At 57.6% G+C, this 194740-nt stretch carries 174 protein-coding genes, 2 tRNA genes, 1 other RNA gene, 1 pseudogene and 1 riboswitch (1 of these 179 running past the window's edge); of the genes and pseudogenes, 56 read left to right on the plus strand and 122 right to left on the minus strand.

The genetic code is table 11. The annotated features are described in order from the left end of the window. The 6 genes from rpoC to rplJ form a co-directional block, all read right to left on the minus strand. Positions 1-2364 carry the 5' portion of a DNA-directed RNA polymerase subunit beta' gene (gene rpoC / locus PJL69_RS14510; protein WP_271310296.1) on the minus strand. It extends 1884 nt beyond the left edge of the window, so 2364 of the gene's 4248 nt are visible here — the first part of the coding sequence; its start codon is at positions 2362-2364; its stop codon lies beyond the left edge, outside the window. A 53-nt stretch (positions 2365-2417) separates the two neighbouring features. Continuing rightward, positions 2418-6554 (minus strand): DNA-directed RNA polymerase subunit beta, encoded by a 4137-nt coding sequence (rpoB, locus tag PJL69_RS14515; protein WP_271310297.1) that lies wholly within the window; start codon positions 6552-6554, stop codon positions 2418-2420. Between the two features lie 482 nt (positions 6555-7036). After that, the gene (locus PJL69_RS14520) at positions 7037-7852 is read right to left on the minus strand and encodes a cyclase family protein (protein ID WP_271310298.1); all 816 of its coding nucleotides are present in this window, start codon (positions 7850-7852) and stop codon (positions 7037-7039) included. A 189-nt stretch (positions 7853-8041) separates the two neighbouring features. Further along, positions 8042-9358, minus strand: coding sequence for an enoyl ACP reductase FabMG family protein (locus PJL69_RS14525; protein WP_271310299.1), 1317 nt, complete (start codon positions 9356-9358; stop codon positions 8042-8044). Between the two features lie 249 nt (positions 9359-9607). Further along, a complete protein-coding gene (rplL, locus tag PJL69_RS14530; RefSeq protein WP_209065891.1) occupies positions 9608-9988 on the minus strand; it encodes a 50S ribosomal protein L7/L12 in 381 nt (126 codons plus the stop codon). Between the two features lie 71 nt (positions 9989-10059). After that, positions 10060-10578, minus strand: coding sequence for a 50S ribosomal protein L10 (rplJ, locus tag PJL69_RS14535; RefSeq protein ID WP_058239829.1), 519 nt, complete (start codon positions 10576-10578; stop codon positions 10060-10062). A 388-nt stretch (positions 10579-10966) separates the two neighbouring features. Between rplJ and PJL69_RS14540 the strand changes: the two genes are divergently transcribed. Then, positions 10967-11836 carry an aldose 1-epimerase family protein gene (locus tag PJL69_RS14540; protein WP_271310300.1) on the plus strand — a complete coding sequence of 290 codons (870 nt, stop codon included), beginning with the start codon at positions 10967-10969 and terminating at the stop codon, positions 11834-11836. Positions 11837-11871: 35 nt separating this feature from the next. On the opposite strand, the gene PJL69_RS14545 is transcribed toward PJL69_RS14540, so the two are convergent. Then, on the minus strand, positions 11872-12105 hold the full coding sequence (locus PJL69_RS14545) for a hypothetical protein (RefSeq protein WP_271310301.1): 234 nt from the start codon (positions 12103-12105) through the stop codon (positions 11872-11874). Between the two features lie 164 nt (positions 12106-12269). On the opposite strand from PJL69_RS14545, the gene PJL69_RS14550 reads away from it, so the two are divergent. Next, positions 12270-12908 carry a hypothetical protein gene (locus tag PJL69_RS14550; protein WP_271310302.1) on the plus strand — a complete coding sequence of 213 codons (639 nt, stop codon included), beginning with the start codon at positions 12270-12272 and terminating at the stop codon, positions 12906-12908. Positions 12909-12912: 4 nt separating this feature from the next. Here the strand turns inward: PJL69_RS14550 and PJL69_RS14555 are convergent, their stop codons facing one another. The 6 genes from PJL69_RS14555 to PJL69_RS14585 form a co-directional block, all read right to left on the minus strand. Then, positions 12913-14124, minus strand: a complete 1212-nt coding sequence (locus PJL69_RS14555; RefSeq protein WP_271310303.1) for a tetratricopeptide repeat protein — start codon at positions 14122-14124, stop codon at positions 12913-12915. Between the two features lie 70 nt (positions 14125-14194). Then, complete coding sequence (locus PJL69_RS14560; protein WP_271310304.1) at positions 14195-15418, minus strand: glycosyltransferase; 1224 nt, start codon at positions 15416-15418, stop codon at positions 14195-14197. Between the two features lie 76 nt (positions 15419-15494). Next, positions 15495-16844 carry an adenylyltransferase/cytidyltransferase family protein gene (locus tag PJL69_RS20290; protein WP_333781884.1) on the minus strand — a complete coding sequence of 450 codons (1350 nt, stop codon included), beginning with the start codon at positions 16842-16844 and terminating at the stop codon, positions 15495-15497. 202 nt (positions 16845-17046) lie between these two features. Next, a complete protein-coding gene (gene rplA / locus PJL69_RS14575; protein WP_209099931.1) occupies positions 17047-17745 on the minus strand; it encodes a 50S ribosomal protein L1 in 699 nt (232 codons plus the stop codon). After that, positions 17745-18170, minus strand: a complete 426-nt coding sequence (rplK, locus tag PJL69_RS14580) for a 50S ribosomal protein L11 (protein WP_058239823.1) — start codon at positions 18168-18170, stop codon at positions 17745-17747. The genes rplA and rplK overlap by 1 nt, the downstream gene beginning before the upstream one ends. A gap of 250 nt (positions 18171-18420) precedes the next feature. Continuing rightward, positions 18421-19053 carry a RipA family octameric membrane protein gene (locus PJL69_RS14585; RefSeq protein WP_271310305.1) on the minus strand — a complete coding sequence of 211 codons (633 nt, stop codon included), beginning with the start codon at positions 19051-19053 and terminating at the stop codon, positions 18421-18423. Positions 19054-19217: 164 nt separating this feature from the next. Here PJL69_RS14585 and rpiB point away from each other — a divergent pair, with 164 nt between their 5' ends. Further along, entirely contained in the window at positions 19218-19658 is a 441-nt protein-coding gene (rpiB, locus tag PJL69_RS14590; protein ID WP_271310306.1) for a ribose 5-phosphate isomerase B, read from the plus strand. Between the two features lie 81 nt (positions 19659-19739). Here rpiB and nusG read toward each other — a convergent pair whose 3' ends face one another. The 4 genes from nusG to PJL69_RS14610 all read right to left on the minus strand — a co-directional run bounded on the left by nusG (position 19740) and on the right by PJL69_RS14610 (position 22180). Beyond that, positions 19740-20273 (minus strand): transcription termination/antitermination protein NusG, encoded by a 534-nt coding sequence (gene nusG, locus PJL69_RS14595; protein ID WP_271310307.1) that lies wholly within the window; start codon positions 20271-20273, stop codon positions 19740-19742. A gap of 215 nt (positions 20274-20488) precedes the next feature. Next, the gene (gene secE / locus PJL69_RS14600; RefSeq protein WP_209065879.1) at positions 20489-20686 is read right to left on the minus strand and encodes a preprotein translocase subunit SecE; all 198 of its coding nucleotides are present in this window, start codon (positions 20684-20686) and stop codon (positions 20489-20491) included. A gap of 97 nt (positions 20687-20783) precedes the next feature. Further along, the gene (locus PJL69_RS14605) at positions 20784-21515 is read right to left on the minus strand and encodes a hypothetical protein (RefSeq protein WP_271310308.1); all 732 of its coding nucleotides are present in this window, start codon (positions 21513-21515) and stop codon (positions 20784-20786) included. Positions 21516-21685: 170 nt separating this feature from the next. Further along, the gene (locus tag PJL69_RS14610) at positions 21686-22180 is read right to left on the minus strand and encodes a hypothetical protein (RefSeq protein ID WP_271310309.1); all 495 of its coding nucleotides are present in this window, start codon (positions 22178-22180) and stop codon (positions 21686-21688) included. A gap of 266 nt (positions 22181-22446) precedes the next feature. Between PJL69_RS14610 and PJL69_RS14615 the strand changes: the two genes are divergently transcribed. Beyond that, positions 22447-24630 (plus strand): thiamine pyrophosphate-dependent enzyme, encoded by a 2184-nt coding sequence (locus tag PJL69_RS14615; protein WP_271310310.1) that lies wholly within the window; start codon positions 22447-22449, stop codon positions 24628-24630. Positions 24631-24708: 78 nt separating this feature from the next. Here the strand turns inward: PJL69_RS14615 and PJL69_RS14620 are convergent, their stop codons facing one another. From PJL69_RS14620 to PJL69_RS14670, 11 genes are all read right to left on the minus strand, one after another. Further along, positions 24709-26289, minus strand: coding sequence for an ABC transporter substrate-binding protein (locus PJL69_RS14620; protein ID WP_271310311.1), 1581 nt, complete (start codon positions 26287-26289; stop codon positions 24709-24711). A 184-nt stretch (positions 26290-26473) separates the two neighbouring features. After that, a complete protein-coding gene (gene comE / locus PJL69_RS14625) occupies positions 26474-27028 on the minus strand; it encodes a sulfopyruvate decarboxylase subunit beta (protein ID WP_271310312.1) in 555 nt (184 codons plus the stop codon). Continuing rightward, positions 27025-27531, minus strand: a complete 507-nt coding sequence (gene comD, locus PJL69_RS14630) for a sulfopyruvate decarboxylase subunit alpha (RefSeq protein WP_271310313.1) — start codon at positions 27529-27531, stop codon at positions 27025-27027. The genes comE and comD overlap by 4 nt, the downstream gene beginning before the upstream one ends. A 21-nt stretch (positions 27532-27552) precedes the next feature. Beyond that, positions 27553-28470, minus strand: coding sequence for a hydroxyacid dehydrogenase (locus tag PJL69_RS14635; RefSeq protein ID WP_271310314.1), 918 nt, complete (start codon positions 28468-28470; stop codon positions 27553-27555). Between the two features lie 24 nt (positions 28471-28494). Further along, the gene (locus tag PJL69_RS14640; protein ID WP_271310315.1) at positions 28495-29943 is read right to left on the minus strand and encodes an NAD-dependent succinate-semialdehyde dehydrogenase; all 1449 of its coding nucleotides are present in this window, start codon (positions 29941-29943) and stop codon (positions 28495-28497) included. After that, positions 29940-30938: an aldose epimerase family protein gene (locus tag PJL69_RS14645; protein WP_271310316.1), complete on the minus strand. Its 999-nt coding sequence runs from the start codon at positions 30936-30938 to the stop codon at positions 29940-29942. The genes PJL69_RS14640 and PJL69_RS14645 overlap by 4 nt, the downstream gene beginning before the upstream one ends. Continuing rightward, on the minus strand, positions 30935-32020 hold the full coding sequence (locus tag PJL69_RS14650) for a Gfo/Idh/MocA family protein (protein WP_271310317.1): 1086 nt from the start codon (positions 32018-32020) through the stop codon (positions 30935-30937). The genes PJL69_RS14645 and PJL69_RS14650 overlap by 4 nt, the downstream gene beginning before the upstream one ends. 1 nt (position 32021) lies before the next feature. Continuing rightward, positions 32022-33404, minus strand: coding sequence for an L-fucose/L-arabinose isomerase family protein (locus PJL69_RS14655; protein ID WP_271310318.1), 1383 nt, complete (start codon positions 33402-33404; stop codon positions 32022-32024). Positions 33405-33416: 12 nt separating this feature from the next. After that, entirely contained in the window at positions 33417-34445 is a 1029-nt protein-coding gene (locus PJL69_RS14660) for a tagatose 1,6-diphosphate aldolase (RefSeq protein WP_271310319.1), read from the minus strand. Then, complete coding sequence (locus tag PJL69_RS14665) at positions 34442-35329, minus strand: PfkB family carbohydrate kinase (protein WP_271310320.1); 888 nt, start codon at positions 35327-35329, stop codon at positions 34442-34444. Before PJL69_RS14665 ends, PJL69_RS14660 begins: the two co-directional genes overlap by 4 nt. Next, a complete protein-coding gene (locus PJL69_RS14670; protein WP_271310321.1) occupies positions 35326-36573 on the minus strand; it encodes a cytochrome-c peroxidase in 1248 nt (415 codons plus the stop codon). Before PJL69_RS14670 ends, PJL69_RS14665 begins: the two co-directional genes overlap by 4 nt. 72 nt (positions 36574-36645) lie before the next feature. Here PJL69_RS14670 and PJL69_RS14675 point away from each other — a divergent pair, with 72 nt between their 5' ends. Further along, positions 36646-37119: a tetratricopeptide repeat protein gene (locus PJL69_RS14675; RefSeq protein ID WP_271310322.1), complete on the plus strand. Its 474-nt coding sequence runs from the start codon at positions 36646-36648 to the stop codon at positions 37117-37119. A 68-nt stretch (positions 37120-37187) separates the two neighbouring features. Here PJL69_RS14675 and PJL69_RS14680 read toward each other — a convergent pair whose 3' ends face one another. The 10 genes from PJL69_RS14680 to PJL69_RS14725 all read right to left on the minus strand — a co-directional run bounded on the left by PJL69_RS14680 (position 37188) and on the right by PJL69_RS14725 (position 46884). Beyond that, the gene (locus PJL69_RS14680) at positions 37188-38246 is read right to left on the minus strand and encodes a TRAP transporter substrate-binding protein (protein ID WP_271310323.1); all 1059 of its coding nucleotides are present in this window, start codon (positions 38244-38246) and stop codon (positions 37188-37190) included. 35 nt (positions 38247-38281) lie between these two features. Next, positions 38282-39778: a TRAP transporter large permease gene (locus PJL69_RS14685; protein WP_271310324.1), complete on the minus strand. Its 1497-nt coding sequence runs from the start codon at positions 39776-39778 to the stop codon at positions 38282-38284. After that, complete coding sequence (locus PJL69_RS14690) at positions 39778-40365, minus strand: TRAP transporter small permease (protein WP_271310325.1); 588 nt, start codon at positions 40363-40365, stop codon at positions 39778-39780. The genes PJL69_RS14685 and PJL69_RS14690 overlap by 1 nt, the downstream gene beginning before the upstream one ends. A 109-nt stretch (positions 40366-40474) precedes the next feature. Continuing rightward, the gene (locus tag PJL69_RS14695) at positions 40475-41251 is read right to left on the minus strand and encodes a DeoR/GlpR family DNA-binding transcription regulator (RefSeq protein ID WP_271310326.1); all 777 of its coding nucleotides are present in this window, start codon (positions 41249-41251) and stop codon (positions 40475-40477) included. Positions 41252-41408: 157 nt separating this feature from the next. Then, a complete protein-coding gene (locus PJL69_RS14700; RefSeq protein ID WP_209099897.1) occupies positions 41409-42059 on the minus strand; it encodes an ABC transporter ATP-binding protein in 651 nt (216 codons plus the stop codon). Between the two features lie 3 nt (positions 42060-42062). Next, entirely contained in the window at positions 42063-42830 is a 768-nt protein-coding gene (locus PJL69_RS14705) for an ABC transporter permease (RefSeq protein ID WP_271310327.1), read from the minus strand. 9 nt (positions 42831-42839) lie between these two features. Continuing rightward, positions 42840-44030: a hypothetical protein gene (locus PJL69_RS14710; protein ID WP_271310328.1), complete on the minus strand. Its 1191-nt coding sequence runs from the start codon at positions 44028-44030 to the stop codon at positions 42840-42842. A 128-nt stretch (positions 44031-44158) separates the two neighbouring features. Next, positions 44159-45433 carry a hypothetical protein gene (locus PJL69_RS14715; protein ID WP_271310329.1) on the minus strand — a complete coding sequence of 425 codons (1275 nt, stop codon included), beginning with the start codon at positions 45431-45433 and terminating at the stop codon, positions 44159-44161. Positions 45434-45443: 10 nt separating this feature from the next. Beyond that, complete coding sequence (locus PJL69_RS14720; protein WP_271310330.1) at positions 45444-46148, minus strand: SDR family NAD(P)-dependent oxidoreductase; 705 nt, start codon at positions 46146-46148, stop codon at positions 45444-45446. Beyond that, positions 46141-46884 (minus strand): IspD/TarI family cytidylyltransferase, encoded by a 744-nt coding sequence (locus tag PJL69_RS14725; protein WP_271310331.1) that lies wholly within the window; start codon positions 46882-46884, stop codon positions 46141-46143. Before PJL69_RS14725 ends, PJL69_RS14720 begins: the two co-directional genes overlap by 8 nt. Positions 46885-47080: 196 nt before the next feature. Between PJL69_RS14725 and PJL69_RS14730 the strand changes: the two genes are divergently transcribed. Further along, positions 47081-47482, plus strand: a complete 402-nt coding sequence (locus PJL69_RS14730) for a hypothetical protein (protein WP_271310332.1) — start codon at positions 47081-47083, stop codon at positions 47480-47482. 172 nt (positions 47483-47654) lie between these two features. On the opposite strand, the gene uxaC is transcribed toward PJL69_RS14730, so the two are convergent. Then, the gene (gene uxaC / locus PJL69_RS14735) at positions 47655-49070 is read right to left on the minus strand and encodes a glucuronate isomerase (protein WP_271310333.1); all 1416 of its coding nucleotides are present in this window, start codon (positions 49068-49070) and stop codon (positions 47655-47657) included. A gap of 397 nt (positions 49071-49467) precedes the next feature. Here uxaC and PJL69_RS14740 point away from each other — a divergent pair, with 397 nt between their 5' ends. Both PJL69_RS14740 and PJL69_RS14745 read left to right on the plus strand, forming a co-directional pair. Then, positions 49468-49908: a hypothetical protein gene (locus PJL69_RS14740; protein WP_271310334.1), complete on the plus strand. Its 441-nt coding sequence runs from the start codon at positions 49468-49470 to the stop codon at positions 49906-49908. Positions 49909-50147: 239 nt separating this feature from the next. Next, the gene (locus PJL69_RS14745) at positions 50148-50519 is read left to right on the plus strand and encodes a hypothetical protein (RefSeq protein ID WP_271310335.1); all 372 of its coding nucleotides are present in this window, start codon (positions 50148-50150) and stop codon (positions 50517-50519) included. Between the two features lie 43 nt (positions 50520-50562). On the opposite strand, the gene PJL69_RS14750 is transcribed toward PJL69_RS14745, so the two are convergent. The 4 genes from PJL69_RS14750 to PJL69_RS14765 all read right to left on the minus strand — a co-directional run bounded on the left by PJL69_RS14750 (position 50563) and on the right by PJL69_RS14765 (position 54377). After that, on the minus strand, positions 50563-51933 hold the full coding sequence (locus tag PJL69_RS14750; RefSeq protein WP_271310336.1) for a glutamate--cysteine ligase: 1371 nt from the start codon (positions 51931-51933) through the stop codon (positions 50563-50565). 63 nt (positions 51934-51996) lie between these two features. Next, positions 51997-52506: a hypothetical protein gene (locus tag PJL69_RS14755; RefSeq protein WP_271310337.1), complete on the minus strand. Its 510-nt coding sequence runs from the start codon at positions 52504-52506 to the stop codon at positions 51997-51999. Positions 52507-52686: 180 nt separating this feature from the next. After that, on the minus strand, positions 52687-53535 hold the full coding sequence (locus tag PJL69_RS14760; protein WP_271310338.1) for a GNAT family N-acetyltransferase: 849 nt from the start codon (positions 53533-53535) through the stop codon (positions 52687-52689). Continuing rightward, entirely contained in the window at positions 53532-54377 is an 846-nt protein-coding gene (locus PJL69_RS14765; protein ID WP_271310339.1) for a 16S rRNA (uracil(1498)-N(3))-methyltransferase, read from the minus strand. Before PJL69_RS14765 ends, PJL69_RS14760 begins: the two co-directional genes overlap by 4 nt. 12 nt (positions 54378-54389) lie before the next feature. Here PJL69_RS14765 and ubiA point away from each other — a divergent pair, with 12 nt between their 5' ends. The 3 genes from ubiA to PJL69_RS14780 are packed head-to-tail and all read left to right on the plus strand — an operon-like array spanning position 54390 to position 57904. Continuing rightward, on the plus strand, positions 54390-55355 hold the full coding sequence (gene ubiA / locus PJL69_RS14770) for a 4-hydroxybenzoate octaprenyltransferase (RefSeq protein WP_271310340.1): 966 nt from the start codon (positions 54390-54392) through the stop codon (positions 55353-55355). Between the two features lie 60 nt (positions 55356-55415). Then, complete coding sequence (locus PJL69_RS14775; RefSeq protein ID WP_271310341.1) at positions 55416-57593, plus strand: OmpA family protein; 2178 nt, start codon at positions 55416-55418, stop codon at positions 57591-57593. Further along, positions 57590-57904 carry a hypothetical protein gene (locus PJL69_RS14780; RefSeq protein WP_271310342.1) on the plus strand — a complete coding sequence of 105 codons (315 nt, stop codon included), beginning with the start codon at positions 57590-57592 and terminating at the stop codon, positions 57902-57904. Before PJL69_RS14775 ends, PJL69_RS14780 begins: the two co-directional genes overlap by 4 nt. Positions 57905-57943: 39 nt before the next feature. Here the strand turns inward: PJL69_RS14780 and PJL69_RS14785 are convergent, their stop codons facing one another. From PJL69_RS14785 to PJL69_RS14840, 12 genes are all read right to left on the minus strand, one after another. Then, positions 57944-58477 (minus strand): AAA family ATPase, encoded by a 534-nt coding sequence (locus PJL69_RS14785; RefSeq protein ID WP_271310343.1) that lies wholly within the window; start codon positions 58475-58477, stop codon positions 57944-57946. Positions 58478-58825: 348 nt separating this feature from the next. Next, complete coding sequence (locus PJL69_RS14790; protein ID WP_271310344.1) at positions 58826-59269, minus strand: molybdenum cofactor biosynthesis protein MoaE; 444 nt, start codon at positions 59267-59269, stop codon at positions 58826-58828. A 12-nt stretch (positions 59270-59281) separates the two neighbouring features. Continuing rightward, positions 59282-59527: a molybdopterin converting factor subunit 1 gene (gene moaD / locus PJL69_RS14795; RefSeq protein WP_271310345.1), complete on the minus strand. Its 246-nt coding sequence runs from the start codon at positions 59525-59527 to the stop codon at positions 59282-59284. 5 nt (positions 59528-59532) lie between these two features. Further along, complete coding sequence (gene pgsA, locus PJL69_RS14800; protein WP_271310346.1) at positions 59533-60192, minus strand: CDP-diacylglycerol--glycerol-3-phosphate 3-phosphatidyltransferase; 660 nt, start codon at positions 60190-60192, stop codon at positions 59533-59535. 90 nt (positions 60193-60282) lie between these two features. Continuing rightward, positions 60283-62157 (minus strand): excinuclease ABC subunit UvrC, encoded by a 1875-nt coding sequence (gene uvrC, locus PJL69_RS14805; RefSeq protein WP_271310347.1) that lies wholly within the window; start codon positions 62155-62157, stop codon positions 60283-60285. A gap of 357 nt (positions 62158-62514) precedes the next feature. Continuing rightward, positions 62515-63291: an SDR family oxidoreductase gene (locus tag PJL69_RS14810; RefSeq protein WP_271310348.1), complete on the minus strand. Its 777-nt coding sequence runs from the start codon at positions 63289-63291 to the stop codon at positions 62515-62517. Positions 63292-63305: 14 nt separating this feature from the next. Next, complete coding sequence (locus tag PJL69_RS14815) at positions 63306-64259, minus strand: calcium/sodium antiporter (protein ID WP_271310349.1); 954 nt, start codon at positions 64257-64259, stop codon at positions 63306-63308. Positions 64260-64262: 3 nt separating this feature from the next. Beyond that, positions 64263-64445, minus strand: a complete 183-nt coding sequence (locus tag PJL69_RS14820) for a hypothetical protein (protein WP_247743564.1) — start codon at positions 64443-64445, stop codon at positions 64263-64265. Between the two features lies 1 nt (position 64446). Then, positions 64447-65244, minus strand: a complete 798-nt coding sequence (locus PJL69_RS14825; RefSeq protein ID WP_271310350.1) for a S49 family peptidase — start codon at positions 65242-65244, stop codon at positions 64447-64449. A gap of 101 nt (positions 65245-65345) precedes the next feature. Beyond that, positions 65346-66107, minus strand: a complete 762-nt coding sequence (locus tag PJL69_RS14830; protein WP_271310351.1) for an ABC transporter permease — start codon at positions 66105-66107, stop codon at positions 65346-65348. Continuing rightward, positions 66104-67027, minus strand: a complete 924-nt coding sequence (locus tag PJL69_RS14835; protein WP_271310352.1) for an ABC transporter ATP-binding protein — start codon at positions 67025-67027, stop codon at positions 66104-66106. Before PJL69_RS14835 ends, PJL69_RS14830 begins: the two co-directional genes overlap by 4 nt. Positions 67028-67165: 138 nt before the next feature. Continuing rightward, the gene (locus tag PJL69_RS14840) at positions 67166-67693 is read right to left on the minus strand and encodes a CoxG family protein (RefSeq protein WP_271310353.1); all 528 of its coding nucleotides are present in this window, start codon (positions 67691-67693) and stop codon (positions 67166-67168) included. 257 nt (positions 67694-67950) lie between these two features. Between PJL69_RS14840 and PJL69_RS14845 the strand changes: the two genes are divergently transcribed. Both PJL69_RS14845 and PJL69_RS14850 read left to right on the plus strand, forming a co-directional pair. Continuing rightward, positions 67951-68433 (plus strand): MaoC family dehydratase, encoded by a 483-nt coding sequence (locus PJL69_RS14845; protein WP_271310354.1) that lies wholly within the window; start codon positions 67951-67953, stop codon positions 68431-68433. Positions 68434-68487: 54 nt separating this feature from the next. After that, a complete protein-coding gene (locus PJL69_RS14850) occupies positions 68488-69690 on the plus strand; it encodes an acetyl-CoA C-acyltransferase (protein WP_271310355.1) in 1203 nt (400 codons plus the stop codon). Between the two features lie 65 nt (positions 69691-69755). Here PJL69_RS14850 and PJL69_RS14855 read toward each other — a convergent pair whose 3' ends face one another. Further along, on the minus strand, positions 69756-70520 hold the full coding sequence (locus tag PJL69_RS14855; protein ID WP_271310356.1) for a substrate-binding periplasmic protein: 765 nt from the start codon (positions 70518-70520) through the stop codon (positions 69756-69758). Between the two features lie 260 nt (positions 70521-70780). On the opposite strand from PJL69_RS14855, the gene PJL69_RS14860 reads away from it, so the two are divergent. Then, positions 70781-71236: a YHS domain-containing (seleno)protein gene (locus PJL69_RS14860; RefSeq protein ID WP_271310357.1), complete on the plus strand. Its 456-nt coding sequence runs from the start codon at positions 70781-70783 to the stop codon at positions 71234-71236. 67 nt (positions 71237-71303) lie between these two features. Here PJL69_RS14860 and PJL69_RS14865 read toward each other — a convergent pair whose 3' ends face one another. From PJL69_RS14865 to PJL69_RS14875, 3 genes are read right to left on the minus strand one after another with little or no spacing between them, the layout of a single operon-like run. Continuing rightward, positions 71304-72374, minus strand: coding sequence for an acyl-CoA dehydrogenase family protein (locus PJL69_RS14865; RefSeq protein ID WP_271310358.1), 1071 nt, complete (start codon positions 72372-72374; stop codon positions 71304-71306). A 3-nt stretch (positions 72375-72377) separates the two neighbouring features. Beyond that, on the minus strand, positions 72378-73565 hold the full coding sequence (locus PJL69_RS14870; protein WP_271310359.1) for an acyl-CoA dehydrogenase family protein: 1188 nt from the start codon (positions 73563-73565) through the stop codon (positions 72378-72380). A gap of 4 nt (positions 73566-73569) precedes the next feature. Beyond that, positions 73570-75654, minus strand: a complete 2085-nt coding sequence (locus PJL69_RS14875) for a 3-hydroxyacyl-CoA dehydrogenase NAD-binding domain-containing protein (protein WP_271310360.1) — start codon at positions 75652-75654, stop codon at positions 73570-73572. 258 nt (positions 75655-75912) lie between these two features. Here PJL69_RS14875 and PJL69_RS14880 point away from each other — a divergent pair, with 258 nt between their 5' ends. From PJL69_RS14880 to PJL69_RS14890, 3 genes are all read left to right on the plus strand, one after another. Then, complete coding sequence (locus PJL69_RS14880) at positions 75913-77565, plus strand: long-chain-fatty-acid--CoA ligase (RefSeq protein ID WP_271310361.1); 1653 nt, start codon at positions 75913-75915, stop codon at positions 77563-77565. A gap of 40 nt (positions 77566-77605) precedes the next feature. Continuing rightward, positions 77606-78433: an IclR family transcriptional regulator gene (locus PJL69_RS14885; RefSeq protein WP_271310362.1), complete on the plus strand. Its 828-nt coding sequence runs from the start codon at positions 77606-77608 to the stop codon at positions 78431-78433. A gap of 62 nt (positions 78434-78495) precedes the next feature. Beyond that, a complete protein-coding gene (locus PJL69_RS14890) occupies positions 78496-79290 on the plus strand; it encodes a phytanoyl-CoA dioxygenase family protein (RefSeq protein WP_271310363.1) in 795 nt (264 codons plus the stop codon). Between the two features lie 33 nt (positions 79291-79323). Here PJL69_RS14890 and PJL69_RS14895 read toward each other — a convergent pair whose 3' ends face one another. After that, positions 79324-79791, minus strand: coding sequence for a GatB/YqeY domain-containing protein (locus PJL69_RS14895; protein WP_209099823.1), 468 nt, complete (start codon positions 79789-79791; stop codon positions 79324-79326). Between the two features lie 184 nt (positions 79792-79975). On the opposite strand from PJL69_RS14895, the gene carA reads away from it, so the two are divergent. Further along, positions 79976-81142, plus strand: a complete 1167-nt coding sequence (gene carA, locus PJL69_RS14900) for a glutamine-hydrolyzing carbamoyl-phosphate synthase small subunit (protein ID WP_271310364.1) — start codon at positions 79976-79978, stop codon at positions 81140-81142. A gap of 151 nt (positions 81143-81293) precedes the next feature. Continuing rightward, a complete protein-coding gene (locus PJL69_RS14905; protein WP_271310365.1) occupies positions 81294-83258 on the plus strand; it encodes a glycosyltransferase family 2 protein in 1965 nt (654 codons plus the stop codon). A 38-nt stretch (positions 83259-83296) separates the two neighbouring features. On the opposite strand, the gene PJL69_RS14910 is transcribed toward PJL69_RS14905, so the two are convergent. Beyond that, positions 83297-83929 (minus strand): GntR family transcriptional regulator, encoded by a 633-nt coding sequence (locus tag PJL69_RS14910; RefSeq protein WP_271310366.1) that lies wholly within the window; start codon positions 83927-83929, stop codon positions 83297-83299. Positions 83930-84054: 125 nt separating this feature from the next. Between PJL69_RS14910 and PJL69_RS14915 the strand changes: the two genes are divergently transcribed. The 3 genes from PJL69_RS14915 (at position 84055) to PJL69_RS14925 (ending at position 86377) form a co-directional block, all read left to right on the plus strand. After that, positions 84055-84699 (plus strand): pyrimidine 5'-nucleotidase, encoded by a 645-nt coding sequence (locus tag PJL69_RS14915; RefSeq protein WP_271310367.1) that lies wholly within the window; start codon positions 84055-84057, stop codon positions 84697-84699. Positions 84700-84895: 196 nt separating this feature from the next. Next, a complete protein-coding gene (locus tag PJL69_RS14920; RefSeq protein ID WP_271310368.1) occupies positions 84896-85114 on the plus strand; it encodes a hypothetical protein in 219 nt (72 codons plus the stop codon). Between the two features lie 60 nt (positions 85115-85174). Further along, the gene (locus tag PJL69_RS14925) at positions 85175-86377 is read left to right on the plus strand and encodes a UbiH/UbiF family hydroxylase (protein ID WP_271310369.1); all 1203 of its coding nucleotides are present in this window, start codon (positions 85175-85177) and stop codon (positions 86375-86377) included. 200 nt (positions 86378-86577) lie between these two features. Here PJL69_RS14925 and PJL69_RS14930 read toward each other — a convergent pair whose 3' ends face one another. Genes PJL69_RS14930 through PJL69_RS14945 form a run of 4 tightly spaced genes read right to left on the minus strand, consistent with a single transcriptional unit; the run spans position 86578 to position 88798 of the window. Beyond that, positions 86578-87699 carry an aminotransferase class V-fold PLP-dependent enzyme gene (locus tag PJL69_RS14930; RefSeq protein WP_271310370.1) on the minus strand — a complete coding sequence of 374 codons (1122 nt, stop codon included), beginning with the start codon at positions 87697-87699 and terminating at the stop codon, positions 86578-86580. A 58-nt stretch (positions 87700-87757) separates the two neighbouring features. Then, positions 87758-88213 carry an Lrp/AsnC family transcriptional regulator gene (locus PJL69_RS14935; protein ID WP_271310371.1) on the minus strand — a complete coding sequence of 152 codons (456 nt, stop codon included), beginning with the start codon at positions 88211-88213 and terminating at the stop codon, positions 87758-87760. Continuing rightward, positions 88210-88665, minus strand: a complete 456-nt coding sequence (locus PJL69_RS14940) for an Lrp/AsnC family transcriptional regulator (protein ID WP_271310372.1) — start codon at positions 88663-88665, stop codon at positions 88210-88212. Before PJL69_RS14940 ends, PJL69_RS14935 begins: the two co-directional genes overlap by 4 nt. After that, on the minus strand, positions 88658-88798 hold the full coding sequence (locus PJL69_RS14945; protein ID WP_271310373.1) for a hypothetical protein: 141 nt from the start codon (positions 88796-88798) through the stop codon (positions 88658-88660). Before PJL69_RS14945 ends, PJL69_RS14940 begins: the two co-directional genes overlap by 8 nt. Between PJL69_RS14945 and ilvC the strand changes: the two genes are divergently transcribed. After that, on the plus strand, positions 88797-89819 hold the full coding sequence (gene ilvC / locus PJL69_RS14950; RefSeq protein ID WP_209065189.1) for a ketol-acid reductoisomerase: 1023 nt from the start codon (positions 88797-88799) through the stop codon (positions 89817-89819). The two genes, PJL69_RS14945 and ilvC, sit on opposite strands and share 2 nt — an antisense overlap. A 69-nt stretch (positions 89820-89888) precedes the next feature. Continuing rightward, complete coding sequence (locus tag PJL69_RS14955) at positions 89889-90815, plus strand: DMT family transporter (RefSeq protein WP_271310374.1); 927 nt, start codon at positions 89889-89891, stop codon at positions 90813-90815. Between the two features lie 3 nt (positions 90816-90818). Here PJL69_RS14955 and glmM read toward each other — a convergent pair whose 3' ends face one another. The 8 genes from glmM to PJL69_RS14995 all read right to left on the minus strand — a co-directional run bounded on the left by glmM (position 90819) and on the right by PJL69_RS14995 (position 101608). After that, complete coding sequence (glmM, locus tag PJL69_RS14960) at positions 90819-92165, minus strand: phosphoglucosamine mutase (RefSeq protein ID WP_271310375.1); 1347 nt, start codon at positions 92163-92165, stop codon at positions 90819-90821. After that, the gene (gene folP / locus PJL69_RS14965) at positions 92155-93174 is read right to left on the minus strand and encodes a dihydropteroate synthase (RefSeq protein WP_271310376.1); all 1020 of its coding nucleotides are present in this window, start codon (positions 93172-93174) and stop codon (positions 92155-92157) included. The genes glmM and folP overlap by 11 nt, the downstream gene beginning before the upstream one ends. A 49-nt stretch (positions 93175-93223) precedes the next feature. Continuing rightward, complete coding sequence (locus tag PJL69_RS14970; RefSeq protein ID WP_271310377.1) at positions 93224-94150, minus strand: dihydroneopterin aldolase; 927 nt, start codon at positions 94148-94150, stop codon at positions 93224-93226. A 126-nt stretch (positions 94151-94276) separates the two neighbouring features. After that, positions 94277-94918, minus strand: coding sequence for a cell wall hydrolase (locus PJL69_RS14975; protein ID WP_271310378.1), 642 nt, complete (start codon positions 94916-94918; stop codon positions 94277-94279). A gap of 146 nt (positions 94919-95064) precedes the next feature. Next, positions 95065-97557 (minus strand): putative PEP-binding protein, encoded by a 2493-nt coding sequence (locus PJL69_RS14980; protein WP_271310451.1) that lies wholly within the window; start codon positions 97555-97557, stop codon positions 95065-95067. Positions 97558-97690: 133 nt separating this feature from the next. After that, positions 97691-99853: a glycine--tRNA ligase subunit beta gene (glyS, locus tag PJL69_RS14985; protein WP_271310379.1), complete on the minus strand. Its 2163-nt coding sequence runs from the start codon at positions 99851-99853 to the stop codon at positions 97691-97693. A gap of 9 nt (positions 99854-99862) precedes the next feature. Beyond that, complete coding sequence (gene gltS / locus PJL69_RS14990) at positions 99863-101074, minus strand: sodium/glutamate symporter (RefSeq protein WP_271310380.1); 1212 nt, start codon at positions 101072-101074, stop codon at positions 99863-99865. Positions 101075-101086: 12 nt separating this feature from the next. After that, entirely contained in the window at positions 101087-101608 is a 522-nt protein-coding gene (locus tag PJL69_RS14995; protein ID WP_271310381.1) for a DUF6446 family protein, read from the minus strand. A 107-nt stretch (positions 101609-101715) separates the two neighbouring features. Between PJL69_RS14995 and PJL69_RS15000 the strand changes: the two genes are divergently transcribed. Then, on the plus strand, positions 101716-102354 hold the full coding sequence (locus PJL69_RS15000) for a MarC family protein (RefSeq protein ID WP_271310382.1): 639 nt from the start codon (positions 101716-101718) through the stop codon (positions 102352-102354). 8 nt (positions 102355-102362) lie between these two features. Here PJL69_RS15000 and PJL69_RS15005 read toward each other — a convergent pair whose 3' ends face one another. Continuing rightward, the gene (locus PJL69_RS15005; RefSeq protein WP_209099794.1) at positions 102363-103292 is read right to left on the minus strand and encodes a glycine--tRNA ligase subunit alpha; all 930 of its coding nucleotides are present in this window, start codon (positions 103290-103292) and stop codon (positions 102363-102365) included. A gap of 153 nt (positions 103293-103445) precedes the next feature. Here PJL69_RS15005 and PJL69_RS15010 point away from each other — a divergent pair, with 153 nt between their 5' ends. After that, the gene (locus PJL69_RS15010; protein ID WP_271310383.1) at positions 103446-105227 is read left to right on the plus strand and encodes a serine protease; all 1782 of its coding nucleotides are present in this window, start codon (positions 103446-103448) and stop codon (positions 105225-105227) included. A 66-nt stretch (positions 105228-105293) separates the two neighbouring features. Here the strand turns inward: PJL69_RS15010 and PJL69_RS15015 are convergent, their stop codons facing one another. The 4 genes from PJL69_RS15015 to metZ form a co-directional block, all read right to left on the minus strand. After that, positions 105294-106934, minus strand: coding sequence for a 5-guanidino-2-oxopentanoate decarboxylase (locus PJL69_RS15015; RefSeq protein ID WP_271310384.1), 1641 nt, complete (start codon positions 106932-106934; stop codon positions 105294-105296). Continuing rightward, complete coding sequence (locus PJL69_RS15020; protein ID WP_271310452.1) at positions 106934-108382, minus strand: TrkH family potassium uptake protein; 1449 nt, start codon at positions 108380-108382, stop codon at positions 106934-106936. The genes PJL69_RS15015 and PJL69_RS15020 overlap by 1 nt, the downstream gene beginning before the upstream one ends. A 129-nt stretch (positions 108383-108511) precedes the next feature. Next, positions 108512-109612, minus strand: a complete 1101-nt coding sequence (gene folE2, locus PJL69_RS15025; protein ID WP_271310385.1) for a GTP cyclohydrolase FolE2 — start codon at positions 109610-109612, stop codon at positions 108512-108514. A 178-nt stretch (positions 109613-109790) separates the two neighbouring features. Then, positions 109791-110978, minus strand: coding sequence for an O-succinylhomoserine sulfhydrylase (metZ, locus tag PJL69_RS15030; protein ID WP_271310386.1), 1188 nt, complete (start codon positions 110976-110978; stop codon positions 109791-109793). A gap of 66 nt (positions 110979-111044) precedes the next feature. Further along, a riboswitch (SAM riboswitch) is annotated at positions 111045-111122 on the minus strand. 146 nt (positions 111123-111268) lie between these two features. Between metZ and PJL69_RS15035 the strand changes: the two genes are divergently transcribed. Continuing rightward, positions 111269-111961, plus strand: coding sequence for a glutathione S-transferase N-terminal domain-containing protein (locus PJL69_RS15035; protein ID WP_271310387.1), 693 nt, complete (start codon positions 111269-111271; stop codon positions 111959-111961). A 6-nt stretch (positions 111962-111967) separates the two neighbouring features. Here PJL69_RS15035 and PJL69_RS15040 read toward each other — a convergent pair whose 3' ends face one another. From PJL69_RS15040 to PJL69_RS15085, 10 genes are all read right to left on the minus strand, one after another. Continuing rightward, on the minus strand, positions 111968-112576 hold the full coding sequence (locus tag PJL69_RS15040) for an inner membrane-spanning protein YciB (protein ID WP_271310388.1): 609 nt from the start codon (positions 112574-112576) through the stop codon (positions 111968-111970). A gap of 25 nt (positions 112577-112601) precedes the next feature. Next, positions 112602-113504 (minus strand): EamA family transporter, encoded by a 903-nt coding sequence (locus tag PJL69_RS15045; RefSeq protein WP_271310389.1) that lies wholly within the window; start codon positions 113502-113504, stop codon positions 112602-112604. Positions 113505-113583: 79 nt separating this feature from the next. Then, positions 113584-114714, minus strand: coding sequence for a signal recognition particle-docking protein FtsY (gene ftsY / locus PJL69_RS15050; RefSeq protein WP_271310390.1), 1131 nt, complete (start codon positions 114712-114714; stop codon positions 113584-113586). 48 nt (positions 114715-114762) lie between these two features. Then, positions 114763-115437, minus strand: a complete 675-nt coding sequence (locus tag PJL69_RS15055) for a lysoplasmalogenase (RefSeq protein WP_271310391.1) — start codon at positions 115435-115437, stop codon at positions 114763-114765. Between the two features lie 100 nt (positions 115438-115537). Next, an RNA gene (gene rnpB, locus PJL69_RS15060) (RNase P RNA component class A) lies at positions 115538-115917 on the minus strand. Between the two features lie 51 nt (positions 115918-115968). Further along, the gene (locus PJL69_RS15065; protein ID WP_271310392.1) at positions 115969-116646 is read right to left on the minus strand and encodes an N-acetylmuramoyl-L-alanine amidase; all 678 of its coding nucleotides are present in this window, start codon (positions 116644-116646) and stop codon (positions 115969-115971) included. Positions 116647-116650: 4 nt separating this feature from the next. Then, the gene (locus tag PJL69_RS15070) at positions 116651-117442 is read right to left on the minus strand and encodes a hypothetical protein (RefSeq protein ID WP_271310393.1); all 792 of its coding nucleotides are present in this window, start codon (positions 117440-117442) and stop codon (positions 116651-116653) included. 34 nt (positions 117443-117476) lie between these two features. Beyond that, positions 117477-118964: an Asp-tRNA(Asn)/Glu-tRNA(Gln) amidotransferase subunit GatA gene (gatA, locus tag PJL69_RS15075; RefSeq protein WP_271310394.1), complete on the minus strand. Its 1488-nt coding sequence runs from the start codon at positions 118962-118964 to the stop codon at positions 117477-117479. Positions 118965-119033: 69 nt separating this feature from the next. Further along, positions 119034-119321: an Asp-tRNA(Asn)/Glu-tRNA(Gln) amidotransferase subunit GatC gene (gene gatC, locus PJL69_RS15080; protein ID WP_058239744.1), complete on the minus strand. Its 288-nt coding sequence runs from the start codon at positions 119319-119321 to the stop codon at positions 119034-119036. 85 nt (positions 119322-119406) lie between these two features. Beyond that, positions 119407-120084: a ceramidase domain-containing protein gene (locus PJL69_RS15085; RefSeq protein ID WP_271310395.1), complete on the minus strand. Its 678-nt coding sequence runs from the start codon at positions 120082-120084 to the stop codon at positions 119407-119409. A gap of 81 nt (positions 120085-120165) precedes the next feature. Here PJL69_RS15085 and PJL69_RS15090 point away from each other — a divergent pair, with 81 nt between their 5' ends. Both PJL69_RS15090 and PJL69_RS15095 read left to right on the plus strand, forming a co-directional pair. Then, entirely contained in the window at positions 120166-120861 is a 696-nt protein-coding gene (locus PJL69_RS15090) for a metal-dependent hydrolase (protein WP_271310396.1), read from the plus strand. Then, the gene (locus tag PJL69_RS15095) at positions 120861-122030 is read left to right on the plus strand and encodes a M24 family metallopeptidase (protein WP_271310397.1); all 1170 of its coding nucleotides are present in this window, start codon (positions 120861-120863) and stop codon (positions 122028-122030) included. The genes PJL69_RS15090 and PJL69_RS15095 overlap by 1 nt, the downstream gene beginning before the upstream one ends. Before the next feature lie 5 nt (positions 122031-122035). Here PJL69_RS15095 and PJL69_RS15100 read toward each other — a convergent pair whose 3' ends face one another. Continuing rightward, entirely contained in the window at positions 122036-122485 is a 450-nt protein-coding gene (locus PJL69_RS15100; RefSeq protein ID WP_271310398.1) for a nucleoside deaminase, read from the minus strand. A gap of 76 nt (positions 122486-122561) precedes the next feature. On the opposite strand from PJL69_RS15100, the gene PJL69_RS15105 reads away from it, so the two are divergent. The 7 genes from PJL69_RS15105 (at position 122562) to PJL69_RS15135 (ending at position 129796) form a co-directional block, all read left to right on the plus strand. Continuing rightward, the gene (locus PJL69_RS15105) at positions 122562-123449 is read left to right on the plus strand and encodes a pseudouridine synthase (RefSeq protein ID WP_271310399.1); all 888 of its coding nucleotides are present in this window, start codon (positions 122562-122564) and stop codon (positions 123447-123449) included. Between the two features lie 216 nt (positions 123450-123665). After that, on the plus strand, positions 123666-124556 hold the full coding sequence (locus PJL69_RS15110; RefSeq protein WP_271310400.1) for a 5-bromo-4-chloroindolyl phosphate hydrolysis family protein: 891 nt from the start codon (positions 123666-123668) through the stop codon (positions 124554-124556). A gap of 29 nt (positions 124557-124585) precedes the next feature. Then, complete coding sequence (locus PJL69_RS15115) at positions 124586-125782, plus strand: toxic anion resistance protein (RefSeq protein ID WP_271310401.1); 1197 nt, start codon at positions 124586-124588, stop codon at positions 125780-125782. Positions 125783-125814: 32 nt separating this feature from the next. Continuing rightward, the gene (locus tag PJL69_RS15120) at positions 125815-126699 is read left to right on the plus strand and encodes a DUF2927 domain-containing protein (RefSeq protein ID WP_333781885.1); all 885 of its coding nucleotides are present in this window, start codon (positions 125815-125817) and stop codon (positions 126697-126699) included. Between the two features lie 24 nt (positions 126700-126723). Further along, positions 126724-127893, plus strand: a complete 1170-nt coding sequence (locus PJL69_RS15125) for an SPFH domain-containing protein (protein WP_271310402.1) — start codon at positions 126724-126726, stop codon at positions 127891-127893. A 107-nt stretch (positions 127894-128000) separates the two neighbouring features. Further along, entirely contained in the window at positions 128001-129107 is a 1107-nt protein-coding gene (locus PJL69_RS15130; protein ID WP_271310403.1) for a TFIIB-type zinc finger domain-containing protein, read from the plus strand. A gap of 17 nt (positions 129108-129124) precedes the next feature. Then, positions 129125-129796 (plus strand): nitroreductase, encoded by a 672-nt coding sequence (locus tag PJL69_RS15135; protein ID WP_271310404.1) that lies wholly within the window; start codon positions 129125-129127, stop codon positions 129794-129796. A 20-nt stretch (positions 129797-129816) separates the two neighbouring features. Here the strand turns inward: PJL69_RS15135 and PJL69_RS15140 are convergent, their stop codons facing one another. The 3 genes from PJL69_RS15140 to PJL69_RS15150 all read right to left on the minus strand — a co-directional run bounded on the left by PJL69_RS15140 (position 129817) and on the right by PJL69_RS15150 (position 134386). Further along, entirely contained in the window at positions 129817-130908 is a 1092-nt protein-coding gene (locus PJL69_RS15140; protein ID WP_271310405.1) for a DUF2235 domain-containing protein, read from the minus strand. Continuing rightward, positions 130883-133180 (minus strand): xanthine dehydrogenase family protein molybdopterin-binding subunit, encoded by a 2298-nt coding sequence (locus PJL69_RS15145; RefSeq protein WP_271310406.1) that lies wholly within the window; start codon positions 133178-133180, stop codon positions 130883-130885. The genes PJL69_RS15140 and PJL69_RS15145 overlap by 26 nt, the downstream gene beginning before the upstream one ends. A 75-nt stretch (positions 133181-133255) precedes the next feature. After that, a complete protein-coding gene (locus PJL69_RS15150; protein ID WP_271310407.1) occupies positions 133256-134386 on the minus strand; it encodes a type III PLP-dependent enzyme in 1131 nt (376 codons plus the stop codon). A 107-nt stretch (positions 134387-134493) separates the two neighbouring features. On the opposite strand from PJL69_RS15150, the gene PJL69_RS15155 reads away from it, so the two are divergent. From PJL69_RS15155 to PJL69_RS15165, 3 genes are all read left to right on the plus strand, one after another. Continuing rightward, on the plus strand, positions 134494-134931 hold the full coding sequence (locus tag PJL69_RS15155; RefSeq protein WP_271310408.1) for an Lrp/AsnC family transcriptional regulator: 438 nt from the start codon (positions 134494-134496) through the stop codon (positions 134929-134931). Between the two features lie 155 nt (positions 134932-135086). Beyond that, positions 135087-137993: a valine--tRNA ligase gene (locus tag PJL69_RS15160; RefSeq protein WP_271310409.1), complete on the plus strand. Its 2907-nt coding sequence runs from the start codon at positions 135087-135089 to the stop codon at positions 137991-137993. Between the two features lie 39 nt (positions 137994-138032). Beyond that, positions 138033-138359 (plus strand): J-domain-containing protein, encoded by a 327-nt coding sequence (locus PJL69_RS15165; protein WP_271310410.1) that lies wholly within the window; start codon positions 138033-138035, stop codon positions 138357-138359. A gap of 134 nt (positions 138360-138493) precedes the next feature. On the opposite strand, the gene PJL69_RS15170 is transcribed toward PJL69_RS15165, so the two are convergent. Next, positions 138494-139285 (minus strand): crotonase/enoyl-CoA hydratase family protein, encoded by a 792-nt coding sequence (locus PJL69_RS15170; RefSeq protein WP_271310411.1) that lies wholly within the window; start codon positions 139283-139285, stop codon positions 138494-138496. A gap of 121 nt (positions 139286-139406) precedes the next feature. On the opposite strand from PJL69_RS15170, the gene PJL69_RS15175 reads away from it, so the two are divergent. After that, on the plus strand, positions 139407-140513 hold the full coding sequence (locus tag PJL69_RS15175) for a pyridoxal phosphate-dependent aminotransferase (RefSeq protein ID WP_271310412.1): 1107 nt from the start codon (positions 139407-139409) through the stop codon (positions 140511-140513). 72 nt (positions 140514-140585) lie between these two features. Then, a complete protein-coding gene (locus tag PJL69_RS15180; protein WP_271310413.1) occupies positions 140586-140780 on the plus strand; it encodes a hypothetical protein in 195 nt (64 codons plus the stop codon). 3 nt (positions 140781-140783) lie between these two features. Here PJL69_RS15180 and PJL69_RS15185 read toward each other — a convergent pair whose 3' ends face one another. Next, on the minus strand, positions 140784-141980 hold the full coding sequence (locus PJL69_RS15185) for a pyridoxal-phosphate-dependent aminotransferase family protein (protein ID WP_271310414.1): 1197 nt from the start codon (positions 141978-141980) through the stop codon (positions 140784-140786). A 200-nt stretch (positions 141981-142180) separates the two neighbouring features. On the opposite strand from PJL69_RS15185, the gene PJL69_RS15190 reads away from it, so the two are divergent. Continuing rightward, positions 142181-144055, plus strand: coding sequence for an ABC transporter ATP-binding protein (locus PJL69_RS15190; protein ID WP_271310415.1), 1875 nt, complete (start codon positions 142181-142183; stop codon positions 144053-144055). On the opposite strand, the gene PJL69_RS15195 is transcribed toward PJL69_RS15190, so the two are convergent. Then, positions 144056-144745: a TIGR04283 family arsenosugar biosynthesis glycosyltransferase gene (locus PJL69_RS15195; protein WP_271310416.1), complete on the minus strand. Its 690-nt coding sequence runs from the start codon at positions 144743-144745 to the stop codon at positions 144056-144058. 79 nt (positions 144746-144824) lie between these two features. Here PJL69_RS15195 and ygfZ point away from each other — a divergent pair, with 79 nt between their 5' ends. Then, positions 144825-145562, plus strand: a complete 738-nt coding sequence (gene ygfZ, locus PJL69_RS15200) for a CAF17-like 4Fe-4S cluster assembly/insertion protein YgfZ (RefSeq protein ID WP_271310454.1) — start codon at positions 144825-144827, stop codon at positions 145560-145562. A 5-nt stretch (positions 145563-145567) separates the two neighbouring features. On the opposite strand, the gene PJL69_RS15205 is transcribed toward ygfZ, so the two are convergent. Together PJL69_RS15205 and efp are read right to left on the minus strand one after the other, a co-directional pair. After that, positions 145568-146041 carry a GNAT family N-acetyltransferase gene (locus PJL69_RS15205; RefSeq protein WP_271310417.1) on the minus strand — a complete coding sequence of 158 codons (474 nt, stop codon included), beginning with the start codon at positions 146039-146041 and terminating at the stop codon, positions 145568-145570. A gap of 81 nt (positions 146042-146122) precedes the next feature. After that, the gene (gene efp, locus PJL69_RS15210) at positions 146123-146686 is read right to left on the minus strand and encodes an elongation factor P (protein ID WP_209099704.1); all 564 of its coding nucleotides are present in this window, start codon (positions 146684-146686) and stop codon (positions 146123-146125) included. Positions 146687-146905: 219 nt separating this feature from the next. On the opposite strand from efp, the gene PJL69_RS15215 reads away from it, so the two are divergent. Beyond that, entirely contained in the window at positions 146906-147226 is a 321-nt protein-coding gene (locus PJL69_RS15215; protein WP_058241212.1) for a DUF6280 family protein, read from the plus strand. Between the two features lie 88 nt (positions 147227-147314). Here the strand turns inward: PJL69_RS15215 and PJL69_RS15220 are convergent, their stop codons facing one another. The 3 genes from PJL69_RS15220 to PJL69_RS15230 all read right to left on the minus strand — a co-directional run bounded on the left by PJL69_RS15220 (position 147315) and on the right by PJL69_RS15230 (position 150471). Further along, a complete protein-coding gene (locus PJL69_RS15220; RefSeq protein WP_271310418.1) occupies positions 147315-148286 on the minus strand; it encodes a hypothetical protein in 972 nt (323 codons plus the stop codon). 72 nt (positions 148287-148358) lie between these two features. Then, positions 148359-149774, minus strand: coding sequence for a TolC family outer membrane protein (locus PJL69_RS15225; RefSeq protein ID WP_271310419.1), 1416 nt, complete (start codon positions 149772-149774; stop codon positions 148359-148361). A gap of 43 nt (positions 149775-149817) precedes the next feature. Continuing rightward, complete coding sequence (locus PJL69_RS15230) at positions 149818-150471, minus strand: protein-L-isoaspartate O-methyltransferase family protein (RefSeq protein ID WP_271310420.1); 654 nt, start codon at positions 150469-150471, stop codon at positions 149818-149820. Between the two features lie 246 nt (positions 150472-150717). On the opposite strand from PJL69_RS15230, the gene PJL69_RS15235 reads away from it, so the two are divergent. Continuing rightward, positions 150718-150791 (plus strand) — tRNA-Cys (locus tag PJL69_RS15235). 128 nt (positions 150792-150919) lie between these two features. Here PJL69_RS15235 and PJL69_RS15240 read toward each other — a convergent pair. The 4 genes from PJL69_RS15240 to PJL69_RS15255 all read right to left on the minus strand — a co-directional run bounded on the left by PJL69_RS15240 (position 150920) and on the right by PJL69_RS15255 (position 155493). After that, on the minus strand, positions 150920-151636 hold the full coding sequence (locus PJL69_RS15240; protein WP_271310421.1) for a sugar transferase: 717 nt from the start codon (positions 151634-151636) through the stop codon (positions 150920-150922). Positions 151637-152364: 728 nt separating this feature from the next. Then, entirely contained in the window at positions 152365-152838 is a 474-nt protein-coding gene (locus PJL69_RS15245) for a hypothetical protein (protein WP_271310422.1), read from the minus strand. Between the two features lie 332 nt (positions 152839-153170). After that, positions 153171-154226, minus strand: coding sequence for an acyltransferase family protein (locus tag PJL69_RS15250; RefSeq protein WP_271310423.1), 1056 nt, complete (start codon positions 154224-154226; stop codon positions 153171-153173). Beyond that, positions 154198-155493, minus strand: a complete 1296-nt coding sequence (locus PJL69_RS15255; protein WP_271310424.1) for a hypothetical protein — start codon at positions 155491-155493, stop codon at positions 154198-154200. Before PJL69_RS15255 ends, PJL69_RS15250 begins: the two co-directional genes overlap by 29 nt. Before the next feature lie 285 nt (positions 155494-155778). Between PJL69_RS15255 and PJL69_RS15260 the strand changes: the two genes are divergently transcribed. After that, a complete protein-coding gene (locus tag PJL69_RS15260) occupies positions 155779-157245 on the plus strand; it encodes an oligosaccharide flippase family protein (protein WP_271310425.1) in 1467 nt (488 codons plus the stop codon). Further along, complete coding sequence (locus PJL69_RS15265) at positions 157229-158149, plus strand: hypothetical protein (protein ID WP_271310426.1); 921 nt, start codon at positions 157229-157231, stop codon at positions 158147-158149. The genes PJL69_RS15260 and PJL69_RS15265 overlap by 17 nt, the downstream gene beginning before the upstream one ends. A gap of 23 nt (positions 158150-158172) precedes the next feature. Here the strand turns inward: PJL69_RS15265 and PJL69_RS15270 are convergent, their stop codons facing one another. Beyond that, positions 158173-159195, minus strand: a complete 1023-nt coding sequence (locus PJL69_RS15270; protein WP_271310427.1) for a sulfotransferase family protein — start codon at positions 159193-159195, stop codon at positions 158173-158175. Between the two features lie 122 nt (positions 159196-159317). Between PJL69_RS15270 and PJL69_RS15275 the strand changes: the two genes are divergently transcribed. Continuing rightward, on the plus strand, positions 159318-160394 hold the full coding sequence (locus tag PJL69_RS15275; RefSeq protein WP_271310428.1) for a glycosyltransferase family 4 protein: 1077 nt from the start codon (positions 159318-159320) through the stop codon (positions 160392-160394). A gap of 62 nt (positions 160395-160456) precedes the next feature. On the opposite strand, the gene PJL69_RS15280 is transcribed toward PJL69_RS15275, so the two are convergent. Beyond that, positions 160457-161137 (minus strand): calcium-binding protein, encoded by a 681-nt coding sequence (locus PJL69_RS15280; RefSeq protein WP_271310429.1) that lies wholly within the window; start codon positions 161135-161137, stop codon positions 160457-160459. 247 nt (positions 161138-161384) lie between these two features. Between PJL69_RS15280 and PJL69_RS15285 the strand changes: the two genes are divergently transcribed. Then, positions 161385-161672 (plus strand): hypothetical protein, encoded by a 288-nt coding sequence (locus tag PJL69_RS15285; protein ID WP_271310430.1) that lies wholly within the window; start codon positions 161385-161387, stop codon positions 161670-161672. 137 nt (positions 161673-161809) lie between these two features. Here the strand turns inward: PJL69_RS15285 and PJL69_RS15290 are convergent, their stop codons facing one another. Then, positions 161810-162712, minus strand: a complete 903-nt coding sequence (locus PJL69_RS15290; protein ID WP_271310431.1) for a glycosyltransferase family 2 protein — start codon at positions 162710-162712, stop codon at positions 161810-161812. Positions 162713-163120: 408 nt separating this feature from the next. Here PJL69_RS15290 and PJL69_RS15295 point away from each other — a divergent pair, with 408 nt between their 5' ends. Next, positions 163121-164620, plus strand: coding sequence for a hypothetical protein (locus tag PJL69_RS15295; RefSeq protein WP_271310432.1), 1500 nt, complete (start codon positions 163121-163123; stop codon positions 164618-164620). A 93-nt stretch (positions 164621-164713) separates the two neighbouring features. Here the strand turns inward: PJL69_RS15295 and PJL69_RS15300 are convergent, their stop codons facing one another. From PJL69_RS15300 to PJL69_RS15360, 13 genes are all read right to left on the minus strand, one after another. Further along, positions 164714-165925 (minus strand): polysaccharide biosynthesis/export family protein, encoded by a 1212-nt coding sequence (locus tag PJL69_RS15300; protein ID WP_271310433.1) that lies wholly within the window; start codon positions 165923-165925, stop codon positions 164714-164716. Between the two features lie 80 nt (positions 165926-166005). Beyond that, positions 166006-167325 carry an FAD-dependent oxidoreductase gene (locus PJL69_RS15305; RefSeq protein ID WP_271310434.1) on the minus strand — a complete coding sequence of 440 codons (1320 nt, stop codon included), beginning with the start codon at positions 167323-167325 and terminating at the stop codon, positions 166006-166008. 186 nt (positions 167326-167511) lie between these two features. Next, positions 167512-168723, minus strand: coding sequence for a glycosyltransferase (locus tag PJL69_RS15310; protein ID WP_271310435.1), 1212 nt, complete (start codon positions 168721-168723; stop codon positions 167512-167514). Positions 168724-168727: 4 nt separating this feature from the next. Continuing rightward, entirely contained in the window at positions 168728-169927 is a 1200-nt protein-coding gene (locus PJL69_RS15315; RefSeq protein ID WP_271310436.1) for a polysaccharide pyruvyl transferase family protein, read from the minus strand. Between the two features lie 145 nt (positions 169928-170072). Then, positions 170073-172310 (minus strand): GumC family protein, encoded by a 2238-nt coding sequence (locus PJL69_RS15320; protein WP_333781887.1) that lies wholly within the window; start codon positions 172308-172310, stop codon positions 170073-170075. A gap of 482 nt (positions 172311-172792) precedes the next feature. Further along, positions 172793-175621: a S8 family serine peptidase gene (locus tag PJL69_RS15325; RefSeq protein WP_271310437.1), complete on the minus strand. Its 2829-nt coding sequence runs from the start codon at positions 175619-175621 to the stop codon at positions 172793-172795. Positions 175622-176198: 577 nt separating this feature from the next. Continuing rightward, positions 176199-177425: a glycosyltransferase family 4 protein gene (locus tag PJL69_RS15330; protein WP_271310438.1), complete on the minus strand. Its 1227-nt coding sequence runs from the start codon at positions 177423-177425 to the stop codon at positions 176199-176201. 130 nt (positions 177426-177555) lie between these two features. Then, positions 177556-178989 (minus strand): mannose-1-phosphate guanylyltransferase/mannose-6-phosphate isomerase, encoded by a 1434-nt coding sequence (locus PJL69_RS15335; RefSeq protein WP_271310439.1) that lies wholly within the window; start codon positions 178987-178989, stop codon positions 177556-177558. Between the two features lie 318 nt (positions 178990-179307). Next, on the minus strand, positions 179308-180039 hold the full coding sequence (locus tag PJL69_RS15340; protein ID WP_271310440.1) for a metallophosphoesterase: 732 nt from the start codon (positions 180037-180039) through the stop codon (positions 179308-179310). A 154-nt stretch (positions 180040-180193) separates the two neighbouring features. Then, positions 180194-182440 carry a hybrid sensor histidine kinase/response regulator gene (locus PJL69_RS15345; RefSeq protein WP_271310441.1) on the minus strand — a complete coding sequence of 749 codons (2247 nt, stop codon included), beginning with the start codon at positions 182438-182440 and terminating at the stop codon, positions 180194-180196. Between the two features lie 509 nt (positions 182441-182949). Then, positions 182950-183025 (minus strand) — tRNA-Trp (locus PJL69_RS15350). Between the two features lie 163 nt (positions 183026-183188). Then, the gene (tuf, locus tag PJL69_RS15355) at positions 183189-184364 is read right to left on the minus strand and encodes an elongation factor Tu (RefSeq protein WP_271310292.1); all 1176 of its coding nucleotides are present in this window, start codon (positions 184362-184364) and stop codon (positions 183189-183191) included. Between the two features lie 101 nt (positions 184365-184465). After that, complete coding sequence (locus PJL69_RS15360) at positions 184466-185089, minus strand: hypothetical protein (RefSeq protein WP_209099660.1); 624 nt, start codon at positions 185087-185089, stop codon at positions 184466-184468. A 124-nt stretch (positions 185090-185213) separates the two neighbouring features. Here PJL69_RS15360 and PJL69_RS15365 point away from each other — a divergent pair, with 124 nt between their 5' ends. Together PJL69_RS15365 and PJL69_RS15370 are read left to right on the plus strand one after the other, a co-directional pair. Then, positions 185214-186617, plus strand: a complete 1404-nt coding sequence (locus PJL69_RS15365; protein ID WP_271310442.1) for a cytochrome P450 — start codon at positions 185214-185216, stop codon at positions 186615-186617. 467 nt (positions 186618-187084) lie between these two features. Then, positions 187085-187588 (plus strand): hypothetical protein, encoded by a 504-nt coding sequence (locus PJL69_RS15370; protein WP_271310443.1) that lies wholly within the window; start codon positions 187085-187087, stop codon positions 187586-187588. Between the two features lie 47 nt (positions 187589-187635). Here PJL69_RS15370 and PJL69_RS15375 read toward each other — a convergent pair. Both PJL69_RS15375 and PJL69_RS15385 read right to left on the minus strand, forming a co-directional pair. Further along, a pseudogene (locus PJL69_RS15375) lies at positions 187636-188868 on the minus strand (IS1182 family transposase). A 372-nt stretch (positions 188869-189240) separates the two neighbouring features. Next, on the minus strand, positions 189241-190152 hold the full coding sequence (locus tag PJL69_RS15385) for a LysR substrate-binding domain-containing protein (RefSeq protein WP_271310444.1): 912 nt from the start codon (positions 190150-190152) through the stop codon (positions 189241-189243). A 121-nt stretch (positions 190153-190273) separates the two neighbouring features. Here PJL69_RS15385 and PJL69_RS15390 point away from each other — a divergent pair, with 121 nt between their 5' ends. The 4 genes from PJL69_RS15390 to argE all read left to right on the plus strand — a co-directional run bounded on the left by PJL69_RS15390 (position 190274) and on the right by argE (position 194508). Then, entirely contained in the window at positions 190274-191245 is a 972-nt protein-coding gene (locus tag PJL69_RS15390) for a Bug family tripartite tricarboxylate transporter substrate binding protein (protein ID WP_271310445.1), read from the plus strand. Between the two features lie 75 nt (positions 191246-191320). Next, positions 191321-191818, plus strand: a complete 498-nt coding sequence (locus tag PJL69_RS15395; protein WP_271310446.1) for a tripartite tricarboxylate transporter TctB family protein — start codon at positions 191321-191323, stop codon at positions 191816-191818. A 12-nt stretch (positions 191819-191830) separates the two neighbouring features. After that, positions 191831-193321, plus strand: coding sequence for a tripartite tricarboxylate transporter permease (locus tag PJL69_RS15400; protein ID WP_271310447.1), 1491 nt, complete (start codon positions 191831-191833; stop codon positions 193319-193321). Beyond that, entirely contained in the window at positions 193318-194508 is a 1191-nt protein-coding gene (argE, locus tag PJL69_RS15405) for an acetylornithine deacetylase (protein WP_271310448.1), read from the plus strand. Before PJL69_RS15400 ends, argE begins: the two co-directional genes overlap by 4 nt. Positions 194509-194740: the final 232 nt, after the last annotated feature.

Here is a 194740-nt window from a genome sequence, read left to right on the forward strand (position 1 = left end):
CGCAGTCTTCAAAGCCGTATCTGACAGGCCCTTACGGGCACCGTGGGTGGAGTTGAAGTACTCCAGAACGGTCAGACCTTCTTTAAAGTTCGAGATAATCGGGGTCTCGATGATGTCGCCATTCGGCTTCGCCATCAGGCCGCGCATCCCGCCCAGCTGCTTCATCTGTGTGACCGAGCCACGCGCACCGGAGTGGGCCATCATGTAAACCGAGTTTGGCTCCGCTTCGGCGCCGCTCTCGTCGGTCTTACCGGCGGAGATGGTGTCCATCATCGCGTCGGTGACCTTGTCGTTACACTTCGACCATGCGTCCACAACTTTGTTGTACTTTTCGCCCTGGGTGATCAGGCCGTCCATGTACTGCTGTTCAAAGTCTTTCACCTGATCGCGGGTCTCGTCCACGATGCCCCATTTGTTGTCTGGGATCACCATGTCGTCTTTACCAAACGAGATGCCAGCCTTGAACGCTTCGCGGAAGCCCATGGTCATGATCTGGTCACAGAAGATCACGGACTCTTTCTGACCACAGTAGCGATAGACGGTGTCAATCACGTTCTGCACGTCTTTCTTCCGCAGGAGCTTGTTCACCAGCTCAAACGGCGCCTTGTTGTTCTGCGGCAGCAGCGCGCCAAGACGAACACGACCCGGGGTGGTTTCAAAACGCTGCACCACTTCCAGACCGTTCTCGTCGATCTGTGGGATACGCGCATGGATCTTGGCGTGCAGATGCACTTCACCTGCGTCCAGAGCGTATTGCACTTCCTCAATAGAGGAGAACACCATGCCCTCACCCTTCATGCCTTCACGCATGATGGTGGTGTAGTAGAGACCCAAGATCATATCCTGCGAAGGCACGATGATCGGCGCACCGTTTGCAGGCGACAGAACGTTGTTCGTGGACATCATCAGAACACGCGCTTCGAGCTGGGCTTCCAGCGAAAGCGGCACGTGCACAGCCATCTGGTCGCCGTCAAAGTCCGCGTTAAACGCAGAACAGACAAGCGGGTGCAGCTGGATCGCTTTACCTTCGATCAGGGTGGGTTCAAACGCCTGAATGCCCAAACGGTGCAGCGTTGGCGCACGGTTCAGCATCACTGGGTGTTCGCGGATCACCTCGTCAAGGATGTCCCAAACTTCGGGACGCTCTTTTTCCACCAGCTTCTTGGCCTGCTTCACAGTGGAGGACAGACCTTTGGCTTCCAGACGGGAGTAGATGAACGGCTTAAACAGCTCCAGCGCCATCTTCTTGGGAAGACCACACTGATGCAGCTTGAGTTCCGGACCGGTCACAATCACCGAACGGCCAGAGAAGTCGACGCGCTTACCCAAAAGGTTCTGACGGAAACGACCCTGCTTACCTTTCAGCATGTCAGACAGCGATTTCAGCGGACGCTTGTTGGCACCGGTGATCACGCGGCCACGGCGGCCGTTGTCAAACAGCGCATCCACAGATTCCTGCAGCATCCGCTTTTCGTTACGCACGATGATATCAGGTGCGCGTAGTTCGATCAGACGCTTCAGACGGTTGTTCCGGTTGATCACACGACGATAGAGATCGTTGAGGTCGGACGTCGCAAAGCGGCCACCGTCCAGCGGCACCAGTGGGCGCAGCTCTGGTGGGATCACTGGGATCACAGTCAGGATCATCCATTCCGGACGGTTGCCGGACTCGATGAAGCTTTCGACCACTTTCAGACGCTTGATGATCTTCTTGGGCTTCAGCTCACCGGTCGCTTCGGCCAGATCAGCGCGCAGCTGGTCTGCTTCGGCTTCCAGATCGATCTGGGCCAGCATCTCACGGATCGCTTCCGCACCGATGTTGGCGGTGAAGGCGTCCATGCCGTACTGGTCTTGGGCGTCCATGTACTCTTCTTCGGTCATCATCTGGCCGTAGGTCAGATCGGTCAGACCGGGCTCGATCACAACGTAGTTTTCAAAGTACAGAACACGTTCCAGATCACGCAGTGTCATGTCCAGCATCAGGCCGATGCGGGATGGCAGCGATTTCAGGAACCAGATGTGTGCCACTGGCGCAGCCAGTTCGATGTGGCCCATGCGCTCACGGCGCACTTTCTGCAGCGTGACTTCCACACCACATTTTTCGCAGACAACGCCGCGATATTTCATGCGCTTATATTTGCCGCAGAGACATTCATAGTCTTTGATCGGGCCAAAGATACGCGCACAGAACAGACCGTCACGCTCTGGTTTGAACGTCCGGTAGTTGATGGTTTCCGGCTTTTTGATCTCACCGTAGGACCACGACAGGATCCGCTCAGGAGATGCGAGAGACACTTTGATCTCGTCAAACGCCTTCTGAGGGGTCAGCGGGTTAAACGGGTTGTTCGTCAGTTCCTGGTTCATTTTGATACCTCAAATTTGGTTGGGAGAGTTGGGGGTGGTGAGGGCTTTCGCCCTCACTCCTCAATCTCCGAGTCCAGGAGTTCCATATTCAGGCCGAGGCCACGGACTTCTTTGACCAGAACGTTGAACGATTCTGGGACGCCCGCTTCAAAGTTGTCCTCGCCCTTGACGATGCTTTCATAGACCTTGGTCCGGCCTGCCACGTCATCCGACTTAACGGTGAGCATTTCCTGCAGGGTGTAGGCGGCGCCGTAAGCTTCCAGAGCCCAGACCTCCATCTCCCCGAAGCGCTGACCACCAAACTGTGCCTTACCACCCAGCGGCTGCTGTGTGACGAGGGAGTATGGGCCAGTGGAACGCGCGTGGATTTTGTCATCCACCAGGTGGTGCAGTTTCAAGAGGTACTTGATGCCCACAGTCACCGGACGTGCAAACTGTTCACCGGTACGACCGTCAAACAGGATGGACTGACCGCTTTCAGAGAAGCCAGCACGCACCAGCGCATCGTTCACGTCACCTTCTTTGGCGCCGTCAAAGACCGGGGTAGCGATTGGAACACCACGGGTCACATTGCCCGCCGCTTCCAGAAGCTGACCTTCGTCCATGCCAGCGATGCCTTCTTCGTAGACATCTTCGCCATACGCCAGACGCATCATTTCGCGCACAGGTGTCAGATCGCCGGAGCGACGGTATTCCTGCACCGCGTCGTCAATTTTCAGACCAAGGCCACGTGCAGCCCAACCCATGTGGGTTTCAAGGATCTGACCAACGTTCATACGCGAAGGCACACCCAGTGGGTTCAGACAGAAGTCAACCGGCGTACCGTCCTGCAGGAATGGCATGTCTTCCATAGGCACAACCTTGGAAATAACGCCTTTGTTCCCGTGACGACCGGCCATCTTATCGCCCGGCTGAAGCTTACGCTTCACCGCGATGAAGACTTTGACCATCTTCATCACACCTGGTGGCAGATCGTCGCCACGACGGACTTTCTCGACCTTGTCCTCAAAGCGGTGCTCAAGCGCACGCTTCTGGATCTCGTACTGCTCGTTGAGAGCCTCAACAACCTGTGCGTCGGCTTCATCTTCCAACGCCAGCTGCCACCATTGGCCACGGCTCAGGCTGGCCAGCAGTTCCTCTGTGATCTCCGAGTTAGATTTCACACCGCGAGGACCTTTCACAGCCACTTTGCCGAGGATCATGCCTTTCAGACGGGCATAGATGTTGCGATCCAGAATGCCGAGTTCGTCGTCACGGTCACGCGCCAGACGCTCGATCTCTTCACGCTCGATCTGCAGCGCACGCTCGTCTTTTTCCACACCATGGCGGTTGAAGACACGCACTTCCACAACAGTACCGAAGTCACCCGGCTTCACGCGCAGCGAGGTGTCACGCACGTCGGAGGCTTTCTCACCGAAGATGGCGCGCAGAAGCTTTTCTTCTGGGGTCATCGGGCTTTCGCCCTTCGGTGTGATCTTACCAACGAGAATGTCGCCCGGCTCAACATCCGCACCGATGTAAACGATACCCGCCTCATCGAGGTTGCGCAGCGCTTCTTCACCGACGTTTGGAATGTCGCGGGTGATCTCTTCTGGGCCAAGCTTCGTGTCACGTGCGGCGACTTCGAATTCTTCGATGTGAACCGAAGTAAACACGTCGTCACGCGCGATGCGCTCGGAGATCAGAATGGAGTCTTCGTAGTTGTAGCCGTTCCAAGGCATAAACGCGACGACCACGTTTTTACCAAGCGCCAGTTCACCGATATCGGTGGACGGACCATCGGCAATCACCTCACCTTTGGACACCGTGTCACCCACTTTCACCAGCGGACGCTGGTTGATGCAGGTGTTTTGGTTGGAACGCTGGAACTTACGCAGACGGTAGATGTCCACGCCCGCGTCGCCCAGCTCCAGATCGGAGGTGGCGCGGATCACGATACGCTGTGCATCCACCTGGTCGATGATGCCCGCACGCTTGGCCTGAATGGCCGCGCCGGAGTCGATCGCCACTTTGCCTTCGATGCCGGTGCCCACCAGAGGCGCCTCAGCGCGCAGCAGTGGAACCGCCTGACGTTGCATGTTCGAGCCCATCAGAGCGCGGTTGGCGTCGTCGTTTTCAAGGAACGGAATGAGCGAGGCCGCCACAGACACCAGCTGTTTCGGGCTCACGTCGATCAGGTCGACGTTTTCCGAAGCGGCCAGCGTATACTCGCCCGCCTGACGGGTGTTGACGAATTCGTTCACGAATTTGCCGTTGTCATCGAGCGCCGCGTTCGCCTGAGCAACGGTGTGACGCTGCTCTTCGGTTGCGGACATGTAGTTGACCTCATCGGAGACCACGCCGTTCTCAACCTTGCGGTACGGTGTTTCGATGAAACCGTATTTGTTCACGCGGGCAAAAGTCGCCAGCGAGTTGATCAGACCAATGTTTGGACCTTCCGGTGTCTCAATCGGGCACATACGACCGTAGTGGGTCGCGTGCACGTCGCGCACCTCAAAGCCTGCACGCTCACGGGTCAGACCGCCTGGGCCCAACGCGGAGAGACGACGCTTGTGCGTCACTTCAGACAGCGGGTTGGTTTGGTCCATGAACTGCGACAGCTGCGAGGAGCCGAAGAATTCACGCACAGCCGCGGCCGCTGGTTTTGCGTTGATCAGGTCTTGCGGCATCACCGTGTCGATCTCAACAGAGCTCATACGCTCTTTGATCGCACGTTCCATGCGCAGCAGGCCAACGCGGTACTGGTTTTCCATCAGCTCGCCAACGGAGCGCACACGACGGTTGCCGAGGTGGTCGATGTCATCGACGTCGCCGCGACCGTCCCGCAGATCCACCAGCGCCTTGATGCAGGAGATGATGTCTTCTTTGCGCAGGGTGCGCTGCGAGTCTTCGGCATCCAGCGCCAAACGCATGTTCATCTTCACACGGCCAACCGCGGAAAGGTCATAACGCTCGCTGTCAAAGAACAGGGTGTCAAACAGCGCGCTTGCCGCTTCAACGGTGGGTGGCTCACCCGGACGCATCACGCGGTAGATGTCCATAAGCGCGGTGTCGCGGCTCATGTTCTTGTCAGCCGCCATGGTGTTGCGCATGTAGGGGCCAACATTGACGTTGTCGATGTCCAGCACAGGAATGTCGGTGAAGCCCGCGTCGATCAGCTCTTTCAGAGAACCGCCGATCAGGTCGCCGTCTTTGTCGTATTCCAGTGTCAGCTCGTCACCGGCTTCCACATAGATCGCACCGGTTTCTTCGTTGATGATGTCTTCTGCAACGAATTTGCCAACGATGTGCTCAAACGGCACCAGCAGCTCGGTGATCTTGCCTTCGTCGATGATCTTCTTAACAGCGCGCGGGGTCACTTTCTTGCCCGCTTCAGCAATGATCTCGCCGGTTGCTGCGTCCACCAGATCCATCACAGGACGGGTGCCGCGCACACGCTCAGGGAAGAACTTGGTGACCCAACCTTTGTTCTTCTCCAGCTTGAAGTTCACCGTGTCATAATAGGCGTCCATGATGCCTTCCTGGTCCAGACCCAGCGCATACAGCAGGGTGGTCACAGGCAGCTTACGGCGGCGGTCGATACGGGCGTAGACGATGTCTTTGGCGTCAAACTCAAAGTCCAGCCAGCTGCCGCGGTAGGGAATGATGCGGCAGGCAAACAGCAGTTTGCCGGAGGAGTGGGTTTTGCCTTTGTCGTGGTCAAAGAACACACCAGGGGAGCGGTGCATCTGAGACACGATCACGCGCTCGGTGCCGTTCACCACAAAGGTGCCGTTCTGTGTCATCAGGGGCATGTCGCCCATGAACACGTCTTGTTCTTTGATGTCTTTCACAGACTTCGCGCCGGTGTCTTCGTCCACATCAAACACGATGAGACGCAGGGTCACCTTCAGCGGCGCGCTGTAGGTCATGTCACGCTGCTGACATTCTTCTACATCGTACTTGGGCTTTTCCAGCTCATAGTTCACGAATTCCAGAATGCTGGTTTCGTTGAAATCTTTGATCGGGAAAACCGACTGAAATACGCCCATGATGCCTTCGCCAGCGGTTGGCTGCGGTGCATCACCGGATTTCAGGAAAAGATCATAAGAGGATTTTTGAACCTCGATCAGGTTCGGCATCTCCAGCACTTCGCGGATCTTGCCGTAATATTTGCGCAAACGTTTCTGGCCAAGAAAGCTTTGAGCCATGACTATCGTCACCTTTCATTTCTCACCGAGCGCAAATGCCGTCGGGTCCCCGGCACCACGCCCATACGAGACGGTCAAAGTCTGGACAATTCCCGGCCCCCGTCCCAAAGGGAGCCTCCCGTTCCAAACCCTGCCTTGGAAAACTTCTCGTGTGCGCTGTTCTCGCACCCCAAGAGGCTTACCAAGCCGGGGTCTTCAATCTATTTTAAGGTCCGTATCGTAAGTTTCGTCAGTCGTCTTCTGATCTTGGGGTTTGCCGCCCCCGTTGCCCCTGCCTTGGCTGTTTCGCCGTTTGTTCGCGCCACTCGGGACAGATCATGTCCGCAAAGGGCAAAAGCGGCCCCGAATCGCTCGAAACCGCAAGAGACTACCGAATATTGAATCGCGCATGCCTTGGCAACCCCTGAGGGCTTGACATTTGCCAAATCACCCATGCGCGCTGACACCCACCTCGTTAAGGAGCCTTTTTAAGGGCCGCAGCTCTACACCATCGCAATGATCCGCGCAGGCCCACCTGTGCCTCCTGCAAACTTTGGCGCACCGATAAACACTGTGGCCCCGGACGCTGGCAGCTTGTCAAGATTTGCGACATTCTCGATGCCAAAACGGTTCGAGGGGAGCCAGGCATAATGCGTCGCAAAATCCGCAGAATTTCCCGGATCAAGCGACAGCGTGTCCACCGCAATACTTGCCGCGCCTGTTTCTTCCATCAACATTTGCGCTGCCTCAACATGAAACCCCGGATAGTGCTGCGCCTGCCCGTCAAACCCACGGAACCGCTCCGTCGCCACATGCGCTCCCCAGCCAGAATGCATGGCCACACAGGCCCCATCTGGAATTTCGCCATTGTCGGCAATCCAGGCCTTCAGATCATCCGGCGTCACCGTTGTGTCCGCATCCTCAGCAGCCCGCGCGGCAATATCCACAACACATATCGGCGCAATCAGATTTTCCACCGGGATCTCGTCAACCGAATGGCCATCCGCAGAAAAATGCAGCGGCGCATCAATATGCGTGCCTGTGTGCTCTGCTATGGTCAGATTCAACAGGTTGAAGCCATCCTTGGCAAACTCAAACACCGCCTCCGTGCCAAATCCGGGCGCACCGCCATACGTCGGGAACTCCGGTGACAGGCTGTAGGTCAGATCCGTGATGCCCCCGTGATTATGCGCCCGCACCGGGGTTGCGCTGGTGGCCCCAACAGCGGCAACCGCCCCTGCTGCCGCGCCCGCGCGGAAGAACTCCCGCCGCGACAGCATTTTGTCTTTGACCGCGTTGATCACACATATATCGCACATTCCGCCGCTCCTTTTTGTGGCTGTACTCTCCGTCTTTCTCGCTTCTCTTTTGGAATTTCCCAGCAGCGTCAGCGAAGTGGCTGCAAAAAACAAGGGACTGACACAATCGTGTTTGCGAGACGGCACCGCCCAAACGCAAAACAGGCGCCCCAAGGGACGCCTGCCAAAAGCTTGTGATAATGCGCTGAATTACCCGTTCGCAGCGATCAAATGCTGCGCAACCAGATCGTGATCCAGCCACAGAACCGGACCATCCGCCTTGCTTGAAGCCGCAAACATCAGCGCGCCGGTTGCGTTCACCACATAGGTGCTCAGCACATCGCTCACCAGTTCTTTGCGGTTCTTGTGCAGCGCCACAATGTCACCAGAGGTGCCAACGGTCATTTCCACCTGCTCCGGGCTGTTCTGCATCGGCCAGGCTTCGAAGTTGTAGAACGACTGCATCACAGGATTCTGCTGGTAGGCGCCAACCGTTGCCAGCACCTCCTCAAGTTTCACCTCGTCTTTCAGCAATGCCTGACAGTCATCCCAGACGCCCTGCGCCCAATCCCCACCGCCCTCGTTGCGGAACGCCTCCAGCAGCGGCAGCAGTGACAGCTCGATGCCGGCAAACACGTCAGAGGAGTTGGTGCGGATTTCCGGGCAGTTGAACACGGTCGCTTTCACGCCCTGCTCCCAAGCCTGCTGCGCAAAGCCTTCCAGCTTCATCTTGGCATAGCCTTGCGTGTAGCTGGTGTAGGTTTGCCACTGATAGGCGCCATCAATCAGAACACGGGTGCCGTGATAGCCATAGGCGGTGTAACGCACCTGCCCGCCACCTGCTTCGATCTTGCCGCGCAGCGCGGCACTTTGTGCCAACAGGTGGCCAAAGCTGTTGGCAGTCACTTCGTCAAAGTTCTGCAGGATCAGTTTACCCAGATCGCTGTCCATCAGCGCTTGAGACGGCATGTGGCGTGCGCCACGGCCTTTGTAGATGCGGTTGGCAATCGCCAAGAAAGCCTTCGCACGTGGAATGCCGCCAGCCATTGTGTGGGCAAAGAACACATTCTTGCCTGCAGGGATGAAGCTTTCAAGCTCTGCCATCACGCGGCCAAGCGCGTCGGTGAAACGCGCGATGCCGATCTCGCGGCAGGTGTCCACGGCAGCCCAGTCAAGCTTGTAGTCCTGCCAGTTGTCCAGCGTCATGTCTGACAGCATGTCGGTTGGGGTGGCCCCACCTTCAGGGGCGTCCATGTCAAACCCCGCCATCAAGGGGATGTTGATGATCTTACCGCCAAGGTTCTCTTCCGCCTGCGCCAGCTCTTCTGCGGTCAAGGCACGCAGCGCGCCATCGTCTTCACGGCGACCAACGGTGATGCCCACAACGCTCATGCCAGCCGCTTTTGCCGCATCAATCAGGCCGGTCGCGTAGCCACGACCAAAGAGTTCACCAAACAGGACGAAAACATCGCCCGCGCCAAAAACAGTATTTTCCGGAAGGGCTGTCAGGGGAATGGAGTGTTTCATAGTTTTCTTCTTATCTATGGCCCCCAGGCGTGAATATGAGGGGAATGCCAAAGGGCCAGGTTATCTGCTTGGGCGCAGGCAAAAGCCGCGCTCTCTGTCTTGTGATTGCCCATTGCGCGCCTATTGGCAACCGCTAGATGGTCAAAGCACGATGTTTAACGCTTTATGACTGCGACAGGCAACATGTCGCCCAAACGAAAACAGGCGCCCCGAGATGGGACGCCTGCAGCAAATCGGTAAAAAACCGAATTACTTAACTTCGACTTCAGCGCCAGCTGCTTCCAGCTTGCCTTTGATGTCTTCGGCTTCGTCCTTGGACACGCCTTCTTTAACTGCTTTGCCGCCAGCTTCGACCAGCTCTTTGGCTTCTTTCAGGCCCAGGCCTGTGATGCCGCGAACTTCTTTGATGACGTTGATTTTCGATGCGCCTGCGGATTTCAGGATCACGTCGAATTCAGTCTTTTCTTCTTCAGCTGCGCCACCGGCGTCGCCGCCAGCTGCTGCCATTACAACCGCGCCACCGGCGGCTGGTTCGATGCCATACTCGTCTTTGAGGATGGTTTTCAGTTCTTGTGCTTCCAGCAGGGTCAGACCCACGATGCTTTCTGCGAGTGCTTTCAGATCAGCCATTTTAGACTCTTTCCGTTATCAGATATGTGTTCCAACGTTGGGCATTCACCCGACGCGGCTCAAAAAGTTGCTTACGCAGCCTCTGCCTTTTCCTCGATGGTAGACAGGATGGATGCGATGTTCGAAGCAGGTGCGCCAATTGCACCGGCGATGCTGGAAGCAGGTGCGCCGAGCATGCCTGCGATCTGAGCGATAAGCTCGTCGCGGGAAGGCATTTTCGACACGGCTTCAACACCGGCACGGTCCAGAGCGTTCTCGCCCATTGCACCGCCAAGGATTTCGAACTTCTTGTTCGTCTTGGCGAAGTCCTCGGCCACTTTGGCAGCTGCCACAGGGTCCTCGGAATAGGTTAGAACGGTCATACCCGACAGAAGGTCACCCATGCTCTCGCATGGTTTGCCTTCCAGGGCGATCTTGGCGAGCCTGTTCTTGGCGACACGTACTGCACCACCCGCGTCACGCGCACGTGCGCGCAGGTCTTGCATGTCAGCAACCGTGAGACCCGCGTAGTGGGCAACCACTACAACGCCAGAGCTTTCAAAGATCTGGCCGAGTTCCTCGACCACCTTCTCTTTTTGTGCTCTATCCACAGTTTTACTCCAAATATGGGGCTTGCGCCCCGGCTCAGTTTTGCACACCGCAAAGCGGCATGCGTTTAGGTCCAAACAAAGGGTTGGGAACCAAGATCGCCGAAGCGCCCGGAAAGGGCCTTCTTAGAATTCTTGTCTCTTACCCCATCTCAGGAAGGAATTATTCAGGCATATGCCGGAACCCTCCGTCTTGGACAGGCCACCTCAAAGAATCGCATAAGCGCTGCCTTGGGGTGGGCAGTGGCCTCTTAACGCCGCTGTAATCACTTTGCAAGCCACCATTTGCGCCCCTAATCAAAGACATCCCCTGCCAATTGCGTCATTTCAATCTGGCGACGCGCGGCTAAAGTGGGCACACCAGCCCACCCTGTCCAACAAAGGCGCCGTTATGACCTCTGATTGCATTCTGTCCAACGACCACCTCAGTCTGTCCGTCGCCGCTGTGGGCGCAGAAATGCAATATCTGCGCACATCCCAAGGGGCGGACCTCCTGTGGCATGGCGACGCCACTTTCTGGACCGGACGTGCGCCAGTTCTGTTTCCCATCGTCGGGCGCGCGCCCGACGATCGTATCGAGATCGGCGCCCACCGCGCAGAGATGGCGCAACATGGGTTTGCCCGCCGACGCCGCTTTGCGCTTGAGGCACACACGCACACCGAGTGTCACCACGTGCTGCGCGCTGATGCCGAAACACGCGCCGTCTATCCGTTCGACTTCGCCCTGCACCTGACACATGCGCTGGACGGCAACACGCTTTCTGTCACAGCACGCGTAGAGAACCAATCTGAGGAGGCGATGCCATTTGGGTTTGGCTTTCATCCGGCATTTAACTGGCCCCTTCCCGGGCACTCTGAGGATCCCCATCATGTCACCCTTGCCTCCGCCACCAATCCCCAACAGCGCCCTCTGCGCGGTGATGGCTTGCTAGCGCCAGCGCTGACCCCTGGCCCCTTTCAGGATGGTGTGCTGCCAATCAACGAAGCGCTGTTCAAGGACGGCGCACTCGTCTTTCCAGATGCGGCGGAGCCGCTGCGCTACGGCACCGAAGATGGGACCGCGCTGGCTTTTGCCTTCCACAACCTGCCTGACATCGCGCTTTGGAAACCGGTCGGCGCGCCGTTCCTTTGCATAGAGCCTTGGCATGGCACAGCGGCGCTTGCCGGTGCCGGTGCTCAGATCGCAGATCGCCCCAACAGCCTGCTCTTGCCGCCCCGCGAGGTGGCAGAGTTCGGCTACAGCGTCACCGTATCCGATTGAGCTGTAAGCGAGGTTGCAAGCAGTGTTGACGCCGCTTAATGCAGGCTCAACAACACCTCAATGTCGCGTTTGTTCAGAGGTTTCATCAGCGCGTGCTCATCGGCGTTGAGCTTCGCCTCTCCCGCCACGTGCCGCAGGATCAGGGCGGCGACTTCGCTGGTCGGCTGATAGTAGAGATCCGGATACAGCCCACTCAGCTCAGACACCAGCCGCTGCAACAGCTTCTTCTGCTTCTCAGAGTCCAAATCTTTGCGCTTCTCTTGGAGCATATCACACCCTCCTGCGATCATGTGTCTGTGTTCTAAATGAGAATACGACGGCGGCGGATCAATAGATGATCACAGATATCGCAATCGCGCGGTTTTGAATGACCCAGCAACGCCGCGCCTGCGTACTCAGTGCTACAAACACACATCGATAAGATGAGAGCCCCATGGCAGTACGCAGCCTTCTGAACAGGATCACCTCAGCCCTCACCGCGCCCGCGGCAAAACCTGCCCCGCAAACGAACGCGCCTGTTACCGTCGCTGCGCTGAAGGATAGCCTGCGGGTGCTCGACAAAGATCCATATCTTTATGTGGTTGACTGGGATTTACAGATCATCTCGGTGTTTGATGACTTGAAGTACGACCGCGCCGATGTGGATGCGCTGGCTGGCCCCATGCGCAATCACGTGCTGCAAAAACTCAAACCTCTGGGGTTCACACAGACCTCAGGTCACGTGATCAGCCACACCACTGCGGACATGCAGATGATCATGCCGAAGTTTCGCGCCCTCGGGGAATCGCCGTTCAATGCCACCCATTTCACCAAACGCAGGCCCCAGGATTTCTACATCCTAACGCCCACCCAAAGCGCCTGCGTTCTGATCGACAGCTACCCGCCGGAGGAGGCTCAGGAACGCATCCTTGCGCTGATCAAACAGCAGCCGATCAACATCTACCGGATCCTTGACTACATGGCCCGTGATGACCATCGTGAAGCCTTCAAACCTGTGCTGGGCCACCTGAAGTTTGTGCAACGCGAGGCCGTCCGCTCAGAGCCGCTCTGCCGCAGGCGCGCGTTGCGTTGATGCTTCAATACCAGATTGCCAGCAAACCCTGCGCGTCTTCATCGCCCTGATCCGCCGCCTGACGCAGCCAGCTTTCCGCCTCATCGGTATTGCCCCAACGGTGCAACAGCCGGCCAAGCTCCCGCTGGCTCGGCGCATGGCCCTGATGCGCCCCGAGACCGAACCAGTTGCGCGCCTTTTCTTCATCCGCCTCGACGCCGCGTCCTTCCAGCATCATGCGCCCTGCACGATAGATCGCCCAATCCTCAGTGACACCTTTCAGCATCACATCAAGATACCAACTGAAGGCTGCGCTTTCATTCTGCGGCTGATCGCCCCGACCTGTTTCATAGATATAGGCAATCTTGTTGCCGCTGGCGTATTCCCCCAGCTCATGGGCAGAGCTGTAGGCATAGATCGCCTTCGAGCTGCTTTGCGGCACAATACCCCCATCCCGATAAAGGTCGCCAATGCGCTCATAGGCAACCCCATAGCCCAACGCGCCGGACGCCTCGTAAGCTTCTATCGCCAGCTCAGCATCGACTGAAACGCCTTTACCATCCCGATAGAGATCCCCGACATTTATATGCCCGAAAGGAGAGTCGTAATCGGCAGCGATGGTGTAATATAGCAGAGCGTCGTCATAGTCCTGCGGCACGCCGCTCCCGTCTTCATAGAGCACGCCCAGATTGTTGGCCCCCAGCCCGCTGCCCAGCATGGCCGCAGCCAGACTCACCTCCGCCGCAGCTATGTAATCTTCATCCTTTATCAGCGCCCGACCATAGGCCGCCATGGCCTCAGGATTCGGGTCCTCCAGCTCCAGAACCGGGGCACAGGCGGCAAGCGCCTCTTCGGTGTCGATGTCATCCCAGGCCGTGCCCGAATACCCTTCAACATGCAAAGGCGCCATAGCGGCCCGCATACAGGCGCTTTCGATTTCAAACACCTCCCAGTCAGAGAGCTGGCCGTCGTCATTTTCGGCCACCGCAGGTTCAGGATCCCTTTCGGGTGCCGACATAGGCGCTGCAGGCTGGACCTTGCCCAAGGTGGCCAGTTTTTCCCGCGCCAGTCCCGAATAAATCGCGCAGTCCCCAAAGATCGAAAGATAGTCTTCAAAAACCTGCGACGAGCCGCTGTCTTTCACATCCCCCCAGATGCTGCGCGCGTCAGAACACTCTGCAGCCGCCAACTCCGCGCTGGCCAGCCACAGGGCCGCCACGGTCAAAATATGTTTCAAAGTACGGCCCCCAAAGCCCCGTCCACCAGCGCTGCCCGCTGGTTGCTCTAATCGGTTGCAACTACAGCGTTTATGAATCCTTCTGTCCAGAAGAAAGCGCCTGCTTCAGGATATCGCTGCGATGGCGAAACACACTGTCCTGATCAAAGGACTGTCCGTCCCGCCGGGCGCCGTCTTGCAGGGCCAACAGCACCTGTGGCTGATGCGCCAGCGCCCTGACCGTCTCTGTCAGCGCCTGCACCTCGCCGCGCGCCACAAAACGCCCTCCGCCATGGGCCGCCACAAGCTCACGCGGATAGGCGCCGTCATAGCCCACAATCGGCGTGCCCGACATCAGCGCCTCGATCAGGCACCGCGGGCTTTCGGGCGTCTTGTGGCAAAACAGAAAAAGATGCGCCTCTCTTAGAGCGGTCATTACCACCTCTCGATCAGCAATGAATCCCGGCAATGCCACCAGATCTTGCAAACCTGCACGGGTGACAGCGCGCCGCATCTCCTCCAGCATCGGGCCATCGCCCAGCCAACGGGCAGAAAACGCCACTCCCGCGTCCCGAAGCTGTTGCAAAACGCTGAGCCACTCCAGCGGCCCTTTCATTGCATCAGCCCGCCCGGCATAAACGATCTGCAACGGCCCCTTCTGCACCGCCTGCTGCTTGGCGTGAAAGCAGGCGCCGTCAATCTGGAAACTGCGATCCAGCAAAATGTCATGCACCACATGCGGATTGCGGCTGAAGGGCGCGTAGGTGTCAAAGGTCTCGCGGCCATGAAACAGCCCCAGATCCGCGCGCCGGATCACCGCTTTTTCCAGCGCCCACATCGGCCCGGCTGTCAGCCGTTTGCGCAGCCGTGTCTTCAACGGTCCCTGCGCGGCGGTCAGGCGGGTCACGTCACTTTCCACCCGATCGGTCCACACAGCAAAGGGACGCTTTGCACGATGCGCGGTCAGACAAGCCACCGCGCCCCAGTCCCCCCAAAGACCGCCAATCGCAAATGACAGGATATCTGCCGCCTCAATCCGCGCCGCGATCTGTTGGCGTGTCGCCACGAAATGTTGCGCAAAGCGCGTGGGCGTATAGGCCGCTGGCAAAGGGTGGAGCGTTACCCGCTCTATGCTGTCAGGCACATAGGCGCACCAGCCTTCAGGCGGGCGCCCCTTGATCACCGGCATCATGGCCGCAACGGCTGCAAAATTATCCGCCCAGAGCCGCAATCCGACCCGCGCCTGATCTTCCAGAAACAACTGCCCATCAGCCTCATACAGCGGCACAGGGGCATAAATCAGAAATCTGAGCATAAGGTCCTAGAGGGTGTCACTTTCGGTGCGTGCCATCATGTCGAAACACCCCTGCAATAGCGACAAAAATATGGATCTATTCACCAATAGCAACGCGCCTTTGAACGTGATCCCTGATCTCCGTTGTAGAGATATCCTCGGTGCGCGGCAGATAAATCACATCACAAATGTCCTTGAGCTCGTCAAACTCACCAGCCCAATCATCCCCAATCGCAAAAGCATCGGCCTGACGATCTAATATGTCCTGACGTTTCTGCGCCCAATCATTTTCTGCAAATACCTCAGTCACATAGGAACAGGACTTGAGCACCTCCACGCGTTGCGCATAGGGCAACACCGATTTCTTGCCCTTGATCGCATTGAATTCATCTGTGGAGCAGCCAACAATCACGTTCTCTGCCAATTCTGACAATCGCTGCAACAGCCGCACATGTCCGATATGGAACAGATCAAAGGTCCCATAGGTAACCAGCGACGTGTATTTCTTTTTGCTGACAGGGCTTGGCGCCCCGTCAAGTCCACTCAGAAAGCTGCGGAACTTCTGCTTTGCATGTCCCCAGGGGAAGCTGAAATACGGATCAGGTTTGCGCCAGTTTGCGCCATAGTTGATCGCCAGCATCTTTTCTGCCGACGCAGGCACCGGCAGCCCCGTGACATCGCAGGCTTGCAATGGATAGACTTCGCTCTCGGCCAGCTCTCCAGTCGTATGCGGAAACACAAACACACGCCCGCCCTCAATCCAGCAAGGGAACAGATCCACCTGGTGCTGGCCATCGGTCTTCAGCTTCAAAATGTCCGCAGGCCCGGCGTCCATTTCGTCGCTCAAAAGCCCCTCGGCCTGAAGGCGGCGACACAAACCATTCCATTCCCGCGCAGCCTCTTCTGCGTTGCCCGCCTTAAGCCTGATCGCAAGATCAATGTCATCATCATGCCCAATCAGCCGCTTGTCGCGGATCACGCCAAGCAACGTCCCGGAATTCAGAAACACCTCACCATAATCGCGCTGTAACCAGCCGATGATCCGCCCCACCTCAGACCAGACGACGCTGTGATCCACATCCGCAAAAAACTTGGTGTCATAGTCATGACCAAAGATGAAATCACGCCCAACAGCCTCCTTAAGCAGGGCTTCAAAGGCGTTGAATTCCGCGATTTCATTCCGTTCAATGCGCAATTCCCGCAGCCGGCTCATCGTGCGTCGGGCGCGCGCTGCGCGGGCCTCCATGCCGATCCAAAGCAACAGCTTGGCTTCCTGGTAGGTGGGCGTTGCCCGCAGATTGGGCGTGGCAATCTCTTCCAGTCTTTTGAGGAGGCGACGCGGGCGAAAATCTGCGCTTTTGTCGGTTAATTGCGCTTTGGCCTGAGCATGAATCTTTTCAATACGCCGGCGTCGCTTCCAACGCGGCAAGTCCACTGCGTTTGCCATTCCCCGCCTCTTCAAAATCAATACGTGTTATAGGCGCGCAGCTTAGGTCCACGCGCGATTTAATGCAGCGACCGTAACCAAATGCGAGACCAAGTCAATTTTCTTTACAAAAAATATACATTTACGTCATGAAACACAAAAAAGAGAGCCCCTGCTGCAACAGGGGCTCTCAAAATTCAACAGTTCGAACAAACGTTCGAAATTACTCAGCGGAAGCTGCGTCCACAGAGATGGTCACGCCTGGGCCCATTGTGGAGGACAGCGCAACTTTTTTCACGTAGGCACCTTTTGCGCCAGCAGGCTTGGCTTTCAGAACCGCGCCCATGAAGGCTTTTACGTTCTCAACCAGCTTGCCTTCGTCAAAAGACACTTTGCCAACGCCTGCGTGTACAACACCGGCTTTTTCCACTTTGAACTGAACTTCGCCGCCCTTGGCGTTTTTGACAGCGTCAGCAACGTCCATGGTCACGGTGCCAACTTTTGGGTTTGGCATCAGGTTACGTGGGCCAAGCACTTTACCCAGACGGCCAACAACAGGCATCATGTCAGGGGTCGCGATGCAGCGATCAAAGTCGATGGTGCCGCCTTGAACGGTTTCCATCAGATCTTCTGCGCCAACGATGTCCGCGCCAGCTGCCTGAGCTTCTTCGGCTTTTGCGCCGCGTGCGAATACCGCAACGCGCACGTCTTTGCCGGTGCCGTTAGGCAGACCAACAACGCCGCGCACCATCTGGTCTGCGTGACGTGGGTCAACACCCAGCTGAACAGCGATTTCAACGGTCTCGTCGAATTTTGCAGAGGCTGCACCTTTGACCAGTGCAACAGCTTCTTCAACGGTCAGGTCGGATTTGCCTGCGAACGCTTCGCGCGCTGCGGCAGTACGTTTACCAAGCTTAGCCATTACTTCACCTCGATGCCCATGGAGCGCGCGGAACCAAGGATGATCTGCATTGCAGCATCGATGTCGTTTGCGTTCAGGTCTTTCATTTTCGCTTCGGCGATTTCTTTCACCTGAGCGGCAGTCACGGAACCTACGGTCTCACGACCTGGCAGGTTTGCACCGGATTTCAGCTTGGCAGCCTTCTTCAGGTAGTAAGACGCAGGTGGCGTCTTGATGTCCATGGTGAAGGACTTGTCCTGATAGTAGGTGATCACGGTTGGGCAAGGCGCACCTGGCTCCATGTCCTGTGTCTTGGCGTTGAAAGCCTTACAGAATTCCATGATGTTGATGCCGCGCTGACCCAGCGCCGGACCGACGGGTGGGGAAGGGTTGGCTTGACCTGCAGGAACCTGCAGCTTCATTGTACCAGCAAGCTTCTTAGCCATTTGGTTTTCCTTTCAACATAGGCAGAACGCGATCTGCCCGGTTTGTGTTGCGTGGTCCGATCTGTGCATCGCGATGCCCAAGACCTCCCACGAGAGAATCTCGCCCGAAGACGATAAAGGCGGCGTTTAGACCTGTTTTGGGGTGTTGGCAAGGGGTTCAAAAAAATAGGCGACACACACTCTGAGTATCTGCTTGCTGCCTAAGACTTCTAATCCAAGAGCTTCAATGAGACATCTTTTTGAAAGAACTTTAGCGAACGATCAACCAAACCCCGATTCCGCAAAACGATGCCCAGAGAAAAAGCGAAAACAAAGGAATCGACTCCACATTGAAAAACGTTCTCTTTGTTTCAAACCGACCGATCTGTGTCGTTTCGCTTTCGCTGCCTATTGGATAAGACTTCCCTAAGTACATAATATCATGGCGCAATTGAAAAGGGCCGATGAGAATTCGGCGGGGTAATTTGAGCTCGGGCTGCAACTCTAAAATATAGCTATCCAGTTCTTTCAACGTGTCTCGATGGATCTTTCTATAGGCGGCGCTGCGCTTATAAGAGCAGTACCAAACGTATGAGTAAAAGACCCCAACTGTGGACAAAATTATCGCCAGAGAAAGTAAGAGTTTAGAGTGTGCGGCAAGCGGACTTATTTCGTAGGCGACCCCCAAAAGAACACCGTAAGCTGCCACGAGAATTGTATTTGTAGTAGCAAATTGAGTAGTGCGCTGCTGCACAAAGTCATCTGAGTGCCGGAACAATTCAAGATGCTTCGCATATATGGTTTCTACATGTAAAAGTAGTCGCTGATTGTTTTCCATTATATAGAAATGGGCCATCAACATAGCATTTTCAATGCCGGTGGGACCATTGTCTAACTGGACCATCAACAACTTCAGGCCCAGCACACCAAGAAAACAAAGACGATCAACCTCTAGGGAATTATGTCCTGTGCGCCCCAGCCAAATTCAGCACAAATTTGACAAACCCCGCCTCACCTGCTTCAAGCGCGCCGCACTCTATCTCCTCCGCAACCTTCAGAGGCTCCCTCATGACATCCTACAAACGCATCGTGCTTTCCAGCGACCACGCCGCCATTGATCTGCGCCGCGCGGTGGCCGATCACATCTCCGCCCAAGGCTATGAGGTGCTCGACATCGGCCCGACCACCACCGAAAGCACCCACTACCCCAAACACGGCCAAGCCGCCGCCGAACGTATCGTCGCCGGCGAGGCCGATCTTGGCATCATCCTGTGTGGCACCGGCCAGGGCATCATGATGGCCGCCAACAAGGTCAAAGGCATCCGCTGCGGTGTCTGCTCTGACACGTTTTCCGCCGCGATGATCCGCGCGCACAACAACGCCAACATTCTGTCGCTTGGCGCCCGTGTGGTCGGCGAAGGCCTCGCGCTTGAAATCGTGGATGCTTTCCTCTCCACCGAGTTTGAAGGCGGCCGCCACGCAACCCGCGTGGACATGATCGAAGCCTGATCTTCACAGGCACACGCCAGACAAACAAAAAGCCCCGCATCGTCTGATGCGGGGCTTTTTTGTCTCTGCAAAGTGCGCAGCTTACATCTGCTTGGTCACCTGCGTGTATTCTAGCTCAACTGGAGTCTCACGGCCAAAGATCGACACGGTCACCTTCAGGCGCTGGTTCTCTTCGTCCACTTCCTCAACCATACCGTCGAAGTCCTCAAACGGCCCTTCGTTGACCTTGACCTTCTCACCCACCTCAAAGCTGATCATCAGCTTCGGTGCAGCTTCGCCTTCTTCAACGCGGCCCAAGATGCCCTGCACTTCAGCGTCGCGCATTGGCATAGGGCGACCTTGCGGACCCAAGAAGCCGGTGACGCGGTTGATGGAGTTGATCAGGTGATAGCCCTGATCGCTCATTTCCATGTGAACAAGCACGTAGCCCGGCATAAAGCGACGCTCGGTGCTCACTTTCTTGCCACGGCGCACTTCGATCACTTCTTCGGTCGGCACCAGCACTTCGTCAATCTGGTCCTCAAGCCCCTGCTCTTCGACCGACGTGCGAATTGTTTCGGCGACCTTCTTTTCGAAGTTCGAAAGCACGCTAACCGAATACCACCGTTTCGCCATCTGTTGTTCTTCCCGTCCTTGCCGGCATCTGGCCGGAGTGTCGTTTATGTTCGCAGTCTCAAATCGGACTGTCAGGAACAAAAAATCGGCGTGCAACTCGAATCGCCACACGCCATGCATCTTATAGACGCAGTCCCTACCGCCCTTGCCCGCTCAATTCAAGGGACAACCGACGGACGCAGGCCGCTGAAAGCCTGCGCAAAGGCCTGTGTGGATTAGCCGAAAAGCGCCAGAATGCCCTGAAGGCCAGAGCGGATCAGAATATCCACCAGCGAAAAGAAGGCCGCCGTCAACGCCGCCATGATAAAGACCATTACGGTGGTCAACAGCACCTCGCGACGGGTCGGCCAGACCACTTTGGAAACTTCCGCGCGGACTTGCTGAATAAAAGTGATCGGATTGGTTTTCGCCATGACGCTTCTTCTTTGCCTTGATCAAAGGCTGACATACTTGGGGCTTGCGGCAATTTCAAGGCCCAAGCGCAGGGAATAGAAAAGCAGCCTGAAATGCTCAGCGTCGGATCCGCGCCAGACGGGCCTCAAAGCTGGGATCGATCAGACCGTCCCAGGCATCCGCTTCGGTCACCGGGCGATATAGGATACCATGCCATCGCGCAGGCAAAATCCGCTGTAACAGCCGCCCAAGCGACGGATCCGCCCAAACAAAGCGCTTGAGCAGATACAGCACAATCCGGGCCATGCGATCCTGCCCAATCAAGGCACCGATCAGCAAAACCGCAGACACCATCATCAAAGCAAGCGCCGGAATAAACCAAGGCTCCCAAATCACGACACCACACAGAAAGCCAACCGCCAGCATTCTCGGCGACATGAGCACCCGCCGCAAGTTTCGCCCAGGCCAGCTCTCGACAACCTCGATCCGACGCCAGCTGCGCCTTGGCGGCAAAGGGCTCTCTTCTGCGGCACATGCGGCACTAGACTGGCCGCCCCCGGGCGCAACCTCCACCTGCCGCGCGCCGTGCCCTTCAGGGCCGTGAACCACAGGCTCAGGCGCTACGGCATACGGATTGCGCTGCGGCGGCACCAAAGGGTCAGTCCGGCCAGCGGATTTGGCCGGCAAGCTGAAAGAGAGGGGTTTGGGCTGCGGTACAGGATCTGACTCTGCCAGAAGCGCCCGAATGGTCAGCAAGGTTGTATCGGTGAATGGCTCTCCAGGGGCCACTATGGCCCGTCCGAACTCACCTGATTGCGCGGAACTTTTTCCCAAAACATCTTGGCTCATCGCTTACACCTACAACCACCACCCAACAGCTGCCCAAATCGGGCGCCTGCGGTTAAGATTCGGCAATCAATGAGGCGCCGGCGCGATAAAAATATGGAAAAAATGTGGCACCCCGACCCGCAGGTCTCAGTCCCGCGCGAGCGACAAGGGCGCCCCTTCTGCAAATCGCCCTATCGGCTCCACAACCTCTGCACAAAGCGGATCTCCCGCCCCCAGACGCGCGCAATATGCTGCCCGGCAAACTGCACAGCATCCCGTGCCCGTTCCGGCCCCAGCATCACAGACGTCAAAAGCAACATGATCACACACCAGATCAGCAACCGCATCGCCACCGACGGTACGATCGCTGCCAAGGTGATGATAACAATCAGAGCAAGCAGTCGCGGACGCGGCCAGCGGGCACGCCAATCTGCCGTCGTATCATCAGCAAAGGCGCGAATTTCCGGCGTCACCAGATCCGGCGCATTGCGCAGCATCGCGCGCTCCACATTGCTCAATTGAACCGGCGGCTTTTCACGCCCTGACAACGTTTTCATGCGCCGCTTGGCCTCACGCATCAGACGTCGATCTTCTTTACCCTGTGACGGTATGCCCACCCGCAGACCCGCTGCCAGATCCTGCGACGCATCCACGTCAAACTCTCCCAAACGAAACCCGTGTCTCATCGGTCTTTACACCTCACACTGCCGCCCCCGTGACTGCGGCGCGCCCAGCAATACCCGGACGCCCCCTCCATGGTTAATGAAGTGTAAATGCGACCATTGCGGGGCCCAGATTGGGGCAAAATCAGGTCCTTTTGAGGCGGGAACCAGACAGGGTTTGATCGGGTCAAAACACACCCTTAAGGAGAGTTTTCGGAAATCTACAAACTTCACATTGGCCTTCCTCCTCCGGGGTGCTACGCAGGCTTCAAGATCTGAGGGAGGAGCATATGGATCGAGCAGATATCGTGGATCAGGCGTTCAGAGAACGCGTGGCACAGGGCGCATTTCCAACCGGCGCCACCGCAGACGGTCCGCTTGAGGCCGCACACGCCAAAGAGATTTTTGCCGCGCAGTGCCTCAGCCGCAATCTGGACCGCCGCTCGCGCAAAATGCAGTCTGAAGGCAATGGTTATTACACCATCGGCTCCTCTGGACATGAGGGCATGGCCGCTGTGGCTGCCGCCCTGCGCCCTGATGACATGGCGTTTCTGCACTATCGCGACGGCGCGTTTCAAACCATGCGTTCAACGCAGGTTGCAGATGTGGATGCGGCTTGGGACATGCTTCTGAGCTTCTGCACCTCGATGGAGGATCCGATCTCTGGCGGGCGTCACAAGGTGCTGGGCTCCAAGGCGCTCAACATCCCACCACAGACCTCCACCATTGCCTCCCATCTGCCAAAAGCCGTGGGGGCCGCCTATTCTATCGGCCTCGCCAAGCGCCGCGCGCCCGAGCATAAACAATTGGCCGATGACAGCATCGTCATCTGCTCCTTTGGCGATGCCTCCGCCAACCACTCCACCGCGCAGGGGGCGATCAACACCGCCTGCTGGACGGCCTATCAATCCGCCCCCATGCCGCTGCTGTTTGTCTGTGAGGACAACGGCATCGGCATCTCCACCCGGACACCCGGCGGCTGGATCAACGCCAACTTTGCCCACAAACCCGGCCTGAAGTACTTCACCGCCAACGGGCTTGATATCTATGACACGTTCCGCGCCGCCCAAGAGGCTGCTGAGTATGTGCGCAAACACCGCAAACCGGCCTTCCTGCACCTGACGCTCGTGCGCCTTTATGGCCATGCCGGCTCTGACATGCAGCAGGCTTACCTGCCCAAAGCCACCTTTGAGGCTTGGGAAGCGGATGATCCGCTGCTGCATTCCGTGCGCCTGCTGTCTGAGGCCGGTGCGCAGACGCCTGAGGCCTCTCTGGCGGTCTATCAGGAGTCTGAGGACCGTTGCGCCGCGCTGGCGGAAAAGGCCGTGAAAACCCCGCGCCTTTCAAATGCCGCCGAGGTCATGGCATCGCTGGTGCCACCGGCCCGCGAGATTGCTGCCAGCAACGGCCCCACACCGGAGGCCCGCGAAAAGGCCTTTGGCGCGGATCTCAAGCAGATGGACAAACCCCAACCCATGTCGCGCCTGCTGAACTGGGCGCTCACCGATCTGATGCTGGAGCACGGCGAGATCGTGATGATGGGCGAGGACATCGGCACCAAAGGCGGCGTCTACGGCGTCACGCAAAAGCTCAAGGACCGCTTTGGCGCGGACCGTATGATCGACACGCTGCTGGATGAGCAATCCATCCTCGGCCTCGCCATCGGCATGGCACACAACGGTTTTGTGCCGATGCCGGAAATCCAGTTCCTCGCCTATCTACACAACGCCGAAGACCAGCTGCGCGGCGAGGCCGCAACACTGTCGTTCTTCTCAAACGGCCAATTCACCAACCCGATGGTGCTGCGCATCGCTGGGCTTGGCTATCAAAAAGGCTTTGGCGGGCACTTCCACAATGACAACTCGCTGGCTGTGCTGCGCGACATCCCCGGCATCATCATCGCCTGCCCCTCGCGCGGCGATGACGCGGCTAAGATGATGCGCGAATGTGTGCGGCTGGCCCATGCGGAAAACCGCGTGGTGGTGATGGTGGAGCCGATCGCGCTCTATCCGATGCGCGACCTGCTCGAGGACAAAGACAGTGGCTGGATGGCCACTTACCCGGCGCCGGATCAATCCATCGCTCTGGGCGAAGTTGGCGTTGAGGGTGACGGCCCGCTGGCCATTCTGACCTATGGCAATGGGCGTTATCTCTCCACACAGGCGACGGCAGACCTCGCCAAGGAGGGCATCCAGACCCGTGTAATCGACATGCGCTGGCTCGCGCCGCTGCCTGCCGAGGGCATCCTTGCCGCGCTAGAGGGGGCCGAGAAGGTTCTGGTGGTGGATGAATGCCGCACCACCGGCAGCCAGTCTGAGGCGCTGATGGCGCTGCTGCATGAACAGACCACCCTGCCCCATGCCCGCATCGCCGCCCATGACAGCTTTATCGCAACCGGTCCGGCCTATGCCGCTACCATGCCGTCACGCGACAGCATAGCAGAGGCTGCCCGCGCGCTCTGGGCCAAATCCTAAGCGCCAATCACAGCCCACAAAAGAAAAACCCCCGCAGCGCAAACTGCGGGGGTTTCTGATTGTTCTAAACCCGCGAGCTTAGTTCATTTCAAAGTACTTGAACTTCGGAGAATCTTCCGGCTCCACGATGGTGCCGACGTTCTCTTTCATGCCCCAGTTCAGCACCTGGTGGTGGATCGGGATATATAGTTGCTGATCCTGAACAACCTGCCAGATCTCATTGATCATGCCGTTGCGCTTCTCCAGATCGGTTTCACCGGCCAGTGCTTCGATCTTCGCATCGAGATCCGCATCCGCAAAGCGGGTTGCGTTCCAGGAGCCATACTTCTCGCCTTTGGAGTGGGCAAGGAAGTTGAAGATATACTCGGAGTCATAGGTCGGAACACCCCAGCCCAGCATGTAGAAATCTGTTTCCAGATTGCTGAGCAGCGGGAAGTGCTGTGCTTTCGGCTTCGCGTCAAGGTTCACCTTCACGCCAATTTTCGCGAGCATGCCCACAGCCGCCTGACAGATCTTCTCATCGTTGACATAGCGGTCATTCGGGCAGTTCAGCGTGATGCCAAAGCCGTCCGCATAACCCGCTTCCGCCATCAGCGCCTTCGCGCCTTCGATATCGGTGGTGGAGGAGCTGTCCATTGCCTCGTTCCAGCCGTTCACAAACGGCGGTGCAATCATGCCCGCAGGCGCAGACTGGCCACGCATCACAACCTTCATGATCGCTTTGCGGTCAATCGCCATGGACATCGCCTTGCGCACACGCACATCAGACATGGGGTTCACACCGTCCACATCATCATTCGCAATATCTTCTGCCGCCTGATTCATACCGAAGAAGATCACGCGGTTCTGTGGCGCGGTGCGCACGTCCAGACCTGCGGTGCTATCCACACGGCCCAGATCCTGCACCGGCACGTCCTGAATGAAGTCCACCTCACTGGACAGAAGCGCCGCCACACGGGTCGCTGCGTTCTGGATCGGAGTATAGATGATCTCTGTCACCTGAAGCGGGAATTCATCTTTGCCCCAGTAGTTCTCGTTGATGGCCAGAACGGTTTTCACGTCCGGCTCGCGGCTGACCAGCTTATAAGGGCCGGTGCCGTTGGCGTTCTTGGCTGCAAAGGTGTCTTCGCCGCCTTCATAGTCCTGCACCTTGGTGGCGTTGTTGGCCTCTGCCCAGTCTTTGTCCATGATGAACATATTGGTCAGGTTGTTGGCCATGATCGGGTTGGGACCGTTGGTCTCAATCTCAATCGTGTAAGCGTCAGTGGCGCGCACCTCTTTCACGGAGGCCAGCAGCTCTTTGTAATCCGAGTCTTCGGTCATCGCGCGGTCAAGCGAAAATTTCACATCTTCGCTGTCAAAACTTGCGCCATCATGGAAGGTCACACCTTCGCGCAGTTTGAACACCCACACATTTGGATTGTCCGCAGACGGACCCCATTCGGTGGCCAGCGATGGCACCATCGCACCCGCATGGTCACGCATCACCAGCGTTTCCATGATCTGGTGCGCCAGCGCCGATGTCGGGCCTTCGTTCTGTGCATGTGGGTCAAGTGTCAGCGCATCACCCGCACGCGCCCAGCGCAGGGTTTCCGCTTGTGCCAGCATTGGCATCGCCACCATCGCAGCGGTCGCCAGCATCATTGTTTTGAACTTCATCAATTTCACTCCCCTGATAAAGTTGGTGGCGCGATGATCCACGCCCGCGCGAGAATTATCAAGCCACAACCGCCTCCTTTTTTCTCCGCACCAAAGCGCAAATCCGTCTGACCCAATAAAAAAAGGGCACTCGGAATGGTGCCCCTTTGGGTTTCGATGAACTTTTGTTCAGTCGGCAAAGCGCTCAGCGCCGCACCTCTTCCATAAAGCGCTCGCGGATCACGATCGGATTGGTCTTGATCACCGGCACCTTCACATTGCCGCTCTCACATTTCGACACGATGATGGTCATCTCGTCACTGGCAATCGCGGCCTGCACCGCCGCAGCCGTGTCCTCCGCCGAAACAGTCTGTACGTTCTGCGCACCGCAGGCACGAGCCACGGCCGCCAGATCGGTGCTCATGCCCGCATAGGTCGGCTGATCCCCGGTGGAGCCATAAGAGCCATTGTCGATGATCAACAGCGTAAAGTTGCCCTGCGCATTGTTGCCAATGGTCGCCAGCGTGCCGAGGTTCGTCAGAACAGAGCCGTCCCCGTCAATTGCGATCACTGGCTTGTCCTGCGCCGCTGCCAGCCCCAGACCGATGGAGGACGCCAGCCCCATGGTGCCCAGCATGTAGAAATTGGACGGCTGATCGTCCATCGCATGCAGCTCCTGGCTCGGCGCGCCAATGTTACAGACCAAAAGATGCTCGCTGATGATCGGTTTCAGCGTCTGAAATACGTCATTGCGGATCATGCCGAGGCCCTCCAGAAAGATGCGTCACAAAGAATGGCGACCGGTTTGGACGACATCTGACAATACTCCAGAATGCCCGGCAGCTCGGCGGCGTCCTCCGGCTTGTGGAAGTGATAGGTCGGAATGTGCAGCTGGTTCAGGATCGCCTTGGTGTGCAGCGCCATCTCCACCTGACAGGCCACCGGCTCACCCACTTCCCCACGATAGGAAATCAGCATCGGCAGCGGGATCTGATAGAATTGGATGAGCGTCGCCAGCGTGTTCACCACCACGCCCAGCGCGGTGTTCTGCATCACGATGCAGGGCTTCATGCCGCCCATATAGGCCCCGGCGCACAGCCCCATGCCTTCGTCTTCCTTGTTGGAGGGCATGTGCATAATCTCTGAGGTCTCATCAAGCACCTCAATCACGCCCGCCAGCTGTTTACACGGCACCGAGGTGACATAGTCGATCCCCGCTGCCTTCAGATCATTGACGATCTGCTGATCCATCTTTGTAGCCATCGTTCCTCCCTTAACTTTGGCTCACGCCAACCGGTCAAGCACCAGATCGGCGATCATTGCACTCACGCGCACATTGCTGTCCTGCGTGACCCCCGCGATATGCGGGGTCAGGATCAAATTGCTGACCCCTTTGAATGTCTCTGCCGCATCTTGCGTCAGAGGTTCGGTTTCAAAAACATCCAGTGCCGCGCCTGCGATGTGGCCAGACCGCATCGCCGCCACCAACGCCGCTTCATCAAGCACACCGCCCCGCGCCGCATTGATCACCACAGCCCCCGGTTTCATCTGGGCAAAAGCCGCAGCATTCATCATATGGCGCGTCTGATCGGTCAACGGCACATGCAGACTCACCACATCTGCCTTGGCCAACACATCCGCAATCTCGCCGCGCTCGGCATGCTGCCACGCCGGGTGATCTTCCGGCAAATACGGATCGTAGGCGATCAGCGTCATCCCCATGGCCCGCGCCAGACGCCCGGTTTCCTGCGCATTGGCGCCAAAACCCAGCAGACCAAGCACACGCCCACCCGCCTCACGGCCAGAACACTGCGCGCGCGGCCAATCACCAGCCAGCATCGCCTCATTGGCCTGATAGGCGTCACGCAGCAGAATGGCGGCATTGGTCACCACATATTCCGCCACTGAGAGCGTATTGGCCCCAAGCGCAGGCATCACCTCCACGCCCCGCGCCTCACAGGCCGCCACGTCGATATTGTCGAGCCCGACACCCAAGCGCCCAACGCATTTCAGCTCTGGCGCCGCATCGAGCAACGCAGCCGTGACCTGCGTCCGGTTGCGCACAATCAGCGCCTGCACTCCGGCCATCTGCGCAGGAATATCCCCCTGCGCATCGGCCAGCTCTGGCGCGTAGGTGGTGGCGTGGGCCGCCTTGAGCCGCCCAACCGCCGCATCGTCCATGAACTCTGTGATCAAAATCATCAGAGGTCTCCTCCCAAATGGGTCTTAGAGCCCGGCCACACAGGTGTATTTGGTGATCATATAATCATCCAAACCTTGGCTGCCGCCCTCTTTGCCCATGCCGCTTTCTTTCACGCCGCCAAAGGGCGCCTCGACAGTTGTGATCAGCCCGGAATTCACGCCCACCATGCCGTACTCCAGATTTTCGTTCATGCGGAACGCACGCGCGAGATCTTTGGTATAGGCATAGGCCGCGAGGCCGTAGTCGGTGGCATTGGCCGCCGCCACTGCGTCGTCTTCGTCCTCAAACTTGTAGATCGCCGCCAGCGGGCCAAAGATCTCGTCAGACGTGAACTGCATCTCCGATGTCGCGCCAGTGATCAGGGTCGGCTCAAAGAAAGTCTGACCCAGCGCATGGCGTCCGCCGCCCAGCACAACCTCGCCGCCTTTGGCCTTGGCGTCGGCAATCATGCCTTCCACCTTTTTGACCGCATTCTCGTCAATCAACGGCCCCTGCACCACGCCATCCTGGGTGCCATCGCCAATCTTCATCGCCGCAATCGCATCTTTCAGCTTGGTCACAAAGGCATCATGAATACCCGCTTGCACATAGAAGCGGTTGGTACAGACACAGGTCTGCCCCATGTTGCGGAACTTCGCAATCATTGCGCCTTCGACAGCGGCATCGAGATCGGCGTCGTCAAACACGATGAACGGCGCATTGCCGCCCAGCTCCATGGAGACCTTCTTCACCTGATCCGCCGCCTGACGCAGCAACAGTTTGCCCACACCCGTGGAGCCGGTGAAGGTCACTTTGCGCACCGCTTTGTCGCTCATGATCGCGCCGCCAATCGCAGGCGCATCGCCGGTCACAATGTTCACAACCCCATCCGGGAAGCCGACGTCTTGGCAAAGCTTGCCCCAGGCCAGACCGCTATAAGGCGTCTGGGGCGCAGGTTTGGCAACCACGGTACAGCCTGCCGCCAGCGCAGGCGCAATCTTGCGCGCCAGCATGGAGCTTGGGAAATTCCACGGGGTGATCATGCCAACCACGCCCACCGGATGGTGGGTCACCAGCAGGCGTTTGTCATTGCTGGGGGCCGGAATGATCTCGCCTTTGGTGCGTCGGATTTCCTCGGCAAACCAGCGCACATAGGCCGCGCCAATCGCGATTTCACCGCGCGCCTCAAACAGCGGCTTGCCCTGCTCTGCGGTCAGCAACTGCGCAAGGTCTTCCTGATTGTCCATCAGCGCATCATGCAGCTTGTGCAGCAGGCCCACGCGCTCTGCCAGCGTGGTTTTGGACCAGCTTTTGAACGCTTGGGACGCGGCGGCAATAGCGCGCTCAGTTTCTGCGCCACCCGCGTCTGGCACCGTGCCAAGCACCGCGCCGGTTGCAGGATTTGTGATCTCTGTGGTCGCGTCATTGTCTGCGCCCACCCACTGGCCACCAATCAGGTTGGCTTCCAGCATCAATCCGTTGAAGTTGCTCATGTTTGCCCTTTCGAAAAGACGAACTGCGTGTGTTGTTGATAAGTCTCACCAGGCCGCAGCACGGCCTGTGGGAATGTCGCGTGATGCGGCGCATCTGGCCAGACTTGCGGTTCCATCGCAAGCCCACTGAAGCCCCCCATGGCGCGCCCATCCAATCCGGGCAGCGCTATATCGATATGGGTGCCATCATAAACCTGTAAACCCGGCTCGGTGGTCAAACAGCGCATTGTCACCCCGGATGCGGCAGATTTAAGCACGGCCACCGGACGCAAGGCTTCGCGTTTGTCCGACAAGCAGAAATTGTGATCCACCGGATGCGCCTGTTTCACGGGCGCGCCTTGGCGGAAATCAAAGCCGGTGCCCGCAACAGGTGTCTGTTCACCGGTTGGGATCAGCTCCGCATCCACCGGCAGATAGGTCTCTGCAGCAATCTGGAGACTGTGATCTGAAATCGTCTCTGCATCATCCAGTTTGAAGTAGCTGTGGTGCGCCAGACTACAGAGCGTGGTCTGATCCGTTTCGGCACTCATGCGAATGTCCAACACCCCACCGGGCAGGAGCGCAAATGTCACCCGCGCGGTCAACGTTCCGGGAAAGCCCATATGGCCATCAGGCAACGTGATCTGCAACGTTGCGCTGTCTTCCGCCTCCGCCGCGATCTCCCAAAGGCGCTTGCCCATGCTGTCCGCCCCACCGTGCAGCGTGTGCTTGCCGATGAAGTTGCGATCGAGCTGATAGCTCTGCCCATCAAGCGCCAGATGCCCGTCCCGAATGCGGTTCGCAAACCGCCCCGCTGTGGCCCCGAAATACGGCGAATGGGTCAGATAGGGCGCAAATTCCGCGAACCCCAGCACCAAAGGCGCGTCATGCCCCACAAGCCGCAAATTCTGCAATACCGCCCCATAGGTCAGCAGATGGGCAGTCAGCCCGCCACCCGTGAGCGTGATCCGATGCACCGCGCTGCCATCGGGCATTTGCCCCCAAACCGCGCTCACAGGATCACCGCCTGCCCGCTGCGTGCACTTTCTTCGGCCGCCTCGCCCACACGCACCGACCACAGCCCATCCTCAAGGCTCACTTCGGGTTCACCCTGCCCGCTTTGCACCAGATCGCGGAAGCGTTCGTGCTGAAAATAGGTCGAGCCATGGTGATCCCCTGCCTGCAGGACCGATTCATCCACCTCGATCTCTTCGCGCACCACCTCTTTGGTCGCGCGGTGGCTGATCTCCACCTCGCTGTGGCGCTCTTTGCCGTCATGAGTGAACCGCGCTGGCCCGGGCACTTTCGCTTCCACCCGCGCCTTTTCTCCAGTCACGGCAATGGTTTCCTGCCAGTAGGAGCCTTCTGCAAACATGCACAGATCCAGCATCCCGCGCGCGCCATTGGCGAATTCCACCGTGACAAAGGCGTTGTCCAGAATATCGGGCACCTGCCCGTCATAAGCCTCGTCCAGATGGTTCACGTCCACACCCGCGCTGGCATAAACCCGCACCGGATCGCTCTGCAGCGTCAGCCGCATCAAATCCCAGAAGTGGCAGCATTTCTCCACCAATGTGCCGCCCGTGCGCGCGTTAAAGCGGTTCCAGTCGCCGACTTTTTCCAGAAACGGAAAGCGGTGCTCGCGGATCGCCATCATGCGCGGCGTGCCCACGGTGCCCTCGCTCAATTCCTTCAGCAGGCGCTGAACCGGCGGCATATAGCGATACTCCATCGCCACCCACACCGGGGCCTCCCGCCCCTCAGCCTTGGCCAGCACCTCGGAACAATGCGCCGATGTGGTGCACAGCGGCTTTTCCACCAATATCGGGTGCGGTGTCTCCAGCACATCCAGCAGGATTTCATGATGCGTGTCATTGGGCGCCGCAATCAACAGCGCATCCACCAGACCGGACCCAAGCATCTCTTTATAGTCGCCAAAGGCCTTGGCCGTTCCGCCCGAGCTGTCCACCGACAGCTGGCGCATCCCCGCATCCGGGTCGCTCACCGCTGTCACCTCACAGCCCTGAAGCAGGGTGAGGTTGCGGATATGCTCCTGCCCCATCATGCCTGACCCGATCAGGCCATATCGTATCGTCATCTTAAATCTCCAAAAGCGGCAGCCCCATGGACCCCGCAGCGCCACGCAGGGCGTCCCGATGATCGCCATAGGCCAGCGCCATATGATGCTCGAGCCCGCTCGCAATGATATCGGTCAGCACATCACCCGCCCCGCGCCCAAAACGCAAGACCCCGGAGGTGCCGGTAAAGGCCATCGGCCGCGTCAGCATCATGGCATGGCTCAAAACCATATGGGGCCGCCCGTGCGCCTGACTGATCCGCATCAGCGTGACCTCCCCCGCCTTCAGCGGAAACTGATAGAGCAGCGGTTGCTTGCGGTTGGTGTGAATGGTGGCCTCAGCCTGCACATCCGCCTCGATCATCGAGATCGGCGCCTGCCCACAGTGCCAGACCACGCCAGTGTCATCCCCCGCGTCCATATCCACCAGATCGGTCAGAAACACCGGCGCATCCGAAGCCGCCGCCAGAACCATCTGTGTCAGCGCGCCGTACACATCCGCCTCACAGGCGCAAGGCACCCGCGCCTCGCCCATCATCGAGGCCGGGCCACAGACCGCGCCGCCATATTCGGTAAACGTCTCCGGCCAGCAGCGAATGGCAAAGGCCCCGTAGCCGCCTTTTGCTTTGAGCGTATCCAGCCCCACTTTCAGGCGCAGTGAGCGGTCCAGCTCTTCCGGGTCCACTTCATCCAGCCCCGACAGTTCCGCATCCGCCTGTTTGCGCACTTCGGCGGCGGCCTCGGGAGACACAGCGCGGGCCAGATCAAACAGATCCTCCAGCGCCAGTTCATCCACCTCAACGCCGGACAGCGCCTTCATATCCGCCTTGTCATAGGCACAGGTGTCAAACCCCGCCGGATGCTCGCCAATCCGCGCAATCCGCTGCCCGTTCACCGCTTCGGCAATCGCGCGCCCCACGTCCGTGGCTTCCGGCACCGCGCCCAGCGCCAGCTTGCCCGAAGGCCGCGCGCCCGCAAGCATCGCCGTCAGATCCGCCGTCACATCGCTTGTGGGGTCCGCATAAAGCCAGCCAAAGGCGCGACCATTCAGACCCAAAGCATGGCTCGCCAGATTGAGCCCACAGAAAGAGTTCAGCCGCAGCCGCCCGCCCAAACGCGGCTCCGGGATCGACCAGATCGACAGCGGCTGTTCAAACGCCGCGCCAATCGCCACGGTCATGGACGCATCGGTGAACGTCACCTGCAGGATCATCACCTGATCCACCTCTCCAGCCTGCAGTGCCGCGATGCCTGCCTTGGTTGCCGCCTCATCAAACAGCAGCGCGCGCGGGCCAACAATCTCATGGCCGGTCGCGTCCAAAGCCGTCAACATCGCGGTTAGGTTTTCCTCTGCAAAGGGCACGTCAAAGGTGGGACGCCCCAATGGAAGAATGCCGAGTTTCATGCGCTTAAGCCCTCAGATATCTGCGTAACTGTTGCGGAAGCCGGCGCCATCGGCTGCCAGACGCGCGCCGCCTGCGCCATAACAGCTGTGCTGCGCCCAATTGGCCGCCTGCGCATCCGCCAGGGCAGAGATGTCTTTCATGTAATCCACCGCGTCACCCTCAAGCCCGGCGCGCACCGCGTCCCAGTCCGGATAGGCGTTGAACGCATCGAGCCAGATCGCCCGCCCCGCCAGAAACCCGCTCGCGCCCGCTTTGAAGGCATGCGCCAGCACATTGCGGAACTCCGCCTTGCCCGCGCCCGCAGACAACATCACCCATGGCCGCCCGGCAAGACGCCCCATCTCGTCAAACACCGCCTGCACTTCGGCAGAGCCATCCGCATCCGCCGCATTCACTGGGCTTTCCAGCTTAAACACATCCACGCCGTAGTCGGCCTTGGCAAATTCCTCGACCGATTTCAGCACGTCATCGGCCTTCTTGCCCTTCATCTCCACGTATTCCTTGGTCTGATGGGCGTCTGCCGCCAGCGGATAAACCAACAGCTCAAACAGGAAAGGAATGTCATATTTCGCACAGGCTTCGCCCACCTGTTTCACGTAATCCTTCTGCGCCTGATTGACCGCGTCTGAGGCATCCGGCCGATACCAGGCCAGCACCTTCACCGCGTCACCACCCATGCGCTTGATCTTGCCCACCGACCAGTTGTCGATGCTGTCAGACAGCCGCCCACCGGGGGTTTCCTTGAACAGGCTGTCCTCCAGCGTGACCACCAGGCCTTTGTGGGGCAAGAGCGTGTCAAAGCTGTAGGGAATGGCATAATGCGGGTCGAGTAGCATCGCAGTAGAATGCGCCTGAAGCGTCTCCACCAACATGCCTTTGAACTTTGCGACCTCCTCCCACGGCGCGGTCTCCACCCCGTGATGTTTCGCAATCGGGCCCTTGATCGGCGGGCGCTGATCCACGGCGGTCATCTTGTAAATGCCGTTCTCATCGGCCATGCGGCGCATGCCGCTCAGCTTGCCGGGTGTCAGGGAAATCATACCTTCGTCTCCTTAAGGAAGTCGTTGAGCTGAGCGCGGCTTGGTGCGCCCGTCCGCCCGCCTTTTGTCAAACATTTCAGGGCCGCCGCGCCGTTTGCGTGACGGATTGCCTCTTCAGCGCCCATGCCCTCTGCAAGCATCAGCGCAAAAATGCCGTGCCAGACGTCGCCCGCACCCAGCGTATCTATTGGCTTGATCGAGAAGGCCGCCACATGGCGCACCACATCCCCGTCTGTGAACCAGACACCCTCCGCGCCATCGGTCACACAAGCCCAACAGCCGTGGTCCTCCGCGATCTGCAAAAGCGCGTCTTCGATACCCGCTGCCGGATAAAGCGCGCGCAGCCCCTGCATCGACAGCGCCACATGGCTCGCAGCCCCCATCAGCGCCGGATTAATCGGCGCTTCCCCATCCAGAATGCCGGGAATGCCGCGCGCACGCGCCAGCGTGAGAGCCGCCAGCGCCGCATCCACCCGCCGCGTGTCCGTCAGAACCGCACCAAGATCGGTGAGGCTGTCAAACCAGTCGGTCGCCAGCACCAGCCCAGCCCCGCGGAAATTCACAATCTGACGCTCGCCCTGCGCATCAATCAGCACCGACGAATAGGAACTCTGCGCGCCTTCCGTGCGCGTGACGTTTGAGACATCCACGCCTTCACGCGCAAGATCCGCCACGATCATGTCGCCAATGCTGTCTTCCCCCAGCCGCGCGCCCAGCACGGCCGCGCCGCCCATCCGCGCAATCGCCACGGCGGCGTTGGCCGCACAGCCGCCCCCCACGATATTCGCCTCTTCGGTGCCATATTTCTCCGCCCTAGTGGGCAAAACTGGCAGGTGGAAAACAAAATCCACCACCGCCGCGCCGACGCACAGGATCCTGCTCATTCCGGCACCTCCAGCCCGCTTGGCACGCTCTCCGGCACACCCAGCCGCCCTTTGAGGCTCTCTGTGCCGGTCAGCGCATGCAAAAACGCCACGATCTGCGCCACCTCCGTGTCATCTAGGTCTATTCGCTCAATATCGGTGCGCGAGGCCAATCGCGCCCGCTCCCGCATGTCCGAAAAGGCCAGAAAATCCACCTTCGCCAGCCAAGGCACTTCGGGCAGCACCGCATTGCCCTTTTCCCACGCCGCAAAGGCGCCGCGCGGGTCCATATGATGGCGCACCATGCCCTCAAGGCTGTCGTAGGCCCCGTTGTGGCCATAAGGCGCCGTCAAGGCCACATTGCGCAGCGCGGGCGTGCGGAAGCGGTAGGCATCCTCCAACCGATCAGACGCCCCCATGCGCCCCACGTCGCGCACAATCGGATCCCATTGGCGCGTTTTACCCGGCCCAAAATGCGGCAGCATCAGCGCGTGAAACTTCTGATCCGTCATCAGCGGCCCCGCATGGCAGCTGCTGCACATCGCCTTGCCGTAAAACAGATCCATTCCAGCCTTTTGTTCGGCATTCAGCGCCGCCGCGTCGCCGTTCAGATAGGCGTCAAACGGGCTGTCGTAGCTTTTGAACTCCGTGCCTTCAAAGGCCGCCAAAGCATTGACAATATGGGTGATATTGATGTCGAGCGCCTGATCCACATCGTCATAGGCGTCAATGAACATCTCCGCATACTCCGGGATGATCCGCACCCGTTTGGCCACAATCGGCCAGACATTGTCGATCCGGTCATAAACCGCCCCTGCAATCTGGTTTTCCTTCGGGTTGCCCGCCATCTCAAACTCGGCGGTCATTGGAAACAGCGCCTGCGCCGCGAGGATGGAATTCAAGCCATCCGGCAGCCATTCCTGCGCCGGGCTGTCAAATCCGGTCTCATAAATATCGCTCACCGACAGGCGGCCGTCGTGAAACAGGATGTCGATCTCTTTCGCAGCCAGGTTCCACAGCGCCGGCGCATTGCGCGGGATGCGTTTCACAATCCGGCTGTCCCCTGTGCCCGGGGTCCGCTCCCGCCCCAGCCCATCGCCACCCTCACCAATCCCAAGGCTCAGCCCGTCGCCGGACCCCAGCTCCGGATGGTGGCAGGTGGCGCAGGCAATGTTGCGGTTGCCCGACAGGATCGGATCAAAAAACAAGAGCTGCCCGATCTTGGCCTGACGCGGATCAAACTGGATGAAATCATCCTCTTGCAACGGCTGCGGAAGCGGGCTCCCATACGCGGGCGCACACGTGAGAGCGCCAAGAACTGCGATGAGGGAGAGAGAATGAAACGCTTTGTTTTTGCTGCACTTTTGGCCAGCACAACGCCCGTTTTTGCGGAGATCGAAACCGGCCGGGATTACATGGATGCCAAAGAGTACACCAAAGCGATGCAGGAGCTTCTGCCAGCCGCCAACAGCGGCAATGCCGAAGCCGAAGAATTGATTGGCGTGATGTACGCGCTTGGGCTGGGTGTCGCGCGCGATGACGTCCGTGCCTTTGAGTGGTACCTGCGCGCCTCGCTCAAGGGCCACGCCGGTGCGCAAAGCGGCATCGGCTGGTACTACGAGGTCGGCCGGGGCATGCCCGCGCCCGATCTCGTGCGCGCCTACATGTGGTACACACTTTCCGCGATCGGAGGCGATCCTGATGCGGCCATTTCCCTTGAGGAAGTGGTGAAAAAGATGACGGACGAGCAAATTCAAAAAGCCCATATTCTGGTGGATGACTACCGGACATGGCTCTATCCATTCCGGTGATTTTTGCGGTGTCGGGCCGCGTGAACGCATCCTCAGCCCGACACCAATCTTCTTTCTAAATCAGCGCCTTAGTTTAGGTCAGACGCCATACCGGCTTCGATGTCCGCTTCAGCGTCCGCCACGGCAGATGCCAGCGCGTCAAAGATCTCTTCGCCACCTTTCACGTTGCCTTTGAACCAGTCATAAACCGGCGCGGCAGCCTCTTTGAACGCAGCCTTTTCCGCAGGTGTTGGCACATAAAGATCCCCGCCACCGGCGACAAAATCCTCATAAGCTTTGATCGACTTACGCTTTGGCGAAGCAAAGGTCGCCTGCTGCAGCGCGGAGAAGCCATCCACAACCACACGGCGCATGTCTTCTGGCATGCCAAGGAACTTCTGGTTGTTCATCCACCACAGCGCGCCCATGTAGGCATGCCCATCCAGCGTCACATACTGCAGACCCGCATCCGGGAATTTCATGCCCATAATGTCGGTGATGCCGTTTTTGGAGCCTTCCACCACACCGGTCTGGAACGAGGTAAACAGCTCTGGCCATGGGATCGGGGTTGGGCTTGCGCCAAGCGCCCGCACCAGCTCCTGCGGCAGGTCGGCCACCACGGTGCGGATCTTCAGCCCTGCCATGTCGGATGGGGACGCCACGCGGCGTTTGGTGTTGGCAAAGTTGCGCCAGCCGCCGGTGTTGCCAATGGTCATCAGACGAATGCTGTCGCCGGAATCCGCCAGCGCCATCTCGCGCATTTTTCGGGTGAAATCCCCCGCCAGAACGGTCTCTGCAATGCGGTCATTGGCCATCAGATAGGGCAGGTCCAGCACCTGCACATAGGGGAAGATCCCCGACGCGCCACCAGAGGTGGAGATGTAGACATCAATCGTGCCATCCGCCACGCCCTGCAAACATTCCGCCCCCTTGGAGCAAAGCTGCGTGCCGATGAACAGCTCAACCGCGATGGCCCCGTTGGACGCGCTTTCCACAAAGTTCTTGAAGACCACGAGGCCGTCATAATCTTCGTCATTTTCATTGGAGTTGGCGGTCGCGCGAATGGTGTAATCCGCCGCCTGCGCGGCGATTGCGCTGCTAGCCACCAGCGCGGCTGTCGCCACTGCCTTAAAGGTTTTGCTGAACATGTCTATCCTCCCTGATGTCGTTCAAGCGATTGATGTCACTGCACAAATCCCGTTAGTCTTGGTATTGTCATGGAAATGGCAGGCACATAGGTGATGAGGAAGATCACAAAGACCTCCACAGCGAGAAACGGCAGGATCGCCTTGGCGATGGTCTCCACCCGTTCCCCGGAAACCGAACTGGCCACAAACAGCACAAGCCCCATCGGCGGCGTCGCCAGACCCACGGTCAGGTTGACGCTCATGATGATGGCGAAATGCACCGGATGCACACCCAGATCGACAAAGATTGGCCCCAGAATTGGCCCCAGAATGATGATCGCCGGCCCCGCATCCAGAAACATGCCCACCGCAAACAGCAACACATTGATCAGGAACAGCAGCACCAGCGGGTTTTCCGACAGGCCAAGAATGAAGCCCGCCATGGTCTCTGGCGCATGGCTCAGTGAGACAACGGTCTTAAAGGCCACCGCCGCCCCCACCAAAAGCAGCACGGTCGCGCTTGCCAGCCCCGCGCGCATCAGAATGCCCGGCAGGTCGCGCACTTTCAGCAGACGCAGAATGAACAGCCCGACAACCAGCGCATAGCCCACGGCGACAGCGGAGGCTTCGGTCGGGGTGAACACACCCACCAGAATGCCGCCCAGAATGATGATCGGCGTCTGCAACGGCACCACCGCCTTTTTGCAGATGATGCGGAAATCCGGGCTCACCGTTCTGCGAATGCGCAGCAGGATCACATGGGCAATCGGCAGAAAGACGAGGAACACCAACCAGCCGTTTACCGCGATCACCGTGCCGGAAGCCGACAGAATGGCGCTGATCGCCGCATAGATCCCAAAGAGCACACCGGCAAAATTAATCCGCAGCAGCACAAAGCTGAATGCCGCTTCGGTCTTGCTGATGCTCTGACCGGCGGTCACGATCCGCTCTGCTTTGGGCAGGTCGTATTTGTCCGCCATCAGGCGCACCATCACCATCAGCCCCACGCCCACCAGCACACCCGGCACAATCCCCGCAAGGAACAGCGCGGCCACACTCTCGCCCATGACATAGGCGTAGATGATCATGATGCCCGAGGGCGGAATGATCGGCCCGATCACCGAGCTTGCCGCCGTGATCGCCGCCGCAAATTTGCGCGAATAGCCGTTCTTTTCCATCGCTGGAATGAGCGTGGACCCCAGCGCCGACGTGTCCGCCACAGCCGATCCCGACAGCCCAGCAAAGAGGATCGAGGACAGGATGTTCACATGCGCCAAACCGCCGCGCAGATGCCCCATCAAAGCTTGGGAAAACTCCACGAGGCGCGTGGTGATCCCGCCCCGGTTCATCAACTCACCTGCGAGCACGAAAAACGGCAACGCCATCAACGGAAAGCTGTCCATCCCATTGTAAACATTGCGATAGAGCAGCGCGATGTCACGCTCCTGCCCATTGAGCCAGAGCAGCAGACCCGGCGACAGCAGCAGCGCAAAAAACACCGGCAGGCCGATCATCAGAAAGATCAGAAAAAGCGGTAGAAAAAACGCCAGCATCAGTCCGCCGCCCCCATGGCCATAGCAAATTCATCGGTGTCAGGAAGCTCGGTATCCGGGCTGATCAGCGCCACAATCGTGCGCAGGATCAGCTCCACCGTGATCACGCTCAGCATCACCACACAAAACAGCAGCGAGCCGTACATATAGCGCAGCTTGATCTTGAAACCCTCGCCGCCAACCCACTCCAGCGGCACGCGCAGCGAAGAGCTGTCAAAGTTGCCACCAAACCCGAAGGTGTGCGCCTGCCCGTGCTGCACCGCGATCATCAGCACCGCAAATGAGAAACACAAAAGCACCAGATTGAGTAGCAGTCCCGGCACCCGCGACAGCATATTGGGCAGCGTATCAATCGCCACAAACCCGCCCCAGCGCATCGCCGATGGCGCCATCAGCCCAACCAGCCACAGCATCAGAAACCGCGCGGCCTCATCCGGCCAGGCCAAGGCGTTGTTCAGCACATAGCGACAGAAAACCTGTGTCAGAATCACGATGACCATCAGCGCCAGTGCCAAGGCACCCAACCGCCTGCAAAGGCGCAAAATGTGGGTGTTCACCCAAGCCAAAGGCCGCAAGACCAACATCATTGCGATATATCCTCCCAAAAATATCGCGCCGAAACCACATTTCTATCGAAAGTAATTTCGTTTTTTTCGATTAGGTCACAAAACGAAGCTACACGTCAACCCATTTGACTCACCCCGCCACCACGAAGCCCACATCATGGGCTGTGGCGAGGGCTTCCATCTCCGGGTCAAACTGCGCATCTGTCACCAACGAATTCACATCCGCCAGCGTGCCAAAGGACACTGGCGCAAAGCTTCCAAACTTGGAGCTGTCCAGCGCCAGGATCACGTTGCGCGCACTGGAAATAATCGCCGCGCTGACCGCGCTTTCCTCAAGATCATAATCCACCAAAACGCCATCGCGCCCCATGGCCGCGGCCCCGACGACGGCGATATCGGCGCGAAACTTGCGAATAAAATCAACCGCCGTGGCACCGAGGATGGCCCCGTCCGCCCCCCGCACGACACCAGCCGGAATCATCACCTGAACGCCCGGAAACTCTCTTAAAATATTGGCAATTTGAACGGAATCCACAACCACGCTTAGCCCGACATGATGGCTCAGGTGGCGGGCCACAGCCATGGTGGTGGTGCCCCCGTTGAGGATCACGCTGGCATGGTTTGGGATTTGAGCAGCGATGGCCGCCCCAATCGTTTCCTTTTCATCCCGCATGATTTCCTTGCGCACATCAAAGCCCGCATATTCCGTGCCCGCCGCCAGAGTCGCCCCACCGTGGAAGCGGATGATCTGATTGTCCTCAGCCAGCATGGTCAGGTCTTTTCGGATGGTTTGCGGCGTGGTGTCGAGCCGCTCCGCCAGCTCCTCAACCATGGCGCGCCCGGCCTGTTTGAGCAGCTTCAGGATCTCTTCCTGACGGGCGCGGGTCTTGGCACGTGCCTTCATCATCTCCCCTCCATTTCTTTCGAGTCCTAATTGAAACCGAAAGAAACGCCAAGGAAGTTTCGCCCACAAACACGAAACTGGCGCGTTTTTCGCACCAAAACGAAATCAAAACCGTCCACAACGCACATGTAGCCAGACCAGATCTCGCATTTTCTTTCGTTTAGCAGAAGCGTTTATAGTCCGCGATCAATGTGTTCAGATCATCATAGTGATAAAGCTTGCCGCCATAAGCGAGCACACCCTCATCACAGAACTCGCGGATCGTGCGCTCGGAATGGGAAATCATCACCACCCGCGAGTCTGTGATCCGCGCGCGCAGCGCCTGCTCGCTTTTCTTGCGAAACCTCTGGTCGCCCACGGCGGTGATTTCATCCACCAGATAACAGTCAAAGCGGATCGCCAATGACAGCCCAAAGGCAAGGCGCGCCTTCATCCCACTGGAATAGGTCTCAATCGGCAGATCCAGCGAGGGCCCGAGTTCGGCAAACTCCTGCACCTCCGCCAGCACCTGCTCTGTGTCACAGCCATAGACCCGCGCGACAAATCGCACATTCTCCACGCCGGTCATCAAGCCGTTGAACCCTTTGGAAAACCCCATAGGCCAGCTGACCTTTTCGCTGCAACGCACCGTGCCAGATGTGGGCGGCTCAATCCCGGCAATCATCCGCATCATGGTGGATTTGCCCACGCCGTTGTGCCCCATCAGCGCGATGTTTTTGCCCTCGGCAAACTGATAACTGGCGTCCTCCAGAATGCGTTTGTGCACCCCTTTGACGTGATAGTCCTTGCTCACATGCTCAAAGGCGATCATCGCTCACGCCCTTTGTTTGCGGGTGATCCGCTCTGCAAACAGCGCGAGGATCACCAGACCGGCGGCCAGCGACAGCGGATAGGCGATGTTGAGCACATCACTGCGATAATTGGTGTAAAACCCCTCCCGCGTCCATTCCACAATGTGCAAAAGCGGGTTCCATTTCAGCACCGCCACCGCCTCCGGCGGCAGGGTTGACGGAATGTAGAACACGCCCGACAGAAAGAACAAGGGCCGCGCGATCAGCTTTTCGACGTGCTGCCACGCCTGGGTGCGCTGATACAGCAGCGCATTGATCGCGCCCACGCCAAAACCTAAAAAGCATGTGGTGCCAAAGGCATAGATCAGCCTTTCAGGATGCGCTGGCAGCTCCGCCCAGCCCATCGCCATCAGCCCGCCATAGACCAGCGCATTGATCACCAGAAACGTCAGCGCAATCAGCGTGAGCCGCGCAAACAGCGTGTCCGGCTCTTTGATCATCGGGTAGTTCAACAGCGATTTGTTGGTGGTAAACGCCCGCATCAGCGACACAGAAAGCTTGTTATACAGGTCGAGCGTCAGCACAGCGGTGGCAAAAAACAGCGCCAGCGACGCCCCAAATGGGGCCTGCCGCCCGATCAGGTAAAACAGCCCAACCATAAAACCGACCGAAATCACCGGCTGCGCAATCGCCCACAGATAACCCACGTGCGACGTGCCAAACGTCATGCGCGTTTCCCGCAGCGTCAGCGACGCCACCACCCGCATTTGCAGCCAGATCGCCTGCAGCATTGCCTGCCCTCACCGCATGTGATCGCGCACGGCATAGCCCACGAGGGCGGCAATCGCCCAAAACGCAAAGGCCGCAGCGGCAATCAGCAGAAAGTCCCGCAAGCGCAGCGGATAGGCCGGCTCACTTGGTGCAAAGGGGCGGGTGAACACGCCAAGGTAACGCTGCTGACGATCTGCATCCAAGCGCGCCGCCTCAAGCGATGTCATGGCAGAGGCATAGGTCTGCTCTGCGAATTGCTTTTCAATCTGCAACGCCTCATAGCCCGCCAGCGTCTCAGCGGTTTTGGCATTGGCGGCCTGCCCAGCGGCCCCAATCAGATTGCGCCGCTCGGCAATCTGCTGGCGATAGGCTCTGGCTTGCCGGTTGAGCTGTTTCAGAATGGGCGAATTTTCCCCCACCGATCCGGCCACCTCATCAATTTGAGATTGCACCTTCACCAGTTTGGTTTCCAGGGAAGACAAAAGCTCCGCGTCCAGCTGTGCATTGGCCATCGGGTCAACCGTGCCGCTTTCGGTGCGAAAGGCGACCAGTTGCAGGCTCACCGCGCGCAGCCGCTCCTCGGCACGGGCCACCTCATCGGCGGCAAACTGCACCGAATCCCGGCGCGCGGTCTCCGAAAGCTCATTCACCAGACGATCGGCCGCCGCCAAGGCACTGCGCGCCACGCGCACCGCCGTGCCCGGATCAAAGGCCTGCACCTCAAAGCTCACGATGCCGGTGGTGCTGTCAAAACTCGTGCTGATGCGCCACTGCCAATAGTCCACCATATCCTCAAAACTGCTCTCCACCCCAAGGCGGGCAATCAGGTCAATATGGTCTTGCGAATAGTGCCCGCGCAGGTTCAGCTCTTCGTCGATTTCTCTCAGAAGGTCCGGACTTTCCAGATAGTTGCGCACCACATAGCTGTCAGAATTGTTGGCACCACTCGCCGGAAACCCAGTGACAGACGCCATCAGATCAGGTGTGCCGCCCCCATCAAGGGATCGGATCACAAAGCTCGCACTGGCCGCGTAACGATCTGTCGCAATGAAGCCGAAATAGCTGCCAGCCAGGGCAACAGGCAAAACAAACAGCGCCAGAAAAGACAGCATGAGCCCCCAGCGGCGACGGCCACGCGGCACAGCCTTTGGCCCCGCCTGCACAACGCCCAGCGGGCCATCAGACACCGGCACAGGTTTCAGCACTTTGATCTCAGCCATTCTGTCCCTTTCTGCCCCCTGTGGCAGCGGAGCCCGTATCAAGCCCCCCGTGATCATCCCCCAGTCTACGCCGCAAGGGTTTACGAATTGTCAGCAGCTCCGCAGCGCGCTTGTCACTGGCCATCACGTCAGCCCATCTGTCCGCGCCAGAACGGATCCTGGCGCACATAGTTCACCAGCCAACCACGCGCGGCGGAGGCTGATCCCTCTGCCAATTCTGGCGCGCTCCAGCCAAAAACATGGGCCCTATGGGCGGCATCCACCTCTGCGGCGTCCGCCAGATACCGGGCCAGCACGCGCCCGACATCGCCCCCCGGCAACAGCGCCTTACGCAGATAAAGCCGGGCAATCTCATGCGGCACCGTCTCTTCGCGCGCCATCACCAGATGTCGGATGCGGTGCTTCAGAAAAATCGCTTCCATGCCGGAGACATCACAAATTCCCAGTGCCACCGGCACGGGCACGGGCACGGGCACCGAGCTCTTGCATGCCACAGTCAGCCGCTGCCCACGCTGAAGCGCGCAGGCCAGTCGCAAAGGCGGGCTGGCCTCCTGCAGCATCACCGAAACCTGCAATCCGGCCTGCTTCAGCAGGCGCACCCCCGCCATGAAGCGCCCGATGATCGCGGGGCGCAAAAGCCCCAGATAGGGATGCGGCTTGATCACAACCCGCTCTAGGCGCAGCGCCTGTGCCGCCTGCACCACCGCGTCAAACCCACGTTGCGCTTCAATCGAGCTGTGATTGTCCGCCTGCCCGCCAAACCCTTCCCAGGTGGGCGCATAGAAAATCGCCGGATCCGCATCTTTGGCACGGGCTGCGCGGATCTCTGGCATGGATTGCACAAATGTGTCCCCCATCATCACCAACCGGCCCCTGTCTACATCATCGGCGGTGAAAATCCCCGCCTTCAGATAGCGATCCCGCGCCAGTGGCCCTGCGATGGACACATAGTCATAAATCCGCGCCGCCGGGCGCATGGATGCGCCCTTGTTGCTTTCTCCGTGCAGGGTCAGCACGTGGCGCACATCTCGCTTTGTCACCGTCTGCAGGTTTGAGCGCGCATTGAAGGGGTAAAACACCACGCCATTTGTGGCGACAGGCAGCGCCGCCGCCCGCCCCTTGATCCAGCGAATGTCCAGCTCTCGGGGCAACCGGCCCAATGCACGCTGTACCTGGTTCATCGGCTTCTGGCGCAGCAGCAAAGGCGTCGACGCCGCCCCAAACGCACCGCTTGCAAAAAACGGGCGGATCTGGCTCACCGCAGACAGCACCGGGCTGTCCAGATACACCGCCTGATCTGGCAATAGGCTGGTGTCATCCGAATGGCGCACAGCACGGACAGCCTGCGCAGACGCCGCCACCCCTGCCGAAACGGTTTTCTGTCGCTCTGAGTTACGCGTCACCAGCATCCAACTACAGACGCACCACCAGGTTTTCGCTCATCAGCATCTTGCCAGCAGGCGAAGACATCATCGCAATCACATCTGCCACATGTTCTGGCTGCATGATCGTGCTCGGATCTTCATCCGGCGCCAGCGTCTTGCGCAGATCGGTCGCACACCGCCCCGGCGACAGGCAGACCACATCAATGCCATAAGGCGCCAGCTCTTCGCGCATCACTTCCGACATATTGATCACCGCAGCCTTGGAGGTGGAATAGCTCATCCAGCCAGAGCGCCCGCCAATCCCGGCGGTCGAGGCGATATTGATCACTTTCTCCAGCGGATGGCTGCGCAGCAGCGCCTCCTGCACAAAGCGGAAGGGCGCATACAGATTGATCTGCATCGTGCGTTCAAAATCTGCCATCCGGGTTTCATTGATCGACGCAGGCTTGGTGAAGCCCGCGTTGTTCACAATGGTGGACACAGCGATGTTTTCCGCCTCAAGCCGGTCAAACACCGCAGAGACGGCCTCCGGGTCGGCCAGATCCACCTCAATGGACACCACCTGCCGGTTGCCCGCCAACGCCCGCACTTCGGCCAGGGCACTGTCAAAATACTCTGAGGCGCGCGCCACCATCACGATGCAATCCACATCATCCATGCCACGGGCAAACCGCCGTGCGGTGGCCAGCCCAATGCCTTTGGATGCGCCAGTGATCAAAACGGACTTAGCCATGCGCAAAGGCCTTTCTGTTGCTATGAAAGCCCTTCATCATCTCTTGGGCGATAACAAAGTCCTCCGGTGTGGTGACCTTGCGATTGCGGCTGAAGCCCTCAAGCGACTGCACGGGCTGGCCGGTCATCTCGACCACCATCACCGTGTCTTCGTTGTAGGCAGCCCCCGCCGCACGCGCCGCAGCATGGGCCTTCCGCAGCGTGCTACGGTCAAATTTCTGCGGCAACTGGATGTCAAACACCTTTTCGCGCGACACGCCGCGCTGCACCAGACGCGTTTCGCTGTCGATGCGACACATGGAAAAGGCGATGGCATGGCAATAGCCCGCGTTCTGCGACTCACAGGTGATCAGCTCTTCCAGCATCTCAGGGTTCAGAAACGGGCGCGCCGCCTCATGCAGCACAATCTGTGCGTGGCGCGCCGCCTCAACCAAGGCAGCGCAACTCTCCTGTCGTGTCTGCCCCGCTGGCACCACCTGAAATGGCACACTACCGCAATAGGCCTCCATGATCTGCCGCGTGCGGGCCTCATAACCTGCAGGCGCGTTGATCAGAATCTCTGCCACATAGGGCGACCGCACGGCCGCGATCAGCGAATGTGCCAGCATGGGGTGACCGGCGAGTTTATAAAATTGTTTGGGTTCGTGGTGTTCTGCCCGCGCACCCACACCACCAGACAGCAACAGAAAGGACACCTGGGGCGTGCGTTGAGGGCGTGTGAGCGGATGCAAATTCATGATGGATGGCCATGTGACGTTTGCGTGGCGAATGAGAGCTGCACACGATCCGCATGCGGTCCCATATTGGCTGGACAAACACCTTTCAGAGCGCGACCCGGTGCCTGTACCCGGGTCCGCCTGAAGTCAGCATTCTCAACGTCTGTATCCATTTTGGTCGTCAACTTTCTGTATCGCGCCCAACGGGCGTAACCCAATGGTACAAATGGACTTTTTCCATTGCCGCCGAATGCACTTCTGTGCGGTGGCGATCCCGAAGCCATTTCTTGGCTCCGTAACCCTATTTTTTGCCAAAGTGGTTACCGAACTGATAACGCCAGCGCGCTTTGTGGGGCACGGCACTGCGGCCGCCGCTCTCCTCTGCACACCCCAAACAGAAAGCGCTCAAGGTGACGCAGGCTTCGGTCCAATCACAAACAGCCCTGCGCGCGCGTCTTCCTGGATCGACTTCGGCGCATTCACAGCAATTTTCTTCTTATTTTTATGGGGTTTTGCCAAAAAACCACTCAAGCCCACGCCTCACGCGCACCTCGGTCAAGCGCGGAAATATACCAGCCTGTTTGCCCCGACACCGCGCCAATTTCCTAACCGCCGGTAACTGAAATGCTGTCAATTTGAGGGAAAAACGCGGCGGGGGCGACATGGTTATTGTGCGCCTCACGCCAGCCGCCCCGGAATCGGGGCAAACACGCGGGATGGTGTGCAGAATCACGCCACTCCGCGCGACACACACTGGCAAAAGAAAGCCGCCTCATGGGGCGGCTTTCACATCACACAACTTTGCCAAGCTTGTAGGCTTCAATCGCCAGATCGCGGCACAGCAGCCGGGCAATTTCATCCGCATCACTGCGCCCAAGCACCCCGCGCGAGCGCTGTTGCGACAGATGCAGGCTCACGCCGCGCCGCCACATGTCATGACGCGCCGGGATCGACATCAGCGCACGTGTGTCATCATTGAACCCTGCAAGGTTCCAATATCCGGCGGTTTCCACCACCTGATCCAAATAGCGTGCGATGCCATTGGCGCTGTCGTGGAACCGCCACGGCGCCCCCAGACGCAATGCCGGCCAGTGCCCCACCATGGGCGCCAACTCTCGGGCATAGGTGCTTTCATCCAGAGTGAACAAAAGAATGTTCATGTCGCGCACATTGCCCACACGGTTGAGCAACGCATCCATACCACGCACCCAATCGACCGGCACCGGCATATCCGCGCCCATGTTGGCGCCATAGGTCGCATAAAGCGATTTATTGGTGTTGCGCAAATTGCCCGCGTGAATCTGCATCACCAGGCCGTCCTCCACAGACATCTGCGCCATTTCCGTCAGCATATGCCCGTAAAACACCTGTGTTTCTTTGGGCGTGATGGTGCCCGCAAGCGCCTTGGCAAACAGAGTGGCTGCGCGCTTTTCTGTCAAATGACACGTCATCAGCTCATCCACCACATGGTCCGTTGCGGTCGCGCCATTGGCCATGAAATAGGCACGGCGTTCTCGCAGCGCCTCCAAATAGCCTGTGAAGCCCTGCGTGTCTTCGCCCGTGATGTCACCCAACGCGGCGACATCGGCTGCAAAATCTGGATGTTTGGGATCCAGCACTGAATCTGGTCGGAAGGTCGGTATGATCTTGCCACGCAGCTTCTGGCGCCGCGCCGCCTTGTGATGCGCCAAATCATCCAATGCGCTGTCTGTGGTCGCCAGCACCTCGATATTGAACGTCTGCAAAAGCGACTGCGGATACATCCGTGCGGATTTCAGCTCCGCATCAATCCGGTCATAGACCTGATCGGCTGTTTCCTCATTCAACGGCATCACCACGCCGAAAACATGGGCCAGCGCGCTGGAAATCCACATGTGGCTGGGGGTGCCGCGGAACTTGTGCCAGTGGCTCGCAAAAACCCGAAAAATCGCGCGGGCATCACGCTGCTCTGGCGGCACTCCAATGCCCATATCCTCGGGGGACACCCCATGGCTGTAAAGCATACGCACCACGAAACTATCGGGAATGATCAGCAGCTCCGCCGGGTCCGCAAACGGGCGATTTTCGGAAAACCACTGCGGTTTGCAATGCCCATGCGGAGAGACAATCGGGAGGCTACGCACACCTTCATAGATGTCCAGCGCTGCCTCAGACAGGTTCAGCGTCGGCACATTGTGAATCGGCAATTGGATCACTGGATCATTCATCAAACTTTGTCTCTCTGCTAATCGGCAGGGCATCTGCCGCATCGCCCGGGGCGGCAGATTGCAATTCGCAACCCAATCACGCGTACACAGGCTCCCCCTAAAAGCGCACATATTGATTGATGATCCGCTAATGCGTCCGGTGCGGTTTGCAGGAAATTCGCTTCGAATTTACCGCAATTTCCTAATAATCTGCCGACTGACCCATACCAACCCAGACCTGTGTTTCAACACGCGCGGCTGAGCGTTTCCGCGTTGTTTTCCGACAGTATGAGTTGACGACATCACAAGGGATGTGGCACGCCCGCGGCACCGCACCGAGGGGTGCCGCCAGAAGGTCGCAGAAACTTAACTTATCCCGCCTATTGAACCGCAGGGCCATGCGTTTCGGAACAAGCTTATGCCAACAACTATCAACATTTTCAAAGAGATCTCGGTCGCCCATGTCACGCACTCAGGCGCGCTCACGATGCCAGAGCTGCGCGACGCCTGGAAAACCCTCTACGAAGATCCCGACTTCAAAGTGGGCATGAATGAAATCGCCGATTTCAGCGCCACCACCGCGTTTGACATCGGATTTGATGAAATGTTGGCCTTCGCAAAAGATTCCCAAGCCATTCATGCTGCGCGCCAAACCAAAATCACACTCATCATCATCGCCCCCAGCAACATGTCCAGCAAAGTTGCCGACATGTTTACAGATCTCGCCGCGGCCGTGGATCATGGCAATGATCTGGTGATTGTTCAGGGCTATCCGGAAGCGTTTGCGCTGTTGGATCTGTCCCCGGAAGACATCGCGCTGTTTCCCGCGTCCTGCCACACAGAATCGCACCTGCTTTAGCGCGGCACCAAAGCGGCACTTGCGACGCCATTCGCGACGCACTTTTCAGCCTTAAACCCCAAGAATCGTTAAAAAATAAGCCTGTCTCATTATCGTGAGTTCACACTCTTTACACCGTCGCGTTACACTATTAGCGACAGCACAAACGCTTATTGAAAACGTCTCAGCCCATGCCAATTCAAGACACCTTTTTGCCCGACGCGTCGCTTGTATATCGTCGTTTCTCAGGGCACGTCACAATGGAAGAGCTCGGCCGTTCCACCGCTGAAGTCCACAAGCATCCAGCCTTTGTGCCCGGAACGCACTCTGTGATCGACATGCTGGATCTGGAGAGTTTTGACATCGGTTTTGATCAGATGCAGGCCTTCTCTCGGCTCACCCGCGAACGTCACGGCGCGCGCGGTGCTGCGTTTTGCATGTTCGCGATCTATGACGCTGATCCGGGCCGCTGGCTGTCAGACATGTTCATCGCGCTCGCCGAAATGGATCCCGGCATGGTCACGGTGGAAGTTGTCAGTGGCTTTCACGAACTGCTCGCGATTCTTGATCTGCCCGAAGACATGATCACGCTGTTCCCCAAGGATCGCCAAGACGACGCGCATCTGGGCTAGATCCGCCAAGAAAAAAGGCCCCCAAGGGGACCTCTTTCAATACTCAGTAGCTGTGTGCGGCGTATATCTTGCTCAGATCGCCATCCCATTCACCATGGTACTGCGCCAGCAATTCATCCGCAGGCACCTGACCGCTCTCGACGCTTTCTTTCAGCGCGTTGAGGAAATGGGTCTCATCCGGCACCAGCCCACCAGCCCCGGCCTGACCGCGCGCCTTCAAGCCCGCTTCTGAAATCGCCAGCACTTCGCGCGCCAGCTCATGCATGTTGATCTTGCCAACCTGCGCCTGCAACGCCTGCTCGCTCGCCGCCACACGCAGCGCCTCACGGGTCTCAGCATCCCAGCCTTTTACCAGATCCCAGGCCGCATCCAGCGCGGATTGATCATACATCAGCCCCACCCAGAATGCAGGCAATGCACAGAGACGCCGCCATGGGCCACCATCGGCCCCGCGCATCTCCATGAATTTCTTGATCCGCGCCTCAGGGAAAGCGGTGGTTAGGTGATCCGCCCAGTCGCTCAGCGTGGGGGTCTCACCAGGCAGCGCAGGCAGCTCGCCCTTGAGGAAATCACGGAAGCTCATGCCCAGCGCATTGATGTATTTGCCATCGCGGTAGACAAAATACATCGGCACATCCAGCGAATATTGCACCCAGCGCTCAAAGCCAAAACCCTCTTCAAACACAAAGGGCAACATGCCCGTGCGCGCGTCATCCAGATTGCGCCAGACAAGACCCCGGGTGGATTTCACCCCATTGGGCTTGCCATCCAGAAACGGCGAATTGGCAAAGAGCGCATTGGCCACCGGCTGCAAGGCCAGCGCCACGCGCAGCTTCTGCACCATGTCCGCTTCGCTTGAGAAGTCGAGGTTCACCTGCACCGTGCAAGTGCGATACATCATGACCTTGCCCATGGTGCCCACACGATCCATGTAATCGGTCATCAGCTTGTAACGCCCTTTGGGCATCACAGGCATCTCTTCATGGCTCCAGATCGGGGCAGAGCCCAACCCGATGAAGCCCACACCAATCTTGTCCGCGATGTCTTTCACATCTTTGAGGTGCTGATTCACCTCATCACAGGTCTGGTGAATGTTCTCCAGCGGCGCACCAGACAACTCCAGCTGCCCACCGGGCTCAAGGCTCACATTGGCCCCGTCTTTTTCCAGACCAATCAGCTTGCCGCCCTCTTCCAGAGGGGTCCAGCCATGGCCATCGCGCAGCCCTTCCAGCACTGCCAGAATAGAGCGTTCGCCCTCATATGGCAGGGGTTTCAGGCTGTCTTTGCAATAACCGAATTTTTCATGCTCGGTGCCAATCCGCCAGTCTTCACGCGGCTTACAGCCGGAGCTGAGGTATTCAGCCAACTGGTCATGATGCTCGATCGGGCCGCCGCCGGACTGTGGAATGGACATGGCGTATGCTCTGCTCCTGAGACTGGTTTCAGGCGTCTGTGGTGGGGTTTTTTGCAGGCCGTGTCAATGCAGCCTGCGATCCTCTTTTGCCCAGATCACAACCGGGTGATCAGGCGCGGCCTTCAACTGCGCCAGCATATGTTCGGTCTTGATGCCGTCTAGGCTGGCAAAGGCGTCAAACAGTGCATCGCTCCCCGCGGCGTTCACAGGGATCTGCAATGGCGCCTGCCCCGGCTGAAACAGCGCCCAGACCGGCGGATGGCTGCGCCCATCCAGCACAACACGACTGAGGCTGCGCAGTGCCACGCTCCCCCCATTGAGCGGGCCGAAATAGGCGACCTCGCCCTCATCCACCTGCACTATGCCAGGGCCACCCTGACCGTTGCGAAACCGCGCCCGCTGAATGCCACTGACAATCAGCACCGCACCAACCGCCACCAACAGGATGCCCAGCCATTTCAGCAGGCCAAAGCCGCTGGCCCACCACAGCCCAAGCAGCAAAACCGCTGCCCCCACAAGCGTTTCGCGCCACCGCGCCACCGCTGCCTGCGCTTCTGGTCGAAAGAAACTCATGCGCAGAACCCATCCGTCTTTGTTGCCCGGCCGAAAGGCCGGGCCGCGCCCCGTTGCCCGATAGGGGCTTTTCGAAGAAAAGCTCCCGAAAGGGGGCCTCCCCACGGAAGGGCGCATTCGCTTCGTCCCAGGCTCGGGCGCGGCCCTTTCAACTCTTTGACGTGTGGATGAAATCTCATGTCACACCATCTCCTCTTCATCCGCAAACAGCATCAATGAAAACGTTCCATCCCGCTGAAACCCAATAGCCTCATAGGCCCGCGCCGCCGCCTCATTGGCTGCAAACAAAATGGCAGTCGTCACACCTTCGTCCCGCGCCTCCTGCAAATGCAGCGCCAAGGCGCGACGCGCTAACCCCTGACCGCGCGCCTCAGAAGGCGTGAACACCCCGCCAATCTGCACCGTATCTGGCAAGGTAGCGTTGAACCCGGTCATCGCCACCGGCACGCCGTCCTTGAGCAAAATCCGGTGGCTGTCCCGTTCGATGCATCCGGCAATATCGCGCGCGGCGATCTCTACACATTTGTGTTCTGGTGTGCCCAAAACCTCGCCGTGATAGACGGCTCGCCACGTGATGGCCAAGGCGCGGTGTGTCTCATCAAGCGGCACCAAGGCAAAGCCGTCGCACTCCGGCATCACCATCAGCGCCAAATCGAGCCTGTAGCCCGGTTCTCTTTCATTCAGAGACATCGGGCGCTCGCCCAAACCCGTCGCCGCAAAAAACGCAGCCACCTGATCGCCTTCGCCAAGACAACCGATCAACGCACGGCCTTTGCAAAGTTCTGCTGCCGCCCGCCAATCATCCTCGGTCGCATCGGGCGCTTGCATCAGGATCATCCCGCCATTGGAGAGCGCAAAAAGCCCTTTGCGCCCATCACCCAGCGCCCAAATGCGCATGGCGCGTACCGCTTGGCTGTTCAGCCCATGTTCCACAAGATTGCTCAGAAAAAACATCGAGCTCTGCATGTGCTCCCGCAGGAACGCCTCCACCCATGCGAGATCACTCTGGTCAATCTCCCGCCAGCTCATCCCCAGTCCCCCAGAGCCTGCTGCCAAAGCGTCATCGCCGCCACCGCCGCTGTATCCGCGCGCAAAATCCGGGGCCCAAGGCTCACCACATGGGCAAACGGCAAGGCGCGCAGCTTTGTACGTTCCGCCGCGCTAAACCCGCCTTCCGGCCCGATCAGAATGGCCCAGGGTTTGCCATCTTTGCCCGAAATCGGATCGCTTGCGATCCGATCAGCGCCCGATCCGCCCCCGTCAAACCGGAGGTTTGCCTCCGGCAAATCGGCGGGCGCTTCGCTTCCGCCCTCGGATCGGCCGCTGTTCGTCGTATCGAGCCAAAGGTTCTCTCCCACCTCAGCCTCATCACAAAACATAAGCTGCCGCCCCTCAGGCCAATCCGCCAAGAGCCGATCCAGCTTCGTCAGCTCGGCCACCTCCGGCACATATGTGCCACCACATTGCTCTGCCGCTTCCACCGCATGGGCTTGCAGGCGATCCTGCCGGATGCGTTCGCTGTTGGTGAAATCCGTGTTCACCGGCACAATCCGCGCTGCCCCCATCTCGGCGGCTTTCTCCACGATGAAATCCGTGCGCGCCTTTTTGATCGGAGCAAAGCACAACCACAAATCGGGGGGCATTTGCAAAGGCTTGGTCTGCGCCTCACACACCAGCTCCCCATTGCGCTTGTTGGCCACGGTCACAACACAGCGCCACTCGCCATCCCGCCCGTTAAACAGCAGCACCGGATCATCCACCGCCATCCGCATCACCCCAAAAAGATAATGCGCCTGCTCTTTGGACAGAGGAATGGTTTGCCCTTCCCCCAGCCCCTGCTCTACATACAATCTGACTTTTGCCTGTTTCATAGGAACCTACATATGGCCGACACGCCCGCGAAGGAAGAACCAAAAGGTCAGGTTGCTGATGCCGTGCGTGGCAACTGGGTCGACAGCCTTGCGCCTGCGTGGACCCGCCCCTACCTGCGCCTGTCGCGCGCTGACCGCCCGATTGGCACATGGCTCTTGCTGCTGCCCTGCTGGATGTCGCTGCTGCTTGCGATGCTCTGGGATGGGCAGGCCTCCTGGCACGATCTCTGGATCGCGCTAGGCTGCGCGCTTGGCGCGTTTCTCATGCGCGGCGCGGGCTGCACATGGAATGACATCACGGATCGCGAGTTTGACGCTCAAGTGGCACGCACCCGTTCCCGCCCGATCCCCTCTGGTCAGGTCAGCGCCAAACAGGCCGCCGTCTGGATGGTGGCACAGGCGGTGATTGCCGCACTGATCCTCTTCAGTTTCAATGTGAATGCCATCCTTCTGGGCATCGCCTCTCTGATCCCCGTGGCCATCTATCCCTTTGCCAAACGCTTCACATGGTGGCCACAGGTGTTTCTGGGCCTCGCCTTCAACTGGGGTGCTTTGCTGGCCTGGACCGCCCACACCGGCACGCTCAATGCGCCCGCGGTGGTGCTCTATCTGGCGGGCATCGCCTGGACGCTGTTTTATGACACCATCTATGCCCACCAAGACACCGAGGATGACGCCCTCATCGGCATCAAATCCACCGCGCGTCTTTTTGGCGAAAACAGCCCGCAGTGGTTGCAAGGCTTCCTGATCGCCACGGTGGCCCTGATGGGGCTTGCAACGCTCATGACCGCCCTGCCGCTCTCTCCCGCTGCACTGGTGGTGGCGCTGATGGGGCCTGTCGCCATGGGCTGGCATATGCAGTGGCAGCTGCGGATGCTGCAAACCGATGATGCCGAACGCCTCGTCATGCTGTTTCGCTCCAACCGCGACGCAGGGCTCCTCCCTCTGCTGTTTTTCGCCACCGCCTTTTTCCTGTGATTGCAAGCGCGCGCGCCGCGTCGTATCACCTTGCCAACCTCTGGCCAACGGCACACTTGAATGCGACTATCTTCCCTACTGATCCTCTTTGTCACCTTTGCCACTGCGGCCCTGCTCAGCCTCGTTGCCGCCAGCCTGTCTGCCGACCTGATTGAGGAAACCTCCAGCACCGCCGTGGAGCGAGAGCTCACCAGCAGCAATATGGACTGGGCCGAGGTCCATGCAGAAGGTCTGCAGATCTTCCTCGCCGGGGTCGCCCCAACCGAGGCAGACCGGTTCCGCGCCGTGTCCGCTGCCAGCCGCATTGTTGATGCCTCCCGCGTGATCGACAACATGCAGGTGCCCGCCACCGCCGCCATCGCGCCACCGCGTTTCTCGGTGGAAATCCTGCGCAATGACGCGGGCATCTCTCTTATCGGCTTGATTCCCAAAAGCGCAGACCGCGCCGCCATCATCCGCGACCTGAAAGACGCCTCCGGCGCGCAGGACGTCGCCGATTTTCTGGAGACCGCCGACTACACCGCGCCCACCGGCTGGCGCCCAGCTGTGCGCTATGCGCTTGGCGCGCTCGAAGAGCTGCCCCGCGCCAAAATCTCGGTTCAGGCCGGGCGCGTTGACGTCACCGCCATGGCAGACAGCGCCGAAGCCCGCACCGCGCTGGAAACCGATCTGATGCGCCGCGCGCCCAAAACGGTCGAGGTCAACCTCGCCATTTCAGCCCCGCGCCCGGTGATCACACCATTCACCCTGCGATTTGTTCTGACCAAAGAAAGCGCCCGCTTTGATGCCTGCTCTGCCGATACAGAGGCCGCACGCAGCCGCATTCTCAGCGCCGCACGCGACGCAGGCCTCACCGGCACCGCAGACTGTGTGATTGGCCTCGGCGTGCCCTCCACCCGCTGGGCGGATGCGGTGGTCGCCTCCATCAAGGGCCTGTCTGAACTTGGCGGCGGTACGCTGACCATCTCGGATGCCGATGTCACCCTCACGGCGCAACAGGGCACGGAGCAGGGCCTGTTTGATAAGGTCGCCGCCGAAACCGAAGCCGCCCTGCCCGACGCCTTCGCCCTGCTCGCAATCCTGCCACCTGCGCCAGAAACCGATGATGACAGCGCATTCGCACAGGACTTCACCGCGACACTCAGCCCAGAGGGCCTGTTGCAACTGCGTGGCCGCCTGCCAAATGAGATCGCACGCGACACCACAGACAGCTACGCCCGCGCCCGCTTCAGCAGCGACACGGTCTACATGGCCACCCGCCTTGATGACACGCTGCCCCCCTCCTGGCCCTTCCGCGTCATGGCCGGGCTTGATGCGCTCTCACTGCTGAACAATGGCGTGCTGCAAGTCACCCCTGACGCCGTGTCCATTTCCGGCAACACCGGCAGCACCGAAGCCAACGCCCGCATTGCGCAGCTTCTCGCGGACAAACTCAGCCAGACGGATCACTTCGCCATCAATGTGACCTATGTCGAGGCGCTTGATCCTCTCGCAGGCATTCCCACCGCCGAGGAATGCATGGCCAACATTCAGGCGCTGCAGGATAGCGCCAAGATTGCCTTTGAACCCGGCAAAGCCACGCTGGATGAAAGCGCTGGCCCCATCATCGCGCAACTCGCCGAACAACTCGAAGCCTGCCCTGACCTGCGCATCGAAATTCAGGGCCACACCGACAGTCAGGGCCGCGAAGCCATGAACGAAGCGCTCAGCCAGACCCGGGCGCAGGCCGTGCTGACCGCATTGCAGGACCGTCGCGTGCTGACCTCCGGCTTCACCGCTGTCGGATATGGCGAAAGCCAGCCGATTGCCGACAACGGCACCGAGGCTGGCCGCGAGGCCAACCGCCGCATCGAATTTGTCCGCATCCTGCCAGAGGGCACAGAAGCGCCAGATACAGAGGCGAGCGACGCGGAAACGGAAGCCCAAGCAAGCACCGAAACCGAGGCAGGCGTCGAAGCCGCTGAACAAGCCACCGACGGCACGGAAGCGCAAACAACAGACGCCCCCACCTCCTCGGATACGCCCTCTGAAGAAGAGGCCGCACCGGCAAACGCAGACACAGCAGACACACCGGCAGACACCGATAGCGCGGACACAGGCTCTGAAACACTTTCAGACACCGCGCTGGAAGCGACCACCGAACAAACCGAAGCAGAGGGCCAGCCAGAGGCAGCAGCAGAGGCCCCATCCACCGAAAACGCCGCAGAGAACGACGGCGAGGAGACAGAAGAGCAATGACCCGTATTGAGTTCATCCTGACCACAGCCGTGATCCTGTTTGTGGCCTTCTGTATGGGCTGGTTTGCCAATTGGCTGGTCCACCGCTTTACCCGTGTGGCCCAATCCGATGTGGACCAACTGGAGCGCATGAGCCAGGAGCTGCATGAGGCCGAAGAGACCCGCGATCAGGCGATCACCTACCTGCAACAGCGCGAGGCAGAGCTGACCAATCAGCTCACCCAGACCGAAGCCGAACTCTCCGCCGCCATGGACGGCCTGCGCGACGCCCGACAGGAAGCCGAAGAGCTGCGGTCACAATTGGGGCGGTAATCCCCCCGCCAGAAACGGGTTTGGTGGAGGGCACGCAACTTATAGGCCGCATTCCCGCAGAATGATTTCGGCCCGCTCCTCAACCGTCACCTTGGGCAGCACATAGCGTTGATAGCCAAGGTCATCTAACGATTGCTCTATGCGCTGGTATTCTTGAACCGCTGCATCAAAACTGTGTTGGCGTTCGGCGTCATTGACAAACAGCGCAGGCCACGGCGGCAGAACGAAGACACGTCTCGCATACGGCATCGTTGCGCCAAATGTGTCGCGCACCTTGGCCCCGCCACAATATTCTAGGGCCACAGCTGCGTCGATCAACCCACGATCAAAAAAGACCGCCCCCTCGCGGTGCCGCGCCGCCTCAAGATCAGCCCTCGCCACCTCCACCGCGCGCCGGGCAAAGGCGCCCATATCGACCCATGGCAACGCGGTGCCACCAAAAGCTATTTCTTCCGAAATGATCCGGCGACCCGGCTCTGGCACCGTTGCAACCCCCTGCGCAGCCAGAGTGTTCAACAGTGTCGATTTGCCACCACCGGAACATCCCGTAAGCAAGATAAATCTCTCTGTCACATCACGCGCCTTTCCGGCCTTCTCAATGTTGCATGCTGCATATCACCCAGTGCATGAGTTCTCGCGCGCCTCACGTCCCTTCTGCAGGTAGCCTTCACATCGTTTTTGGCTTCAAGCAGTGGCACCGGCAAATACGTGACCGTGGCACACGATTGTGTTGCATCACGCCCCGTTGCGCCGCACGGCGGCTTCACACATCCACGTATGATCGCCACCCGATTTTCCACTGCCGCAATACCGTTGGGATACCGACGCAATACCGACGTGCGGTTTTGGCGCATTTCTTTGGTTAACGCTCCGACACACCGCTGCGCCCGATGTCGCGCCTTGTGCCTCGCTCTGTGAGGATCACCAGCGGCTCAGCGCGTCCTCATCCTCGTCTTTCGCAGCCACCCATTCGGCCCCGTCAGCGGTGTATTCTTTTTTCCAGAACGGCGCGCGGGACTTCAGATAATCCATCAGAAACTCTGCCGCTTCAAAGGCATCGACACGATGGCGTGCCGCGGTGGCCACCATCATGATCATATCCCCCTGACGCAGCTCACCATGGCGGTGGATGACCAGAACATCCCCCAGATTCCAACGGCTTACCGCCTGTTCAGCGATTGTTTCCAGCGCCTTCTGGGTCATGCCGGGATAGTGTTCTATCACCATGCGATCCATGCCGCCCTTGTCGGCATCCCGCACCACACCGGTAAAGGTGACAATCGCGCCCATATTGCTGTGGCCCGACGCAAACTCCTGCGCTTCCTTGCCAAAGTCAAACGGCGCTTCCTGCACAACAACCCGCATGGCCTGCTCCTCTTAACCGCCTGTCATTGGTGGAAAAAATGCCACTTCGCGCACTCCGTCCAGTGACGCGTCAAACTCCGTCAGCTCCTGATCCACCGCCACCCGCAGGGCGCTCAGATCAGAGAAGGCAACCGCATAGCGCTCTTCCCGCGCCTTGAGCTCTTCCACCAATTCCGCAACGGTTTTGGCCTCGGTCTCCACTTTTTCCTTGGGGATCCCGATGCGCTCACGCACCCATGCGAAATAGAGAACATCCATAGCGATCAATCCTTTAGATGTGGCTTGGCCTTGTTGAAGTAGTCAATCCCAGTGATAGCGGTCAGCGCGGCCGCAATCCAGAGCAACAAAAGTCCTATCCAGCCAGCCCAGACCATACCGGTGTGTTTCCAACGCAGTCCCTGAAGGTCTTCGACCGCGCCCAGCATGATCTGATCGACCAGCGCCTGATCCATGCCCCAGGCCGACATGCCAAGGTAATGCTCAAACACGCCCTGGCCAAAAAGGAAAGCAATCGCAACCATTTGCGTGGCGGTCTTCCACTTGGCCAGCTTGGTGACTTTGAGCGTCCCAGCCACATCACCAAGGAACTCGCGCAGGCCCGACACGAACACTTCACGGAACAGAATAACCGTCGCAGGCAGCACCAGCCACGGCGACATCGAGGAATACCCCACGATCACCATCAGCGCGATCACCACCATGGCTTTGTCCGCAATCGGATCAATCATCGCCCCCAACCGCGTCTCCTGCCGCCAGAGCCGCGCCAGATAGCCATCAAACCAGTCCGTAATGGAGGCCGTCATAAACAGCATCAGCGCAAACCAATCCGCATAAGGCCGCTCGAAATACAGAAACATCACCGCAATCATAGGCGCGGCAATCAGGCGAAGCACGGAAAGAATATTGGGTATGTTCCAAGTCATAGCCACTTCCTAAGCGCTTTTCCGTGCAATCAAAAGCCCTCTCCGCACCACAAGTGTTGCCTGTCGCCACAAGGCCACCGTACGCAGGGTTCATCCCCCCTCATGGAAAAAGTCATAGATTGTTTCTGCGAGTTTGTCAGAGACGCCATCCACCGCTTTCAAATCCGCCAAATTGGCGCGCGTGACGGCCTTGGCGCTGCCAAAATGCGCCAGCAATGCGCGTTTTCGGGTCGCGCCCACACCCGGCACGTCATCCAATGGCGTTGCGCTCACAGTCTTGGCGCGTTTGGCCCGATGGGTGCCAATCGCAAACCGGTGCGCCTCATCGCGCAGACGTTGGATGAAGTAGAGCACCGGATCATTGCGCCGCAGGGCAAAAGCACGTTGTCCCACACGGTGGAACTCTTCCTTGCCGTGGTCCCGATCCTCACCCTTGGCAACGCCCACCATCGGGATTTCCTGCACCCCATGCTGCACCATGATTTCATGCACCGCACTCACCTGCCCGGCCCCACCATCAATCAGCAACAAATCCGGCCACATGCCCTTTTCGCGATCCGGGTCTTCTTTTTGCAAACGAGAGAAACGGCGGTGTAGCACCTCTTTCATCATGCCAAAGTCATCGCCCGGCGTGATCTCATCCCCCTTGATGTTGAACTTGCGATAGCTGTTTTTCATGAAACCTTCTGGCCCAGCCACAATCATACCGCCCACAGCATGGGCGCCCTGAATGTGGCTGTTGTCATAGACTTCGATCCGCTGTGGTGGCCCGGAGAGGTTAAACGCCTCCGCCACCCCAGCCAGTAGCTTGGCCTGCGTTGCCGTTTCGCTCATCTTACGCGCCAGGCTTTCGCGCGCATTGCGGGCGGCCCCCTCCACCAGCTCCGCTTTCTCGCCGCGCTGAGGCACAACAACCTCGACCTTGCGCCCTGCTTTGGTGCTCAAGGCCTCTGCCATAAGCTCTATGTTTTCAATCGGATGGGACAGGATCAGCTGCCTTGGCGGCTCTTTGCTGTCATAAAACTGGCCAATGAAAGCTTCCAAAACTTCCGCCGCCTCAATCTCACTGCCAACGCGCGGATAAAAATCCCGGTTGCCCCAGTTCTGATTGGCACGGATGAAAAACACCTGCACACAGGCTTGCCCGCTTTCCAGATGCAGCGCGATGACGTCAGCCTCTTTCACGCCCTGCGGATTGATGCCCTGCGCACTCTGCACATGGGTCAACGCCCGAATGCGATCGCGCAAGGCTGCGGCTTTTTCAAACTCCAAGTTCTCTGAGGCCAGCTGCATCTCTTCTGCCAGATCGGATTGCACCTTGGTCGAGCGCCCCCGCAGAAAGTCATCTGCCGCGGCCACAAGCTTGGCATAATCCTCTTTGCTGATCTTGCTGCCACAGGGCCCCGCACAGCGCTTCATATGATAATTCAGGCACGGCCGATCCCCTGCCTCCACCTCACGATCACTGCAGCTGCGCAGCAGGAATACCTTTTGCAATGTGTTGAGCGTGCGATTGACCGCACCCGCACTCGCAAACGGTCCATAGTAGCGCCCCTTACGTGTTTTTGCCCCCCGATGTTTTTCAATACGCGGAAAGTCATGTTCTGAGGAAATGAAGATGTAGGGGAAGCTTTTGTCATCACGCAGCAGCACATTGTACTTGGGCTTCAACTGCTTGATCAGATTCTGCTCCAGCAGCAGCGCTTCCGTTTCCGTCTTGGTGGTCAGAAACATCATCGACGCGGTTTCAGAAATCATCCGCGCAATCCGCCCGGAGTGCCCACTGGGCCGCGCATAGTTTGATACCCGCGCCCGCAAGTTCCGTGCTTTGCCGACATAAAGCACCCGCGCCTGCGCATCGAGCATGCGATACACACCGGGCGAACCATCAAGCGTTTTCAGATAGGCTTGAATACAGGCGTGTCCGGTCGGGCCCGCGGGCGAAGTATCAATGTCAGAAGTCATGACCGACAAATATGATTCTTTTGGTTGGTCTGCAATCTTAAGCGCCCCCGTGCAAGGTGAATTACATCCACGGAAACTGTGGATAAGTCTGGAGATATCTTCCTCAACCTTAGCGAAACTCCTTATTTTAAACGTAGAATGTTAATCAGCCTATTTTTTAGGCATAATCATAAGGCACTGTAATCAAATGACATTTTTTTGCATAAAGCTCAAATTATTGAAAACATTAACAAAAAGTAACATTTAGATGACAGCGCCGTGATCCGTGCACAACTCGGCCGCCCCCATTTTAGAACGGCTCCAAAACAGAGCCCCAAACCTGCATGTCAGATATTGCAAATCAGGCGGCTCAGCGCCCTACTCTGAAACCGCATTATCCGGTGTCTGCCACGCAAGATGCTGCCCGCCGTCGACACAAATCAGCTGTCCTGTGACAGCCTTTGCATCCAGCAGATAGCCGAGAGCGGCGCAAATATCCCCCACATTCGCGCCACGCTCCAGCACAGTCCGAGCGCGTTGCTGAGCAAAGTCTTCTTCAGACTGTCGACTGCCCTGCAAAGTTGGCCCCGGCCCAATGGCATTCACCCGCAAATGGGGTGCTGCGCTCTGCGCAGCGGTCTGCGTCAGCGCCCAGAGCCCCATCTTGGCAATCGTGTAGGACGCAAATTCCGGCGTGAGCTTTCGCACCCGCTGATCAAGCATGTTCACAATCAGCCCTGCGGCCACTGGCTCGCCCGCCGCATCTGGCGTCGCCCTCAGCCCTTGGGACACCATCGCCTGCGACAGAACAAACGGCGCGCGCAGATTGCTCTCGATATGGCGATCCCAGCTTTCGCGCGTTGCGGTCTCCAAGCTGTCGTGCTCAAAAATCGAGGCATTGTTGATCAGACAGGTGATCGGACCTCCCAAAGCCTCTGCGGCTTGTGGCACCAGCGCCTGCGTCTGCCTCTCATCCAGCAGATCGGCCTGCAAGGTCACGCCCCGTCGCCCGGCTTTTACGATGCCTTCAATGGTCTCCAAGGCCCCGGTGTGGGAGCTGGCATAGTGCACAGCCACATCGTAGCCGCGCGTTGCGAGATAGACCGCCATTGCCTGCCCAAGCCGCGCCCCTGCGCCCGTCACCAAAGCCCGCATTGCGCTCTCCTGCCTTACGTCAAAGTCACCGCAATGTAGAGCAGATAGAGCGCGGTAAAGACAACACCCCAAATACGGGTAAGGTCCTGTCGCAGAAACACAAACGGGATCAGCATCAGCGACGCACCCAACATCACCCAGAAATCAAACTCAAAGAAGTCCGGGTCCACACGGATCGGATGGATCAGCGAGGTCACACCAATAATGGCAAGCAGATTAAACAAGTTGGAGCCAATGACATTGCCCAAAGCCACATCTGCCTGACGCCGCAGCGCCGCCATCACCGTGGTGGCCAGCTCGGGCAGCGATGTGCCCAGCGCAATCAGGGTCAAACCAATCACCGTGTCGCTCACCCCATAGCGGCGCGCAATCACTTCGGCATTGTCCACCATCAGATCTGCCCCCAGAGGCAGGCCAATCAGGCCCAGCACGAGAAACACACAGATGCGCCACCATGGCATATCCGGGTCCGCGCCTTCGACCTCTTCTTCTTCCTCCATCGCACATGCAGCCTCAGCCTTGCGATGACAGCGCGCCTGATAAAAGGCGCTGCCCAGTGCGACCATCAGCCCCGCCAGCAGGATCAAGCCGCTGACAAAGGTGAAGAAACCCGCTGTAGCAACACCGATGAACAGCACACTTGCCGCAATCATCAGCACGTAGTTGCGACGAGAATTGCAATGGCTCGTCTGAATAGGCGCCAGCAACGCGGGCACGCCGAGCACCAGCAACACATTGGCGATGTTGGAGCCCACCACATTGCCCAACGCAATGCCGGGCGCGTTTTTCAACGCCGCTTCAATGGAGATCAACAGCTCGGGCGCCGACGTGCCAAACGCCACAATCGTCAGCGAAACGATCAGCGCAGGGATACCGATCCGCAGCGACACGTTTACGGCGCCACGCACCAGCGCATCGCCCGCCAACAGCAGGATCACCAGCCCAAGCCCAACCAGCAGCCATTCCATGTGTTACCCCATGTTTTTGCGGCAGGGGCACGGCCCTTTGCCAATTTGAAAGCGCCCGCATTTTGGGCATTTTTTTGAGTTCAGCCGTGTCTTTCCAAGGAGCTTCTGCCCCGGCAGGCGCAGTTTGCCAAACATGGCCAGAACCGCCATGCCAATCAGGAAAAAGGTAACGACCTTAACCAACATGCTATAATCCGAAGCGCGCAAACTCCGCGCGTTCTTCAATCCCGGCCAGCGCATCCTGCGCCAGCGTCGCCCCAAAGCGCTGTAGCACCGAGCGCTTCACGCCATAGCGGCGGAACCGGACTTTTTCGCCAAACCGCGCCTTCAGCACGGGCGCAAGGTGACCGATTTCATCAATCAAGCCGACCTCTTTGGCTTTGCGGCCAATCCAGATCTCACCGGTGAACAGCTCGGGGTCTTCAGCCAGCTTGCTGCCGCGCCGTGCCTTCACATGATCGATGAAGTTGTCGTGGATCTGCTCCAGCATCTGTTTCAGACGCGCCACATCTTCGGGCTTTTCGGGGCGGAACGGATCCATCATCGACTTGCTTTTGCCCGCCGTATGCACCCGGCGCTCAAACCCCTGCCGTGACAAGAAAACACTGGCACCAAACCCGGCAGAGATCACCCCGATGGAGCCCACAACAGAGCTGTCATCTGCATAGATCTCATCCGCCGCCGCGGCCAGCCAATAGCCACCAGAGGCCGCAACATCCTCAACAAAGGCAATTACGGGGACGCCCTTCTCGTCGGCCAGGCGACGAATGCGGCTCCCGATCAGCGCACTTTGCACCGGGCTCCCACCTGGCGAGTTGATCTCCAGCGCCACAGCGGCAGGCTTGCCTTTGCTAAAGGCTTTTTCGATCACAGGCGCCAAAGTGGCATCATTCAGCTGCCCCCGCGAGCCGGCTGCGATTGCACCTTGAAGGCGCACAATCGCCACGGTGGGCGGTTTCTTGGCGAAAGGATTCAAGCGTTTCATTTGATCGGATGTAGAACGCGCACATGCCTTTCACAAGGCAAGGCCAGAAGGAAAGCACCAATTGGTGCCAAAAAACTTGCCTTGCGCAAAACGCCGTTACGTCAGCTTCGGATCCGCCAACCGGTTTTAAAGATCCACCAGATCGCGGCGAGACAGATCGTCGTAAACCCGCCAATCGCCAACAAACTCAGCCCAATCGGCACATCCGCCGTGCCAAAAAACGACCACCGGAAACCAGAGATCAGATAGACAACGGGGTTAAACAGCGTGATGTTTTGCCAGATCGGCGGCAACATGGAGATCGAATAGAAAGATCCGCCCAAAAACACCAAAGGTGTCACAACCAGCAGCGGGATCAGCTGCAGTTGTTCAAAGTTGCCTGCCCAGATGCCGATGATAAAGCCAAACAGCGAAAAACTCAGGCAGGTCAGCACCAGAAACAGCACCATCGCGCCGGGATGCTGGATCGGCACATCCACAAACATCATCGCTGTGACAAGGATCACCACGCCAATAAACAGCGCCTTGGTGGCCGCCGCCCCCACAAATCCAAGCACAATCTCAAGAAAGTTGATGGGCGCACTCAGCAGCTCATACATGGTGCCGATGAATTTGGGAAAATAGATGCCGAATGAGGCATTGGAGAGCGATTGTGTCATCACCGACAGCATGATCAACCCGGGCACGATAAACGCGCCATAGCTCACGCCTTCGACCTCATCAATGCGGCTGCCGATGGCCGCACCAAACACCACGAAGTACAGCGAGGTCGAAATCACAGGGGAAATGAAGCTTTGCGCAATCGTGCGAAAAAAACGTGCCATTTCTGTTTGATAGATTGCCCAAACCGCAGACCAGTTCATGCCGCGCCCTCCGAAACCAGACCCACAAAAATATCTTCCAGACTGGATTGCTGGGTCTGCAAATCCTTTAGCGACAACCCAGCCGCTGCCAAATCGCGCAGCAATCGGGTGATGCCGGTGCTCTCGCCGCGCGTGTCGTAGCTGTAACGCAATGCTGCGCCACCTTCGACCAATTCCAGCGCATAGGCTGCGAGCGCCTCTGGAATCTCAGACACAGGCTCCTGCAGGTCGATCTGCAGGGTTTTCTGCCCAAGCCGCGCCATCAACGCGTCTTTCTCTTCAACCAACAACAACTCACCGCCGTTGATCACGCCCACCCGATCGGCAATCGCCTCGGCCTCTTCGATGTAGTGGGTGGTCAGAATGATGGTCACGCCCTGCGCCTTCAGCCCGGCAACGATGTCCCACATATCTTTGCGCAATTCCACATCAACGCCCGCCGTGGGCTCATCCAGAAACAGCACATCAGGTTCATGGCTCAGCGCCTTGGCAATCAGCACACGGCGCTTCATACCACCAGACAGTTCAACCACGCGGGAATTGCGCTTGTCCCACAACGACAGCTGCTTCAGGATCGCCTCGATCTTGGCCGGATCACGCGGTTTGCCAAACAGGCCGCGCGTATAGGTCACCGTATCGATCACTTTACTGAACGGCTCCAGGTTGATCTCCTGGGGCACCAGACCAATCATCGAGCGTGCCTGGCGATAGCCGGTCACCACATCATATCCACCAACGCGCACAAGGCCAGAACCCGGCTTGGTGATGCCACAGATCGTGGAAATCAACGTGGTCTTGCCAGCACCATTCGGCCCCAGCAGTGCGAGAATTTCACCTTTTTCGATGGTCAGCGTGATGCCCTTAAGCGCCTCAAAGCCACCCGCATAGGTCTTGCGCAGATTTTCAATCTCTACAATCACAGCTGCGGCTCCTCTTCCTATGAGAGCAGCAACCTATCAGGCGCAGCCACAACGCCAAGGACAATTTCACGAGACTGTGTTGTGCACCTGCGCACAGACATTCTGCGCAGGTGCGGTTGAAATGCGCGCAACGCGCGCCTAGCCGCCGGTCAACCGCTTCAGCAGCCCCTTCTTCTCGCCACCGTCCTCTGACGAAGTCTCTTCTGCGGCGTCCTCAGTCTCAGCAGGGCCCTCAAGTGCGGTTTGAAAGTTCGTAAAAAACTGATCAGCCATCTTTTTGGCAAACCCATCAATCAGGCGGCTGCCGAGCTGGGCCAGCTTGCCGCCCACTTTGGCCTCCACATCATACGTCAGCAGCGTGCCGCTTTCCGTTGCTGCCAGCGTCACATCCGCCCCGCCTTTGGCAAACCCAGCCGCGCCGCCTTTGCCCTCTCCCGTCAGTGTCAGGCTTTGGCCCTCCACCAGATTGGACAAGTCTACTTTGCCTTTGAAGGTGGCTTTCACCGGACCAACCTTCTGCACGACAGTGGCCTCAAACCCTTCATCGGCATTGCCTGTCACCTCTTTGGCGCCAGGCACGCAGGCCAAAAGCGTGTCTGCACTCAACAGCGCGGCCCAAACTTCTGCCACTGGCGCAGCAATCTCTCTCTGGTCACTCATATGCATGGTGGCGTTTCCCTTTGGCTTTGGCGCAGTGGCCCATGTCGCCGACAACCTAGGCAGAGCCAGCGCCCACCGCAAGCACACGAAGGTCGTATTGGGGTCACGCCCTTTGTGTCTTCGCTCATTGTTCCGCTATGCAGAATAACATTCTGCATATTGACAGATCATGGCGAATCCCGTTTTCTAATTAATAAGCGAAATAAATTTCCGCATTGCGAAATTTAGCCAGACCACAGCGCAACGGTTGGGAGGCCGGTCACATGATTTCTCGCATTCTAAAACTCGAAGATGGCGTGGGCTGCGAATATGGCCTGTCCAAATGGGTCTGCATCGATCAGGCGATGATTGACGCCTTTGCAAAGGCCACCGGCGACACACAATCTATTCACACCGATCCTGATGCGGCACGAGATACGCCCTATGGCAGCACAGTTGCCCCCGGTTTCCTGACCCTTTCGCTGCTGTCTCAGATGATCGCCGATGCGGTGCCGCGCACGGAATCTGAAAGCACCGGCATCAACTACGGCTTTGACCGCGTGCGCTTTGTCGCCCCGGTGAAAGCTGGTGCCGAAATCCGGGGCCGCTTCACACTGGCCAAATATGCAGAACCCCAGCCCGGCGTGATCGAAACCCAATGGAATGTGACCGTTGAAATCAAAGGCGAGGAAAAACCTGCGCTCGTGGCCCAATGGAAAAACCTGCGCTTTGAAAAAGAAGCCACCGCCCTCAAGAAAGCTGGCTAACACACCTGCCCTCACGCATCAGCCGCAGTCAGAACACAACGTCAGGACCTTCCCATGCGCGACGCACTCATCGTCTCCACCGCCCGCACCCCAATCGGCAAGGCCTATCGCGGCGCATTCAACAACACGCAGGCGCAGGAACTCATCGGCCATGCGGTTTCCCACGCGGTGTCGCGCGCCGGGCTTGAGGGCCATGAGATCGAGGACTGCATCATCGGCGCCGCGCTGCAACAGGGCTCAACCGGCACCAACATTGGCCGTCAGGCTGTGGTGCGCGCCGGGCTGCCTGTCAGTGTTGCCGGCATGTCGCTGGATCGCCAGTGTGCCTCTGGCATGATGGCGATTGCCACAGCGGCCAAACAGGTGATCCACGACGGCATGGAGGTTGCCATCGGCGGCGGTGTCGAAAGCATTTCGCTTGTGCAAAACGAAAACATCCGCCGCGATCGGCTGGTCGATCCGTGGATCAAAGAACACAAACCCGCGCTTTACATGTCTATGCTGGAAACCGCTGAAATCGTGGCCACCCGGTATGGCGTCAGCCGCGAAGATCAGGATGCCTACGCACTGCAATCGCAGCAACGCACCGCCGCCGCACAGGCTGCGGGCAAGTTTGACGACGAGATCGTACCGCTGCCCTCCACCAAAGGGGTCATGGACAAAGACACCAAAGAGATCTCTTTCCACGACGTGACCTTGGAAAAAGACGAAGGCAACCGCCCGGCCACCACACTTGAAAACCTGCAAGGCCTGAACCCGGTGTTCAAAGACGGCCAGCAAGTGCAGCAGGGCGCACACATCACCGCAGGCAACGCCTCTCAGCTCTCAGATGGCGCTTCTGCCTCCGTGATCATGGACGCAAAGATGGCGGAGAAACAGGGGCTTGAGCCCCTTGGCCGTTATGTGGGTGTGATGGCCGCCGGACTGGAGCCTGATGAAATGGGCATTGGCCCGATCCACGCTGTGCCCAAACTGCTGAAGGCGCACGGGCTCAAGATGGATGACATCGGGCTTTGGGAATTAAACGAAGCTTTTGCCTGTCAGGTGCTGCACTCCGCACGCGTTCTGGGCATCCCAAACGAGATCCTCAATGTGAACGGCGGCGCAATTTCGATTGGTCACCCCTATGGCATGTCCGGGGCTCGCATGGTCGGCCATGCCCTGATCGAAGGCAAACGCCGGGGTGCCAAATACGTTGTCTGCACCATGTGTGTTGGCGGCGGCATGGGCGCTGCGGGTCTTTTTGAGGTGCTTTAACCCAAGCACCCAAAGAAAAAGCGCGGCCTCCCAACCGGAAAGCCGCGCTTTGTCTGTCAATGCGATCAGCTGCCCACAGTGGCAGCCACCAGCGCATCCATGGTGCCATCATCCAACATGGACTGCACCGCCGCATCAAACGCCTCCATGAACGCAGAAGCTTCCGCGCTCTGCCAGTCACCGCGGAAGCCCACATGCGCCGTCTCCGCAGAGGTGTCCAGAACACGCACCACGTTTTTCAGATCATTTTCATTGATGACCATCTCCGCGGCCAGCTGCTCCTGCACGTAACAATCGATGCGACCACGATCGAGTTTCATCAGGTTCTGCTTGGTGGTCTGCGCCTCTTGCAGCGTGATCAGGCCACCCGCAACCATATCAAAGAAGGCATCGCCCGGCGTGCCAAACCCGGCGTTGTTGCCAAAGGTCAGCCCACCAAAGTCATCCGGATAGGTCCAGCCTTCTTGGGCCACACCCTCGCGGCAATAGACCGAGACTTTCTCCGTCATCGGCGAGGTGGAATAAGTGCCGATCCATGGGCGGGAGTCACGGCGCACGTAGGTGCCGATCAGACCATGCGCCTGCCCACTTTCGACAAGGTTCACAGCACGCGACCATGGCACGGCTTCGATCACAACATCATACTCTGCGTCGATCCGTGTCAGAGCTTCGTTGATGACATCCACCCAGATACCCGTCGGCGCCCCGTTTTCGGCCCCCATGTACGGCGCATAAGCCTCATCTTGCACAAGACGAATTGTTTCAGCGGAAGCTGTTGTCGCCAAAGCGGCAGATACCACGGCAGCGGCGCAAAACAGACGATTGATCATTACAGTTTTCTCCAGAAATAGCGTTGGACTTTCATGCCGAAACGCTGCGCGAAACCCGTAAATGAAAGGTTTCCTGCCCCCTTAACTGCAGCTCGAAACCTTTAGAATTTGAGCGACTGAGCACATTTCGAACGCGCCAATCAACTTCAAGGACACGCCACCCACCAGCCAGCACCGTTTCACGAGCGGTCACAGCCCGGTGACCTCACCTCTTTTCAGACAGCAACATGCGTATATTGATTCTGAAAAGGAGACAGATCATGCTGACACGCCGCGCCGCTCTTGGCCTCTTCGCCGCCACCCCCTTGGCTCTGACCTTTGCACCAAACGCAGCACTTGCCGCCAAACCACAAGTGTTTCAAAACCCGCTCGCCATCAACGGCATTGACCCGGTGGCCTATTTCACAATGAAAAAACCGGTGAAAGGCGACGGTGCCAATCGGGTCGATTGGAATGGGGCAACCTGGCATTTCGCAACCGCCCAAAACGCGGCAAAATTTGAGGCCACCCCCACAGCCTATGCGCCCGTTTTTGGCGGCTACTGCGCTTATGCTGCCTCCAAAGGCTATCTGGCCCCAACCATTCCAGAGGCTTGGACAGTCCACGAAGGTAAACTCTACCTGAACGCAAACCTGCGCGCACAAGAGCTCTGGCGTCAGGACATCCCCGGCAACATCAAGGCCGGGCTGGCAAACTGGCCGGGCATTCTGGGGTAAACAGACACCCGGAAAAACGAAAGGCGCACCGCATATGTGGCGCGCCTTTCTGACACTCTCAAACCTTTCAGGCGGCATAGCCTTTCATGACTTGGCTCAGGTGGTAGTCCGTATCGCCAAGCTGCGCGTCCAGCATCACCAGACGTTTGGCATAATGGCTAACCGCATATTCCCAGGTCATCGCAATGCCGCCATGCATCTGAATGCTTTCTTCCGCCACCAGCCGTGCAGCCCGACCAATCATGTTTTTGGCCATGGACGCATATTTGGCGGCATCCTCTCCGCCAAGCTCCGCCGCCGCTTTGATGGTGATTGATCGCGCCTGTTCAATTTCGGTCAACATGTCCACCGCCCGGTGCTGCAGCACCTGAAACTTGCCAATTGGCACGCCAAACTGCTTGCGCTGCTTCAGGTAGTCAACCGTGATGGCATGGGTCACCTCCATCGCGCCCACAGCCTCGGCACAAAGCGCCACAATGCCTGCGTTGACCGCATCCTGCAAAGCCGCCTCCGCGTCTGCCAAAACCAGTATCGCCGGAGTGTCATCCAGCAGCACTTCGGCAGCCCCGCCGCCATCCATCATCCCATAGCCGGTGATATTGGCATCCGCCGCTTTGACGGCAAAAACCCCAAGTCCCCCGCCATGACGTGCCGCCACAAGGATCTCGTCAGCCACCTGCCCGCCATACACGGTCGACTTCCGCCCTGAGAGCACAAATCCCCTGTCCGTTTCGCGGGCCTCTGTGGAAATCTGCTCCAGTGCATAAGGCGCGTCGATCTCTGTGATTGCGACCGCATATTTGGTGCCCCCCGTCAGCAGCGCCTCTTGACCCGCTCCTGCCGCTGTCAAAAGCCGTGATGCCATCAGCGCGCCCAGAACCGGCTCCGGGCACAGCGCTTTGCCAAGCGCCTCAAACACAACAGAAATATCAAACCCTGTGCCCCCCATGCCACCGGCACTATCTGGTGCCAGCGCATAAAGCGCGCCCAGCTCCACAATCTGATCCCACAGCGCGGGGTCAGAAAATGGCGCGTCATAGGCCACTTTGATGCGGTGCTCGACAGGGTATTGATCCGCCAGAAACCGGCTCAGCGTATCCGCCAGCATTTGGCGATCTTCAGTCAGATTGAAATCCATCTCTCAGAGCTCCAGCATGGTTTTGGTCACAATATTGCGCTGGATCTCATTGGATCCGCCAAAGATCGAAGTCTTGCGATTGTTGAAATACCGCGCCGCATTGTGCTCGGTATCGGGCGGGCCAAACATCAGATTGCCCTCACCCACATGACCGGGGAACGGGGCCGCCGCCGGGCCCAGCGCACGGCGGGCCAGATCTCTGAGCTCCTGATTGATCACCGTGCCTTTGATTTTCAACAGCGAGGTTTCCGGCCCCGGCGCCCCCTGCGCCTGTGCTTTGAACAACATGCGCAGATTGGTGATTTTCATCGCCTCCAGATCAATCTCCGCCTGCGCGATCCGCGCCGCAAACAGCGGGTCTTCGATCAAGGGTCGCCCACCCCGCATGGTCTTGCTGGCAATCGCCTTCACCTCCTCAAGCGCCTGTATGGAAAAACCAACCCCCGCGATCCCTGTCCGCTCATGGGTCAGCAGGAACTTGGCAATGGTCCAGCCTTTGTTCTCTTCGCCCACCAGATTACCAATCGGCACCCGCACGTCAGTGAAGAAAATCTCATTCACCTCATGACCGCCCTCAATCAGCTTGATCGGGCGCAGCTCGATGCCGGGCGTCGCCATATCCACAAGGATAAAGCTGATCCCCGCCTGCGGCTTGGCCTCAGGATCGGTGCGACACAGACAGAAAATCCAATCGGCATGCTGGCCCAATGTCGTCCAGGTTTTCTGCCCATTGATCACCCAGTGATCTCCATCCCGCTCCGCACGGGTTTTCAGGCTCGCAAGGTCTGACCCCGCGCCTGGTTCTGAGTAGCCCTGACACCACCAGTCGGTGCCATCCAAAATCCGCGGCAGATAGTGATCCTGCTGCGCTTTGGAGCCAAATTCGATCAGCACCGGCCCCAGCATATTCAGTCCAAACGGCACAATGCGCGGCGCGTAGGCACGACAGCATTCTTCCTCAAAAATGTGTTTCTGCACCGGGCTCCATCCCGGCCCACCAAAGGCTTTGGGCCAGATTGTCGCAAGCCAGCCCCGCGCATTCAGAAGGGCGTGCCACTCCTCCATCATCGCCTTGGTCAGCTCTCCGCCTGCGCGCACAGCATCCGAAATTTCTTTCGGCAGCTTCTCAGCAAGGAACGCGCGCACCTCATCGCGAAACGCCAACTCCTCTTTGGAATAGCTCAGATCCATCGCGTCATTTCCCCTTATTCAGATCCGCAAAGGTCGTGCCATCCGCCGCCATTTGCTTCAGCAACGCAGGCACCTGCCAGTAGTGCGCATCCTCCGCCGCATAGGCTTCAATACGTTTCACCAGTTCCGCCGCGCCAATGGTATCCGCATAATGCAGCGGCCCGCCCCGGAACCTTGGGAAGCCATAGCCCATCAAAAACACCACATCGACATCCACAGGCCGCAGCGCAATGCCATCGGCAACCACCCGCACCGCCTCAGAGATCATCGCCGTCATATAGCGCTCCACGATCTCGGCATCGCTGAAGCTGCGCGGCGTGATCCCAGCCTTGGCGCGCTCTTCCTCAATGATGCTGTTCAGATCCGGGTTCTCCAGCGTCTCGCGGCCCTCATAGACAAAATAGCCCTTGCCCGTCTTGCGTCCGTTCCAGCCGTTTTCGCTCAGACGGTCGGCAATCGCGCCACCATACCGCTCCTCTGCGGGTCGCGTCGCCGCCAGCCGCTTGCGGGTCATATAGCCGATGTCCAGCCCCGCCAGATCGCCCACGCGATGCGGCCCCATGGCAAAGCCAAAGCCTTCCAGCGCCTTATCCACCTGATCGGGATGCGCCCCATCCAGCACCAGATAGCTCGCCGCCTTCAGATAATGCCCCAATATCCGGTTGCCGATGAAACCATCGCACACGCCTGCGCGCACGCCCACTTTGCGCATCCTCTTGGCCAGCGCAAAACCCGTGGCGACAACTTCAGGCGCGGTGTTTTCACCCACCACCACTTCAAGCAGCTTCATAATGTGTGCGGGCGAGAAGAAATGCAGGCCCAGCACATCGCTTGGCCGGCGGGTCTGCGCGGCGATCTCATTGATATCAAGGTAGGAGGTGTTGGAGGCCAAAATCGCCCCCTCTTTGCAGATGTCATCGAGCTTGCCAAAGATCTCTTTCTTGACCTCCATGTTTTCAAACACGGCCTCAATCACCAGATCCACATCCCCAAGGCTCTCAAGCGTGGTGGAGGCGGTCAGCATCGCCAGCGCCGCATCGCGTTTCTCAGCGCTCATCTTGCCGCGCTTCACCGCACCATCCAGATTGGCCGTGATCGTCGCCACGCCTTTGTCGAGTGCTTCCTGCGTGACCTCGACCAAGGTGACCGGCAGCCCCGCCATCAGCGCAGAGGTCGAAATGCCCGACCCCATGGTGCCGCCGCCAATCACGCCAATCGCAGCCACATCCCGCGCCTGCGCTTTCTTTTCGGGAATGTTCGCCACCGCACGCTCCCCAAAGAACGCATGGATCAGCCCTTTGGACTGCGGCGAGGTCACACAGGTCATGAACGCAGCCCGCTCCAGCGCCAGACCTTCCTTGAAATCCCCCGTTGAGGCAGCAACAGCTTCCACGCATTTCTGTGGCGAGATCAGATGTGGATGTTTCTTTGCAACCATCGCCGCGGTGGCTTCAATTGCGGCCTCATCCGGCGTCGTGGTCAGATCACAGGTCCGCCGGGTCGCAAGCTCACCGCGCACCACATCGCGCGCTGCTGTCAGTGCAATCTCGCGCGGTTCTCCTTCCTCAATGCGATCAATCAACCCCATTGCATGCGCTTCCGTCGCAGGCACATGACGACCAGACAGGATCAGATCCAGCGCACTAGGAATGCCCGCCAGTCGCGGCGCTCGTTGCGTGCCGCCCGCGCCCGGCAGAATGCCCAGCAACACCTCGGGCAGACCCACCTTCGCGCTTGGCACCGCCACCCGTGCGTGACAGCCCATCGCGGTTTCCAGCCCCCCGCCCAGCGCGGTGCCGTGAATGGCGGCCACAATCGGTGTCTCGTTGGCTTCCAGAATATCGCAGACCTCAGGCAAACCCGGCGCCATCGGCGGTTTGCCAAATTCGGTGATGTCCGCCCCGGCAACAAAGGTGCGCCCGGCACAATACAGCCCGATTGCCTTGGCGCTTCCTGTTGCATCAATCTCTTTCAACGCATCCACAAGACCCTGGCGCACCGCAATGCCGCTGGCATTCACCGGTGGGTTGTCAATGCAGATCAAAGCCACATCATCCACAAATTCTACGCTGACTTTTTTCTCGCTCATCAGGACCCTCCCTCGATCCGCCAAACCAACAGGCGACACGCCGCCACAGCAAGGCACACCTGCGCATCAAACGCGCACAGCCCGTGCTGCCTTGCAACCAGTGTAGAGCCGCGATTGCACCCGTGAAAATCAGTTTCCCCCAAACCACCGGATTTGCGACGCGACGTGACTTTGGGCAAAATCTTCATGACAGATGCCAAGGTGCCGCTACGCTGCCCTGCAAGAATGCCACCCCAGAGGAGCCAACCGGACACGCACATGCCCCATCCAAATGCCCGCATCCCAGATTTCTGGCCCTCCGGCAAACGCTGGACATTTGATCGCCCAAAGCAGCCGATTGATGTGCATCTGGAAGAAACCGTTGCCAAATGGGGCGACCGGATCGGCGTCACCTACAATGGGGCCGACTACACCTATCATGATATCGCAGCGCGCGTTTCAGCGCTGGCAGGTTACCTTCAAAGCGCGGGGCTGAGCAAAGGGGATCGCGTGCTGCTTTATACACAGAATTGCCCGCAATACATCATCAGCTTCTATGCCATTTTGCGCGCTGGCGGTGCAGTGGTGCCGGTCAATCCCATGAACAAACAGGCGGAAATCGACTATCTGGTGGCAGATACAGGAGCCAAAATTGCCATCTGCGCATTGGAACTGTCAGAACACATTCTACCCGCGCTCAAACGCGGCGCGCTCAGCACCCTGATCGGCACCCGGATGACCGACATGGGAGATCCCGATTTTGACCTGATCCCAGACAATCTCGTGCTAGCCATGTCTGAACAGGAAGCCGAAAGCTTCGGCATCATCGGCTTTCAATCCGCACTGGATGCGGGCCACGCGCCTTTGCCGCGCGCCACAACATCTGATGACCTTGCCGTCATCCCTTACAGCTCTGGCACCACCGGCCAGCCCAAAGGCTGTGTGCACACGCATCGCAGCTTTCTCGCGTCTCTCCATGCCAGCGTGCAATGGAACCCACCGGACGAAAACACCGTGCATCTGGCCGCTCTGCCTTTCTTTCATGTCACTGGCATGGTCGGCGGCATGACAAGCCCCGTGCTCACCGGCGGGCGCAATGTGATCCTGCCGCGCTGGTCGAGCAGGCTCGCCGCCGGGCTGATCGCGCGCTACGGCATTGCGCGCTGGCGCTCCATTGCCACGATGGCCATTGATCTGGTGAACGATCCGGCTTTTGACACCTACGATCTGTCCACGCTGAAAATGATTGGCGGCGGTGGCGCTGCGATGCCCGATGCCATCGCCAAAAGGCTCAAGGATATGACCGGGCTCGACTACATCGAAGGCTACGGTCTCTCGGAAACCATGGCTGCCACCCATGTGAACCCGACGAATGCCCCCAAACGCCAATGCCTTGGCCAGCCGATCTATGAGGTTGACAGCCGCGTGCTGGAAATTGGCGGCACCGCAGAATTGCCGCACGGCGAAGTCGGCGAAATTGTCATGCACGCCCCACAGAATTTCATCGGCTACTGGCAACGCCCAGATGACACCAAAGCCGCATTTGTGGAGATCGACGGCGTGCCCTTCTTCCGCTCCGGCGACATTGGCTATCGTGATGAGGATGGGTATTTCTTCATGGTGGATCGCGTGAAACGCATGGTCAACGCAGCCGGTTTCAAAGTCTGGCCCGCAGAGGTCGAAATGCTCATGCTGCACCATCCCGACATTGCAGAAGCCTGTGTGATTGGTGCCAAAGATGCGCGGCGCGGCGAATGCGTGAAAGCCGTGGTGGTGCCAAAGCCCGAAGCCGCAGACACGCTGACTGAGGACAGCATAATCGCATGGTGCAAAACCCAGATGAGCGCCTACAAATGCCCCACCATAGTGGAATTTGTCGATGCCCTGCCAAAATCCGGCGTTGGGAAAGTCTTGTGGAAAAATCTCACATGACGCATAGAAAATTCCACGATGCGGAAATAGGGTCATTTGCATGAGAAAACGTTCCCTCGCAAACAGCGACGGCAACCCAGCGCCAAAAGCAGACCGTCAGTTTGTAACAGCGCTGTCACGCGGCCTCGAAGTGCTGCGCTGTTTCCGCCCCCGTGACCGCATGGGGCTGTCAAACCGCGAGTTGGCCGAACGCACCGGCCTGCCCAATTCCACCGTCTCGCGGCTGACCTACACACTGCTGCAAACCGGCTATTTGCTCTATGATGAGCAAACCGGCCGCTACCGCATCGGCGTGCCCGCGCTCAGCCTCGGCTTTGCCTGTCTCGGCAGCATGCCGATCCGCGACGCCGCCAAAGAACACATGCAGCGCCTGGCGGATTATGCAGGTGATGGCGTTCAGGTCGCCCTCGGCGCGCGTGATGACCATACCGTCACCTACCTCGCCTGCGCCCGCTCTGAACAGGGTATGATGTCGCTGCAACTGGGCGTCGGCTCCCGTATCTCTCTGGCCCGCTCCGCCATGGGGCGCGCCTATATCGCAGGCTGTCCGCCAGAAGAGCGCGCCGAAATCCTTGAAACGCTCGCCCTGCACCATGGCCCAGAACGCTGGCCCGGCATTCTGGAGGGCATCAAGGATGCCGAACGCCAGATCGCAGAGAAAGGGTTTTACGGCAACTACGGCGACTGGCACGAAGGCGTGCACTCCATTGCCGTGCCCTTCCCCACCCCCGGTGACGCCAACCCCGATCTCGCACTCAATCTCGGCGGACCTGCCCCTTTCCTCACCCGCGAGCGCATGGAAAATGACCTGGCTCCGAAACTTCTTGAAGTTGCAAATGCTCTGCGCCTACACGCCATACAGGTCTAATGCCTCTTGACCCTCCCCGACAGCTGCCCCACCGTGCGCGCTGAACTATGAGGAGGCACACTATGGTGCAGATCACGCAATCCGACATCGACACATATCAAAGCGACGGGGTCGTGCTGATCCGGGGGCTTTTTGCCGATCACGTGGACACCCTGCGCGCAGGCGTGGCCCGCAACATGGAAACACCCGGCCCCTATGCCTCAAACAATGAAAAAGCCGGCGAAACCGGCCGCTTCTTTGATGACTATTGCAACTGGCAGAGCATCCCTGAGTTTCAGCAGGTTATTGAAACCTCAGAGGCCGCGGAAGTGGCCGCGAAACTGATGAAATCGCAAACGGTGCAGATGTTTCACGACCACGTGCTTGTGAAAGAGCCCGGCACGTCCATGGCCACCCCATGGCACACCGACGGCCCTTACTATTTTGTCGAAGGCAGCCAGACCATCAGCTTCTGGTCCCCGCTCGATCCGGTAAAAGACGCCACCCTGCGCATGGTGGCTGGCAGCCACAAATGGGAAAAGCCTGTGCTGCCCACCCGCTGGGTCTCTGAGGAAAGCTTCTTCCCCAATGAGGACGACTACATGCCGATCCCGGACCCGGATGCCGAAGGCATGCGTGTGCTGGAGTGGGAAATGGCGCCGGGCGACGCTGTGGCGTTTAACTACCACATTCTACATGGCGCACGCGGCAACACCGCGACCTCCCGCCGCCGCGCCTTCTCTCTGCGTCTGTTAGGGGATGACGCCCGCTATGTAGAGCGTCCGGGCCACACGTCCCCGCCGTTCCCGGGCCACGACATGCAAGAAGGCCAGAAACTCCGGGAAGACTGGTTCCCGATGCTCTGGCCTCGCAGCTAAGCCAACCTGACTTAGCGAAACACATTACAGGGATCAGCTGTTGCTCAGCTGGTCCTTCACCATTGGGCCCACTTTGCCAAAGTCCATCTGGCCCGTGTATTTTGCCTTGAGCGCGCCCATCACTTTGCCCATGTCGCGGATCGACTCAGCGCCAACCTCGCCCATGGCGGCCGTGATCGCAGCGGTGATTTCATCTTCACTCAGCTGCTTGGGCAAAAACTCTTCGATCACCGGGATTTCACCCAGTTCCCGCTCTGCCAAATCCAGACGCCCACCCTCTTCATAGGTGCGCGCGCTTTCTTGGCGTTGCTTGACCATTTTGGCCAGGATCGACAGGATTTCTCCGTCGCCCACACCGGCGCTGTCTTCGCCTTCGCCCCGCGCTGCGATGTCGCGATCCTTGATCGCGGCCATAATCAGGCGCAATGTCGAAAGCCGGTCAGCGGCTCGGTCACGCATCGCTTGTTTCAATGCGCTATTGATGTCGTCTCTGAGTGCCATTCATCTTGCCAATTGCTGTCAAACACAAGCCTGCGACCTTACAGAAACGTAAACTGACTCGCAACAGCCGGTGTCGCTTGCGCAAACCCCCTAAAAACAAGGGCTCCACCTCACCACAGAATGGCTTGACGCCCGCCCTGCGCCGACATATGCATCGGCCAATTTGCCAGCCGGAGACTCGCCCATGACCGCCTCACAGACCGCACCAACCCCAGATCACCCGACCGCCTGCCTCGCTCTTGCGGATGGCACCCTGTTTTACGGACGTGGCTTTGGGGCCACCGGCGAAACCGTCGCCGAGCTGTGCTTCAACACCGCAATGACCGGCTATCAGGAAATCATGACAGATCCGTCTTATGCGGGCCAAATCGTGACCTTCACCTTCCCCCACATCGGCAACACCGGTGTGACCCCGGAGGATGATGAAACCGGCGATCCGGTGGCCGAAGGCATGGTGGTGAAATGGGACCCCACCGCGCCCTCAAACTGGCGTTCGGTGGACACTCTGTCCAACTGGCTGGCAGCACGTGGGCGCATCGCGATCGGCGGCATCGACACCCGTCGCCTGACCCGTGCCATCCGCCAGCAAGGCGCTCCACACGTCGCACTGGCACATGATCCTGACGGCAACTTCGACACCGAAGAGCTTGTTGCCAAAGCCCGCGCCTTCTCCGGTCTGGAAGGTCTGGACCTGGCCAAAGAAGTGACCTGCGCGCAGAGCTACCGCTGGGACGAAATGCGCTGGGCATGGCCGGACGGCTACCCGACCCAGACCGCACCCAAGCACAAAGTGGTTGCTGTGGACTTTGGCGCAAAACGCAACATCCTACGCTGCCTCGCCTCTGTGGGCTGTGATGTCACCGTCCTGCCCGCCACCGCAACCGCAGAAGAAGTGCTCGCACACAACCCAGACGGCGTGTTCCTCTCCAATGGCCCCGGCGATCCGGCGGCCACAGGCGAATATGCTGTGCCAATGATCCAAGAGGTGCTGAAAGCCGACATCCCTGTCTTTGGCATTTGCTTGGGCCACCAGATGCTTGCCCTGGCGATTGGCGCAAAGACCGTAAAAATGAACCACGGCCACCACGGGGCAAACCACCCTGTGAAAGACCACGACACCGGCAAGGTGGAAATCACCTCCATGAACCACGGCTTTGCAGTGGATGCGCAAACCCTGCCAGAGGGTGTGGTGGAAAGCCATGTATCGCTGTTTGACGGCTCCAACTGTGGGATCCGTTTGGCCGATCGCCCGGTCTTTTCCGTGCAGCACCACCCAGAAGCCAGCCCCGGCCCGCAAGACAGCTTTTACTTGTTTGAGAACTTCGCCGCCGCCATGGCAGCCCGCGCCTAAACGCCTAGGGCAACAAGCAGAAAACACCAAAACCCGGCCTGCCTCACAGGTCGGGTTTTCCTTATTTTCTGAGCCTATCGCAGCAAAATTAACGAAGCGTTAACCATACCGGCGCACCCTAACCAAGACAACCAAAGGTTAAGTGGGCAAGATGGCAGGCGCGAGACTGCACAAACTCCCGGCACCACCACTCACGCGTCACAGCGCGCGCCTGCCGCTTGCAAGAACCCTCCTAGAGAAAGACATCATAACCCCGTGGCAGGTGTTTTACGCTTTGAAATGCGAGGCACAATGGAACGCCACTTTGCCCGAAATTCTCACGGCCCGCGGCTGGATCTCAGAGCCGGATATGCGCGCCTTGCTGGCAGAGCGGCATGACCTGCGTCAGATTGATCTGAACAGAACACCGCCAGCGGGTGCCCTGACCTCGCTGCTCGCGCCTGAATTCTGCCTACAACACTGCGTCTTGCCCTGGGCGCGCCTTGGGGATGTGGTCATTCTGGTGACGGGGCGCCCGCAAGCGCTTGAAAAACTGCGCGCCGCGCTGCCTCCAAACCTCAAATCTGCGCTTTTCGCACTGGCAAAGCGCCACGACATAGAACACCACATCGCCCTCAACCATCGAAAAACTCTGACGCTCAGCGCCGAAACCAGCATCGCCGAGGCCGAAAGCTGCCGACCACTGGGCGCCCGCAGCGCGGCAAATGCCACACTCTTGTTGCTGTCCATTACGCTCATCACCGGTCTGAGCTTTCATGTGCCGTTGCTCATTTGGGATACGGTTCTGTTTTGGACGCTGCTCACGCTGCTCGGGGCGATCTCACTGCGCTTGGCCGGTCTTTATCATGCTCTGACAGAGTTTTTTGCCGCCAAACCCAAAGCCCGGCGCGCCTTGCAACCTGCGCCAGCCCCGCCCACAAACCTACCGGGTTTACGCAGCGTCGCGCGCGCGTCGCCCCAACCAGCCCCGCAGCGTCTGCCCCGCATCTCTGTGCTGGTGCCCTTGTTTCGCGAACCAGAAATTGCAGCCGCTCTGATTCACCGGCTCACCCGCCTGACCTACCCCCGCGCTTTGCTCGAAATCGTGCTTGTGCTGGAAGAATATGACACCGCCACCCGCACGGCCATCGCACGCACTCGCCTGCCCCGCTGGATGCGCGTGGTGGAGGTGCCCGCAGGTTCAGCCATCACCACCAAACCGCGTGCGCTCAATTATGCACTGCCCTTTTGCCGTGGCGACATCATCGGTGTCTGGGATGCCGAAGATGCTCCCGCCAGCGACCAACTGGAAAAGGTCGCAGCGCATTTTGCCCGTGCCGCACCTGATGTCGCCTGCCTTCAAGGCATACTGGACTACTACAACCCTTTCACCAATTGGCTCTCGCGCTGTTTCACCATCGAATATGCCGCTTGGTTTCGCCTGATACTTCCGGGCCTCAACCGCCTGGGCTTCGCCATCCCTCTTGGTGGCACAACTCTGTTCTTTCGCCGCTCCGTGCTTGAAGCGCTGGGCGGGTGGGACAGCCATAATGTCACCGAAGATGCAGATCTCGGCATCCGTTTGGCCCGTCATGGCTACCGCACTGAATTGCTTGACAGCATCACGCAAGAGGAGGCCAATTGCGCCCCCATCGCCTGGATCCGTCAACGGTCGCGTTGGCTAAAGGGGTATGCCGCCACCTATATCGTCCACATGCGCAACCCCGCTGCGCTCCTGCGCAGTCTCGGTCTGCGACAGTTTCTTGGCTTTCAGGTGCTGTTTCTCTGCAGCCTCAGCCAGTTCCTGCTGGCGCCGGTGCTTTGGGCGCTCTGGGGCGCTGCCTTCGGCCTTCCCGCACCCCTAATCGATCACCTGCCCCAAAGCAGCCAGAACGCCATTGTCGCGCTGTTGCTTCTGGCCGCTGTCACCAATGGCGCGGTGTGGCTCTGTGCGGTTGCCAAAACCCAAAGGCCCCAGCTCTACAAATGGGTCTTCGCCATGCTGATCTACTTTCCGCTGGCAACCCTCGCCGCGTTCAAAGCCATGGTGGAAATCACCATCGCCCCATTCTACTGGGACAAAACCAGCCACGGGAAAACCGACGAGGGCATTTCGCACGGCATCGCCCCGCCGTGATAACCCTGACGTCATAACACCGCCAGCGTAGCGCCAGATCAGTTTTCCTGCTTCAGCCGCGTCACAAATGCCGTGGAAATATGCGCCCGCAACGCTTCATCTGCGCCATCTCCATCATGGGCCGCAATCGCATCCACAATCGCCTGATGCTCCACCAGTGTGTCTTCGCCACGCCCTTCCACAGCAATCGAGGTGGTCGCCATGAGCGCCATGGACCGATGCACAAGGTCGAGCTGCTGCACCAGATACCGGTTGTGACTGGCCAGATGGATCTGTTTGTGAAAGCGCCGGTTGGAGCGCGCCAGCGCCGCCGGATCATTCACCCGTGCCTGATCCTCAATCACCATATCCTGCAGCACACGCACCTCTTCGGCGGTGGCATGGCGCGCCGCCAATCGGGCCGCCAGCCCCTCAAGCTCACTGCGCACCACATACAGCTCAGCCATCTGATTGTGGTCGAGCGAATTCACAATCAGGCTGCGGCCATCACGCGCCAGCAAAGACTGGGTCTCCAACCGCTGCAGCGCCTCCCGGATCGGGGTCCGTGACATGCCGAATTTCTCTGCCAGATCACTCTCCACCAAACGGTCACCCGGCTTATAGCCCCCCACATCAATGGCCTCCAGAATAAGTGTGTAGGCATCCTTATTCGGGCGAGCGCTTTGCGACATATCCAGCCGTATCCTTTTCTGAGCGTTGCGCGCCAGCATCGCGCACCCCCAAAGGTGATGCAACCCCGCGAAAGCGAACAATGCGCCCCATTGCACCCACCTGCACCGCCGCGTATCACAGTGCCATGCCAAAGACCTCTTTCTCTCATGTCCGCACCTGGGTGTTTGACCTCGACAACACCCTCTATCCGCCCCGCGCACGTCTCTTCGATCAGATCGAAGTGCGCATGACAAACTACGTCATGACCACGCTGGGCGTGGATCGGCCCACCGCCGATCAGATGCGCAAGGACTATTGGGCGCGCTATGGCACCACCCTCACCGGGCTGATGCGCGAGCATGATCTGGATCCCGCGCCCTATCTTGTGGATGTGCACGATATTTCGCTGGAACATCTGGAAAAAGACACCGCACTGGCAGACCATATCAAAGACCTGCCCGGTCGCCGCATCGTCTACACCAACGGCACGGCACCCTATGCAGAGCGCGTGCTGGCCGCCAGAGGGCTCGACGGCGTGTTTGATGCGATCTACGGCGTGGAGCATGCGGACTTCCTGCCAAAACCGGAGCGCGCGGCCTTTGAAACCATTTTTGGCAAAGATGGGCTGACAACAGAGACCGCCGCCATGTTTGAGGATGACCCCCGCAACCTGCAAGCCCCGCACGACATGGGCATGCGCACCGTGCATGTCGCCCCCGAGGCGCTGGATGAAACCCACATCCACTTCCACACAGATGACCTGACAGCCTTTCTGGGCAAACTGCTCTAGGCGAACCCCTGCGACACTCTGACTGCTTTCCCCCGCTGGCCGGATGCCTATCTCAGCACTGCGCAACAGGACAGAGCCGAAGACACCGCATGCTTCGCGCTACACCGTTTTGCTTGCGCGCCACGTCCAAGGCTGTCTTGGCAGCCTTCCTCCTCCAATCTGATGCCATCACGGCACCCGCGAACAGGACACTTTCATGAGCCTTGCAGACGCTTCCGATCTGAACACCTCCTCCCACACAGCTGATCACGGCACAGAAATCACCGGCGCAGGCTGGGTCTATGCTGGCATTGCACTGGTTGCCGCACTCTGGGCCACCTCCGTTGTCATGTTCGGCATTCCGGGCCTCTACATTCCAGCAGTTGCCGCCGTACCTGTGATCTTTCTGACGCTTGTGCTGATCTCCCGAGGGTGACATCCCGTCCCCTTGGAACCCGTCTTGCGCAAGTCTATGATTCACGATTAGGAGGCCAGCATGACTGACAACACCCAAGTGGACATTCTGATTTCTGGCGGCGGCATCGCCGGGCTGACCGCAGCCGCCGCTTTTGGCACCGCCGGGTTCACCGTGCAATGTGTGGATCCGACACCGCCCATCACAGAACGCGATGCAGCAGGCGCCGACATGCGCAGCACCGCGTTTTTGCAGCCGGCGCGCAGCCTTCTGGAAGAGGCCGGCCTCTGGGACCGGCTGGATTCACATGCCGCACCGCTGCAGGTCATGCGCATTGTTGATGCCGGTGGCGAAGTGGCCGAACCACGCATTGTCAAAAATTTTGACGCCGCTGATCTTTCTGATCTGCCCTTTGGGTGGAACTTGCCAAACTGGCTGCTGCGCCGCGAAATGCTGGCCCGCCTGAAAGAGCTGGACACGGTTGATCTGCGCCTTGGGTGCGGCACCAAAAGCCTGTTCACGCGCACCAATGAAGCCCGCGTTGGCCTAACCGATGGCAGCCAGACCCGCGCCAAGCTCGTGATCGCCGCGGATGGGCGCAACTCCCCCATGCGCAAGGCTGCCGGGATTGAAGTGAAAACCACGCGCTACGGCCAAAAGGCGCTGGCACTAGCGGTCACCCACCCGATCCCACATGGCAATGTCTCCACCGAAATTCACCGCTCTGGCGGCCCCTTCACGCTCGTGCCGCTGCCCGACTATAACGGCATGCCCTCCTCAGCGCTGGTCTGGATGGAGCGCGGCCCGCGTGCCGAAGAGCTGCTGAAAATGGACAAAGCGGCGTTTGAGGCGGAGATGACTGAACGCAGTTGCAGCCTTTACGGGCCGCTCGCGCTGGCCTCCAACCGCACGATCTGGCCCATCATCTCACAATCCGCCGAACGTCTGGATGGCGAGCGTCTGGCGCTTGTGGCCGAGGCCGCCCATGTGGTGCCACCCATTGGCGCGCAGGGGCTGAATATGAGCCTGGGGGACATGCGCGTGCTGCTGGATCTGGCAAAGGCCAATCCGGCAAATCTCGGCAATGCGGCGATGCTGTCGCACTACCATCGCAAGCGACACACAGAGATCAAACTGCGGGTGCAGGGCATCGACCTGCTCAATCGCGCCTCCATGGCAGAGGCACAGCCGCTGCGCGACGCCCGCGCCATGGGGCTGAATGCGCTATACGCGATGGGGCCGGTGCGCAAAACGCTCATGCAAATGGGCCTTGGCGCCAGATAACGCGCCGCCCATCAAAACCGCCGTTAAACTGAAAAAGCCGGGGTCACGCCCCGGCTTTTGCATATTTTTGACCCGCCATTGCGCAACGCGTAGCGCACGCAGAAATCAGGGTCTGGCAACCAGAGTTAACGGGTTTTGCGCCCCGAAAATCGCACCTCCGTGTTACAGACGCGATACCGACGCAATACCGACGTAAATTTTCAGGTTAACACTTTGTCCAAAACGGCTTTGAGCCGCGCAACAGTGCCGTCTACATCGTAAAGTTTGTCGAGCCCGAACAGCCCCAGACGGAAGGTCTTGAACCCCTCTGGTTCATCACAGGCCAGCGGCACGCCCGCCGCAATCTGCATGCCTTCTGCCGCGAACTTGCTGCCGTTCTGGATCGCGCTGTCAGCGGTATAGCTCACAACCACGCCCGGCGCACCAAACCCTTCTGCTGCGACAGACTGAATGCCCTTTTCTTTCAACAGGTTACGTACCGAATTGCCAAGTGCCCACTGCGCATCACGCAGCTTGACAAAGCCATAATCGCGGGTTTCCACCATGGTATCCCGGAACGCGCGCAGCGCATCTGTCGGCATGGTCGCGTGATAGGCGTGGCCGCCGTTTTCATAGGACACCATAATGTCCCGCCATTTTTTCAGATCCAGCGCAAAGCTGTCAGACTGTGTATTTTGCAATCTTTCCAGCGCCTTATCAGACATCATCACCAAGCCTGCAGAGGGCGATGCACTCCATCCCTTCTGTGGTGCCGAGCACAGCACATCCACGCCCAACGCCTTCATATCCACCCAGACACAGCCAGAGGCGATGCAATCCAGCACCATCAGCGCGCCAACCTCATGCGCAGCGGTTGCCATGGCGGCGATGTAGTCATCCGGCAGGATCACACCCGCGCTTGTCTCAACATGCGGCGCAAAGACAACCTGCGGTTTTTCCTCAATAATTTTGGCGACAACGTCTTCGATTGGGGCTGGTGCAAAGGGCGCTGTGGCATCATTTCCAGTCTGCCGCGCCTTCATCACAGTACTCTCCGCGGCAAAACCACCGGCTTCAAAAATCTGGCTCCAACGATAAGAGAACCAGCCATTGCGCACCACCAGCGTCTTTTGACCCGCTGCAAACTGACGCGCCACCGCTTCCATGCCGTAGGTGCCGCCCCCAGGCACAAGCGTCACACCATCCGCGTTGTAAACCTCTTTCAAAAGGCCAGAGATATCTCGCATAACCTGTTGAAAGTTTTGGGACATATGGTTGAGTGAGCGGTCAGTAAAGACCACGGAAAACTCGCTCAGACCACCGGGATCAATGTCATGTGCCATCTGCACTCTCCTCTTTGTGTCCCTTCGCGTTTAGCGCGCATACCGCAAAAAGCAAGACTTACAGCGGCCCGGGCCGACGCTCCTCACTCAGCAAAACATTGGCCTCCACGTTGCCCACGCCCGGCAAGGTCATGATCCGCCGCCGCAGCACCCGTTCAAAATCAGAAATGTCCCGCGCAGTGACCCGCAACCGATAGTCATACATGCCCAACACATGCTCCACTGTCTGCACCTCAGGAATGGCCGTCACAGCCCGCTCGAAATCCTCAAGACTGACACGCCCCTTGGTGGCCAGCTTGATGCCCAGAAAGACCGTCACCCCAAAGCCAAGCCGCTCGCGATCCAAATCCAGTTTGCGGCCCGCAATCGCTCCGCTCTCCTGTAACCTCTTGATTCGACGCCAGGTTGCAGGCTGCGAAAGACCAAATCGACGCCCAAGTGCCCCGGCATTTTGGGTGGCATCCTCTGCCAGCGCTTTCAGCAGCGCGCGGTCAATCTCATCCAGATCAATCATATCGGCAGGCTCTCATCAGACTTGATCCGCGCCACATGCATAAGCGCTTCGATGTCTGCGATATGGGGCAACGTCAGGATGCGGCGGCGATAGATTTCCTGATAGTGAGCCATGTCTTTGGCGATCACCGACAGGCGCACATCCACCTGCCCCAGAAAGGTCTGTATCTCGATGACCTCAGGGATATCGCGCGCGGCCTCCAGAAAGTCATCAAAGGCGCGGGATTGGGTCTTATCAAGCGTCACGCGCAAACTGACCTCCACCGCATAGCCCAAGGCCTGCCAGTCAATCACCGCACGTTGACCACGCAGAATGCCCGCTTCGCGCAGCTTATCGATTTTGCGCGACAAGCGGGAGGTGGTGAGACCCAGGCGGTCAGCAAGCTCTGGCACCGATTGGCTCGGATCGCCCTGAAGGTGGCGCAATATGCGTCTATCGAGATCATCAAGCATGAATGACACGATAAATCACGGAAGAAAGAATAGAAACCTCGAAAATATCGCCCATTTTGCCAATCACAACGCTCTCTTTCTCCAACAGAATGCCTATTGTGGCCGCAACATCAAACAGAGGAGCGTTCATCATGCGCGTTTATTACGATCGCGATTGCGACATCAACCTGATCAAAGACATGAAAGTGGCCATCCTGGGCTACGGTTCCCAAGGCCACGCACACGCGCTGAACCTGCGTGACTCCGGCGCCAAAAACGTTGTTGTGGCGCTGCGCGAAGGCTCCCCTTCTGCGAAGAAAGCCGAAGGCGAAGGCCTGCAGGTGATGGGCATCGCCGAAGCGGCCGCATGGTGTGACGTGATCATGTTCACCATGCCCGATGAGCTTCAGGCAGAAACCTACAAGAAATACGTACATGACAACATCAAGCCAGGTGCCGCAATTGCGTTTGCCCACGGCCTGAACGTGCACTTTGGCCTGATCGAGCCAAAAGAAGGTGTGGACGTGATCATGATGGCGCCTAAAGGCCCAGGTCACACTGTGCGTGGCGAATACACCAAAGGCGGCGGCGTGCCTTGCCTTGTGGCCGTTGACACCGACGCAACCGGCCGCGCGCTGGAAATCGGCCTTTCCTACTGCTCCGCCATCGGTGGCGGCCGCTCCGGCATCATCGAAACCAACTTCCGCGAAGAATGCGAAACCGACCTGTTCGGCGAACAAGCTGTTCTCTGCGGCGGCCTAGTTGAGCTGATCCGCTGTGGTTTTGAAACTCTGGTGGAAGCGGGCTATGCGCCTGAAATGGCTTACTTTGAGTGTCTGCACGAAGTGAAGCTGATCGTGGACCTGATCTACGAAGGCGGCATCGCGAACATGGACTACTCCATCTCCAACACCGCAGAATACGGCCAGTATGTCACCGGCCCACGCATTCTGAAGTACGACGAAACCAAAGCCCGCATGAAAGCTGTTCTGGAAGACATCCAGCAGGGCAAATTCGTGCGCGACTTCATGCTGGAAAATGCTGTTGGTCAGCCAACCATCAAAGCGTCCCGTCGTGCAAACGACGAGCACATGATCGAAGAGACCGGCGCAAAACTGCGTGGCATGATGCCTTGGATCTCTGCTGGCAAAATGGTCGACAAAGAAAAGAACTAATTTCTTTTCAAAGACTTGAAAGGGCGCCGTTGAGGCGCCCTTTTTTATTCTCCTGCTGAAAGCACCCACATGTCAGAGCAGACCAGCCCACAGATCACCGCAACAAGCTGGCTTATGGTCGCCACGCTTGGCCTTGTCTGGGGTGGCACGTTCATGGTGCAAAAACTGGCGCTGGAACACTTGCCTCCGCTTTGGGTCGCGGCCGGGCGCCTTGGGTTTGCCGCCTTGATCACAACAGTCATATGGCAAATGCGCGGCGGGTGGATGTTCCGCTCAGACGAACGCGATTGGCCCCGGCTGATCTGGGTGTCGATGCTGAGCGCGGCGGTGCCGTTTATGCTGCTCGCCTGGGCACAGCAATATGTCACGTCCGCCTTTACCGGCGTTTCCATGGCCGCTGTCGCGCTTATCGTTTTGCCGCTGGCGCATTTTCTGGTGCCAGGGGAGCGCATGACGCTACGGCGAACGCTCGGGTTTCTGATCGGCTTCGCCGGGGTTCTGATACTGATTGGCCCTGCAGCCTTTGCCTCAAGCGGCAGCCCGCTGGAAAGCTTGGGGCAGCTGGCGTGCCTGTCCGCTGCCGCCTGCTATGCGGTTTCCTCGATCCTGATGCGCCGCCTGCCACCGCTGGACCCTATTGGGCTCTCCGCCACGACATTGTTGTTTGGAGCCGCTTTGGTGATCCCTCTCGCAGCACTCCAGAATGGTGCACCCCCTATGCCGTCTGCAGAGGGGCTGGCGATTGTGGCAGTGCTGGGATTGGTGCCGACGGCTGCGGCGGGCCTGCTCCGCATTCTGGTGATCCGCACGGCAGGGCCGGTTTTCATGAGCCTGACCAACTATCAAGTGCCGCTGTGGTCGGTGGTTTTTGGCGCAACCATTATGGGAGAGCCACTGCCCGGCTCTCTGATCTGGGCAGCCTTACTGATCTTATCGGGCGTCGCATTGAGCCAATATGGAGCATTGCAACGCCTGTTTTTTCCAAACCGCGTGTAGCGATCAAGCCACCGCAGACTGCACCGCATCCACGACGCTGTCTACTGTGCGCTCCAGCAATTGCGCATCTTCGCATTCCGCCATCACCCGCACCAAAGGTTCAGTGCCGGACTTACGGATCAATAGACGCCCCTGCCCTGTGAGCGCATGCTCTGCCGCAGAAATTGCAGTTTGCACAGACGCCGCTTCAAGCGGTGTCTGGCCTTCACCATATCGCACGTTTTTCAGAAGTTGCGGCACAGTTTCGAAGACTTGAGACAGTTCACTTGCAGGCGCGTTACTTTCAACCATCGCAGCAAGGAATTGCAAACCTGCCATCAAGCCATCTCCGGTCGTGGCGTAATCAGTCATGACAATATGACCCGATTGCTCGCCGCCAAGATTGTAGCCCCCCTTGCGCATCGCCTCGACCACATAGCGATCCCCAACGGCGGTGCGTTCCAGGCGCAAACCTTCGCCCTCCATGAAGCGCTCCAAGCCGAGGTTGGACATCACTGTGGCGACCAAGGCCCCGCCTTTCAGACGACCAGCCTGCGCCCAGCGGGACGCGAGAAGCCCCATGACCTGATCGCCATCAGCCACTTTGCCGTTTTCATCAATGATCATCACGCGGTCGGCGTCGCCATCCAGACAGATGCCAACATCAGCACCATGGGCCACGACCGCTTCCTGTGCTGTTCGGGTGCTGGTAGAACCACAGTTCTGGTTGATGTTGTGCCCATTGGGCGACACGCCAATCGAGATCACCTCTGCGCCCAGCTCCCAGAGCGCTTCAGGGGCGGCACGATAAGCAGCGCCATTGGCACAATCGATCACAACCTTCACGCCTCGCAGTGGCAAAGTGCTCGGCAAAGAGCTCTTAACCCTCTCAACATAGCGGAAACGACCATCGTCGATCCGCTTGGCTCGGCCAATGTTTTGCGCCTGCGCGGGTTCAACACCAGTTTCAATCAGGTGTTCGATTTCTGCTTCGGCCTGATCAGACAACTTAAAGCCATCAGGGCCAAAAAACTTGATGCCATTGTCCACTGCAGGATTGTGACTGGCTGAAATCATCACACCCAGATCAGCACGCATTGACGTGGTCAACAATCCCACGGCGGGCGTTGGCACCGGACCAAGCAAAAGCACATTCATACCGGTCGACGTGAGACCCGCTGTTAGGGCGTGCTCAAACATATAGCCAGACAGACGTGTGTCTTTTCCGATCACCACCCGGTGCTCTGTGCCACCATCGTTGCGGAAATAGCGGCCAACCGCTGCCCCAATGCGCAATGCCATTTCAGCGGTCATCGGATAGGTGTTGGCTGTGCCACGCACACCGTCGGTTCCAAAAAACTTACGCACCATTTGCGTCTCCTGTCGTCACGGCCTGCCACAATTTGAGGGCCTGATTTGTCTCTTCTACGCCATGGACCCGCATAATCTGTACACCCTGCGCCGCAGCTGCAAGGGCAACCGCTATAGATCCCGGCGCTCGCTGATCAGCGAGCGGAGCGTTGCCGATTATTCCAATAAAGCGCTTGCGGGACGCCCCAAGCAAAACAGCGCAGCCCAAGCTGTGAAACAGGCTCAAACGCGCCAACAATTTAAGGTTATGATCCAGTGTTTTGCCGAACCCAATCCCGGGATCAACCACAATGTTTTTGCGGGAAATCCCGAGGTCTATGAGATGTTCAACTTGTGTTTCAAGGAAGTCATAAACATCCAAAAGCACATCATCATACTGCGGGTCTTGCTGCATGGTGGCAGGGTCGCCTTGGGCATGCATGACGCAAACAGGCTGACCCTGCGCCGCCGCGAGTGGCGCCAGCTTTGCATCAAAGGTAAAGCCTGACACATCATTGATCAGCGCGGCACCTGCGGATACGGCGGCCTGCGCGACATCAGCCTTGCGTGTGTCAATGCTCACAGGAACCGGCATATCAGCCGAGATCGCAGCAATCGCTGGTGCGGTGCGCGCGATCTCTTCTTCTATGGGAACAAAGTCCGCGCCGGGCCGTGTCGACTCTCCCCCCACATCAATCATGTCAGCGCCAGCCGCAACCATACGGCGCGCATGTCTCAATGCGGCCTTGGCACCTTCATGCACGCCACCATCCGAGAAACTGTCAGGCGTGACGTTCAAAATTCCCATCAGGTTGGCGCGCGCCATAGACAGTCCCGCTACCGAATTCCTAGGCATGGTCAGAGGCTGCAAGACCTGCTCAGACACAGCCTCTACAGGCAGAATTTCTGGCGGTGAATTTCGTGAAAGGCGTTCAACATGGGTGAACCAGCACCATCCTCCCGCCAATGTTCTGGCATTGGCAGGGCGAGCGACGTCAGTATGCGGGATTGCACGAAAATAATCAGTCATGTGCGCTGAATGGCCAAAACCCCCTAAAAACGCAAGGACTTCAAAAAAATTAGATGCTCAGCGTTTGATGCCGTACATTCAGATCTGTCGCTTGCGTTTGCGCATTCTCTTGCCCAAGAACCACAAACTCAACCGCCTGCATTTCCTCTGCAAACCAAAGAGCCAGACCAAGCGCATCGCTGGGCGGCGCAGACGGGCCATCCACGGCATCCAGCACGATCTTGGACGGCGCCCAAACACAGGTTTGACCGTTTTTCATCGCCCAATCCAGCTCCGTTCGGGTATCCACAACCACACAGCGGAAGTCGCGCGCGGCAAGCATCCATGCGTTCTGCTCTATCGCTAATAGATCAATCCGACGCTGTGTCATTGCATGCCCTGTCTGCGGTGCAGACATATCGGGCGAACCAACGCACAGTATCAAAGGCACATCAGAAGTCAGCAACTCATCCAGGCAACCAGTCAACTGCTCAGACATGCGTGCTTCGTTGGAGACAAACACCACGCGCGGGTGTGGTGCCTCCTCCTCTACGATTTCTTCAACTGGCGCGAGGTGAGCTTTGCGGCTGCGAACGATCTCGACGCCCAAAGCACCGGGACCACGATCAAGCTTTTCAATACGCACAAAAACGCGGTGGGCTTGTGGCTCCAGAAGAATGCGGTCCGCCACCCTTGCGGCCAGTGTCTCCAGCAGGTTGAGCCGCTCCGCGGACAGTTCAAATGCGATCGCCTCTGTCACCTTGTCATAAGAGAGAATGCGATCGACATCGTCTTCCACAGCAGGCCCGAGCGGCAGCACCTCTACCACGACGTTGAAACAAATGCGTTGGGTCGTGCCGCGCTCCGCCTGAAACGCTCCGATTTCAACTTCGACTGTATGGTCGCGCAGTGAAATGCGATCCATCGGATCGTCAGACGAGGTCGCTTCTGCGCGTTCTGAAGGATGGGCAAACGCCAGTCGGATTTCGTTGCTCATTTTCTGCCTTCCACGCGCTGTTTTAGATGTGCCGCAAATCTGCGGATGTGCCGCCCTTTATCAGGCCTCAGGCCATCCGGCTATAGGGCAAACACGGCACAAAACCACGCGAAACCGAAAGAAACGTCAGTTCTGAGAAAGCCTCGTCGGCATCCGGTAGAAATGATGGACGCCTATGGTTGTGGTGCGCTCGTAAACACGCGCCCAACGCGGATTAACCGCCTTTGTATGATAATGCGTGGCACCGGCGGTGAGTTCCTTGGGCGCGCCATTCAGAAGCAAATCAGCGACCTTGCCGACACGTTCGTAAGCAGAATGCTCGCGAATTTTGTCGGACAAGCCATCACAGTTGTAGGTGAATTGGCATTGATATTTCCGCCCGCTCGCCGTGCCCTGATTGATCACACCGCAAACGCTCTCCGGGAATGCCGAATGCGCCGCGCGATTCAAAATCACTTCGGCCACAGCAAATTGCCCCTTCACACTTTCACCACGCGCTTCAAAGTACAGCGCTTCAGCCATGCATTGCCATTGATCTGTGCGCTTTTCGGTTTTCACCTTCGGCAAGCTATCGATGAAAGCTCGGCTATAGCGAATTTGCGTCGGTTGTGTTTCTTTTGGCGCGAACAGGTCGCGCAAAGTTTTGCCATCAAAAAGAACCAATTGCCGTGGTTTATCTGAGGTAGATTCGGTTGCTGGAGTCGTCTCTGCGTAGCTGTTGCCCACGGTCAGGGCGGCAGCCAAGAAGGATGCAATCAGATAGCGCATGGTGACCTCGTTTGGGGAATATGACCCCGGCAGCTTTAAATCGGAGGCGTTCTTAACGAAAAATAAACCAATCGTCCATACGCCGACATGTCACAGTCGCGAGACCGGATCGATTCGCGCGGAATTTTGTCAAATATTACCTTATTTTACTGGATCTTGTCCTTGATCGCCAGTTGTGCTGCAGCCAGCCGCGCGACGGGCACCCTGAAGGGGGAGCAAGACACATAGTCGAGCCCGATCTCGCGGCAAAAGGCTATCGATTCGGGGCTGCCACCATGTTCGCCGCATACCGACAACGTCAAATCGGGCTGCGCTCGGCGGCCACGTTCGGCCCCCAAACGCAGCAATTCTCCAACACCTTCCTGATCCAGCGTGTGGAACGGATCTTCCGGGAAGACGCCCTGCTGCACATAGGGGCTCATGAAACGCCCGGCGTCATCGCGTGACAATCCGTAGGTCATCTGCGTGAGGTCGTTGGTGCCGAAGCTGAAGAAATTGCAATGTTGCGCAATATCTTCGGCCCGCAGTGCGGCACGCGGGGTCTCCACCATGACACCAAGACGATAATCAAAATCGCGCGCGCGCTCGGTGCGCACGGCGGCGGCCACCGCATCAATACGGGTTTTCACCAGCTCCACTTCGCGCTTGGCCGAGACCAGCGGGATCATGATTTCCGGCACAAAAGGCTCTTTGTCGCCGCAGGCATCCAATGTCGCCTCAAAAATCGCGCGCGCCTGCATATCGAGAATTTCCGGCACCGTGATGCCCAGGCGCACACCCCGCATGCCCAACATCGGGTTGTATTCCCCAAGCGCCTCCACGCGGCGGGTCACATCGGACAGCGGCAAATTGAGCGATTCGGCCAGATCGCGCAGGCCAGCACGGTCAGTGGGCAGGAATTCATGCAGCGGCGGGTCAAACAGACGGATGCAGACCGGACGTTTGCCCATGATGTTGAACAGCTCGACAAACATCTCTCGCTGCATCGGCAGCAGAGCCTGCAAGGCCACAGCGCGGTCGGCGGGGGCGTTGGCAAAGATCACCTCGCGCATCGCAATCAGCTGGTCCGCCTCAAAGAACATATGTTCGGTGCGACAGAGGCCAATGCCTTCAGCCTCAAACATCAGCGCGGTTGTCGCGTCTGCCGGGGTATCCGCGTTGGCGCGCACGCCGATGTCACGGCTGAGATCGGCCCAGCTCATGAGCGTTTGGAAGGCATCATCTAGTGCGGCTTCCATCATTTTTGGTTCACCGGCGAGAATGTTGCCGGTGGTGCCATCCACGGTGATCACATCGCCTTCGCGGAAGATACGGCCATCGGTTGCGATGATCCGCTTTTTGCGAATCTGAAACCGCATGGAGGTGGCGCCGACCACACAAGGCAGACCAAGGCCGCGCCCGATCACCGCCGCGTGGCTGGTCATGCCGCCGCGTTCGGTTAAGGCGGCGCTGGCAGCGTGCATGCCGCGAATGTCCTCGGGGTTTGTCTCGCGACGCACCAGAACACATGCCTCGCCGCGTGCCGCGCAGGCCTGCGCCTCTGCCGCGGTGAACACGATCCGGCCGGTGGCCGCGCCGGGGCTGGCGGCAATGCCGCTGCCGATCACATCCCGCTCCGCTTCGCTGTCGACCTGACGGTGCAGGAGTTCATTGAGCGCGCGCGGCTCGATCCGCATCACAGCTTCTTCGCGTGAGATAATTTTGTCCTCGGCCAGCGATACGGCGATGCGCACCGCCGCGCGTGCGTTGCGCTGCACACGCACGCCGTCGAGAATGTGGATCTCACCGTTTTCCAGCGTGAATTCGATCTGCATCTCTTCGCGCAGGCGGGCCCGCATCAGCCCGGCGTATTCGGTCAGCAGTGCAAAGGCGTCCGGAACCTTTTCCTCAAGGGAGGCGCCGCGCGCATCTTTTTGCAGAAACAGCGCCCCTGCCCCGGATTTCATCGCGTCCCGGCCCTGGCTCTGGCTCATGTAACGCCCGGTGATCTGACGCAGACCTGTGTCGCTATTCACCAGCTGGAGCACGCCGCTGCCGCTTTCGCCATGGCCGACACCCAGCGCCATCGCCTGAATCACAAGACCAAGCCCCGCATCTGCAGGTGCGCCTTTGGCCTGACGCAAGAGCCGCGCGGTGGTGCCCTCCCAAGCGCGCGCCATGGAGCGCAACACGCCAATCAGCTGTTCACTACGATCTTGTGGGAAAGGCTCTTCAGCCTCATCCTCATAAGCTTCGAGAAAGTCCGCGACCGCATCGGGGTCGGAGTTGTCCAGATCATCAAAGATGTCGGGATCCAGCCGCGCCACATGGGTGGAGTAAGACTGAATGAATTTCAGATAGAGTTTGGCAGCCGCCTCTGCGCCAATGGTCTCGCTCAAAGAGGCAAGCTGTTCGTCATTCATGCCGATGTTCAGGATCGCGCCGGGGCCGCCCCAATCGGGATCTTCGGAACTTGGCCGCACGCACAACAGCTGTCCCTCTTCAAACGGCGCAAGCACCTGCGCCATATCGGGCTGTTCGCCCGCCGCAAGCCCATGTACCGCATCAAAAGACAGCGCGACGGTTGTCGGCACCGGCAGATCAATCCGGACCAGACGCTGCAGACATTTGGCGCGACCCCCATGGGTTGCGGGCGCCATGGGCGCTGTGGGGGTGATCAGGGTGATAAGCGGGTCATTCTGCTGCACTGCGGCACCTTTTCGTTGCGCATCGCAGCATAAACCGCACGGGGCGCGAGGCAAGTCTTAGCTGCCTCGCACGTAGAACTACGTCTTAGCCTTCCACACGTGTCAGATCTGCGGCCTGCAGACAGATTGTGCGGATGCGCGACAGAAGGTTGAGGCGGTTGCGGCGCACCACTTCGTTGTCGCTGTTGACCTGAACCGCTTCAAAGAACGCGTCAATTGGGGCGCGCAGGGAGGCCATGTTTGACATGGCTGACGCGAAATCTTCGGTCTCAATGGCCGAAGAGATCGCCCCTTCCGCCTCATCAAGTGCGGCAAAGAGCGCTTTCTCGCTGTCGTCCTCGGCAAATTTCACATCTGCGCCAAAAGAATATTCCACGCCGTCTTTCTCTTCGGCCTGGCTCAGGATGTTGTTGGCGCGCTTAAAGCCCTGCAACAGGTTTTCGCCATCCTCGGTGGACATGAAATCCTGCAGCGCGCGGGCGCGGGCCACCAGAAGCGCCAGATCATCATTGCCCGGCATCGCGATGCAGGCGTCGATCACATCATGGCGAATGCCTTGATCGCGCAGATAGACCTTGAGACGGTCATGGAAGAAGGTGAGCAGATCCTGAGGCGCAGCATTGGCAATGCCACGCGCCTGTTCGGCGTGCATTTCCATGTGCCTGGCTTCGTCGCCCTCAGCCGCTTTGGCTGCGGCTTCCCAGTCATCAACCTTCAACAAAGCCGCAATGCTGGTCTGCGTGATGTCCTGCAAATTGATGCGCAGACCGTTTTCCAGAACCAGACGGATCACACCCAAGGCCGCGCGGCGCAGGGCAAACGGATCTTTGGAGCCGGTTGGCTTTTCATCAATCGCCCAGAAACCTGACAGCGTGTCGAGCTTATCCGCCATGGCAACAGCCACAGAAACAGGTGCGGTCGGCACATCATCGGATGGGCCAAGCGGGGAGTAATGCTCTTCGCTGGCCTGACCAACTTCCGCAGGGAGCTCGGCCGCTTGCGCGTAGTAGCGCCCCATCAGGCCCTGAAGTTCCGGGAATTCATAGACCATTTCCGAGCTCAGGTCCGCCTTACAGGCCTGCGCGGCCATCTGCGCCAGCATTGGATCTGCGTTCACCGATGGGGACAGTCTGGTTGCGAGATCAGCAATCCGCATCACGCGCGCGCCTTGGCTGCCGATCTGGGCGTGGAAGGTCACGTTTTCGAGCTTCTCAACCCAAGGCTCAAAGCCCTGATCCTGCACCGTGCGCACGTCGTTTTCCCAGAAGAATTTCGCATCGCTCAAACGCGCAAACAGCACCTTCTGGTTGCCCGCCAGAATGGTAGCACCGTCGTCTTTGGTTTCACGGTTGGCAACGGTCACAAACTTTTCGATGCGGCCGGTTTTTGGGTTCTTCACGGAGAAGAACTTCTGGTGCTCTTTCATGGAGGTCTGCAGCACTTCCGGTGGCAGGCCAAGGAAATCCTCTGCAATGTCGCCCATCAGGACAACCGGCCATTCAACCAGACCAGCCACTTCGGCCAGAAGGCCTTTGTCGTCCACCACTTCGAGACCTTGAGCAAAGGCCATGTTGGTGGCGTCGTTCCAGATGGTTTCGGCGCGCTCTTCAGCGTTCAGAACCACCTTGCTGCGCTTTAGCTTGACCTCATAATCCTCAAAGCTGGTTACGGCGAAGCGGCCCTCACCCATGAAGCGATGGCCTTCGGTGGTGTCACCAGAGGTGATCCCATCGATGTCGAGCGGCACAATGCTGTGGCCATCTTCTGCCGACAGGATACACAGGATCGAATGCAGCGGACGCACCCAACGCAGGCTGCCTGCGCCCCAGCGCATGGATTTGGGCCATGGGAAATTGCGAATGGCATCTTCGAGCACGTCAGCAACGATCTCTGCCGCTGGGCGGCCCGGCTTGGTGATGGTGGCAAAGTAGACCGCGCCTTTAGGGGTCTCGCGCTCTTCCAGATCTTCACGGGCCACACCCGCACCACGCAAAAAGCCTTCGATGGCTTTGTCAGGCGCACCTACTTTGGGGCCTTTGCGCTCTTCATTAACGGTCGGGCTTTCGGCCAGCAGGCCTTCCAGCGCCAGTGTCAGACGGCGCGGCGTGGAATAGGCACGTGCATGGGCATAGGTCAAACCGGCCTCGACCAGACCATCCGTCACTTTCTTTTTCAAATCTTCAGCAGCCCGCGCCTGCATACGTGCGGGGATTTCCTCAGAAAAAAGTTCGATCAGAAGATCTGGCATGACGGATCCTTAGAAGTTCACGATGGTCTGAATAACTATCGCGTTGGCAATATCGACGAAAAACGCCGAAACCAAGGGCAAAACGACAAAAGCGATCGGGGCTGGGCCATATCTCTTGGTCACAGCGGTCATATTGGCAATGGCTGTGGGGGTCGCGCCAAGCGAAAACCCCGCAAAGCCAGCGGCCAAGACAGCGGCTGTGTAGGTCCGCCCCAGTGCAAAGAACAAAACAAAGACAACGAGTGCGACGGTGCAAACCGTCTGGAGCAGAAGCGTTGCGACAATCGCCAAACCGGCATCGTTCAATGTAGAAAAATCCATCGTCATCAAGGAAATCGCCAAAAACGTACCCAGCGCAAACTCTGAAACGATGGCGAGGCTGGGTGTCCGCGCAACGGCCGGGGACTTGGGCGCAAGCCAGTCTTTGATATTGGCGAGAGCAATCCCGCAGATCAAACACGGCACAAATAGCGGCAGCATTAAGCCCAGGTCGCTCAGCACACCATGAAGAATGTAGCCGAAAATGATCGCTGTGTGCAGCGCAAGCATCACCCGCATGAGGCTTACATGGGTGATTTCAAGTCGATCGTTGGCATCATCATACGACACCCCAACCACATCCCCATCATCCGGGCGACTGGAGCTAAGATTGTGACGCGCAATGAGGTACTTTGCGATAGGGCCACCGATCAAAGATGCCGCGATAAGACCAAGTGTCGCCATCGCCACGCCAAGCTCAGCCGAACTTTCCAAGCCTGTGGCCTCGGCAACATTTGGTGCCCACGCAATGGCCGTGCCATGCCCGCCAATCAGTGATGCAGACCCCATCAATACGCCGCTTTGTGCAGGCATGCCAAACAGATGTGCCCCAGCAATGCCAACAGAATTCTGGACGAGGATCGCACCAAGGGTCATTACCAACAAAAGACCCAGCATGCGCCCCCCAAGCAGGAGGTCAGACAGACGTGCATTCAAGCCGATACCGGCGAAAAACAGCACAAGGAGATAGTCTCTTGCGGCCACTTCAAACTCAAGAGACTGACCTGACACGCCGCTGTATACCGCAAACAGTGTCGACGCGATCAAACCGCCTGTCACTGGTTCCGGAATGTTGAATTCACGAAGAAAGGCCACCTCACGCGTCAGGCGTGCGCCCAATAGGTAGACTGCCAAACCAAGTGTCGAGGTGATAAACTCGGGAAAAACCAGAACATCAGACACTGCGGGCTGCTCCTACTGTTTTTGTGGGCAATGCGTGGGGAGCGGTTTGCCGTCAAAAGCGATCTCTCCGCAATCGTTGATTTCGTTCCAGGCAAATCCACGCCCATCGGGCAAAATGGCGACGATGCGGTCGATCCCGTACTGAACTTCTTTTTCACCCAAAAATGCGAGCGCCTCACCACTTTCCAGCGCCGCGCCGATCTCTTTGGCGTCAAAACAGTCAAACCAGCCCGGCGCATTGCGCGGTTCGGCCTTCTCCAGCAGCATGTAGGTTTCTGTCAAAAGCGGCGCGCTCATGGTGGTGGTGAAACAGGCACGGTAGCGGATCGGGGAGCTTTCGCTGTCGATCGCCATAAAATTCTCATATAGGATCGGTTCGGGCTGCTCGGTCACCAGCAGGGTGAGCTGCACGTCATCTTTGAGGTTAGAAACGCGCACCTCGTCGTAGTAGCCATAGATTTGCAGCCAATACATGGCGATCCCGCCCACCAAAGCCGTCAGCACGATCACACCTCCCAGCAATTTGCCCGTCATGCGGTTGCCCCCTGAATTTCCGTCAGGCTTTTGTTGCGCGAAACCGCGGCGCGGCGCACAGTCAAAGCCAAATGATTGAGTTGATTTGAACCTACCAAGAGATTGTGATGCCCGATAGCTTTGCCGTGGCCATGTTCGGGGCCCTTATTGCGGTCATGAACCCGTTTGTAAATCTGCCTATTTTCCTGAGCCTGACAGAGGAGCTTGCGCCCTCCGCACAGCGCAAAACCGCGCTTCAGGTGGTGGTCTACACCAGCATTGCCTGCGCGATTGTGGCCGTGGCAGGCGCCGCCATCCTCGATTTCTTTGGCATTTCGGTGGACGCTTTTCGCGTCGCGGGTGGGCTCGTGCTGCTGCAGATCGGTTTTCACATGCTGAACGGCAACAACAGCAGCGCGCATCACGGCACAGAACATGAGCAAGCCGCCGTGGCCAAGGCGCCGGTGGAGAGCATCGCGTTCTATCCGATGACCTTCCCCATGCTGGTGGGCCCCGGCACGATGACCACGCTGATTCTCTATGCCCATCAGGCCAATGGCGCGACCGGCTGGGCGATTTACGCGGCCTGCGTTGCGCTGGTGGTGGGACTTCTGGCGGTGGTGTTCCTGTTTGCAGGCAATATCGGCAAGCATCTGAGCGCCACGGCACGCACCATCATGACACGCCTTATGGGGCTGATCCTGATTGCCATCGCGATTGAAATGGTCGCGAACGGCGCGAAGGTGCTGTTGCCGGGCTTTGCCTAGCATAAGCCTCACGCCGCGTAGCCACCTGCCTCTGTCTGCACAAATGCATCCGCGCATTGCTTGGCCAGCGCGCGCACGCGGCCGATATAGGCCTGACGCTCGGTTACCGAAATCACCCCGCGCGCGTCCAGCAAGTTGAACAGGTGGGAAGCCTTGATGCACTGGTCATAAGCCGGATGCGCCATGATGATACGCTTGCCGGTCTTAGGATCGATGTGTTCCTGTGCGAGGATCTTCTCACACTCGGCCTCAGCTTCTTCAAACTGCTTGAGCAGCACTTCGGTGTTGGCCACGTCGAAGTTCCAGCGGCTGTATTCCTGCTCGGTCTGCTTGAACACATCCCCATAAGTAAGGGCGATGTCGGTCTGGGGATCATTAAACGGCATGTCCATTACGTGGTCCACACCAAGGACATACATCGCCAGACGCTCCAGACCGTAGGTGAGCTCGCCAGAAACTGGGTGGCAGTCATGGCCCCCAACCTGCTGGAAATAGGTAAACTGGCTTACTTCCATACCATCACACCAGACTTCCCAGCCGAGGCCCCAAGCGCCAAGCGTCGGGCTTTCCCAGTCATCCTCAACAAAGCGGATGTCGTGCATCTCCATGTCGATGCCGATGGCCTCAAGGCTACCAAGGTAAAGCTCTTGCAAGTTGGGCGGGCTGGGTTTGATCAGCACCTGATACTGGTAGTAGTGCTGCAGGCGGTTCGGGTTTTCACCGTAACGGCCATCTGTTGGGCGACGTGACGGTTGTACATAGGCCGCTGCCCATGCCTTGGTGCCCAAAGAGCGCAATGTGGTGGCCGGGTGAAAGGTCCCTGCCCCAACCTCCATGTCATAAGGTTGCATAATGGCACAGCCTTTTTGAGCCCAGTAGTTCTGAAGCCGCAGGATGATTTCTTGAAAGCTACGAGGTTTGCTGTCGTTATGTGCCATTTTTGTGCCCCTTACAAACGCGGCTCTTGCTTATGCGCAACCCTTGCCGGGGTCAATTGCAGCTTGCGCTAAAATAGAGGTGCAAGAGTGATAGAAACTGATAAACAGACCCCATAATTGAAGATGATCAGAGTTTTAGGGACGACCACCACTATGTTGCGCACTGTTTTGTCGCTGTTTGCGGCTATTTTTTTTAGCGTTACCGCCGTTTTTGCACAGTCTTTGCAAGATGACGTTGTTTGGGTCCAGCTGGAAGCCCGCCCAAGCCTGACAGAAGCAAGCGCCAATATTCGAAGCTACGCGCAACGGATGGATGATGTGAATGGCTTCTCGCTAGGCGGTGGCTGGTATGCAGTTGCGCTCGGCCCTTATAGCCGCGCAGACGCCGAAAACGTGCTGCGCGTGTATCGTTCCGAAGGATTGATCCCAATTGACAGCTATATCGCCTTATCGCGCGACTATCGCAGCCAATTCTGGCCCGTCGGCGCCAATCTGCTGACCAACCCAGAGAGCATCACACCAAATGCGCAACCCGAACAGAGCGCCAGCGTTGAGATCATCGAACAATCGGTTGAAGCCGCTCCTGAGCCAACACAGCCTGTGGTGCAGCAGCTGCCGGATGAAACCGTGGGCCAAGCCCGTGCGAGCGAAGCGCAGCTCACCCGCGCAGAGAAGATGCGCCTTCAGGAATGGCTGCAGTGGGCCGGTTACTACAACTCCGCAATTGACGGCGCTTTTGGCCGAGGCACACGCGCCTCTATGTCAAATTGGCAAGCGGACAACGGTTTTGACGCCACCGGCGTTCTGACCACGCTTCAGCGCGACACGCTGCGCCAACAATATTATGCGGTGCTGGAAGGTATGGACCTTCAGGTGGTACGTGATCTGGATGCGGGCATTGAAATGCTGGTGCCGCTGGGCGCAGTGTCCAAGACAAATGCTGAATACCCGTTTGTGCAATATGATGCAGCAAACGGCCCTGCGAAGGTGCTGCTAATCAGTCAGGCAGGCGATCAAAACACGTTATTTGGCCTCTATGACATCATGCAAACGCTGGAAATTGTGCCGCTCAACGGCCCACGCGAGCGCAAGAAAAACAGCTTCGTTTTGACCGGTCAGAACGGTCAGGTGATCAGTCACACAGAGGTGTCGCTGGAGGACGGCGAAGTCAAAGGCTTCACGCTGGTCTGGCCCAACGGCGATGAAGAGCGCCGCACCCGTATTCTGGACGAGATGCGTGCAAGCTTCACCCGTCTCGGCGGCACTCTGGACCCCGCAGCGGGCGACAGCGCTGCCCAGGGCATCGACCTGCTGGCGGGCCTTCAGATCCGCAAACCCAAGCAATCGCGCTCTGGCTTCTTTATTGACCGCAACGGCCATGTTCTGACGACCGCAGAGGCGGTGCAGAGCTGCTCCAAAATCACCCTCGAAGAAGACTATGATGCCAAAGTCGCCGTATTGGATGAGGCGCTTGGCGTCGCCATTCTCGCCCCCGTGAGCCCGCTGGCGCCGATTGATGTGGCTGCGCTGCGCGACGGCGCACCACGCATCCAATCCGATGTGGCTGTGGCTGGCTACTCTTTTGAAGGCGCGCTGGGAGCCCCCACCGTAACCTTTGGCAAGCTGGCCGACGTGAAGGGATTGCGCGGAGAACGCGAACTGGCGCGTCTGGCACTTGAAATCGAACCCGGCGACTGGGGTGGCCCGGTGTTTGATGCAGGCGGCGCGGTCTTTGGCATGCTCCTGCCACGAGATGCGCAGAGCGCCCAGCAGCTGCCAAGTGACGTAAACTTTGCAGTCAACTCTGACGCGCTGCGAGCGTTGCTGGCTCAGGAAGGCATCAACACAGGTCTGGCAAGCAGCGCCCAAAGCCTCGCGCCAGAGGATCTCAGCAAACGCGCCAGCGACATGACCGTACTGGTCAGCTGCTGGTGAGCACTTCCGCATCACGCAAAAGGCGGCTCCATTTAGAGCCGCCTTTTTTGTTGGCCAAAGTCTTTCCTAGCGTGCGGACAATGCGGCTGTCATGCGGATCAAGGTTGGGCGGTCTGCTTCAAACGTTTCGAGAAGAGCCTGCTGCAGCTCATTGAGCGAGGCGGGTTCCCGCGCCAGACAGCCATAGCTTTCCGCAAGTTTACAGAAATCCGGATTGTGCGCGATCACCGCATTCGGGGCGATCTGGCTTTCGACCATGCTGTCTTCGATCTCTTTGAGCTTGTGGTTGTCCCATAGCAGGATCGGGATCGGCAGCTTCATCTCTACGGCGGCGCCAAGTTCCTGGACGGTGTACTGAAAGCCATAGTCACCCGCGATGCAGACTGTGGGTTTGCCGTGGCGCGCCATTGCGCCGCCAATCGAGGCAGGCAGCGCATATCCCAGCGTCCCAAAGCCGGTGGGATGATGCCAATACCCAGAGCAAGGCATGTCCCAAACCTCTTTGGCGACATAGGCAAACTGTGTCATATCCGAATAGATCATCGCCTCATCCGGCATCACATCGCCAAGCGCATCGCAGATCTCTGCAATTCCGGGACGCTCTGCGTCCGTTTCAGCGCGGAAGCGGGCCTTGGCTTTGGCGATCTCTGCTACATCCCATTTGGGCGTTGCGGATGCCTCAGGCAAGGTAGTCAGCAATGCGTCAACAAATTGCTTGCCATCACATTGAACAGAGATGTCAGCGCGGTGGCGATCTGCCAGTACTTCAGGGTCGATATCGACGCGCACCAGCGTTCCCTGATGGCCCAATGCATCGCGCCACAGGTCACATTCAGACAGCTCCGTCCCAATGGCAACAACCAGATCCGCGCCACCAATGATCCGCTCGCTTTCGCCTCGGCCGAGATAGGTGCCAAAACTGAGAGGCTCGTCCGCTGACAGCAGGCCACAACCCGCGTAGGTCATGAACGCCGCTGCACCGCTGCGCCGCAGCAGCTCACGCACGGCAGCATCGACGGTGGCATTGCGCGCATGCTGCCCATGCGCCACCAGCCCGCCCCCAAAAACAAAGAGCGGTTTGCGCGCGGCTGTCAGCCTATCCGCCAACATCGTGAGATCTGGTACGCCAGACGCGCTGGTGAATGCGGTATTGGCACCAAGCGCAAACGCGCTTGCCTCAACCGCCATACTGCCCAGCAAACCAATCGGCACCTGAATGTGTTTGGGGCGCTGCCGTTTGCTGGCAAATTCTACAAAGGCGCGGTCGATCAGATCATAAGCGGCGCGGGCTGTGCGCGCCTCTTCAGACCAGTCACACACAGTAGCAGCAGCGCCGCGCTGATCGCGCATTTGGTGGAGCTGCCCGCGATGACCGACGTGTTCGTCCAGACAGCTCGACAGGGTCAATACCGACACGCTATCAGAATAAGCCTGGCCAAGCGGGGTCAGAATGTTGCAAAGCCCAGGCCCAGTGATCACATAGGCCACCCCTGGCTTGCCGCTCGCACGGGCATATCCGTCGGCCATAAAGCCCGCGCCCTGCTCATGGCGCGCCAACACGTGGGTGATGCCGGCCTCCTCAATCCCGCGGTACATCTCCACATTGTGCACACCGGGGATGCCAAAAATCACATCCACGCCACGCGCTTTCAACATGTGCGAAATCTGCGCTCCCAAGGGGCGCATCTCCTGCCCGATCGTTGCCATCAGGCCCTCCAGAATTGAACAGTAAAGAGAACAAACACCGCTAAGAGTTCCAAACGGCCTAGCAACATGCCAGCCGACAGAATCCATTTGGCCGTGTCATTGAGAGATGAGAAGTTGCCCGCTGGCCCGATGATGTCGCCGAGCCCTGGCCCGATGTTGGCAATTGCAGAGGCGGCGCCCGATAGGGAGGTGACAAAATCAAGTCCCGTCATGCTCAGAAGCACAGCCAACGCCCCCAGGCTCACGGTGAAGAAGACAAAGAAGGTCATAACGGAATTCAGCGCCTCTTCATCCACCTTGCGGCCTTGGTAGCTCAGGATGAAGACCCCAGAAGGGTGCTGAATGCGGCGCAATTGCACTCGGATCGCGGAGAAAAGCAGTTGATAGCGGAAGATCTTGATCGAGCAGGCTGTAGAGCCCGCGCAGCCGCCGATCAAGCCAATGAAAAAGAACATGGCGACAATGAACGATCCCCAGTTCATGTAGTCTACACTCGCATACCCCGTGCCCGAAATAATGGAGGTGATGTTAAACAGCGCCTCGCGAAAGGCGCTTTCCCAATGATGCGGAAAAACGGTTGTTAGAATAATCGTGAACAGCACCACGAGGATAGCAATCGTGACCAAGAACAAACGCACCTGACTGTCATTCAGCAGAGGTCTGGTGTGGCCGTTAACCAATTGAACGTAGCGCACAAACGGCAAAGCAGAGAGAATCATGAACAGCGTTGCGACATATTCCAAGGGGCCTGAAAAGGCGCCGAATGATGCGTCATAGGTGGAAAATCCGCCTGTAGATATTGTGGTCAGCGCGTGTACGAGCGCATCAAAAGGCGCCATTCCGACCACCACATACGCCAACATGCATGCCAAAGTCAGGCCAGCGTAAATGGTTGAAATTTGACCAGAGATCGCCGTTGCACGTGGAAGAATTTTGCCCATCGTGTCAAAACCTTCAGATCGAAAGATCTGCATGCCGCCGACACGAAGTTCCGGCAAAAAGACCATCGCAACCACAATGATCCCGATGCCGCCAAGCCACTGAAGCAATCCACGCCAAAGCAACATGCCGCGCGGAAGCTCTTCCAGTCCTGAAAAAACTGTGGCTCCCGTGGTGGTGAGACCGCTCATTGACTCAAAAAAGGCATCAACGACGCGTGCCTCAGTAGCGCCCAAGATAAAAGGAAGCGCGCCAAACAATGGCAAGGCAAGCCAAACCCCTGTCGTCAGGAGAAAGGTTTGCTGCAACGTCAGCCCATTGCCGCGACCGTTGTGACAGCAAAGCGCCACCAACACGCCCGTCAAACACGTGATCGCACCACTCAGAAAGAAGGCTTCCCAATGCGGCGTGCCATCAGCAATATCAAGCGCCATGGGGACAAACATTGTGGCACCCAAAATAGCCACAAGAAGGCCAATGACATATCCAACAGGTCGTAGATCAAGCATGCGCGCAGCGTTGGCGGTTGCCACCTCCGCTGTCAAGCAGGATACAACACAGCGATGAAAACGGTCACGCCGCGGACTGAAAAACTCAGCAAGCGACGCGAAGACTGCGAGCGATTAGATTGCTTGCTGCTAGCCTACGTGAAACAGCGTTGTGAACAGTTTAGGATCCAAGCTGTGTGACGCAAACAGTGGGCCATCCGTCAATACAGACACCGCATCATGGCTGTGCAGGCTTTCCTGATGGCTGGCAATCACGCGGAAGTCGCCGATGCGCGGATCCGCCTTAAGCTGTTCACAGAACAGGCGCGCGGCATCCTCCACAAAGATTGGATTGGCAGCGTTCAGCTCCGCGAATGCCTGCTCATCCTCGCGTTTGACCATCACCTGCGTCTCGGTTGGCACCGCTGCGCGCGCAAGATCGATCAAATCCTCAAACCACAGTTTTGGCTGATCCACGACTTCAACAGAGATCCGCGCCACAGAGCGTTGTGAATGCGGGGTGGCAAGCTGGCCACGCGACATCCGCGCGTGTTCGCTCAACTCCAGAGAACACGGACATGTCGAAGAATAAACGTAATCCAAGTGCATGATCTTGTGCATTGTACCGCCGTGCTGAACCTTCTCCAGCGCGATGTCATAGTACTGATACCCCGCCAGACCCGAACGGAGCGACTCGATCTTCATCGGGTAGGAGAACCGCATCTGAAGACGCGCGTCAAAGCTCTCCAGATCGGTGATGTAATCCGCCAGCGCGGCCTCCATCACCGAAAAGCTAAAGGTTTTCTCAGCGTGTTTATAAAACGAGCGCATGATCCGGGACATATTGATGCCCTTTTTATCGGCCTCAAGGCTCACCGTGCCAGTGACACTGGTTTCCAGAGTGATATCGCCATTGTCGCGGGAGTGAAACCGGATCGGAAGGCGGAAATTGGAAATCCCGACGTGCTGGATCTGTTGCTTCTCACCTTTGATCAGGCTGGAGGGGCCGTTCTGCAGATCCGGCAGGGTTGCGCGATAGTCAGGAGTCGCCTCAAAATCATGCGGGTATTCGCGTGAGAGCGACGGGTAATTGACCAGAGGCTGATCGGGCAGAAGACGGGAAATGGCAGGGTCAAGCTCTGCAATCTCAGTCACAGACGCAGTCTGCGCCCAAGCCCTGAGACGGGCCAGTGCTTCTTCTGCTTCTTCAAGCGTCAAGTTCCCGTCATTCTTGGGAGACTGAATGTTCATGACCAAGCACCCTTTGAGTCCTGACCCTGACTACCTTAATCCGTCAGAGAAAAAATAGCTAATTTCGAATTCAAATACGCGTAAAGCGGCATATTGGTTCATCTTTTGTAAGTCATACAAAAAAGCGACGCCCGAGCCTTTGCCCCAAGCGCCGCTCTCACATCAATTGCAAATGGGCTTAGCTTCGGGCCGCTTCAAGTGCGTTGGAAATATCGGCAATCAGGTCTTGTGTATCCTCAAGTCCTACAGAGAAACGCACCAGACCCGGCGTAATACCCAACTCATCTTTTTGCGCATCAGACAGACGTTGATGCGTGGTGGTCGCCGGGTGGGTTGCAATGGATTTTGCATCCCCTAGGTTATTTGAGATCACAGCAATTTCCAGCGCATTGAGGAATTTGAAAGCCGCAGCCTGCCCTGCCTTCAAATCAATAGAAAGAACCGTACCGCCCTTACCATCAAGTTGTTTCTGCACCAATGCTGCCTGCGGATGGTTTGCCAGCCCCGGATAGATGGTGCGTGCCAGCGCCGGATGATCCTGCAGCGCCTCGGCAATGGCCAACGCGCTTTCCGCCTGTGCCCTCACCCGCAGATCAATGGTTTCCAGACCCTTGAGCATCACCCAGGCATTGAACGGGCTCATGCTGCCACCGGTGTGCTTCATGTAGGGCTCAAGCGTGCCACGGACGAAATCTTTGGTGCCAAGCACCACACCGCCCAGCGCGCGGCCCTGCCCGTCGATATGTTTGGTGGCGGAGTAGATCACCACATCGGCGCCCTGCTCGATTGCGCGGCTGAAAACAGGCGTGGAGAACACATTGTCCACCACAACCAGAGCGCCGACCTCATGGGCAATCTGCGCCACGGCGGTGATGTTGATCACCTCAAGCGTCGGGTTGGACATGCTTTCAAAGAACACCGCCTTGGTGTTGGGCCGCATCGCCGCCTTCCAGGCCGCGAGATCGGTGCCATCTACAAAGGTCACCTCAACGCCGTAGCGGGTGAGGATGTTCTCAAGAATATAGAGACAGGAGCCAAACAGCGCTTTGGCGGAAACAACGTGGTCACCAGCTTGCAACATCGAAGTCAGCGCGCCGCTGACAGCCGCCATGCCGCTTGCGGTGGCAAAGGCGTCTTCTGCACCTTCCAGCGCGGCAATACGCTCTTCAAACATCGCAACCGTCGGGTTGCCGTAGCGCGCGTAGATGAACTCATCCGGTCCGGTCTCGATAAACCGCGCCTCAGCCTGCTCCGCAGTGTCATATACAAACCCCTGGGTGAGGAAGATCGCCTCACTCACCTCGTTGTACTGGCTGCGCCGCGTGCCACCGTGCACAAGCTTCGTGCGTTTGTTCCAATCGCTCATGTCATCATCTCCCGGGCCGTCTCTGATTGGCCCAAATAAAAAGCCCCGTTCCGGCCAAGCGGAAGGGGCTCCTTCATCCTGACCTCTTTAGCGGCATGTTTTACGTGGCCCGCAATCCGGTAACAAATCGCCACGCCCGCGCTTTACGCCTCAGCTCTATAAAGGTCAAGGCTACAGCACTGCGGTCACATTTGCTTTACTCCCTGCCGCGCCAAAGGGATGTCTCAGCACCCCCTCTTGCGGCACCGCGCGAAACCGGCATCATGGCGCACATCTCAGGAGGAGCACCCATGTCATCTGACCCGATTGATCTCTACTACTGGCCCACGCCAAACGGCTGGAAAATCTCCATCGCGCTGGAAGAGATGGGGCTGCCCTATGCGACCCATCTGATCAACATCGGCAAAGGCGATCAGTTTGCGCCGGAGTTTCTGCGCATCGCGCCCAACAACCGGATGCCCGCGATTGTTGACCCAGACGGTCCGGATGGCAAACCTGTTTCCGTGTTTGAAAGCGGCGCGATCCTGACCTATCTCGCCCGAAAAACCGGCCAGTTCATGGGACAGAGCGAACGCGACCGGATCGCGGTGGAAGAATGGCTGATGTGGCAGATGGGCGGCCTTGGCCCCATGGCCGGACAGACCCATCACTTCCTCAAATACGCGCCTGAAGACATTGCCTATGCCAAGGACCGCTACCGCTCTGAGGCGGCGCGGCTCTATGGCGTGCTCGACCGGCGTCTGGCGGAGCAAGAATATGTCGCCGGAGATTTCTACTCGATTGCGGATATGGCGATCTGGGGCTGGGCCTCGCTCTGGGAAGGGCAGGAACAAACCCTTGAGGACAAACCCCATATGGCGCGCTGGCTGAAAACCCTGTGGGAGCGCCCTGCCCTGCGCCGGGGCCGCGCCCTGCACGCAGATCTGCGCGCAGACCGCTCTGACACCTGGGTGCAGGCCGATCTGTTTGGGACGGATTTCTAAGCCGGATCAGGTTTCTTTGGTGTCTTCTTCAATGGCGTAATCTTGAAAGATCTTGCCCTGCGTCATGAAGAAGACAAACACCGCCGCCGTCAGGCCGAAGGTCTTGAAATAGACCCAAGTGTCGGTGGTTTGGGTGCGCCAGATGATTTCGTTGAGCGCCGCGAGGCCAAAGAAGAAATAGGTCAGCCGCTTGGTCAGCAGCATCCAGCCTTCTTCCTTTAGCGGCATCATCTCCTCCATGACCACCTTCAGGTAGCTCTGTCCGCGCAGCAGCCCAAAGCCAAGAATGCCGCCAAACAGCAGGTAGATCATGGTGGGCTTGATCTTGAAGAAGCGCTCATCATTGAGCCAGACCGACAGGCCGCCAAACACCACAACCAGCACCAGCGTGGCGATTTGCATCTTGCTGATCTTGCCGGTCAGACGCCAGAGGATCACCGTCGTCAGGGTCAGGAGCGGGATAAAACCGGCGGTGGCCAGAATGAAGCCGTCATACTGGGTGCCACCAACGGTAAAGGTCTGATCGCGCATCCGCAGATAGGCCACAAAGAAGGCCACGATTGGGCCCATCTCCAGCACCATCTTCAAAACCGGATTGATCTTCTTCTCTGGCATCGCGCGTTTCCTCTCCTCAGGCGTCCTATCCGCCCATTTCCACTATCACAGCCCCAGCCGCAATCAATGCCATCAAGGCAATCCGGCGTGGGCCAACAGTCTCTTTCAGTACCAGCCAGCCAATCAGCGCCGCAAACACAGGCGAGGTTTCCCGCAACACGGCAGCCTCGCCAACTTTATCAAGCCGTGTGGCCAGCATCACCGAGCCAAAGCTCGCAAAGGCCACGAGCCCGCCAAAGAAGCCCCGCGTCATCAGCGGACCCAGGGTGGGCGGATTTTCCATCCGCCGCCAGCGCCGCGCAGCTATGACCGGAAACACCAGACCGTCGATGAAAAAGAACCACGCCAAGAAGGTAAATGGGTCTGCAGTCGCGCGAATGCCATAGGCGTCATAGGTGGTGTAAAGTGCCACGAACAATCCGGTGCAGACGGCAATCACCATGGCAGAGACCAGCGTATCACGGCCTTCCGTCATAAAAACCATGTTATAGAGCGCGAGCCCTAGAATGCCGGACATCAGGACGGCCACCCCCAGCCATTGAACCGCGCTGAAGGTTTCGCCAAAGATCAAGTAAGCGCCAATCACAGTGAAAAACGGCCCTGTGCCGCGCACCACCGGATAGACCACGGTAAAGGCGCCTTTGGTGTAGGCCCAGCCCTGCAACAGCTTGTAGCCGGTGTGGATCAGGAAGGCCCCGGCAAAGATCGGCCACATATGCGGCTCGGGCCAAGGCACCACAAACAGCGCAAACGGCAGCGCCATGGCGCCATAGCTGAAATCAATTGCGCCACGCGTCAGCCAGGGATCATGCCGCCCCTTCTGCAGCGCGCCGAAGACCGCGTGCAGGAAGGCGGCGGAAACAGCCAGGATCAGCGCGAGCTGTTGGCCAGCCTCAGTCCCGGCCAAAGACACGAGCCATGCACTCATTCTGTGTTATCCGCCGCGCGCAATAGCCGGGGGTTTTCCACCCCCGGACCCCCGGAGGATATTTGAGGCAAGAGGAAGATCAGCTCTGCTCCACGCCGATCAGGGCATTGGCAAACTCTTCCGGATCAAACGGCTGCAAATCATCAATCTGCTCGCCCACACCAATCGCGTGAATGGGCAAGCCAAATTTATCCGCCAGCGAGACCAGAATGCCGCCTTTGGCGGTGCCATCCAGTTTGGTCATCACGAGACCGCTAACGTCCGCGAGTTTCTGGAAAGTTTCAACCTGGTTGATCGCATTTTGACCTGTTGTGGCGTCCAGAACCAGAAGCGTGTTGTGCGGGGCTTCAGGATCTTTTTTGCGGATCACGCGCACAATTTTCGCCAGCTCCTCCATCAGATCCTGACGGTTCTGCAAGCGGCCAGCGGTATCAATCATCAAGAGATCTGCACCATCTGCTTCGGCCTTTGTCATGGCGTCAAAGGCGAGACTTGCAGGATCAGAGCCTTCTGGCGCGGTTAACACGGGCACACCTGCCCGGTCACCCCAGACCTGCAGCTGCTCGACTGCCGCCGCACGAAAGGTATCGCCCGCAGCAATGACCACAGATTTACCCGCAGCCTGAAACTGACTGGCTAGTTTACCAATGGTTGTGGTTTTTCCTGCACCGTTCACACCAACAATCAAAACCACTTGCGGTTTTGAAGGATAAAGCGGCATTGGGCGCGCGACAGTTTCCATGATGCGAGACACTTCGCCCGCCAACATGCCCTTGATCTCAGGTGTTGAGACACGACGCCCCATGCGGCCTTCTGCGATATTCGCGGTGACGCGCAAGGCGGTGTCCACTCCCATGTCAGAGGCGATCAGCAGCTCTTCAAGCTGCTCAAGCATGTCATCGTCAAGCTCTCGTTTCACAACAGGCGCGCTGCGGCCCTGTCCGGTCAGGCGCGATAGCAAGCCGGGCTTGGGGGCCGGCACAGTTTGCGACTCAGGCGCAGGAGATGATGCGGGTGTCGGTTTGGGCGCTTCAGCAGGCGCCTCAAAGGTGGGCGCGCTAACGGCTGCAGGTGCCTCAGGCGTCGCCTCCTGCACAGCGGGAGCTTCTGCCTCCACTTCACCACCATCTTCGACAATCGCCTCGAGCCCCTCCTCCAGTTTGGAAGAGGATTTGAACAACCTGTCCTTGAGCTTTGAGAAAAACGCCATGTGGGTCTCCGAAACTGTTGGAACTCAGTTAGTCTGAATTTACAGGATTTAAAAGAGCGGTGTCTGCCAACCAACTCCTGCGACAATCAAAAATTGACCGGCAGCGTAAAAGCCCCAAATGGCAACGGAGGTCAGAGGATATAGCCCACTCTCTTCGCGCATGCGAAACAGCTGCATCGCCAAAAGTGTATCAGACACAATAAATGCGACAGCCCCGATCATCGCTAAAGCATGCGTTGTCAAAGCCAGCGCAGAGACCCCCATCAAACTGATCAAGACGACGTAAAACCTGACAAACCAACGCAACTTCCCAGTGTGAGGACTTAACCAAATCTCTGTGGAAAGTGCGAGCGCGACAAGCACAGGCAGCATGAACGACACCGTCAACGCGCCGCCGCCCAGCATCCAAAAATGCCAGCTGTAGGCAATGTGGACCAGACTGAACCCACCGAGCCCCAGCAGAAAAGGCCGCTCTCCGTTTCGTGACAGCACAAAATCACCGAGGGCCGAACAGACCAATGCAAACGCAACCACACTTGATCCAAAGCTAACGAAAAGTGCACCAGCACAGGCCGCCATCGGAACAGTCTTTATAACAGTTTTCCATAAGCTCTGCGGTCGGTAGCAATAAAATGCCCCATAAATCACAGCAGCCAAAAGCCCGACGCCCAACAGAATCAAACGCAAATTCTGACGAAAGGCGATTTCCTCAATAATACTCATAAAACCTTAGTCCGTTTTCTTGCACTGTAGACATCCAACACCCATGCGCATCAAGAAAACACGCACATGACGCAGGGGCAGCAACAAAAAACAATGTTGTATGCACAGAGGGCCTGTAAGCCGGATTCTGTTGCGTTGGGTTGCCCCGACGCCGATGACCATTCGTCTAGGATGCCTGTTACCAGACACCTCCAGCTGCCAACCCGGATCTGCTCGGGGCAAGACCCCCCTGTGGCCGAGGCCACGCGCGATCCCTATTTGGCATTGCTCCCGGTGGGGCTTGCCGTGCCGCTGCTGTTGCCAGCCGCGCGGTGGGCTCTTACCCCACCGTTTCACCTTAACCCTGACGGATCAGGGCAGTCTGTTCTCTGTGGCGCTTTCCCTCGGGTTGCCCCGGCCGGGCGTTACCCGGCACCGCTGCCTTGTGGAGTCCGGACTTTCCTCACGGGCTTGCGCCCCTGCGGCCATCCAGCCCTCTGTGCAAGCTTTGCCCTATGGCGTCACAACGACATCGTCAACCATTTTGACCTGTCAGGTCGACGCAGCACTGCGCCAGATGGGCCTAAAATCCTCGGAAACCAGTTCCCCCTCAGCCCACGGACGAAACCGCAGTCGCACAGCCGCCAACAGTGTCTCGTCAGCCACATCACCGCTGTAGCCGTGTCGCTTTGCGATTTCTCTAAACCGAGACATCTCAATGTCCTGCGGCACGGCATCAGTCCCACGCTTTTCCGCAAGTCCCAACATTTCGAGCCGTTGCCAATCAAACCGAGCGCCAGGATCAATCTTGCGGCCCGGCGCAAGATCGGAGTGACCAATCACTCCTTTAGGTCCAATATTCCAACGCAGCATAATGTCATCGAGAAGCCGCTCTAAGGCTGTCATTTGCGCCGCTGCAAACGGATGATCTCCGCAATTTGACAACTCAATACCAATAGAGCGAGAGTTCACATCCTTGCAGCCCCGCCATTCCCCAGCGCCTGCATGCCAAGCGCGCATCTTCTCGTCGACCAGTTGGGTAATCTCTCCATGGGGCGAGATAACATAGTGCGCCGAAACTTCCGCCTGTGGGTGGCAAAGCCAATCAATTGCCGCCTGCGTACTTGCCATCGCGGTGTAGTGAATGACGATCAGTTCAGGCTTGGCCCCGTCACGGCGCACACCAAAGTTCGGAGAAGGGTGTTGCTTTATCTCGAGCTTATCCGCCAAGGGATCAATTCCGGGCAGCCTTGCGGAAAGGGGCTGGATCCCAAGCACACGCATAGCCGTCGCCGTCTGGATCTACACCGAGGCGGTCAACACGCGGACCACCGCGCTCCAGGAATGCGAGCTGCGCCGCCTGATCACTGCCAAATTTCGCACATGCTTTTTGGTAGCGAGACGATCCTGCCAAGCCCAAACGGCTGTGGACCTTTGTCCCCCGCGGATGGCTGGTTGCGAGCGCATAGGCAACCACATTGGGGCCCTGCGCGCCGGAACGGGTGGGCACAGCAGTGGGCGCGATAACAGTATAATTCGCCTGATTTTGCGCACGCAATGCGGCGTCTGCCTCAATTGATCTGCGCTCGCCGACCGCCGCAAAGTCGTTTTCGTCAGAAATGCCCGGATTGGAGAAAACCTGCGGCGCAGGATTTGACGGACTTGCCTCCAGTGGCAAGACGCCGGAATTTGACGAAGCCGCTGCCAACGCCGCAGTTGTTTCACTCGCTATCGTGGCCGCTTCTGAAGACGCTGTTGGCACCGCAACTGAAGTGGTTGCCAAGGGGGCCGCAGGCGCAGTCGGCGCTGATGCCACTTGCACTTGAGGTGCGGGCGGGACTGTCTCTGTGGAGACAGCTTGGGCCGATGGCAAAGCAGTGCCACTCAGGGGAGTGGTCTGCCGTGCCCCGGACTGCGGTGAGTTTACCGCATTGTCAAATCCCACACCTGCCGCGCTGTCAGGAATACGCGGCTGGCACGCCGCCAGCGCCAAAACGGCGCAGATTGCCCCAAATGTTCGTGTCATCTCTGCTCTGCCTGCTTGTTGCTTGGCAGAGGGCTTACCACCATTTGCCCGGTTTGGCCACAAATCCAGCCGCCTGCTCCAGCGCATAAGCGGTGTTCAGCAGATCGCCTTCTTCCCATGGACGCCCGATGAGCTGCAGACCCAGCGGCAGACCTTGGGAATCGAGGCCCGTTGGCACGGAGACACCCGGCAGACCGGCGAGGTTCACAGTCACGGTGAAGACGTCGTTCAGATACATCTGGATCGGATCGGCTTCGGACATTTCTCCCAGACCAAAGGCCGCAGAAGGAGTGGCCGGCGTGAGAATCGCGTCGATGCCTTGGGCAAAGACATTCTCAAAATCCTGCTTGATCAGCGTGCGCACGCGACGCGCGCGGTTGTAGTAAGCGTCATAGAAACCAGCTGACAGCACATAGGTGCCGACCATCACACGGCGCTGCACCTCGTGGCCAAAGCCTTCGGCGCGGGTCTTTTCATACATCTCGGTGATGCCGTCACCCGCAGCCAATGTGGCGCGATGGCCGTAGCGCACACCATCATAACGCGCGAGGTTGGAAGAGGCCTCCGCAGGCGCAATCACGTAATAGGCTGGCAGCGCGTATTTTGTGTGCGGCAGAGAGATGTCGACAATCTCAGCACCGGCCGCTTTCAGCATATCAATGCCGTCCTGCCACAGCTTGTCGATCTCCGCAGGCACACCATCAAGGCGGTACTCTTTCGGGATGCCGATCTTTTTGCCGCGAATGTCGCCGGTCAACATAGCTTCAAAGTTTGGCACAGCGAGTTCCGCACTGGTGCTGTCTTTGGCGTCATGGCCGCACATCGCTTCCAACATAATCGCCGCGTCACGCACGTCTTTGGTCATCGGTCCAGCCTGATCGAGCGAGCTGGCAAAGGCCACGATGCCCCAGCGGGAGCAACGGCCATAGGTTGGCTTGATACCCGTGATGCCGGTGAAGGCCGCAGGCTGACGGATGGAACCGCCGGTGTCGGTGCCTGTGGCCGCAAGGCAGAGGTCTGCCGCCACAGCGGTGGCGGAGCCGCCTGAAGAGCCGCCCGGGGTCAGCGCGGTGTCATCATTGCCGCGACGCCATGGGTTCACTGCGTTGCCGTAAACAGAGGTCTCGTTGGAAGAGCCCATCGCAAACTCATCCATGTTGAGCTTGCCAAGCATCACGGCACCCGCGTCCTGCAGTTTTTGGGACACGGTGGATTCATATTCTGGCTTGAAACCTTCGAGAATGCCGCTGGCCGCCTGGCTTGCCACACCTTTGGTGCAAAACAGGTCTTTGATGCCAATCGGCAGACCGCACATGTCGGGCGCGCCGCCTTCGGCAATACGCGCATCTGCTGCCTTCGCGCGCTCCAGCGCAATCTCCGGCGTCTTGTGCACATAGGCGTTCAGCGCGTCCCCGTCGTCGATGGCTTTCAGGAAAGATTCGGTCAGCTCTACAGAGGTCACATCGCCCGCGCGCAGTTTGTCACGTGCTTCTGCCAGCGTCAGTTTGGTCAATTCGGTCATTTCGGTCGCCTCTCTCTGGGGCAAAATTCGGTTCAGGTGGCTGGGTGTGGATCAACGGCAGGTGCCGGATCACTCCACCACTTTTGGCACAGCAAAGAAGCCTTCGCGCGCATCTGGGGCATTCTTCAGGATTTTTTCCTGCTGATCGCCATCGGAAATCACATCTTCGCGGCGCTTTAGGCGCATCGGGGTGACAGAAACCATGGGCTCCACGCCTTCAACATCCACTTCATTGAGCTGCTCAATGAACCCCAGCACAGCATTGAACTCCTGCGCCAACGCGGGCAGGTCTTTCTCTTCAACCTTGATCCGGGCCAGTTTGGCCACTTTGGCGGCGGTGCTTTCATCAATCGACATAGGGCAAGACTCTTTTGTTGCGGGCTTACTGCGAACGTATCCTCAGCCTTTAGCGCGCGCACCGCATCGGTGCAAGCAGTTGGCCTCATTGAGCGCGTGCTCCAGCCTGTTGCACGATATGGCGGCGCAAAACTTCAATCATCCAGCCCAACATGACGCCATTGAGCACATGCCACATAAAATGAGTGCCAAAGGGCACCGCCTCGCACATCGGCATATCAAGCGAACGGAAGGTGAGAGAGGCGAGCAAAATGCCGCCCCCAATCGCCAAACCGCGCGCCACGCCGGGCAAGCGCCCTCTCAGCGCAAAGGCATACCCTAGGATCATCACGGGCACCGGCATATAAGCGGCCGAGACCCCAAGCAGTGGCAGCTGGGAAAACAGTGGGATGGTCAGCGCGGCATAGGGAAAGAATCCGAGCGTGGCCACAGAAGCCCAGAGCGGGCGCAGCCGCCAATAGTGCCGGTTGGCCGCGTAAATATAGAGCAGCACATAGATCGCGATCGGCGCCACATCCGTCACGCCGGCCCAGCGCGTGGCGTATGTGTGAAACAGAAAGCTGCCAATGCCGATGAACGCAAGAATGACACAAAGCGCCCGCGCAAGTGTCTTTCCGCCGCCCGCGGGTACATCGCGCAGGCGTCCCCACATCCAGAGCGCGGCCAGAACAAAGGCGGCATTTGTCGCCGCATTCACGGGTTCCGCCCAAAAAGCCGGGCTCATGCGCTCACAATAGGCGTCCACCTGCGCTGTCCAATCCATGTGGCCTGCCCCTTCTGTCCTGATCTCTTTTCTTGTCACGCGCCCGTGCTAGTCTGACCATACATCAGAAGGAGAAACAGTATGAAAATCATCTGGCTGGGGCATGGCTCCTTTCGCATTGAAACCGCCAATCTGGTGCTGCTGGTGGATCCTTGGCTGACCGGCAATCCGATGTTGCCTGAGGATCAGCATGAGGCCGCAGTGGCTGGCGCAACGCACCTCATACTGACCCATGCACATTTTGACCATGTGGCCGACATGCTGCCGCTTGCGCGCAAGCTGTCCTGCCCCATCGTAGGTCAATATGACCTGATGTCTTATTGGAACGAGCACGAACATCTGGAAACCATCGGCTTTAACAAAGGCGGCACGGTAGAGCTCGGAGACGGAGCTACCCTCTCCATGGTTGCGGCGTCCCACAGTTCCACCTTTGGCAGCGATGAAGGCCCAAAGGCGGCAGGCTCGGAAGTGGGCTATATGCTGAAGGCGGAAGGGCGCACGGTCTATATCTCCGGTGACACAGACATCATGGCCGATATGGACTGGATGGGAGACTATTATCAGCCCGACATCGGCATCCTTTCTGCGGGTGGTCACTTTACGATGGACATGAAAGGCGCAGCTTATGCGGCCAAGCGCTATTTCAATTTCAAGACCGTGATCCCGTGCCACTACCGCACCTTCCCGATTCTGGCGCAATCCGCCGATGATCTGCGCGCAGGCCTGCCGGATGTGGAGGTCATCGAACCCGAGGTCATGCAGGCCATCGATCTCTGATGCCCGCCACGGACTTTTCCGCAGAAGAATACGCCGCGCGCCTCACCAAGACGCGCCGCGCCATGGCGGCGCAAGGCATCGACACGCTGATTGTGGTCGATCCCTCCAACATGGCCTGGCTCACCGGCTATGACGGCTGGAGCTTTTACGTGCCGCAGGCGGTGATTGTCCCTGCGGCCGGTGATCCGATCTGGTGGGGCCGCCCGCAGGACAAGGCAGGCGCGGCGCAAACCACATGGCTGTCGGCAGAGAACCTCCTTGATTGGCCGGAGGCCCATGTCCAACACCCCAACCATCACCCTTATGAGGCGCTGGTGACACATCTTCAGGCGCGCGGGCTGACCCGCAACATCGGTGTGGAGATGGACAATTATTATTACTCCGCCAAATCCCATGCGGTGCTGACGGAGACGTTTGGGCCACTCATAGATGCGACCAGCCTCGTAAACTGGCAGCGCGCGGTCAAAAGCTCTGCCGAACTGGCGATGATGCGCAAAGCCGGACAACTCACCGCGCATATGCATGCCACTTTGCGTGACGGCTTTCACGCAGGCCGCCGCAAAAACGAGCTGGTGGCAGAGGTGCAAGCCGCTGGGATCGCGGGCATTGACGGGATCGCTGGCGACTACCCCGCCATCGCCCCCATCGCGCCGTCGGGCACCGAAGCCTCTGCCGCCCATATCACATGGAACGAGCGCCCGCTGCGCTCTGGCGAAGCGACCTATTTTGAAATCTCAGGCTGCTTTCACCGCTACCATTGCCCCGCCAGCCGCACGCTTTACATGGGCACGCCGCCTGCAGACATTTGCCGCGCCGAAGGGGCAGTTTTGCGCGCAATCGAGGATGCCTTTGCCGCAGCCAAACCCGGTGCCACCTGCGAAGAGGTTGCTGCCTGCGTCTATGACAGCTTTGCGCGTGCGGGCTACAAAAAGGACAATCGCACCGGCTATCCCATCGGCCTCAGCTATCCGCCGGATTGGGGAGAGCGCAGCATGAGCCTGCGCCCCGGCGATACCACGGAGCTGCAAGCAGGCATGACCTTTCACCTCATGCCCGGCCTTTGGACACCGAATTGGGGCGTGGCAATCACCGAGAGCTTTGTTGTCACCGAAACTGGCGGTGTGCCGCTGGCCGAGATCCCGCGCGAGATTTTCATAGAAGATGCGTAAGCGGCTCAGCGCCGCGCGGCAAAAAAGTCTTTGAGCAGCGCCTCACAGTCCGCCGATGCAAGACCATCGTAAATTTCAGGAACATGATGGCTCTGGGGGTGGGCGAACACCCGAGGCCCCTGCGCCACACCGCCGCTCTTGGGATCACCCGCGCCATAATAAAGCCGCGCGATCCTTGCCTGACTGATCGCGCTGGCGCACATCGGGCAAGGCTCCAGCGTCACATAGAGGTCACAGCCAACCAAACGCTCGCTGCCAAGCGCCACGCAGGCCGCGCGCATGGCCAAAATTTCAGCATGTGCAGTCGGGTCATGGTTTTCGCGTGTGCGATTGCCTGCCTTTGCCAACACCTGCCCATCCGGACCAACAACCACCGCACCCACGGGCACCTCGCCGCGAGCGGCGGCGGCGCGGGCCTCTGCCAGCGCAAGATCCATGTGAGAGGTGAATGTCATATCCCTGACATGCCTTGCCGCGCGCGGCTGCGCAATCCCCCTTTCCCGCTTGCGCATTCCCCGTTACATGGGGGCCATGAGTCAAAAACCGCCCTACTCCCGCCGCGCTGGCAAACCACAGCGCCCGCAACGCCCTGCCAAAACCGGCCAACGCGCCGCCAAGCCCGCTGCTGGAAAACCCGCATCGGAACAGCCGCGCCCAGATGGCGACCGTATCGCAAAGGTATTGGCGCGTGCAGGCATTGCGTCGCGGCGCGATGCTGAGCGCATGATCGAAGCTGGCCGTGTGAGTGTGAACGGAAAGAAACTCACAAGCCCAGCTCTTAACGTGACAGACAAGGATCGGATCACTGTCGACGGCAAAACGGTCGGAACACCAGATCATGAGCGGCTTTGGCTCTATCACAAACCCACGGGCCTTGTGACAACAAACCGCGACGAAAAGGGTCGCGAAACGATCTTTGACAAGCTGCCCGAGACCATGCCGCGTGTTATGACCGTTGGTCGGCTAGATTTGAATTCCGAGGGCCTCTTGCTGCTGACCAATGATGGCGGTGTCAAACGAAAACTGGAACTGCCAAGCACAGGATGGCTGCGCAAATACCGGGTGCGTGTGAATGGCCGTCCAACGGAAGACACCTTCGCCCCCTTGCGTAAAGGCATTGAAATCGAAGGCGAACGCTTCCAACCCATGGAAATCTCACTCGATCGCCAGCAAGGCGCAAATGCCTGGGCGACTGTAGGTTTGCGCGAAGGCAAAAACCGCGAAATCCGCCGCGCGATGGAGGCCATCGGTCTCAGTGTGAACCGCCTGATCCGCACGTCTTATGGCCCGTTTCAACTTGGTCAACTCAAACCGGGCGAGGTCGAGGAGGTACGCCGCCGCGTGGTGCGCGATCAACTCGGGCTGGAAGGCGCTGTGCTACCCGAAACGCGCCGCAAACCAACACGCCACCGACGCTAAACCATTTGCGCACTCCCGAAGGAGCAAATGAGCAATCATCCGCGAGAATGCGCCAATGAAACCGAACTTCCCCCTAGCCAGAGAGAGGCAGAGTTCTTAAGTTTATCGACAACTTAGCAGGGGATCGCACCACATGTCTTCAAGCGGCTTACAACGACTGGCCTTCGGATTGCTTGTGGTGCTTATTTTTTACGTCGCCATCACTGGAGGCGCATAATGGCGCAAAAATTCGGTGGTAAATATAGCCCAAGCGGTCACGCAAAAACTCCTACAGCCGCCTCAAACGGTGGGTTTCGTGACGCAAAACGCAGCCGTGTAGGTGGCCGCGCAAACCTGCTGTTCATTGCACCTTTACCATTGATCTGGCAGGCTTTTTCCTCACAGCTTATGGTAATGGCGCAATACCTTGCGGCGCTGGGTATCTTGCTGCTGGCAGCCTGGATGACTCGCGAAGGCCTGCACGCGCAGGAAGCGTATGACGCGCGCAAAGTCGCTCGACGCCCTGCATTGCCAAGGAAAATGCTCGGCTCACTCTTCACCGCCGCCGGTCTCGGTTTGGCGGGTATCGCAGGTCACGGTCCCATTGATGCGCTGATTTTTGCAAGTCTTGGCGGCATTTTACACAGCTTTGCCTTCGGTCTTGATCCTATGCGCAACAAAGGCATGGACGGCATAGACACCTATCAAACTGATCGTGTGGCCCGCGCGATTGAGGAAGCCGAAGACCATCTTGCAGCGATGCGCGAGGCAATTTCGCGCGCAGGAGACCGCGCACTTGAAAGACGTGTTGATGCGTTTCAGGCAACCGCGCGTGACCTGTTTAGAACCGTCGAAGAAGATCCTCGCGATCTTACAGCCGCGCGACGCTATCTTGGGGTTTATCTTCTGGGAGCGAGTGACGCGACCATCAAATTTGCCGACATTTACCGCCGCACTCAGGACCAAAAGGCTCGTGAAGACTTCGCTGCGTTGCTAGATGATCTAGAAAAGAACTTTGCCGCCCGCACCCAAAAACTGCTGTTGGATGATCGGGGGGATTTGAATGTTGAAATTGATGTCCTGCGGGAGCGCCTGGAACGTGAAGGCCTTCATCAGGGCGATCTGTAACACTGTGTTGACCCGGAGAGGTACCTGACATGTCTGATACTGTGCGCAAAAAGGCTGAAGCAGCTTTGGCGGAAATTACCGAGGCCACCGTGTCCCTCCCCGAGCCTGTAGAGGCAAATGCCGTGGTGCCAATGGCAGATGCGGACGCCCCGATGTCCGCCGAAATCACCAAGCGCATGGCGGAGCTCGACATGAGCAACACCAACTCTATTGTGTCCTTTGGCTCCGCGGCACAGGCAGAGCTGCAAACAATTTCGCAATCCATGCTACAAGACGTGCGCAACAAGGATGTTGGCCCTGCTGGGGATAGTCTGCGCAACATTGTCACAACGATCCGGGGGTTCTCCGTCTCCGAGTTGGATGTGCGTCGCGAACGTAGCTTCTGGGAAAAGCTCATGGGGCGGGCCGCGCCCTTTGCGAAATTCACCGCCCGGTTTGAAGAGGTTCAAGGACAGATCGACAAAATTACAGACGATCTACTCACTCACGAGCACACCCTGCTGAAAGACATCAAGTCGCTCGACCTGCTTTATGAGAAGACTCTGAACTTTTACGACGAGCTGGCGCTTTATATTTCCGCTGGCGAAGCCAAAATTGGCGAGCTCGACAGCACCGACATACCCGCCAAAGAAGCAGAAGTCGCGGCAGCAGACGAAAACGCCCAAGTCATGAAAGCCCAGGAACTGCGCGACCTACGTGCGGCACGCGATGATCTTGAACGCCGGGTGCATGATCTGAAACTGACCCGTCAGGTCACCATGCAGTCCCTGCCCTCAATCCGCCTCGTGCAGGAAAACGACAAATCTCTGGTCACCAAGATCAACTCAACCCTGGTCAACACGGTCCCGCTCTGGGAAACTCAGCTGGCGCAGGCGGTGACCATTCAGCGCTCTGCCGAGGCGGCGGCAGCGGTGCGTGATGCCAATGACCTCACCAACGAGCTGCTGACGGCCAACGCCAAGAACCTGCGCGACACCAACAAGGCTGTGCGCACTGAAATGGAGCGCGGCGTGTTTGACATTGAGGCGGTCAAAACCGCCAATGCGGAGCTGATTGCCACCATCAATGAATCGCTGCAGATCGCGGATGCGGGCAAAGCCAAACGCGCCGCTGCGGAAGAGGACATGAAGAAGATGGAAGCCGAGCTGCGCGACACTCTGGCCTCTGCAAAAGCCCGTCAGGACGGGTTGGGGGACACCGCCGCAAACTCCGTGCCCAAGGCGTGAGACGCGCCTCTACCATAGCGATGGGGCTTGCCTTGAGCCTTCTGGCCGCTTGTGAGGAAACAAGCGTATACCGTCCCGCGCCAAAAGCACCCGCGCCCAAGCTGGTGCCAGTCGAAAGCGAGATGCTCGCCACCTACTACAGTCAGGTGCAGGCCGATCTGCTGGCGCGGGGGCTTTTGCGCACGGATGGTGGCGGGCCCGACACCCCTTTTACGCCCGACATGCTGGCCCGCAACTTTGAACAGATCGCATTTTATGACGAATATGTTCTGGATGCCGGTCTTGAGCGCGCCTCAGCAACACCTGGGCAGCTGCGCCGCTGGGAAGGCCCGGTGCGTGTCAGTTTGGAATTTGGCCCTTCTGTAACAGAGAGCAAACGCGCGACAGATCGGGAAACCGTGGCCGCCTATATCCCCAGACTGGCCCGCGTCACCGGCCACCCTGTGCGTCAAACCAATGGTTCGGGCAACTTCCATATTCTGGTGATGGGATCTGAAGACCGCGCCGCTCTTGAAAAGCGGCTTGATACGCTGTTGCCCAATGCCTCCGCGCAAACCCGCGCGCTTTTCACAAACGCCCCGCGCTCAATCTACTGCTTTGTCGTTGCACAAGCTTCCGGCACGGAGCCAAACGTTTACACCTCCGCGGTGGCGCTGATCCGCGCGGAACACCCAGATTTGCTGCGTAAATCCTGCCTCCATGAAGAAATTGCGCAAGGCTTGGGCCTGACCAACGACAGCCCGCGTGCGCGGCCTTCAATATTCAATGACGACGAAGAATTCGCTTTGTTGACCACACATGACGAGATGCTGCTGAGCATGCTTTATGATCCACGCCTTGCGTCTGGCATGAATGCCGAGGACGCGCGTCCCGTACTTTACCCCCTCGCCCGCGAACAGACTGGCCAGGGCTTTTAACGCGCCCATTGAAAGGACCAAAGAATGGGAATTTTTGATTTTCTGACAGGTGAGTTCATCGACGTCATCCATTGGGTGGATGACACCCAGGACACGCTGGTCTGGCGCTTCGAACGTGAAGGCCATGAAATCAAATACGGCGCCAAACTCACCGTGCGCGAAGGGCAGTCTGCAGTGTTTGTGCATGAGGGCCAGCTGGCGGATGTGTTCACGCCGGGGCTTTACATGCTTGAAACCAACAACATGCCGGTGATGACCACGCTGCAGCACTGGGACCACGGCTTCAAAAGCCCGTTCAAATCCGAAATCTACTACGTCAAAACCACGCGTTTCGCCAATCTGAAGTGGGGCACCAAGAACCCGATCATGGTACGCGATCCGGAGTTCGGTCCGGTACGTCTGCGCGCTTATGGCACCTATGCGATCCGCGTGGTCGATCCGGCGCGGTTCCTAACTGAAATTGTGGGCACCGATGGCGAATTCACCATGGATGAGATCAGCTTCCAGATCCGCAATATCATCGTGCAGGAATTCTCCCGCGTGATCGCGGCCTCTGGTATTCCGGTGCTGGACATGGCGGCCAACACCGCGGATCTGGGCAAGCTGGTGGCGGCGGAAATCTCTGGCACCATTGCCGAATACGGTCTCGCAATCCCTGAGCTCTATATCGAAAACATCTCGCTGCCTGCCGCTGTCGAGGCCGCGATGGACAAGCGCACTTCGATGGGCATTGTCGGCGATCTGGGCAAATACACGCAGTTTTCCGCCGCAGAGGCGATGACCGCCGCCGCGCAGACGCCAAACTCGGGCATGGGTGCGGGCCTTGGCATGGGGATGGGCATGGCGATGGCGCAACAGATGGCGGCACAAACCGCGCAGCCCCTCGCCGCCCATCAGCCCGGACCATGGGGCGCCCGCCCTGCCGCGCAGGCAGCGCCTGCTCCGCAAGCAGCCCATGCGGCCCCGCCCCCGCCGCCACCGCCACCGGTGGAACATGTCTGGCATGTCGCCGAAAACGGCCAGACCCGCGGCCCTTTCTCAAAGGCCGCACTGGGCCGGATGGCCTCCGCTGGTGAAATCACCCGCCAGACCCATGTCTGGACCGCCGGTCAGGACGGCTGGAAACACGCTGAAGACGTGGCAGAGCTGGCCCAGCTCTTCACCATTCTTCCGCCCCCGCCACCGGGAAGCTGAACTGAAAATCTCCTGTACCCGGCTGTGCACGTTCTTGATGCCGCAGCCGAGCGCAGCACTTTCTCTGCCACACACGCGATCCAACCCAGACAGCACCGACCTTTCAGATGACCGCCACACCGCCGCCTGCCCCTCAAGAGACCACCCGCTTCCCCTGTCCGCAGTGCGGGGCGGATTACAGGTTTGCGCCCGCACAGGGTAAGCTGATTTGCGATCACTGCGGCCATGAGGAAGCCACCGAACAGGGAGACCGTGCCGCCGCCATCACCGAACTGGATTTTCGCGCCGCTCTTGCAGAGCAGCTTCCGGCGGCGGAAGTTATGGAAACCCGCGCCACCACCTGCCCCAATTGCGCGGCCCATGTAGTTTTTGATGGGGACACCCACGCCACGGAATGCGCCTTTTGCGCGACACCTGTGGTGGTGGACACCGGCACCCACCGGCAGATCAAGCCGCGCGCGGTGCTGCCGTTTCAACTCGCCGAGCCTGCGGCACACGACGCCATGAACGACTGGCTGGGCGAGCTCTGGTTTGCCCCCAACGGCCTGCAAGACTATGCCCGAAAGGGGCGCAAGATGGATGGCATCTACGTGCCTTACTGGACCTATGATGCCGACACGAAATCCAGCTATCACGGCGAGCGCGGCACGGTCTACTACGTCACCGAAACCGTGATGCGCGACGGCAAGGCGGAGCAGCGCCGGGTGCAGAAAATCCGCTGGCGGCCTGCCTCCGGTCGGGTGGCGCGCTGGTTTGATGACATTCTGGTGCTGGCTTCAAAGGCCCTGCCGAAAAAATACACCGATGCGCTGCAGCCTTGGGATCTCTCCGCGCTGGAGCCCTACAGCCCCGAATTTCTCGCGGGATTTCAGGCAGAAGGCTACACGGTCGCACTCACCGAAGGCTATGAGGAGGCGCGCGCGCATATGGACCGTGCGATCCGGCGCGATGTGGCTTTTGACATCGGCGGGGATCGCCAGCGCATTCACAATGTGCAAACCGCTGTGAGCGATGTGACCTTCAAACACATCCTGCTGCCGGTCTGGCTGGCGGCTTACAAATACCGCGGCAAGTCCTATCGCTTTGTGGTGAACGGCCAAACCGGTCGCGTTCAGGGCGAACGCCCCTACTCAACTTGGAAAATCGCCTTTGCCGTTGCGTGTGCAGCCCTTGCAGCCGCGGCCTTTGGCTATATCATCGCCCAAAACCAATAAGTTTTGAGAGACACGTGATGAGCCCCCACGCCGCACTAAAGGCGCTCTTGCACGCGCGCCATTCCTGCCGTGCTTTCCGGTCTGAGCCGGTACCGAAAGAGACAATAAAACAGATCCTCACAGATGCAGGCCGCGCGCCCAGTTGGTGCAACGCGCAGCCCTGGAAAGTCACCGTGACCTCAGGTGCAGAAACCGAAGCCTTTCGCGCAGCTATGGCAAGCGCCTTTGACACGGGCATCCCGGCCCCCGATTACCCGTTCCCGCAAACCTACACTGGCGCGCATAAACAGCGCCGGCACGCCTGCGGCATGCAGCTCTATGACGCCGTGGGAATAGAGCGTGGCGACAAAGAGGCGCGCGTGCACCAGATGCGAGAAAACTACACATTGTTTGGCGCCCCCCATGTGGCGGTGATCTCCTGCCCCAAAGAGCTTGGCCCCTATGGTGTGCTGGATTGCGGTGGCTTCATCACCGCCTTTTGCCTCTCAGCCAAAGCACAGGGCATCGGCACCGTGCCTCAGGCGGCCCTATCGCTTTTTTCCGAAGTGGTACGCCGCCTTTTTGATATCCCCGAAGACTACAATATGCTCGCCGCGATCTCTTTCGGCTTCCCTGACGACGCAGCCGCGATCAACAGCTTCCGCACGGAGCGGGCCGCGCTTGACGAATTTGTAGACTGGCGTGAATAAATGATGCGGCGGCGCGGGTTTTAATCCTGCGCGGCAAGCGTGCCTTGCTGCTCAGGCAGGCGCGCCTTGGTATCGCCAGCGCTTACGAAGGGCTGTGCTGTTGGGTGGATGCTCTCAGAACGATCCTTGTTTACCAGACGTCGCGCCCGAAAAAGGAAGAGTTTGCCCCAGTGCCGCCAGGTGCCAACGGAGGGAGCAAGTGGGTCCATTATGAAACGGTCCCGCCAGCCCTCCGGCAGCTTCAAATCACACATCTCCAAACGCTCCAGCATCCAGACCAGCGGGATATTGGCCAAAGGGCGCGCTTCCTCAAAGCCCCCAAGCTGGCCGCCAATATCCCCATGAGAGCCGCGAAACCAGACCTGTTCGATCCGCGCATCCCAGCGCGTCGGACACATCCACATCTCCGGCTCAAACACCTCGCGCGTTTCATCTAGCGCCAGCGCCTGAAATCCGTGGCGCACAATCGGCGACAGGTGGTGGTTGTGAAAAGCATGGCGCCGTTCGGTGAACCGCCACAGCAGCGGCACCCGCGCGCCCAGCGCCTTGACCGTGTCCCAGACGCCGATCATCGCAATGTCGACGCTCTCATGACAATGGGCCTGCGCAAACTCGGCGGCGGCAGCTCTGTCGGGGGTCAGCTCATAGTGGCGATAGGCGGTGCGGATATTGCGCTCTGTGGCGCAGCTTGCTTTCAAAAGGCCCACCCGGTCAATCACGCCCGCGAGCGAGCGTACCGCAAACGCGCCCCGCGAATAGCCCATCAGAAAGATCCGGTCGCCGGGGCGATAGCGGCTTGCGAGATAGCCATAGGCACGGCGGATTTGGCGGTTGATCCCGCGCCCCATCATCACATCCAGCGTCTGACGCCAGCTGTGCCACTGCACCCCAGCCTCATAGTAAAGCGACACACCCGCGCCCAGCTCCTGCAACAGACGGTAGGTGCGCCCAGCGTTGGTCTCCTCCCCATCCATCAGAGAGGACATGGTGCCATCCAGAATAATCACATGCGTGACAGGGCCGCGACGCGGGGCCGTGGGCGAGAGGCGGGCCGCAAATTTACCGGCCAGCCAAGAGGTTATACGTTCATGCAGCCGTATCTTGTGCCTCATTCAACATTTGCCAGACGCGGTGCGGCGTAAACGGCATATCCGCCTGACGCACGCCGCGCTCCCAGAGCGCATCCTGCACCGCATTGGCCGCTGCAGCCATGGCCCCAACCGTGCCAGCCTCGCCACAACCTTTCATGCCCATGATGTTGGCCGTCGAAGGCACGGCCTCCGTGGTAAAGCCAATCATCGGCACATCGCTGGCGCGCGGCATAGCGTAATCCATGAAAGTGGCAGTCAAAAGCTGACCTTCCTCATCATAGACCACATGCTCCATCAGCGCCTGACCAATGCCCTGGGCCACGCCACCGTGGACCTGCCCTTCTGCGAGCATCGGATTGATCAGATTGCCAAAGTCATCCACCACAGTGTAGCGCTCCAAAGTCACCTGACCCGTTTCCGGGTCGACCTCAACCTCCGCCAGATGCGCCCCGTTGGGGAAGCTGCGTGCGGGCAGCGTTGTGCGTTCTTCATGCACCATCAAATCCGTGCGCCCATCCGCGCGCGCCATCTCTGCCGCCTCAAGGAAGGTCGGATGTAGATTAGAGCCTTCTGCGCGGAATTGCTCATCATCAAATGTCACGTCCTCGGCATCCACACCCATCTTCTCTGCAAGATACGGGGTAAATGCTTTAATCATCGTTTCCACGGTCGCTAGTGTCGCGGTATTTTGCACCGTCACAGAGCGCGAGCCGCCGGTGCCGCCGCCCTGTTTGATCCGGTCGCTGTCGCCCTGCACCACTTCGATCAACTCGGTCGAGATGCCGGTCTGATCACTCAGGAACTGGGCATAAACCGTCTCGTGGCCCTGTCCGTTGGATTGCGTGCCCACATAGATTGAGACCGTGCCATCCTCATTGAACTCCACCCGCGCGCTTTCGCTCGGATCGCCAAGGATACTTTCAATATAGTAACACAGCCCCGCGCCGCGCAACTTGCCCGCAGCAGCGCTGGCCGCCTTGCGCGCGGCAAAACCTTCCACGTCGCCATAGGCTTCCATCCGGCTCAGCACGCGGTCAAAATCGCCCACGTCATAGGTTTCGTCCGTGGCGCTTTTGTAAGGGAAAGCCGCATTGGGGATGAAGTTGCGCCGGCGTAGCTCCCAGCCGCTCACGCCCAGCTCCCGCGCCGCGCGGTCCATCAGCCGCTCCAACGCATAAATCGCCTCTGGTCGCCCAGCGCCGCGATAGGCATCCACCGGCGTGGTGTTGGTGTAGATCCCGTCCACCTGCAGCCAGGTGGTCTGCACATCATAAACGCCCATGAGCACACGGCTGAACAATGTGGTCTGAATGGCCTGGGCAAATTGCGAATTATATGCGCCCATATTGGCAGTGGTTTTCACCCGATAGGCGGTGGCTTTCAGGTTTTCATCAAACGCCATTTCCACATGCGAAGTCAGATCCCGCCCGGCATTGTCTGACAGCATCGCCTCGGTGCGCTCCGCCATCCAGCGCACAGGCTTGCCAACCACGCGCGCCGCATGAGCAATCACCAGGGGCTCCTGATAAATCATGCCCTTCATGCCAAAGCCGCCGCCGGTGTCGGGGTTGGTCACCCGCACATTGGCATCGTCCAGTTTGAGCACACGAGCGACTTGGCCTTTCGGTCCCCAGACCCCTTGCCCATTGTTGGCAACATGGACTTTATCGCCGTCCCATTCCGCGTAGGCGCCGCGCGGTTCCATCGAATTTACGATGATCCGATTGTCACCCACCTCAAGGCTCACAACATGCGCTGCCTCAGCAAAGGCCGCGTCTGTGGCGGCCTCATCGCCAAGCCCCCAGTCAAAGGCAAGGTTGTCCGGTGCCTCTCCATGAAGCTGTTCGCCACCACGTGCCAATCCCATGTGCGCCGGGCGCTCTTCATAGTCAAACAAGATCATCTCAGCCGCATCGCGCGCCTGATCCAGTGTTTCCGCCACGATCACTGCCACCGGCTCGCCAACGTAGCGCACACGCCCGTTGGCCAACAAAGGCCGCTCAGGGCTCGCCCCCATACTGCCGTCACGGTTTTTCACCTGCGTCCCGGGCAGATTGGCCTCAAGACCGGCCGCCACCAGATCAGCTTGGGTCAGCACACAGGCTACGCCCTCTGCCTCACATGCGTCCGCAACATCCAATTCAGTGATATCGCCGTGCGCGACAGGAGAGCGCAAAAAAAAGGCCTGCAATGCCCCCTTAGGGGCAATGTCATCCACATACCGCCCTTCACCCGTCAAAAACCGTGTGTCTTCGACTCGCTTTACCGACTGACTCTTTCCAAATTTTTCCATGGCTGGCTGCTCCCTGCACGTGGCTTCGACCGCGACTGTATCGCGCAATGGGCCAGTGTCCAGAGCATGTCGGCTTCACAACGTTGCGACAGTCACCATGCTTTGTGCGCCATAGCCGTTAAAGCCAGTCGACAGACTCGCGGAGTATGCCCCCATGGCACGGATCAGAAGGTAGTCTTCTTCCGCGATGTCATCTGGCAGCAACACAGGGTCAGGCAGGCGGTCCAAACTGTCACAGGTTGGGCCAAAGACAATCTTGCCCGCCAACCCCGCCCCCGGATCCGCCCCATGAACGCGGGTGACAGAGATCCTGTCAGGAACACCAATGTCGCGCAGTTCTGTCAGCGCTCCATAGATGCCATCATTCAGAAACACAGCATCACGTCGCACAGCTTTTGCGCGCAAAGCCAGCGTAAAGGCTTCCGCAACCATCGCGCGTCCCGGCTCGCAAACAAGCGCGGGGACCTGATCTCCAAACGCGCGCGTTGCCTCAGCCGAAATTCGCTTGAAGATCGCTTCCAGATCCGGTGCAACACCACTGCGATGCGCAGCAAAGCCACCTCCGACGTTCAGCCGACACAAAGTGCCCCCAGCCCGACGAGCCACATCCGCAGCCTCAACAATATAGACAGCCCAGACCTGCGGATCCGCGCATTGCGTACCCGGGTGAAATGTCATTGAGGTGGCAAATCCCATCTCATTGGCCTGTTGAAGGAGAGCAACCGCATCATCGGGGTCTGCACCAAACTTTTCGCCAAAATCATACGCCGCGCCAACAACGGGAAGCCGCAAGCGCACCGCGATTTCGGTGTTGTGACGCGGTACATCAACCAGCTTTTCCAGCTCACGGGAGCAATCCACTGACCAACTGGCAATACCGTGCCCTACAGCCTCTGCAATCTCCGCCGCCGATCGTATAGGGTTATGGTAGTGCAGCACGGCATCAGGAGCAATTTGGCGCACGCGGGTCATCTCTAGAGGTGAGGCGACATCGAAAGCACGCACTCCGGCGCCAACCAGATTGCCAAGCACGGATTCATGATCGTTGGCCTTAACAGCGTAGGTGACCAACCCATCAAATCCATCAATGAACCGACGCGCCGTGGCTTGCAGCACTTCCGGCGCGAAATAAAGCACCGGTACATCCGGCTCGAATTTTTTCAGATGCCAAAGTGGCGATGGCCAAAGCGCCGGATCGGTATGCATATCTCACCTCAAACCTGTTTTTTACAAGTCTCTGGCGATTTGTTGTCGATTTCATATGTAGAAACGATAGTATCGCAGTTAATCTTCGACATAATGACGGCCTAACCATGCAAATCGACGAAACCGATCAAAAACTGCTCGCCTTACTAGGGGAAGATGCCCGCGTGCCTGTTGCCACTCTTGCACGCAAACTCGGGCTTGCCCGTACAACGGTGCAAGCGCGTATCGACCGCCTAGAAACATCCGGTGCAATCGCTGGCTACACTCTGCGCCTGGGCGACAGCATCGCCCCACGCCTGCGCGCAACTGTCCTTCTCTCCATTGAACTGCGTGCAGGGCCTTCGGTGCTGGATCGGCTGAAGTCACTGCCTGCGGTCGAAAGTGTACATACTTGCTCCGGGCGGTTCGATCTGATCGTGGAGCTGTCCGCCGACACAACCGCGCAACTGGACGAAATGCTCGACAAAATAGGCGAGTCAAAAGGCGTCAAGAGTTCGGAAAGCCTCATTCATCTTGCAACAAAACTCAGCCGCCGTAGGACTTAGACAACCGCACAAACCAAACGACGCGCCACCACACAGACGCGCCATACCGACAAACCGTGCCAAATCCCGCCGCTTCCCGCTTCCCCTTTGGCTGCGCTTTCGCTAGAGACAACTCCGATTGACAAACGGCCCGACCGACAAAAGGGATCAAACCAATGGCGATGGAAACGACCTTCAATGCAGCCGAGGCCGAAGGCCGGCTTTATGAGGCTTGGGAAAAAGCAGGCTGCTTCACCGCAGGCGCAAATGCAAAACCCGGTGCCTCCACCTATTGCATCATGATCCCGCCGCCCAACGTGACTGGCGTGCTGCACATGGGCCACGCGTTCAACAACACGCTGCAGGACATCCTGATCCGCTGGAAGCGCATGCAGGGCTTTGACACGCTTTGGCAGCCGGGCACAGACCACGCGGGCATCGCCACCCAGATGGTTGTGGAGCGCAAGCTGGCCGAAACCGGGCAACCCTCCCGCCGCGAACTGGGCCGTGAGAAATTCCTTGAGAAGGTCTGGGACTGGAAAGGCGAGTCCGGCGGCACCATCGTGAACCAGCTCAAGCGCCTTGGCGCGTCTTGCGACTGGGACCGCGAAGCCTTCACCATGTCAGGCGCGCCTGGTGCCCCTGCGGATGTGGCGGGCGGCAACTTCCACGACGCGGTGCTGAAAGTCTTTGTTGAGATGTACAACAAGGGCTTGATCTATCGCGGCAAGCGCCTCGTGAACTGGGACCCGCATTTTGAAACCGCGATCTCTGACCTCGAAGTGGAGAACATCGAAGTCGCCGGCCACATGTGGCACTTCAAATACCCGCTCGCAAATGGGGCCACCTACACCTACGTCGAGAAGGATGAGGACGGCAACGTCGTGCTGGAAGAAGAGCGCGACTACATCTCCATCGCCACCACGCGGCCTGAAACCATGCTGGGCGACGGCGCAGTGGCCGTGCACCCCTCTGATGAGCGTTATGCCCCGATCATTGGACAGCTCTGCGAAATCCCCGTAGGCCCCAAAGAGCACCGCCGCCTGATCCCGATCATCACCGATGAATACCCGGACAAAGACTTCGGCTCCGGCGCAGTGAAAATCACCGGCGCGCATGATTTCAACGACTATCAGGTCGCCAAACGCGGCGGCATCCCGATGTACCGCCTGATGGACACCAAAGGCGCAATGCGCGCTGACGGCGAAGACTACGCCGCTGCCGCGACCCTCGCCATGTCTGTCGCAAAAGATGAGAAGACCCTGACAGAGGCAGAGGCCGACGCGGTCAACCTCGTGCCAGACGACATTCGCGGCATGGACCGGTTTGAGGCCCGAAAGCTGGTGGTTGAGCAGATCACATCCGAAGGCCTCGCGGTGATGACCACCGAGACGCAAAAGGACGAAGACGGCAACGAGATCGAAGTTGCCGTGCCCATGGTTGAAAACAAACCAATCATGCAGCCTTTTGGAGACCGCTCCAAAGTGGTGATCGAGCCCATGCTGACCGACCAATGGTTTGTCGATGCCGCCAAATTTGTTGGCCCCGCACTGGATGCCGTGCGCGACGGCACCGTGAAAATCTTGCCGGAATCCGGTGAGAAAACCTACTACCACTGGCTGGAAAACATCGAGCCTTGGTGCATCTCCCGCCAGCTGTGGTGGGGCCACCAGATCCCGGTTTGGTTTGATGCGGATGGCAATCAATATTGCGCCGCCACCGAAGCTGAAGCACAGGCACAAGCTGGCGAGGGTGTCCCTCTCACCCGCGACCCCGACGTGCTCGACACATGGTTCTCCTCCGGCCTCTGGCCCATCGGCACGCTGGGCTGGCCGGAGCAGACCGACGAATTGGCAAAATACTTCCCGACCTCCACGCTGGTCACCGGGCAAGACATTCTGTTCTTCTGGGTCGCGCGTATGATGATGATGCAACTTGCTGTGGTAGATCAGGTGCCGTTCGACACCGTTTATCTGCATGGCCTTGTGCGCGACGCCAAAGGCAAGAAGATGTCCAAATCCACCGGCAACGTGATGGACCCGCTGGAAATCATCGACGAGTACGGCGCCGACGCACTGCGTTTCTCCTCTGCGGCCATGGCGGCGCTGGGCGGCGTGCTGAAACTCGATATGCAGCGCATCGCGGGCTACCGCAACTTCGGCACCAAACTCTGGAACGCAGCGCGCTTTGCCGAGATGAACGGCGTGTTTGAAGACGATGTGACCACGTGGAGTGGCGAAACTTGCACCCAGTCCGCCAACCTCTGGATCATCGGCGAAACCGCCAAAGTGCGTGAAGAGGTCGACGCGGCACTGGAAAGCTTCCGCTTCAACGATGCCGCCAGCGCGCTTTATGCCTTTGTCTGGGGCAAGGTCTGTGACTGGTATGTGGAGTTTTCCAAACCGCTGTTTAACAGCGAAGACGCCGCAGCGGTGGCCGAAACCAAAGCCACCATGCGCTGGGTCATCGACCAGTGCCTGATCCTGCTGCACCCGATCATGCCTTTCATCACCGAAGAGCTCTGGGGCAACCTTGGCGACCGCGCAAAGATGCTCGTGCACGCCGACTGGCCTACCTACACAGCGGCAGAGTTTGTGGACGCCAAAGCCGACCGCGAGATGAACTGGGTGATTTCTGTCATCGACAACATTCGCTCTGTACGCGCCCAGATGGGCGTGAACGCCGGCGCAAAAATCGATGTGGTTGTCAGCGAGATCACCGAGGAAAACCGCGCCGCATTTGCCGCCAACCAAGCGTTGATCTTCAAGATCGCCCGTGTGGTGTCGCTTGAGGAAGTCGCAACCTTCCCCAAAGGCACCGCGACGGTCGCCGTTGATGGTGCAACCTTCGGTCTGCCGCTTGCCGACATCATCGACATTGATGCGGAAAAAGCCCGCCTTGAGAAGGGTCTCGGCAAACTCGCCAAGGAGCTCGGAGGCCTGCGAGGGCGTCTGAACAACCCCAAATTCGTCGCCTCTGCGCCGGATGAGGTGGTGGCAGAAGCCCGTGAAAACCTCGCCGCGCGTGAAGCTGAGGAAGCCAAGATTAAAGGTGCTCTGGCCAAGCTCGCCGAATTGGACTGAGCCCTTTAAAATCAGCCGGATCATGCCTATTGTCGGGGCATGATCCGCAGCTTTTTAAACCTCATCGAACGTCAGATCAAAAAGGCGCAGGCACAGGGCCAGCTGAACGGTCTGGAGGGCGAAGGCAAACCGCTCCCCAAACGTCATGGCAGCGAAGACGCCGCTACCTCTGTGGGGCATTCCATCATGGCGCGCGCAGGCGTCCTGCCCAGGGAATTCAAACTCAAAGAGGCGCTGGAGGCAGCCAAACAGGACTGGCAACAGGCCACGGATCCTGCGGATAAGAAGCGACTGATGACAAGAATTTCCGAGCTGGCGTTGGCTTACAACATCGAGCGCAATGCCTACCGAAAATTCCTGAAATAGCCCCTTGGCTTTCTCATTCTTCAAATATCCCCGGGGTATGGGGGCTGGCCCCCATGTGCTTTACTACCCTTGATCAATACACCGGCTGGCCACGCTGCGAAGCTTGCGCGCAAAACCAGCCGCACGTCCCACGCTTACTTAAAAATCGGTGCCCGTTTCTGCAGATTGGCGGCAATCACCTCCATCTGATGTGCCTTGCCCATCAGTGTCGTCTGCACGCGGCTTTCCTCTAGCAGCACCGCATCTTCATCGTTTGCGTGCGTTTCCGCAAACCCGATCAGCGCTTTGGCTGCGCGAATGGCCGAGGGGCTCTTGCCTGCGATCTCCTCAGCCAGCGCCATCGCGGCCGCCAGCGGATCGTCCACCACCTCGGTCACCAGCCCCCAGTCCGCAGCCTGCGCAGCGTCAAAGGAAGTCGCGGTGTAGGTCAGCTTGCGGATCACATCAGAGCGGGTAAGCTGCGGCAGAAGCGCCATGCCGCCCATATCCGGTACGATGCCCCATTTCATTTCCATGATGGACATTTTTGTTTCTGGCGCGGCAAAACGCACATCCGCGCCCAGCGCGATCTGCAGCCCGCCGCCGTAGGCCACGCCTTGTAGCGCACAGATCACCGGCACCGGCAGCTTTCGCCAGACCAAGGCCACCTGTTGGAACAGATTGGCATTCCCATAGGTGCGCGGCATCAACAGCTCTTCCGGATCATTGCCCGCCATTGCCCCAAAAGACATCACATCAAGCCCTGCGCAGAAAGCCTTGCCTTCTCCAGACAACACCACAACGCGCGCATCTTCGTTGTCCATCAGTCCTTCGCCAGCGGCCACAATGGCTTCCAGCATCTCTGGATCCAACGCGTTCATTTTGTCGCCACGCGTCAGCGTTACGCGTGCGATATGGTTCTCAACTTCAACAGAAACGCGTGCCATGCGGCTCTCCTCAAATACGGCATAGGTGCGCACACCCTCCGATGACCGCACATAAAAATCCACCATAACGTCAGGGCATTTACGCTTGCTCATCCAAAAGCGTTGCGCCACCTTCCGCGCCATGACCGGACCTCGTTATACCAAATTGGCCCAAGGCCTGCCCGCCACCGTTCCTTTCGTCGGCCCCGAAGCGCAGGAGCGCGCCATGGGCCATACTTTTGCCGCCCGTATGGGCGCCAATGAAAACATCTTTGGCCCTTCTCCAAAAGCCATTGCCGCGATGGCACAGGCAACAGATGGCATCTGGATGTATGGCGATCCGGAAAGCTTCAAGCTGCGCCACGCACTGGCCGCCCATCACAACGTCAGCGCCGACAACATTGTGGTAGGTGAAGGCATCGACGGGTTGCTTGGCTATCTCGTCCGTCTGCTGATTGAGCCGGGTGATGCGGTGGTCACATCGCTCGGGGCTTATCCCACCTTCAACTATCACGTGGCAGGCTTTGGCGGTGTGCTGCACGCGGTGCCGTATAAGGACGACGCGGAAGACCTGCCTGCGCTACTGGCCAAGGCCGCGGAAGTGGACGCAAAGCTTGTATACTTCGCCAATCCCGACAATCCGATGGGCGGTTGGTTTAAAGGGGCTGACATCGCCGCACAGTTTGACAATATCCCTGAGGGCTGCCTGCTTCTGCTCGATGAAGCCTATGTGGAGCTCGCGCCGGAAGGCACTGCCGTCCCAGTCCATATCGAAGATCCGCGCGTGATCCGCATGCGCACTTTCTCCAAAGGCTACGGCATGGCCGGGGCCCGTGTGGGCTATGCCATGGGGGCCAAAGAGCTGATCCGCGCCTTTGAAAAGATCCGCAATCACTTTGGCCTGAACCGGGCCGCCCAAGCCGGGGCGCTGGCCGCACTTGAGGACAACGACTGGCTACACTCCACCTGTGACAAGATTGCGGCCGCGCGGGCTGAAATCACCCGCATCGCTGCCGCGCATGGCTTGAAGGCTCTGCCGTCAGCGACCAATTTTGTCACCATAGACTGCGGTCAGGACGGCGCCTTTGCCAAATCGGTGCTTGAAGGCCTCGTGGCGCGGGGAATCTTTGTGCGCATGCCGTTTGTTGAGCCGCAAAACCGCTGCATCCGCGTCAGCTGCGCCCCTGCAGAGGATCTGGCCTTGTTTGATGCCGCCCTTGGCGAGACCCTGTCGGCACTTTCCGGCTAGCCCGCCCTGTTCACGAATATTTTCCTATGGCGCAGGTAAACTCGGGATAGTCTGTCTGTAGGAGGACGCACAATGTCAGGTCCGGTACAGTCTGCACCGAACTACACCAACGCCGCGCTGGTCATGGGGTTTGTGAACCTCATGTGGGTCTTTGTTTTGATCTTTATTCTCTGGGGAATCCCCGCAGTTATGGTGCTGGCCGTGATATTGAACGCCGGCATTGATCGGCTCGCGCGCCGCAAAGACCGGCACGCGCCCAGAGCGTAAGCTTCAAGCCTCAGCAATCACCTTGGCCGCTGCCTCCACCGCGCCCGACCCGTGTGGAATGTCCAGCGCCATCATGCCTGCCTGCACCGTGGCCAGCATCCCCATGATCATTTGGGCATTCACATGCCCCATATGGCCAAACCGAAAAAAGCCGTCGCTTTGCGGATCTTCTTCTGTCGCCATGCCAAGCCCGATGCCAAGCGTCAGCCCTGCGTTGTCCTGACACCAACGGCGCAAGCGCGTGCCATGCTCTGCGCCAATCTGCAAGGAGGTCACGGCGGTGCTGCGATCCTGCGCCTGCGCGACGTTCAGCGCCAGCGGGCCATCTGCCCCCCAGGCTTCGCTCGCCGCCCAGATCGCACGTGCCAAAGTTTCATGGCGCTGCCAAACGTGCTCCATGCCCTCTTCCATCAGCATATCGAGCGCCACCCGCAGCCCATACAGATGATGCGTCGGCGCAGTGCCACAGAAATGCTGGTAGTAAACGTCCGGGTGCGCGCGCGGGACCCAATCCCAATAGCGACTCACGCGCTTCAGTTCCGCGCGACGCGCCGCCGCCTTTTCGTTGAAAAACACAAACCCCATGCCCGGTGGCACCATCAGCCCCTTTTGGGACCCCGCCACCATCACATCCACGCCCCAGGCGTCCATCTCAAAACGGTCACAACCGAGAGAAGCAATGCAATCCACCATCAAAAGCGCCGGATGCCCGGTCGCGTCCATGGCTTTGCGCAGCGCAGACACGTCGCATTTCAGCGACGTGGAGGTATCGACATGGGTGACCAACACCGCTTTGATTTCAAGATTGGCATCAGCGGCCAGCGCCTCGGCAACACGGGCCGGATCAATCGGGGTTTGGCGACCAAAGTCGATCACCTCGGTATCTACCCCAAGGCCAGCCGCCATTTCGCCCCAGCCATGGCCGAAAGTCCCTGCCGCAGGCACCAGAACCTTGTCACCCAGCTCCACAACATTGGCCAGCGAGGCCTCCCAGACCGCATGGCCGTTGCCGATGTAGATTGCCGCGTGATGCTCTGTGCGAGCCACTTTCTTCAGATCGCGCAATACACCCGCTGTCAGGTCGATCAGCTCTCCCTCATAGATGTTGGGGGCCGTTCGGTGCATGGCCCGCAAAACAGCCTCCGGCATCACCGATGGTCCGGGAATCGCAAGATAGGTCTGTCCTTGAGTGAGTTGCATGGGGCTCTCCGAATAGATTCAGCGGAAACAGTATCTTGAAGTCCTGCGGCGTCAATTCCCGCACCATCACTGTTTGTGCGACACCCCTTCGCATTTGGTGATGCGCCCAAAGAAACGTCACCTCTATTCCCACTGGTTTCAGGCCGCGCTGCCCTGTAAAGGTCATGACAGACAGATCACAGCCGACAAGGGCGACACACGTGACCAACACCAACAGCCAACCGCCAAAAGACAACGGCTATTTGCTTTCCTGGCTCTGGCGCAAATACCTTAAGAAGCACAAATGGCTCCTGATCGCCTCTGCTTTTCTGATGGCAATCGAAGGATCCTCTCTGGGACTCATGGCCTGGATGATGGAGCCGATGTTTGACAGCGCCTTTGCCGGTGAAAACGCCGACGCTCTCTGGAGTGTCGGGCTTGTTTTTGCGTTCATCTTCTTTTTGCGCGGCGTCACCAGCGTGGCCCACAAAACGATGATGACAGCGGCCACCCAACGCTCGGCTGCGGATCTGCGCGGCGATTTGTTGGGGCGGATGATGATTCAGGACAACGCCTTTCATCAGACCCACCCACCAGGGTACCTGATTCAACGGGTTCAGGCAGACGTGAGCGCCATCAACGGCGTTTGGTCGAGCTTCATCATGGGGGCTGGGCGTGATTTCATGTCAATGATCGCGCTTGTAGCAGTGGCCGTAAACGTGGATTGGCGTTGGACATTGGTGGCCTGCGTCGGCACGCCACTCCTCGTGATGCCCTCTCTTGCTGCACAGCGTTTTGTGCGTCGTCGTGCCCGCGAAGCGCGTGATCACGGCGCCAAGATTGCAACCCTGCTTGATGAGATTTTCCACGGCATCGTGCCCGTCAAACTCAACCTGCTGGAACGCTACCAGAACGGCAAATTCCGAGGGTGGACCAAACAGCTTGTGCGCGCCGAAGTGCGCTCCACCTTTGGCACCTCTTCCATCGCCGGGATGATCGATATTACCGCCGGGATCGGCTTCTTCTGCGTTCTGCTTTATGGCGGTGGGGAGATCGTGGCGGGTGAAAAGACCGTGGGCCAGTTCATGGCCTTCTTCACCGCCCTTGGCATGATGTTTGAACCGTTGCGCCGCCTCGCAGGCCTGTCCGGACGCTGGCAAGTTGCTGCCGCTGCCATTGAACGGCTCAAGGAGCTGGTCGAAGCGGAGCCCACCATTCAATCGCCCACCACACCGGTTGCGGCCCCGACAGGCGTTCCTGCCATTGAACTCAAAGACGTGCATCTCTCTTATGGCGATGTGAAAGTGCTCAACGGCACCAGCTTTGTTGCCGAGGCCGGCAAGACCACCGCCATTGTCGGCGCGTCGGGCGCAGGCAAGTCCACGCTCTTCAACGTGCTGACACGTCTGGTGGACCCACAAAAAGGCCACAGCCTGATCGGCACGGTCGACAATCGCGCCATGACGTTGGCCGATCTGCGCAGCCTGTTCTCTGTGGTCTCTCAGGAAGCGGTATTGTTTGACGACACGTTACGTGAAAACATCGTGCTGGATCAGCAAAACGTCGATGATGCCCGGCTGGAAGAGGTACTGAAAGCGGCGCATGTGGCGGATTTCCTGCCCAAGCTCGCTGATGGTCTCAACACACAGGTCGGCCCGCGTGGCTCCAACCTCTCTGGCGGACAGCGCCAGCGGGTTGTGATTGCCCGCGCGCTTTTGCGCAACACGCCGATCCTGCTGCTGGATGAGGCCACCTCAGCGCTCGACACGCGCTCTGAAACCATCGTTCAGGCCGCGCTGGACAAACTCTCCTCCGGCCGCACCACACTGGTCATCGCCCACCGTCTCTCCACCGTGCGCGAGGCGGATAAGATCGTGGTGATGGACAAAGGGATTGTGGTCGATGAAGGCACCCACGACGAGCTTCTGGCCCGTGGCGGCGTGTATGCGGAGCTGCATGAGTTGCAGTTCAAAACCAGTGGCGAGACGGCTGAGGCACGCGCGCTAAAGCCTGTGAAACCCATCGGTCAAAATCACGCTTCGGAACAGAAAACCTTTGTCGGGCGGCTGTTTGACCGTCTGGCGTTCCGGCGCTGATCAGCCGCCCTTCCGGTAAGACGCCGCCAGCGTCTCCGGTTTGGCACCTAAAAAATACCTCAGCAACGTCAAGAGGTTACGCCGCCCGCGGCGCAACCAACCCTGCTTACGGTATTTCTCTGCGCTGGTCGTGGCGACAGCATCAAGATACATTAGCCGCTTGCGCCCCAAGCGCCGTGCCAAGGCCACGTCTTCCATCAAGGGGATGTCGTCATAGCCGCCAACCTGCCCATAAAGCCGCCGCGAAATCAGAAGCGCCTGATCACCATAAGGCAGGCCAAACACCCGACTGCGCAGATTGGCCCACCCGGCCACAACCCGCCCCGCAGGTCCGGGTGTATCAAAGGCCAGCGTGAACCACCCAGCTTTGTCAGATTGGCCCAGCTTGGCCTCCACCGCTTCCACCCAGCTTTCAGACAGCACTGTGTCGGCATGGACAAACAGAAGCCACTCTCCCGTGGCCAACTCCCCACCTTGACGCAGCTGCCCACCACGAGACGGTGTGGTGCGAATGATCTTCGCCCCAACCTCATCGGCAATGGCCAGCGTCTGATCCTCAGAGCCACCATCGACCACAATCAACTCGCGCAAAATCCCCGCAGACACACCAGCATACAGCGCGCCAAGACAGGCAGGCAGCGCCTGTTCAGCGTTAAGCGTTGGGATGATCACACTAAGCGGAGCGCGCATTTCTTTGTCCTGCCCTGTTGCACGGCAGAAGCGCTTCTATATGAGAAGAGTACGCAAGAACAGGACGAACCACATGACCATGCCCGCACGTAAGATCCTCCGCCTCAGCGGGGCTGACACCGAAAGCTTCCTGCAAGGGCTTGTGACCAACGATCTGGACCATTTGAGCGATGGTCTGCTCTATGCCGCACTGCTCACGCCTCAGGGCAAGTACATCGCGGATTTCTTTCTGAAACGCGACGGCGCAGACATTCTGCTGGACGCAGACGCAGATCAGGCCCCCGCTCTGATCCAACGTCTCAGCATGTACAAGCTGCGCGCAGATGTGGCGATTGCCGAGACCGATCTCCACCTCCACCGCGGTCTTGGCGACACGCCAGAGGATGGCGCGCTGGACCCACGTGGCGCAAACCTTGGCTGGCGGGCTTATCGCGATATCCCGCAAGACGGCGACACCGTTGACTGGATCGCGCTGACCGTGGCCAATCAAGTCCCCAACACCGGAATTGAGCTTAATGGTGACAGCTACATTCTGGAGATGGGTTTTGAACGCCTCAACGGTGTGGATTTCCGCAAGGGGTGCTATGTGGGTCAGGAGGTCACCGCCCGCATGAAACACAAAACCGAGCTGCGCAAAGGCCTCGCTCTGGTCGAGATCGAGGGCCAAGCGCCTGTGGGCACACCGATCCTGCGCGACGGGCGCGAGGTCGGTAAACTCTACAGTCAGTCCGGCGGCAAAGCACTGGCCTATCTGCGTTTTGATCGCGCAGGAGACGGCATGACCGCCGGAGAGGCCACCGTCACCTACAAAGGCTAAACCTGCTATGGTGCAAGGGTTTTCTGAAACCTGAACGCCAACACATTTGCCCCCTGCCCGCGCATCAGGTTCTGGGAATGGGCGTTGAAGTCATGCACGACCGCTCTCCATTCCCCAAAACCCTCCTTCTGCATCCAGTGCTCCATCGCGCCAATCAGGGCCGCGCCGATGCCCTGCCCGCGACAGCGCTCATCCACGCAGATCTGGTCCAGCTCCACGAGCGCACTGGCATGAACAAACGGATTGCCTTCCCGGCGGTTCGGCACCGCGAGTAAGAACCCACAGACAGCGCCAGCGTCATCTTCAGCCACAAAAAGCTGCGCACCGTCGCGAATCTTTTCCTCAAAAAACATCCTGGCCACAGCCTCCGGCACCTCCGCGCAGTATTGTTCTGGATGTTCGGCCGCATGAATCGCTTGTACCTGCGCCGAAAGCGGCAGGATCATGCCGATCTCATCTATTGCTAAAATGCGGATCATAAAAAAACCTCCGGTTGTTGGCCGGAGGTTCTTGGGATTTGCCCCCGGCAGATCGCGCTGGGGGAAAGGTCCTGACGCGGCTTATGCGCGCTCGGAATATTCCATGGTTTCGGTGTTCACGACGATGTCTTCGTCCTGCCCTACAAACGGCGGCACCATAACGCGCACGCCATTGTCCAACACCGCTGGCTTGAAGGAGTTTGCCGCAGTCTGACCCTTCACAACCGGCTCAGTCTCGACAATTTTGCAGATCACTTTCTGCGGCAGCGTCGCGTTCAGCGCCTCCGCGTCATAGAATTCCACAACAATGGTCATCCCGTCCTGAAGGAACGGACGACGCTCGCCCAGAAGTTCCGCAGAGATCTGATTTTGCTCATAAGTTTCGGTGTCCATGAAGATCAGCATGCCGTCGTCTTCATAGAGAAACTGCTGGTCCTTCTGCTCCAGACGCACGCGTTCCACTTTATCAGCGGACCGGAACCGCTCGTTCAGTTTGGAGCCGTTGCGGAGATTTTTCATCTCCACCTGCGCAAACGCGCCACCCTTGCCGGGTTTGACGTGGTCGACCTTGACGGCGGCCCAAAGACCGCCGTTGTGCTCCAGCACGTTGCCAGGGCGAATTTCATTTCCGTTGATCTTGGGCATGTTCAGAAACCGATAGAAAAAAGGTTGATTGGGTTGTTTTGCATCCTATATCTGGCCAGTCGGCAGCTGGCAAGGAGCCCAAGTCCGAAGCCCAATTTTCAGGCGATATGCGTCAAGCGCATGGAAGCTATGCAAAAACAGGCTACCCGAATCGCGCGGAATGCTTCATAAGGAGCGGCACGCCGAAAAACACAAGAGCAATAACACAAGGACGACGAGATGACCGATTTCGTTGATGCAGCGGCTTACAACAATGAACAAGGCAACCGTGCCCGCAAACTCTTTGCGGCAGTTGTTTTGGCTGCGTTGGATGATGCCATTGCGGATGACAAAAAGTACGGCAATGGGCCGGAACAAATCGCGCGCTGGGCGCGGTCTCGCGACGGTCGCGAAGTGCTGTCCTGCGCCGGGATTGACCCCAACGAACGTGTGGTCGAAGGGCTGATGGAATTTGTCGGCAAAGGTATCCGCACCTCCGTCGCGCTCTCGCGCGAAGAAAGCGAACGCCGCAATGCGGCTGCTCAGGCCGAAGCTGCCTGAAGCACGCGACATGCTGCCAAACAAAAAGCGCGCCTAAAAGGGCGCGTTTTTTGTTTCTTACTTCAACTGAAAATCAGCAGCGGATGCATTATCCGAGATCATGGGCTGCAAGAGCACGGTGAATTTCTCTGCGCACCAGTTTGCGCACGTTCCGTGTGATCCGCTCGCCAAGCGCTCCTTGCAATTCTTGACGCACAATATCGGCAACCATGTCCCGCAACATTGCCTCGTCAATTTCAGCTGGCTCCTGCAGATCATCCAAGGGAGCGTCTTCTGCCGGGTCATGGATCGCGCGCACAACTTGTTCCTGAACCGTGTCTTCAAGCGCATCGATCGCAGCGCCAGATACATCAGCGCTGAACTCTTCAGCATCAGCCTCTTCGACCTCGGCAACCACATCCTCAACGCCTTGCATGTCCTCCACATGCTGAAACCGTCGGATACGCTGCTCAAGCACCTGCTGAAAATCAAACGGTTGTTCTTCGTCTACATCTTCATGTGGGCTGGTGTCTTCGATCGCAGACGTGCCCTCACTTAGGTCAGGCTCTTCTTGCCAAGACGGAGGCTCAAACGCACCCTCATCCGATCCATGATCTGCACTGTCTGCATCAAGCCACTCTTGCGCTTCATGAGCATCGCTTTCTTCGGGCAACGCATCGCTTACGTTTTCTGCATCCAACGGATCGTCATCAGAAAACGCATCGGCAGAAGCGACATCACCCGCCTCTTCAGCTTCTTCATGAATGTCCGCCTTAAGCTCCTCGGCAAGCGCCTCCTCGAAGCTAAACTCATCAGCGCTGTCAATCGCACCACGCAACGTGTCAGAACGCGCATCTTCCGCATCAGCCACACGTAAAGCTGGTGTCAAAACAAGCGTCAACGCTTCGGGCGCATCTTCTTCAACAGCTTCTTCAGCTACAACCTGTGTTTCAACAGGGGTCTCTGATTGTTCGACCGCAGAGCCATCTGCGCGCTCCTCAGCACCCTTATTGTCTGACACCAATCGTCGGATTGATGTCAGCACGTCTTCTATTTCCGTATTCGTTACCGCGTCAGACATACGTGATCACCGCTCTTACCCCGCAGGAAGTGTAGCGAGCGGCGAACCACCGCACAACCGATAGGAAAAATGTTATTGTTTACCAATTGCCTTAAGTACACGGTCGAGCTTCTGCCCCTGCTCAGATCTCAAAGCAGGCGCGTTCTTGACCAAGTTATAATAGGCCTCGGGATCATAGCGTTCGACCCTCAGGTTCAAATGATCAACCGTCAGTAAACCCATTGAAGACAAAACACCGTAAGCCGCCACAATTTGTGTCGCCTGCGCAGTGATTCTATCTGCTTCCGCATCAAGCAGGTCTTGCTCAGCGGTCAAAACATCCAGCGTGGTACGGGCGCCAAGCTTGGCCTCTTCGCGCACACCTTCAAAGGCAATACGCGCTGCTTCAACCTGCCGAACACTGGCCTGAATCTGTGACCCTGACGCGATGAAACGCGACCAAGCTGTCCCGGCCTGCTGACGAATGTTGTGCCGTGTCAAATGCAGCGACGCCCGCACCGCGTCGCGACGCGCCATGGATTGACGCAACAAAGCCGACAACTGACCGCCGCGATAGATTGGCCCACTCAGTGTAACCCCGAGATCAATCCCATCTTGGAATGTGTTCTCGTCAAGCACCCGGCGAGTGGAAACACGGGAATCAAATCGCACTGTTGGCCCCAATGCGGCACGCGCACGGTTGACCAAAAACTCCGATGCGAGGATTTCATGCTGAACGCGCAGCATGTCGGGATGAGACCGGATCGCAACCGCCTTCGCCTCTTCGATTGAGTTCGCCGCGCTCGGCAGGCTCGTGGGGGTCACAAGATTTCCCGGCCGGGTGCCAATGGCCGCCGCATAGAATTCTTCGCTCGCAGCCAGATCGCCCTGCGCCGCAGCCAAAGACGCACGCGCCCCTGCAAGACGCGCTTCTGCCAAGGCAACGTCGGTTCGGGTCACTTCACCCACTTCAAAGCGGTCTTGCGCGGCCTGCAATTCTCGCTCCAAGAGACGTAAGTTGTTGATGCGAAGATCAACAATCTCATCGTCACGCACCACATTCATGAACGACTGCACAGCGTCAAACAAAACCTGTTGTTCGACAGACACCAGTCCCTGACGGGTGGCAAGCACCGTTTCCTTAGAAGATTCGACAGCGAACTTTGACGCGCCATTATCATAAAGCAGGATACTTGCGGAAATGCCCAAGGTCGCGTCAGGCGTCCAGCCGGTCGTCCGCGTTCCTGTGGCGGCAGACCGTGTTCCCACATAGTCGTAGTTTACACTGCCAAACCAATCCACGATTGGGCGCAGCAGAGCCGTCGTGGCTGCAACATCTTCATCAGCCGCGCGCAACAGCGCACGATTCTGTTCCAGCAAACCACTGTGTTCATATGCGGATGCGAGCGCATCTGAAAGCGTCTCTGCACTTGCCAAACCTGCCAAGCTGGTGCTGAGCGCCAATGCAGCAACACCACGTCTGGCTGTCTTCTTTAAAAAATGAAACATAGTAACTGCCTCTTTCAGTATCCGCGCTGTTTGCCTGTTCTGTTTATAATTCAAACGCACGATGTTTCTCAAAATCAGGCATCACCGGAGCGCTCGCATTGAACGCGAAACGCCAGTTCACCTTGCCATCTAACTTGTATCCGATACGCGCAATGCCAAGAGCGCCCTCCACGAACAACGCGCAGATCCGGCCTCCGTCTTTCAACTGCCCCATAAGTTCGTCAGGCAATTGTTGCACACCGCCTTGCACCAAAATCACATCATAGGGACCGTGCGCCACCGCCCCCTCTGACAGAGGTCCGCAGTGAACAATCGCGTTGTCCACACCTTGTTCGTTGAAATTGCTCTGCGCCTCAGCAGCCCGATCAGTGTCATCTTCCACAGCAATGACCACTTCCGCCATATGTGCGACGACGGCTGAAGAGTACCCCAAACCAGCCCCCACATCGAGCACCAGATCATCTTTCTGAACATCAAGGGCATCAAGCATCTTCGCCAAAGTCCGTGCATCCAGAACAACACGCTCCACCCCCAAAGGCACACAGCCATCAACATACGCAGCAGCCCGCTGCCCTGAGGGCACAAAGGCTTCCCGGGGCACCGACAGCAAAGCGTCGATAACCGTGTATTTTGTCACGTCGGATGGCCGCACCTGCGTATCCACCATCGTCGTGCGAAGCTGGGCAAAATCGGCCATTGAACTCTCATGCACTGCTGCGTCGCTAAAGCAGTCTTGCCACAACAGAGAAGGCGCGGCAACGGAATCAACGTGTCTTTTCCGTGGTATGTGACAAGTCTGCCTCCGCTCCCGTTGGCATCATCGGATGCTAACAACGTTTTTTTCGCTGCATGTTTCTCGTCATTCTCAAAAAGGGGCTTGCACCCACCCAAGATTCGGCCCATGTATGCGCCACTTTCGGGACACACTCGAAACACCACGGATGGCGAGTTGGCGGAGTGGTGACGCAGCGGATTGCAAATCCGTGTACACCGGTTCGATTCCGGTACTCGCCTCCATTTTCCTATAGCCGCAAAAAGACTGTTCGCAAGTTACTTACTGCGCTTAATTCCGTTTTGACGCTCACTTTCAATAGAAAAAGGCGCTCAAACGAGCGCCTTCCTAAAAACTACATCTGTGACGATACTCAGCAGCCAGTGCGTTTCACCACAGCTTGCCAGGTCTTGAGCAAAATGCTGACATCAAACTTAAAGCTTGTTCGCTGCAGATATTCGAAGTCCATGGCAACACGCTCATCATAGGAAACACTATTTCTGCCAGAAACCTGCCACAACCCAGTGATACCAGGCTTCTGCGCGAGGTAGAAACGTGCACCGCTACCGTACTTACTCAGCTCGTCTTCAACAACTGGGCGCGGCCCGACAAACCCCATCTCACCTGTTAGAACATTCCAAATCTGCGGCAATTCATCCAAACTGGTTTTCCGAAGGAAATTGCCAAACTTTGTGATCCTTGGATCATCCGCGAGTTTGTGGTTTTCAGCCCACTCTTTTGCGGCTTCAGGATTCTCAACCAAATAGGCTTTCAATTTCTCTTCCGCGCCCACAACCATTGTCCGGACCTTCCAGCACTTAAATTTGCGCCCATTCTGACCGACGCGCACATGTCCGAAAAAGCCGCTCCCGCCATCACGCGCTGTAACAGCCCACAAAACGCAAATAACCGGAACCAAAACGGGCAGCAGGGAAACGGCCAGTATAATATCACAGGCCCGCTTTCCATAGCGGCGATAAAAATAGTTCGCCGAATTGCGAAGCGCGGTGCCGGATGTTCGTTTGTGTTCTTGAGTACCAGAAAAGCTCTGGTTTGCGAACAATAGGCGTTCTTCCACAATATCTTTCATGACCAAAACTCAAATAGAACTCAGGGATTTTACGAAAAGTCTTTTGTAGTGCTTTTGAAGCTATTCCGATTCTCGCTTTAAGTAAATTTTAACTTCTCAAAATCGAGATTTTTTTCTGCACCGCAGAGAGCGACAAGCCACCCACCCTCCGTTCATTTAAAAGAGGGAATTGGAACCATTCTCATTTTGTCAAAATCTAAACTTCAGACCGAAAAACGTCGCTGCTCGCAATTCAATCAACGCTCAATCCAAATTGAAAATTATTATTAATCAAATAGGTACTTAATGAAATTAACTAAAAATTTACCGAAATCGACCCATCGTAAAAGGAGCGAAACTGCGGATTAGAACGCTTCAAACAGCGGAACACGCCACATAGCTGGGACAAGAATATGCATAAAGTCACGAGTGAAAAAGCAATCAATAGTTGAATATTTTGCAGCTATTCCACAAGTCATCCGCACAAAAACCGAGCACTTGCAGCATCCCAAAGATCAACACTCAAAAGCAATCAGATGAACTACACTAAAAATCGGAAACAATCCCTGCCCCCAATAGACCACCATAAACCACCCAATCGAGACTTTTTCGGCAAAGATTCGCCGAACACCCACCACTGAAAAACACGGCTCTAAAGACGTTGGTGAGATGTTTAAATGCGACCAAAACGCAAGCCGCCAAAAATCGTTATAGCGACAATCGCGCTCAGAAATGACTCTGGGCAGGCGCTAACCCACGCAATCATCCTCTGCCATTTCTTTGGCGCTTATAAGGTCAACAAAATGATCGTGAGCGGCCACCACATCGCTGCGCAATCGGTCCGAAATCTGCAAATCATCAATCGGATCGGCTTTGGGCGCTGCTGTGATCGGCTGAATGCGTGTGTATTTGCCGCTTACGGTGGGATCACCTCCGCCACCTTGGCGCGACGCTGCCGGGCTCTCGTACCGATTTTCAAGTTTTGGCGAGAAAGAAAAGCGTTCTGAAATCTGGGCCAATACCCGTTCCGGTTCTGTCAGCAAGGCGCGGTGCGTGATCCCAATTTTGTGCGCGTCGTCAAACCGCGACCAGTGGTGCGCCATCATACCAACCCGTGCCAGATAGTAGTCCGCCGCCAACGTGTCAGAGCCATATTCGTCACGTCCGAGGTCTGCATATAGCTTCCGTATAGAAGCAATCGCCGCACCTGGCGGGCGGATCACAAAAATTGCGCGCCCTTGATAAAATGCGTCTGGAGCGTGCGCGTCATGACGATTGTGCAAGATCTTATCAAAAAGGTATCGCGCCTTGGGTTTCCAGGCACGGCGCAGGGTCTGGTTTACAACCAACCGACCAAGAGATGCGTCTTTTTCGTAGCGAATATGCGCCTCTCCATACCCGCTAATCTCCGGGCGTGAACATAGGATATTGGAAAGGGCCGTTGATCCGCATCTCATATGCGCCAAAATGAAAATCGATTTCGAAAAATCACACTGCGGCGAAAGTCTTGCGGCACTCGAACCAGCAACGCCTTTGATCACTTCTCTTATCAAGTCTACCTCCCTTTCGAATGAGGCTTATCAAATACAATTCTCAAACGACGTATCACCGGACGCTCAACTGCCCGATACAGCAAAATTCCAAATCCAGTGCAGGTTACAAGCGCAATGAAAAATACCGCCAAAAACTGTGGCCAACCTGCCAAAGGCAAAAGTTGCAACACCTTATACAAGGGGATCATAAGGATCGTATGTGACAAATAAATCGAATAACTGGAATCCCCCAGAAGCCCCAGAAACTTAAATCGCTTTTCTGGATAACGTTCTTCACAACTCAATGTACCTGCAACAATCATTATCCCTGCTAGAAAATATGCAAATACACCCCATTCCTGCGGCACCCAATCTATCACCTCCAATAGGACGATCAGCAGCCCAAAGGGTAGCCCCCAGCGCACCACAGAAAAGTTAAACCGATGCCAGAACAATGCCAAAATTATCCCAGCGACAAATAACAAAAGAAACGCACTGGTCCAGGTAATCAAGATGGGAGAGCTCATCGGTACAAGCCAGCCGACCGCAACCAACGCACACAGAATCGCAGTACTGACCTGAGCCGGTCGCCCCGCCCCGATGCCTATGGCAAAGATAAAAAAGAAAAACATCTCATAATTGAGCGTCCACCCCGGTGTTAAAACTGGCCATATTTCGGTCGGCACCCCGGTGTGCCAATGCGGGATAAATAAGAAAGACTGCACCAATGCGCCAGCTCGCCTGAACGGGTCACCCGCAGCAAGGTCATTGGGCAAAAGAACCGCGAGGTAGACCAAAGTAAGCAACCAGTACAAAGGCACGATACGAATGAAACGCCGTTTGAGAAAGTCTCCAACGGCCTCGTTTCGGCAGGCATGCATCATCACAAACCCACTGATGACAAAAAATATCAGCACCCCCAAGCGACCGACGTTCACATCACTTTCGAAGGACAGAGACACCCCTCTTCTCGCATTGAGCGCATGGTGCACCAACACCATGATCGCCGCGCCACCCCGCAGATATTGAATGAAATGCAAGCGTCCGGACTTATGCCCCGGAAGCGAAGAGCCCTCCATCCGTCCCTCCTGTCTCAGATACAGGACTGCGAGATTTGGCCATTAAATTAATCGCCAAACCCGTAAGAAAACCCGCCATCGCAAAAAATATGAAATCTAAATTGGGCGTTCCCTTCACCACAAGCGCACGCGCCAAGCATCCCGCCATACCCATCTTTAGGGCGATCATCATATGCTTGGCTTCGTCCGATACGCCGCGTGCAGACGTTGAAAACAATTGTGCCAAATAGGTCACCAACAGTCCCAGCCCAATCAGCCCTGTGGTGCCCAAGACCGCAGCAATCCAGTTGGACGCACGCACTGATCCCAACCCAGCCCCAAGCATCCAAGTATCCATAAAGTTCCGCAAAGCTTGCAGATTGAACCCCATACGCTCCGTTCCCGAGTCACTTTCCAGCTTGTTGAGCAAAGAGCGATCAATGAAATCGGCAAATCCTTGAGAAAGCGCATAGGCCATATACAGGCTCATAATCATGAGTGGCAGCACCGCAACAACACAGACGCCAACGGCTGCCAGCCGCCGATCAATCAGACCGTTTTGCGAAAGCCCCATCTCGCGCAAGCGCATCACCGCAAACACCACAATCAACAGCATTGCCCCAACGTAGGCCGAAGATGACGTGCCACGGATCACAAGGAAGGCAAAGACCAGCACCATGATACCGGGAAGCTTGGATTTGCCTTTGTTGTGGAACCAATAGCCCAACCAATAGCCCCAAAGCCCCAACGATACATAGCCATATGAAGAGGCTTCAGGAAATCCTCCAATCATCCGATCAAGCCCCGCCATCCGCTGGCCGAGGGTCAGCGCGTAGTTTGCGGTGCGGATCGGCTCCAGTAAGAAAGATGTGCCTGTCGCCTGCGTGAGCAAATCCAATACGCCCAGCCCCGCATGCACCAGCGAAACAATCAGCATCGCGCGATAGATGACCCGCACGCCGCCCTGGCGCATCACAACAATTGCTGGGATCAGAAACGCCATGACCGCCAATGTCATGCGCACCAATTGGGAAAGGTTCCCGCCATTGGGCGCCAAAGGTCGGGACACAATTCCCACCTGCCCGGCCACACGCCCAATTGCAAAAACCTCAGTTTCTCCGGCAAAAATCCTGGGAAAAAACATCGTGGCGAAAACAGCATAAATATAAAAAAGCAATAGCGTCAGACCCGGCTGCCCTGGCGCCATAAGGCGCATGATGTCATCGGCAATCCCACGCCGCAAAATCAGCATTGCACCCAAACTTAACAAAACAAGATCGTAGGTCATCAAAGATGTACCGCCAATCGCAGGCAAGTTGATTGCCGCCATCATTCCAAAAGGAATGACTGCAAAAAAATAGTTGATCCCAACAAAGGGGCCTCTGCTTAAAACCGCAGCAAGGACAATCAACGATATAAATGTGCTTTCAACAATCTGCATTAATTGTAGGAATACGCGCCCCTTATGTTGTATGCAACGCGTAAGGCATGGCAGCGTGCTCTGCAGATTTTATTTTTTGAGTAGTGACAATTAAATGCTCCAAAAGCATTATTTATATAGCATTTTTGTATCATGACTAAAAACTCCCCCTCCGGAACCGCGGATGCGAGTCCGAACAGCATGAAACGCATCGGGCTTGCGCTTTTTGCTCTAATTGCCAGATCACTCCAGCAAGTCGCCACTTTCGTGATCACTCTTTTGGCCGCGCGCTTTCTGGCGCCTGCTGAATATGGCGTTTACGCACTGGCCATCGTGTTCATCACCTTAATCCAAACGATGACCTATTCAGGGTTTTACCAATGGATCGTGAATGCCAAAGAAGATGACAAGCTGGTATTGGGCACCGCCTTCTGGATGATCACCGGCCTGGCAACGTTGGCGGCTTCTTTGCTGGCATTATTTGCATGGCCATTGGCTTGGATCTTTGATGCGCCCGATCTTTTTCCGGTGCTTGTACTCCTTGCCGCCATTCAACCAGTGGCCGGCGCTGGCGCCTGGTTTTCCGCAGTCCTGTTGCGAAGGGGCGCCGTCAACACCCACTTTTCAATCATGTTTGCGCAAAATCTTGTCGCTTTGGTCGGCGGCGCAATCTTGTTGTGGACCTGGCAGTCCCTGTTTGCCCTCGTCGCGTTTCGCTATCTGCGCGTCTTGACGGCGATCCTGTTGTACCTGCTCTTTTCTCCAGATCGGCCCAGCTTTGTGTTTCGCCGGGATCTGGCGCGGCAGGCCACAAAATTCTCAGGCGGCCTTTATGGGGCAAGATTTTTGAACTTCCTGTCCCGATATTCTGGCGACCTTATGCTTGGCTTGATGTTCACCACCGCAGAGGCGGGCCTATACCGGTTCGGAAACCGGCTTGCCTCTGGTGCGACCGACATCGTCGCACAGCCCTTGCGCAGCTTTGCCCTAACCCAATTCGGCGCGGCGGCACGCAAAGACGCCGAACTCAGCACACCGCTTAAAAAATTCACCGGCTCAATCGTACTGCTCACAGGAATTGTCGCTGCGGTCGTGGTCGTCATGGCGCCAACTGTGGTCGAATTCTTCTTCGATCCCGCTTACCTTGCAGCGTTGACGGTCACAGCCGCCATCGCGGTACGATCGGTCCTCAACGTCGGAAGCTTGATTTTAGAGCCAGCTCTTGCTGCACGCGATCGCACCGGCTTGGTGGCGCTTTTTAACTTGGTATGGACCATACTTACGATTGCATCGGTGCTCATTGCGTCGCCATTTGGCCTCGCGGCCCTAGCATGGAGCCAAGCGGCCATCATGATGCTCAATTCCTTGTCTGCGCTTCTGGTCCTACATCGCGCAGGCATCGAAACCCGCCCCGCTTTTCAAAGCTTCACAACAGCCCTCGCCATCGTGGGGCTTTATTACCTGTCGCTCACAGCACTCTGGTCCAATCTACAAGACCTTTTCACAGCAGAGCTCACCGCCTTGTCGGTCGGCTTGATGCTGGCGGCTGCGCTTGGCGGGGTCGTTCTCTATATTTCCTCAAAGCTGCGTGTGTTCACGCTCAGTGTATTTTCTGGATGAAATCCAACGTAAATCTATAATCAGTCAGAGGCCAAACATGCGCCATATCCCTTCTTCAAATGCTTATTTTGTTCATATTCCCAAAAATGGCGGCATGAGCGTCGTCAAAGCTCTGAAAGCAAGTGGCGGCTTGTCCTACACAGCCTTGGCGGAAGATCTGAACATCTCCGAACAAGCCGCAGAAGAGGCTGTAGAAAGTGATTTTTATCACACGCATCTCGGGCAATTCAAGCCGTCTCATATGCCATTGTGGCTGATTGCAGAGCATCTCCCAAACACATGGTCCGCCTTTCAAGGCGCCACCACTTTCGCACTCACCCGAGAGCCGCGCTCCAGATTTTTATCCGCTTTGATGCAACGCATGAAAGAGTTTCATGACGCGGGTGCCATTCGCGCCGATGATCCCGCCGTAATTGAAGAGGCCCGTAATGTTTGCGACTGGCTGTCTGCGCGCGACCGTTTTTATGATGAAACCTACATACACTTCGTTCGACAGGTCCACTTCACCCACCTGGATGGTCAACGAATGGTGACAGGCATTTTTGCGGTAAAAGACACGGCAATGCTTTGTGAATGGGTGAAGACAACCACCGGCCTGTCTATTGACATCGGCCACGATCACGCACGCAAACAGCCAAAGAAATGGGCAAAAACCATCCAGCCCATGGCGCGCTTTGCCGGCCGCACGTTGATGCCGCGCAGCGTCAAGAAAGCTCTTCACCCTCTATGGATGAACAGCGGCCTTTTTACATCTGCATCAAGCAGCTATGCAGCTGTAGACCTCGGCAACGATGTAGAGAATTTCATCCAAAACTACTACGCGGCAGACTATCGCTTACACAACGAAGCTCTGGATGGGGCAGCCACGTCCGCGATCGCACCCGCAGAGATCGCGGCTCATTGAAAGCGGACGCAGCAGCGCCTTTGCTATGTGTAGGACGCGATCGCGCTGCGCCACTCCGGCAATGGGCGGCCAATCGCTTCTTCAAAGTCAGCCATCTTTGGCTCAAAATACGCCGCTAGATAGGCCCGCGCAGCCGTTTCATCCACATCTTTTTTGTCAAATGTCACGGTGGCTTGAGACCGCAAAAAATTGACCGCACTTGTTGGCAGCATCTGCCTCATAGTCCGCCAAGCACCCGAATTGCGAACCGTACTGACAAAAGGCAAACGTTCGCGCCGCGATGTCGGTGGGGACTTATGCCGCTCTGTAATCTCGGACTCCTCAAACTCATAAGACGGCAATCCGAGCCACTCGATCACTTCGGCCAAAGTCTCGCGGCGTTTCGCGCGTAAATCTTCCGCAACAACAACCGATATCTGCGATCGATCAAAATGATGCAGATACTCCTCCATTTGCAGAACATAGTCAGAAGTATCCCGGTAAAGCGGATCCTCCCGAATTGCCTCATCTATTGAGCGAGTTTCCTGAAACTCTTTGAATCTTTGCCAATAATGGCCAATTGCACGGGAAACAGGCTCGCGCACCGTATAAATAATGCGCGCGTCAGGTGCGGCTTTCGCAATACGAGCAGCAATACCGGATCTATGCGGCCACTGACTGTAATAGACAGATCCTTCACCACGATATGTTGCATCTTCGCCCCCCTGCCAAAGCCTTAGGTAGGCCTCCCATTCGTGACTACAGGATTCGCGCGCCATAATTGGCCAAGCAGCTTCCAACTCCGACTGATCCACAAAAAAACAGGGCTCTTTTTCCCGGCTCATCTGCACCTCTGGCAGAGCCTTCAGATAGGCATGAAGTGCACTAGATCCCGATTTAGAAGCGCCAATCACAAACAGATTCGGCATGAGTTTCAGAAGCGCCTCATCCTTTGGCAAAGGCGGTAGAGCGGAAACAGAAACATCCATATTTTTAATCCACGTAATAAGGCATTCCCTACAGAAACGCCCCTTCAAAAAAAATACATTTGCTGCGCCAGCAAACACTCAATAGCATACGGCTTTGCGAAACCTATGCAACGCTAAGCCGTTGTCGCGCTGGTTATTTTGGGCGGAATGCCCAACAATTGTAATTTAGGAAGCCAATTCTAAACTTGGTAAATAATTTTATGACTGAAATCGTTATTAACGGGAAATTTCTGGGGGCGTCTTTGAATGGGGTGCACCGCACAGCGGCTCACTATGCATCCCTCTTGATTGAGCGCGCACGATCAGAGGGGCACCACGTCAGACTCCTCACACCACGCGGCGTAGAGACGGATCCACATTTCCCACTCTTGGTTCCTGAAGTTTGCCGCGGTAAATTTGGTGCAGGTCAGGGCTGGGAAATGCTCACTTTACCCCGCCTTGCGCGCAAAAGCCTGCTGGTCAACTTTTGCAATCTCGCCCCTGTTTTGCACGGCAACTCAGTTGTCATGATCCATGATGCGCAAACCTATCTTTTCCCATCAGATTACACCGGTCGCCAGGCGACTGCATATCGTGCGCTGCTCCCTCTGATTGGCGCAAGGGCACGGCGGGTGCTGACCGTCTCTGAGTTTTCACGCCAGTCTCTGGCGCGGCATCGTGTCGGACATCTCAACAAAATTGACGTAGTTCACAATGGGACCGACCATATCATCGACGCAGAGCACGACCCGGCGATCTTGGACAAGTACCAACTCAGCGCACAGCCCTACGTGATGGTTCTGGGCACGGCCAAAGGCTACAAAAACATCGCTCGTGTCTTTGACGCCATGACACCGGCGTTCCCCGGCAACATAAAACTGGTGGTCGCCGGAGGCCCCGGCCCAGAAACCTATGCGGCACAGGGATGGCACGCACCTGAAGGCACTGTCTTTACAGGCTTCGTATCCGACAACGAACTCAAGACGCTCTATTCCCATGCCGCCGTATTCGCGTTCCCCTCCCGGACAGAAGGGTTCGGTCTCCCACCTGTTGAAGCCATGCACTGTGGCACACCGGTTGTGGCGGCCAACGCAGGCGCTATGCCTGAAGTGTGCGCCGATGCCGCGCTTTTGATCGACCCAGAAGATACCGCGGAATGGCGATCAGCCTTGCTTAAGGTTCTACAAGATCCAGAACTGGCCAACACTCTGCGCAGCAACGGAAATTCTCGCGCGCGGGATCTCACTTGGGCCAATGCGGGCGACCGCCTTTGGCAATGCATCAAGCCACTGCTTTGAAACAAAAAAGAGCCGAGGTATCCCTCGGCTCTTTTGGTTTTCACTCTGCGTTTTAAGCAATCTTACGCAAATGGCAGATCTTCAACTGTCGCGAAATCGGCGGAAGTGATGATATCAGCCAACGTCACTTCAGAGTCAAAGAAGGTCACGGTAGTGGCGCCGTAGGTCATGACAGTGTTGTTACCGTCAAAGTTCACGGTCACACCAGACGTATCGACCGCGTCAGACAGGTACACTTGGTCAATACCTTCTTCAAAGTCGAACACACGGTCGTTGCCATCATCGTTGTCAAAGACAAAGAAGTCCGCAAAGCCTTCGTCGTCGTTACCGTCGCCCGCGCTGTCGCCGAAGATAACGTCATCGCCATCGCCACCGGACACAGCATCGCTGCCATCCTGGCCATAGACACGGTCATTGCCTTCGCCGCCTTCCATGCGGTCGTTGCCTTTACCGCCGTACATTTTGTCGTTGCCTTCGCCGCCATCCATGCGGTCATTGCCGCCGTCGCCGCGCAAACGGTCGTTGCCAGCACCACCGTCCATGCGGTCCAGACCGCCGCCGCCGTTCAGTACGTCAACGCTATCGCCACCATCGAGGCTGTCGTTCCCGATGCCGCCTCTCAGCGTATCTTCCTGAGCGCTGCCGGTAAGCGTGTCGTTACCTTCAAGGCCATTGAGTACGAGAGGACCCGCACCACCACCGAGCGCGTTGTCGCCCGCGTCACCATTGATTACAGTAGCCATATTACCTTCCCAAATAGAATTTCTTGCTCTCGGCCAAACAAATTTGATTAAAATTTCTTTGCGTGACCATCAATCGAATTAGTCCTAGCAGCCCACTCAAACCTGTCGTTTTTATAAAAACGCAGCCCAAGTTTAGAAAAGAGCTGTCCATTAATATTTACCATGGCAAAGGTGATTCGCCAAGAAAATGAAGAATTCGTTTATAATTTAGAAACAATTCAAGCAATTTTGAGGGCTTAGCCAATTTTTGCCGATCTACACCACGCAAACATTGCCGATTCATGGGCCAATTTCTCAAAAAACAGGCACGAAAGAACTGCAAATCACTTTGATTTTCAGCGCTCAAAACGACTCTTTCAAAGATGATTCGCTAAAGCATACAAAAATGCGACGCAAAGAATTAGCCCACGCCTCCGGCGCACCAAAAATCTCAAAAAATTCAGTGATTACAAAGCAACGCCTCCTGGCTAATCCCGGTGGCGGCAAATCAATCCACAAAGGAAATCAACTAATAAATTCAAGAATTATCCCATAAGGAAATCGCACAACTGTCATACGCGATCCATACCAGAGACCTACCTCTCGACAGAGCTCCAATTAAAGAGGCAATAAATTGCTGACAATTTGCGTTGAGCGCTCAGTTCGCCGCCAGACCTCGAAGACCGGTATTCGTTAGAACTCCAGAATACGTTCTGGATGCGCAATTCCGGTCAGTATATCTTTAACAGCGCGCCAATTTCCAATAGCGCGCGCCTTACGGTCAATCCACGGCTCCGGGCGCAACAACTTCACATGGTTCGCGATCATATTGCGCGCCGCCAATTTGAACGCAAAGCGTCCGCTCATTGTGCCCTTGCGCCACAGATACCAAGTGTTCACCAACTGGCTATAGCCGAGGCGTGCTCCCGCGGTCTCTCGGCCATTTTTCGTGCCGCAATGAACGCCGCTAAACGCATCGGTTTTGATGCGCTCCCCCGGAATCTGTGCCGCAAAATCAATGTCTTCCTGCCATCCATACAGCGGCAGTGCGGGGTCAAAGCGCGTTTCCCCCACCGCGGACAACCGATAGGCCATATTGCACCCATACAGCCCCACCAGCCCGCTCCGCAGCACTGTCGGCTCAGACCTTGGCGTCGTATCATATTGCGCGACCATATCCGCAGCCTGGGCAGCCTCATACCCGCCACCATTGATGCCATCAGCAATCAGATGACCGGTCATGCCGTTAACATTCGGCCAGGCGGCGAAAGCACCTTCTATGCCCTCCAGAGCATAGCGCGATGGAACAAAATCATCATCAAAGAACACAACCAGATCGCAGTCATTCTGGACTGCATCCAGCCCCATGTTGCGCTGCTTGGTCAGCCCTTTTTCTGAATAAAGCACAACCGCCTCTGTCCGGTCTGAAAAGGGCGCCGTCAGATCTTGTCGTGCGTCTTCTGGCTTGGTCACAACAAATACAACGCGGTCGGGCTTACGCGTCTGTTTTGTAAGATGCGGCACCAAATCCGCCAGCTCATCTGGCCTGCCGACCGAACAAATCACAACAGCAATGCGATTATCTAGATCCCGCACGAAACATTCCTTTGCCCAAACCTTAAGCCAAATTCACAAACATCAATAAATCGATTTCTGCGCAAATACGCCTTCAAGGTCAATATACCGAAAATTACTTACTGCCATTATCCTCTTTTCTAACAAAGTTTTGACAAACAAAGCGTTTCCTATTGGTAGGCACGTCTTTTTCATGGAAATTCCCGTTGGATTTGCCAAACTGTGCGTAGAAAATGTACGGATTGTTATATGTTACCCATTGCCCAACAGTGCTTTAGTGTCATCGCGACAATATTTTTGGCCGCGCCAATAGTTCATGCGCAACAAAAAGCCCCGACACTGGGCGCAGTCACAAATTTTTCTCAGGGAATTCAGCCACAGACACTTGGGTTTGTGCGCAGCCTTGGGGTGCAACATTTGCGTGACGGCATGAATTGGGCACGCGTTGAAAAAAAACCCGGCTTTTATGAGTTCTCAGGCCCGCGCCGCGCATACAAAGACTTACTGGATGAAGACAAAAATAAACTGACGCTCGTCATAAATTGGGGGAACCCTCTTTATGACAATGGTCACACACCCCAGTCCAAAACAGCGCTCAACGCATTGGAAGCATACACCAAAGAGGTCATTGGCCGCTTCCCAGTAATTGAAACACTCGAAGTGGGAAATGAATTTAACGGCCGCAATTTCGTGCGTGGTCCGTTGGAAAAAATGGCACCACTTGAAAGATCTCAGGCCTATTTGAAAATACTTAAGGCGACCTCACAGGGCGCGCGTGCTGGCCGCGAAGACATTCGCATTCTTGGTGGTGCAACCCATTCCCTTCCAGGCAGCTGGCTCTGGAACATCATGGACTCAGGTGGCGCAAAATGGATGGATGCCGTTGCAATCCATCCCTACAGCACCCCTGCGGAACAATTCACGCGCCAGATGGCCGTTCTGCGCTGGCATCCCAGTTTGAAAGACATGCCGTTTGAAGTGACCGAATTTGGGACCGACAGCGTAAAATCGGCGGGCAACCATCTCGTCAAAAACTATTGTCAATTTGCACTTGCTGGCGTCACCAAAGCCATGTGGTTTCCTGCCAACCTGCGGGGCAGACGCACCGTCCCCCTCTTCACGCCAAATGGCCGCCTCACCTCGGCAGGTTTGGCCTACCGCACGGTGGCCAAACACATGGAAGGCAAAGTGGTCACGGACATCTCCGAAGACCAGTTCACCTACGGATGTAAGTTTGGCAACGACACATATGTCATTTGGGGGGCCGCGCGCGCCTTCAAGCTTGGCGACGCAGCGCAGGTGTTTGATCTCAGCGGCAAACCTGTCACCTCTCCCCCAGAGACTCTGGATCCCGAGACGCCGATCATTGTCATTTCAGACAGCGATACGCCGTTCACGCTTGGAGAACTGCCCTTGATCGCGGACAGCTATTATCAGTTCTCCTATCCAGAGAAAAACGCGCACAAAGCGGAAGGTGACGGATTTGAGCGCTTTGCGAAAGAAGGCAAAAAAACCATCCCACTGCTCACTATGCCTGGTCAAGATCGCCCCAACGTGCCCTGGGTCCCTTGGCGCGGCCATCCAGATCACAAGGGCGTCCGCCTCACAGCGGAAACTTTGCTGCCCTCAACCTCCAAAGATATTGTGCACGTCTACACGGCCGAACATCCTAAGGATGTCACCCTCACCGCGCATTTCAAACCGGGCAAAAAATCCGAAGATGGCGTCATTGTCCGCCTCTCGCAGAATGGTAAACCCCTTCTGGAGGAACGCGCTTCCCACGAAAATCCCGTCGAAATACAACGCAAACCCATAAGCATGAGCTCTGGCGACACACTGGAGATTGTTGTTGCCGCAGGCGAAAGTCAGCGCGGGGACCTTACTCGGTACCGCATCACCTTAGAGCGGGCCACGACCCAAACCCAATAGACCTGCTGGTAATCGTCGCTTTCACACAAAATCAGGTGTGCGCAAAACAGGCGCATCACCTGCTTGCGGCATCAGCTCACCCGAGGACCCCTCTTAGTTTCCAGAGTGCTGCAACCGTACAATAAGAAGCTCCCCCGGCAACAGAATATCACTCAGATCGCTTGTGGTCTCTGCCTCACGCCCCTCGCGCGATGATACGATCTGAAATTCAGGCGTCAGCAGTTCACTGGCCATGATTGCACTCACGACATTGCCGGACAGTGCTGCCTGATGCTCAAGCCTGCGAGCGTAGTCAATTTCGCTGTCACTGAGGCTGAGCCGCGCTGTCTGCAGCTCCTCCAGCCAGCCCTCCCGGCGGCGGCTCTCAAACAGATTGCGCGCGCGATGCGCTTCAGCCAGGGCCTGCACCGCGCCAATCCGTGCGGCTTCCAACTCCAGAACACGAGCACGTGCATCCGCATCTCGCTGTTCCACAGAGGCCAATCTGGTCGCTGTTTGAAGGCCGCGGGTCTGCAAATCTTGTGCCTTTTTCAGCTCACGTGCTGTGGTCGTAACAATGTCCTGCTGCACTGCGATCCGGTTCTCAAACAAAGCAAGTTGCCGCCCCAACAGCTCGATCTCTTGATCGTAATTGTCCAATGCTTCCGTCACCAGTTGGCTCGTGGTCACAAACAAACCTTCCTCCGCGTCCCGCAGCTGATCCATTGCCACGGCATTTGGTGCAGGAATACGTGCATTCAGCGCATCCGAAACAACAATCTCCGACTGCCCTGCCAGCAAAGCTTCCAATCGTGCAATCCGCAAAACGGATCCGGCGATTTCCAGATTGATCGCTCTGATCGCGCCGGTGGTCTCAATCCGGGCCCGCTCAAGCTCGTACCGGTTAACCCCGGAGAACTCGCTCCCCCCCGCAAGCGCCAACGCTGATGCGATCGTCATCCCGGGAATATAAGGGTATTGCCCCGGCGACGTCACATCCCCCGACACAATCACCGGAGCATAGGACAAAACCTGCAAAGACACTTTAGGGTCTAAAAAGACACCTTCCGCCGCAATCTTTTCACCCAGCCGTGCCTCGGCTTCATCCAACGTATCTCCAACGACCTTGACCCCGCCAATGCCCAACAGCCGCAACTCACCGTCGATGTTTACAGTCACCTCAGAAGAAACACCCTGTGCAGAATACGTCATCAGCACACGATCACCGGGAACCATGCGATAAGACTCCGCCTGGCCTTGCTGTGCACCAACTGCCAACACAGCAACACTCAAAAAGCGCGCAACACGCATGACAAAGCTCGCCATTTTATAATCCTTTTCAAAATCTACGAACACTCTACCTCGAACCGCCTGCGATGTCGCAAGACTTAATGCACAGTTCCGCCTCACAAGCCTGAATTTTCAAGCTCCTCGTCGGTGCGCGCAATAACTTTGCTGGAGGTTGGCAGGTATTCAAAACGCCCCTGCCGTCCAACAAGATGCACCCCAGCATCCTGCAAACGGTTGATAACGGTTTGCGCCTGCGCCCCTTTGCCCCGCAACAGCAGCGGATAGGCGCCAGCGGACACATGAGATCCTTCCAGGCGCAGACCGGTCGCAATCCCAAGATCTGAAAGGTGCTCTCTGAACCGGTCGAAAGCATCCTGCGCGTCGGGCACCTCGTCCCTCGGTACGGTCACCTCAACGGTAAAATACTCTCGCGTAACACCCGCGTCCGGGTAGAGGCGCGAATAGATCGTCGCACGTTTCCATCCCCCACCGCTGTGGAAGTTGAACAGGACATCCCCCGCCTCATCAGACAGCGTCTCCGCAGAAACAAACAAAGACAACAGATCAAGACTTTCCAATCCGCTGCGCTCTCCAAAACAGGCTTCATGCAACGCATCGATGGACATCGCCCCCACGACCCCGGTTCCAGAGAAAGGCCCAGCGGAGGTTTCGACAATCGCACCGTCGCCATCCTGAACGATCCGTGTCACCTCTGCCCCCATCACAAACGCCACACCGCGCGCCCGAAGCACGTTTTCAATGCGCTCAAAAAGCGTCCCATAGCCAGATCGCGGGCGATAATAGAGCGGGGCGCGGGGCTTGGCCCGAAACGGACGGCCAAGCAAAGCGCGCCACGCAGATCTGAACACACGGCGAACTTCGGTAGCCTGATGCACAAACTTCATGCGCTCATGATAAAACGCTTCGGCGATCTCTTCAGGTGGCAGTCGATTAAAATGCACCGTGTAGTCACGCAAGCCAGTTTCCCGAAACAGAACAGGCCCAAGCCGCGCAGCGCAAATCCCTTGTAATGAGCCATCCAGACGTTTGAAAAGGCGCGCCCATGCCATGGAAAATCCAGCACGCATCAATTTGCCAATGGGCCACCGCAGAATATCCTTGGGTTCGATCGGGTAATGGCGAAGCGTCCCGTCCGGCAAAATGCGTCGCTGTGTGCGCTTTTTCTGCTGACAAAGGTCACGCAGGCCCGGCGCCAAATTCAGGAGTGACGCCGTATCTTCATAGAAGATGCTCCCCAAATCAAACGTATATGGCCCAATATCTCTGGAGGCGTGCATTCCGCCCAGCTGGTCGCTCGCCTCAATCACCAAGACTTTTCGACCAGCCGATGACAATGCGTTTGCCGCTGCCAAACCCGCAATGCCGCCTCCCAAAATCAGGATTTGATCGCCATCATCCGTTCCTTCAGATTTCATCGCTCATCAAAATCCGTCATACGTTGCGTTCGTTGTCTGGGCATTTTGATCTTAGGCATGCCAGGGGTCGGCCTCACATCATTTGTTGTGCTGAATTTGAGCGAAATCTGAGGCAACGCACGTCGCCAAAAATCGGCAGGTTCTGTTTGCTGTCTGTTTGGATGATGCCCCCGCGAATTCGCCACCTCACGCAGGATCTCTGTCGGCACCCGCCTCGGCAAAACGCCTGCAAGTGCCTTTCTCTTCAAGCGAGGACAGCGCAAATTGCGCAAACTGTGCTTGAAACACAGCCTCGTCAAATTTCAATGCATGCGCGCGAATATCACTGGATGCTTCCAACAGTGGGCTCGCTTCGATCTGCTCTATGGCCGCATTCAAATCAGATACGGTCTGCCCGTCAAAATATACGCCACTGACACCCGGAATAACGGTGTCCAACGCTCCTCCGCTGGCATAGGCCACCACAGGGCGACCAGAGGCCATGACCTCCACCGGCACGATGCCGAAGTCCTCCTCTCCTGGAAACACAAGCGCGCGGCACGAAGCGAACTGTCGCTTCAATTCAGCAAACGGCACACGCCCCATAAACGTCACGTTCGATCCCGCCCGCGCCTCAAGCGATGCACGCATCTCTCCGTCGCCAACCACCACAAGCTTGCGTCCGCTTTGGGTAAACGCATCCACCGCGAGATCTGGCCGTTTATAGGCCACCAGCTCACCGGCCAGCAGGTAATGATCGCCCACTTCCTCAGCAGGTACAGGTGCAAACTCCGCACAGGCAACGGGCGGGAAAATCACATCCGCCTCACGGCGATAAAAGGACTTGATCCTTTGGGACACAAATCCTGAATTTGCTGCAAATCGATCCACCCGCATCGCCGTCGTGACATCCCAAATCCGCAAACGATGTGCCAAACTTGGCATCGCCAATCGTGCCAGACGTCCTGCAGAAGCACGGTAGGCATGATAGTGGTCCCAAATGTAGCGCATCGGAGAGTGACAATAGCACAAATGGGTCGCGTCAGGCCGCGGGATAATGCCTTTGGCCGGGCCACTTTCTGAGGAAATCACCAGATCAAATTCCTGCAAATCCATTTGCTCCAAGGCACGTGGCATAAAGGGCAGATACTTCTGATAATGTTTGCGCGCGCCCGGCAGGCGGGAAACAAACGTCTCGCGAATGTCTTGCGCATTGATCTTGTCGCTAATTTTGTCCCGATCATAAACATGGGTGATTATGACCGCTTGTGGGAACAGATCGAGCAAGGCCTCCACCACTTTTTCCCCGCCCCGCATGTTCACAAGCCAATAGTGAACAATCGCCACTTTCAGGTCTTTGGTCCGCTCTCGAAAGTCCGCCGGAAAAGCCGACATGTCGTTCACCTCTGACGCCAGCATCTCTTCACCTCAATACAGAAAACAGTGTTTCCACATCAGCCCGCGCTTCACCCAGCACCCGCTCATGCGTCTTGCGGTCCACCCCATCCCGAAGCGCACATTCGGCCAAGGTTGCACATTCTTCTGGCGACAGCTGTTCGGGGTTCACCAACCAGTCATCCCGCTCAACTGACTGCATAAAGGACAGAACTTTCTGGTCCCACGCCAATGCAATCGCAGGAATAGCATAGGAATAGGCCGCAATAATCGCGTGCATTCGATACGCAATCATCACGTCGAAATTGGCAATATTGGCGCACAGCCCTTTAGGGTCAGCCTGCGTGACAAATCGAATATCCTCTTCCCCGCCCAGCGCACGCAATGGCGCCTCCACAGTTTCCGCAAAAGCGCGGTCTTCGGGGCTGCCATTGGTAAACACATGCACTTCACATCCACGCTGAATAAGCGCCCGCGCCAAAGCAATGTACCAATTGGCCAAAAAGGTCTCTGTGGTTGTCTCTTCAGAGTGATAGCGGATCGCCAAGGGGCTCATCAGCCCCAGCCCGACAACGGGCCGCTGCCGCGCCAGTCGAGAGGCAGCCGGATACACATCACACGCCATCAAACCGGGATCTCGCGCCAAGCGTGCCTCTTGACCGGAAGCCTCCGCAAATGTCGTGTTCCAAAGATCCACAGAGGCTGCATCGCGTAAAAAAACAGCGCGCAAGTTGGGCAGAGAAAACGCCGCGCGCGCAATGCGCAATCCGGTGTCTGACCAGCCAGAAGACATACCACAGGCATAAATGGCTGCAGGGATATCCTGTGCAGCGGTCTCTTGTAATGCCAACGACAGCTTGGTCGGAAAGTTCAGATCCAGATCTGCCAGCAGGTTACCACCACCGATTACCATGGCATCCGACCCCGTCAGCTCCGTACGGTAATGCGGCCGCCATTTGCGCGCACCCTGCACAAACAAAGGCAGGCGCACAACAGACGCTCGAACCGGGCCAGGCAAAGCGCTGAGAAAGGCCATGATCGCGCCGCGCCCGGCCATTCCATCCCCGTATTGCTTCCGTGCCGCCAGATCGATGGATGTGCTATCTGGCGCGGCCCCGCAAGAAATCAGCGCGTGCTCCAAACACTCCGACAAAAGCCCATCCCCAAGGTTGGGGCTATACTTGACGTTGAAACAGCTTACATGCGGCTTATGAGAAAGTGCGTTCATCTAAAATGATCTTATGTTGTTCCCCGCAATCACAAAATCTGTACTGCAATGCGGCAAATGTTCAATTTTCGTCAGGGATCTTGCGCTCTTTTCAACACAGCAAACACACAGAAATGTAACGCGCTGAAACGTTTCCCTACCGCCCCTATTTGTAATTGTATCCCGAATACGAGCCGTACAGCTCTTGCTCAGAGGCGCGGTCGGCAAAGGTCATCGCGACCTGCACTGATTTCACACCCACCTCATTCAACATGCGCGCCGCTTGAATGGCTGCCTTACGCGGTGTCTTGTACTGGCGCACCAACAACACAACTGTATCGGCCAAGGTTGCAATCTTTATGCTGTCCGCAACAAGCAAAACAGGCGCACTGTCAATCAGCACCAGATCATAGGTTTTTTTCAGATGATCGATGAGCGCCTTCACCTGATGCACTTCGACTTGCTCGCCCAACTGCGGTGACGCCTTTTTCAATGTCAGAAGATCAAACCCCAGCTCGCGACTATGACGAATGGCTTCTTCCGGCTGACAGCGGTTTTGCAACACATCTTCTAGGTCAAACGGCGCATTAAATCGCAAGTCACGCGACAGGCTGGACCGGCGAAAATCAAAATCCAACACAATACAGCGCCTTTGTGCTCTGGCCTCCAGACACGCCAGCGAAATAACCGTGGAAGTCTTGCTCTCATTCGCAACCGAAGAGGTCACCTGCACACAATATCCGGACCCTGGATTCTGATTGAGCACCAACAACATGGCGCGCAACTGGCGCAGCCGCTCCAGATAGGGGCTGAACGGCGCTGAATGCAGCAGCCGAAACAGCGCACGCCGTGAGCGTAGCTTGCCCTGCAGCAACGAAGCCCGCACTGGCAATCCTAGCGCTCGCTCGATTTCATGGGGCGTGGCAAAGCCAATGTGAGAGACAGCCAAAACGAATGTCGCGATCAGACCAATGGCAAAGCCGAGGGCCGCACCAAAGATCGTAAACAGCATAACACGCGGGGATGACGGGGCCCCCGGCACGGTAGCCTTTTCCACGCGGCGGGCATCGGCCCGCTGCAGCAGCTCAGTTGACCGCGTTTCGCTCAGGCGATTCAGCATATTCTCATAGTTTTCACGCAAGGCTTCCGCTTCCCGCTCAAGCTGGCGCATCTCGATATTCGCGCGGGAGATGCCGCTTGATCGTTCTTCGACCTCAACCACGCTGGCTCTGATAGAGGCAACACGCGCCGCCGCCACCGCGGCCTCATTCTCCAAGCTTGCCAGCGTTTTGCGCACTTCTTGGGCCAGTTCTTCACGCAGCTGATCAATTTCAGCACGGATCACTGCCCGCTCTGGATAGTCCTCGGAAAAACGGGTCGCCAGTTCAGCTTCGCGGCGATTTGCCTCCGAAAGGCGCTGACGCAACGACAAAACAAACGACGAGGTTTGCAAGTCCACCGTGGTCAGCAGATCCGCAGCTCTCTCAAATCCGTCTGTCGAAATGACCTTTATGATCCGGTTGTAGCGCGCATCAATTTGAGCAAGGTCAGCCTGTGCAAGGCCCAATTGTGTCGACAGCTCCAGAAGCTGGCGCTCCACCGTTTCAGAAGAAATCCCAAGCTCCGCCAACTGTTCACTTCGGAAATCTGCGATTTTCGCTTCCGCCGCTTCAACACTCTTGCGCGTTTCCTCAATGCGGCCCGTCAAAAACGCGGTTGCACTGCGGATCACATCGTTGCGCATTTCAACTTGGCGAATGATGTACGTATCAACAACTGTCTGTGCGATCAGCGCGGATAATTCAGGATCCGGCGTCTCAACAGAGACCGCGATCAAATAAGACTGCCCCTCACGCCATACGGTCATTGACCTGCGCATCGCCCCGACCAATCGGCGGGTCTGCGCATCTTCGGCTGCGATCTGAACCGTCTCCGTGGCGTCAATGCCAAGAACGGTGCCAATCGTCGATTTGATCTGCCCTTTTAAACGATCCAAAAGTCCCGGAGGTTGCAGCGCAGGATCAATTGGCGCAAGCGCCGCAGGGCCGATCTCCTGCACCACCCGCTCAAGCAGCAGGTTCGACCTGAGCACCGCGGTTTCCGTATCCATGACCGGATTGTTCAAATTGAGATCTGAAACAACGTTATCGGAATTGAGCACCTGCACAGAGCGCGAATCCAACATCAGACTGGCCCGCGCTGTATATAGCGGGACCACCCGGCTCACTGCGGCAAAAAATAGAACCGACACAATAAGAGTGGATGCCACAATCAGCAATTTGCGTCGCCAAATCGCGGAGAAAAGGCGGCGTATTTCTATTCCGTCCGGTTCAAAACCCGATGGTGAAACTTTGTGACCAGAATGCGCTTTGGCGCTAAGGTCATTTTGAGTTTGAAAAGCCAGGGTTCACCTTTAACTTTATATGAGTTTAATTCTTTAAAATGCACTCAACGTATGCACTCCGCCCCCCATCAGAGCAACTTGTTTCTGAGTGAAAGTACAGCACTTTTTCCAGAAGCCTGAAATTGAGGCAAAGACGTCACTTATGTGTCTCGCGCTCTGTAAGTGCCGATAGGGTTTTCTCGTCAAGTTCTGACCCATGGATGAAATCCCAATACGAAAAAAGAACAAACCATCACGACCAAACATACAATAAAACGCACCCTCAATTCTAAAGTCACGCTCATTAACATATTGAAAATAATTGATTAAGTAGGGATTTTGGACTGCCTTCATTCACCCAATCCGAAAACAGGCACAAGCTGACCAATAAAAAATACAGCGCCCAAAGCCATTCGCTCTGGACGCTGCCAAAAGTGTTTGTCGCTCCGCAAATCGCGCATCAGGTCTAATTTGCCAGACCCGATGCGACGGCTTTCAACGCCTTAAGCAATCAACAGGCTGTCATTGCCCTGCTGCGAAATGCTCAACTCGGTCAGACCAATACCCAAGATATCCGCCAACACAGCGATGTCGCCATCCACATGCATTTGCAATTGCGCGCCTCGACCGTGGTCCACCAGGTGGAATGATGCGTCGCTCGAAGCGACCCCCACAACCATCAGCACATCGCCTTCAGAACGGTCAAAGTCGGAAATACGGTCCGTCCCGATACCGTCAGATGCTGAGAAGACAAAGACATCCGCCCCGTCGCCCCCTTGCAATGCATCATCCCCATCTCCACCACGGAGTGTATCGTTGCCAGCGTCGCCGCGCAGCACATCCGCGCCATCGCCACCGACAAGCATGTCATCCCCATCTTGACCCAGCAGAGTGTCCTCGCCGATGCCACCAAGGATCGCGTCATCGCCCGCACCGGCACGTACCTTGTCGGCGCCTTCGCCGCCTGCAAAGTAGTCCGCACCACCTTTGCCGACCAGATAGTCGTCGCCACCTTCACCCGACAAATAGGTGTCACCGGAGCCCGCGCGCAGGGTTTCACCCGACTTAGAGCCCTCCAGAACAATCTCGTAGTGATCTGGGTCGCTGTCGATCGGCAGCCCATCCGTGTCATCTCCGCCACCGTCATTGCCACCATCGCCGCCGCTGCCGGTGTCACCGCCATTGTCAGTGTCGCCGCCGTTGTCGGGCGTATCGCCGCCAGTATCGGTATCACCTCCGGTATCGGTATCTCCACCGTTGCCAGTGTCGCCGCCGGTATCCGGCTCGCCGCCGCCGTCCGATCCATCTGAGTCACCCGGACCCGTCAAATCGCCAGACAAGAAGGCTTTCAATTCGCTCACGGTGTAGGTCACATCGATGAAGCGATAGCTTTCAAAGCCAGACACAAACGAAAGCGTATTCGCCACGAAGCCCAGCATAAAGGAGCCTGCGTTCAGCACAGTCCCAAGCACACTGCCAACCTTTGCATCAACAACCAGCTGGTCGTTTCCTGCACCGCCTTCCAGCGTATCTTCGCCTGCGCCAAGATGGACTGTGTCGTTGCCACGGCCCGCGTCCAGCAGGTTGTCAAGCTGGTTGCCCCACAACGTGTCGGCACCATCGCCTCCATAGGCGTTTTCGATATTGGCTTTGGCAAGCTTCAAATCTTGCCCGGCAATCACGGACTTGCGCGCGCCGCTCAGGTCGATCTGGCTGCCCGAAGTCACAGCAGACGCATTCAGAGAGTCGATCCCACCATCCGTGTCTGACAGCACAGCGCGCTCTTTCAGATCAGATCCATCATACAGAATGCCAAACTCATCGGTGTAGACATATGTGTCGTTGGTCGTTTCCTTGTCACCGTGCACCTCGAGCGTCACGCCGCGCAAACGGCCGACGACCGGGTCACCGTCTTTGTCTGTGGCCGTGGTGTTGTTGTTTTCGATCACCAGCGTCCAAGTCCCTGCGGACAGCTCGCCCATGCTGGCAACAGAGCCAAATTCGAAGTTCTTGACGCTGCCAACCCGCTCAAGCTCAGGAAGGTCATGAACAAGACGCACAGAAGTGCCCTCCGGCGAGATCAGCCAAACATTCAAATCACCCGTCAAAGACCAGGACAGATCCATTGACAGCTGAACATGCTCAGCCTGGATTGCCTTGTTGATGTCAATCTCAACCTCGATACGATCGTTCTGGCCAGCCACCAGCATCTCATCAAGCTTTACGGTTTCACTTACGGTGGAGCGATTGGCCAAAGTCTGTTGCTCGGTCCAGGTTTCCGCAAGGCGCACCGCGTCGTGGGCATTCAACATGCCGTAACCGAAGCTATCAGAGAAATGCATGCCCCCGCCGTTGAAGTTGTCCGCCCCATTCGTGATCCATCCATCCCCATGGGAGGAGTGCTGCGCCAGCCCGTCTTTGCGCGCCGACAGCGCCAGAATCTGTTGAATGTCGCGGTAACCGAGGTCGGAATTCGCCTCCAGCATCAGCGCGATCACAGCTGAAACAGCGGGTGCGGCAAAGGAGGTTCCGTCAACAGAGCTGTAGCTCTGGTTTGGCAACGTGGTGAAAACATCATCCCCCGCGGCAGACAACAGCACGTTGGAGCCGATCGAGGTGAACTTCGCCGCATCCCCATCCCGCGCAATTGCCCCCACTGCAATGGTGTAAGGCGAGTTCTGGAAGTTGTGGTAATTCGAAGTCCCGTCAGTCCCCATATTGCCGGCCGCGAACACCATAGATGTCCCCAGACCGTCGCGCCCTTCAGACGCCGTATGGATCAACGCATCTTCCATGTCATTGCGAGAGAAGTTGTCGCCGAAGTTCGCAGTGAAACTCCAGGAGTTGTTCAACACGTCAAAATTTGCACCAGCCCGGATGCCCGCCAGAGCTTGGTCGATTACGTCGCTGCTGTTGTAGTTCATCGCCAGACCAATCAGGTCTGCCCCATGTGCGATCCCAGCAGAGCCCTCGCCATTATTCGCTTCTGCGGCAATGACACCGGCAACCATCGTGCCATGTCCATTGGTGATATTCACTGACTCTGCGTCGAACTTCCCCGTGTCCGCATCAAAGTCGTAGTCCCGCGTATCATCATAGGCCGCTTTCAGCTCCTCATGAGACGCATCAATTTGAGAATCCAGAACGGCAACAGAAACGCCACTGCCCGTGTAGTCGTCCCAAACAGACTCGACATCAATTCTAAGATCCGAACGATATGACCCCTCCAAATACCAGCTCTTTCGTGATTCTGAATCCCGGTAGTAAGGAGTCTCAGACGCGGCAATAGAGTGATCTTCTGCCGATGCCTGCTCGATAACTTTGTACTTCATATTACTGTCTCTCACAGAGTTTCAGGTGCCATAGCGGCGCTCACTAATTAGAAACTGCTAAAGAAAAGGTAAGGCCAAAAATTGGCGAACTTAGGCGAAAGTAAGAAGACTCCCGACAATTTTCTTAGACAAAATAGAAATAAGAAATTGTCTGATTTAGAATTCGACGGGTCACGCAGCGGAAATAAGAGTGATTATTGCGACCCTCAACACACGCACTCAACTCGACCAACTGTAACAACACACTGAAATTAAAATCATTATCACGCAGGCCTGCCCGTTAAGAAAACAGAAAGCCCCCTTTCAAACCCACAAAAAATATGCACTCGCAAAAATTGCGAAATGCCATAAAAAAACCACAATAGGGTTTTTCACCCCGCTTATTGAAATAGGCGGAATTACGAATAACTTCAGCGAATAATTGCCCAACAAATTAACAAAAAGAAAACCGCTCAAATTGACGCAGGGTTCGCCTTTGGCAAAATCTCTGCTTCGCAAGTCGATTTCGAATCTCTGGTTAACGTATCGCGCTGAAAAAGGCGGTAGTGGCACCCGGCTGTCAGCACCAAATGGGCGTTCAGCCCCGCTTTGTGACGCGATCGTAATGCGCCAGCTGCGTGTCCATCCAACTGTCTGGCGACGTGCAAAGTGCGCCGTCCCCAGACGCGCCTGCCCTACTCATTTCGATGATCTCGTCTCGCGGCATCTCTGCGACCGACCTCAGGGTCGCAGCCAATCCGGAGTGGTCCAGCGGATTGCATGTAAAACCCAACCCTTTTTGCGCCATCTCTGGCCCCAAAAGGGCGCTCTCAGACAGAACAACAGGCAAGCCAGACAGCGATGCCTCTGCAGCGACCAGCCCAAAGGGTTCAGGATACCGTGATGGCATGACCAGCGCACGTGCCCCCATCAGGGCGCGCCCGATCTCCGACCGCTCCTGCCATCCGTAAAATGTCACCTCCGGGTGGGCTTTGCGCAGACTGTCCTCCAGCGGCCCTGTGCCCACAACGCTCAGGGGAACCTGTGCCAATTGAGCCGCGGCAATGAGATCCCCAATGCCCTTTTCCGCTTCGACACGGCCAATAAAGAAGAAGCGGTCGTTTTCTTCAACAGGCACCCGCTCAGCGGTCAGCGCCTGCGCGGGGTTGCGCACCGTATGCAGGGCCTCCGCGTCGTAGCCCGCCATCTCAAAAAAGCGGCGCATCGCAGGATGGATCATCAAAATACCCCCCCATGCCGACGTGCGCGGCATGGCACGATGCAGCGCCAGCTGGCGCGCCACGCGCCAGGCTTTCTGTGCACCGTTGCGTTTGTCACACTGCGTGCTCAGGCAACCCATGGACAAAGGGCGGCGCTCACAAGCCTGCTCCCTTTGATAGTCCATAAACCCACCATTGGGGCACGCCAGAAAAAAGTCGTGCCCATGTATGAACACCCGCTCCGCCACGGTTTGCAACGCAGAGAAAATAGACGGCGTCAGCGCTTTCGAAAAACTGTGCACATGATACACCGTGTCAGGCGTGTCTTCCTCGGCAATCAAATGCGCCACGAAATCGCGCGCGGCCCCGCTGTAAAGTCCCTGCGTTGCCGCAGCGACCTTGCCACGCTTCATCAAGGCCATGCCCCCCACGTGGCGCACATCTATGTCATGGTCGGGGAAAAGGGCATGCTCAGGCGAGCGATCTCCTGCCACATACAGCACCTGAACACCGCGCTCACACAGCAGGCGCGCCTGCTTCATCGCAAGGCCTGTCGCTCCGCCCCGCGCAACACTTGCATCGTTCAAAACGACAACTCGTCTCATCAGCGCATCACCCAATACTAAACACTTGGCAAGCCGAACCCAAAGCCCTCGAAGATCCCACACAAAGATTGCGTGCCTTTCATCTAAAAGGAAAAGCGGTCCGGCCAGCTATAGAAGGCACGCGATGCCCCTAACTGCGCGCGTAAATATCCTCATAGCGCACAATGTCATCCTCTCCGACATAAGCCCCCGTTTGCACCTCAATCAGGACCATGGGCACTTTGCCAGGGTTTTCCATCCGGTGCACAGCCCCGAGCGGAATATAAACACTCTGGTTTTCGGTCACGAGTTTGACATCCTCATCAACCGTCACACGTGCGGTGCCTTCCACCACAATCCAATGTTCAGAACGGTGGAAATGGCTCTGCAACGACAACGATGCGCCGGGATGCACAAGAATGCGCTTCACCTGAAACCGGTCCCCTACAACCAAACTCTCAAACCATCCCCAAGGCCGGTGGTCCTTCGGGAAATGGGTCGCCTGACTCGATCCTTTGGCCTTGAGGGCAGAGACGGCTTTCTTCACGTCCTGAGCGCGGGACTTGTCAGCCACCAAAACGGCATCATTCATCGCCACAGCCATGATATTGTCCAGGCCAATCCCAACAACTTCCAGCCGCTCACTGTCAGAGCGCAACAAAGTGTCAGAACAGTCAATCGCCGTCGCAGCACCACTCACCACAACCCCGTTATCATCCGGACCGGCTTCACGCCAAACGGCATCCCAACCGCCCAAATCCGACCAGGCACTGTCAAAAGGCACCACAGACAGATTGTCGGCTTTCTCCATAACCGCAAAGTCGATGGAAATGTCGTCGGCTTCGCCCCAAGGGTCCGCCGCCAGGCGTAAAAACCCAAGATCGGGTTCAGCTGTCGAGAAAGCGGTGCTCACAGGGGCCACCAATTCCGGGGCATGTGTCTTGAAGGCAGCAATGATATCTTTGGCCGCAAAAAGGAAAATCCCTGCGTTCCACTTGAATGTGCCCGCCGCCAGCATCTCTGCAGCGCGCTCCGCATCTGGTTTTTCCACAAATTGCTTCAGCGCAATCGGAGCACCATCTTCGGCAGCTGCGCCGGCGAGCTCCAGATAGCCATAGGCAGTCTCCGGGTGGGTCGGCGTGATGCCAAACGTTACAAGCTGGCCCTCCTGCACAGCCGCAAGTCCGCGCACAACCGCCTCATGAAAGGCTGCAACATCCGGGATCAGGTGATCAGAGGGCGCCACCAGAAGCACAGCTTCCGGGTTGTCATCATGTGCCTTCAGTGCCGCTGCGAGCACCGCTGGCGCTGTGTTGCGCGCTGCAGGTTCAATCAGAATTGCCCCCGGATCGATGCCAACCGCCTGCAATTGCTCTGGCACAATGAAACGAAAATCAGAGTTGGTCACCACAATAGGTGCCGCAAAACTCAATGCATCGTCCGCGCCCGACAAGCGCTTGGCAGATGCCTGAAACAGCGTTTCCTCCCCCACGAGAGGCACAAATTGTTTGGGATAGCTTTTGCGCGACAATGGCCAAAGTCGGGTTCCAGAGCCACCGCATAAAAGGACTGGTGTAATAAGCATCTAAGAAATCCTTGGAACGACAACGAATTTCCTGTTACCGTCTCGCGAAACAGTAAGCAAGTTTTCCAAACTGCATGTCACCAAAACTTCGCAGCTGCGGCGTAAGTGCCAGCATTTTGCGCTTGCCGCGCCAACACGCTGATCAACTTTTACAAAGTCAGCAGTGTGCCCCATATATCCATACTTTAATCGGCTCACGCATACCTCTCACACAATAATGGGGCCGGGATAGCCCACCGTTCTAACAAAACCAGCCTGCCCAGTAATTGTGTCCTTTCAAAGGCCACCTCATCCCACATCCGCCTCATGCCGAAAGCGTCACAGCTGCGCCGTGATAAACCGAGGCGGACCGCCATCCAGACAAACAGCCGACAACACGCCAGACGCATAGGCCCCCGTATCGACCGCAATCCGGCCGCGTTCCGCGCGCGCCTGCTTTACGATCGTATGGCCATGTACAACCCAAATGCCGTCTTTGCGCGGAGACCGCAAAAAGTCAGGGTGCCCCCATCGCAACGCGTCTTTGGATTGCACGTTTGGCGCCTTATGAGGATTGGCTCCTGCATGAGACACAAGAACATTGCCTGTTAGGGCCGCACTCTCCAAGTCTGCCAGCCACGCCACCATAGGCGCCCCCATTTCCGTCATCAGAGCATCACGGCACGCATTCAGCTCTTCTTTGCTCATGTGCAAATTGGCCGATCCAAGACCAAAGGACACCAAAGTCTCCAATCCACCATTGTGGATCCAGCGCCCACCTTCCTCAGCGCCCTTTAACAAAAATCGCAACAGCATTTCTTCATGGTTGCCCATCAGACACATCACATCCGTGCGCACGCTCAGTGCACGCAACACCCCGGCGCTCTGCTCACCCCGGTCGATGTAGTCTCCAGCCAATATCACCTGATGATCCTGCGGAATCTTTTGCAACAGCTGCTCAAGAAGGGACAAACACCCATGAACATCCCCAACCACACAAATTGGCGCGTCAGGCTTTGGCATCGGGAAAGCGCTGTCGCGCGCAAACAACTGCCCCAACTTCTGAAACAAACAGGCCCCCAGTCAGCCTTGTATCAATGGCGGGCCCTGGGCCACACGATCACGAACAGGCATTTCGATCTTCTTCAGTATTGAGTTTCACGCTAGCGGCACACGCGCTCGGAAACAAGCAACGCCAATCTTGCGCGCGATCGCTGCCACAGCACTAAGCGGCGCCGGTGATGAACCCATTTTGCTGATGGTTCGAAATCCAGTTCAGCAAAGTCGCCTTGCGCAGGGGTTTGGTCAGAAAGTCATCCATGCCCGCATCCAAACAAGCCTGCATCTCCCCATCAAACGCATGCGCCGTCAGCGCCACAATGGTTGGCTGCGCGATCGCCATCTTTCTAATAGCACGCGTCGCATCCACACCGTTCATGCGTGGCATCGACATATCCATAAAAATCAAGTCGGGCGCAAACCCCTCAACAGCTTCCACAGCTTCCAAACCGTCGTGCGCAAACGCGAGTTCAATAGGCTGATCTTTCAGGAATTTCTTAAGCAGGTAGCGGTTGGTTTGGTTGTCCTCAGCCACCAAAACACGCAACCCCGGCGCGATGGCTTCAGGCGCATCCGCACTGGCCGTCGCCAGCTTGGCCAATTCAGAGGCTTCAGCATCCGCATAAGGTATCTCTATACGGAAGGTCGCGCCCTGCCCCGGATCTGACTGTACCGAGATACAGCCGCCCATCACATCCAGAATATGTCGCGTGATCGAGAGGCCAAGACCGGTACCACCAAACTTGCGCGTCGTCGCCGCCTCCGCTTGGGTGAAATGGTCAAAAATCTGGTCCTGCTGTTCCTTTGGAATGCCAATCCCCGTGTCGCGGATAACCCACACCAACCGCTGACCATCTTCTGTGTCTTCATGACAAAGAGTGACATCGACACCGCCGACATCCGTGAACTTAATCGCATTCCCCAAAATGTTGGTCAGAATTTGCCGGATCCGACCGTCATCCGCCTTGACATAGTCCGGCGTTGCCTCGCTCACATCCAAGGTGATCGACAGCCCCTTGTCGTCTGCTGACGGGCTCAACAGGTCCAGCGTTTCTTTGATGCAGGCATGCGGGGAAAATGTCACCGGATGCAATTCCATGCGGCCTGCGTCAAGCTTGGACAGGTCCAGGATATCATTGATGATTGCCATCAAAGACATGGAAGACCCGCGAATGGTTTCGGTGTAGCGTTGTTGTTCCGGGTCAAGCTCGGTTTCCGCCAACAAATCTGCCATACCAACAACCCCCGTAAGAGGGGTGCGAATTTCATGGCTCATGTTGGCTAGAAATTCTGCTTTGGCCCGCGCGCCCTGTTCCGCTGCCTCGCGCGCCTGAAGCATATCTTCTGCGAGTTTGCGGGCGTCCGTCACATCCCGTTCGATGGAAATAAAAAACTCCACCTCACCTGTGTCATCGTGAATTGGGAACAGGTTCACATCCACCCAAATTGGCCGTCCATCTTTGCGGATATTTTCAAAATCGCCCCGAAACCCCTCACCGCGCGCAACCGCTGCTTCAATCGGGTGCTCCTTTGGTTGATCCGGGTCGTCCCGCGCCAAAAGTTCACCGATATGTTGCCCGATCGCTTCGGCAAACGAATACCCCGTCACCCGGACAAACGCATGATTGACCCAAAGAATGCGACGCTGCTTGTCTGTGAAAATCACACTGTCGTTGGCGTTTCGCGCGACCAGCGACAACCGCCGAAGCTCCGTCTGTTGGGTTTCAAGTCGCGCCGCAACCGCTTGCGTTTCGGACCGCTGCGCTTCCAGATCCTCACGTATGCGAAAATTGTCCAAACCTGACATGGTAAAGGCAACAAACACATACCCAATGCACAGTGCCAAAATCAAACCGGCTGCATCGCCGACCAAGAAGGGCGCGATCTCTCCGGTTTGATGCGCTTGTATCGCAATAAAGACAAAAGGCGCACAGCCATAGATAAACAAGCGCGGTATTGCCACCGATGGTTTTTTGGGCAGCGCGATCGCCGCATTCACGGCGCCAATACCAAGCGCGCCAAATACAAACAGAACATCGGCGTCCTGGCCTATCCCAAAGAAATAAAGCGCCACCCCCCCGACAAGCGTCAGCGCCTGCATCGAGCCCGTAACGCCAGCAAGCCGCTGCGCTTTTTTCAAACGTCCCGACTTTGCCCAACGGCATGCGAAACGATGCAAGACAAAGCAATCAATCAAGTCCCCTGTCACCACAAGCGTAAAACCGATCGCGGCCAAGGTGGGCGTGACAGCAAAAGCCGAGACAATACAGCCAAATGTGTACAGAAACAGGCGCGTGCGCAATTGTGTCACGCGATCACTCACATACTCACACAGCAATCGACAGCGGCGCGCATGCGCGATCTTGCGATCACTCAGCCGTTCTACTGGTGCGTTGGCCTGGAAGACTCTCATAATGCTGACAAAACCGCGTTTCTCTCAACCCCCAGTTTAACGGCTGGAAAGGTTAACATTACCTAATCCACGCAAGTTGAGACTTTGAAAGTTTTAGGTCATTTTTCAGCATTTTTCGGTGTAGAGCCCTGAAACCTCTGATCCAGGTACGTGCCGGACCTTTTCAATTTTAGCGATAATAGAGGGAAAAATCTCTCCTGATCAAGGCTCACATCGCCCCTTTCACAGGAGTTCTCAGGCAGTGACAAATGCGCGGAACGTCTCAGCTTGGATCCCGCGCCCGATTTGCGTCACCGCACCTCATGAGCAGCGACAATGACCAGTCGGCACAAACCACAAAGCAGTGATGACAAGAAACAGCTTCGCTCCGCAACAGCGTCATGAAACGCGTTCAGGCGATGGGCAAGGGCTTCTGTGTATCACATGGGTCTGCAACAAACTGCGATACCATATTGCCAAAAGACACCGACAAAGACGGCGACCACGGGTGCATCAATATTTCTGTGAAATGGCAGGGGCACCAGGGCTCGAACCCGGGACCTACGGTTTTGGAGACCGTCGCTCTACCAACTGAGCTATACCCCTAACGTGAGCAGTTTCGTAGTGCAGTGCTGCAGGAAGGGCAAGAGGGAAAACGCGCAAAATGCGCTGTCGGAGCGTGTTTCTTTGTTTGGGCTGTCTTGGGTCGCAAGCATAGAAAAAGGCCGCCCCGGGGGACGGCCTTTCCATCAAAAATCAGACGCTCTGATTATTCGACGATTTTGGACACAACACCGGAACCAACGGTGCGGCCGCCTTCACGGATCGCGAAGCGCAGGCCGGCTTCCATTGCGATCGGTGCGATCAGCTCAACGTTGAACTTCAGGTTGTCGCCAGGCATCACCATCTCGGTGCCAGCTGGCAGTTCAACAGTGCCGGTCACGTCAGTTGTACGGAAGTAGAACTGTGGACGGTAGTTCGCGAAGAACGGGGTGTGACGGCCACCTTCGTCTTTGGTCAGGATGTAGGCTTCTGCTTCGAACTTGGTGTGTGGGTTCACGGAACCTGGCTTACACAGAACCTGACCACGCTCAACCGCTTCACGGTCAACACCACGCAGCAGCGCGCCAATGTTGTCGCCCGCTTCACCGGAGTCCAGCAGCTTGCGGAACATCTCAACACCGGTACAGGTGGTTTTCTGAGTGTCTTTGATGCCAACGATTTCGATTTCGTCGCCAACGTTGATCACGCCACGCTCAACACGGCCGGTCACAACAGTACCACGGCCAGAGATCGAGAACACGTCTTCGATTGGCATCAGGAACGGCTCGTCAACCGCACGTGGTGGCTGAGGGATGTACTCGTCAACAGCCGCCATCAGCTCTGCGATTTTCTCGGAACCGATGTTGGCGTCGCGGTCTTCCAGAGCCGCCAGAGCGGAGCCTGCGATCACAGGGATGTCGTCGCCTGGGAATTCATACTCAGACAGCAGCTCGCGGATTTCCATTTCCACCAGCTCGAGCAGCTCTTCGTCGTCAACCTGGTCCACTTTGTTCATGAAAACAACCATGGCAGGGATGCCAACCTGGCGGCCCAGCAGGATGTGCTCACGAGTCTGTGGCATTGGGCCGTCTGCTGCGTTCACAACCAGGATCGCGCCGTCCATCTGCGCCGCACCGGTGATCATGTTTTTCACGTAGTCAGCGTGGCCTGGGCAGTCAACGTGTGCGTAGTGACGTGCTTCGGTTTCATATTCCACGTGGGCTGTGGAGATGGTGATGCCACGGGCTTTTTCTTCTGGCGCGCCGTCGATTTCGTCGTACGCTTTGAAGTCACCAAACTGTTTGGTGATCGCGGCGGTCAGCGTGGTTTTGCCGTGGTCAACGTGACCAATGGTGCCGATGTTGCAGTGCGGTTTACTGCGCTCAAACTTTTCCTTAGCCATCTCGGGCGCCTTCTACTTTGTGGGGGGCCGGACTTGGCCCAATTTCCTCTACCGCGCGCGACATATTGGGTTACGCACCAAAAATCAAGCCGCTTTGCTCTTTATCGGCGCAGCTCGCGTTCCAGCTCTGCGCGTTTGCGCTCATCCTGCTCTGTGGGCCAGCATTCTGCGAGCACCTCAGGGGGCACATTGTCCACCAGACAGGCGCGATTCTCATGCAGCCACTGCTCAATCTCGCGTGCCGCATTGAACGTCAGATTGGCCATCTGCTCCTCTGCGCTCATGGTAAAGCCGCTGGAAGTCACAACCGTGCCACTGCCAAAGCTTTCCAGCACAATAATCTCGCGAGGCTCCGCATTGAATTTACCGCCCGCCCGGTCATCCCAGGCCGTAACCGTCAGGATCAGTGCGGATTTCGTGGACAACAGCAGCGGCACGCCCCGTTGCGCCAGCATATAGCCTGACAGGTTAATGCCAAAATGCACCAATCGCTCGCCTTCATAGCGGCCAAAGCGTTTGTCCACGGCGTCTTTCATCGACGCGATCCACTGCTCTTTTGGCAATTCACGCGACAGCGGGCCTTTTTGCAGATCCGGCGCAACGACAATGTTGTGCCCCATGGTGAAATCACCAAGATCGAGTTTCTCGCTGGTCACCTCTGTGCTCTTGGCACCACAAGACACCAGCACGGCCAACGCCGCCAAACACACCCCAATCCTGCCCATGTAAGCTGTTCCCACTGCTCTTCATTCTGATTGGGTGATGACATAGCCCATGCCCAGCGCCCGCGCAATCTTGGCCTTTCTTTGCACTGATCCTGCGCCTACACTTCTGCGTATAAGGATCAAGATGCCTGATGATATCCCCCCTTCTGTGCGGGCCGAGCCCGCCTCCGCGCCTGCCCTGCCCGTACGGGCCGCCTTGGTGACAGAGCCCCTCGGCCTGTGGCGCTCCCTGAAAGCTGCGCGCAGCAACCTGCTCTCCATCATCCCAGACATCGCCACGCGCCAGCCCATGCTGACGGGCCGCACCGGTCTGCGCTGGCATATGGTGATGGATCCCGGCGCCATCCGGCAGATGCTTTTGGAAAAGGTCGACGACTACCCAAAATCCAAAGCCACCAAAAACATCCTGCGCCCCGCGATTGGCGACAGCCTGTTTATTGCCGAGGGCGCCCATTGGCGCTGGCAACGCCGCGCCGCGGCCCCCGTGTTCACCCATCGCAACATCGCCAATCTCGCTCCGATCATGACTGGCGCAGCCGATCGTGCAGGGGATCGCATCCAATCCGCCTCTGGCCGCGCCGTCGATCTGATGGATGAGATGGTCAAAACCACCTTTGACGTGATTTCAGAAGTCACCTTCTCCGGCGATGGCAGTTTTGACAGCGGCGCGGTGCACAATGCGATAGACGCCTATATCGCCGAAGCTGGCAAAATCTCTCTGCTCGACATGTTGGGGGTGCCAGATTGGGTGCCCCGCCCCAGCCGCCTGCGCACCGGCCATGCCATGAAAGACATGAAACAAGTCGCGGATGACGCCATTGAGGCGCGCCGCATCCGAGGCGCCAAAGACACGCCCGACCTGCTGGATCTGCTTCTGGCGGGCGAAGATCCAGAAACCCGCAAACGTATGAACACGGCCGAGCTGCGCGACAACCTGCTGACCTTCATCGTCGCGGGCCATGAAACCACCGCCCTGACGCTGGCTTGGGCCCTCTATCTCTGCGCCTTTGATAGGGAGGTGCAGACCAAAGCTCGCGCAGAGATCGCAAAAATCTGCGGAGATACCCCGATCACCGGCGATCATGTGCCGCAACTCACCTATATCCGACAGATCGTCGATGAAACGCTGCGCCTCTATCCACCTGCCGGGATCATTTCCCGCACGGCGCAGCGCCACGACACGCTCTGCGCCCGCGAGATCCGCCCCGGCGACACCGTCATGATCCCGATCTACGCCCTTGGTCGTCACCACCAACTGTGGGACAACCCGGACGCCTTTGATCCAGATCGCTTTGCCGAGCGCAAAGCCATTGATCGCTATGCCTACCTGCCCTTTGGCGATGGGCCGCGCATTTGCATCGGGGCCAGCTTTGCCATTCAGGAAGCCGTGATCATCCTAGCAACCCTGCTGCGCCGGTTTCACTTCGCCCCCATCCCGGGTCGCACCCCCAAACCCGTGATGATCCTGACCCTGCGCCCAGAAGGCGGCGTCTGGCTGCAGGCCAAAGAGATCTCACAGATGCCTTAAACCACAGCCCACAAAGCAGGAAACGCCAACCATTCCATGATCGGCGCTTCACATGTTTTTCTTTTTCAGACAGATCAGAAGCCGTGCTTCTCTTTCAACGCCGCACGCAGGCCAAGGGTAACTCCAAGGAAACTAATCCGGATTTGGCGAGACACCGAAACGATCATCGGAGTTGCCAGAAAGCTCGGTATCGCAAGAAACATACTTCTGGAAGCGGGCCTAATTCAGGCGGAAATTCCACGCTATAGGGGGCCACTACTTCCCGTAGGACTTATCATGGGAAAGTCGATTGCTACTTGATTTTCGAATTGACCGCTGAAGCACCCTAAAAGTTTGCTTTTCGTCACGAAGCTTGTAGGTACCGCAAATCGCTGAAAAAACTTGGAGCTCCGCTTTCCCACAAACAGTAACGCCAGAAGATCTTGCAGAAATTGTAAATCTAGATTTGCACGGCAGTTCAACAATTCATGGTGCAAAAAGACTTTGTGAGCTTGGGTTGGCCATGCCAGCCAATTTTTAAAATCACCAGTCAAACTGGCCAAACACTGCAATTTCAGACGATCGATATGGATCTGCAAGGCTATATCGTTTCCAAGAGGGTGCAAGACAGTCTGGTCGCCGAACATCCCTTTGTTACGGAAGCCAGAGCCAATGTGCACAAGGATCAGTTTGTCAGCCGTGCTACGGTCGTCTTCGAAACAAATTTCTTGCAATCAAAACCCGCTGAAAAACCTAGGGTTTTCATTGGCGCTCAGCCAAGAGCTGGAGCCTCTAAGCTCATGCACCTTGATAAGTTGGCGAGTCTGTTGCGGCGCAGAAGGGAAAATCTACCTGAGTGTCTCCAACCGGCAGAGGCTGTGTGGAAACTCTTTTGGTTTCGTGGTTTTTGCGGTTTTCTGCGGGGTTCTTTAGGGAATTCGGTTTCTAGACCATTTTGGGGCCCATTGCGCCGGAGGGAGGGTGGAAACTGAGTTCTCAAAACATTTCCCGCCGTACAATCTGAACGGTTCGCTCCGGTTTAGGTCGGAAGGGCTGTCAGAAGCCCACGCACCCCGATCAGGGCGATCATCCGCTTGATGTTATAGGCGAGGACATGGAATGCCATCTCGGTGCGGACGTTCTTGAGCCGCCGCATCCGGAAGTGCGTCGCTCCCATCAAGGCCGGGTCGCGGCTCAAGCGGTCGTGTAGCGGTATGTCAGCGTCTCACCTGCTGGGCAAAGATACACATCTTCGCCCGCGTCATAGGCAAAGTTTGCCTTCACATACCGGCCCTTCTTGCGGTTGCCGGATGTCTCGGGGCGGGGGAGGCTGTGGTGATGCCATCCTCGTGACAGGTCAGAATTTCCCGGCCGCTAAAATAACCTTTGTCCGCCACCGCGCTCATTTCGCCGCGTCCGAGAGCGGCCTTCGCCGCCTTGGCCATCGGCGACAGCTGTTCACGGTCGTGCCCGGCATTGATCACATCATGCGTGAGAATTAGATGGGTCTCGGCATCCACCGCGGACTGGGCGTTGTAGCCCACAAATCCGCTGCCTTTAGCGCTGGTGGCCATGGAGCGGGCATCCGGATCAGTCAGGGAAATCTGCCTGTCTGCGCTCGCCCTGAGTGCCTCGCTCATGTCCACCAAGCGCGCGATCTACCGCCGGATGCGCTCGCAGCGTTGCGCCAGGTTGGCGATCTTCTCGACCCGGGCCTCACCCTCTTCCTGACGGTCGATCCGGACCATTTCATCAAGGTAGCGCTCAATACTCGCGACCAGATGGACCGTACGGCTTTTGGTCTTGCCCTTGGTGAAGTTCTTATCTCGGTTGTTCTCCGCCTTGAATTTGGAGCCGTCGATGGCGACACAATCCCCCTTTAACACCCCAATGCGGCGACAGAGTTCGACGAACTGCGCACATGTCCGCCGAATGGCGGGACCGTTATCGCGGCGAAAATCAGCGATTGTCTTATGGTCCGGCGCGAGCCGCCCGGTCAGCCAAATCACCTCGACATTGCGACCAGCCTCCCGTTCAAGCGCGCGGCTGGAGGGCACGCGTTTCAGATAGCCGTAGATGAGACCGATGGGTGATAGCCGGGCCGCCCTATCCGCGCCGGCGCCGTCCGCTGGAAACCTATCTCCTCAAGATCAATCTCCTCCACAAAGAGGTCAATCACGCGAACCGGATTACCCTCGTCAATCCAATCTTCAAGCCGATCCGGAAAAAGCGTCGTCTGACTTCGCTCCGCGCCCTCGATATATCCTGACATACCTGCCTACAGCCTTTGCTGAAAAGAATACAGCATCCAGAGTTTTCAAGCAGCCTCAGCCCAAAGCGGTCATTCACTGGTCTTGACGCGGCTGCGGTGCGGCTACTCTCAAAATCATCGACGAATTCACAAAAGAGGCTCCATTGATCCGCGATTGTCGCAAACTCAACTCGACAGGCGTGCTAGACGCGTCGACCGGTCTTTTCATCTTGCGCGGGCTGCCAAAATAGGCCGACGATGCACTAACATTCAAACTGTATTACCCTAAGGGGGCATGCAAAAAATCAAACCCAGTATAGCTCGGGGTATCGAGTAGTTTTACCCCACACAGATTTAAGTTCTATTGGTTTATGACCTTGGTTTTCAGAGCTATCAAACCACGAGTTTCTGTTCTTTCAGCAGATCAATCTCTGCCCTGATCACCTCAAGAAATGCCTGCCCTACTGCGCTGATCTGGCGGTCGCGCGGGATGAACTGGGCGATTTCCCAGCTTATCGAAGGTAAAAGAGGTCGCGCAACCGCCTTGTCAGGATGCAGCAACCGACAGGCGACGGGGTCCACAATCGCCAGCCCTATACCCATTTCCACAAGCTTTACCACACCGCGCAAATTGCGCATCTCTGCGGCGATCCTACGTTTTACGTCGATGGTCTGCATCAGAAAATCAACACGCGTTCTCAAAGGGCTCCCGAGCGACAGATCAATGAAGGTTTCCTGACGCAGTCTTGGCAGGGGCAGAACGTCGGTTTCGTTCAGGGGATGATCTATGGGGAGAATGCAACAGGCTTCGCATCTGGCCAGCGTTGTCGCGGTTGCACCGAACGGTTCAGCGTCAAGCGTGATTCCCAGCGCCATGTCGCAGGTCCGCTCTGCCAGCATCCGGGTCATTTCCTCGAGCCCTACATCGACCAGTTTTACGCTGACGCCGGGGTGTTTCGCGCGGAAAATGGAAACAGCATCCAGCAGGAACGTGTCGCAAAACACCGGTTGCGCTGCAATGACCAGATGCCCGGTTTTCTTGTTGGCAATGGCGACGGCTTCTTCTTCGGCGTCGCGCAGTGCTGCAAGGGTACGCTGCACAGTCTGGTGGTATTGAAGCGCCTCTTGAGTGGGCGTTAACCTATTGCGCTTCCTGACAAAAAGCGCGAATCCGGTATGTGACTCAAAAGCGACCAACAGGCGACTGATCGCAGGCTGACTCAGGCCAAGAAATTCCCCGGCCCCTTTCATGTTTCCCAGACGCATAAAAGCGTCAAATGCCTCTAACTCTCGCTGTTTGAGCATGTCATCCTCTCAGTATGCATATGCGTTATACTAAACGATTCTGTTGCCAAAAAATATATACTGAAGGTATTTTTCACATTATTACAGGGTCGGGCTTCCGACCGCATCTTGGGAGGAAACCATGAAGAAACTCATCACCGGATTGACATTGGCGGCAACGATGGCTGCTGGCGCGGCGTTTGCAGCAGACTATCCAGAAAAAGCGGTCACATTGGTGATCCCCTATGGGCCTGGCGGCGCCTCGGATCTGGCGGGTCGCGCCTTGTCGGAAAGCGCCAAACCCTATCTGGGCCAACCTGTTACCGTCGTGAACAAACCAGGCGCAGGGGGGATGAATGGCGCTCGGTTTGTGACTGAATCCGATGCCGACGGGTATACGTTGTTGCTGGCCCGTGTTGGCATGGCGCTGACACCAGCGGTCAACCCGCAAGCCTCGGTCGATTGGGACGCCTATACGTTCGTTGGTGCCTTGGAGGCCACGCCAATGATTTTGGCGGTCAAAGGTGACGCGCCCTACAACTCGGTCGAAGACCTGACCAACGCCGTGTCCGAAGCCGGCGGACGTATGGCTTATGCTGCGTCCGGGGCCACCTCAATCGATGGCTTCACCGTTCAGACCCTGCTGTCGGATGCCGGGATGGACCCGCTGACGGCCGCGACGTTGGTGCCCTATAAAGGGGGGGGCGCTCTGGCGACCGCTCTGCTGGGTGGTCATGTCGACTTCCTTGCCATCTCGGCCGGGTCTTTGATGCCCCATATCGAAAGCGGCGACATGAAGGCGCTGATGGTTTTTGCACCTTCGCGCATGGACAACCTGCCGGATGTCCCGACCGCGTCGGAACTGGGCTATGAGCAAGCAGGTCAGGTCACAGGCTGGAGCGCGCTCTACGCTCCCAAAGACCTGGCCACAGACGTCGTTGCCAAATGGCAGGGTGTTCTGGATCAGGTCGCCACCGATGAAACCTGGCTGACGCTTGCTGAACGCCGCGGATCGATCTCGACTGTCGGGTCGATCGACATGCCGGCCTATGCCAAAGCCCAATATGAACTGTTCAATGGACTGGCCAAGAAATTCGGCTACATCCCTGAATAAACTCCTTTGAAACAACAAAAGCGGCGCTCGATCATAGCTTGCGCGCCGCTTTTCAATTGGCAAAGGAGTCCAGCTATGACTAAGCCTCTTTTTCGCGGTATTTTAATCACCGTGCTGTTTGCTTTCGTCGCTTTCGTCCTGATCCCGATCCATGTTCCGCGACCAGCCTTCATCCCAGGATTTGCGCCTCCCCCAGACATGTGGCCCCGGGTGATCTCAATCATCGGTATGGGGCTCGGACTTGTAGCGTTTTGCCTGACCCTGCTGGGCAAAGGCGAGGCCGAAGACCCAGCGCCGAAATCGGACGGCGCACCCACTAAAACCCTTATTCTCAGAGCCTTCGGAGCGGCCTCTGCATTTGTCGGATTTATCGTGATCCTGCCGATTGTGGGGTTCGCGATCGGGGCGATGCTATTGACCGGCGTTTGCATCCTGCTGACGGGCGAGCGCGGGCATGTGATCTGGGCGGTTGCCATCTCGGTGCTCGGTCCACTGGCGCTGACATTCTTTTTTCACAAAGCGCTCGGCACGCAGTTCCCGCAAGGGGTGCTGGGTCCGGTTATCGGACTGTGAGGAGACACGGAAATGCTCAATGACATCCTAATGGCGCTGCAAGCAGTTGCCACACTTGAAAACCTTCTCATCATGATCGCCGGGATCTGGGGAGGCGTCATCATCGGCGCCATTCCGGGAATGACCGGCACGATGGCAGTCACGCTGGCCCTACCGTTCACGTTTTACATGGATCCGGTGCCCTCGATTCTGATGTTGGTCGCCCTTTACAAAGGCTCAACCTATGGCGGGTCGGTCTCGGCCATTCTAATCAAAACGCCGGGAACCGCGTCGGCCGCCTGTACTGCGCTCGATGGCTATCCGCTGGCGCAACAGGGCAAGGCGGGGAAGGCGCTCAATATGGCGCTTTATTCCTCCGTGACCGGGGACTTTATCTCGAACCTGTCACTGATCTTTCTCGCGGCTCCACTGGCCATTCTGGCGCTACGAGTCGGGCCACCGGAATACTTCATGCTGATGCTGTTCGCCCTAACCACGGTTGCAGGCGTATCCGGCAACTCTTTGTTGCTTGGACTGGTCTCAGCCGCAATGGGACTGTTGCTGGCCACGGCGGGTGAGGACATTTACGGCTCCTTCCGCTTCGCATTCACCGAGGACATGCAGGCGGGGCTGTCAGTGGCACCGGTTCTGATCGGCCTGTTTGCGTTGCCCGAACTGATCAAGATGATCGTCATGCGCGCGGCACCCGACAATGAAACCGCCAAACTCGGGGACCAGAAGGTCAGCCGGGCGGAATTTATGCGCTCGTTCAAGTCGATCCTGCGTGGCAGTTCGATCGGCGTGCTCATGGGGGCCATCCCCGGGATCGGGCCTTCGGCAGCAGCCTTCTTTTCCTATGGCGAGGCACAGCGCTCGTCCAAGAACGGAAAGAATTTTGGCAAGGGCGAGCTGGAAGGTATTGCAGCCTCGGAATCGGCAAACAACGGTGCCTGCGGGGCGACTATGATCCCTCTGTTGGCCTTGGGCGTGCCCGGTGATGTCATCACCGGCGTCATGCTGGGGGCTTTCATGATCCAGGGACTGACGCCAGGACCCCTGCTCTTTCAGACGAACATTCATGAAATCTACATGCTGTTCATCGGGATGCTGTTCTCATCTGTGCTTTTGTTCGGCGCAGGAAAACTGACCATGCGCATGTTTTCGTATGTCGCGCATATTCCCCAGACATTGCTGACACCGACCGTGTTGCTGTTGTGCCTGTTCGGGATCTATTCGATTTCGTCCAGCATGTTTGATGTCACGGTGCTCTTGATCATGGGCTGCGTCGGCTTTGGCATGTTCCTGCTGAACATCCCCGCCGCGCCGTTCCTGATCGCCTTCATCCTCGGCCCGATGATCGAAGACAATCTGCGTCGTGCGCTTGCCATTTCTCGAGGCGAGCCAGGCATCTTACTGTCTTCGCCCATCACATGGATATTTGCGGCCCTGATCGTCTTCGTTGTCACCCTGACCGTTCGAAGAGAGATTCACAAAGCCAAAGAACGTAAAGGTGAAGTGGCATGAGTATGTCTGCAATGACCGTTGAAACTATTCAGTCCCGATTGGAACGCGCCAAGGCGCATCTACAGCACCTGATCAGCTTTGATACGGTTTCTGACAAGTCGAACTTGCCAAGTATTGACTACTTGGCAAGTCACCTCGATGAACTGGGTGCCGAGCTGACTCTCTTGCCTGACGCAAGTGGGGAAAAAGCAAACCTTGTCGCGCGTTTCGGTCCGGCTGACAAACCTGGGATCGTCCTGTCCGGCCATACTGATGTCGTGCCTGTGAACGAAGGAGAATGGACAACCCCTCCGTTTGAAATGCACGGACGCGATGGCCGGCTCTATGGGCGGGGCAGCTGCGACATGAAGGGTTTTATCGCCTGTGTCATGGCTATCGCCCCGGACATGGCCGCAGCCCAGCTTGAGCGCCCTTTCTACCTGTGTTTTTCTTATGATGAAGAGGTCGGGTGTTTGGGCGCGCCCGATATTGCGCGCTATCTGGCAGGGCTGGATGTGCCGCCCGACTTTGCCATCATTGGTGAACCGTCTGACATGAGGCTCATCACCGGCCAAAAGGGTAAAATCGCGATGCGCGCGATTGTCAAAGGCACGTCTGGCCACTCATCCCTGGCCCCGTGCCATGTGAATGCGGTCGAATATGCAGGGCGGCTTTTGAATTTGATCACGGCCCAAGCGGAACGCTACGCCACCGAAGGCCCGTTTGATCCCGAGTTTACCGTGCCCCATGCGACCTTTATGACAACCACGATTGCGGGCGGCGTCGCAACGAATATCACGCCTGATCGGTGCGAACTCACCTTCGAACTTCGTTCGATCGGTGAAAACGATCCCGAACGGGAAATCGCCCAATTTCTGGAAGGCGCCAAGCAAATAGAGGCCGAGATGCAGGCCAAAGCACCGGGTACGGGTTTTGAATGGCAGCCGCTTTTCTCATATCCCGCAATGAATGACGCCCGCAATTCCCATGGTTTTCGCAGGTTTTCAGATCTGATGCCGGACTATGGCGGGAAAGTCTCGTTCGGCTCCGAAGGTGGCGTTTTTGAGAAAATCGGCGGGATACCATCTGTCATCTTGGGCCCTGGTTCTATCAGACAAGCTCACAAGCCGAACGAGTTTGTCGAGGTTTCTCAAATGGAAACCTGCCTGGATTTTTTGAGTTGTCTTGTCGCTGCTGAGACCAGTTGATTGCTCGCCATCCACTTGCTTTTTCATGATCTTTGGGCACTGTTCGGCGTCGACCCACTGTTTAGCTCTCTGTTTCTTGGCCACAGATCGGGGTTTCTCAAGTGGTATCCGATACTTGTGGAGGTAAATTGAGCGCCTGATGTGGAGGGATGAAGTTGTTTTGTCAAACCATCCCTGCATCGCCTCGGCTGTGAACTCTGGCCTGTTTTAAGATCGGATGTACTCTTGGATG

Source organism: Shimia sp. MMG029 (genome assembly GCF_027947445.1).
Lineage (GTDB): Bacteria > Pseudomonadota > Alphaproteobacteria > Rhodobacterales > Rhodobacteraceae > Shimia.

What these genes read in the sequence shown, in the direction of transcription:
- rpoB (WP_271310297.1), bottom strand. Translation starts at nt 6,554, where the DNA reads ATGGCTCAAAGCTTTCTTGGCCAGAAACGTTTGCGCAAATATTACGGC.
- PJL69_RS14520 (WP_271310298.1), bottom strand. Translation starts at nt 7,852, where the DNA reads ATGTGCGATATATGTGTGATCAACGCGGTCAAAGACAAAATGCTGTCG.
- PJL69_RS14525 (WP_271310299.1), bottom strand. Translation starts at nt 9,358, where the DNA reads ATGAAACACTCCATTCCCCTGACAGCCCTTCCGGAAAATACTGTTTTT.
- rplL (WP_209065891.1), bottom strand. Translation starts at nt 9,988, where the DNA reads ATGGCTGATCTGAAAGCACTCGCAGAAAGCATCGTGGGTCTGACCCTG.
- PJL69_RS14540 (WP_271310300.1), top strand. Translation starts at nt 10,967, where the DNA reads ATGACCTCTGATTGCATTCTGTCCAACGACCACCTCAGTCTGTCCGTC.
- PJL69_RS14545 (WP_271310301.1), bottom strand. Translation starts at nt 12,105, where the DNA reads ATGCTCCAAGAGAAGCGCAAAGATTTGGACTCTGAGAAGCAGAAGAAG.
- PJL69_RS14550 (WP_271310302.1), top strand. Translation starts at nt 12,270, where the DNA reads ATGGCAGTACGCAGCCTTCTGAACAGGATCACCTCAGCCCTCACCGCG.
- PJL69_RS14560 (WP_271310304.1), bottom strand. Translation starts at nt 15,418, where the DNA reads ATGCTCAGATTTCTGATTTATGCCCCTGTGCCGCTGTATGAGGCTGAT.
- PJL69_RS20290 (WP_333781884.1), bottom strand. Translation starts at nt 16,844, where the DNA reads ATGGCAAACGCAGTGGACTTGCCGCGTTGGAAGCGACGCCGGCGTATT.
- rplA (WP_209099931.1), bottom strand. Translation starts at nt 17,745, where the DNA reads ATGGCTAAGCTTGGTAAACGTACTGCCGCAGCGCGCGAAGCGTTCGCA.
- rplK (WP_058239823.1), bottom strand. Translation starts at nt 18,170, where the DNA reads ATGGCTAAGAAGCTTGCTGGTACAATGAAGCTGCAGGTTCCTGCAGGT.
- PJL69_RS14585 (WP_271310305.1), bottom strand. Translation starts at nt 19,053, where the DNA reads ATGGTCCAGTTAGACAATGGTCCCACCGGCATTGAAAATGCTATGTTG.
- rpiB (WP_271310306.1), top strand. Translation starts at nt 19,218, where the DNA reads ATGACATCCTACAAACGCATCGTGCTTTCCAGCGACCACGCCGCCATT.
- nusG (WP_271310307.1), bottom strand. Translation starts at nt 20,273, where the DNA reads ATGGCGAAACGGTGGTATTCGGTTAGCGTGCTTTCGAACTTCGAAAAG.
- secE (WP_209065879.1), bottom strand. Translation starts at nt 20,686, where the DNA reads ATGGCGAAAACCAATCCGATCACTTTTATTCAGCAAGTCCGCGCGGAA.
- PJL69_RS14605 (WP_271310308.1), bottom strand. Translation starts at nt 21,515, where the DNA reads ATGAGCCAAGATGTTTTGGGAAAAAGTTCCGCGCAATCAGGTGAGTTC.
- PJL69_RS14610 (WP_271310309.1), bottom strand. Translation starts at nt 22,180, where the DNA reads ATGAGACACGGGTTTCGTTTGGGAGAGTTTGACGTGGATGCGTCGCAG.
- PJL69_RS14615 (WP_271310310.1), top strand. Translation starts at nt 22,447, where the DNA reads ATGGATCGAGCAGATATCGTGGATCAGGCGTTCAGAGAACGCGTGGCA.
- PJL69_RS14620 (WP_271310311.1), bottom strand. Translation starts at nt 26,289, where the DNA reads ATGAAGTTCAAAACAATGATGCTGGCGACCGCTGCGATGGTGGCGATG.
- comE (WP_271310312.1), bottom strand. Translation starts at nt 27,028, where the DNA reads ATGATCCGCAATGACGTATTTCAGACGCTGAAACCGATCATCAGCGAG.
- comD (WP_271310313.1), bottom strand. Translation starts at nt 27,531, where the DNA reads ATGGCTACAAAGATGGATCAGCAGATCGTCAATGATCTGAAGGCAGCG.
- PJL69_RS14635 (WP_271310314.1), bottom strand. Translation starts at nt 28,470, where the DNA reads ATGATTTTGATCACAGAGTTCATGGACGATGCGGCGGTTGGGCGGCTC.
- PJL69_RS14640 (WP_271310315.1), bottom strand. Translation starts at nt 29,943, where the DNA reads ATGAGCAACTTCAACGGATTGATGCTGGAAGCCAACCTGATTGGTGGC.
- PJL69_RS14650 (WP_271310317.1), bottom strand. Translation starts at nt 32,020, where the DNA reads ATGACGATACGATATGGCCTGATCGGGTCAGGCATGATGGGGCAGGAG.
- PJL69_RS14655 (WP_271310318.1), bottom strand. Translation starts at nt 33,404, where the DNA reads ATGAAACTCGGCATTCTTCCATTGGGGCGTCCCACCTTTGACGTGCCC.
- PJL69_RS14660 (WP_271310319.1), bottom strand. Translation starts at nt 34,445, where the DNA reads ATGATTTCCCTGACACCCGGCAAGCTGAGCGGCATGCGCCGCATGGCC.
- PJL69_RS14665 (WP_271310320.1), bottom strand. Translation starts at nt 35,329, where the DNA reads ATGAGCAGGATCCTGTGCGTCGGCGCGGCGGTGGTGGATTTTGTTTTC.
- PJL69_RS14675 (WP_271310322.1), top strand. Translation starts at nt 36,646, where the DNA reads ATGAAACGCTTTGTTTTTGCTGCACTTTTGGCCAGCACAACGCCCGTT.
- PJL69_RS14680 (WP_271310323.1), bottom strand. Translation starts at nt 38,246, where the DNA reads ATGTTCAGCAAAACCTTTAAGGCAGTGGCGACAGCCGCGCTGGTGGCT.
- PJL69_RS14685 (WP_271310324.1), bottom strand. Translation starts at nt 39,778, where the DNA reads ATGCTGGCGTTTTTTCTACCGCTTTTTCTGATCTTTCTGATGATCGGC.
- PJL69_RS14690 (WP_271310325.1), bottom strand. Translation starts at nt 40,365, where the DNA reads ATGATGTTGGTCTTGCGGCCTTTGGCTTGGGTGAACACCCACATTTTG.
- PJL69_RS14695 (WP_271310326.1), bottom strand. Translation starts at nt 41,251, where the DNA reads ATGATGAAGGCACGTGCCAAGACCCGCGCCCGTCAGGAAGAGATCCTG.
- PJL69_RS14700 (WP_209099897.1), bottom strand. Translation starts at nt 42,059, where the DNA reads ATGATCGCCTTTGAGCATGTGAGCAAGGACTATCACGTCAAAGGGGTG.
- PJL69_RS14705 (WP_271310327.1), bottom strand. Translation starts at nt 42,830, where the DNA reads ATGCTGCAGGCGATCTGGCTGCAAATGCGGGTGGTGGCGTCGCTGACG.
- PJL69_RS14710 (WP_271310328.1), bottom strand. Translation starts at nt 44,030, where the DNA reads ATGGCTGAGATCAAAGTGCTGAAACCTGTGCCGGTGTCTGATGGCCCG.
- PJL69_RS14720 (WP_271310330.1), bottom strand. Translation starts at nt 46,148, where the DNA reads ATGGCTAAGTCCGTTTTGATCACTGGCGCATCCAAAGGCATTGGGCTG.
- PJL69_RS14725 (WP_271310331.1), bottom strand. Translation starts at nt 46,884, where the DNA reads ATGAATTTGCATCCGCTCACACGCCCTCAACGCACGCCCCAGGTGTCC.
- PJL69_RS14730 (WP_271310332.1), top strand. Translation starts at nt 47,081, where the DNA reads ATGGTACAAATGGACTTTTTCCATTGCCGCCGAATGCACTTCTGTGCG.
- uxaC (WP_271310333.1), bottom strand. Translation starts at nt 49,070, where the DNA reads ATGAATGATCCAGTGATCCAATTGCCGATTCACAATGTGCCGACGCTG.
- PJL69_RS14740 (WP_271310334.1), top strand. Translation starts at nt 49,468, where the DNA reads ATGCCAACAACTATCAACATTTTCAAAGAGATCTCGGTCGCCCATGTC.
- PJL69_RS14745 (WP_271310335.1), top strand. Translation starts at nt 50,148, where the DNA reads ATGGAAGAGCTCGGCCGTTCCACCGCTGAAGTCCACAAGCATCCAGCC.
- PJL69_RS14750 (WP_271310336.1), bottom strand. Translation starts at nt 51,933, where the DNA reads ATGTCCATTCCACAGTCCGGCGGCGGCCCGATCGAGCATCATGACCAG.
- PJL69_RS14755 (WP_271310337.1), bottom strand. Translation starts at nt 52,506, where the DNA reads ATGAGTTTCTTTCGACCAGAAGCGCAGGCAGCGGTGGCGCGGTGGCGC.
- PJL69_RS14760 (WP_271310338.1), bottom strand. Translation starts at nt 53,535, where the DNA reads ATGAGCTGGCGGGAGATTGACCAGAGTGATCTCGCATGGGTGGAGGCG.
- PJL69_RS14765 (WP_271310339.1), bottom strand. Translation starts at nt 54,377, where the DNA reads ATGAAACAGGCAAAAGTCAGATTGTATGTAGAGCAGGGGCTGGGGGAA.
- ubiA (WP_271310340.1), top strand. Translation starts at nt 54,390, where the DNA reads ATGGCCGACACGCCCGCGAAGGAAGAACCAAAAGGTCAGGTTGCTGAT.
- PJL69_RS14775 (WP_271310341.1), top strand. Translation starts at nt 55,416, where the DNA reads ATGCGACTATCTTCCCTACTGATCCTCTTTGTCACCTTTGCCACTGCG.
- PJL69_RS14780 (WP_271310342.1), top strand. Translation starts at nt 57,590, where the DNA reads ATGACCCGTATTGAGTTCATCCTGACCACAGCCGTGATCCTGTTTGTG.
- PJL69_RS14790 (WP_271310344.1), bottom strand. Translation starts at nt 59,269, where the DNA reads ATGCGGGTTGTTGTGCAGGAAGCGCCGTTTGACTTTGGCAAGGAAGCG.
- moaD (WP_271310345.1), bottom strand. Translation starts at nt 59,527, where the DNA reads ATGGATGTTCTCTATTTCGCATGGGTGCGTGAGCGCATCGGGATCCCC.
- pgsA (WP_271310346.1), bottom strand. Translation starts at nt 60,192, where the DNA reads ATGACTTGGAACATACCCAATATTCTTTCCGTGCTTCGCCTGATTGCC.
- uvrC (WP_271310347.1), bottom strand. Translation starts at nt 62,157, where the DNA reads ATGACTTCTGACATTGATACTTCGCCCGCGGGCCCGACCGGACACGCC.
- PJL69_RS14810 (WP_271310348.1), bottom strand. Translation starts at nt 63,291, where the DNA reads ATGCGGGCTTTGGTGACGGGCGCAGGGGCGCGGCTTGGGCAGGCAATG.
- PJL69_RS14815 (WP_271310349.1), bottom strand. Translation starts at nt 64,259, where the DNA reads ATGGAATGGCTGCTGGTTGGGCTTGGGCTGGTGATCCTGCTGTTGGCG.
- PJL69_RS14820 (WP_247743564.1), bottom strand. Translation starts at nt 64,445, where the DNA reads ATGTTGGTTAAGGTCGTTACCTTTTTCCTGATTGGCATGGCGGTTCTG.
- PJL69_RS14825 (WP_271310350.1), bottom strand. Translation starts at nt 65,244, where the DNA reads ATGAAACGCTTGAATCCTTTCGCCAAGAAACCGCCCACCGTGGCGATT.
- PJL69_RS14830 (WP_271310351.1), bottom strand. Translation starts at nt 66,107, where the DNA reads ATGAACTGGTCTGCGGTTTGGGCAATCTATCAAACAGAAATGGCACGT.
- PJL69_RS14840 (WP_271310353.1), bottom strand. Translation starts at nt 67,693, where the DNA reads ATGCATATGAGTGACCAGAGAGAGATTGCTGCGCCAGTGGCAGAAGTT.
- PJL69_RS14845 (WP_271310354.1), top strand. Translation starts at nt 67,951, where the DNA reads ATGATTTCTCGCATTCTAAAACTCGAAGATGGCGTGGGCTGCGAATAT.
- PJL69_RS14850 (WP_271310355.1), top strand. Translation starts at nt 68,488, where the DNA reads ATGCGCGACGCACTCATCGTCTCCACCGCCCGCACCCCAATCGGCAAG.
- PJL69_RS14855 (WP_271310356.1), bottom strand. Translation starts at nt 70,520, where the DNA reads ATGATCAATCGTCTGTTTTGCGCCGCTGCCGTGGTATCTGCCGCTTTG.
- PJL69_RS14860 (WP_271310357.1), top strand. Translation starts at nt 70,781, where the DNA reads ATGCTGACACGCCGCGCCGCTCTTGGCCTCTTCGCCGCCACCCCCTTG.
- PJL69_RS14865 (WP_271310358.1), bottom strand. Translation starts at nt 72,374, where the DNA reads ATGGATTTCAATCTGACTGAAGATCGCCAAATGCTGGCGGATACGCTG.
- PJL69_RS14870 (WP_271310359.1), bottom strand. Translation starts at nt 73,565, where the DNA reads ATGGATCTGAGCTATTCCAAAGAGGAGTTGGCGTTTCGCGATGAGGTG.
- PJL69_RS14875 (WP_271310360.1), bottom strand. Translation starts at nt 75,654, where the DNA reads ATGAGCGAGAAAAAAGTCAGCGTAGAATTTGTGGATGATGTGGCTTTG.
- PJL69_RS14880 (WP_271310361.1), top strand. Translation starts at nt 75,913, where the DNA reads ATGCCCCATCCAAATGCCCGCATCCCAGATTTCTGGCCCTCCGGCAAA.
- PJL69_RS14885 (WP_271310362.1), top strand. Translation starts at nt 77,606, where the DNA reads ATGAGAAAACGTTCCCTCGCAAACAGCGACGGCAACCCAGCGCCAAAA.
- PJL69_RS14890 (WP_271310363.1), top strand. Translation starts at nt 78,496, where the DNA reads ATGGTGCAGATCACGCAATCCGACATCGACACATATCAAAGCGACGGG.
- PJL69_RS14895 (WP_209099823.1), bottom strand. Translation starts at nt 79,791, where the DNA reads ATGGCACTCAGAGACGACATCAATAGCGCATTGAAACAAGCGATGCGT.
- carA (WP_271310364.1), top strand. Translation starts at nt 79,976, where the DNA reads ATGACCGCCTCACAGACCGCACCAACCCCAGATCACCCGACCGCCTGC.
- PJL69_RS14905 (WP_271310365.1), top strand. Translation starts at nt 81,294, where the DNA reads ATGGCAGGCGCGAGACTGCACAAACTCCCGGCACCACCACTCACGCGT.
- PJL69_RS14910 (WP_271310366.1), bottom strand. Translation starts at nt 83,929, where the DNA reads ATGTCGCAAAGCGCTCGCCCGAATAAGGATGCCTACACACTTATTCTG.
- PJL69_RS14915 (WP_271310367.1), top strand. Translation starts at nt 84,055, where the DNA reads ATGCCAAAGACCTCTTTCTCTCATGTCCGCACCTGGGTGTTTGACCTC.
- PJL69_RS14920 (WP_271310368.1), top strand. Translation starts at nt 84,896, where the DNA reads ATGAGCCTTGCAGACGCTTCCGATCTGAACACCTCCTCCCACACAGCT.
- PJL69_RS14925 (WP_271310369.1), top strand. Translation starts at nt 85,175, where the DNA reads ATGACTGACAACACCCAAGTGGACATTCTGATTTCTGGCGGCGGCATC.
- PJL69_RS14930 (WP_271310370.1), bottom strand. Translation starts at nt 87,699, where the DNA reads ATGGCACATGACATTGATCCCGGTGGTCTGAGCGAGTTTTCCGTGGTC.
- PJL69_RS14935 (WP_271310371.1), bottom strand. Translation starts at nt 88,213, where the DNA reads ATGATTGATCTGGATGAGATTGACCGCGCGCTGCTGAAAGCGCTGGCA.
- PJL69_RS14940 (WP_271310372.1), bottom strand. Translation starts at nt 88,665, where the DNA reads ATGCTTGATGATCTCGATAGACGCATATTGCGCCACCTTCAGGGCGAT.
- ilvC (WP_209065189.1), top strand. Translation starts at nt 88,797, where the DNA reads ATGCGCGTTTATTACGATCGCGATTGCGACATCAACCTGATCAAAGAC.
- PJL69_RS14945 (WP_271310373.1), bottom strand. Translation starts at nt 88,798, where the DNA reads ATGATGAACGCTCCTCTGTTTGATGTTGCGGCCACAATAGGCATTCTG.
- PJL69_RS14955 (WP_271310374.1), top strand. Translation starts at nt 89,889, where the DNA reads ATGTCAGAGCAGACCAGCCCACAGATCACCGCAACAAGCTGGCTTATG.
- glmM (WP_271310375.1), bottom strand. Translation starts at nt 92,165, where the DNA reads ATGGTGCGTAAGTTTTTTGGAACCGACGGTGTGCGTGGCACAGCCAAC.
- folP (WP_271310376.1), bottom strand. Translation starts at nt 93,174, where the DNA reads ATGACTGATTATTTTCGTGCAATCCCGCATACTGACGTCGCTCGCCCT.
- PJL69_RS14970 (WP_271310377.1), bottom strand. Translation starts at nt 94,150, where the DNA reads ATGAGCAACGAAATCCGACTGGCGTTTGCCCATCCTTCAGAACGCGCA.
- PJL69_RS14975 (WP_271310378.1), bottom strand. Translation starts at nt 94,918, where the DNA reads ATGCGCTATCTGATTGCATCCTTCTTGGCTGCCGCCCTGACCGTGGGC.
- PJL69_RS14980 (WP_271310451.1), bottom strand. Translation starts at nt 97,557, where the DNA reads ATGGCGCCCGCAACCCATGGGGGTCGCGCCAAATGTCTGCAGCGTCTG.
- glyS (WP_271310379.1), bottom strand. Translation starts at nt 99,853, where the DNA reads ATGCCAGATCTTCTGATCGAACTTTTTTCTGAGGAAATCCCCGCACGT.
- PJL69_RS14995 (WP_271310381.1), bottom strand. Translation starts at nt 101,608, where the DNA reads ATGACGGGCAAATTGCTGGGAGGTGTGATCGTGCTGACGGCTTTGGTG.
- PJL69_RS15000 (WP_271310382.1), top strand. Translation starts at nt 101,716, where the DNA reads ATGCCCGATAGCTTTGCCGTGGCCATGTTCGGGGCCCTTATTGCGGTC.
- PJL69_RS15005 (WP_209099794.1), bottom strand. Translation starts at nt 103,292, where the DNA reads ATGGCACATAACGACAGCAAACCTCGTAGCTTTCAAGAAATCATCCTG.
- PJL69_RS15010 (WP_271310383.1), top strand. Translation starts at nt 103,446, where the DNA reads ATGTTGCGCACTGTTTTGTCGCTGTTTGCGGCTATTTTTTTTAGCGTT.
- PJL69_RS15015 (WP_271310384.1), bottom strand. Translation starts at nt 106,934, where the DNA reads ATGGCAACGATCGGGCAGGAGATGCGCCCCTTGGGAGCGCAGATTTCG.
- PJL69_RS15020 (WP_271310452.1), bottom strand. Translation starts at nt 108,382, where the DNA reads ATGCTTGATCTACGACCTGTTGGATATGTCATTGGCCTTCTTGTGGCT.
- folE2 (WP_271310385.1), bottom strand. Translation starts at nt 109,612, where the DNA reads ATGAACATTCAGTCTCCCAAGAATGACGGGAACTTGACGCTTGAAGAA.
- metZ (WP_271310386.1), bottom strand. Translation starts at nt 110,978, where the DNA reads ATGAGCGATTGGAACAAACGCACGAAGCTTGTGCACGGTGGCACGCGG.
- PJL69_RS15035 (WP_271310387.1), top strand. Translation starts at nt 111,269, where the DNA reads ATGTCATCTGACCCGATTGATCTCTACTACTGGCCCACGCCAAACGGC.
- PJL69_RS15040 (WP_271310388.1), bottom strand. Translation starts at nt 112,576, where the DNA reads ATGCCAGAGAAGAAGATCAATCCGGTTTTGAAGATGGTGCTGGAGATG.
- PJL69_RS15045 (WP_271310389.1), bottom strand. Translation starts at nt 113,504, where the DNA reads ATGAGTGCATGGCTCGTGTCTTTGGCCGGGACTGAGGCTGGCCAACAG.
- ftsY (WP_271310390.1), bottom strand. Translation starts at nt 114,714, where the DNA reads ATGGCGTTTTTCTCAAAGCTCAAGGACAGGTTGTTCAAATCCTCTTCC.
- PJL69_RS15055 (WP_271310391.1), bottom strand. Translation starts at nt 115,437, where the DNA reads ATGAGTATTATTGAGGAAATCGCCTTTCGTCAGAATTTGCGTTTGATT.
- PJL69_RS15070 (WP_271310393.1), bottom strand. Translation starts at nt 117,442, where the DNA reads ATGACACGAACATTTGGGGCAATCTGCGCCGTTTTGGCGCTGGCGGCG.
- gatA (WP_271310394.1), bottom strand. Translation starts at nt 118,964, where the DNA reads ATGACCGAATTGACCAAACTGACGCTGGCAGAAGCACGTGACAAACTG.
- gatC (WP_058239744.1), bottom strand. Translation starts at nt 119,321, where the DNA reads ATGTCGATTGATGAAAGCACCGCCGCCAAAGTGGCCAAACTGGCCCGG.
- PJL69_RS15085 (WP_271310395.1), bottom strand. Translation starts at nt 120,084, where the DNA reads ATGGATTGGACAGCGCAGGTGGACGCCTATTGTGAGCGCATGAGCCCG.
- PJL69_RS15090 (WP_271310396.1), top strand. Translation starts at nt 120,166, where the DNA reads ATGAAAATCATCTGGCTGGGGCATGGCTCCTTTCGCATTGAAACCGCC.
- PJL69_RS15095 (WP_271310397.1), top strand. Translation starts at nt 120,861, where the DNA reads ATGCCCGCCACGGACTTTTCCGCAGAAGAATACGCCGCGCGCCTCACC.
- PJL69_RS15100 (WP_271310398.1), bottom strand. Translation starts at nt 122,485, where the DNA reads ATGACATTCACCTCTCACATGGATCTTGCGCTGGCAGAGGCCCGCGCC.
- PJL69_RS15105 (WP_271310399.1), top strand. Translation starts at nt 122,562, where the DNA reads ATGAGTCAAAAACCGCCCTACTCCCGCCGCGCTGGCAAACCACAGCGC.
- PJL69_RS15110 (WP_271310400.1), top strand. Translation starts at nt 123,666, where the DNA reads ATGGCGCAAAAATTCGGTGGTAAATATAGCCCAAGCGGTCACGCAAAA.
- PJL69_RS15115 (WP_271310401.1), top strand. Translation starts at nt 124,586, where the DNA reads ATGTCTGATACTGTGCGCAAAAAGGCTGAAGCAGCTTTGGCGGAAATT.
- PJL69_RS15125 (WP_271310402.1), top strand. Translation starts at nt 126,724, where the DNA reads ATGGGAATTTTTGATTTTCTGACAGGTGAGTTCATCGACGTCATCCAT.
- PJL69_RS15130 (WP_271310403.1), top strand. Translation starts at nt 128,001, where the DNA reads ATGACCGCCACACCGCCGCCTGCCCCTCAAGAGACCACCCGCTTCCCC.
- PJL69_RS15135 (WP_271310404.1), top strand. Translation starts at nt 129,125, where the DNA reads ATGAGCCCCCACGCCGCACTAAAGGCGCTCTTGCACGCGCGCCATTCC.
- PJL69_RS15140 (WP_271310405.1), bottom strand. Translation starts at nt 130,908, where the DNA reads ATGAGGCACAAGATACGGCTGCATGAACGTATAACCTCTTGGCTGGCC.
- PJL69_RS15145 (WP_271310406.1), bottom strand. Translation starts at nt 133,180, where the DNA reads ATGGAAAAATTTGGAAAGAGTCAGTCGGTAAAGCGAGTCGAAGACACA.
- PJL69_RS15150 (WP_271310407.1), bottom strand. Translation starts at nt 134,386, where the DNA reads ATGCATACCGATCCGGCGCTTTGGCCATCGCCACTTTGGCATCTGAAA.
- PJL69_RS15155 (WP_271310408.1), top strand. Translation starts at nt 134,494, where the DNA reads ATGCAAATCGACGAAACCGATCAAAAACTGCTCGCCTTACTAGGGGAA.
- PJL69_RS15160 (WP_271310409.1), top strand. Translation starts at nt 135,087, where the DNA reads ATGGCGATGGAAACGACCTTCAATGCAGCCGAGGCCGAAGGCCGGCTT.
- PJL69_RS15165 (WP_271310410.1), top strand. Translation starts at nt 138,033, where the DNA reads ATGATCCGCAGCTTTTTAAACCTCATCGAACGTCAGATCAAAAAGGCG.
- PJL69_RS15170 (WP_271310411.1), bottom strand. Translation starts at nt 139,285, where the DNA reads ATGGCACGCGTTTCTGTTGAAGTTGAGAACCATATCGCACGCGTAACG.
- PJL69_RS15175 (WP_271310412.1), top strand. Translation starts at nt 139,407, where the DNA reads ATGACCGGACCTCGTTATACCAAATTGGCCCAAGGCCTGCCCGCCACC.
- PJL69_RS15180 (WP_271310413.1), top strand. Translation starts at nt 140,586, where the DNA reads ATGTCAGGTCCGGTACAGTCTGCACCGAACTACACCAACGCCGCGCTG.
- PJL69_RS15185 (WP_271310414.1), bottom strand. Translation starts at nt 141,980, where the DNA reads ATGCAACTCACTCAAGGACAGACCTATCTTGCGATTCCCGGACCATCG.
- PJL69_RS15195 (WP_271310416.1), bottom strand. Translation starts at nt 144,745, where the DNA reads ATGCGCGCTCCGCTTAGTGTGATCATCCCAACGCTTAACGCTGAACAG.
- ygfZ (WP_271310454.1), top strand. Translation starts at nt 144,825, where the DNA reads ATGCCCGCACGTAAGATCCTCCGCCTCAGCGGGGCTGACACCGAAAGC.
- PJL69_RS15205 (WP_271310417.1), bottom strand. Translation starts at nt 146,041, where the DNA reads ATGATCCGCATTTTAGCAATAGATGAGATCGGCATGATCCTGCCGCTT.
- efp (WP_209099704.1), bottom strand. Translation starts at nt 146,686, where the DNA reads ATGCCCAAGATCAACGGAAATGAAATTCGCCCTGGCAACGTGCTGGAG.
- PJL69_RS15215 (WP_058241212.1), top strand. Translation starts at nt 146,906, where the DNA reads ATGACCGATTTCGTTGATGCAGCGGCTTACAACAATGAACAAGGCAAC.
- PJL69_RS15220 (WP_271310418.1), bottom strand. Translation starts at nt 148,286, where the DNA reads ATGTCTGACGCGGTAACGAATACGGAAATAGAAGACGTGCTGACATCA.
- PJL69_RS15225 (WP_271310419.1), bottom strand. Translation starts at nt 149,774, where the DNA reads ATGTTTCATTTTTTAAAGAAGACAGCCAGACGTGGTGTTGCTGCATTG.
- PJL69_RS15230 (WP_271310420.1), bottom strand. Translation starts at nt 150,471, where the DNA reads ATGGCCGATTTTGCCCAGCTTCGCACGACGATGGTGGATACGCAGGTG.
- PJL69_RS15240 (WP_271310421.1), bottom strand. Translation starts at nt 151,636, where the DNA reads ATGAAAGATATTGTGGAAGAACGCCTATTGTTCGCAAACCAGAGCTTT.
- PJL69_RS15250 (WP_271310423.1), bottom strand. Translation starts at nt 154,226, where the DNA reads ATGGAGGGCTCTTCGCTTCCGGGGCATAAGTCCGGACGCTTGCATTTC.
- PJL69_RS15255 (WP_271310424.1), bottom strand. Translation starts at nt 155,493, where the DNA reads ATGACCTACGATCTTGTTTTGTTAAGTTTGGGTGCAATGCTGATTTTG.
- PJL69_RS15260 (WP_271310425.1), top strand. Translation starts at nt 155,779, where the DNA reads ATGACTAAAAACTCCCCCTCCGGAACCGCGGATGCGAGTCCGAACAGC.
- PJL69_RS15275 (WP_271310428.1), top strand. Translation starts at nt 159,318, where the DNA reads ATGACTGAAATCGTTATTAACGGGAAATTTCTGGGGGCGTCTTTGAAT.
- PJL69_RS15280 (WP_271310429.1), bottom strand. Translation starts at nt 161,137, where the DNA reads ATGGCTACTGTAATCAATGGTGACGCGGGCGACAACGCGCTCGGTGGT.
- PJL69_RS15295 (WP_271310432.1), top strand. Translation starts at nt 163,121, where the DNA reads ATGAATTGGGCACGCGTTGAAAAAAAACCCGGCTTTTATGAGTTCTCA.
- PJL69_RS15300 (WP_271310433.1), bottom strand. Translation starts at nt 165,925, where the DNA reads ATGGCGAGCTTTGTCATGCGTGTTGCGCGCTTTTTGAGTGTTGCTGTG.
- PJL69_RS15305 (WP_271310434.1), bottom strand. Translation starts at nt 167,325, where the DNA reads ATGAAATCTGAAGGAACGGATGATGGCGATCAAATCCTGATTTTGGGA.
- PJL69_RS15310 (WP_271310435.1), bottom strand. Translation starts at nt 168,723, where the DNA reads ATGCTGGCGTCAGAGGTGAACGACATGTCGGCTTTTCCGGCGGACTTT.
- PJL69_RS15315 (WP_271310436.1), bottom strand. Translation starts at nt 169,927, where the DNA reads ATGAACGCACTTTCTCATAAGCCGCATGTAAGCTGTTTCAACGTCAAG.
- PJL69_RS15325 (WP_271310437.1), bottom strand. Translation starts at nt 175,621, where the DNA reads ATGAAGTACAAAGTTATCGAGCAGGCATCGGCAGAAGATCACTCTATT.
- PJL69_RS15330 (WP_271310438.1), bottom strand. Translation starts at nt 177,425, where the DNA reads ATGAGACGAGTTGTCGTTTTGAACGATGCAAGTGTTGCGCGGGGCGGA.
- PJL69_RS15335 (WP_271310439.1), bottom strand. Translation starts at nt 178,989, where the DNA reads ATGCTTATTACACCAGTCCTTTTATGCGGTGGCTCTGGAACCCGACTT.
- PJL69_RS15345 (WP_271310441.1), bottom strand. Translation starts at nt 182,440, where the DNA reads ATGAGAGTCTTCCAGGCCAACGCACCAGTAGAACGGCTGAGTGATCGC.
- tuf (WP_271310292.1), bottom strand. Translation starts at nt 184,364, where the DNA reads ATGGCTAAGGAAAAGTTTGAGCGCAGTAAACCGCACTGCAACATCGGC.
- PJL69_RS15360 (WP_209099660.1), bottom strand. Translation starts at nt 185,089, where the DNA reads ATGGGCAGGATTGGGGTGTGTTTGGCGGCGTTGGCCGTGCTGGTGTCT.
- PJL69_RS15365 (WP_271310442.1), top strand. Translation starts at nt 185,214, where the DNA reads ATGCCTGATGATATCCCCCCTTCTGTGCGGGCCGAGCCCGCCTCCGCG.
- PJL69_RS15370 (WP_271310443.1), top strand. Translation starts at nt 187,085, where the DNA reads ATGGTGCAAAAAGACTTTGTGAGCTTGGGTTGGCCATGCCAGCCAATT.
- PJL69_RS15385 (WP_271310444.1), bottom strand. Translation starts at nt 190,152, where the DNA reads ATGCTCAAACAGCGAGAGTTAGAGGCATTTGACGCTTTTATGCGTCTG.
- PJL69_RS15390 (WP_271310445.1), top strand. Translation starts at nt 190,274, where the DNA reads ATGAAGAAACTCATCACCGGATTGACATTGGCGGCAACGATGGCTGCT.
- PJL69_RS15395 (WP_271310446.1), top strand. Translation starts at nt 191,321, where the DNA reads ATGACTAAGCCTCTTTTTCGCGGTATTTTAATCACCGTGCTGTTTGCT.
- PJL69_RS15400 (WP_271310447.1), top strand. Translation starts at nt 191,831, where the DNA reads ATGCTCAATGACATCCTAATGGCGCTGCAAGCAGTTGCCACACTTGAA.
- argE (WP_271310448.1), top strand. Translation starts at nt 193,318, where the DNA reads ATGAGTATGTCTGCAATGACCGTTGAAACTATTCAGTCCCGATTGGAA.